General features: G+C 70.2%; 199 protein-coding genes and 3 pseudogenes. 149 read left to right on the top strand and 53 right to left on the bottom strand.

Annotated features, from left to right (window positions below; genetic code table 11):
* Positions 1 to 1,303, bottom strand: a 1,303-nt coding sequence (locus ACFVW6_RS30045) for a long-chain-fatty-acid--CoA ligase (RefSeq protein ID WP_387793369.1), incomplete at its 3' end; no start/stop codon positions are given.
* A gap of 59 nt (positions 1,304 to 1,362) precedes the next feature.
* Entirely contained in the window at positions 1,363 to 2,232 is an 870-nt protein-coding gene (locus tag ACFVW6_RS30040) for a crotonase/enoyl-CoA hydratase family protein (RefSeq protein ID WP_378830711.1), read from the bottom strand.
* A gap of 510 nt (positions 2,233 to 2,742) precedes the next feature.
* Here ACFVW6_RS30040 and ACFVW6_RS30035 point away from each other — a divergent pair.
* The 15 genes from ACFVW6_RS30035 to ACFVW6_RS29965 all read left to right on the top strand — a co-directional run bounded on the left by ACFVW6_RS30035 (position 2,743) and on the right by ACFVW6_RS29965 (position 15,947).
* Positions 2,743 to 3,333 carry a QsdR family transcriptional regulator gene (locus ACFVW6_RS30035; protein ID WP_378830708.1) on the top strand — a complete coding sequence of 197 codons (591 nt, stop codon included), beginning with the start codon at positions 2,743 to 2,745 and terminating at the stop codon, positions 3,331 to 3,333.
* Between the two features lie 3 nt (positions 3,334 to 3,336).
* Positions 3,337 to 4,485 (top strand): serine hydrolase domain-containing protein, encoded by a 1,149-nt coding sequence (locus ACFVW6_RS30030; protein ID WP_378830705.1) that lies wholly within the window; start codon positions 3,337 to 3,339, stop codon positions 4,483 to 4,485.
* A 139-nt stretch (positions 4,486 to 4,624) separates the two neighbouring features.
* Entirely contained in the window at positions 4,625 to 5,392 is a 768-nt protein-coding gene (locus tag ACFVW6_RS30025) for an MlaE family ABC transporter permease (protein ID WP_378831310.1), read from the top strand.
* A 60-nt stretch (positions 5,393 to 5,452) separates the two neighbouring features.
* Positions 5,453 to 6,256 (top strand): ABC transporter permease, encoded by an 804-nt coding sequence (locus ACFVW6_RS30020; RefSeq protein ID WP_378831308.1) that lies wholly within the window; start codon positions 5,453 to 5,455, stop codon positions 6,254 to 6,256.
* On the top strand, positions 6,253 to 7,437 hold the full coding sequence (locus ACFVW6_RS30015) for an MCE family protein (RefSeq protein WP_378830703.1): 1,185 nt from the start codon (positions 6,253 to 6,255) through the stop codon (positions 7,435 to 7,437). Before ACFVW6_RS30020 ends, ACFVW6_RS30015 begins: the two co-directional genes overlap by 4 nt.
* The gene (locus ACFVW6_RS30010; protein WP_378830701.1) at positions 7,434 to 8,447 is read left to right on the top strand and encodes an MCE family protein; all 1,014 of its coding nucleotides are present in this window, start codon (positions 7,434 to 7,436) and stop codon (positions 8,445 to 8,447) included. Before ACFVW6_RS30015 ends, ACFVW6_RS30010 begins: the two co-directional genes overlap by 4 nt.
* Positions 8,444 to 9,466, top strand: coding sequence for an MCE family protein (locus ACFVW6_RS30005; RefSeq protein WP_378830699.1), 1,023 nt, complete (start codon positions 8,444 to 8,446; stop codon positions 9,464 to 9,466). The genes ACFVW6_RS30010 and ACFVW6_RS30005 overlap by 4 nt, the downstream gene beginning before the upstream one ends.
* Positions 9,463 to 10,737: an MCE family protein gene (locus ACFVW6_RS30000; protein ID WP_378830696.1), complete on the top strand. Its 1,275-nt coding sequence runs from the start codon at positions 9,463 to 9,465 to the stop codon at positions 10,735 to 10,737. The genes ACFVW6_RS30005 and ACFVW6_RS30000 overlap by 4 nt, the downstream gene beginning before the upstream one ends.
* Entirely contained in the window at positions 10,734 to 11,870 is a 1,137-nt protein-coding gene (locus ACFVW6_RS29995; protein ID WP_378830694.1) for an MCE family protein, read from the top strand. The genes ACFVW6_RS30000 and ACFVW6_RS29995 overlap by 4 nt, the downstream gene beginning before the upstream one ends.
* The gene (locus ACFVW6_RS29990) at positions 11,870 to 13,081 is read left to right on the top strand and encodes an MCE family protein (protein WP_378830691.1); all 1,212 of its coding nucleotides are present in this window, start codon (positions 11,870 to 11,872) and stop codon (positions 13,079 to 13,081) included. Before ACFVW6_RS29995 ends, ACFVW6_RS29990 begins: the two co-directional genes overlap by 1 nt.
* 1 nt (position 13,082) lies before the next feature.
* On the top strand, positions 13,083 to 13,607 hold the full coding sequence (locus ACFVW6_RS29985; RefSeq protein ID WP_378830689.1) for a hypothetical protein: 525 nt from the start codon (positions 13,083 to 13,085) through the stop codon (positions 13,605 to 13,607).
* Entirely contained in the window at positions 13,604 to 14,119 is a 516-nt protein-coding gene (locus ACFVW6_RS29980; protein WP_378830687.1) for a twin-arginine translocation pathway signal, read from the top strand. Before ACFVW6_RS29985 ends, ACFVW6_RS29980 begins: the two co-directional genes overlap by 4 nt.
* A gap of 246 nt (positions 14,120 to 14,365) precedes the next feature.
* Positions 14,366 to 15,127 carry a 3-oxoacyl-ACP reductase FabG gene (gene fabG, locus ACFVW6_RS29975; RefSeq protein ID WP_378830685.1) on the top strand — a complete coding sequence of 254 codons (762 nt, stop codon included), beginning with the start codon at positions 14,366 to 14,368 and terminating at the stop codon, positions 15,125 to 15,127.
* Positions 15,124 to 15,597, top strand: a complete 474-nt coding sequence (locus ACFVW6_RS29970) for a MaoC family dehydratase (RefSeq protein ID WP_378830682.1) — start codon at positions 15,124 to 15,126, stop codon at positions 15,595 to 15,597. Before fabG ends, ACFVW6_RS29970 begins: the two co-directional genes overlap by 4 nt.
* The gene (locus tag ACFVW6_RS29965; protein ID WP_378830680.1) at positions 15,594 to 15,947 is read left to right on the top strand and encodes a hypothetical protein; all 354 of its coding nucleotides are present in this window, start codon (positions 15,594 to 15,596) and stop codon (positions 15,945 to 15,947) included. The genes ACFVW6_RS29970 and ACFVW6_RS29965 overlap by 4 nt, the downstream gene beginning before the upstream one ends.
* A 220-nt stretch (positions 15,948 to 16,167) precedes the next feature.
* Here the strand turns inward: ACFVW6_RS29965 and ACFVW6_RS29960 are convergent, their stop codons facing one another.
* The 4 genes and pseudogenes from ACFVW6_RS29960 to ACFVW6_RS29945 form a co-directional block, all read right to left on the bottom strand.
* A complete protein-coding gene (locus ACFVW6_RS29960; RefSeq protein WP_378831306.1) occupies positions 16,168 to 16,896 on the bottom strand; it encodes a tyrosine-type recombinase/integrase in 729 nt (242 codons plus the stop codon).
* Between the two features lie 69 nt (positions 16,897 to 16,965).
* A pseudogene (locus ACFVW6_RS29955) lies at positions 16,966 to 17,364 on the bottom strand (site-specific integrase); the annotation flags it as partial.
* 1,215 nt (positions 17,365 to 18,579) lie between these two features.
* Positions 18,580 to 20,412: an FAD-dependent oxidoreductase gene (locus ACFVW6_RS29950; protein ID WP_378830678.1), complete on the bottom strand. Its 1,833-nt coding sequence runs from the start codon at positions 20,410 to 20,412 to the stop codon at positions 18,580 to 18,582.
* Positions 20,409 to 20,597 carry a hypothetical protein gene (locus ACFVW6_RS29945; RefSeq protein WP_378830676.1) on the bottom strand — a complete coding sequence of 63 codons (189 nt, stop codon included), beginning with the start codon at positions 20,595 to 20,597 and terminating at the stop codon, positions 20,409 to 20,411. Before ACFVW6_RS29945 ends, ACFVW6_RS29950 begins: the two co-directional genes overlap by 4 nt.
* 199 nt (positions 20,598 to 20,796) lie before the next feature.
* Between ACFVW6_RS29945 and ACFVW6_RS29940 the strand changes: the two genes are divergently transcribed.
* Positions 20,797 to 21,267 carry a winged helix-turn-helix transcriptional regulator gene (locus ACFVW6_RS29940; protein WP_378830673.1) on the top strand — a complete coding sequence of 157 codons (471 nt, stop codon included), beginning with the start codon at positions 20,797 to 20,799 and terminating at the stop codon, positions 21,265 to 21,267.
* 494 nt (positions 21,268 to 21,761) lie between these two features.
* Here ACFVW6_RS29940 and xerC read toward each other — a convergent pair whose 3' ends face one another.
* Positions 21,762 to 22,955: a tyrosine recombinase XerC gene (xerC, locus tag ACFVW6_RS29935; RefSeq protein ID WP_378830670.1), complete on the bottom strand. Its 1,194-nt coding sequence runs from the start codon at positions 22,953 to 22,955 to the stop codon at positions 21,762 to 21,764.
* Between the two features lie 1,195 nt (positions 22,956 to 24,150).
* On the opposite strand from xerC, the gene ACFVW6_RS29930 reads away from it, so the two are divergent.
* From ACFVW6_RS29930 to ACFVW6_RS29915, 4 genes are all read left to right on the top strand, one after another.
* Complete coding sequence (locus tag ACFVW6_RS29930) at positions 24,151 to 25,629, top strand: glyceraldehyde-3-phosphate dehydrogenase (RefSeq protein ID WP_355277402.1); 1,479 nt, start codon at positions 24,151 to 24,153, stop codon at positions 25,627 to 25,629.
* 290 nt (positions 25,630 to 25,919) lie between these two features.
* Positions 25,920 to 27,266, top strand: a complete 1,347-nt coding sequence (locus ACFVW6_RS29925; RefSeq protein WP_378830667.1) for a hypothetical protein — start codon at positions 25,920 to 25,922, stop codon at positions 27,264 to 27,266.
* A gap of 123 nt (positions 27,267 to 27,389) precedes the next feature.
* The gene (locus tag ACFVW6_RS29920; protein ID WP_378830665.1) at positions 27,390 to 28,628 is read left to right on the top strand and encodes an AAA family ATPase; all 1,239 of its coding nucleotides are present in this window, start codon (positions 27,390 to 27,392) and stop codon (positions 28,626 to 28,628) included.
* On the top strand, positions 28,625 to 29,839 hold the full coding sequence (locus ACFVW6_RS29915; RefSeq protein ID WP_378830662.1) for a VWA-like domain-containing protein: 1,215 nt from the start codon (positions 28,625 to 28,627) through the stop codon (positions 29,837 to 29,839). Before ACFVW6_RS29920 ends, ACFVW6_RS29915 begins: the two co-directional genes overlap by 4 nt.
* 5 nt (positions 29,840 to 29,844) lie before the next feature.
* On the opposite strand, the gene ACFVW6_RS29910 is transcribed toward ACFVW6_RS29915, so the two are convergent.
* A complete protein-coding gene (locus ACFVW6_RS29910) occupies positions 29,845 to 30,261 on the bottom strand; it encodes a hypothetical protein (protein WP_378830660.1) in 417 nt (138 codons plus the stop codon).
* A gap of 334 nt (positions 30,262 to 30,595) precedes the next feature.
* Between ACFVW6_RS29910 and ACFVW6_RS29905 the strand changes: the two genes are divergently transcribed.
* The 4 genes from ACFVW6_RS29905 to ACFVW6_RS29890 all read left to right on the top strand — a co-directional run bounded on the left by ACFVW6_RS29905 (position 30,596) and on the right by ACFVW6_RS29890 (position 36,403).
* Complete coding sequence (locus ACFVW6_RS29905; RefSeq protein ID WP_378830658.1) at positions 30,596 to 32,788, top strand: SulP family inorganic anion transporter; 2,193 nt, start codon at positions 30,596 to 30,598, stop codon at positions 32,786 to 32,788.
* A 246-nt stretch (positions 32,789 to 33,034) separates the two neighbouring features.
* Complete coding sequence (locus tag ACFVW6_RS29900) at positions 33,035 to 35,269, top strand: bifunctional SulP family inorganic anion transporter/carbonic anhydrase (protein WP_355277379.1); 2,235 nt, start codon at positions 33,035 to 33,037, stop codon at positions 35,267 to 35,269.
* A 31-nt stretch (positions 35,270 to 35,300) separates the two neighbouring features.
* Positions 35,301 to 35,777, top strand: a complete 477-nt coding sequence (locus ACFVW6_RS29895; protein WP_355277376.1) for a TIGR02611 family protein — start codon at positions 35,301 to 35,303, stop codon at positions 35,775 to 35,777.
* The gene (locus ACFVW6_RS29890; RefSeq protein ID WP_378830656.1) at positions 35,774 to 36,403 is read left to right on the top strand and encodes a (2Fe-2S)-binding protein; all 630 of its coding nucleotides are present in this window, start codon (positions 35,774 to 35,776) and stop codon (positions 36,401 to 36,403) included. The genes ACFVW6_RS29895 and ACFVW6_RS29890 overlap by 4 nt, the downstream gene beginning before the upstream one ends.
* A 14-nt stretch (positions 36,404 to 36,417) precedes the next feature.
* On the opposite strand, the gene ACFVW6_RS29885 is transcribed toward ACFVW6_RS29890, so the two are convergent.
* Positions 36,418 to 37,236 (bottom strand): MBL fold metallo-hydrolase, encoded by an 819-nt coding sequence (locus ACFVW6_RS29885; protein WP_378830653.1) that lies wholly within the window; start codon positions 37,234 to 37,236, stop codon positions 36,418 to 36,420.
* A 63-nt stretch (positions 37,237 to 37,299) separates the two neighbouring features.
* Here ACFVW6_RS29885 and ACFVW6_RS29880 point away from each other — a divergent pair, with 63 nt between their 5' ends.
* From ACFVW6_RS29880 to ACFVW6_RS29815, 14 genes are all read left to right on the top strand, one after another.
* On the top strand, positions 37,300 to 37,953 hold the full coding sequence (locus tag ACFVW6_RS29880) for a helix-turn-helix domain-containing protein (RefSeq protein WP_387793356.1): 654 nt from the start codon (positions 37,300 to 37,302) through the stop codon (positions 37,951 to 37,953).
* Positions 37,954 to 38,165: 212 nt separating this feature from the next.
* Complete coding sequence (gene thrS, locus ACFVW6_RS29875; protein ID WP_378830648.1) at positions 38,166 to 40,232, top strand: threonine--tRNA ligase; 2,067 nt, start codon at positions 38,166 to 38,168, stop codon at positions 40,230 to 40,232.
* Positions 40,229 to 40,783 carry an HIT domain-containing protein gene (locus ACFVW6_RS29870; RefSeq protein ID WP_357344895.1) on the top strand — a complete coding sequence of 185 codons (555 nt, stop codon included), beginning with the start codon at positions 40,229 to 40,231 and terminating at the stop codon, positions 40,781 to 40,783. Before thrS ends, ACFVW6_RS29870 begins: the two co-directional genes overlap by 4 nt.
* Positions 40,784 to 40,788: 5 nt before the next feature.
* On the top strand, positions 40,789 to 41,466 hold the full coding sequence (gene pgsA / locus ACFVW6_RS29865) for a phosphatidylinositol phosphate synthase (RefSeq protein ID WP_365006810.1): 678 nt from the start codon (positions 40,789 to 40,791) through the stop codon (positions 41,464 to 41,466).
* Positions 41,463 to 42,386 (top strand): phosphatidylinositol mannoside acyltransferase, encoded by a 924-nt coding sequence (locus ACFVW6_RS29860; protein ID WP_357344899.1) that lies wholly within the window; start codon positions 41,463 to 41,465, stop codon positions 42,384 to 42,386. Before pgsA ends, ACFVW6_RS29860 begins: the two co-directional genes overlap by 4 nt.
* Positions 42,383 to 43,507 (top strand): glycosyltransferase family 4 protein, encoded by a 1,125-nt coding sequence (locus ACFVW6_RS29855; protein WP_355277354.1) that lies wholly within the window; start codon positions 42,383 to 42,385, stop codon positions 43,505 to 43,507. Before ACFVW6_RS29860 ends, ACFVW6_RS29855 begins: the two co-directional genes overlap by 4 nt.
* Positions 43,507 to 44,553 (top strand): NUDIX domain-containing protein, encoded by a 1,047-nt coding sequence (locus ACFVW6_RS29850; RefSeq protein ID WP_378831303.1) that lies wholly within the window; start codon positions 43,507 to 43,509, stop codon positions 44,551 to 44,553. The genes ACFVW6_RS29855 and ACFVW6_RS29850 overlap by 1 nt, the downstream gene beginning before the upstream one ends.
* A 65-nt stretch (positions 44,554 to 44,618) precedes the next feature.
* The gene (locus ACFVW6_RS29845) at positions 44,619 to 44,780 is read left to right on the top strand and encodes a hypothetical protein (protein WP_378830645.1); all 162 of its coding nucleotides are present in this window, start codon (positions 44,619 to 44,621) and stop codon (positions 44,778 to 44,780) included.
* A gap of 215 nt (positions 44,781 to 44,995) precedes the next feature.
* Positions 44,996 to 45,916 (top strand): pyridoxal 5'-phosphate synthase lyase subunit PdxS, encoded by a 921-nt coding sequence (gene pdxS / locus ACFVW6_RS29840; protein WP_378830643.1) that lies wholly within the window; start codon positions 44,996 to 44,998, stop codon positions 45,914 to 45,916.
* A 125-nt stretch (positions 45,917 to 46,041) separates the two neighbouring features.
* Positions 46,042 to 46,776, top strand: a complete 735-nt coding sequence (locus ACFVW6_RS29835) for a sulfite exporter TauE/SafE family protein (RefSeq protein ID WP_357344904.1) — start codon at positions 46,042 to 46,044, stop codon at positions 46,774 to 46,776.
* A gap of 19 nt (positions 46,777 to 46,795) precedes the next feature.
* Complete coding sequence (locus tag ACFVW6_RS29830; RefSeq protein ID WP_378830640.1) at positions 46,796 to 47,680, top strand: LysR family transcriptional regulator; 885 nt, start codon at positions 46,796 to 46,798, stop codon at positions 47,678 to 47,680.
* Positions 47,681 to 47,704: 24 nt separating this feature from the next.
* Positions 47,705 to 48,517 carry an inositol monophosphatase family protein gene (locus ACFVW6_RS29825; RefSeq protein ID WP_378830638.1) on the top strand — a complete coding sequence of 271 codons (813 nt, stop codon included), beginning with the start codon at positions 47,705 to 47,707 and terminating at the stop codon, positions 48,515 to 48,517.
* A 134-nt stretch (positions 48,518 to 48,651) separates the two neighbouring features.
* Positions 48,652 to 49,371: an SDR family oxidoreductase gene (locus ACFVW6_RS29820; protein WP_378830636.1), complete on the top strand. Its 720-nt coding sequence runs from the start codon at positions 48,652 to 48,654 to the stop codon at positions 49,369 to 49,371.
* Between the two features lie 169 nt (positions 49,372 to 49,540).
* A complete protein-coding gene (locus ACFVW6_RS29815) occupies positions 49,541 to 50,038 on the top strand; it encodes a hypothetical protein (RefSeq protein WP_378830634.1) in 498 nt (165 codons plus the stop codon).
* Positions 50,039 to 50,094: 56 nt separating this feature from the next.
* On the opposite strand, the gene ACFVW6_RS29810 is transcribed toward ACFVW6_RS29815, so the two are convergent.
* The gene (locus ACFVW6_RS29810) at positions 50,095 to 50,709 is read right to left on the bottom strand and encodes a hypothetical protein (RefSeq protein ID WP_378830631.1); all 615 of its coding nucleotides are present in this window, start codon (positions 50,707 to 50,709) and stop codon (positions 50,095 to 50,097) included.
* Positions 50,710 to 50,788: 79 nt separating this feature from the next.
* On the opposite strand from ACFVW6_RS29810, the gene ACFVW6_RS29805 reads away from it, so the two are divergent.
* Positions 50,789 to 51,610: an acyl-CoA thioesterase II gene (locus ACFVW6_RS29805; RefSeq protein WP_357344915.1), complete on the top strand. Its 822-nt coding sequence runs from the start codon at positions 50,789 to 50,791 to the stop codon at positions 51,608 to 51,610.
* 9 nt (positions 51,611 to 51,619) lie between these two features.
* Here the strand turns inward: ACFVW6_RS29805 and ACFVW6_RS29800 are convergent, their stop codons facing one another.
* A complete protein-coding gene (locus ACFVW6_RS29800) occupies positions 51,620 to 53,314 on the bottom strand; it encodes an APC family permease (protein ID WP_378831300.1) in 1,695 nt (564 codons plus the stop codon).
* A 211-nt stretch (positions 53,315 to 53,525) separates the two neighbouring features.
* Between ACFVW6_RS29800 and pdxT the strand changes: the two genes are divergently transcribed.
* Together pdxT and ACFVW6_RS29790 are read left to right on the top strand one after the other, a co-directional pair.
* A complete protein-coding gene (pdxT, locus tag ACFVW6_RS29795) occupies positions 53,526 to 54,146 on the top strand; it encodes a pyridoxal 5'-phosphate synthase glutaminase subunit PdxT (RefSeq protein WP_378830629.1) in 621 nt (206 codons plus the stop codon).
* Between the two features lie 92 nt (positions 54,147 to 54,238).
* Entirely contained in the window at positions 54,239 to 54,994 is a 756-nt protein-coding gene (locus ACFVW6_RS29790) for a YebC/PmpR family DNA-binding transcriptional regulator (protein WP_355277325.1), read from the top strand.
* A gap of 62 nt (positions 54,995 to 55,056) precedes the next feature.
* Here the strand turns inward: ACFVW6_RS29790 and ACFVW6_RS29785 are convergent, their stop codons facing one another.
* The gene (locus tag ACFVW6_RS29785) at positions 55,057 to 55,557 is read right to left on the bottom strand and encodes an SRPBCC domain-containing protein (protein ID WP_378830626.1); all 501 of its coding nucleotides are present in this window, start codon (positions 55,555 to 55,557) and stop codon (positions 55,057 to 55,059) included.
* Between the two features lie 105 nt (positions 55,558 to 55,662).
* On the opposite strand from ACFVW6_RS29785, the gene ACFVW6_RS29780 reads away from it, so the two are divergent.
* Complete coding sequence (locus tag ACFVW6_RS29780; protein WP_357344925.1) at positions 55,663 to 56,172, top strand: O-acetyl-ADP-ribose deacetylase; 510 nt, start codon at positions 55,663 to 55,665, stop codon at positions 56,170 to 56,172.
* Positions 56,173 to 56,175: 3 nt separating this feature from the next.
* On the opposite strand, the gene ACFVW6_RS29775 is transcribed toward ACFVW6_RS29780, so the two are convergent.
* The gene (locus ACFVW6_RS29775) at positions 56,176 to 56,871 is read right to left on the bottom strand and encodes a FadR/GntR family transcriptional regulator (protein ID WP_378830624.1); all 696 of its coding nucleotides are present in this window, start codon (positions 56,869 to 56,871) and stop codon (positions 56,176 to 56,178) included.
* A 199-nt stretch (positions 56,872 to 57,070) separates the two neighbouring features.
* Between ACFVW6_RS29775 and ACFVW6_RS29770 the strand changes: the two genes are divergently transcribed.
* The 5 genes from ACFVW6_RS29770 to ACFVW6_RS29750 all read left to right on the top strand — a co-directional run bounded on the left by ACFVW6_RS29770 (position 57,071) and on the right by ACFVW6_RS29750 (position 62,272).
* A complete protein-coding gene (locus ACFVW6_RS29770; RefSeq protein WP_378830621.1) occupies positions 57,071 to 58,207 on the top strand; it encodes an acetamidase/formamidase family protein in 1,137 nt (378 codons plus the stop codon).
* Positions 58,204 to 59,511 (top strand): amidase family protein, encoded by a 1,308-nt coding sequence (locus tag ACFVW6_RS29765; protein ID WP_378830619.1) that lies wholly within the window; start codon positions 58,204 to 58,206, stop codon positions 59,509 to 59,511. The genes ACFVW6_RS29770 and ACFVW6_RS29765 overlap by 4 nt, the downstream gene beginning before the upstream one ends.
* An 82-nt stretch (positions 59,512 to 59,593) precedes the next feature.
* Positions 59,594 to 60,565, top strand: a complete 972-nt coding sequence (locus ACFVW6_RS29760; RefSeq protein ID WP_378830617.1) for an ABC transporter substrate-binding protein — start codon at positions 59,594 to 59,596, stop codon at positions 60,563 to 60,565.
* Positions 60,562 to 61,446 carry an ABC transporter permease gene (locus ACFVW6_RS29755; RefSeq protein ID WP_378830615.1) on the top strand — a complete coding sequence of 295 codons (885 nt, stop codon included), beginning with the start codon at positions 60,562 to 60,564 and terminating at the stop codon, positions 61,444 to 61,446. The genes ACFVW6_RS29760 and ACFVW6_RS29755 overlap by 4 nt, the downstream gene beginning before the upstream one ends.
* A 19-nt stretch (positions 61,447 to 61,465) precedes the next feature.
* Positions 61,466 to 62,272, top strand: a complete 807-nt coding sequence (locus ACFVW6_RS29750) for an ABC transporter ATP-binding protein (protein ID WP_378830612.1) — start codon at positions 61,466 to 61,468, stop codon at positions 62,270 to 62,272.
* Between the two features lie 87 nt (positions 62,273 to 62,359).
* On the opposite strand, the gene ACFVW6_RS29745 is transcribed toward ACFVW6_RS29750, so the two are convergent.
* The gene (locus tag ACFVW6_RS29745; RefSeq protein ID WP_378830610.1) at positions 62,360 to 63,622 is read right to left on the bottom strand and encodes an amidohydrolase family protein; all 1,263 of its coding nucleotides are present in this window, start codon (positions 63,620 to 63,622) and stop codon (positions 62,360 to 62,362) included.
* Between the two features lie 83 nt (positions 63,623 to 63,705).
* Positions 63,706 to 64,359: a GntR family transcriptional regulator gene (locus tag ACFVW6_RS29740; protein ID WP_378830607.1), complete on the bottom strand. Its 654-nt coding sequence runs from the start codon at positions 64,357 to 64,359 to the stop codon at positions 63,706 to 63,708.
* Between the two features lie 181 nt (positions 64,360 to 64,540).
* Here ACFVW6_RS29740 and ACFVW6_RS29735 point away from each other — a divergent pair, with 181 nt between their 5' ends.
* From ACFVW6_RS29735 to ACFVW6_RS29685, 11 genes are all read left to right on the top strand, one after another.
* Positions 64,541 to 65,287: a sulfite exporter TauE/SafE family protein gene (locus ACFVW6_RS29735; protein ID WP_357344942.1), complete on the top strand. Its 747-nt coding sequence runs from the start codon at positions 64,541 to 64,543 to the stop codon at positions 65,285 to 65,287.
* Positions 65,288 to 65,318: 31 nt separating this feature from the next.
* A complete protein-coding gene (locus ACFVW6_RS29730) occupies positions 65,319 to 66,521 on the top strand; it encodes an amidohydrolase (protein ID WP_378830605.1) in 1,203 nt (400 codons plus the stop codon).
* 68 nt (positions 66,522 to 66,589) lie between these two features.
* Positions 66,590 to 67,405: an ABC transporter ATP-binding protein gene (locus ACFVW6_RS29725; RefSeq protein ID WP_378830603.1), complete on the top strand. Its 816-nt coding sequence runs from the start codon at positions 66,590 to 66,592 to the stop codon at positions 67,403 to 67,405.
* Positions 67,402 to 68,256: an ABC transporter permease gene (locus ACFVW6_RS29720; RefSeq protein ID WP_378830600.1), complete on the top strand. Its 855-nt coding sequence runs from the start codon at positions 67,402 to 67,404 to the stop codon at positions 68,254 to 68,256. The genes ACFVW6_RS29725 and ACFVW6_RS29720 overlap by 4 nt, the downstream gene beginning before the upstream one ends.
* A 48-nt stretch (positions 68,257 to 68,304) precedes the next feature.
* Positions 68,305 to 69,438 (top strand): ABC transporter substrate-binding protein, encoded by a 1,134-nt coding sequence (locus ACFVW6_RS29715; protein WP_378830598.1) that lies wholly within the window; start codon positions 68,305 to 68,307, stop codon positions 69,436 to 69,438.
* Positions 69,439 to 69,496: 58 nt separating this feature from the next.
* A complete protein-coding gene (locus tag ACFVW6_RS29710; RefSeq protein ID WP_355277285.1) occupies positions 69,497 to 70,009 on the top strand; it encodes an MmpS family transport accessory protein in 513 nt (170 codons plus the stop codon).
* A gap of 39 nt (positions 70,010 to 70,048) precedes the next feature.
* The gene (locus ACFVW6_RS29705; RefSeq protein WP_378830595.1) at positions 70,049 to 70,483 is read left to right on the top strand and encodes an acyl-CoA thioesterase; all 435 of its coding nucleotides are present in this window, start codon (positions 70,049 to 70,051) and stop codon (positions 70,481 to 70,483) included.
* A 91-nt stretch (positions 70,484 to 70,574) separates the two neighbouring features.
* Positions 70,575 to 71,144 carry a crossover junction endodeoxyribonuclease RuvC gene (gene ruvC / locus ACFVW6_RS29700; RefSeq protein ID WP_355277825.1) on the top strand — a complete coding sequence of 190 codons (570 nt, stop codon included), beginning with the start codon at positions 70,575 to 70,577 and terminating at the stop codon, positions 71,142 to 71,144.
* Positions 71,141 to 71,740, top strand: coding sequence for a Holliday junction branch migration protein RuvA (gene ruvA, locus ACFVW6_RS29695; protein ID WP_218721115.1), 600 nt, complete (start codon positions 71,141 to 71,143; stop codon positions 71,738 to 71,740). Before ruvC ends, ruvA begins: the two co-directional genes overlap by 4 nt.
* Before the next feature lie 3 nt (positions 71,741 to 71,743).
* Positions 71,744 to 72,841 (top strand): Holliday junction branch migration DNA helicase RuvB, encoded by a 1,098-nt coding sequence (gene ruvB, locus ACFVW6_RS29690; protein WP_355277279.1) that lies wholly within the window; start codon positions 71,744 to 71,746, stop codon positions 72,839 to 72,841.
* A 43-nt stretch (positions 72,842 to 72,884) separates the two neighbouring features.
* Complete coding sequence (locus ACFVW6_RS29685; RefSeq protein WP_308248646.1) at positions 72,885 to 73,397, top strand: GtrA family protein; 513 nt, start codon at positions 72,885 to 72,887, stop codon at positions 73,395 to 73,397.
* Positions 73,398 to 73,410: 13 nt separating this feature from the next.
* Here ACFVW6_RS29685 and ACFVW6_RS29680 read toward each other — a convergent pair whose 3' ends face one another.
* Both ACFVW6_RS29680 and ACFVW6_RS29675 read right to left on the bottom strand, forming a co-directional pair.
* Positions 73,411 to 73,989: a DivIVA domain-containing protein gene (locus tag ACFVW6_RS29680; RefSeq protein WP_378830591.1), complete on the bottom strand. Its 579-nt coding sequence runs from the start codon at positions 73,987 to 73,989 to the stop codon at positions 73,411 to 73,413.
* A 36-nt stretch (positions 73,990 to 74,025) separates the two neighbouring features.
* Positions 74,026 to 74,655 carry a TetR/AcrR family transcriptional regulator gene (locus ACFVW6_RS29675; protein WP_378830589.1) on the bottom strand — a complete coding sequence of 210 codons (630 nt, stop codon included), beginning with the start codon at positions 74,653 to 74,655 and terminating at the stop codon, positions 74,026 to 74,028.
* A gap of 78 nt (positions 74,656 to 74,733) precedes the next feature.
* Here ACFVW6_RS29675 and ACFVW6_RS29670 point away from each other — a divergent pair.
* From ACFVW6_RS29670 to ACFVW6_RS29645, 6 genes and pseudogenes are all read left to right on the top strand, one after another.
* A pseudogene (locus ACFVW6_RS29670) lies at positions 74,734 to 76,223 on the top strand (flavin-containing monooxygenase).
* Between the two features lie 108 nt (positions 76,224 to 76,331).
* On the top strand, positions 76,332 to 76,673 hold the full coding sequence (gene yajC, locus ACFVW6_RS29665) for a preprotein translocase subunit YajC (protein WP_378830587.1): 342 nt from the start codon (positions 76,332 to 76,334) through the stop codon (positions 76,671 to 76,673).
* A 105-nt stretch (positions 76,674 to 76,778) separates the two neighbouring features.
* Positions 76,779 to 78,488: a protein translocase subunit SecD gene (secD, locus tag ACFVW6_RS29660; protein WP_357344963.1), complete on the top strand. Its 1,710-nt coding sequence runs from the start codon at positions 76,779 to 76,781 to the stop codon at positions 78,486 to 78,488.
* Positions 78,485 to 79,663, top strand: coding sequence for a protein translocase subunit SecF (gene secF / locus ACFVW6_RS29655; protein WP_378830584.1), 1,179 nt, complete (start codon positions 78,485 to 78,487; stop codon positions 79,661 to 79,663). Before secD ends, secF begins: the two co-directional genes overlap by 4 nt.
* 23 nt (positions 79,664 to 79,686) lie before the next feature.
* Complete coding sequence (locus ACFVW6_RS29650) at positions 79,687 to 81,399, top strand: ABC transporter substrate-binding protein (protein ID WP_378830581.1); 1,713 nt, start codon at positions 79,687 to 79,689, stop codon at positions 81,397 to 81,399.
* A 47-nt stretch (positions 81,400 to 81,446) separates the two neighbouring features.
* Positions 81,447 to 82,019: an adenine phosphoribosyltransferase gene (locus ACFVW6_RS29645; RefSeq protein ID WP_355277260.1), complete on the top strand. Its 573-nt coding sequence runs from the start codon at positions 81,447 to 81,449 to the stop codon at positions 82,017 to 82,019.
* On the opposite strand, the gene ACFVW6_RS29640 is transcribed toward ACFVW6_RS29645, so the two are convergent.
* Positions 82,009 to 82,620: a GNAT family N-acetyltransferase gene (locus tag ACFVW6_RS29640; protein WP_378830578.1), complete on the bottom strand. Its 612-nt coding sequence runs from the start codon at positions 82,618 to 82,620 to the stop codon at positions 82,009 to 82,011. The genes ACFVW6_RS29645 and ACFVW6_RS29640 overlap by 11 nt on opposite strands.
* A gap of 296 nt (positions 82,621 to 82,916) precedes the next feature.
* Between ACFVW6_RS29640 and ACFVW6_RS29635 the strand changes: the two genes are divergently transcribed.
* Positions 82,917 to 84,494 carry an ABC-F family ATP-binding cassette domain-containing protein gene (locus ACFVW6_RS29635; RefSeq protein WP_378830575.1) on the top strand — a complete coding sequence of 526 codons (1,578 nt, stop codon included), beginning with the start codon at positions 82,917 to 82,919 and terminating at the stop codon, positions 84,492 to 84,494.
* 6 nt (positions 84,495 to 84,500) lie between these two features.
* On the opposite strand, the gene ACFVW6_RS29630 is transcribed toward ACFVW6_RS29635, so the two are convergent.
* A complete protein-coding gene (locus ACFVW6_RS29630; protein ID WP_378830573.1) occupies positions 84,501 to 84,938 on the bottom strand; it encodes a nuclear transport factor 2 family protein in 438 nt (145 codons plus the stop codon).
* Positions 84,939 to 85,027: 89 nt separating this feature from the next.
* Between ACFVW6_RS29630 and ACFVW6_RS29625 the strand changes: the two genes are divergently transcribed.
* The gene (locus ACFVW6_RS29625) at positions 85,028 to 85,546 is read left to right on the top strand and encodes a winged helix-turn-helix transcriptional regulator (RefSeq protein ID WP_378830571.1); all 519 of its coding nucleotides are present in this window, start codon (positions 85,028 to 85,030) and stop codon (positions 85,544 to 85,546) included.
* Positions 85,547 to 85,556: 10 nt separating this feature from the next.
* Here the strand turns inward: ACFVW6_RS29625 and ACFVW6_RS29620 are convergent, their stop codons facing one another.
* Positions 85,557 to 86,435 carry a hypothetical protein gene (locus ACFVW6_RS29620; RefSeq protein WP_378830568.1) on the bottom strand — a complete coding sequence of 293 codons (879 nt, stop codon included), beginning with the start codon at positions 86,433 to 86,435 and terminating at the stop codon, positions 85,557 to 85,559.
* A 112-nt stretch (positions 86,436 to 86,547) separates the two neighbouring features.
* Between ACFVW6_RS29620 and ACFVW6_RS29615 the strand changes: the two genes are divergently transcribed.
* From ACFVW6_RS29615 to ACFVW6_RS29605, 3 genes are all read left to right on the top strand, one after another.
* Complete coding sequence (locus ACFVW6_RS29615; protein WP_378830566.1) at positions 86,548 to 87,495, top strand: hypothetical protein; 948 nt, start codon at positions 86,548 to 86,550, stop codon at positions 87,493 to 87,495.
* A 26-nt stretch (positions 87,496 to 87,521) separates the two neighbouring features.
* Positions 87,522 to 88,814, top strand: a complete 1,293-nt coding sequence (locus ACFVW6_RS29610) for an adenylosuccinate synthetase (RefSeq protein WP_378830564.1) — start codon at positions 87,522 to 87,524, stop codon at positions 88,812 to 88,814.
* 128 nt (positions 88,815 to 88,942) lie between these two features.
* Entirely contained in the window at positions 88,943 to 89,572 is a 630-nt protein-coding gene (locus tag ACFVW6_RS29605) for an NUDIX domain-containing protein (protein WP_378830561.1), read from the top strand.
* On the opposite strand, the gene ACFVW6_RS29600 is transcribed toward ACFVW6_RS29605, so the two are convergent.
* Positions 89,569 to 90,300: a metallophosphoesterase gene (locus tag ACFVW6_RS29600; RefSeq protein ID WP_378830559.1), complete on the bottom strand. Its 732-nt coding sequence runs from the start codon at positions 90,298 to 90,300 to the stop codon at positions 89,569 to 89,571. The genes ACFVW6_RS29605 and ACFVW6_RS29600 overlap by 4 nt on opposite strands.
* Before the next feature lie 174 nt (positions 90,301 to 90,474).
* On the opposite strand from ACFVW6_RS29600, the gene ACFVW6_RS29595 reads away from it, so the two are divergent.
* The 21 genes from ACFVW6_RS29595 to ACFVW6_RS29495 all read left to right on the top strand — a co-directional run bounded on the left by ACFVW6_RS29595 (position 90,475) and on the right by ACFVW6_RS29495 (position 117,259).
* Positions 90,475 to 92,151 carry a fatty acyl-AMP ligase gene (locus ACFVW6_RS29595; RefSeq protein ID WP_378830556.1) on the top strand — a complete coding sequence of 559 codons (1,677 nt, stop codon included), beginning with the start codon at positions 90,475 to 90,477 and terminating at the stop codon, positions 92,149 to 92,151.
* Positions 92,152 to 92,178: 27 nt separating this feature from the next.
* Entirely contained in the window at positions 92,179 to 92,448 is a 270-nt protein-coding gene (locus tag ACFVW6_RS29590) for an acyl carrier protein (protein WP_355277235.1), read from the top strand.
* A gap of 61 nt (positions 92,449 to 92,509) precedes the next feature.
* Positions 92,510 to 96,739 carry a type I polyketide synthase gene (locus tag ACFVW6_RS29585; protein WP_378830553.1) on the top strand — a complete coding sequence of 1,410 codons (4,230 nt, stop codon included), beginning with the start codon at positions 92,510 to 92,512 and terminating at the stop codon, positions 96,737 to 96,739.
* A gap of 128 nt (positions 96,740 to 96,867) precedes the next feature.
* Positions 96,868 to 97,878, top strand: coding sequence for an alkaline phosphatase family protein (locus tag ACFVW6_RS29580; RefSeq protein ID WP_378830550.1), 1,011 nt, complete (start codon positions 96,868 to 96,870; stop codon positions 97,876 to 97,878).
* A 163-nt stretch (positions 97,879 to 98,041) separates the two neighbouring features.
* Positions 98,042 to 100,411: a RelA/SpoT family protein gene (locus ACFVW6_RS29575; protein WP_355277227.1), complete on the top strand. Its 2,370-nt coding sequence runs from the start codon at positions 98,042 to 98,044 to the stop codon at positions 100,409 to 100,411.
* 277 nt (positions 100,412 to 100,688) lie between these two features.
* Positions 100,689 to 102,269: a cutinase family protein gene (locus ACFVW6_RS29570; RefSeq protein ID WP_378830548.1), complete on the top strand. Its 1,581-nt coding sequence runs from the start codon at positions 100,689 to 100,691 to the stop codon at positions 102,267 to 102,269.
* 55 nt (positions 102,270 to 102,324) lie between these two features.
* The gene (locus tag ACFVW6_RS29565) at positions 102,325 to 103,380 is read left to right on the top strand and encodes a hypothetical protein (protein WP_378830545.1); all 1,056 of its coding nucleotides are present in this window, start codon (positions 102,325 to 102,327) and stop codon (positions 103,378 to 103,380) included.
* Between the two features lie 12 nt (positions 103,381 to 103,392).
* Positions 103,393 to 104,247 carry a hypothetical protein gene (locus ACFVW6_RS29560; RefSeq protein ID WP_355277221.1) on the top strand — a complete coding sequence of 285 codons (855 nt, stop codon included), beginning with the start codon at positions 103,393 to 103,395 and terminating at the stop codon, positions 104,245 to 104,247.
* On the top strand, positions 104,244 to 104,888 hold the full coding sequence (locus ACFVW6_RS29555; protein ID WP_355277218.1) for a hypothetical protein: 645 nt from the start codon (positions 104,244 to 104,246) through the stop codon (positions 104,886 to 104,888). Before ACFVW6_RS29560 ends, ACFVW6_RS29555 begins: the two co-directional genes overlap by 4 nt.
* A gap of 94 nt (positions 104,889 to 104,982) precedes the next feature.
* Positions 104,983 to 105,279 carry a hypothetical protein gene (locus ACFVW6_RS29550; protein ID WP_022566424.1) on the top strand — a complete coding sequence of 99 codons (297 nt, stop codon included), beginning with the start codon at positions 104,983 to 104,985 and terminating at the stop codon, positions 105,277 to 105,279.
* Positions 105,279 to 105,533, top strand: a complete 255-nt coding sequence (locus tag ACFVW6_RS29545) for a hypothetical protein (RefSeq protein ID WP_218716423.1) — start codon at positions 105,279 to 105,281, stop codon at positions 105,531 to 105,533. The genes ACFVW6_RS29550 and ACFVW6_RS29545 overlap by 1 nt, the downstream gene beginning before the upstream one ends.
* 11 nt (positions 105,534 to 105,544) lie before the next feature.
* Entirely contained in the window at positions 105,545 to 106,141 is a 597-nt protein-coding gene (locus tag ACFVW6_RS29540) for a hypothetical protein (RefSeq protein ID WP_355277214.1), read from the top strand.
* Positions 106,138 to 106,953, top strand: a complete 816-nt coding sequence (locus ACFVW6_RS29535) for a hypothetical protein (protein ID WP_355277211.1) — start codon at positions 106,138 to 106,140, stop codon at positions 106,951 to 106,953. Before ACFVW6_RS29540 ends, ACFVW6_RS29535 begins: the two co-directional genes overlap by 4 nt.
* A gap of 92 nt (positions 106,954 to 107,045) precedes the next feature.
* Positions 107,046 to 108,464 carry a hypothetical protein gene (locus ACFVW6_RS29530; RefSeq protein WP_387793325.1) on the top strand — a complete coding sequence of 473 codons (1,419 nt, stop codon included), beginning with the start codon at positions 107,046 to 107,048 and terminating at the stop codon, positions 108,462 to 108,464.
* Entirely contained in the window at positions 108,461 to 109,957 is a 1,497-nt protein-coding gene (locus tag ACFVW6_RS29525; RefSeq protein ID WP_355277207.1) for an SCO6880 family protein, read from the top strand. The genes ACFVW6_RS29530 and ACFVW6_RS29525 overlap by 4 nt, the downstream gene beginning before the upstream one ends.
* Positions 109,958 to 109,964: 7 nt before the next feature.
* A complete protein-coding gene (locus ACFVW6_RS29520) occupies positions 109,965 to 112,364 on the top strand; it encodes a hypothetical protein (RefSeq protein ID WP_378830087.1) in 2,400 nt (799 codons plus the stop codon).
* On the top strand, positions 112,364 to 112,669 hold the full coding sequence (locus ACFVW6_RS29515; protein WP_255587337.1) for a transposase: 306 nt from the start codon (positions 112,364 to 112,366) through the stop codon (positions 112,667 to 112,669). Before ACFVW6_RS29520 ends, ACFVW6_RS29515 begins: the two co-directional genes overlap by 1 nt.
* Before the next feature lie 58 nt (positions 112,670 to 112,727).
* Positions 112,728 to 114,395 (top strand): peptidoglycan DD-metalloendopeptidase family protein, encoded by a 1,668-nt coding sequence (locus tag ACFVW6_RS29510; protein WP_378830089.1) that lies wholly within the window; start codon positions 112,728 to 112,730, stop codon positions 114,393 to 114,395.
* Positions 114,396 to 114,463: 68 nt separating this feature from the next.
* The gene (locus ACFVW6_RS29505) at positions 114,464 to 114,976 is read left to right on the top strand and encodes a hypothetical protein (protein ID WP_378830496.1); all 513 of its coding nucleotides are present in this window, start codon (positions 114,464 to 114,466) and stop codon (positions 114,974 to 114,976) included.
* 40 nt (positions 114,977 to 115,016) lie between these two features.
* Positions 115,017 to 116,840, top strand: coding sequence for a type IV secretory system conjugative DNA transfer family protein (locus tag ACFVW6_RS29500; protein WP_378830090.1), 1,824 nt, complete (start codon positions 115,017 to 115,019; stop codon positions 116,838 to 116,840).
* On the top strand, positions 116,837 to 117,259 hold the full coding sequence (locus ACFVW6_RS29495; RefSeq protein ID WP_378830091.1) for a DUF4913 domain-containing protein: 423 nt from the start codon (positions 116,837 to 116,839) through the stop codon (positions 117,257 to 117,259). The genes ACFVW6_RS29500 and ACFVW6_RS29495 overlap by 4 nt, the downstream gene beginning before the upstream one ends.
* A gap of 63 nt (positions 117,260 to 117,322) precedes the next feature.
* Here the strand turns inward: ACFVW6_RS29495 and ACFVW6_RS29490 are convergent, their stop codons facing one another.
* Both ACFVW6_RS29490 and ACFVW6_RS29485 read right to left on the bottom strand, forming a co-directional pair.
* The gene (locus ACFVW6_RS29490) at positions 117,323 to 117,865 is read right to left on the bottom strand and encodes a hypothetical protein (protein WP_355281498.1); all 543 of its coding nucleotides are present in this window, start codon (positions 117,863 to 117,865) and stop codon (positions 117,323 to 117,325) included.
* Between the two features lie 276 nt (positions 117,866 to 118,141).
* The gene (locus ACFVW6_RS29485; RefSeq protein ID WP_355281496.1) at positions 118,142 to 119,047 is read right to left on the bottom strand and encodes a peptidylprolyl isomerase; all 906 of its coding nucleotides are present in this window, start codon (positions 119,045 to 119,047) and stop codon (positions 118,142 to 118,144) included.
* An 85-nt stretch (positions 119,048 to 119,132) separates the two neighbouring features.
* On the opposite strand from ACFVW6_RS29485, the gene hisS reads away from it, so the two are divergent.
* The 3 genes from hisS to ACFVW6_RS29470 all read left to right on the top strand — a co-directional run bounded on the left by hisS (position 119,133) and on the right by ACFVW6_RS29470 (position 122,228).
* Positions 119,133 to 120,407, top strand: a complete 1,275-nt coding sequence (gene hisS / locus ACFVW6_RS29480; protein ID WP_355281538.1) for a histidine--tRNA ligase — start codon at positions 119,133 to 119,135, stop codon at positions 120,405 to 120,407.
* Positions 120,408 to 120,481: 74 nt separating this feature from the next.
* Complete coding sequence (locus ACFVW6_RS29475) at positions 120,482 to 121,126, top strand: hypothetical protein (RefSeq protein WP_378830093.1); 645 nt, start codon at positions 120,482 to 120,484, stop codon at positions 121,124 to 121,126.
* Between the two features lie 94 nt (positions 121,127 to 121,220).
* Complete coding sequence (locus ACFVW6_RS29470) at positions 121,221 to 122,228, top strand: malate dehydrogenase (protein ID WP_378830094.1); 1,008 nt, start codon at positions 121,221 to 121,223, stop codon at positions 122,226 to 122,228.
* Between the two features lie 9 nt (positions 122,229 to 122,237).
* Here ACFVW6_RS29470 and ACFVW6_RS29465 read toward each other — a convergent pair whose 3' ends face one another.
* On the bottom strand, positions 122,238 to 123,251 hold the full coding sequence (locus ACFVW6_RS29465) for an Rv2578c family radical SAM protein (protein ID WP_378830095.1): 1,014 nt from the start codon (positions 123,249 to 123,251) through the stop codon (positions 122,238 to 122,240).
* 158 nt (positions 123,252 to 123,409) lie between these two features.
* Here ACFVW6_RS29465 and ACFVW6_RS29460 point away from each other — a divergent pair, with 158 nt between their 5' ends.
* Positions 123,410 to 124,264, top strand: coding sequence for an SGNH/GDSL hydrolase family protein (locus tag ACFVW6_RS29460; protein WP_378830096.1), 855 nt, complete (start codon positions 123,410 to 123,412; stop codon positions 124,262 to 124,264).
* A 12-nt stretch (positions 124,265 to 124,276) separates the two neighbouring features.
* Here ACFVW6_RS29460 and ACFVW6_RS29455 read toward each other — a convergent pair whose 3' ends face one another.
* The gene (locus ACFVW6_RS29455) at positions 124,277 to 125,251 is read right to left on the bottom strand and encodes an NAD-dependent epimerase/dehydratase family protein (protein WP_355281482.1); all 975 of its coding nucleotides are present in this window, start codon (positions 125,249 to 125,251) and stop codon (positions 124,277 to 124,279) included.
* A 194-nt stretch (positions 125,252 to 125,445) separates the two neighbouring features.
* Here ACFVW6_RS29455 and ACFVW6_RS29450 point away from each other — a divergent pair, with 194 nt between their 5' ends.
* Complete coding sequence (locus tag ACFVW6_RS29450) at positions 125,446 to 125,775, top strand: type VII secretion target (protein ID WP_355281479.1); 330 nt, start codon at positions 125,446 to 125,448, stop codon at positions 125,773 to 125,775.
* Positions 125,772 to 127,412, top strand: coding sequence for a hypothetical protein (locus ACFVW6_RS29445; protein ID WP_355281476.1), 1,641 nt, complete (start codon positions 125,772 to 125,774; stop codon positions 127,410 to 127,412). The genes ACFVW6_RS29450 and ACFVW6_RS29445 overlap by 4 nt, the downstream gene beginning before the upstream one ends.
* A gap of 67 nt (positions 127,413 to 127,479) precedes the next feature.
* Here ACFVW6_RS29445 and ACFVW6_RS29440 read toward each other — a convergent pair whose 3' ends face one another.
* Both ACFVW6_RS29440 and ACFVW6_RS29435 read right to left on the bottom strand, forming a co-directional pair.
* Positions 127,480 to 127,968, bottom strand: a complete 489-nt coding sequence (locus ACFVW6_RS29440; protein ID WP_378830097.1) for a hypothetical protein — start codon at positions 127,966 to 127,968, stop codon at positions 127,480 to 127,482.
* 53 nt (positions 127,969 to 128,021) lie between these two features.
* Complete coding sequence (locus ACFVW6_RS29435) at positions 128,022 to 128,948, bottom strand: neutral zinc metallopeptidase (protein WP_378830098.1); 927 nt, start codon at positions 128,946 to 128,948, stop codon at positions 128,022 to 128,024.
* 183 nt (positions 128,949 to 129,131) lie between these two features.
* Between ACFVW6_RS29435 and aspS the strand changes: the two genes are divergently transcribed.
* Positions 129,132 to 130,949, top strand: coding sequence for an aspartate--tRNA ligase (gene aspS / locus ACFVW6_RS29430; protein WP_378830099.1), 1,818 nt, complete (start codon positions 129,132 to 129,134; stop codon positions 130,947 to 130,949).
* Between the two features lie 75 nt (positions 130,950 to 131,024).
* A complete protein-coding gene (locus ACFVW6_RS29425; protein ID WP_355281465.1) occupies positions 131,025 to 131,993 on the top strand; it encodes a DUF389 domain-containing protein in 969 nt (322 codons plus the stop codon).
* Positions 131,994 to 132,002: 9 nt separating this feature from the next.
* On the opposite strand, the gene ACFVW6_RS29420 is transcribed toward ACFVW6_RS29425, so the two are convergent.
* Positions 132,003 to 133,022, bottom strand: a complete 1,020-nt coding sequence (locus ACFVW6_RS29420) for a hypothetical protein (RefSeq protein ID WP_357345031.1) — start codon at positions 133,020 to 133,022, stop codon at positions 132,003 to 132,005.
* A 193-nt stretch (positions 133,023 to 133,215) separates the two neighbouring features.
* On the opposite strand from ACFVW6_RS29420, the gene ACFVW6_RS29415 reads away from it, so the two are divergent.
* Complete coding sequence (locus ACFVW6_RS29415) at positions 133,216 to 134,385, top strand: kinase (RefSeq protein ID WP_355281459.1); 1,170 nt, start codon at positions 133,216 to 133,218, stop codon at positions 134,383 to 134,385.
* Between the two features lie 76 nt (positions 134,386 to 134,461).
* The gene (locus ACFVW6_RS29410) at positions 134,462 to 135,280 is read left to right on the top strand and encodes a siderophore-interacting protein (RefSeq protein WP_378830101.1); all 819 of its coding nucleotides are present in this window, start codon (positions 134,462 to 134,464) and stop codon (positions 135,278 to 135,280) included.
* A 94-nt stretch (positions 135,281 to 135,374) separates the two neighbouring features.
* Here the strand turns inward: ACFVW6_RS29410 and ACFVW6_RS29405 are convergent, their stop codons facing one another.
* The 3 genes from ACFVW6_RS29405 to ACFVW6_RS29395 form a co-directional block, all read right to left on the bottom strand.
* Positions 135,375 to 136,622 (bottom strand): RNA polymerase sigma factor, encoded by a 1,248-nt coding sequence (locus tag ACFVW6_RS29405; protein ID WP_378830102.1) that lies wholly within the window; start codon positions 136,620 to 136,622, stop codon positions 135,375 to 135,377.
* Positions 136,619 to 136,972 (bottom strand): YciI family protein, encoded by a 354-nt coding sequence (locus ACFVW6_RS29400; RefSeq protein ID WP_378830103.1) that lies wholly within the window; start codon positions 136,970 to 136,972, stop codon positions 136,619 to 136,621. Before ACFVW6_RS29400 ends, ACFVW6_RS29405 begins: the two co-directional genes overlap by 4 nt.
* 114 nt (positions 136,973 to 137,086) lie before the next feature.
* Positions 137,087 to 138,763, bottom strand: a complete 1,677-nt coding sequence (locus ACFVW6_RS29395) for an alkaline phosphatase D family protein (RefSeq protein WP_378830104.1) — start codon at positions 138,761 to 138,763, stop codon at positions 137,087 to 137,089.
* 86 nt (positions 138,764 to 138,849) lie between these two features.
* On the opposite strand from ACFVW6_RS29395, the gene ACFVW6_RS29390 reads away from it, so the two are divergent.
* A complete protein-coding gene (locus ACFVW6_RS29390; RefSeq protein ID WP_378830500.1) occupies positions 138,850 to 140,226 on the top strand; it encodes a replication-associated recombination protein A in 1,377 nt (458 codons plus the stop codon).
* A gap of 71 nt (positions 140,227 to 140,297) precedes the next feature.
* Here the strand turns inward: ACFVW6_RS29390 and ACFVW6_RS29385 are convergent, their stop codons facing one another.
* Both ACFVW6_RS29385 and ACFVW6_RS29380 read right to left on the bottom strand, forming a co-directional pair.
* The gene (locus ACFVW6_RS29385; RefSeq protein ID WP_378830105.1) at positions 140,298 to 140,696 is read right to left on the bottom strand and encodes a hypothetical protein; all 399 of its coding nucleotides are present in this window, start codon (positions 140,694 to 140,696) and stop codon (positions 140,298 to 140,300) included.
* Between the two features lie 52 nt (positions 140,697 to 140,748).
* On the bottom strand, positions 140,749 to 141,471 hold the full coding sequence (locus ACFVW6_RS29380) for a helix-turn-helix transcriptional regulator (protein WP_378830106.1): 723 nt from the start codon (positions 141,469 to 141,471) through the stop codon (positions 140,749 to 140,751).
* Positions 141,472 to 141,541: 70 nt separating this feature from the next.
* Between ACFVW6_RS29380 and alaS the strand changes: the two genes are divergently transcribed.
* The 5 genes from alaS (at position 141,542) to ACFVW6_RS29355 (ending at position 147,958) form a co-directional block, all read left to right on the top strand.
* Positions 141,542 to 144,205, top strand: a complete 2,664-nt coding sequence (gene alaS, locus ACFVW6_RS29375; protein ID WP_378830107.1) for an alanine--tRNA ligase — start codon at positions 141,542 to 141,544, stop codon at positions 144,203 to 144,205.
* Positions 144,205 to 144,768, top strand: a complete 564-nt coding sequence (gene ruvX / locus ACFVW6_RS29370) for a Holliday junction resolvase RuvX (RefSeq protein WP_355281438.1) — start codon at positions 144,205 to 144,207, stop codon at positions 144,766 to 144,768. Before alaS ends, ruvX begins: the two co-directional genes overlap by 1 nt.
* Positions 144,765 to 146,312 carry an endolytic transglycosylase MltG gene (gene mltG / locus ACFVW6_RS29365; protein ID WP_378830109.1) on the top strand — a complete coding sequence of 516 codons (1,548 nt, stop codon included), beginning with the start codon at positions 144,765 to 144,767 and terminating at the stop codon, positions 146,310 to 146,312. The genes ruvX and mltG overlap by 4 nt, the downstream gene beginning before the upstream one ends.
* The gene (locus ACFVW6_RS29360; RefSeq protein ID WP_355281432.1) at positions 146,305 to 147,129 is read left to right on the top strand and encodes a shikimate dehydrogenase; all 825 of its coding nucleotides are present in this window, start codon (positions 146,305 to 146,307) and stop codon (positions 147,127 to 147,129) included. The genes mltG and ACFVW6_RS29360 overlap by 8 nt, the downstream gene beginning before the upstream one ends.
* A 376-nt stretch (positions 147,130 to 147,505) precedes the next feature.
* Positions 147,506 to 147,958: a B-4DMT family transporter gene (locus tag ACFVW6_RS29355; protein WP_355281430.1), complete on the top strand. Its 453-nt coding sequence runs from the start codon at positions 147,506 to 147,508 to the stop codon at positions 147,956 to 147,958.
* Between the two features lie 51 nt (positions 147,959 to 148,009).
* Here the strand turns inward: ACFVW6_RS29355 and aroB are convergent, their stop codons facing one another.
* From aroB to ACFVW6_RS29335, 4 genes and pseudogenes are all read right to left on the bottom strand, one after another.
* Positions 148,010 to 149,125, bottom strand: coding sequence for a 3-dehydroquinate synthase (aroB, locus tag ACFVW6_RS29350; protein ID WP_378830111.1), 1,116 nt, complete (start codon positions 149,123 to 149,125; stop codon positions 148,010 to 148,012).
* A gap of 587 nt (positions 149,126 to 149,712) precedes the next feature.
* Positions 149,713 to 150,219 (bottom strand): annotated as a pseudogene (locus ACFVW6_RS29345) (shikimate kinase); the annotation flags it as partial.
* A gap of 671 nt (positions 150,220 to 150,890) precedes the next feature.
* A complete protein-coding gene (aroC, locus tag ACFVW6_RS29340) occupies positions 150,891 to 152,099 on the bottom strand; it encodes a chorismate synthase (protein WP_378830112.1) in 1,209 nt (402 codons plus the stop codon).
* Positions 152,100 to 152,287: 188 nt separating this feature from the next.
* Complete coding sequence (locus tag ACFVW6_RS29335) at positions 152,288 to 152,752, bottom strand: prepilin peptidase (protein ID WP_378830114.1); 465 nt, start codon at positions 152,750 to 152,752, stop codon at positions 152,288 to 152,290.
* A 176-nt stretch (positions 152,753 to 152,928) separates the two neighbouring features.
* Here ACFVW6_RS29335 and ACFVW6_RS29330 point away from each other — a divergent pair, with 176 nt between their 5' ends.
* From ACFVW6_RS29330 to ACFVW6_RS29310, 5 genes are all read left to right on the top strand, one after another.
* Positions 152,929 to 154,050, top strand: coding sequence for a M24 family metallopeptidase (locus ACFVW6_RS29330; RefSeq protein ID WP_378830116.1), 1,122 nt, complete (start codon positions 152,929 to 152,931; stop codon positions 154,048 to 154,050).
* Between the two features lie 48 nt (positions 154,051 to 154,098).
* A complete protein-coding gene (gene efp / locus ACFVW6_RS29325) occupies positions 154,099 to 154,662 on the top strand; it encodes an elongation factor P (RefSeq protein WP_355281422.1) in 564 nt (187 codons plus the stop codon).
* A 2-nt stretch (positions 154,663 to 154,664) separates the two neighbouring features.
* A complete protein-coding gene (gene nusB, locus ACFVW6_RS29320) occupies positions 154,665 to 155,180 on the top strand; it encodes a transcription antitermination factor NusB (protein WP_355281420.1) in 516 nt (171 codons plus the stop codon).
* Positions 155,177 to 155,443, top strand: coding sequence for a YciI family protein (locus ACFVW6_RS29315; RefSeq protein WP_357345053.1), 267 nt, complete (start codon positions 155,177 to 155,179; stop codon positions 155,441 to 155,443). The genes nusB and ACFVW6_RS29315 overlap by 4 nt, the downstream gene beginning before the upstream one ends.
* A 158-nt stretch (positions 155,444 to 155,601) precedes the next feature.
* Positions 155,602 to 156,519: a hypothetical protein gene (locus ACFVW6_RS29310; protein ID WP_378830117.1), complete on the top strand. Its 918-nt coding sequence runs from the start codon at positions 155,602 to 155,604 to the stop codon at positions 156,517 to 156,519.
* A 139-nt stretch (positions 156,520 to 156,658) separates the two neighbouring features.
* On the opposite strand, the gene ACFVW6_RS29305 is transcribed toward ACFVW6_RS29310, so the two are convergent.
* From ACFVW6_RS29305 to ACFVW6_RS29295, 3 genes are all read right to left on the bottom strand, one after another.
* Complete coding sequence (locus tag ACFVW6_RS29305) at positions 156,659 to 159,112, bottom strand: NERD domain-containing protein (RefSeq protein WP_378830118.1); 2,454 nt, start codon at positions 159,110 to 159,112, stop codon at positions 156,659 to 156,661.
* Between the two features lie 114 nt (positions 159,113 to 159,226).
* Entirely contained in the window at positions 159,227 to 160,414 is a 1,188-nt protein-coding gene (locus ACFVW6_RS29300) for a serpin family protein (RefSeq protein WP_378830119.1), read from the bottom strand.
* A 113-nt stretch (positions 160,415 to 160,527) separates the two neighbouring features.
* Positions 160,528 to 161,493, bottom strand: coding sequence for a zinc-binding alcohol dehydrogenase family protein (locus ACFVW6_RS29295; protein WP_378830121.1), 966 nt, complete (start codon positions 161,491 to 161,493; stop codon positions 160,528 to 160,530).
* Positions 161,494 to 161,590: 97 nt separating this feature from the next.
* On the opposite strand from ACFVW6_RS29295, the gene ACFVW6_RS29290 reads away from it, so the two are divergent.
* The gene (locus tag ACFVW6_RS29290; protein ID WP_378830122.1) at positions 161,591 to 162,166 is read left to right on the top strand and encodes a TetR/AcrR family transcriptional regulator; all 576 of its coding nucleotides are present in this window, start codon (positions 161,591 to 161,593) and stop codon (positions 162,164 to 162,166) included.
* A gap of 173 nt (positions 162,167 to 162,339) precedes the next feature.
* Here the strand turns inward: ACFVW6_RS29290 and ACFVW6_RS29285 are convergent, their stop codons facing one another.
* Both ACFVW6_RS29285 and ACFVW6_RS29280 read right to left on the bottom strand, forming a co-directional pair.
* On the bottom strand, positions 162,340 to 162,963 hold the full coding sequence (locus ACFVW6_RS29285; protein WP_355281400.1) for an alpha-ketoglutarate-dependent dioxygenase AlkB: 624 nt from the start codon (positions 162,961 to 162,963) through the stop codon (positions 162,340 to 162,342).
* 37 nt (positions 162,964 to 163,000) lie between these two features.
* Positions 163,001 to 164,221, bottom strand: coding sequence for an erythromycin esterase family protein (locus tag ACFVW6_RS29280; RefSeq protein ID WP_378830123.1), 1,221 nt, complete (start codon positions 164,219 to 164,221; stop codon positions 163,001 to 163,003).
* A gap of 112 nt (positions 164,222 to 164,333) precedes the next feature.
* Here ACFVW6_RS29280 and ACFVW6_RS29275 point away from each other — a divergent pair, with 112 nt between their 5' ends.
* Positions 164,334 to 165,029 (top strand): MerR family transcriptional regulator, encoded by a 696-nt coding sequence (locus ACFVW6_RS29275; RefSeq protein WP_378830124.1) that lies wholly within the window; start codon positions 164,334 to 164,336, stop codon positions 165,027 to 165,029.
* A gap of 167 nt (positions 165,030 to 165,196) precedes the next feature.
* Complete coding sequence (locus ACFVW6_RS29270) at positions 165,197 to 166,723, top strand: FAD-dependent monooxygenase (RefSeq protein ID WP_378830502.1); 1,527 nt, start codon at positions 165,197 to 165,199, stop codon at positions 166,721 to 166,723.
* Positions 166,724 to 166,738: 15 nt separating this feature from the next.
* Here ACFVW6_RS29270 and ACFVW6_RS29265 read toward each other — a convergent pair whose 3' ends face one another.
* On the bottom strand, positions 166,739 to 167,629 hold the full coding sequence (locus ACFVW6_RS29265) for an RNA polymerase sigma-70 factor (RefSeq protein WP_378830126.1): 891 nt from the start codon (positions 167,627 to 167,629) through the stop codon (positions 166,739 to 166,741).
* A gap of 115 nt (positions 167,630 to 167,744) precedes the next feature.
* On the opposite strand from ACFVW6_RS29265, the gene ACFVW6_RS29260 reads away from it, so the two are divergent.
* The 3 genes from ACFVW6_RS29260 to ACFVW6_RS29250 all read left to right on the top strand — a co-directional run bounded on the left by ACFVW6_RS29260 (position 167,745) and on the right by ACFVW6_RS29250 (position 170,041).
* The gene (locus tag ACFVW6_RS29260; protein WP_378830127.1) at positions 167,745 to 168,656 is read left to right on the top strand and encodes a DMT family transporter; all 912 of its coding nucleotides are present in this window, start codon (positions 167,745 to 167,747) and stop codon (positions 168,654 to 168,656) included.
* A 63-nt stretch (positions 168,657 to 168,719) separates the two neighbouring features.
* The gene (locus ACFVW6_RS29255; protein ID WP_378830128.1) at positions 168,720 to 169,223 is read left to right on the top strand and encodes a VOC family protein; all 504 of its coding nucleotides are present in this window, start codon (positions 168,720 to 168,722) and stop codon (positions 169,221 to 169,223) included.
* Between the two features lie 29 nt (positions 169,224 to 169,252).
* Positions 169,253 to 170,041 carry a MerR family transcriptional regulator gene (locus ACFVW6_RS29250; RefSeq protein WP_378830129.1) on the top strand — a complete coding sequence of 263 codons (789 nt, stop codon included), beginning with the start codon at positions 169,253 to 169,255 and terminating at the stop codon, positions 170,039 to 170,041.
* Positions 170,042 to 170,140: 99 nt separating this feature from the next.
* Here ACFVW6_RS29250 and ACFVW6_RS29245 read toward each other — a convergent pair whose 3' ends face one another.
* A complete protein-coding gene (locus ACFVW6_RS29245) occupies positions 170,141 to 170,524 on the bottom strand; it encodes a hypothetical protein (protein WP_378830131.1) in 384 nt (127 codons plus the stop codon).
* Between the two features lie 44 nt (positions 170,525 to 170,568).
* Between ACFVW6_RS29245 and ACFVW6_RS29240 the strand changes: the two genes are divergently transcribed.
* On the top strand, positions 170,569 to 171,345 hold the full coding sequence (locus ACFVW6_RS29240; RefSeq protein WP_378830132.1) for a helix-turn-helix domain-containing protein: 777 nt from the start codon (positions 170,569 to 170,571) through the stop codon (positions 171,343 to 171,345).
* Between the two features lie 86 nt (positions 171,346 to 171,431).
* On the opposite strand, the gene ACFVW6_RS29235 is transcribed toward ACFVW6_RS29240, so the two are convergent.
* Positions 171,432 to 171,719, bottom strand: coding sequence for a hypothetical protein (locus tag ACFVW6_RS29235; protein ID WP_378830133.1), 288 nt, complete (start codon positions 171,717 to 171,719; stop codon positions 171,432 to 171,434).
* A gap of 550 nt (positions 171,720 to 172,269) precedes the next feature.
* Here ACFVW6_RS29235 and pyrR point away from each other — a divergent pair.
* From pyrR to pyrF, 7 genes are read left to right on the top strand one after another with little or no spacing between them, the layout of a single operon-like run.
* A complete protein-coding gene (gene pyrR / locus ACFVW6_RS29230) occupies positions 172,270 to 172,902 on the top strand; it encodes a bifunctional pyr operon transcriptional regulator/uracil phosphoribosyltransferase PyrR (RefSeq protein WP_355281373.1) in 633 nt (210 codons plus the stop codon).
* Complete coding sequence (locus ACFVW6_RS29225; protein ID WP_357345084.1) at positions 172,899 to 173,855, top strand: aspartate carbamoyltransferase catalytic subunit; 957 nt, start codon at positions 172,899 to 172,901, stop codon at positions 173,853 to 173,855. Before pyrR ends, ACFVW6_RS29225 begins: the two co-directional genes overlap by 4 nt.
* Complete coding sequence (locus ACFVW6_RS29220; protein WP_378830134.1) at positions 173,852 to 175,150, top strand: dihydroorotase; 1,299 nt, start codon at positions 173,852 to 173,854, stop codon at positions 175,148 to 175,150. Before ACFVW6_RS29225 ends, ACFVW6_RS29220 begins: the two co-directional genes overlap by 4 nt.
* Positions 175,151 to 175,163: 13 nt before the next feature.
* Entirely contained in the window at positions 175,164 to 175,670 is a 507-nt protein-coding gene (locus tag ACFVW6_RS29215; RefSeq protein ID WP_355281367.1) for a transporter, read from the top strand.
* Positions 175,667 to 176,782, top strand: a complete 1,116-nt coding sequence (gene carA, locus ACFVW6_RS29210; RefSeq protein ID WP_357345089.1) for a glutamine-hydrolyzing carbamoyl-phosphate synthase small subunit — start codon at positions 175,667 to 175,669, stop codon at positions 176,780 to 176,782. The genes ACFVW6_RS29215 and carA overlap by 4 nt, the downstream gene beginning before the upstream one ends.
* Positions 176,782 to 180,144, top strand: a complete 3,363-nt coding sequence (gene carB / locus ACFVW6_RS29205; RefSeq protein WP_378830136.1) for a carbamoyl-phosphate synthase large subunit — start codon at positions 176,782 to 176,784, stop codon at positions 180,142 to 180,144. Before carA ends, carB begins: the two co-directional genes overlap by 1 nt.
* A 1-nt stretch (position 180,145) precedes the next feature.
* Positions 180,146 to 180,970, top strand: coding sequence for an orotidine-5'-phosphate decarboxylase (gene pyrF, locus ACFVW6_RS29200; RefSeq protein WP_357345092.1), 825 nt, complete (start codon positions 180,146 to 180,148; stop codon positions 180,968 to 180,970).
* 113 nt (positions 180,971 to 181,083) lie between these two features.
* Here the strand turns inward: pyrF and ACFVW6_RS29195 are convergent, their stop codons facing one another.
* On the bottom strand, positions 181,084 to 182,151 hold the full coding sequence (locus tag ACFVW6_RS29195) for a serine hydrolase domain-containing protein (protein WP_378830137.1): 1,068 nt from the start codon (positions 182,149 to 182,151) through the stop codon (positions 181,084 to 181,086).
* 182 nt (positions 182,152 to 182,333) lie between these two features.
* Here ACFVW6_RS29195 and ACFVW6_RS29190 point away from each other — a divergent pair, with 182 nt between their 5' ends.
* From ACFVW6_RS29190 to ACFVW6_RS29180, 3 genes are read left to right on the top strand one after another with little or no spacing between them, the layout of a single operon-like run.
* Positions 182,334 to 182,984 (top strand): DedA family protein, encoded by a 651-nt coding sequence (locus ACFVW6_RS29190; RefSeq protein WP_378830138.1) that lies wholly within the window; start codon positions 182,334 to 182,336, stop codon positions 182,982 to 182,984.
* Between the two features lie 23 nt (positions 182,985 to 183,007).
* Positions 183,008 to 184,132, top strand: a complete 1,125-nt coding sequence (locus ACFVW6_RS29185; protein WP_378830139.1) for a sensor histidine kinase — start codon at positions 183,008 to 183,010, stop codon at positions 184,130 to 184,132.
* Positions 184,123 to 184,779: a response regulator gene (locus ACFVW6_RS29180; protein ID WP_378830140.1), complete on the top strand. Its 657-nt coding sequence runs from the start codon at positions 184,123 to 184,125 to the stop codon at positions 184,777 to 184,779. Before ACFVW6_RS29185 ends, ACFVW6_RS29180 begins: the two co-directional genes overlap by 10 nt.
* Before the next feature lie 16 nt (positions 184,780 to 184,795).
* Here ACFVW6_RS29180 and ACFVW6_RS29175 read toward each other — a convergent pair whose 3' ends face one another.
* Entirely contained in the window at positions 184,796 to 185,143 is a 348-nt protein-coding gene (locus tag ACFVW6_RS29175; RefSeq protein ID WP_378830141.1) for a DUF6463 family protein, read from the bottom strand.
* Positions 185,144 to 185,173: 30 nt separating this feature from the next.
* On the opposite strand from ACFVW6_RS29175, the gene ACFVW6_RS29170 reads away from it, so the two are divergent.
* From ACFVW6_RS29170 to ACFVW6_RS29130, 9 genes are all read left to right on the top strand, one after another.
* Positions 185,174 to 185,764 (top strand): TetR/AcrR family transcriptional regulator, encoded by a 591-nt coding sequence (locus ACFVW6_RS29170; RefSeq protein WP_378830142.1) that lies wholly within the window; start codon positions 185,174 to 185,176, stop codon positions 185,762 to 185,764.
* 347 nt (positions 185,765 to 186,111) lie between these two features.
* Positions 186,112 to 186,432 carry an integration host factor, actinobacterial type gene (gene mihF, locus ACFVW6_RS29165; RefSeq protein WP_043653536.1) on the top strand — a complete coding sequence of 107 codons (321 nt, stop codon included), beginning with the start codon at positions 186,112 to 186,114 and terminating at the stop codon, positions 186,430 to 186,432.
* Positions 186,433 to 186,437: 5 nt separating this feature from the next.
* Positions 186,438 to 187,022 carry a guanylate kinase gene (gene gmk, locus ACFVW6_RS29160; protein ID WP_357345105.1) on the top strand — a complete coding sequence of 195 codons (585 nt, stop codon included), beginning with the start codon at positions 186,438 to 186,440 and terminating at the stop codon, positions 187,020 to 187,022.
* Positions 187,009 to 187,329 carry a DNA-directed RNA polymerase subunit omega gene (gene rpoZ, locus ACFVW6_RS29155; RefSeq protein ID WP_373867119.1) on the top strand — a complete coding sequence of 107 codons (321 nt, stop codon included), beginning with the start codon at positions 187,009 to 187,011 and terminating at the stop codon, positions 187,327 to 187,329. The genes gmk and rpoZ overlap by 14 nt, the downstream gene beginning before the upstream one ends.
* Before the next feature lie 28 nt (positions 187,330 to 187,357).
* Complete coding sequence (gene coaBC, locus ACFVW6_RS29150) at positions 187,358 to 188,575, top strand: bifunctional phosphopantothenoylcysteine decarboxylase/phosphopantothenate--cysteine ligase CoaBC (protein WP_218721690.1); 1,218 nt, start codon at positions 187,358 to 187,360, stop codon at positions 188,573 to 188,575.
* A gap of 246 nt (positions 188,576 to 188,821) precedes the next feature.
* Positions 188,822 to 190,033, top strand: coding sequence for a methionine adenosyltransferase (gene metK / locus ACFVW6_RS29145; protein ID WP_355281347.1), 1,212 nt, complete (start codon positions 188,822 to 188,824; stop codon positions 190,031 to 190,033).
* 14 nt (positions 190,034 to 190,047) lie between these two features.
* Positions 190,048 to 192,327 (top strand): primosomal protein N', encoded by a 2,280-nt coding sequence (locus tag ACFVW6_RS29140; protein WP_378830144.1) that lies wholly within the window; start codon positions 190,048 to 190,050, stop codon positions 192,325 to 192,327.
* A gap of 103 nt (positions 192,328 to 192,430) precedes the next feature.
* Positions 192,431 to 193,246 carry an acyl-CoA thioesterase domain-containing protein gene (locus tag ACFVW6_RS29135; RefSeq protein WP_378830145.1) on the top strand — a complete coding sequence of 272 codons (816 nt, stop codon included), beginning with the start codon at positions 192,431 to 192,433 and terminating at the stop codon, positions 193,244 to 193,246.
* 90 nt (positions 193,247 to 193,336) lie between these two features.
* Positions 193,337 to 193,987, top strand: coding sequence for a maleylpyruvate isomerase family mycothiol-dependent enzyme (locus ACFVW6_RS29130; RefSeq protein ID WP_378830146.1), 651 nt, complete (start codon positions 193,337 to 193,339; stop codon positions 193,985 to 193,987).
* Between the two features lie 26 nt (positions 193,988 to 194,013).
* Here ACFVW6_RS29130 and ACFVW6_RS29125 read toward each other — a convergent pair whose 3' ends face one another.
* The gene (locus ACFVW6_RS29125) at positions 194,014 to 194,859 is read right to left on the bottom strand and encodes an SDR family oxidoreductase (RefSeq protein WP_378830147.1); all 846 of its coding nucleotides are present in this window, start codon (positions 194,857 to 194,859) and stop codon (positions 194,014 to 194,016) included.
* Between the two features lie 72 nt (positions 194,860 to 194,931).
* Between ACFVW6_RS29125 and ACFVW6_RS29120 the strand changes: the two genes are divergently transcribed.
* On the top strand, positions 194,932 to 195,522 hold the full coding sequence (locus ACFVW6_RS29120; RefSeq protein WP_378830148.1) for a TetR/AcrR family transcriptional regulator: 591 nt from the start codon (positions 194,932 to 194,934) through the stop codon (positions 195,520 to 195,522).
* Positions 195,523 to 195,524: 2 nt separating this feature from the next.
* On the opposite strand, the gene ACFVW6_RS29115 is transcribed toward ACFVW6_RS29120, so the two are convergent.
* Both ACFVW6_RS29115 and ACFVW6_RS29110 read right to left on the bottom strand, forming a co-directional pair.
* Entirely contained in the window at positions 195,525 to 195,926 is a 402-nt protein-coding gene (locus ACFVW6_RS29115) for a nuclear transport factor 2 family protein (RefSeq protein ID WP_378830149.1), read from the bottom strand.
* 43 nt (positions 195,927 to 195,969) lie between these two features.
* Positions 195,970 to 197,544 carry an HD domain-containing phosphohydrolase gene (locus ACFVW6_RS29110; protein WP_378830150.1) on the bottom strand — a complete coding sequence of 525 codons (1,575 nt, stop codon included), beginning with the start codon at positions 197,542 to 197,544 and terminating at the stop codon, positions 195,970 to 195,972.
* Positions 197,545 to 197,633: 89 nt separating this feature from the next.
* Here ACFVW6_RS29110 and ACFVW6_RS29105 point away from each other — a divergent pair, with 89 nt between their 5' ends.
* The 6 genes from ACFVW6_RS29105 (at position 197,634) to ACFVW6_RS29080 (ending at position 203,606) form a co-directional block, all read left to right on the top strand.
* Complete coding sequence (locus tag ACFVW6_RS29105) at positions 197,634 to 198,311, top strand: PadR family transcriptional regulator (protein WP_365006729.1); 678 nt, start codon at positions 197,634 to 197,636, stop codon at positions 198,309 to 198,311.
* 86 nt (positions 198,312 to 198,397) lie between these two features.
* Entirely contained in the window at positions 198,398 to 199,414 is a 1,017-nt protein-coding gene (locus tag ACFVW6_RS29100) for an esterase/lipase family protein (protein WP_378830151.1), read from the top strand.
* 77 nt (positions 199,415 to 199,491) lie between these two features.
* Complete coding sequence (def, locus tag ACFVW6_RS29095) at positions 199,492 to 200,031, top strand: peptide deformylase (RefSeq protein ID WP_357345122.1); 540 nt, start codon at positions 199,492 to 199,494, stop codon at positions 200,029 to 200,031.
* A complete protein-coding gene (gene fmt / locus ACFVW6_RS29090) occupies positions 200,031 to 200,954 on the top strand; it encodes a methionyl-tRNA formyltransferase (protein ID WP_357345124.1) in 924 nt (307 codons plus the stop codon). Before def ends, fmt begins: the two co-directional genes overlap by 1 nt.
* A gap of 821 nt (positions 200,955 to 201,775) precedes the next feature.
* Positions 201,776 to 203,140: an RsmB/NOP family class I SAM-dependent RNA methyltransferase gene (locus tag ACFVW6_RS29085; protein ID WP_378830504.1), complete on the top strand. Its 1,365-nt coding sequence runs from the start codon at positions 201,776 to 201,778 to the stop codon at positions 203,138 to 203,140.
* Between the two features lie 121 nt (positions 203,141 to 203,261).
* Positions 203,262 to 203,606 carry an MmcQ/YjbR family DNA-binding protein gene (locus ACFVW6_RS29080; protein ID WP_355281328.1) on the top strand — a complete coding sequence of 115 codons (345 nt, stop codon included), beginning with the start codon at positions 203,262 to 203,264 and terminating at the stop codon, positions 203,604 to 203,606.
* Between the two features lie 31 nt (positions 203,607 to 203,637).
* Here ACFVW6_RS29080 and ACFVW6_RS29075 read toward each other — a convergent pair whose 3' ends face one another.
* Both ACFVW6_RS29075 and ACFVW6_RS29070 read right to left on the bottom strand, forming a co-directional pair.
* Positions 203,638 to 204,513 (bottom strand): RNA polymerase sigma factor SigF, encoded by an 876-nt coding sequence (locus ACFVW6_RS29075; RefSeq protein ID WP_378830152.1) that lies wholly within the window; start codon positions 204,511 to 204,513, stop codon positions 203,638 to 203,640.
* The gene (locus ACFVW6_RS29070; RefSeq protein ID WP_378830153.1) at positions 204,513 to 204,935 is read right to left on the bottom strand and encodes an anti-sigma factor; all 423 of its coding nucleotides are present in this window, start codon (positions 204,933 to 204,935) and stop codon (positions 204,513 to 204,515) included. The genes ACFVW6_RS29075 and ACFVW6_RS29070 overlap by 1 nt, the downstream gene beginning before the upstream one ends.
* Before the next feature lie 98 nt (positions 204,936 to 205,033).
* On the opposite strand from ACFVW6_RS29070, the gene rpe reads away from it, so the two are divergent.
* On the top strand, positions 205,034 to 205,687 hold the full coding sequence (gene rpe, locus ACFVW6_RS29065) for a ribulose-phosphate 3-epimerase (protein ID WP_378830506.1): 654 nt from the start codon (positions 205,034 to 205,036) through the stop codon (positions 205,685 to 205,687).
* 13 nt (positions 205,688 to 205,700) lie between these two features.
* Here rpe and ACFVW6_RS29060 read toward each other — a convergent pair whose 3' ends face one another.
* Positions 205,701 to 206,171, bottom strand: coding sequence for a hypothetical protein (locus ACFVW6_RS29060; RefSeq protein ID WP_378830155.1), 471 nt, complete (start codon positions 206,169 to 206,171; stop codon positions 205,701 to 205,703).
* A gap of 542 nt (positions 206,172 to 206,713) precedes the next feature.
* Between ACFVW6_RS29060 and ACFVW6_RS29055 the strand changes: the two genes are divergently transcribed.
* The 4 genes from ACFVW6_RS29055 (at position 206,714) to ACFVW6_RS29040 (ending at position 209,713) form a co-directional block, all read left to right on the top strand.
* Positions 206,714 to 207,337: a riboflavin synthase gene (locus ACFVW6_RS29055; protein ID WP_378830156.1), complete on the top strand. Its 624-nt coding sequence runs from the start codon at positions 206,714 to 206,716 to the stop codon at positions 207,335 to 207,337.
* A 126-nt stretch (positions 207,338 to 207,463) separates the two neighbouring features.
* Positions 207,464 to 208,708: a bifunctional 3,4-dihydroxy-2-butanone-4-phosphate synthase/GTP cyclohydrolase II gene (locus ACFVW6_RS29050; RefSeq protein WP_355281319.1), complete on the top strand. Its 1,245-nt coding sequence runs from the start codon at positions 207,464 to 207,466 to the stop codon at positions 208,706 to 208,708.
* A 31-nt stretch (positions 208,709 to 208,739) separates the two neighbouring features.
* On the top strand, positions 208,740 to 209,216 hold the full coding sequence (ribH, locus tag ACFVW6_RS29045) for a 6,7-dimethyl-8-ribityllumazine synthase (protein WP_355281318.1): 477 nt from the start codon (positions 208,740 to 208,742) through the stop codon (positions 209,214 to 209,216).
* Between the two features lie 2 nt (positions 209,217 to 209,218).
* Entirely contained in the window at positions 209,219 to 209,713 is a 495-nt protein-coding gene (locus tag ACFVW6_RS29040; protein ID WP_378830510.1) for a PH domain-containing protein, read from the top strand.
* Positions 209,714 to 209,803: the final 90 nt, after the last annotated feature.

The raw sequence follows: 209,803 nt of genomic DNA, 5'->3' as shown, positions 1-209,803 counted from the left end.
TGGAGCGATCGACCAGGGTGAGGTAGCCGTCGGGGCTGATCTTGCCGACGTCGCCGGTGCGCAGCCAGCCGTCGTCGAACTTGTCCGGGTCGATCATCGTGCCGTCGGGGGAGTAGTAGGACGCGGTGATCCACGGTCCGCGGACTTCCAACTCACCCAGCGAGACTCCGTCGTTGGGTACGACGTTGCCGTCGTCGCCGACCAGTCGCGCTTGCACACCGGCAGGGAATCGGCCCTGGGTGTAACGGAACTCCCACTCCTGCTCGCCGGTGACGCCCGCGGGCGGGTGCGCGACGCTGCCGAGCGGTGAGGTCTCGGTCATGCCCCACGCCTGGACGATGCGCAAGCCGTACTGCTCCTGGAAGGTCCGCATCATCGACGGTGGCACAGCCGAACCGCCCACCACAGCAGCGCGAAGGTGCGAGATGTCCTGTGGCCGTGCGGCCAGGCCGGCGAGCACACCGCCCCAGATGGTCGGCACGGCGGCGGCGAAGGTCGGCTTCTGGTCGGCCATCATCTCGAGCAACGGGCCCGGCTGCAGGAAGCGATCCGGCATGAGCAGATTCGTGCCGGCCATCAGCGCCGCGTAGGGCAGGCCCCAGGCGTTGGCGTGGAACAGCGGCACGATCGCCAGCACATTGTCGGATCCGGTGCAGCCCATGCCCATCGGCGACGCGACCTGCATGGCATGCAGCCAGTTGGAGCGGTGCGAGTAAACGACACCCTTCGGGTCGCCGGTGGTGCCGGAGGTGTAACACATCGCGGCGGCCGACCGCTCGTCGATCACGGGATAGTCGAACGTGTCGGGGTGCTCGGCGAGAAGTTCGGTGTAGGAGTGCACCCGAACGCCTTCGGGCGCCTGCAGCGCCGAGGCGTCGCCGTTGGCGACGATCACATGGCGCACCGTGGTGAGCTTCGGCAGGTATTGGCCGAACATCGACAGCAGTGAGCCGTCGACGATGACGACCTGGTCCTGGGCGTGGTTGGCGACATAGACCAGTTGCTCGGGGAACAGGCGGATGTTGAGCGCGTGCAGCACCGCGCCCATGGCGGGTACGGCGATGTAGGCGACCATGTGCTCGTTGTTGTTCCACATGAACGTCGCCACCCGGTCGCCCACACCGATGCCGAGTCCACGCAGCGCATTGGCCAACCGCGCTGCCTCGGCGCCCATTTCGCGGTAGGTCATGGTCCGAACGCCGCTGCCGGTCCAGGTGGCAACGGTGCTGTCACCCTGGAAGGTGGAGGCGTAGTTCAGCAGTGTCGCCAGCGAAAGCGGCTCGTCCTGCATGGTGCTCAACATCGGTGTGGTGTCTCCTGTGGATATGTGTCGCATCTGGTGGTCCTCGGTAGGTGGGATGGTCAGCCGAACACTTGCGGCAATTGATGGCTGGTTCGGCCGGTGAACTGAGGGCGTCTCTTGCCGAGGAACGCGTCGACGCCTTCTCTGCCGTCGCCGATGCTGGTGTAGAACATCGCCAGCGAGTCGACTCGGTGCGCATCGATCGGGTGCGGCTGCGCGCTGTTGCGGTACATCATGTGCCGTGTGAGTGAGGTGGCCACGGGTGAACGGTCGGTGGTGAACTTTCGCGCGAGCGCGTACGCCGTCGCCAACAGCTCGTCGGCCGGCACCACTGTTCGGACGAGACCCGCCTCGAACGCGGCATCGGCGCTGAGGATTTCCGCGGAGTAGGTCCATTCGAGGGCGCGGCTGATTCCGACGATGCGCGGCAGGAACCACGTGCTGCACGCTTCGGGAACGATGCCGAGCTTGCCGAAGACGAATCCGATGCGCGCTTCACTGCTGGCGATTCGGATGTCCATGGGCAATGTCATCGTCGCCCCGACGCCGATCGCGGCGCCGTTGATGGCGGCGATCACGGGTTTGGTGCACGCGAAGATGGCCAGAGCTACGCGTCCCCCAGTGTCGCGCACACCCTGCTGGATCGACGGATCGGTCAGTCGCTGGTGCATGTCTGCGGGGGTGGGCCGTGCGGATTCGTCCAAGCCGAACACGTTGCCCTCGACCGACAGATCCATGCCGGCGCAGAACGCGCCTCCGGCGCCGGTCACCACGACCGCGGCGATCGTGTCGTCACGGCTCGCCTGCTCGAAGGCGTGTACGAGTTCGTCGGCCATGGTCACGGTGAACGCGTTGAGACTCTCAGGGCGGTTCAGCGTGATGGTCAAGATCGACTCGTCCGCCTGGTAGCGCAGTGTTCGATAGTTCACCGGCGTGCTCCCGGCGCGGCCGATCCCGGTGCCTGGTCCTGCCAGGTCGACTGCCGCATGAACCGTGTTCTCACTGTGTCCGTCCTCAAAGATTGTGCCGTCGATGATCGGCCGGAATCGAAGGCATCCGACCGGTCGTTTTGCCCTTCCGCCTCGACAGGTGATCGCGATGGGCGAGCGTGGTCCTGCCGGGCGCCTTCTCCAGCAGGACGGGACAAGCTGTAAGTCTGAGCAGCGCTGGTGAACAGAACTTGCTTCTGCGCGACAATAATTTGACTCTTCCCGACATATCGATTCGCCGCGAACGGGGCTCGATAGCGACATCCGGATGCTGAATCGCTGCCTCTACGTCGGGCTTGGAGATGCAGAACATCACTGCTCAGAGTGTGTTTTCGGCGTCGCCTCGGAGGGTTGGTTCGCGCTGCCCGATCGGAGCGGCGTGCCATCCGGGGCCGGGCTGTATGCAACAAAAACTTGATTCGTTGCTACGTTTGTGAGTATGTTGCATTCATGAGTGGTCCCGGTCACAGCAAGGCTCAAGCCGATCAAGCGGTCGCTGTCGCACGACGCAAGTTCCTCGAGGGCGACCGGCTGGATATGCAGAAGCTCGCCACCGAACTCGGCGTCGACCGGACAACGCTGTTCCGCTGGGTCGGCAATCGCGATCACCTGCTCGCCACCGTGCTCTGGTCGCTGGCCGAGCCGACCCACCGCGCGGCGGTTGCAGCGACTGCTCGTAGCGGCGCGGCCCGGATCGCTGATGCGACCCACGCATTCGGCCAGGCCCTGATCGACGCACCGTATTTCCGTGCATTCCTGCGCCGGGAACCCGAGCGTGCGTTGCGTCTGCTCACGACGAAGGAGAGCCCGGTGCTGAACGAAATCGTCGGCGCCGTCGAGCGTGTGGTGCAGCAGGAACTCGACCGTGGCCACCTCATCCACCCGATGGCGGCACACGATCTGGCCTACCTCATCGCGCGGATCACCGAATCGTTCATCTACGCAGACCTCATCACCGGAGATGAACCGGACGCGGGCAAGGCCGCCATCGCGGTGGCTGCGTTGCTCGGCGACCCCACATATACACCGAAGGGAACGTAAGTCATGACTGTTAGCGGGCAATGTCGCCCCGAATTCGACGAGCTCCGAACCGAGTTCGAGAACAACATCGTCGCCGGAGAGGAACTGGGCGCCTCGATCGTCGTCGACATCGATGGTGACGTCGTGGTCGATCTGTGGGGCGGATTCTGCGACAGTGAGCAGACACGGCCGTGGGAAGCCGACACCATCACCAACGTCTGGTCGTCGACGAAGACCGTCGCGAGCTTGGCGGTGCTGATGTTGGTCGACCGGCAACAACTCGATGTCCGGGCGCCGGTCGCTGAATACTGGCCCGAATTCGGTGCCAACGGCAAGGACCGAATCGAGCTCCGTCATCTGTTGTCGCACACCTCCGGCGTCGCCGGGTGGGAGCAGCCGTTCGGCATGGACGACCTCTACGACTGGGAGCTGGCGAGTTCGCGCCTGGCAGCCCAGAAGCCCTGGTGGGAGCCGGGCACAGCCTCGGGCTACCATGCCCAGAACTATGGCCAATTGCTCGGCGAAGTCGTTCGCCGAGTCTCCGGGATGACCCTGGCGCAGTTCGTCGCCGACGAAATCGCGGGCCCGCTGGGAGCCGACTTCCGCATCGGCGCAAGCGAATCGGATTGGCCGCGCATCGCCGACGTGGTTCCCCCGCCGCCACTGCCGATCGACCTCACGGCACTGCCCGAGGACAACTTGCTTCGCAAAGCCCTGGGAACCCCACCCCTGGATGCGGCGGCCGCCAACACCGCCCCGTGGCGCCTCGCGGATCTCGGTGCCTACAACGGCCACGGCAATGCGCGGTCCCTCGCTCGCATCATGTCGGTCATTTCCCGCGGCGGCACCGTCGACGGCGTCAGCTTGCTGTCCCCGGCCACGATCGAGCTGATCTTCGAGGAACAGAGCAACGGCCGAGATCTCGTACTCGGTGTCCCTCTGCGGTTCGGCATCGGCTTCGGCCTGCCCGAACCTCGCACCCTCTCCTACATCCCCGACGAGCGGATCTGCTTCTGGGGTGGTTGGGGCGGATCGATGGTCGTCATGGACTTGGACCGGCGTATGACCGTCACCTACATGATGAACAAGATGGGCCTGGGCATCCTCGGTTCACCGCGGAGCGAGGCATATTTGCGCGCGGTCTACCAGACGATCCACGCCCAAGCGGTCTAGCGCAGCCTCGCCGCGATCAGGCTGGCTCGATCGCCACGCTTGGGGCGGCTCAACTGCCCGAGCCTTTCCGGTTCATTCGCCACCGGATTCAAACACGCACGGTCACAACGTGATTCGATTCGACAGCGGGAGTACAACGATGCGAGCTCTTGTCCAAGGACCACTACGTTCCCTGGGAGAGTTCTTCTTTCTGTCGCTCGACGCGTTCCGTGGCATGGTGACCTGGCCGTTTCAAGGTAGAGAGTTCCTCGATCAGTGCTGGTTCATCGTTCGGGTCTCGTTGCTGCCCACCTTGTTCGTCGCACTTCCCTTCACGGCGTTGATCAGTTTCACCTTCAACATCCTTGCCGCGGAGTTCGGTGCCTCGGACATCGCGGGCGCGGGCGCGACGCTCGGTGCGGTGACCCAGGTGGGGCCGGTTGTCACCGTGCTGGTCGTCGCCGGCGCAGGCGCAACCGCGATCTGCGCCGACCTCGGGTCGCGGACCATCCGGGAGGAAATCGACGCACTCGAGGTGCTCGGCATCGACCCGGTCGTCCGGCTGGTCGCCCCACGGGTGCTCGCATCGACCGTGGTCGCACTCCTGCTCAACGCGCTGGTGTGCGCGATCGGCATCGTGGGGAGCTTCTTCTTCTCGGTGTACTTCCAGAACGTGACACCGGGCGCGTTCGTCGATGGAATTCCGCTGTTGACCAGACTGCCCGAGCTGGTGATCTCCGAGGTCAAAGCAGGGATGTTCGGTCTGATCGCCGCACTCGTCGCCTGCTCGCGCGGCCTCACCGTGCGGGGCGGGCCCAAAGGTGTCGGCCAGGCGGTGAACGAGACGGTGGTCTACGCATTCATGGCTTTGTTCTTCGTCAATATCGCCCTCACGGCGATCGGCATCAAGATGACAGCAGGTAGCTGAATGACGCTGGCAGTACCTCGATTCACCTCCCGACCGGCTCGTTTCCTGTTTCTTCGCGTCATGGCAGTGAAGCGGGCGTTCGACGAGATCGGCAGGCAAGCGGTCTTCTATCGCACGGCGATCGTCGAAATCCCGATCGCACTGGCCAACTACCGTCGCGAAACGCTGCGGCTGATCGCCGAGGTCGCACTCGGGTCCGGTGCCTTGGCAGTCATCGGCGGCACGATCGTCATCGTCGGATTCCTGACGATGTCGGCCGGGGCTGTCGTTGCCCTGCAGGGCTATACGACGCTGGGCGACGTCGGTGTCGAAGCGCTCACCGGATTCATCGCCGCCTATGTGAATGTGCGGGTAGCGGCCCCGGTGATCGCCGGGGTAGGCCTCGCGGCGACGATCGGCGCCGGGGCGACAGCCCAGATCGGTGCCATGCGCATCTCGGAGGAGATCGATGCGCTCGAAGTGATCGGTGTGCGCTCGATTCCGTATCTGGCATCAGCGCGGATCCTTGCCGGCATGGTGGCGATCGTTCCTGTGTACGGCGTGGCCGTCATCGCCTCGTTCCTCGCGAGCCGCACGGCAACGGTGCTCGTCTACGGGCAATCGGGCGGCGTGTACGACCACTACTTCTACACCTTCCTCGTGCCTACCGATCTGTTGTGGTCGTTCCTGCAGGCGATATTGATGGGACTGGTTGTGATGCTCATCCACACCTACTTCGGCTACACCGCCAGCGGTGGGCCAGCAGGCGTCGGCGAGGCAGTCGGTCGGGCTGTCCGCGCGTCACTGGCTGCGGTGGTTTTCGTGACGTTGGCTGTGTCGCTGGCTGTATACGGCACGTCCGGCAAATTCAACTTCGCCGGATGATCGGGAGAGTGCGGAAGGGGCCGCGGGAACCCCATGTCACCACAGCAGGAGTCCTGTTCACCGGGTGCGTCATCGTGGTCGCCGCACTCGTCGTCGCCCAGTTCCGGGGCGAGTTCACCGACAGCGTCACCATCAGTCTGCTGGCACAGCGGTCCGGAGTGAATCTCGAAGCCGGGGCGAGGGTGAAGCTGCTCGACGTGCAGGTCGGCAGTGTCGGAAGAATCAGGGAAGAAGGCGAGTTCGTGTCGATCGAGCTCGATCTCGACCCGGACCACGCACAGTCGATTCCGGCCAACATCGGCGCCGCGATCGAAAGCACGACAGTCTTCGGCGCGAAATACGTCGCCCTGCAGATTCCGAAAAATCGTTCGATCCAGATGATTTCGAGCGGAGACACGATCGACAACCGAGATGTCACTCCCGAGATCAACACCCTGTTCCAGCGGCTGACCGCGGTCTTGGAATCCGTCGCACCCGAGAACCTCAACGCGACCCTCTCGGCGATCTCCGACGCCCTGCGTGGTCGGGGCCAGCAATTCGGGCGCACAATCGATCAAGCCGATGAGTACCTGACCCAGCTGCACCCGAGCTTGGACAATCTGCAACGCGACCTGGCAGCAACGGCTGAGGTCGCCACGATCTACGCCGACGCCGCGCCGAACGTCATCGAGATCCTGCGCTCGCTGTCGACGACCGGAACGACGGTGGTCGACAATGCCGACGGACTCGACAGGTTCTTCTTGGCGGCCATCGGTGTGGGACGCGCCGGTGGCGAACTACTCGACGCAAACGGTCGAGCCACCGAATCTCTGTTGCGGTCGATCCGCCCGACAGCCGAACTGCTCGACAGGTACTCACCCGCGCTGCCGTGCTTTTTCCAAGGTCTGGACAAGGCGCGGGCCGACATCGAGACCTTTGTCGGTGCCGCGGTGCCGGGAGTCAACATCAGCGCCACGTTCCTGGCAGGTGAAATGCCCTATCGATACCCTGACGACTTGCCCAAGGTCGCTGCCAGTGGTGGTCCGCGGTGTGGCGAACTACCTCACCTCGACATCGCCAAGGGCCCAGCGAAATACCTCGTCACCGACACCGGTGTGAATCCGTACCGGCCTACCGATCGACCGGCGCAGCTCAACGTCCTGGACTTCATGCTCTACGGCATCCCAGGAGGACCGCGATGAGGAACGCTCTGAAGTTCGGCGGTTTCGCCCTCACGATGATCATGGTTCTCGGACTGCTCGTGTTGGTGCTCGGTCGTATCCGTCTCGACGGCAGGACCGACTATCGCGCCGAATTCGCCGATGTGTCCGGCCTCACCGAGGGTGACGTCGTCCGCATAGCCGGCGTCGACGTGGGCCGCGTGGGCGAGGTCGAGCTGCGCGGCAGAAACGTCGACATCGTGTTCGACGTCGCTCGCGACATCCGGGTTACCCGTGACGCGCGCCTGAAAGTTCGCTACGCGAACTTGCTCGGAGATCGATATCTCGAGCTCGTCAACGGCGATCAAGTAGGCGACCCGATGCCGGCGGGGGCCACCATTTCGTCAGCGCACACTGCGCCGGCCCTCGACATCGATTCGCTCCTCGGCGGGCTTGCCCCGCTGACTCGGTCGCTGGACCCCGATCAGATCGATCGACTGACCGGTGAGCTCCTCCGCGTCCTGCAAGGGCAGGGCGGAACCATCACCGGCGTCTTGCAGGAGATCGCGGTCCTCACCAGCTCCCTGGCCGATCGTGACGCCCTCATCGGGTCGGTCATCACCAACTTGGGTGCGGTACTGGCCACCGTCGGCGACGACAGCGGCGCGCTATCTCGTGTGATCGACCACCTTCAGCAACTGGTCTCGGCCCTGGCGGAGAAGGGAACCCCGGTCGCGGACGCGCTCGCGCACGTCGAATCGGCCTCCACGACGCTGACGGAACTGCTCGTCGCGGACCGCCAATCACTGCGAGACTCCATCGCCCAGACCAACCGCGCGGCAACACTTCTCGACGACGGTAGGGCGCAGGTCGAAGCCGTCCTCACCGCTTTGCCCGATGCCTACCAACGGCTGACCCGGCTGGGCGCTTATGGCAGCTTCTTCAACTTCTACCTCTGCGCGGTGACGTTGAAGATCGACGGCCCAGCCGGAGCTCCGATCGTCACGAAACTCGTGCAACAGAAACAGGGCAGGTGCGTGACACCACAATGAGGCGATACGAGAACCGAAACACACTGCGAGCCGGTCTCGTCGGCGGAGTCCTCGTCCTGGCGACCGTCGCCACCGTCTCCAACTACGACCGACTGCCCGTGCTCAACTCCGACAACGAGATCCGCGCGATCTTCGCCGACGCGGGTGGGCTGAAGACAGGCGATCGCGTCGAGTTCGCGGGCGTGAACGTGGGGTCAGTGCGTGATATCACGCTGCGGGGCACCGACGTCGAAGTGACGATGCGAGTCCGCGCCGATCTTGCTCTCGGCGCCGCTCCCAGTGCGCAGGCCCGGACACGCACCGCGCTCGGTCGCAAAGCGATCGTGCTCACGCCGAGCGCCGACAGCAAGCAATTCGACCACTCCTCCGCGATTCCCCTGGAACGAACGCGATCACCGTACGACCTGCCCACCGAGCTCGGAAAACTCACCGACAACGTTGCCGGAATCGACACCGAGCAGCTGTCCGAAGCTCTGCACACGACATCCGGTGTGCTCGAAGATGCCTCGCCAGAACTCGACGACGCGCTCGACGGCGTCGCTCGATTGTCGGCAAGTTTGGCCTCTCGCGACGAGACCTTGAGGCAGCTGTTCGCCGACGGATCGAAGGTCACCGGCGTGCTGGCCGAACGCAGCAGACAGATCAACACCCTGGTGATCGACGGCAACCGTATCCTCGCCGAGCTGGACGCCCGACGATCGGCGATCGCGAAACTGTCGAACGCGTTGTCGGCCGTCGCCCAGCAGATCAGCGGCCTCGTCGACGACAACCGCCACCAACTCGCACCGACACTGGCGCGCCTGAACAGCGTGCTCGACCTGCTCGAGCGGAACAAGAGCTCCATCGACGCCGCGCTGCCAGGCCTCGTCAAGTACATGGGAACTCTCGGTGAGGCCGTCGGTAGCGGCCCGTTCTTCAACGCCTACGTCGGAAACCTGATTCCCGGCCAGCTCATTCAACCGTTCGTCGACGCCGCCCTGGGCGACGGACGGGTTCCACCTCCGGAGGCGCCGCGATGAAGAACAACCGAAAGATGTTGGTAGGCAGCACGATCGCTGGACTTCTCGTCGTGATGGCGGTCATCAGCTACGGGATCGTTCCACGGCTCAACGACAAGACGATCGTCGCCTACTTCCCCGCGGCAGTGGGGCTGTACCCGGGTGATGACGTGCGCATTCTCGGCGTCACGGTCGGTGTCGTGGACAGCATCGAACCAGAAGGCACCCGGGTCGCTGTCCACCTGTCCCTGGACCGACGCTGGCAGCTGCCTGCCGACGCGCAAGCTGTCGTCGTGTCACCGACACTGGTCACCGCCCGATTCGTCCAGCTCGCACCTGCCTATGCCGGCGGGCCAGAACTGCCTGACGGCGGTTCTATCCCCGAAGAGCGGACAGCGGTGCCGGTCGAGTGGGACAAGATCAAAGAACAGCTCACACGACTGGCGAAACGATTGGGTCCACAGCCAGAGGAGCCCGGAAGCCTGGGCGCCTTCGTCACCGACGCCGCCGACGCCATGCGAGGCAACGGAGCCACGTTCAATCAGACACTGACCGACCTGGCGCGGGCGATCACCACCTTGTCCGACGGCCGGAGCGACCTCTTTGCCGCCGTCCGGAACCTGTCGGTGCTAGTCGACGCGCTTGCGCAAAGCCACGCGCAGATCGTCGCGTTCGGAGATCGACTCGCAACGGTGTCCGAAGTCGTCGCGACCAGCGAGATCTCCGTGGGTGGTGCCATCACAGATCTCGATGCCGCGGTGGCCGACCTGAAGGTCTTCGTCGACGAGAACAGGGCGGGCATCGGTGACACTGTGGACAAGCTCGGCGGGGCCACACAAGCCCTGGTGGACCGGCGACGCGACCTCGAGCAGGTCCTTCATTCCGCGCCGACCGTGCTGGCGAACCTCGAGAACATCTACCAACCCGCACAGAACTCCCTGACTGGGGCATTGGCGATGACGAACTTCGCCAATCCGGTCCAATTCATCTGCTCGGCCATCGCCGCCGCCGGAGAACAAGGCGCCGAGGAAGCAACGAAACTGTGCATCCACTACCTCGGGCCATTGCTGAAAACCCTCTCCTTCAACTACCCGCCGATCGGTGCTGTGGTCGGGAACTCGGTTGGCGCACTGCCTGACCAGATCGACTACAGCGACCCCGCTCTCGCCCAGGCGCCCCCCGTACCGAACCGCATTCCCGAGCCTGTCCAGACGCCCGCACCGGCACCGTCGCTTCCCGGCTTACCAGGACTCATGCTGCCTACGTTTCCGCTGCCAGGAGGTCACCGATGAGTTTGTGCGCACGTCTGGTGGGCCTGCTCGGAACAGCATCCATTCTCACTGGATGCGGATGGACCGGACTCAACCAACTACCACTGCCCGGAGCCACCGGAACCGGGGAAGGCTCGTGGTCGCTCGACATCGAGATGCCGGACGTTTCCACGCTCACCGAGAATGCGCGGGTACGCGTCAACGATGTGACAGTCGGGACCGTCCGGTCGATCAGAGTCGAAGGTAGGCACGCACTTGTCACGGTTTCCCTCGAACCGCAAGTCGCATTGCCGGACGGCACAACAGCCAAGATCGGCGCCACGAGCCTGCTCGGCTCTGCACACCTGGAACTCATACCACCCGAAATGAGCTCAGCTACCACGGCTTTGCACAACGGTGACCGTATCTCGCTGGACCGCGCCGACGCCTATCCCACTACTGAGCAGACCCTGTCGACCCTGTCGTTCCTGCTCACCGGCGGAGGTGTCGGCAAACTCGCCGAGATCAACCGCGAAGTGGGTGACGCATTGTCCGGTAGGGAGGACACCGTCCGCAGCCTTCTCACCAACGTGCGTGACTTCACCGCGAGGCTCAACCAGCAGCGCGACGACATCGTCGCCGCGCTGCAAGGGCTCGACCGCTTCTCGACCATCGTCGCCAACGACCGCGGCACGCTCGACCACGCGCTTGTGACCTTGGACCCGGCGCTGGCGACACTTGATGCACAGCGCGAGAACCTTATCGGTGCGATCGACGCCATCGGCCGATTCGCGCGATCGGCAGACGCCCTCATCACGGCCAGCCGCGCCGACCTCGACGCCGACCTGCGGGCACTCGAGCCGGCGCTACGCGCACTGGCCGACTCCGGACCATCGCTGACCTCCTCGCTCTCGCTGCTGGCCACCCTGCCTTTCCCGATGAACACCTATCGCAACGCGATACAAGGCGACTTCGCGAACCTCTTCCTGAACCTGGACCTGACGACGGCTCGGCTCGACCGGGCGTTGCTGACCGGAACACCCGCGATGGGTCAGCTTGCCTCGCTCGGCGGCATCATCGGCCAGCTCCCACCCTTCCCCCTGACCCCGGGAAACCCACTCATCACCCCGCTGAACCTGGGCAACCCCCGGCCAACCGAACAAGGCGGTAACTGATGCTGCTGTCTCGACTCGTCAGATACCAGCTGATCGCCTTCGCCACCATCACCGTCCTGGCCGTCGCGTGGATCGGGATGAAGTACCTGCGCGTCCCAGCCATGCTCGGAATAGGCCGAAACACCGTCGAGCTGATCCTCCCCGCGGGCGGCGGGCTGTACGCCAAGTCCAACGTCACCTACCGCGGTGTCCAGGTCGGAGTCGTCGACAACTTGCGTGTCGACGACGACACCGTCGTCGTCACGATGTTCCTCGACGCCGCCATCGATATCCCCAAGACCGACATCATCGCGGAAGTGCACAGTCGATCCGCCATCGGCGAGCAGTACATCGAATTGCTCCCACAGACCGCCTCCGGCCCCTACCTGAACGACGGCGACACGATCGTCGGCGGTCGATTGCCCACACCCACCTCCGCACTCATCGACACGCTCGATTCGGCACTGGATGACGTCCCCCGTGGTGACCTGCGCGTCCTCATCGACGAAAGCGGCACCGCTTTCCGTAACCGCGGCAACGATCTTCAGCAGATCCTGGATGGAACAGGCGCCTTCATCGACGAGGGCCTGCAGAACATCGGCCCGACACGATCGCTCATCGACGGCGTGGGGCCGCTTCTCGCCACTCAGGTCGCGAGCGCGGAATCACTTCGCGCATGGACGGGATACCTCGATTCCATCACCCGAACCGTCGCAGACAGAGACGCGGCTCTGCGCAGTCTGATCGACAACGGCGGACCGGCGGGGGAGAGCGGCGCTGCCCTGTTCGCCGACATCCGATCCACCCTTCCTCGCGCACTCGGCAACCTCGGTTCCCTCGCTGATGTCCTGCGCATCTACAACATGAGTGTCGAGCAGGTCCTCGTCATCTATCCTGCGGTCGCGGTCGCGATCCAGAGCATCACCGCCGGCTCGGAACCATCGATGGGCAACCTCGACTTCAACCTCAACGTCAATGTGCCCCCGCCGTGCACGACGGGATTCCTTCCTCCCAGCCAACGGCGTTCAGCACAGGACTCGGATCCGACTCCGCTGCAGACCGCCGCGTTCTGTGCTGTCCCACAGAACGACCCGACCGTCGTCCGCGGCGCGCGAAACCTGCCATGTATCGAAAACCCCGGCCGACGCGCACCCACGGTCGAGCAATGCAAGGACCCCAGCGGCTACGTCCCGCTCGGTGAGAACACCCCCCTCGAGACGGGAGAGAAATGACATGGCCGACCGAATAACCGCCCTCACACGAGCGCTGCGCCGCCTCGACCGGCTCGTCGCCACGACTCTCGGATTGGCGATCGTCGCTGCGGTGTTCACCGGACTGGCGGCAACAACGCTGCGTGACCACCGCGCAATGGAGCGACAGCGCATCGAGGACGCCGAGATCCTCGACGCCGCCCGCTCGGGAATCCAAGCGATGATCTCGATCCGGGACACCTCGGCCCCAGACGACGTCAAGAACGTCCTCGACCAATCCACCGGCACGTTCAAGAAGGACTTCGAGGCCCGTTCAGCATCGTTCGTATCCGTTGTCCAGCAAGCAAAAGTAGTCACCACCGGCGAGGTCGTAGCCCAAGGAATCGAATCCAGGGAAGCAGGATCGGCGACGGTGCTGGTGTACGCGACCTCGTCGGTCACCAACGGCGCCGGCGCCCAGAACGAAACCAGAAGTTGGCGCCTGCGCGTCACGATGACCGACGACCACGACCGCTACAAGATGTCGAAAGTGGAGTTCGTGGCATGAGCATTATCCGGCACGTACCCCCTCTCTCCCGGCGACGAACCGCACTCGCGCTGTGCGCGATCGCCGCACTGGTGGCCGTATTCGGCTGGGCATACCTGGCATTCGTCATCGCAGCACGCGACACCGCCGCCGGGCCCACGCGACAACAGGCAGCAGTCGACGCAGCCACCAATGCCACCGTCGCGATCCTCAGCTACGGGTCGGACACTGTCGACACCGACCTCAAACGCGCGGGCGACCTACTCACCGGCTCCTTCGCCGACTACTACAGCTCCTTCACCCGCGACGTCGTCATCCCCGCGGCGAAGGAGAAGAAGATCGACACCTCCGCGACCGTCGTCGGGAAAGCGATCACCGAGTTCAGCGAAGACCGAGCTGCGGTCTTGGTGTTCCTGAACCAGTCGACGAAAACAGTCGACATCGCTGAGCCGACAACGACAAGCACCACGGTCCGGATCGAAATGGAGCGCCACGGAACGACTTGGCTCGTAGCGAAATTCGACCCTGCATAGACGGGAGCAACAGATGCAAATCGACCTGGTGGATCCGATTCAACAGATTGTCACAGCGATCGCCTACCTGCTGATTCGAGGTCAGTTGCCGGTGTGAGACGACCGTTCGCGGTGCGGCGCGGTGGAACTCTTCGCGACCGCAGCACGGATTCGAGACGTTGTCCCGATCAGCAGTCGAACTACCCAGTCGGACCTCGATCCCAGCAACCTCCATCCGAAGACCACCAACCGAAACAGGAGTGAACGTTGACCACAGTCACACCCCGGACCGCCGTCGTCACAGGCGCAGCACGCGGCATCGGTGCGGCAATTGCGCTGAGACTGGCCGGTGACGGCCACGCCGTCGCCGTCGTAGACCTGGACGAGGCGGCCGGCAAACCGATCGTCGAGGCGATCGAGCGAGCCGGGGGTAAGGCGGTTGCCGTCGGCGCCGACGTCTCCGACGAACTCGGCGTCCGATCTGCCGTCGAGCGGGTAGCCGACGAACTCGGCCCGCCGACCATCCTGGTGAACAACGCCGGTGTCCTGCGCGACAACCTGCTGTACAAAATGACCACCGACGATTGGGACCTGGTCCTGAGGGTCCATCTGCGCGGATCCTTCCTCATGGCCCGTGCGGTGCAAGCACACATGACCACCCTGCGGTGGGGTCGAATCGTGAACCTGTCGAGCACGTCCGCGCTCGGCAACCGAGGGCAAGCCAACTACGCCGCAGCGAAGGCCGGCCTGCAAGGCTTCACCAAGACGCTGGCGCTGGAACTGGGCAAGTTCGGTGTCACCGCGAACGCGATCGCACCTGGATTCATCGAGACCGAGATGACAGCGGCGACCGCGGCGCGCATCGGGATGTCGTTCGACGAGTTCAAAAGCGCTGCCGCTGCGGAGATCCCAGTCGGCCGCACCGGCACGCCCGCCGATATCGCACACGCTACGTCGTTCCTCGTGAGCGAGGGTGCGGGGTTCGTCTCGGGTCAGGTGCTCTATGTGGCAGGAGGGCCACGCTCGTGAAATATCTCGACGGCCTCTACGGACTCCAACAAGCCGTAGGTACTCATCTGGGGCACTCCGAGTGGCACATCATCACGCAAGAACAGATCGACAAGTTCGCCGAGGCGACCGGGGACCACCAGTGGATTCACGTGGACACCGAGCGAGCGATGGAAGGCCCGTTCGGCGGCACTATCGCGCACGGCTACCTGACGCTATCGCTCGTCCCGATGCTGACCTGGCAGATCTACACGGTCGAGGGCATGCGAATGGGTGTCAATTACGGCGCCAACAAGGTTCGATTCCCCGCACCGGTGCCGGTCGGCTCGGCAGTCCGGGCGGGCGTCGAGCTGACTTCGGTCTCCGAGGCAGCATCTGGGTACCAGATGGTCACCAAGGTCACGATCGAACGTCGCGGCAGCAGTAAGCCGGCGTGTGTCGTAGAAGCTGTCACCGTTCTGGTTCCAGCCGAGGCCAGCCGATCCCGTTGATATTCCACGCCGTCACCGAGGCCACCGTCTCGGCAGCGGCGACACCTTCCCTCTGGGAACACGGCGGTCTCGCCGCCGCGAACATGCCCGGCAACTACTCCCATTGGCCCACTATGCCCGAGAATCGCACTTCACCCTTCGCTGAGCCGGATGTCATCGTCCAGATCCGCTGGTCCGACATCGGAGGCGACCGCCTAGACCTGTTCTACGAGGCGTGCGTGAGCGCAGCATGCCGATTCGTGGCCGCTTTCAACGCCACCCACACGAATGCAGTGGCCACGTTGCTGGCCGATACGGCTGCGCTGTTGCTGCCGCGCCTGCCGTGCGAGCAAAACTGGGTCATTCCATAGATGACTGACGTCAGTGGTTTCACCCCACCCCTCGGGCACCTCGCCGATGTCTGCGGCGACACCCGTTCGGCCTAAGCCGCTCGTTTCAGCTCAGGACCCAGGCCGCCGCCCTCCGGGTCCACCCGGCTACGACGACCTGCTGAATGTCGGTGCCACGCGAGCTGAAGCGGCCCGCATGCCCCTACGGAAGATCAAGGCATCGAGGATGCCCCAGCTGTGGCTACTGCGGATCCGTAAGGTCGTCGGCGAGTTTCGAGATGTCCTGCGCGAGGGCTTGTGCGCGTCCGTCGGCGATCTTCTGGTAGCGGATGGCGGCTTGTGGGGTTTTGTGGCGGAGTCGTTGCATGACTTCGGGGAGGGTGCCGCCTGCTTGTGCGGCGAGGGTTGCGCCGGTGTGGCGTTGTTCGCCGGGGCGGAAGTCGGGTCGGCCGATGTGAGTGCAGGCTTGGTTGAAGATGCGGCGGTAGACCCATTCGCGCATGGTGTGGCCGGTGTCGGGGTCGGGGAACAGTAGTGAGTCCGGTTGTGGGTCGACGTGTTTGTCGAGGTGGGTTCGGATGGTGGTGCGGATGTGGTGGGGGATCGGGACTTCTCCGGTGGATCCGTGTTTGGGGCGGTCGATGACGGTGTGGCCGTTGCGGTAGGTCGCTGCGTTGGTGATGGTGAGGGTGGTGCAGTCGGTGTCGAGGTTTCGGCGGCGTAGTTCGAAGGTCTCCGACGGTCGTAGTCCGCACCATGCGGCTAGCAGCACGGACGCGGAGAGGTAGTCGGGCATGGCGGCGGCGAGGGCGTCGATCTCGTGTGGGGTCAGCACGGTGGTGTCGTGTGCGGGTTGCACGGTGGTGGCGCCGGTGATCCGGCAGGGATTGTGGGTGATGTGACCGTCCTCGATGGCGACGTTGAGGACCATGCGAAGGACTTCGTAGGCGCGGGCTCGTGTCGTGGGCACCGCGTCGGAGTCTCCGGTCGTGGATGTGGTTCGTCGTGGGCGGACACGGGTGACGTTGCTGTACCAGTCGCGGACCATCTCGGGGGTGATGTCGGTGAGGGGTGTGGTTTCGAAGGTGGGGTTGATGTGTTCGCGGAGTAGGTAGGTGTAGGAGTCGACGGTTCGTCTGGCCAGTGGTCGTCCGCGTCGCGATACGCGGGTTGCGATGACTCGCGCGGCGTATTGCCCGAAGAGGACCGGAGCCGGTGAGGGCTCGGTCGGGGTGCGGGTGGTTGGGGGAGTCCAGGTGCCGCGTCGGATAAGTTCGTGTTCGGTGGCGATCCAGCCTTCGGCGCGTATTCGGGTGGGGAAGGTGGTGGGGGCTTTGTGGATGGTTTTGTCCGGGCCGGTGTAGTTGGCTTGCCAGTTTCCGGAGGGGAGTTGGCGGATTCCGCCGAATGGGCGGCGGGTGCGGTGCGGGGTGGTCATCTGTCCTCCCGTCGGTGCCACCAGCGGACTGGCGACGGTGCACGGTGGTGGCGGAAGCGATCGGACCGCGGGCCGGCAGCGGTCGGGTTTCCTCCGGGACGTCCGCGCTGGGGGACCGGGTCCGGGCGTTCGGTTGATTCCTCGGCCTCGGGGACATCTGGGCCGGCCGTGTGCGGTGGCGCTGGGGGCGCATGCTTGGTGGGCCTGCCTGACGACCTGCGTGGGCGGGCGTTGTCCGCAGTGTGCATCGGGCACCTGTTCTGTTGCCCGATCAGTGGTTCTTCCACGTCCAGGAAACCCGATCTTCGGGCAGTTTGCCACCGACTGTCACCGACACCTGTCCAGCGCCTCAGCCGCCGGAGTGTGCGAACTCACATCGTCAAGCAGTCCCCGACTGGTTGGGTTCGGTCGTCCGTGCAATATACGTGCAATAGCGCAGCCCAATCCTGCCCATCGATGCGTACGTTTGCTCGGGCGGTGTGGTGCGCGATCGCCCTGGTAGGGCCCTGTTTTGTCGAGGTAGGGGCCGGTTTCGTTGACGGAGTCTCGGCGGGTTCGAAACCAGCTGGGACCACGCATAATGGCTGGTCAGGCGTGGTTTTTAACGTCGGCCAGCCATTTTTCGTGCAGATTGCGTGCAGAAACGTGGCACGGGCTTGCCTGACGGTGCCACCCGCGGCGTTGATCGCTCGTCGGGCGGCAGTGTCGCTCGCTGGTCAATCTGAAGCGGTGCGGATTGGCCGGTGTTCTCGGCAAACGGGACGGGCGGTGTTCGTCTGGTTCGTTCTTCGACTGGCTTGGAACGGGCCGATCGAAGTCGACTGAACATGGCGCGGATGCCACTTGGCTGCCTGGTGGGCACATCCGAACGCCGAACTCCCCGAGCTACTAGCTCGGGGAGTTCCTGACTGGGGTAATCGGCCTGGCACTGGCTTGACACAAGCTAGCGGTTGGCACCCCGCTTTACCTGGATTCGCGACAGCGTGCGTCAGCCCGTAGATCCGGTGTCGATGGCCGGCAGCCGAGAATGTTCGTCACGATCGGGATCCGGTCGTTGGCTGCCGAGCACTGCTGCTGAGGCCTCGGGCGGCCTGCACGTCTGGGGGTGCACGCGCGAATGTCCGTCATGGCTGGGCTTCTCGCCCGGATTTCCGGCCCGCTAGGTGGGCCTGGATCGATGGATTACTCGCTACTGCGTGCCGGTGAAGGTTTGATTCAAGGCACTTGGTTCATTCGACTGGAATCGGCCTCCTGCCTCACCGTATCCGTCAGGTGGCCGACGATCCGGCGCAACTCCTCGATGTGGTTGTCGCAGAGCTGGCGGGGTGTGAGGTCGTACTTCAGGCACAGGGAGGCTGCGGCGGCCGTTGCGATCGCATGCTGGGCCCCGTTGCCCATGAACTTCGTGACCGATCCGGCGATGTGGGTGACGCTGATGTGTTTGCCGGCCATCATCACGTTGTCCAGGTCGGCTGAGTACAGGCATCGGAACGGCACTTCGAACGGTAGGCCGTCGCGGGTGTCCCACTTCCAATCCTTCAAGCGGAAGTCGTAGTTGTCGTCGATCGGGTAGTGCAAGCAGAACGCCCCGGAGTTCATCGCCACGGTGTCGGGGAATCGTCGATGCTCTCGAATGTCGTTCTCAGTCATTACGTAGCCTCCGAGGTACCGTCGGAACTCGCCTTGTGCTGCGACGAAGGCGACCCAGTCGAGAGCCAGGTTTGCGAAGGTATCTGGTTCGAGAGCCTTGACGTTGGCGAATGTTCCATAGATCGCGCACAGCAGATGGTCGCGGATTTCCTCGCCCTGGGTATACGGGTCGAGCCACTGGCCGTACTCCCAGAAGTGCGTGGCGGGGAACAGCATTCGGCGACGGATGGCCGGATCCGGATCACGGAATCGCCCAGCTACGGGACCTGGCCCGTTGTCTACCCCTGGCTCCACCAGTTGCCCGCTGAGATCCGCGTAGTCCTTCGCGACAGCCTGCGCCCAGGGGGCATTCGGGAACGGAACCGGCACCGAGTGCTCGCGAGTCCGGAAGAACAGCGTGTGACCGTGATGCTGGTCGAGATGCTCGGCTGGAGCCGTCGGTTCGTTGTACTCGGCCATGGATTCGTGGCCGAACAGGGTTCGTGCGCCTGCGAGCAGACCGACGATCGCGGTCCCGCTGCAGTCGATGACGAGCGGAGCGGAGAATCGATACTCCTGCCCTGTCCGTGTGTCGCGGGCATCGATCGCGGTGACTCGTCGCTCGTCGGTGAGTACCCGGTAGACCTGGTGCTCGGTGTAGACCGTCGCGGTCGATTCCGCCTCGAGGACCTGGCGTGCCATCAGATCGCCTTCGGGGTGGCGCGTCGACAGCTCATGCACGAGTGGTCCGGTCTCGCCGCGGGGAGTGAGGCCGATCTCGACGCTTGCGTTTCCCCCGAGAACGGGCCGATTGTGCAGGAGGGCGACCCGCAGTCCCAGCCTGGCGGCCGCCAGTGCTCCGGCTGCGCCCGTGACACCGCCACCCACGATCACAACATCGAATTCCCCTCCATCCGAGGGGATTTCAGGAAGGCCGCGCAAGCGGCGGCGCCATTCGCGTGCCTCAGCGGTGCCGCCTTCGGGCGGCGGTGCCTCGTCGAGGCTGAGGTAGATCGCATCGCATCGTGCGTCGAAGCCTGTGTGATCGTGCAGGGTCACCTCTGTCTGGCCGCCGGTGAGGTGCAGGAGTCCGGCGTCTTCCCAGGTCCACCCCTGGCCGCTGGCTCCGAATTCCTTCAAGAGTGTGTGGTCGCCGATGGTGACGGCGAAGCGCCCCGGGTGGTGCGTCGGTACCCAGTCCTTGGTGCGGACCCAGACGCGGTAGTTGCCCGTCTCGGGGATCTCGACCGTCGCTCGAGCGTCGGCCACCGGCACCCCGAGGCCATGGGCCAAAAGGTAGGGCGCGCCCATCTCGATGTCGAACTGCGAGTCGAGCAGCCAGCCGCCTCGATCGTGAAAGTCCGTTGCCTGCACGAGCAGACGCGCCGCGCTCGGAGAGCGGCGTTCGGTGGCGGTCACCGTGCGAGCGAGGTGAGGTCGGCAGGCGTCAGCCGGTATGGCCCGACTTCGATGGTGTTGTGTGCGGTGGCGCGACGACGCGGCGCGTAGACGACATGGCTGCGATCGCTGCTGGGGGTCGGCCACGCCAGTGCGTGGCGAGATGTGAAGTTGTTCAACGGATCGACGACAAGCGTTGATGTCATGAGGTCTCCTGGTCGTTCGGCTGTTGGGGCGAGGGCCGGTGCGCCGAATTCGACAGGTCGATGGCGCAGATCCTGAACGTCACCTACTGGGCTGCGGTCGCTGCGTCGGTATTCGTCGCGGTGCTGACTTGCGAGATGACTTTTGTAGGCGAAGTTAGCTAGGATGCACCTGACTGTCAATATCGAAGTGAGGTGCGAGGTGGACTGGCTCAGTCTGGACACCGAGAACTGCCCCGTGCAGCGAACCCTGGAGCTGGTCGGCGAGAAGTGGAGCCTTTTGATCGTTCGCGAAGCGATCAACGGCGTCCGCAGATTCGACGACTTTCGCGACCATCTGGGCATGTCCGAGGCCGTTCTTGCCGACAGGCTCCGCAAGCTCGTCGCTGCGGGCATCCTGGTGACCCAGCCATACCGGCCGCCGGGCGGACGCACTCGCAACGAGTACCGGCTTTCCGAGAAGGGCTGGGACCTGTGGCCGGTCGTCGTCTCCTTGATGCAATGGGGAGACAAATACACGGCCGATCCGGAGGGACCGTTCCTGGATGTCCGCCACGCCGATTGCGACGCGCCCGTGCGAGTGGTCGTCGAGTGCAGCCACGACCACGCCGCCCTTGTTCACACCGAGGTCGTCGTGCGCCCGGGCGCGTCCGCTCGCACTCGCCGCGGGTAGATCGCCTCACGTCGATGACCGCAGTCGCAAACATGATCCGGAGGTCGCCAAGGAGGCTGGCAGGTTCCCGACCTGATCACGGTCCGCAAATCATAGAGGCACCCGCAGCGGGGTTGGGAATCACTCGATCGGAAGGATGGAAACCCTGGTCGCCACTGTCCGACGTCAGGCCCGAGCGGGACCGAGGGCTCGGGTGAGCGAGGGTGGTGGGAGGTCGCAAGTTCGTGCCTCGGCGAGCTAAGTCGAGATTGGAACCACGGGCGTTTCGCGCCTGACAAGAGCGTGGAAAGGCGATCGAATCCACATGCCACTATCAGCAACTGCTGACTTGGTCTCGATCGATCGCCAGCCGGGCGCGGAGGTCATCCACCTTGATCGACGTCAAGTCGGCGACCGGGGTGTTCACGGGTACTGCGAGTTCACCTGCGGCTCATCATGAAACGGCCAGCAGGAGCCTACGGAAGATCAAGGCATCGAGGATGCCCCAGCTGTGGCTACTGCGGATCCGTAAGGTCGTCGGCGAGTTTCGAGATGTCCTGCGCGAGGGCTTGGGCGCGTCCGTCGGCGATCTTCTGGTATCGGATGGCGGCGTGTGGGGTTTTGTGGCGGAGTCGTTGCATCACCTCGGGGAGGGTGCCGCCTGCTTGTGCGGCGAGGGTTGCGCCGGTGTGGCGTTGTTCGCCGGGTCGGAAGTCGGGTCGGTCGATGTCGGTGCAGGCTTGGTTGAAGATGCGGCGGTAGACCCATTCGCGCATGGTGTGGCCGGTGTCGGGGTCGGGGAACAGCAGTGAATCTGGTTGTGGGTCGACGTGTTTGTCGAGATGTGCGCGGATGGTGGTGCGGATGTAGTGGGGGATCGGGACTTCTCCGGTGGATCCGTGTTTGGGGCGGTCGATGATGGTGTGGCCGTTGCGGTAGGTGGCGGCGTTGGTGATGGTGAGGGTGGTGCAGTCGGTGTCGAGGTTTCGGCGGCGGAGTTCGAAGGTCTCCGATGGGCGTAGTCCGCACCATGCGGCTAGCAGCACGGATGCGGAGAGGTGTTCGGGCATGGCGGCGGCGAGGGCGTCGATCTCGTGTGGGGTGAGCACGGTGGTGTCGTGTGCGGGTTGCACGGTGGTGGCGCCGGTGATCCGGCAGGGGTTGTGGGTGATGTGACCGTCCTCGATGGCGACGTTGAGGACCATGCGAAGGACTTCGTAGGCGCGGGCTCGTGTCGTGGGCACCGCATTGTCGGTCGCGTTGGATATGGCTCGTCGTGGGCGGACGCGGGTGACGTTGCTGTACCAGTCGCGGACCATCTCGGGGGTGATGTCGGTGAGGGGTGTGGTTTCGAAGGTGGGGTTGATGTGTTCGCGGAGTAGGTAGGTGTAGGAGTCGACGGTTCGTCTGGCCAGTGGTCGTCCGCGTCGCGAGACTCGGGTTGCGATGACTCGTGCGGCGTATTGCCCGAAGAGGACTGGAGCCGGTGAGGGCTCGGTCGGGGTGCGGGTGGTTGGGGGAGTCCAGGTGCCGCGTCGGATGAGTTCGTGTTCGGTGGCGATCCAGCCTTCGGCGCGTATTCGGGTGGGGAAGGTGGTGGGGGCTTTGTGGATGGTTTTGTCCGGGCCGGTGTAGTTGGCTTGCCAGTTTCCGGAGGGGAGTTGGCGGATTCCGCCGAATGGGCGGCGGGTGCGGTGCGGGGTGGTCATTTGTCCTCCCGTCGGTGCCACCAGCGGACTGGCGACGGTGCACGGTGGTGGCGGAAGAGATCGGACCGCGGGCCGGCAGCGGTCGGGTTTCCTCCGGGACGTCCGCGCTGGGGGACCGGGTCCGGGCGTTCGGTTGATTCCTCGGCCTCGGGGACATCTGGGCCGGCCGTGTGCGGTGGCGCTGGGGGCGCATGCTTGGTGGGCCTGCCTGACGACCTGCGTGGGCGGGCGTTGTCCGCAGTGTGCATCGGGCACCTGTTCTGTTGCCCGATCAGTGGTTCTTCCACGTCCAGGAAACCCGATCTTCGGGCAGTTTGCCACCGACTGTCACCGACACCTGTCCAGCGCCTCAGCCGCCGGAGTGTGCGAACTCACACCGACAAGCAGTCCCGGACTGGTGGGGTTCGGTCGTCCGTGCAATATACGTGCAATAGCGCAGCCCAATCCTGCCCATTGATGCGTACGTTTGCTCGGGCGGTGTGGTGCGCGATCACCCTGGTAGGGCCCTGTTTTTTCGAGGTAGGGGCCGGTTTCGTTGACGGAGTCTCGGCGGGTTCGAAACCAGCTGGGACCACACATAATGGCTGGTCAGACATGGTTGCATGTCGGCCGGCCATTTTCGTTGGTACTGCGTGCGGAGTTCAACGCCGTCGGCTTCCATCTCTGTTCGGTGCACCAGTTCCGGGCATCACTCGGCGGCGGACCCTGATACATCGATGTAGTAGCCCTCGGTCCCGACGACTGATTCGTCCCGGTCGAGCAGGGGATCGGAAACGACGAGTGCATCACGCGAGCGGCCCCGCGTGTCGATGATGCGGTGGTGGCTGGAGAACGCGCCGCCACGGTCGGCGGTGCGCGCCTATGCGGAGAAGGACCGGCTCGTCCACCGCAGCGCCGACGGGTCGGGCAGCGTGGGCTCCGGAGTGGGGATCGGGGGCCTCGGGTGCGCCGGTGCCCTACACACTCGGGTGCCCGCGCTCTCGAGCACGAAACGGCACCCTCCCGTGCGACGCCGGAAAGCCGCCGGAACGACCCAAGTCGACCTGCGGAAATCGCTGCCGGCGGATAGGCCGAGGTGATGCCGCCGTGTCCTGCGGAGTGGCGGAAACCTCACTGATGGGTAGCCGGTCGCAGTGAAAACGCGGTGCTCCTTAGCATCGAGGGTGACTATCAACGAGAACCCTGAGGACGTGTGGTGACCACCGAACAACTTGACCGCTGGAACGCTCAGGAAGCCGCTGCCGAGGCGATGATCCCGATCATCGGCACGCTGTACCGCGGCACGGGCGTGACGATCCTGCTGCACAGCCGGTCGCTGGTGAACAAGTCGGTGATCAGCATCCTGCGGACGCACCGGTTCGCGCGGCAGATCGCCGGCGAGGAACTGTCCGTCGACGAGACCCTGCCCTTCCTGCAGGCGCTCAGCGAGCTGGACCTGGGGCCGTGCAAGATCGACCTCGGTCAGCTGGTGATGGCCTACCGCGCCGACGACCGCGGGCTGTCCATCGCGGAGTTCACCGCGACGGTGCTGGCCGAGGTGATCGACGGCAACAAGGCCGAACCGCAGGGCCCGCGCGATGTCGTGCTCTACGGCTTCGGCCGCATCGGTCGGCTGGTGACCCGGCTGCTCATCGAGAAGGCCGGGTCCGGCAACGGGCTGACCCTGCGCGCCGTCGTGGTCCGCAAGGGCGGTGACGACGATCTGGCCAAGCGTGCCTCGCTGCTGCGCCGGGACTCGGTGCACGGCCACTTCAACGGCACCATCAAGGTCGACACCGACAACGACACGATCACCGCCAACGGCAATGTCATCAAGTTCATCTACAGCGATGACCCGACCACGATCGACTACACCGCGTACGGCATCGACAACGCCATCCTGATCGACAACACCGGCCGGTGGCGCGATCGCGACGGTCTGTCCCAGCACCTGCGCCCCGGTATCGCCAAGGTCGTGCTGACCGCGCCGGGCAAGGGCGATGTGCCCAACATCGTGCACGGCGTCAACCACCGCAGCCTGGACCTGTCCCAGCAGATCTTCTCCTGCGCCTCCTGCACGACCAACGCGATCGTGCCGCCGCTCAAGGCGATGGACGACGAATTCGGCATCCTGCGTGGACATGTCGAGACGGTGCACTCGTTCACCAACGATCAGAACCTGCTCGACAACTACCACAAGGCCGACCGTCGCGGCCGGTCCGCGCCGTTCAACCTGGTGCTCACCGAGACCGGCGCCGCGTCCGCCGTCGCGAAGGCGATGCCGGACTTCAAGGCCAAGATCACCGGTAACTCGATCCGGGTGCCCACGCCGGACGTCTCGGTGGCGATCCTGAACCTGCAGCTCGCGCAGGAGACGACCAAGGAGGACGTGCTCGCGTACCTGCGTCAGGTCTCGCTGGCGGGTCCGCTGAGCCGCAACCTGGACTACACCGCCGCCAACGACGTGGTCTCGAGCGACTTCATCGGCTCGCGCGCGGCGTCGATCATCGACGCCAACGCCACGATCGTCGAGGGCGACACCGCGATCCTCTACGTCTGGTACGACAACGAGTTCGGTTACTCGTGCCAGGTCGTGCGCACCGTGCAGTACATCTCGGGCATCGAGTACCCGACCTACCCGCAGATCGGCGCGCCGACCGCCGAGCCCGCGCTGGCGGCCGCCGACGGGCGGTAATCCGCACCGCGACCTGCGGATCAGGCGGGCGCGCGACCTCCGGTCGGCGCCCGCCTGCCCGGCCCTCGCGTTGTCGAGCCGGGCGGTGATGTGCATACTGGGCACATGACATCGAGTCGAAAGGGCGTTCGGCGCCCGGGCCGTTGAGCCCCCTGCCGGTCATCGCACCGGCTTCCCTCCCGCTCGATCGAGCGGAAATCCCGCAGTATCCGCGCGCGTCCGGACCACCCGGTGACGCTGCCCGCCTCGCCTGCTGGCTGCGGGTCCGTGAATTCGCGGTGCCACCCAGCATGATCGATCGCGCCACCGCACGGCGGCGCGTCGGCGACTGGGTCGGTGCCTGCGCCGCGGCCCACGTCGACGTCGACATCGATCTCCGCGCGCTCGCCCGGACCCATGGCGGAGAACTCGCCGCGCGGGTGCGCGCCGATCTGCGTCACCTGGCACCGGACCTGCTGCGCTGGCACCTGCCCAGGGTCGCGCCCGACGGACTGCTCCGGCCGGGCCTGACGATCACCCTGGCGCGCTATCCGATCGTCGAAACCTCCGGTGGCAGTGACGGATTCGTGCATCTGGTGGTGCGGACCGCACCGGCGTGGGCCGAGGCCGGGCAGCGGATCACGCTCGCGCTCTGGGACGGTTCAGGAACGAGCCCGCACCCGCACGCCCGGCCGCACCGGCGCTTCCGGCTCGATCTGCACCGGCACCTGTGGGACGCGCGCAGGACCAGCGAACTGCCGGGCCGATCCGGCGCGGGCTCCGGCCCGGCAACACGCTGGATGCCCACCGGGACAATGGAATCCACTGCTGACGACGGGCCATGGACGGCCCTGGAGTCGCAGGGGTGCGCGGTCGGCCGATGGGCCGCCGAGGCCGCGATCCTGCTGCGCGCCGACCGCTCACCGGCCGGTCCGGTTCTCGTGCGTTACGGCGCCCGTCGGCGGATGGTCCTCGATCTGAGTGAGGAGCCCGCGGCATCGGGCGTGCTCGACGCCGAACCGGTGCCGCGGATCGCGCGGAACCACACGCGCGGAGCGGAATCCGCGCTTCCGGTGCTGCCCGATGCCGCGACCTGGATCCTCCCCGACCTGCTGTTGCTGCGTGCCGGCGCGATCACCGCGGATCGGCTCCATCCCCTGGTCACCGTGGCCCTCGACCCGGACGGCAGATCGGTCGGCCCGGACCGCGATCCCGACGCCGGTGGGCCGCGGATCGTCGAATGCCGGGGCGCGCGGCACCGGATCGGGTTCGTGAACGGCACGCTCGCCGCGCTGGATCACCACCCGGCCGAAATCCGGCGGGAGGAACTGCTGGTCGCGCTGACCGGCACCGCGCTGCCGTGCCTGCGGGCCATCGACGCGGCGCATCGGCGGCCCGACCGCCTCGCCGGTATCCGGGAGCGGCTGGACCACGGCGACATCGACGGCGCGCTGGCCGTGGTCGAGGGCCTGCTCGGCGCGGGCGCGCAGCTGCGGGACGGACCGCTGCGCGACGAACTGGAATCCGCCGTGCGGCGGCGGATCACCTACGGCCTCTTCCGGGCCGGGCTGTCCGCGCCCGGTCACGGTCTTGACCGGTCCGCCCCGCGTCCCCGTAGTGCGCGGGCGGCGCATCCGCGTCACACCCGAACCTCCTGACCCGCACGCGGCAGGCCCGCGCCGCGCTCACCCATCGTCTGGACGACCGCCGTCCGACAACGACGTGGGCGCCGGACCTGCGCGCGACTCCCCCATTCCTCTTCGACCCCGAGGTGATTCCCCATGACTGTGCGTACCCTCTTCCCGCCGCGTCCGACGACCGGCACCCAGCTCCGCGTCGCCGACGAACTGCTCGCCCTGCTCGGCGCGACGACGACCGAACCACGCCCCGATACCCGGCTGGAAGCCCTGACCCTCGCCGTCGCGGCCGATCTGCCGGTGCTGCTGTGGGGCGAGCCGGGGATCGGCAAGACCGCCGCGCTGACCCAGCTCGCCGACTCGCTCGACCTGCCGTTGACCACCGTGATCGCGAGTGTGCACGAGCCGTCGGACTTCTCGGGCCTGCCCATCCTCGGCGACGATCCGGCGGTCCAAGGCGTGCCGATGGCGCCGCCGGACTGGGCGGTGCAGCTGGTCAGGGCCGGGCGCGGTCTGCTGTTCCTCGACGAACTGTCGACCGCACCGCCCGCGGTGCAAGCCGCCCTGCTGCGGCTGGTGCTCGAGCGGCGGATCGGCTCGTTGCAATTGCCGGCCGGTGTCCGCATCGTCGCCGCGGCCAACCCGCGCTCCTCGGCCGCCGACGGCTGGGAACTGAGCCCGCCGCTGGCCAACCGCTTCGTGCACCTGCAGTGGACGCACGACCACGAGGTCGTCGTGCGTGGTCTCGGCGGGACCTGGCCCCGGGCGACGCTGCCCCGGCTGAATCCCGAAAAGCTCCCGGAGGCAGTGGCTTTCGCGCGGCGCGCGGTGTGCGAGCTGCTCGCGGGTCGCCCGAAACTGGTGCACCAGCTGCCGACCACCGAGACCCGGCGCGGCGGTGCGTGGCCGTCGCCGCGCAGCTGGGAGATGACCGTCCGGCTGATCGCCTTCGCCACCGCGGCGGGCACCGACCGCGATGTGCTGTCGACACTGGTGCGCGGCACCGTCGGTGACGGCCCCGGCTTCGAGCTGCTGACCAGCATCGACCGGATGGACCTGCCCGATCCCGAAGTGCTGCTGGCCGATCCGGCGGCCGCCGCGCTGCCCGCCCGGGGCGATCTGCGCCAAGCCGTGCTCGACGCCGTCGTGGCCGCCGTGCGCAGGCGCCCGGAGAAGGCGCGCTGGGAGGCGGCGTGGGCGCTGCTGGCCGGGGCCGTGGCGACCGGGGCACCGGATCTGGTGGTGGTCCCCGCGACCACGCTGGCCACCCTGCGCCGCGACGACTGGGAGATCCCGGCCGCGATCGAGCACCTCGCCGGCTCCGTCTCGGTGTCGCGTCAGGCCGAGCAGGCCACGGCTCGCGTCACCGGGGCACGCCGATGACGACCGTGCTGGATCACGAGAAGCTGTATGCCGCACGGCTGTACGCGGTGTCGGCGCGGCCCTACCTGGCCACCGCCCTGTACGCGCTGCACATCGTCGAGTCGCGGCAGGTGCCGACGATGGGGGTGGACAAGTATTGGCGCTGCTATGTCTCACCCGCGTTCGTGGCCGGTACCTCGGTGGAAGAGCTCGCCTCGATCCTGGTGCACGAGGTGTCGCACCTGCTGCGCGATCATCACGCGCGCAGCGATCGCTACGCTCGCGCGCACGAGCTGACCGGTGCGGCGGAGCGCCTGCGGATGAACATCGCCGCGGACGCCGAGATCAACGACGACGCGTTCGGTGATGGTCTCGTCACGCCGGCGGGGGCGGTCCTGCCCGCTGACCTCGGTCTGCCCGCGGGCGAGCTCATGGAGGACTACCTCGGTCAGTTCCGGCTGGGACGGCTGACCGAGCACCTCGCCTGGCTCGACTGCGGCAGCGGCGCCGACGGACTCGACCGGGCCTGGGAGCTCGGTCCCGACGGTGCCGACGGCCTCAGCGAGCAGGAACGCGACGCGGTCCGCTTCCGGGTGGCGCAGGGCATCGTCGGCAGGCCGGGCGACGCGCCCCAGGGATGGCAGCGGTGGGCCGAGGCGGCTCTGCATCCGCCGCAGCCGTGGCGCGACCTGCTCGGCGCCGCGCTCCGCTCGGCGGCGTCGGCCCCGGGCGTCGGCGCGGACTACACCTACGGCCGCCCCGCGCGGCGCTCGGCCGCGCTGCCCGGGGTGGTGCTGCCCAGCCTGCGCCGCATCCCCCCTCGGGTCGCGGTCGTCATCGATACCTCGGGGTCGGTCAGCGATGTCGAATTGGGCAGCGCGCTACTGGAAGTCGCCGCCATCACCCGCGCGGTCGGCGGCCGCCGCGACCTGGTCACCGTCCTGTCGTGCGATGCCGCGGTGTGGATCGCGGACCCGCTGTGCCGGGCCGAGGGCATGACCTTGATGGGCGGTGGCGGCACCGACCTGCGCACCGGATTCACCGCGGCCCTGCGCACCCGCCCGGACGTGGTGGTGGCCCTGACCGACGGCCAGACACCGTGGCCGGCCCATCGTCCGCCGTGCCGGACGATCGTCGGGCTGTTCCGCCGGCCGGGCGCGTGGAGCGAGGCCGATCCGGACTACGTTCCGGACCTGCCACCCGCCTGGGCCAGGGTGGTCGAGATCGGGTGAGACGCCTAGGCGGCGACGCGGCGACGGGCCGAAAGGCGCTGTGCCACCAGCATGTACAGGCCGGAGAACAGTAGTCCGGCGAGGGGGATCAGGGGGAGGTAGGACACCCAGATGATCGGCTCCGGCAGGGCGAGGGCGATGACGGTCGCGACGACGGTGACCACGAAGACCGCGGCCGACCAGCGATGCAGGCGGCGGGCATTCGCGCGCCCGCCGGTCGCCGTGGCCTGCCGTGCGCTGCTGCGGTAGTACCGGACGAACAGGACGCTGCCGGAGAGGAAGAGTCCGGCGAGGGGGAGTAGTGGGAGATAGGAGACCCACTCCGGTCCGCTCAGCGCCAGCACGACCACCGTGAGGACCACGATCGTGGTGAAAGCGATGGCGAGCCACCGGTGGGATCGGCGTACCCAGGTGCTGGTCATCGGGAACCCTTTCGTTGTCTGGTCTGCGGAAACGATGTTTCCACCGACCCCGGGTACGGCGCTTCTCGATTCCTGATCGTTCCGCTCGACAGGGGGAGCGGGTTCCAACGTATTGCATGTGGTGCACGTCACAGTTGAGTCGCGATTCGTCCCATTCGCCTCGAGAACTTTCCATACGCTTGGGTAGTTCTTTACTATTGGCCCGACCCTGTGTCTCGGGTCGAGTCTCTCTTCGAGCAGTGCCGTTCCGCCGCCGTTCGCTCGCAGCTCAGCATCAATTGCCAGTGCATGTTCGACCGATGAACCGGGAGCCGAGCGGCCCCGGCGAAGGAGAATGATGACCGACAATGATCCGGGCCATTCGCTGAAATCTGTTCTTCAGCAAGATCTTCCAGCATCACTCGTGGTGTTTCTCGTCGCCTTGCCGCTCTCCCTCGGGGTGGCGCTCGCCTCCGGCGCCCCCGTCGTCGCCGGACTCATCGCCGCCGCGATCGGCGGCGTGGTCGCCGGCCTGCTCGGCGGCTCGTCGGTCCAGGTCAGCGGGCCGACCGCCAGTCTCGCCGTCGTCGTGGCCGGTGCCGTCCAGCAATTCGGCTGGGCCGCCATGTGTTTCATCACCGTGGGGGCGGGTCTGCTGCAGATCCTGTTCGGGCTCAGCCGCATCGCGCGCGCCGCGCTCGGTATCGCCCCGGTCGTGGTGCACGCCATGCTCGCCGGGATCGGCGTGATCATCGCCCTGCAGCAGGTACACGTGCTGCTCGGCGGGACCACCGTCAGCTCGCCGTGGGCGAGCATCGTGGCACTGCCCAACCAGGTGATGTCGGTGCACAAGGGCGACCTGTTCGTCGGGCTGCTCGTGATCGCCATCCTGGTCGGCTGGCAGTATCTGCCGCGCCGAGTCCGGGTGGTGCCCGGCCCGCTGGTCGCGGTGGTCGTGGCCACTGTCGTCTCGCTGATCCTGCCGCTGACGGTGGACCGGGTGCGCCTGGACGGCTCGCTGATCGACGGCATCGGGTTGCCTGCGCTGCCGCACGGTGGCTGGGTGCCGATCGCGCTCACCATGCTCACCGTCGCGCTCATCGCCAGCGTGGAAACCCTGCTCTCGGCCGTCGCCGTCGACAAGATGCGGCCCCAGCAGCGCACCGACTTCGATCGCGAACTGCTCGGTCAGGGTGCCGCCAACATGGCCTCCGGCGCGCTCGGCGGCCTGCCGATCGCCGCCGTCATCGTCCGCAGCATCACCAATGCCAACGCGGGCGCCCGCAGCCGGGCCGCCACCGTGCTGCACGGCTGCTGGATCCTGGTCTTCGCGATCGCGCTGGTCGGCCTGGTCCGGCAGATCCCGACCGCCGCGCTGGCCGGGCTGCTGGTGCTGATCGGCGTGCAACTGGTGAAGCTGGCGCACATCAAGCGGGCCCGCCGCACCGGTGACATCTACGTCTACCTGGTCACGGTGGTTGCCGTCGTCTCGCTGAATCTGTTGCAGGGCATGGTGATCGGCCTGATCGCCTCGTTCGCGCTGCTGCTGTGGCGGGTCGTGAAGTTCACCATCGCCGCGGCGCCGCGGACCGACGGCACCTGGCTGGTACGCATCGACGGCACCTGCACCTTCCTGGCCGTGCCCCGGCTCACCAGCGAACTGGCGAAAGTGCCCGCCGACGTGGACGTGACGGTGGAGCTGAGCGTCGACTTCCTCGACCACGCCGCCTGCGAGCTGCTCTCCGAGTGGGCCGACGCGCGCGAATCCGGCGGCGGCGCGGTCGATTTCGTCGAACTCGGCACCGCGCGAATGGCGCGCGCGCACGACGGGCCGCCCGAGCACGGCCACGCCCGCAAGGCGGTCGACGAGGCGATCCGGCCGTGGCGCCGCAGCGGCGGCGTCGACCCGATCGCGGCCGGCATCGCGGCCTACCACCGCGGGCACGCGCACCTGCTGCGCCCGCACCTGGCGGGGTTGCGGCACCGTCCCGACGCCGACACCTTCTTCCTCACCTGCGCCGATGCCCGCATCGTGCCCAATGTCATCACCAGCAGCGGGCCCGGTGACCTGTTCACCGTCCGCAACGTGGGCAATCTGGTGCCGGTCGGCGGCAGCGACGTCTCGGTGGAAGCGGCGCTGATCTACGCGCTCGACAAGCTCGACGTGCGTGCGGTCGTGGTGTGCGGGCACAGCGGGTGCGGGGCTATGGAGGCGCTGTACGCGCAGGTCCAGGCCGGTCCCGGCCTCGACGACTGGCTCGCGCACGCCGCGCCCACGTTGACGGCGTTCCACGCGGGGCATCCGGTGGCCGAGGCGGCCCGGCGGGCGGGCTTCGGCCCGGTCGACCAGCTGGGCATGGTGAACGTCGCCCGGCAGGTCCAGACCCTGATGGACTATCCGGCGGTGCGCGACGGGATCGCGGAGCGCGGGGTCGTGGTGTCGGGTCTGTTCTTCGATCTGGCGACCGCGCGGGTCATCGAGGTGACCGCCGACGGGATCGCCGAATTCGACGACAGTCACCGCCGTGTCGCGGCCGAACCGGTGTGAGCGCCCGGGTCCGGTGTGGGTCACACCACACTGGGCCTGCGGTTATGGCGACACCCACTCTTCGTGCGGCACACTGGTTTTGCCAAGTCTTTACCAATACGGTGGTTGGCACTCACCCCGGTTCGTCGACGTACCGGGGTTCTCGTCGCTTCATCACGCCGAAGCTGTTCCGCGGTCGACCGACCGCGCACGACACGTAGATCGTCCATCGACCACGGCCGCGCGCCGCGTCGCCGAAGGAGAACCATGTCTGTCGCGAACGACCTAGCTCCACCCGCCGCATCGGCGGCGCCCACGCCCGAACCCGCGCCGCCGTCCTGGCGGCAGACCCTGCTGCGGCACGATCTGCCCGCCTCGATCGTGGTCTTCCTCGTCGCCCTGCCGCTGTCGCTGGGCATCGCCGTCGCCTCCGGCGCCCCGGTCGCCGCCGGTCTCGTCGCCGCGGTCATCGGTGGCATCGTCGCCGGTGTGCTCGGCGGTTCGGTGCTGCAGGTCAGTGGCCCCGCCGCGGGCCTCACCGTCGTCGTCGCCGAATCCATCGCCCAATTCGGCTGGCGAACCACCTGTTTCATCGTCGTCGCCGCGGGCGTGTTACAGATCCTGTTCGGGCTCAGCCGGATCGCCCGCGCCGCGCTCGCCGTCGCGCCGGTGGTGGTGCACGCGATGCTCGCCGGGATCGGCATCACCATCGCGTTGCAGCAGGTCCACGTGCTGCTCGGTGGTTCCTCGCACAGCACCGCCTGGCGCAATCTGATCGAGCTGCCCGGCCAGCTGCTGTCGCTGCACGGCGGTGACGCGTTCGTCGGCGCCGTCGTGATCGTGGTGATGCTGGGCTGGAAGTACCTGCCGCCGAAGATTCGCGCGGTGCCCGGTCCGCTGGTCGCGGTCGTCGCGGGCACCCTGCTGTCGATGGTGCTGCCCGCCGAGGTGGAGCGGATCGTGTTGAGCGGCTCGCTCTTCGACGCGTTGCAGCTGCCCGAGCTGCCCTCGGGGAACTGGTCGGCGATCGCCATGATGGTGCTCACCATCGCCCTCATCGCGAGCGTCGAGAGCCTGCTCTCCGCCGTGGCGGTGGACAAGATGCACACCGGTCCGCGGACCAATTTCGACCGCGAACTCGTCGGCCAGGGTTCGGCGAACGTGCTGTCGGGCCTGGTCGGCGGTCTGCCGATCACCGGCGTGATCGTGCGCAGCGCCACCAATGTGCAGGCGGGCGCGCGCAGCCGCGCCTCGACGATCCTGCACGGCTGCTGGATCCTGCTGTTCTCGGTCGCCCTGGTCGGCCTGGTCGAGCAGATCCCGAAGGCCGCGCTGGCCGGGCTGCTCATCGTCATCGGCATCCAGCTGGTGAAGCTGGCCCACATCCGGCTGGCCCGGCGCACCGGCGACCTGCTGGTGTACCTGGTCACCGTGCTCGGTGTGGTGTTCCTGAACCTGCTCGAGGGCGTGATCATCGGTCTCGCACTGGCTTTCGGGCTGCTGCTGTGGCGCGTGGTGCGCGTGCAGGTCGCGGCGACGCCGCTGCCCGTGGGCGAGCGCTGGCTGGTCCGCATCGATGGGTCGTGCACCTTCCTGGCCCTGCCGAAACTGTCCGCCGAGCTCGGCAAGGTGCCCCCGGGCGCCGACGTCACCGTGGAGATGACGGTCGACTTCCTCGACCACGCCGCCTTCGAGGCCATCGAGAGCTGGCAGCACCAGCAGGAAAGCGGCGGTGGCAGTGTCGATTTCGTGGAGATCGGCAGCGCCAGGATGGCCGACACCGTCGGCGCCCCGCCCGCCCGCGGTTTCGGCCGCGCGACCTGGGACGAGCTGCTCGGGCCGTGGCGGCACCAGAAGTCCGGCAGCGACGCGCTGACCGCGGGTGTCTCGGCGTTCCACCGCAGTCACGCCCACGTGGTGCGCCCGCACCTGGACGAGCTGCGCGACCGGCAGGACCCGGACTCCTTCTTCCTCACCTGCTCGGACTCGCGGATCGTGCCCAATGTGATCACCTCGAGCGGGCCCGGTGACCTGTTCACCGTCCGCAATGTCGGCAATCTCGTGCCGACCACCGGGGACGACTCGGTCGAGGCGGCGCTGGTGTTCGCGCTCGAGGAACTCGCGGTGCGCTCGGTCGTGGTGTGCGGGCACTCCGCCTGCGGCGCCATGAAGGCGGTCTACCGGGGCGCCGAGGCCGACGGCGGGCTGAGCTCGTGGCTGCGGCACGCCGAGGCGAGCCTGGACCGGTTCCGGGCCGATCATCCGGTCGCGGTGGCGGCGCGGGCCGCGGGCTTCGACGAGGTCGACCAGCTCGGGATGGTCAATGTCGCGGTGCAGCTCGAGACGCTGCACCGGCATCCGGCCGTGCGCCGCGCGGTCGCCGAACGCGGGCTGGCGGTGTCGGGATTGTTCTTCGACATCGCGGGCGCGCGGGTGATCGAGGTCACCGCCGAGGGCGTGCGCACCATCGACGATCGGGACGAGGCCCCGGTCACGGGGTGATTCCGGGATCGGCGGCTCGTAGGCTGGAACGATGACGAGCAAGCCGACCGCCCCGACCACTGACGCCCCGGCGGATTCCACCGCCGGGGCGTCGGCGGACGAGCGGGTCTCCACCCACCGCTGGCGCGCCTTCCGGGCGAGCATCGAGCACCGCCCTACCCTGAACCTCGGCTACCGCATCGCCGTCGGCGTGGTCGGTGGGCTGGTGCTGTTGATCGGGATCGTCACGATCCCGTACCCGGGACCCGGCTGGGCGCTGGTGTTCGCGGGCTTCGGCATCCTGGCCACCGAGTTCGTCTGGGCCCATCACACCCTGACCTGGGTGCGCGGCAAGTACCGGATCGTCATGGATTGGTACACCTCACGCGGGTGGACGATCAAGATCCTCGGCGCGGTGGCCACCTTCGCCCTCGTCGTCGCGACGCTGTGGGTGCTCGGCACATTTTCGATGGTCTCAGGGTGGATCGGAGTCGATTGGCCATGGTTGCGCAGTCCCCTGATGTCGTGAGCACCGTCCCCGGACGCCTGCTCACCGATCCCGCGTGGGTCGCGGACCGGATCGGCGAGATGAGCCGTGCGTGGGGCACCGAGACCCCGCGCGTCGGCGGCACGCTGTGGTGGTGCATGGTCGCCTCCGCGCTCGTCGACCAGATCACCACCGCCTACGCCGCGGGCATCCCCGCCCCGATCGCGGCGCTGGACGAGCTCGACTGCGAGATCCGCCCCGACGGCGGCGTCGAGCACATACGCTTCCGGTCGCGGGTCGCGCTCGCCTCGCCCGCCGACCGCGACGCCGCCGCCGAGGCGGTCGGCACCGCCCTGCGGGAGACCCTGACCGCGGTGATCCTGCAGGTCGCCGCCGTCTCCGGCGCGGGCGTCCCCGCGCTGTGGGCCGTGGTCACCGACGCGATCGGCAACCGCGCGCTCGACGCCGGCGCGCCGGAAGCCGCCACCCGGCTGGCGGGCGAGGTCGGCGCGCGCCTGCTCGCCCCGCGTTTCGTCACCGTCGGCGAGCGCACCTTCGTCAAACGCCTGTCCTGCTGCCTCGTCTACGAGGTGCCGGGCTGCCAGATGTGCACCAGCTGCCCGAAACGCCCCGCGGCCGAACGCGAGGCCCTGCTGGCCGAGGCATGATCCGAGGACCTCGATCAGCCGATCGGTGGCGCGAGATACTCCAGCGCGTAACCGGCGCCGGAGGGGGTTACGCGGGCGATGCCGGGGGAGTCGAGGTGGGCGCCCGCGACGAAGTGGTCCGGTCGAATCAGCTGTTCGAGGAGGGCCGCGCGTGCGGCGCGGGCTTGGGACTGGTTGCTGTCGAACTCCCAGGACACGTTCGGCTGAGCGAATTGAAGCGTGGGAACGTGCACGGTGTCGCCCCAGACGAGAAGGCGGCCGGTGCTGCTCCTGACGTCGTAGACGGTGTGGCCGGGGGTGTGGCCCGGTGTCGGGATCGCGGTGACCCAGTCGTTGATCGCGACCTGCTCGGTCACGGGGACGACCCGGTCGCGGAGCGGCGCGAGCCGCCCCGTGAACACCGAGGTGTCGCCCGCGCCGATCCACACCCGCTCCAGTTCGGGGAACGCCTCCGCACCGTCCGGCGTGATCAGGCCGCTCACGTGGTCTTCGTGGTTGTGGGTGATGGCGGCGTCGGTGATCCGCGCGCGGTCGATACCCGCCTCGTCGAGTGCGTCGTAGATCAAGCCCATGGTGGGGTCGTGCCAGACGTCGGACGCGCCGGTGTCGATGAGCACCGACCGGGTGCCGTCGGTGACGAAGAAGGCGTTGACCGACAGCCGCAGATTGTCGCCGGCCAGCGGCACGGCGGTCGGCAGGACGGGGAGCGGGCGCCCATCCTCGTCGCGGAGCCGGGTCGGTGGCATGTCGATGTACCCGTCGCGCAACGAGATCACGTGTAGGTCACCGAATTCGAACGTGGCATGGTGCCGGCCGGTCGAGATCAAACGCATGGAAGCCTCCGTCGTGGGCGCCGATGCGCCTCTTCTTTGGGAGACTAGTTCTCCTATAGGAGAATGTCTACACTGTGGGCGGCGGATACCCAGCAACCGAGGAGCGCGGTGGTCGAGCAAGGCGGAGACGTGGCCGAACCACCCCAGGGCGACGACCTGGCCGGTGCGTTCGGCGCCAATGTCCGGCGACGCCGTGAGGACGCGGGTCTGACGCTGGAGCAGCTGTCCACGCAGTCCTCGGTCAGCCGGGCGATGCTGTCCAAGGTCGAACGCGGCGAGAAGAGTCCGACGATCGGCGTCGCGTCCCGGATCGCCCACGCGCTCGACGCGTCGCTGTCGGACCTGATCGGCGGGGGAGCCGCGACGACATCCGGTGTGGCCGTTGTGCTGCGCAAGCGCGATCGCCCCGTCTTCCGTGACCCGGACACCGGCTTCGAGCGGCACATGGTGTCGGCGGCCCCGGGCGTGGGCGGCGGCGAAATGGTCGCCCACTACCTGCCCGCCCAGGTCTCCACCGGGTTGCTGCCCGCGTATCCGCCGGGGAGCGAGAAGCAACTCGTGGTGCTCGACGGCACCCTCACCGTCGCGATCGGCGGCATCATCGAGACGCTGAACGCGGGCGACTCCCTCTTCTTCCAGGCCGACGCGGACCACGGTTTCGCCAACCGGACGGACGCTCCCTGCGAATACCTCATGGTCATCTCGCGCAGAACCTGAACGGCGGCGGGACCGGATTTCGCTCTCGCGACCGAGTGCCGCGCGCGGCGGCGGCTCGATGCGAACCGCCGGCCGCCCGCGATCCGCGACACGAACACGACTCTGGCCAGAATCGCGGGGAGGCGGAACAGCTAGCATGGTCGCGTTCGCAGGATCGAGCCTGCGCCGTGCGGGACAGCCCCGCCGGACGTGACGTCAAGGAGAGCATTCCCGTGACCACCTCTGCACCGATCAGCCCTGTCGCCCTCGTCCGGGTGCCGGCCGGGACTACCGCGGGCGCGGCGGTGCGGGAAGCGGGGTTGCCGACCAAGGGACCGGACACGATCGTGGTGGTCCGCGACGCCGAGGGCGCGCTCAAGGACCTGTCCTGGATCCCGGACACCGACGTCGAGGTCGAGGCCGTCGCCGCCGACACCGAGGACGGCCGCAGCGTGATCCGGCACTCGGCCGCGCATGTGCTGGCCCAGGCGGTGCAGCAGGAGTTCCCCGACGCCAAGCTGGGCATCGGCCCGCCGATCAAGGACGGCTTCTACTACGACTTCCGGGTCGACCGGCCCTTCACCCCCGAGGATCTGGCCAAGCTGGAGTCCCGGATGAAGAAGATCATCAAAGGCGCGCAGCGCTTTTCGCGTCGCGTCGTCGAGATCGACGAGGCGCGGGAGGAACTGGCGAAGGAGCCGTTCAAGCTCGAGCTGATCAGCGACAAGTCCGGCATCGACGATCCGGAGATCATGGAGGTCGGCGGCAACGAGCTGACCATCTACGACAACCTGGATCCGCGCACCGGCGAGAAGATCTGGGGCGACCTGTGCCGCGGCCCGCACATCCCCACCACCAAGTTCATCCCCGCCTTCAAGCTGACCCGCAGCTCGGCCGCCTACTGGCGCGGTGACCAGGACCGCGAGGACCTGCAGCGCGTCTACGGCACCGCCTGGGAATCGGCCGAGGCGATGGACGAGTACCTGCACCTGCTGGCCGAGGCCGAGCGCCGCGACCACCGCAAGCTGGGCCTGGAGCTGGACCTGTTCAGCTTCCCCGACGAGCTCGGTTCGGGTCTGCCGGTGTTCCACCCCAAGGGCGGCATCATCCGCAAGGAGATGGAGGAGTACTCGCGGCAGCGTCACATCGACGCGGGCTACGAGTTCGTCAACACCCCGCACATCACCAAGGGACATCTGTTCGAGGTTTCCGGTCACCTCGACTGGTACAGGGACGGCATGTTCCCGGCCATGCACCTCGACGCCGAACTCAACGAGGACGGCACCGTCCGCAAGCCCGGCCAGGACTACTACGTCAAGCCGATGAACTGCCCGATGCACAACCTGATCTTCCGTTCGCGCGGGCGCTCCTACCGTGAGCTGCCGCTGCGGATGTTCGAGTTCGGCTCGGTGTACCGCTACGAGAAGTCCGGCGTGGTGCACGGTCTGACCCGCGTGCGTGGCATGACCCAGGACGACGCGCACATCTACTGCACCAAGGAGCAGATGCACGCGGAGCTGACCACCACGCTGCAGTTCGTGCTGTCACTGCTCAAGGACTACGGCCTCGACGACTTCTACCTCGAGCTGTCCACCAAGGACCCGAAGAAGTTCGTCGGCTCCGACGAGCTGTGGGAAGAGGCCACCGAGACCCTGGCCAAGGTCGCCGAGGCCTCGGGCCTGGACCTGGTGCCGGACCCGGGCGGCGCCGCGTTCTACGGCCCGAAGATCTCCGTGCAGGCCAAGGACGCGCTGGGCCGCACCTGGCAGATGTCGACCATCCAGCTCGACTTCAACCTGCCCGAGCGGTTCGACCTGGAATACACCTCCTCCGACGGCACCAAGCAGCGTCCGGTGATGATCCACCGCGCGCTGTTCGGTTCGATCGAGCGGTTCTTCGGCGTGCTCACCGAGCACTACGCCGGTGCCTTCCCGGCCTGGCTCGCGCCGGTGCAGGTCGTCGGCATCCCGGTCGCGGAGAACTTCGCCCCGCACCTGGACGCGGTGATCGAGCGGCTGCGGGACGGGGGCGTGCGCGCCCAGGTCGACCGCAGCGACGACCGGATGCAGAAGAAGATCTTCAACCAGACCGCGCAGAAGGTGCCGTTCATGCTGCTGGCGGGCGCGCGCGACGTGGAGGCCGGCGCGGTCAGCTTCCGGTTCCGCGACGGCAGCCAGGTCAACGGCGTGCCGGTCGACGACGCGGTGGCCACCATCCTGAGCTGGATCGCCCACCGCGAGAACACCTCGCCCACCGCGGACGGGTTCGAGGTCGTCGGCGCGGCGAAGGCGTCCTCATGAGTGAGAGCATCGCCTCGGAGGCCGGGTCGATCGTCGACGCGGGCGCCGGTCAGCCCGACCGGTTGCAGCGGCTGTGGACGCCGTACCGGATGTCCTACATCACCGGCGAGATCAAGCCCAAGGACGCCACCGGTCACCCGTTCACCGACATCCCGAAGATGTCGGACGAGGACGGGTTGATCATCGCGCGCGGCGAACAGGTCTACGCGGTGCTCAACTTGTACCCGTACAACCCAGGGCACATGATGGTGGTGCCGTACCGCCGGGTCGCCGACCTGGAGGATCTGACGCCCGCCGAGAGCGCGGAGCTGATGGCCTTCACGCAGCGGGCCATTCGGGTGATGAAGCGGGTCTCGCGGCCCGCCGGATTCAATGTCGGGCTCAATCTCGGCGGCGTGGCCGGTGGTTCGCTGGCCGACCACCTGCACCAGCACATCGTGCCGCGCTGGGGTGGGGATGCGAACTTCATCACCGTGGTCGGTGGGGTGAAGGTGATGCCTCAGCTGTTGCGCGAGACGCGGCAGCTGCTGGCGGAGGCGTGGGAGGAATAACAACCGTGCTCAGCTTCTTCGGCCGCCAGACGTTTGCGAAAGCGACTGCGCCGCTGGGCAAAGCGCTCGTCGGTACCGGGCTCACCCCGGACGCGATGACACTGATCGGTACCACCGCGACGATCGCGGCCGCGGTGACCCTGTTCCCCACCGGGCACCTGTTCTGGGGCACGATGGTCATCTGGCTGTTCGTCATGTTCGACATGCTGGACGGGGCGATGGCCCGGGCCCGCGGCGGCGGCACGAAGTACGGCGCGGTCCTCGACGCCACCTGCGACCGGGTCGCCGACGGCGCGATCTTCGGCGGTCTGGCCTGGTGGGCGGTCTACCACGAGCAGAGCAAGGAACTGTTCGCGGCGACGCTGATCGTGCTGGTCACCTCGCAGGTGATCTCGTACGCGAAGGCGCGCGCCGAGGCGAGTGGCCTGTCCGCCGACGGCGGGCTGATCGAGCGGCCGGACCGGCTGGTCATCGTGCTGGTCGGGGCCGGGCTCACCGGCATCGGCGGGCACTGGGGCATCGAATGGCTCACCTGGGCCGTCTACGTGGCCATGTGGATCCTGGTGGTGGCCAGCGTCATCACCGTGTTCCAGCGGGTGCTCGCGGTGCGCAACTCGCCGGGCGCGCGGACCGTCATCCCGCCCACTCCGCAGCCCGGCGCGACCGGAGGTGCGGCGTCGTGACCCTCGCCGAGCGGGTGAGTGATCTGGGCTATGCCGCCGGGTGGCGCGTGGTGCGGTCGGCACCGGAACCCCTGGTGCGCAAGGTGTTCGACCTCGGTGCCGATCGGGCGGTGAAGAACGGCGGACCGGAGCAGTTGCGGCGCAACCTCGCGCGCGTGCTCGGGGTGCGTCCCGACGAGGTGCCCGCTGACCTGATGCGCGCGAGCATGCGCTCCTACGCCAGGTATTGGCGCGAGGCGTTCCGGCTGCCCAGCATGGACCACAGCACCATCGACTATTACGTCGACGGCCTCGAACACCTCGACGCGGCCCTGGAGCGGGGCCGCGGCGTCATCTTCGTGCTGCCGCACTCGGGCAACTGGGACATGGCCGGGGTGTGGCTGGTGCAGCACTACGACACCTTCACCACGGTGGCCGAACGGTTGAAGCCGGAGTCGCTGTTCGAGCGCTTCGTCGCCTATCGGGAGAGCCTGGGCTTCGAGGTGTTCCCGCTGACCGGCGGTGAGCAGCCGCCGTTCGGGCAGCTCGCGGACCGGCTGCGGCAGAACCGGATCGTCTGCCTGATGGGCGAGCGCGACCTCACCGGCAAGGGGGTGCCGGTCGACTTCTTCGGCGAGCGCACCTGGATGCCCGCCGGCGCCGCCAAGCTGGCCATCGAGACCGGCGCCGCGCTGATGCCGGTGCACGGGTGGTTCACCGTCGAGGCCGACGGCACCGAGAACTGGGGTCTGAAAACCGAAGCGCCACTGGATGTCTCCGTGGGCGTCGCGGCCGCCACCCAGGCGCTGGCCGACCGGTTCGCGGCCAATATCGCCGAGCATCCGGCCGACTGGCACATGCTGCAACCGCTGTGGGAAGCCGATCTGTCGCCCGAGCGACGGGCCCGCATCGCCGCCGCGCAGACAGGGGGAGCGCGGTGAAGATCGGCATGGTGTGCCCGTACTCGTTCGACGTTCCCGGCGGGGTGCAGGCCCATGTGGTCGAGCTGGCCCGGGTCTTCCTCGAACGCGGACACAAGGTGAGCGTGCTCGCGCCCGCCTCCGACGACACCCCGCTGCCCGATTTCGTGGTGTCGGCGGGCCGCGCGGTGGCGATTCCGTACAACGGGTCGGTGGCGCGGCTGTCGTTCGGGCCGATGGCCTACACCCGGATCCGGCGCTGGATCGACAGCAACGACTTCGACGTGCTGCACATCCACGAGCCCAACGCGCCGAGTCTGTCGATGCTCGCGCTCAAGATCGCCGAGGGCCCGATCGTCGCGACCTTCCACACCTCGACCACGAAATCGCTGGTACTGAGCACTTTTCAGGGCGTGCTTCGGCCGTACCACGAGAAGATCAACGGCCGCATCGCCGTCTCGGAGCTGGCCAGGCGCTGGCAGGTCGAGGCGCTCGGCTCGGACGCGGTGGAGATCCCCAACGGTGTCGACGTCTCGGCGTTCGCCCGCGGCCCGCTGCTCGACGGCTATCCGCGCGCGGGTGCGACGGTGCTGTTCCTCGGCCGCTTCGACGAGCCGCGCAAGGGCATGGACGTGCTGCTCGGCGCGCTGCCCACACTGATCGACCGGCATCCCGACGTGCAGATCCTCATCGTCGGGCGCGGTGACGAGGACCGGCTGCGCCGCGAGGCGGGTGAGCACGCCGGGCACCTGCGCTTCCTCGGCCAGGTCTCCGACGCGGAGAAGGCCGCCGCGATGCGCAGTGCCGATGTCTACGTCGCGCCGAATCTGGGCGGGGAGAGCTTCGGCATCATCCTGATCGAGGCGATGGCCGCGGGCACCCCGGTGGTGGCCAGCGAGCTCGACGCCTTCCGCCGGGTGCTGCGCGACGGGACCGCGGGCCTGCTCACCCCCGTCGGCGATTCCGCCGCCCTGGCCACCGCGATCGACACCGTCCTCACCGACGACGAGACCAGGCAGCGACTGGTGCGCACGGCGACCCAGGTGGTCGCCGCCTACGACTGGCCGGTGGTGGCCGAGCAGATCCTGCGGGTCTACGAGACCGTCACCGTCGGCGATCTCCGCGTGCGGGCCGCCGGATGATCACCTTCTCCGCGACCTCGGTCCTCGTACTCGGGCTGATCGCCGTCCTCGTTCTCGCGCTCGGTGTCTGGGCGTACTCCACGGCCAACCGGCTCGACCGGCTGCACGTGCGCTCGGATCAGTCCTGGCAGGCGCTCGACGCGGCGCTGGCCCGGCGCGCGGTGGTGGCGCGCGCGGTGGCGATGGCGATCGCCGGGCCGGTGAGCACCGACTCGCGGCGCGGTGAGCGGGCCGCCCAGCTCGCCGCCCTGGCCGATCGCGCGGAGCGGGCCGACCGCGGTGACCGCGAGACCGTCGAGAACCAGCTCTCCGCCGCGCTGAGCCTGGTCGACATCGACCAGCTGCGGCCGCAACTGGTCGCCGAGCTGGCCGACGCCGAGGCGCGCGTGCTGATCGCGCGCCGTTTCCACAACGACGCCGTCCGCGACACCCTCGCGCTGCGCACCCGGCGGCCGGTGCGGGTGCTGCACCTGGGCGGTACCGCGCCGCTGCCGCACTACTTCGAGATCACCGAGCGGGCCACGCCCGCCGCGGCGACCGGCCTGGACGTGAACACCACCCGTACCTCCGCCCGGGTGGTCCTGCTCGACGAGCAGGACCGGGTGCTGCTGCTGCGCGGCCACGATCCGATGCTGCCCGAGGTAGCGTTCTGGTTCACCGTCGGCGGCGGCGTCGAACCGGGGGAGAGTCTGCGCGACGCCGCGGTGCGCGAGCTGTACGAGGAGACCGGCCAGCGGGTCGATCCGGCCGCGCTGCGCGGTCCGCTGTGGCGCCGGGTCGCGGTGTTCCCGTTCAACGGTGAGCTCATCCGCTCCGAGGAACTGTTCTTCACACTGCGCGCCCCGAGCTTCGAGTGGCGGCCTGCGGCCCTGAACGCGCTCGAACGCCGCACCATCACCGCCCACCGCTGGTGCACCCCCGCCGACATCCGTGCCCTCGACGATCAGGGCGAGGCGGTCTACCCGTACCACCTCGACGAACTCCTGACCGAGGCCGCAGCGGCGGCCTCCGACGACACCGAACACGTCGTACGCTCGATCCGCTGACCCGATCGGGCGCAAAACTGTTCTGCCTCGCGCACGTCGTCGGTGCGCTGGCGGGCGACATCACGGTGCTGGTCGCGACACGGGTCGTCGCCGCGGTCGCCAGCGCCGGGTTCCTGGCGATCGTGCTGGCCGCGCTGCCGACGCTGGTCGGGCCCGCGCTGATCGGGCGGGCGACCTCGGTGGTCGCCTGTGGTGCGGCGCCGCGGCGGCCGCGGGCGCGGCGCTGATCGTGCTCGCCGACCGGTTCGGGCGCCGCCCGGCGCCGACCGTGGGAACGGCCGACGCGTGCTGAGCGGCGGGCCACCGGAGCAGGCCAGCGACGGGTGTCGACGGCATCGCCGCTGGTCGCGGCAAGGCCAGTGGACCTCAACTGGCTATGAAGGCCGAAATGGGACGGTTCTAGAATCGACGGTGTCCATACCGAGCGACCTGATTGGCGCACATGACACAGGAGACAGCCGTGACTACGCCTGAGACCACCACCACCGTCGGCACCGCCCGCGTGAAGCGCGGCATGGCCGAGATGCTCAAGGGCGGCGTGATCATGGACGTGGTCACCCCGGACCAGGCCAAGATCGCCGAGGACGCCGGCGCGGTGGCCGTCATGGCGCTCGAGCGGGTCCCGGCCGACATCCGCGCCCAGGGCGGCGTCTCCCGGATGAGCGACCCGGACATGATCGACGGCATCATCGCCGCCGTGTCCATCCCGGTGATGGCCAAGGCCCGCATCGGCCACTTCGTGGAGGCGCAGATCCTGCAGAGCCTCGGCGTCGACTACATCGACGAGTCCGAGGTGCTCACCCCCGCCGACTACGCCAACCACATCGACAAGTGGAACTTCACCGTCCCCTTCGTCTGTGGCGCCACCAACCTGGGTGAGGCCCTGCGCCGCATCACCGAGGGCGCGGCCATGATCCGCTCCAAGGGCGAGGCGGGCACCGGCGACGTGTCCAACGCGACCACCCACATGCGCACCATCCGCGCCGAGATCCGCCGCCTGACCTCGCTGTCGGAGGACGAGCTGTTCGTCGCCGCCAAGGAACTGCAGGCCCCGTACGAGCTGGTCCGCGAGGTCGCCCAGACCGGCAAGCTGCCGGTCGTCATGTTCACCGCCGGTGGCATCGCCACTCCGGCCGATGCCGCGATGATGATGCAGCTCGGCGCCGAGGGCGTGTTCGTCGGCTCCGGCATCTTCAAGTCGGGCAACCCCGAGCAGCGCGCCGCCGCCATCGTGAAGGCCACCACCTTCTACGACGACCCGGACGTGCTGGCCAAGGTCTCGCGCGGCCTGGGCGAGGCCATGGTCGGCATCAACGTCGAGGAGATCCCGCAGCCGCACCGCCTCGCCGAGCGCGGCTGGTGAACTGAGGCCGATCCGGCCCCGAAGTCGTCGGTACCGGCGGGCGTCGTGCGTGCGCACGGCGCCCGCCGTCGTCGCGGGCCCGAGGGCCGAATTGCTGCCGTGTGGACATACCGTACAGTCGGTCCGTGACCGCGCTCGACTTCTTCTTGCTGGTCGTCGCGGGATTCTTCACCGGTCTGGTGGGGTTCGTCACCGGGATGGCCTCGATCGTCTCCTACCCGGCCCTGCTGGCCGCCGGGTTGCCGCCCGTCGCCGCCAATGTCACCAATACGGTCGCGATGGTGGCCGTCGGGGTCGGGGCGACGGCCAATTCCGGGCGCGAACTCGTCGATCGTGGGCCGACCCTGGTGCGCTGGGCGGTGCTCTCGGCGATCGGCGGGCTGCTGGGCGCGCTGGCGTTGCTGGTGGCGCCCGACGGCGCGTTCGAGGTGGTGGTGCCGTTCCTGGTCGCGATCGCCTCGATCGCCCTGCTGGTGCAGCCGCTGGTGCGCCGTCATGTCGGTGAGCTGAGCGCGCCCTGGATCGTGCCGCTCGGGATCCTGTTGATCTCCACCTACGGCGGCTATTTCGGCGCGGGCGCCGGGGTCATCTATCTGTCGATGATGTTGCTGTGCACCTCCGAATCGCTCTGGAGCGCTTCGGTTCTGAAGAGCTTCCTGCTCGGCATCGCCAACCTGGTCGCCGCCGTCGGCTTCGCCGCCTTCGGCCCGGTGCACTGGGGCGCGGCGCTCGCGCTGGCGCTGGGTGCGCTGGCGGGCGGCTGGTGCGGTCCGCCGGTGGTGAAGGTGATTCCGCCGACGCTGCTGCGGGTGACCGTCGGCGTCCTCGGCCTCGGTCTGGCCGTCTACCTGGCCCGCTGACGTCGGTAGGGTCGGGGGAATGGAACTTCGGCAGTTGCGGTACTTCGTGGTGCTCGCCGAGGAACTGCACTTCCGGCGCGCGGCCGAGCGCCTGTTCATCACGACGCCCACACTGAGTCAGCAGATCCGGGTACTCGAACGCGAACTCGGCGGTCCACTGCTGGTGCGTGAACCACGGGTGGAGCTCACCGCGGCGGGGGAGACCCTGGTGCGCACCGGTCGCGCCGTCCTGTCGGCCGCGGAGACGGCGGTGCGCGAGACCCGGCGCGCGAGTACCGGCGGTGCCCAGGTGGTGCGGTTCGGCCTGCTCAACGGGGCGCCTGCCTGGCTGCCCGCGCGGTTCGAAGCGCTCGCCGGCGCGATCGGCGCGCGCCTGGTCCTCACCGGTGGCACCACCGCCGACCAGCTGCGCATGCTCGCGGCCGACGAGGTGGACCTCGCGCTGGTCCGCGGGCCGCTCGAGATTCCCGAGCAGTTCACCGCCCGGCCGATCGCCACTGAGGGACTCGGCGTCGTGATGTCCGCGCGGCATCCCCTCGCCGGGCACACCGAGATCACCCCCGAGCTGCTCGACGACCACGAACTGGTGCTCTTCGCCCGCGACTCCGCCCCCGGCCTGCATCGCGCGCTGCTCGCCGAACTGGCCGCACGCGGTACCCGAATCCGGTTGAGCGACAGCGCGATGGGACACGCGCAGCTGCTCGCGGTCCTCCCGCATCGCACCGATCTGGTCGGCCTGAGCTCCGATCGGGTCCGTGACCATCCCGGTCTCGCGTGGCGCCCGCTGCGCGACGGCCCGATCCCCGTCGACTATGTGGCGGTCTGGCGGGCCGCGAGTGGGCATCCGATCCACGCCGCAGTGGCCGAGACGACCGCGGCGGGCCGGTGGCGTGCGCCGATGTGACGGCCGGTTCTCGTTCGCCCGCAGGTGATCTTCGGGGTGCGTAGCCTGGAGACGGTGCACCACTCGGATGTTGAAATCGCAGTTCACGCAACACAAGTCGCTTCGGGAGTGATCCGGTCCGCGTTCCACGCGCCGCTCACCCGGTACGCCAAGGAGGGTGACGATTTCGCCACCCAGGCAGACCTCGCCGCCGAACAGGCCATTCTCGATGTTCTCGCGACCGCCTGTCCGGGTGATCGCTTTCTCGCCGAGGAATCGGGGGTGACCGGCGCGGCCCGCAGCGACCGCACCTGGCTTGTCGACCCCCTGTGCGGGACACGGAATTTCGCGGTCGGCACGGAGTTCGTCGCGGTGAATGTCGCGCTGCGGACCGGCGCCGCCATCGGGGTCGCCGCCGTCGCCGATCCGTTCGCCGACGAGGTGTTCTGGACGGCAGGCGATGGCGCCTACCTACGCAGCGACGGCGCGGATCAACCGCTCCTACCCCGGGCCGACAGCCGGCTCGTCGATGTCGATCTGGATCACGACTTCCCCTGGTCGAGTCCCGCGCGCCTGTTCGACGCCCCCGGTTTCGCCGGGGAGTTCCACGCGCGCGTGCTGTCGACCTCGCTGGCCCTGGCCTGGGTGGCGGCCGGTCGCCGGGCCGCGTACGTCACCGGCGGAGATCTGCGCGACAGCGTGCATTTCGCCGCCGCCATCGCGGTGTGTGAGGCCGCCGGCTGCACCGTCACCAACCTGGCGGGCGGCCCGCTGCACACCGCGCCGCACGGGCTGATCGCGGCCGCCGACGCGCCGACCGGTGCCCGGCTGGTCGCCGCGGTCGCCGCGCTGCGCTGACCGTCGCGGGCACGAGCGCGTCGTGCGATAGCCGGTGCGCTCGTGGCCCGTGAGCTGGGCTGTTAGGAATCGGCGAACGCCGGTTCGGCTGCCGGACATGGAGTTTCGCCCTGCCTCGGTGCTGAGCTGGCCCCATGAGTGAGAACAGCACAGTGATCATCGGCGGCGGCTCGGGCATGGGTCTGGCCCTGGCGCATCGGCTGCTCGCCGACGGCGCCGAGGTGACCATCGCGGGCCGGTCGGCGGATCGGCTCGCGACGGCGGCGCGGGAACTCGACCAGCACCCCGGCACCCTGCGCACGGTCGTCGCCGACATCACCAGGGAGACCGACATCGCCCGCCTGTTCGGCGCGACCGGCACCGTCGACCACGTCGTCGTCACCGCCGCCGACATGACCGGCGCCTACCAGCCGATCACCGCCTTCGACACCGACATCGCGGCGAAAGTGGTGGCGGCCAAGATGATCGGCCCCGCCCTCGTCGCCAAACACGCCAGGGTCGCCGACGGCGGCTCGATCACGGTCACCTCCGGTATCGCCGCCTACCGGCCCGCCCCCGGCGGATCCCTGGTCGCCATGGTCAACGCCGCGCTCGCGGGCTTGGTCGCCGCGCTCGCGGTGGAACTCGCGCCGCTGCGCGTCAACGCCGTGTCGCCGGGCTGGGTGGACACGCCGATCTGGAATGCCTTCGCCCCCGCCGACAAAGCCGATCGCCACCGCGCCATGGCCGCCCGCCTCCCCGCCGGCCGACTCGGCACGCCCGCCGACCTCGCCGAGGCCTTCCTCGCGGTCCAGCGCAACCCGTTCGTCACCGGCACGGTCCTGCACGTCGACGGTGGCCACCGCCTGGTGTGATGTCGTGCGCCCGGCCACCTCTCACAGACCACCGTTGCCGGGTTCTCAGAGTTTCCACACCATCGCTGGGTAGCGTCCGGGCCGTGGCATCGAGGCCTGCGTCGTGTGGCGCGGGTCCGTGCCGTCGCCCGGAGGGCGAAGAGCCTGACCCGAACGTAAGGACGAGTGGATGAAGTTTGGTAAGACCGGACGTATCGCTATCGCAGGTCTGGCCGTGGTCGCGGCTCTCGGGCTGAGCGCGTGCAGCGACGACAAGGGCGACAAGCCCGCCGCGAAGACCACCACCAGCGCCAAGGCCCCGGCCACGAACGCCGCGAACCTGCCGCCCGTGCCGACGGTTCCGCAGCTGAGCGAGCAGCTCACCACCGCGTTGGATCCCGCCGTCCCGAACGAGCAGAAGCTCGACTTCGTGCAGGGTGTCTCCGCCGATCCGGAGCTGCCGAACCGCTTGGCCCAGGCGGCCAAGGACGCCAATGTGGCTGTGCAGGTCACCGAGGTGACCTCCTTCGGTGACAGTGTGAACGCGAAGGCGAACTTCACGGTCAACGGTCAGACCAATGTGGTCGATGTGCCGTTCGTGGCCGAGGACGGCAAGTGGAAGGTCCAGAAGGCCTGGGCGTGCACGATGCTGACCAACCTGGGTCAGCAGTCGGTCGCCTGCGCCTGAGCCCGTGACCCGAGAGCCCCGGCCGGTGTATCGGCCGGGGCTCTCGGCTGTCCGGGTCATGGACCGATGCGCAGGGCCGCCCGGTCCGGATGGTCCCAGCGCAGTGTCCAGGTGGCGGTCTCGGGGTGTTCGGCGTCGTGCTCGCGCAGGGCGGGCAGCGTCCACCGCTCCGTCGGTGGGGTGCGGCGCAGCGCGGCCTGGTCGCTCAGCTCGAGACGCACGGTGAGGTCGAAGTCCAGGCCGCGACCCAGCAGCATCGGCCCGGCGAGCACCAGGACCAGATCGGCGGGCGCAGGGCGGATCGAGGCCCTGGCCGACCGGTCCCGCGCCTCGTCCCAGAGCGCCGGCAACCAGCGCCCGGCGGTCCGGACCGCGTCGAGGATCTCGCGGCGCACCGCGTCGTAGTCGAACCAGGCTGTGCGATAAGACCATTCGTCGTCGCGGCCGTACTCCATCCGCAGCGAGGCCGGGCGGACGAAATCGTGCAGCGCGACCACCTCGGCCGACCGTCCCCGCTCGGCGAGCGTGTCGGCGATCCGGCGGGCCAGCTCGACCGGCGCGGCCGCGTCGGCGCCGTCGACGGCGAGCACCCGTCGTCCCGGCAAGGCGGCCAGCCGGTCGGCGACGAGCCCCGCCACCGCCGCGGGGGAGATGGGCGTGAACGTCGGCACCGCACTATCACAGCAAATTCCGGGGCACAGTGCCGAGCCGGACAGACCAGACAGTCGGCGACGGGATAATCTCGAGCGCATGGCGACTATCGAAGAGGCGCTCGAGATCGAGCAGCTGGAACGGGACATCTTCCGTGGTGCGGCCACCGAATCCCAGCTGACGCGCACCTTCGGCGGCCAGGTCGCGGGCCGGGCGCTGGTCTCGGCGGTGCGCACCGTCGACCCCGCCTTCCAGGTGCACTCGCTGCACGGCTACTTCCTGCGACCGGGCAATCCGGAGGAACCCACCGTCTACCTGGTGGAGCGCATCCGCGACGGCCGGTCCTTCTGCACCCGCCGGGTCACCGGCGTGCAGGACGGCCAGGCGATCTTCACGATGTCGGCCTCGTTCCACCGCGGCGACGAGGGGCCGGAGCACCAGGACGTGATGCCCGCGGTCGAAGGGCCGGACCTGCTGCCCGACGCCAGCGTCACCATGAGCCCCGAGCGGCTCTGGGCGATGCGCGAGTGGGAGCACTGGGACATCCGCACGGTCCCGTCGGATCAGGTCACCCAGCGGGAGGGCTTCGTCTCCCAGCAGCAGGTGTGGTTCCGCTACCGCCACAAGCTGCCCGACGACCCGCTGTTCCACGTCTGCACCCTCGCCTACATGAGCGATATGACGCTGCTCGGTTCGTCCAAGGTGGCCCACCCCGGTGAGCCGACCCAGGACGCCTCGCTCGACCACGCGATGTGGTTCCTGCGCCCGTTCCGCGCCGACGAATGGCTGCTCTACGACCAGTCATCGCCCTCGGCGGGGTTCGGTCGCGCGCTGACCGGCGGCCGGATCTGGGACCGGGAGGGCAACCTCGTCGCGGCGGTCGTCCAGGAGGGCCTGATCCGGACGCCGCGCCACAAGTAGGCCGGGGTCTCAACTCACCTGGACGCGCAGGTGGCACACCACGGTGTCGGGCATCTTGCGCAGGACGCGTTCGAGCTCGTCGCTGCGATAGCTCGGCAGGACCCGCGCCCAGCCCGAGGGCGGATCGATCTCCGCGATGACGACCACCTTGCGCCGGCCCGCGAAATGCGTACGGACGTAGGCGGCGACGGGTCCGCCGACGGTCGCGTCGCTGTCCTCGAGCATGACCAGGTGGACTTCGGGATGCCACGCCTCCCACGCCTTGGCGAACGCCGTCGCCGACTCGCCGGGCAGACAGACGTGCACCGCGGTGACGTCGTCACCGATCGACATGGCCGCCGACAGCGCCTCCCGGCTCAGCTCGCAGACCTCCGCGATCGGCACGATGATGGCGGTGCCGGTACGGCGCGGTGGCGCGGGAAGGACGCCGACAATGCCGCGGGAATGTCCGATCCTGGTGTAGGCGTTGCGGATTCGCTCCATCCCGACCATGAGCGCGGGCAGGACCAGCACGATCAGCCAGGCGCCTTCGGCGAACTTCATCGCGGTGGTGACGATCGCGGCGACGAAGGTCAGCACGGCGCCGAAGCCGTTGAGCGCGATCCGCCACCGCCAGCCTTCGCTCCTGGCCTGCCACCAGTGCCGGACCATGCCGGTCTGCGCGATGGTGAAACCGACGAACACGCCGATCGCGAACAGCGGGACCAGGACGTTCATCTTGCCCGCGGCCGCCACCAGCAGCACCGCGGCGCTCACACCGAGGGTCAGCACGCCGTAGCGATACACCTGGCGCGGGGTCGCGACGGCGAAGCGGTGCGGCAGACAGTTGTCGTCGGCGAGCAGCCGGGTCAGCGTCGGCAGGCCGCCGTAGGAGGTGTTGGCCGCCAGCGCCAGTAGCACCACCGTCGCGAACTGGACGATGTAGTAGCCAGCACCGTGCCCCAGCGCCGCCTCGGTCAGCTGCGAGAGCACGGTGGTGCCCTCGATCGGCCGCAGCGAGAACTTCTCGATCAGGATCGCCAGCCCGATCAGCATCGTGCCGAGCAGCAGCCCCAGCGCGACCTCGGCCCGCTGCGCGCGCCGCACCCGGGGTTCCCGGAAGCTCGGCACCGCGTTCGCGATGGCCTCCACACCGGTCAGCGCCGCGCACCCGCTCGAGAACGCCTTGAGCAACAGCAGCACGCCGACGGTGTGGATATCGCTCACCGCCGCCGTCCCGCTGGTGACGGCGGCGGGCTCCGAGCGCAGCAACCCGCCGATGATCACCACGAAGATGCCCGCCACGAACACTGCCGTCGGCACCATGAACGCACGGGCGCTCTCGGTGATGCCGAGCAGGTTCAGCGCGGTGATGCCGACCAGCACCGCCAGGCAGATCCAGATCGTGTAGTCGTGCAACGTGGGGAACGCCGAGGTCAGCGCCGCGACACCGGCCGCGATCGACACCGCCACGTTCAGCACGTAGTCCACGATCAGCGAGGCCGCCGCCAGCAGGCTGGTGCGGTGCCCGAGATGACGCTTGGCGACCGCGTAGGCGCCGCCGCCGTTCGGGAACGCCGCGATGACCTGGCGATAGGAGGCGATGAGGACCGCCAGCAGGGCGGCGATGGCCAGCGTCACCGGCAGGGTCATCCCGAGACCGAGACCGCCCGCGGTGGCCAGCACCAGGACGATCGCCTCGGGGCCGTAGGAGACCGACGCCATCGCGTCCAGGGACAGCCCGGCCAATCCGGTCGAGACGGTGAGCCCGCGACGGTGCGCGACGATCGGCGCTGGTCCGGAGCTCCTGCGTGGCAGAAGTGCAATCACACACCGAGTGTCGACCCGATCCGGGCGAATGCACCCCGGCGTTGACGGAATGTTGACAAAGACCGTGAGCGGGCGCACACCGGCCCGCCTCGTAAGCTCAGCGCCTGTGAACGCAACCTCGCCTGCCGCCCGGCCGACCATCGGCGTCCTCGCGCTCCAGGGTGACGTGCGCGAACACGTCGCCGCGCTGGACCACTGTGGCGCCGACGCGGTGCTGGTGCGGCGCGAAGCCGAGCTGGCCGCCGTCGACGGACTGGTGCTGCCCGGCGGCGAGTCGACCGCCATCTCCAAGCTGCTGCAGGCCTTCGACCTGCTCGAGCCGCTGCGCGCCCGGCTGCGCGACGGGCTGCCCGCCTTCGGCTCCTGCGCGGGCATGATCCTGCTGGCCTCGGAGGTGCTCGACACCAGGGCCGACGCCCAGCACCTGTCCGGCATCGATATGACGGTGCGCCGCAACGCCTTCGGCCGTCAGGTCGACTCCTTCGAGACCGACCTCGATTTCGCCGGGCTCGACACGCCGGTGCGGGCCGTGTTCATCCGCGCCCCGTGGGTCGAGCGGGTCGGCGCGGGCGTCGAGGTACTGGCCCGGGTGCCGCACGGTCCGGCGCAGGGTCGCATCGTCGCCGCCCGGCAGGGCAATGTCGTGGCGACCTCGTTCCATCCCGAGGTGACCGGCGATCTGCGGGTGCACGAACTGTTCGTCGACCTGGTTCGTTCGGCACGGTAACGCCCGCGGCCACTGCGCGCGCACGGTCCGAGTAGGCTGGATCGAGCTTGTCCGCCCGGGCAGACGCGCAACCGACCTGAAGGAAGTAGGGCATGAGCGGCCACTCCAAATGGGCCACCACCAAGCACAAGAAGGCGGGAATCGACGCCAAGCGCGGCAAACTCTTCGCCAAGCTGATCAAGAACATCGAGGTGGCGGCCCGCACTGGTGGTAGTGACCCTGCGGGTAACCCGACGCTGTACGACGCCATCCAGAAGGCGAAGAAGTCGTCGGTCCCCAACGACAACATCGAGCGCGCCCGCAAGCGCGGCGGCGGCGAGGAAGCCGGCGGCGCCGACTGGCAGACGATCATGTACGAGGGCTACGGCCCCAACGGCGTCGCCGTGCTGATCGAGTGCCTCACCGACAACCGCAACCGCGCCGCCGGCGAGGTCCGCGTCGCGATGACCCGCAACGGCGGCAACATGGCCGACCCGGGTTCGGTGGCGTACCTGTTCGGCCGCAAGGGCGTGGTGACCCTCGAGAAGAACGGCCTGTCCGAGGACGACATCCTCGAGCACGTCCTCGACGCGGGCGCCGAAGAGGTCAACGACCTGGGTGAGTCCTTCGAGATCATCAGCGAGCCCGGCGATCTGATCGCCGTGCGCAGCGCCCTGCAGGCCGCGGGCATCGACTACGACTCGGCCGAGTCCGGCTTCCAGGCGTCGGTGTCGGTCGCGGTCGACGCCGAGGGCGCCCGCAAGGTGCTCAAGCTGGTCGACGCGCTCGAGGACAGCGACGACGTGCAGAACGTCTACACCAATGTCGACATCTCCGACGAGGTCGCCGCCGAGCTCGACGACGAGTAGCGACACGCGCACACACGCACCGCCCCGGCCGGGACTTCGGCCGGGGCGGTGCGTGTTTCGGGCTAGGACGCGCGCTCGGCGTAGTACGCCGCCATGGACGGGTAGTAGTCCGCGAACTTCGGGCGCTCGGTCTGCGTGCACGCGGCGACGAACATGTCCGCGTAGTACTCCCAGCCGGGACCGATCTGCGGGATCTCGGCGAGCTGGTACTCCGAGGTGAGGTGGTGGACCAGGCGCACGTCGGTGGCCGCGCCGGTGTCGAGCAGCGTCACCTCGAGCCGCCACACCCCGATCTGATCGGTCGAGGACAGGCCGAGGTGGATCGGCGGGGTGCAGTCGTCGATGTTCATGCCCGTCCACGGCTCGCCCTCCTCGAACCGCAGCTGTACCCGGATGGTGTTGCCGGTGCCCGCTTCGCCCTCCCAGGTGCCGTACCAGCCCGCGGTCAGGTGCGGATCGGTCAGTCGGGCCCACACCTCCTCGATCGGCAGGCCCAGCGACCGGGTGATCACCAGATCACGGCCGTCGGGTGTCGGCTGGAGCTCGCCGGTGGGTGTGGGCATGCGCGGTTCTCCTCGGCTCGGGTGGAGCGACGATCTGCGACGGTGTCGACGGTACGCCGCGATATCCGCTGGTGTCGCGCTCGGCGCGGCGAGCAGAATGGTCCGATGACCCGGATCGAGGCCGTACGCGGCGACATCACCGAACAGGCGGTCGACGCGGTGGTCAATGCCGCCAATTCCTCGCTGCTCGGCGGTGGCGGCGTCGACGGCGCGATCCACCGCAAGGGTGGGCCCGAGATCCTGTCCGCGTGCCGTGACCTGCGCGCCTCGCACTACGGGAAGGGCCTGGCGACCGGTCAGGCGGTCGCGACGACCGCGGGACGTCTGCCCGCGCGCTGGGTGATCCACACCGTCGGCCCGGTGTGGTCGGCCACCGAGGACCGCTCGGACCTGCTGGCCTCCTGCTATCGCGAATCCCTGCGCGTCGCCGCCGAACTGGGTGCTCGCACGGTCGCGTTCCCGGCCATCTCCACGGGCATCTTCGGCTGGCCGATGGACGACGGCGCCCGGATCGCCGTGGCGACCGTGCGCGCGGCCGACCCGGCCGTCGACGAGGTGCGGTTCGTCCTGTTCGACGATCGAGCGCTCGCGGTGTTCACCGCCGCGCTGAGCTGAGCGCTACCGGGGCGAACTGATCTCCCTGACCTCGCGCAGGTGCTGTTCCATCGCGGCGGCCGCCGCCGGGCCGTCGTGGGCGTCGACCGCGCGCAGGATCTCGGTGTGCCCGTGTACCGAGATCCGACGGCCCAGGGGCGTGCGGTGCGAGAGCACCCGGGTGTGCCTGGTCCACTCGGTGGTCATCGTGCACAGCGTCACCAGCAGCGGGTTCTGCGCCGAATGGGCCAGCAGCGTGTGGAATTCGATGTCGAGGGCCATCGATTCCTCGGGGCTCAGCGACTCGTCGGAGCGGTCGAGGACCGCGTGCAGGGACAGCAGATTCGATTCCAGCGCCCGCTGGGCGGCGAGCTGGGCGATGCGGGGTTCGACCAGATCGCGGAGCTCGGTCGCGTAGCCGAGTTCGGTATCGAGATCGGCGAGATTGTCGTGGAGTTCGGCCGCGCCGCGGGACGGGTCGGTGACGGTGCTGCCGCGCCCCTGCCTGCGGTCGACGAGCTTCTTGGACTCCAGTTCGAACATCGCCTCGCGCAACGAGGATCGGGAGACCTGGAGCGTGGCCGCCAGTTCCCGTTCCGGCGGCAGCCGATCGCCCGCGCGCAGCGCGCCGTCGATGATCAGCCGTTCCAGATGCGCGGCCACCTCGGCGCCGACACTGCCGGTGCGGCGACGGAGCGGGGGAATGGGCGCGACGCTCACGAACGGACTCCCTCACGAGGCTGAATTGGTCCGGCCAATCGTACTCGAGTACCTGGCGACCGGCGCGTATTGCGGCGGCGTAAAGCCTCTGTTACGCAAGTTTCGCCCGGTAGCAAGGGTTTTCATAGTGGCATACCGTTATCGAATCAGATGGTCGGACCAATGTTCGGCATCGGCTCGTTGACAGCGGAGGAACCACGTGACCGCAGTGGCAGGCGACCAGATCGCGGCAGCATTCCCGGTCCTGCAACAGGGCGCCGGACTCGCCCCCGGGGCCACCTACGTGCCCGCCGATCCGGCGCGGGTGCTCTGGGGCAGGCTCCCGAAGCGGGGAGACACCCCGGTGACGACCGTGGCGCCGGGCGCGACCGTCGTGATCGACACGATCAGCCACGAGGGCCTGCTCGACGACCAGGGCTCCGACCCGGCCGCCTACTTCGGCGGCCACGGCGTGGCCAGGGACCAGGTCCTCGACGACGCGGTCGAGGTGGTCGCCCGGCGGACCCGCGCGGCCGGGGCGGGCCCGCACATCGTCACCGGGCCGATCGCGGTCGACGGGGCGCGCCCCGGCGACCTGCTCGCCGTCCGGGTCGAGCACCTGGCCCTGCGCGCGCCCTACGGCGTCATCTCCACCCGGCACGGTCGCGGCATGCTGGCGGGCACGGCGTACGACGGGTCCTACGGTCAGTTCTGCACGGTGACCGGGGAGCCCGACGCGTGGTTCGGCGCCATGCCGATCGCGCCGGGCAGCGCGCACCAGGCGCGTTTCCCGCTGGCGCCGTTCCTCGGCATCATGGGTGTCGCCACCGACAGCGCGGATCGGGCGCACTCGGTGCCGCCCGGCCCGCACGGCGGCAATATCGACGTCAAGCTGCTCACTCCCGGCGCCACCCTGTTCCTGCCGGTCCAGGTGCCCGACGCGCTGTTCTACGTCGGTGACCCGCATTTCGCGCAGGGCGACGGGGAGGTCGCGCTCACCGCGCTGGAAGCGCCGCTGCGGGCGACGGTGCGGCTGGACCTGATCCCGGCCGACCAGGTGGCCGATCTCGGTATCGGCCCGTTCGCCGCGGGCCACGGGCTGGTGATCCCGACCGGGCTGGATCCCGATCTCGACACCGCGCTGTCGCTGTGCGTCGGCAACGCCGTCGACCTGCTGGGCGCGCTGTTCGAGACCGATCCCCGCCGCGCCTACCTCTACCTCAGTGCCGCCGCCGATTTCACCGTCTCGCAGGCGGTCGACCTGACCAGGGGCGTGCACGGCAAGATCCGCATCGCCGACTTCGCGCACACCGCGAGCACCGAGCTGGCCCGCTACGTCCTGGAGCGGGCCCGGTGACCGCGCGAGTGCGCGACGCGGTGGACACCACGGTGTGGCGCGAGGTCGGCGCGCCGCTGGTCCCCGCGACGGCCACCGGTCCGCTGACCGGGCACACCGTGGCGGTGAAGGATCTGTTCGCGGTGGCCGGGTATCCCCTCGGCGCCGGGGTCGCCGCCTATCTCGCCGAGCGCGCCCCCGAATCCCGGCACGCCACCATCGTGGCCGCGCTCCTCGCGGCGGGCGCCGACCTCACCGGCATCGCCACGACCGACGAATTCGCCTACAGCATCACCGGCGGCAACGGCCGCACCGGAATGCCGGTGAATCCCGCCGCGCCACAGCGGGTTCCGGGCGGATCGTCCAGCGGACCGGCCGTCGCCGTCGCCCGGGGCGAGGCGAGCATCGGGCTCGGCACCGACACCGCGGGCTCCATTCGGGTGCCCGGCGCGTACCAGGGACTCTGGGGAATCCGGACCACCCACGGCAGTCTCGACACCACCGGCCTGCTGCCGCTGGCCCCGTCGTTCGACACGATCGGCTGGCTCGCCCGCGACGCCGCCACCCTCGCCGCTGTCACCGAGGCGATGCATGCCATGGCCGGTCCCGGCCGCGCCTCCCCGGGTGACTCGTCAGCTGCGACGGCGGACGGTCGCCGCGCCGCACCCGGCCCGGCAGCACCAGGGCACGAGCCTGACCAAAGATCGGAAGGGGCAGCGCCGCAGGCGGATCGAGCCGAGCCGACGCAGCTTGTGGTCGACCCGGCGTTGTGCGCCGCGGCACAGCCGGGCACCGCCGAGCAGTGCCTCGGGGCAGCGAGCGAACTCGGTGCCACGCCGGTCGCCCTGCGCGCCGAGCTGGACCGCTGGTTCGGCGCCTTCCGCACGGTGCAGGCGCACGAGGCGTGGGCCGGGCACGGCGCCTGGATCACCGCGCACCCCGAGGCGCTCGAGCCGGAGGTGGCCGACCGGTTCGCCTGGGCGGCCACGGTCACCGACGACGGAGCAGGCGCCGCACGGAAAGTCCTGGCCGAGGCGGCGATCCGGATCAGGGAGGTCGTGGGCGACCGGGCGCTGCTGCTGCCGACCACGGCCGGCCCGCCCCCGTATCGCGACGCCGACGTCCGCACTCGCGATGCCGCGCGCACCGCCACCCTGCGCCTGACCTGTCTCGCCGCGATCGCGGGCCTGCCCGCGGTCACCCTGCCGCTACCGCGTCACGACGGGCTGCCCATCGGGTTGTGCCTGCTAGGCGCGGCCCACACCGACCACGCGCTGATCGGGCTGGCTGCCCGGTGCGCCTCGGCCCTCACCGGTTCCGCCTGACCACCCTTTGTACGACCCGCCACCTCGACGGCGTGGTCCCGGCATCGCGGGCGGCGGCGCCGGACACCCGATAGGAATCACTATGAAACATCCATCGCGACACGTCCTCTCGGCGTTGTTCACCGCACTGATACTGGTCCTCGGCCTGACCGCGTGCATCGCCACGCCCGACGGCGGCGGCGACCCGGCCACGATCAAGATCGGCACCCTGCGCGGCCAGCCCCACCTCTACGCGCCCTACTTCATGCAGCGGTTCGCGCCCGCCGGCACCACCTACGACATCGTGCTGTTCGAGAACTCACCCGACATCAAGAACGCGCTCGCCTCGGGCGCCATCGACTTCGGTGTCCTCGGCACGCCGTCGATGCTGGCGGGCAGCGCGGCGGGCCAGGACGTGCGGATCGTGGCCTCGGCCGCCGACGGCGGGTCGGCGTTCGTCGGCAAGCCCGAGATCGCGACACCGAACGACCTGCGGGGCAAGAAGATCGGCTTCCCGCCCGGCTCCTCCCAGGAGATCGTGCTGAAGCTGACGCTGCGCGCGCACGGCCTCGATCCGGCGACCGACGTCCAGCTGGTGAACCTGGCCTACTCGGACATGGCCAACGCCTACAGGTCCGGGCAGATCGACGCCTTCCTCAGCGCCGAGACCGCGCCGTCGATCGTCAAGCAGATCGGCGCGCACGCGATCGTCTCGCCCTACGACACCCCGATCGGCGGGGTGAACATCGTCTTCGGCACCCGGGGCGCGCTGATCGAGCAGGACCGCGACCGCGTCCAGCAGACCGTCCGCAGTTTCGTCCAGGCCATCGAGTTCATGAAGGGCGATCACCAGGCATGGGTCGACGGGCTCGTCAGCACCTTCGGCCTGGACCGCGCGATCGTCGAGACCGCGACCGGGAACGTCTGGCTGCGCTGGGAACTCGACGACGCGTACCGCGGCCGGGTCGGCGCGCTCGCCGAGCAGATGCGGGCCTTCGACCAGCTGGCCCGCACGCCGGACCTGACGAAGGTCTTCGACACCGGGTTCCTGACCGCGGCGGGCGTCGGACGATGACCGCGCTCGACGCACCGCCCAGCGAGCGGCCGACCGCGCCGCCCGCCGCCGCGCCCGGCACCCGGCGCGCGGTGCGGGTGCCGGGCAGGGTGGTCGCGGTGCTGTGGGCGCTGCCGGTCCCGCTGCTGCTCGGGCTGCTGTGGGATCGCGGTGTCGCGGGTGGCTGGACCCTGCCATTCGGCATCCAGATGCGGTTCCTGCCCACGCCCTACGAGGTGGCGCGGCGGCTGGCCGATCTCGCGGTCGGCGGCGTCATCGACGACACCTACAGCGGCACCCTCTGGCTGCACCTCTACGCCAGCACCCTGCGGGTCGTGCAGGGCTTCGCGCTGGCCGCCGCCGTCGCCATCCCGCTCGGGATCGTGATGGGCCGCTCCCGGCTGGTGTACCGGATGCTCGAACCGACCATCAACCTGGTGCGCCCGATCCCGGTCACCGCCTGGGCGCCGCTGTCGCTGCTGATCATCGGGTTCGGCGACCGCTCGACCATCTTCCTGGTGTTCCTGGCGGCGGTGTTCTCGATCCTGCTCAACACCATCGCGGGGGTCCGGGCGGTCCCGGAACGGTTGCTCGAGGCCGCCGCGATGCTGGGCACCCCGCCCGCGCACACGCTGTACAAGGTGGTGCTGCCCGCCGCGGTGCCGAGCATCGTCGCCGGACTGCGGATCGCGCTCGGGCTGTCCTGGGTGATCCTGGTCGTCGGCGAGACGGTCGGCATCCGGATCGGGCTGGGCGCCTTGATCACCCAGGCCAGGGAGCAATCGCGGACCGATCTGATCATCGCGGTGATGATCGTGATCGGGCTGGCCGGATTCCTCGCCGACCGGCTGCTGATGCTGCTGGTCCGGCTCCTCGCGGGGCGCAGGCCCCTGCTCCCGTGACCACGCAGACAGGACCGGTATGAAGATCTACTCCACCCGCCGCCGCCCGCATCGCCCGGCGCGGATCGTCGTCGACGGACTCGGCAAGCGTTATCCCGGCGCACCCGGCTTCGCGGTCGACGGCGTCGAACTCGAGATCGCCGCGGGGGAATTCGTCTGTGTGGTCGGCGCGAGCGGCTGCGGCAAATCGACGCTGCTGCGCATTCTCGCCGGGTTCGAGGAGACCACCACCGGCACCGTCACCGTCGGGGACGAACCGATCAGCGGACCCGGCCCGGAACGCGGGGTGGTCTTCCAGGACTACGGGCTGTTCCCGTGGCTGACCGTCGCCGAGAACATCGCCTACGGACCGAGGCAGGCCAGGATGACCCGCCCCGACATCCGCGAGATCACCGACCGCTGGCTCGACACCGTCGGCCTCACCCGGGTGCGGACCTCGTTCCCGCACCAGCTCTCCGGCGGCATGCAGCAGCGGGTCGCCATCGCCCGGGTCTTGGCCAACAGTCCCGCCGTGCTGCTGATGGACGAACCGTTCGGCGCCCTCGACGCGCTCACCCGCACCGAGATGCAGGCCGAGCTCAAGCGCATCCACCGCGAGACCGCGGTGACCGTTGTCTTCGTCACCCACGGCATCGACGAGGCGGTGTACCTGGCCGATCGCGTGGTGGTGATGGCGGGTGGCTCGGCGCACGGCAACGCCGGGCACGTGCGCGAGATCGTCGAGATCGACCTGCCCGCCGAACGCGACTCCACCACACCGGAATTCAACGCCTACAAGCGGCGCATCGACGCGCTGGTGCACCAGGGAAACCACACCCCGGTCTGATCGCCGGCCCGCGCGCGGTCCCGCCACGATCGGGGCCGCGCGCTGCGGACCCGCGTGCGGAGACGGCGGCGCGAGATCCGGTACCGGTCACCGCACCGGTACCGGGCGCAGGATTTCGGTGGTGCGCGTGGTGCGGGCGACGACGCGACCCGCTTTCACGACATAGCAGCGGTCGGGGCGGTCGAGCAGCACGTCGGTGAGCCGGTAGGTCCCGAGGACGACGAGGTCGGCCTGCGCGCCGACCCGGATGCCGTGCCGGTCGCCGATGCCGAGCACCGCCGCCGCGTCGGCGGTGGCCATCGCCAGGACCCGGCGCAAGTCGTCGGCGCTCGACAGATGGCCGGTCTGGGCGAGGAACAGGCCGATATCGAGCAGGTCGGCGTTGCCGTAGGGAGTGAAGGCATTGCGAATGTTGTTGGAGGAGTAGGCGGTCGTGACCCCGGCCGCCCAGAGTTCCCGGACCGGGGCGACTCCGCGTCGCACGGCGGTCTCGTCTCCGCGGCCACCCAGATGCATGTCGGTCGCGGGCAGCGGGACCACCGCGACCCCGGCCTCGGCCAGGCGCGCCATCGTGGCCCGCCGCTCACCGGGTGGACGGCCGGCGAGCGAGGTGACGTGCCCGATCGCGACCCGGCCGCCGAGCCCGGCGCGCTCGGTGGCGGTGGCGATGTAGTCGGCCATGGCGAAGCGCGGATCGGTCGCGTCGTCGGCGAAATCGGCGTGGATGTCGACGGGGACACCGAATTCGGCGGCCAGCTCGAAGACCAGGTCGACGTGGCGTTCGCAGTCCGCGACATCGGCTTCGTTGTAGGAGCACCCGCCGATCACGTCCGCGCCGCGCCCCAGCGCCGCGCGCAGCAGCTCGAGCGTGCCGGGCGCGCGCAGGATGCCCTCCTGCGGGAACGCGACGATCTGCAGATCGATCAGGCCGCGGTACTCCTCGCGCAGGTCCAGCAGTACCTCGACCCCGAGCAGTCCCACGATCGGGTCGACATCGGGATGGGCGCGGATCGCGGTGGTGCCGTGCGCGATCGCGAGGTCGAGCACCATGCGGGCCCGCGTCGCCACGTCGGCGGCGGTGAAACCGCGCTTGAGCTCCCCGGTGATCGCGATGGCGCCGGCCAGGGTGTTGTCGGGTGCGGTGGCCTGCGTGTCCAGTAGTGCCTTGTCCAGATGCACGTGCGGTTCGATCAAGCCGGGGATGACCACCCGTGCGGCGCAGTCGATCTCGGTCGCCGCCGGGCCCCGCAGGTCGGGTTCGACGGCGGTGATGATCCCGTCGGAGACGGCGATGTCGACGAGCTCGGCGTCATCGGCGACGCGGGCACGGCGCAGCACTAGATCGGCCACGAAAACCTCCTGGACACACGAGGGGACCGTCTTTGTATACGACCATCGTGTTTCCGGGGAAGGCAGGCGATGCTGCGGGTGTGTTACGCGTCCGCCGGGCGGTTGCGCAGTCGGTAGGCGGAGTCGGCGTGGGCGATGTGCTCGGCGACCACCGCGCGGGCCCGCTCGGCGTCACCGGCCTCCAGCGCGGCGCAGATCTGTTCGTGCTCGTGCCAGGAGTCCTCGGCCCGGCGCGGCAACTCGACCGCGTACACCCAGGCGATCTTCCAGCTGAGCTGGGTGATCAGCTGGGTCAGCAGGGCGCTGCCCGACGCCTCGGCTAGTACCTCGTGGAAGCGGCTGTTGAGCCGGGCCAGCTCGTCGAGCCTGCCGTCGCGCACCGCCTCCTGGCCCAGCGAGGTGAGTTCTTTGAGCCTGCCCAGCTGTTCGGGGCTGCGCCGGGTGGCCGCGCGGCCCGCGCACAGCGGCTCGAGCAGAGCGCGGATCTCGAGCAGATCGGCGGCCTCGGCCTCGGTCAGCTCGGCGACGAAGGTGCCCGCGTACGGCCGTGACGTGGCGAAACCCTCGGCTTCGAGGGTGCGCAGCGCTTCGCGCACCGGCACCCGGGAGACGCCGTAGCGCTCGGCCAGGGTGTCCTCGGTCAGGCGCTGGCCGGAGACGAAGTCGCCGCGGATGATGTCGTCGCGGATGGCCCGGCAGACCTGCTGCGGCGTCATCCGGCGCACGGTGCTGCTCACATCGCCTCCAGGGTCGATCGCGGGGGAGGGCCGCGCTGTTCGTCTACGATCCACGGCCGATATCCCTCGAATCTACGGCATGGTGCCGCTCGACCGGCCGGTGGCGAGGCTCACCGGCGCTCATCGAGCCCCTCGAAACACGGTCGTATACGATCGCGCCACGCTCTTCGGAAAGGTAGTCATGGATCCCGTGCACATGGCCCTGCTGCTGGCCGCTGGTGTCGGGGCAGGTTTCTGCAACGCCATCGCCGGCGGCGGCAGTCTGCTGTCGTTTCCCGCCCTGCTGGCGTTCGGGCTGCCGCCGGTCACCGCGACGGTCACCAATGCCGTCGCGGTGTGGCCCGGCTACCTGGGCGGCGCCGCGGCCCTGCGCAAGCGGACGGGGGAGTACCGGGAACTGCTGCCGCGCCTGGTGATCACCGGGACCGCGGGCGCGCTCGGCGGTGTCCTCGTGCTGCTCGCCGCACCGCCCGCGGTGTTCGCGGCGCTGGTGCCGTACCTGGTGCTCGGGGCCACCGCGCTGTTCGCGGCGCAGCCGTGGCTCTCGCGCAGACTGGCCGTGCGGCAATCGGATTCGCGGCTCCTGCTGTTCGCCGGGGTGTTCCTCGGCGGCGCGTACGGCGCCTACTTCAACGGCGGGATGGGGATCGTCCTGCTGACCGCGCTCGCGCTCGGCCTCGACGCCTCGGCGCAGCTGCTCAACGGGCTCAAGAGCGTGCTCACCGTCGCGGTGTCCACCACCGCGATGATCGCGGTCGCGCTGTTCGGTCCCGTGCACTGGCTCGCCGTGGCCCTCCTGGCGCCCGCGTGTCTCGCCGGTGGCGTGCTCGGTGCGCGGTTCGCCGACCGCCTGCGGCCCACGGTGTTCCGTGGGGTCGTGATCGTCTTCGGTGCCGGTGCGGGCACCGCCATGTTGCTCACCGCCTGACCAGGGCGATCGTCCCCGAGGAGGACCCGAGATGACCGAACTGCTCCTGCGCGGCGGCAGGCCGTGGACCCCGGGCGCCCCGCCCACCCCGGCCGACGTGCATCTGCGCGACGGCCGGATCGCCGCCATCGGCGCCGGACTCGACGCGCCCGCCGCCGAGGTGATCGACCTCGACGGCGCGCTCGTGCTGCCCGGCCTGGTCGACACCCACTGCCACCTGGACAAGACCCTGTGGAGCGGGCCGTGGGTGCCGAACACGGGCGGCCGCACCCTGGCCGGGCGCATCGCCAATGGGGAGAGCCGCCGCGCCGAACTCGGTATCCCGAACGTCGACTACGCGGGAAACCTGCTCGCCGCCATGGTCGCCGCGGGCACGACCCACGTCCGCAGTCACGTCGACGTCGACCCCGAGATCGGACTCGCCGGTGTGGAGGTGGTCCGGGCCGCCGCCGCCCGGCACCGCGACCGCGTCGACGTGGAACTGGTCGCCTTCCCGCAGGGCGGCCTGCTCCGCCGCCCCGGCACCGCGAAACTGCTCGAGGCGGCACTCGCCGACGGGGTCGAGGTGATCGGCGGGCTCGACCCGGCCGGCTACGACAACGACGCCGCGGGCCACCTCGATCTGATCTTCGGCCTGGCCGAGCGCTACGGCGCGAAGATCGACATCCACCTGCACGACGGTGGCTCCCTCGGCGCCTGGCAGTTCGGCTTGATCATCGAACGCACCCGCGCGCTCGGGCTCGCGGGGCGGGTCACCATCAGCCACGCCTACGCGATGGGTCAGCAGGAACCCGACGAGCAGCGCCGCATCGCCGACGAACTGGCCGCCGCCGGCGTCGCGATGGTGACCTGTGCGGTCGGCGAGGCGCCGGTGGTGCCGGTCCGGGTGCTGGCCGCGGCCGGGGCGACGCTGGCGCTGGGCAACGACGGCATCCGCGATCTGTGGACGCCCTACGGCGACGGCGACATGCTGCGCCGGATCGGCACCGTCGCCTACCGGGACCGCCTGGTCGCCGACGCGGAGATCGAGCTGGCGCTGCGGGCCGGAACCCACGGCGGCGCCCAGGTTCTCGGCCTCGCCGAGTACGGGCTCACGCCCGGCGCGCCCGCCGATCTGTGCGTCGTGGACGGGGCGACGCCCGCCGCCGCGGTCGTCGCGCTGCCCCCGCGACGCCTGGTGCTCAAGCACGGCCGGGTGGTCGCCGCGAACGGTGCGCTGAGCGCCGGGGATTGATCGTATACGAAACAAGGGTGTAATCCGCCGGACCGCGATCGGCAACGACCGGTCACTAGAAATAGTCCATGAGCGCAACGGCTTCCACCGCGTCGCCCGCCGCCGACTCGTATACGAGAATCGACCGCGGCCTCGACCCCGAACCGGCCCTGGCCTTCGACGGCGTTTCCCTCGTCTTCGGTGACGGCACCCGGGCCCTGTCCGATATCGACCTGCGGGTCCGGCCCGGCGAGTTCGTCTCGCTGGTCGGCCCGTCCGGCTGCGGGAAATCGACCCTGCTGCGGCTGGCGGCCGGCTTCGAACAGCCGACCGCGGGCCGGGTCGCGGTCGGCACCGGCAGACTGGGCTACGTCTTCCAGGAATCGACCCTGCTGGCCTGGCGCAGCGTCGCCGCCAATGTCGAATTGCCCGCCGAGCTGGCCGGTGTCGACCGGGCCACCCGGCGTGCGGACGCGCGGGACGCGATCGAGCGGGTCGGCCTGGCGGGCTTCGAGAAGCACAAGCCGGCGCAGCTGTCCGGTGGCATGCGGATGCGGGCCTCCATCGCCAGGGCGCTCACGCTGCGACCGGAGCTGTTCCTGTTCGACGAACCCTTCGGCGCGCTCGACGAGATCACCCGGCAGCGACTCAACGAGGAAGTCGGCGCGCTGTTCCGGCGCGACGGCTTCGCCGGTGTCTTCGTCACGCACTCGGTCGGCGAGGCGGTGTTCATGTCGACCCGGGTGGTCGTCCTGACCGGCAGGCCGGGCCGGGTGGCCGCCGAGATCGCGGTGCCCTTCGACTTCCCGCGGCTGCCGCAACTGCGCTATACCCCGGAGTTCGCGGCGATCTCGGCCGAGGTCTCGGCGGCGCTGCGCGGTGCCGAGCAGGAGACGGCCGCGTGACCGCCGTGGTGGTACCCGGTGCCGGGCTCGGTGCGGCGGCGCCGCGGGCCCGGCGCCGCTGGCCGTTCCGGATCTCCCCGATCCGGATCCTCGCCCCGATCGTGGTGTTCGTCGCGGTGCTGGCCTGCTGGTCGCTGGTGAGTCACGTCCTGCTCGACCCGCAGTCGCGGTTCCTGCTGCCCGCGCCGGAACAGGTCATCGCCAAGGGCCTGCTCGACCCGGTCGCGCGGACCGCCATCCTGGCCGCGCTGTGGTCGACCGTGCAGGTGGCGCTGGTCGGGCTGGTCGTCGCGATCGCGCTCGGGGTGAGCTTCGCGGTGGTGATGAGCCAGGCGCGCTGGGCCGAGTACTCGCTGTATCCGTACGCGGTGGTGCTGCAGACGATCCCGATCCTCGCGGTGGTCCCGCTGTTCGGGTTCTGGTTCGGCTACGAGTTCTCCAGCCGGGTGATCGTGTGCGTGATGGTCTCGCTGTTCCCGGTCGTCACCAATACGCTGTTCGGCCTGAAATCGGTGGCGCCCGCCGAACACGACCTGTTCACCCTGCACGGGGCGAGCCGGTGGCAGCGGCTGCGGAAACTGCAATTGCCCACCGCGCTGCCCGCGATGATCTCCGGCTTCAAGATCTCCGGCGGCATGGCGATCATCGGGTCCATCGTCGCCGACTTCTTCTTCCGGCAGGGCGAACCAGGCATCGGCCGGATGATCGACGTCTACCGCCAGCAGCTGGCCACCGAGGAACTGCTCACCGCGCTGCTGCTGTCCTCGCTCGTCGGCCTGATCCTGTTCTGGCTCTTCGACTTCCTGGCCCGGCGCGTCGACCGCGCGCAGGGTCTGCGCCGCGACGCCTGACCCCGACTGTCCCACCCTCGTATTCGCTCGACCCCGAAGGAACCTCCGGTGCAGAAACATCTCCTCGCCACGGCCGTGCTGGCCGGCACCACCGCGCTGACCGCCTGTACCGGCACGACCTCGGTGCCCGCGCCGACCGGTCAGGGCGCGCTCGCCGGGGTCTGCCCGGCGACCGTCGTCATCCAGACCGACTGGTACGCCACGCCCGAGCGGGCCGCCGCCTATCAGCTGGTCGGGTCGAACGGCACCGTCGACGTGCAGAAGGGCGCCTACTCCGGCCCGCTCGGTGACACCGGCGTGAATGTCGAAGTGCGCCTGGGCGGTCCGTTCCTGGGCGGACAGCCGGTGCCCGCCCAGATGTATCAGGACCAGAGCATCACCCTCGGCTTCGTCCCGACCGACGACGCGGTGCGCGCCGCCGCCAAGTTCCCGGTGACCGGGGTGTTCGCCTCGCTCGACGTGAACCCGCAGATCGTGCTGTTCGACCCGGCGACCTATCCGCAGGTCACCTCCTGGAAGGACGTGCCCGGAACCGGTGCGCCGGTGGTCTACAGCGAGGGCAAGCTGTTCATGGACTACCTGATCGCGCACGGCGACGTCTCCGCCGCCCAGGCCGACGCCTCCTTCGACGGCACGCCGAGCCGCTTCGTGGCCGAGCGGGGCAAGGCGATGCAGCAGGGGTACGTCTCCAACGAGCCCTATCGCTGGGAGCACGACGTGAAGGGCTGGCTCAAGCCGGTGAAATCGCTGCTGGTGCACGAATCCGGCTACGAGATCTACCCGCACGCGTGGTCGGTGCGCAGCGGTGAGCTGGACGCGCTGGCACCGTGCCTGAGCAAGCTCGTGCCGATGCTGCAGCAGGCCCAGGTCGACTACGTCCGTGATCCCGAGCCGGTCAACCAGGCGCTGCTGCGGATCGCCCAGACGATTCCGGACGGGCCGCCGATGACCGCGGGCGGCAATACCGATTCGGTGCGGGTGCAGCTCGCGCAGAAGATCGTCGGGAACGGACCCGACGCCACCCTCGGCGATTTCGACACCGGGCGCGTCGACCGGGTGATCGGCGTGGTCACGCCCATCCTGCGCGCCCGCGGGCTGGCGGTCCCCGACGGCATCACCGCGGGCGCGATCGTCACCAACCGGTTCGTCGACCCGGCGATCGGCTTGCCGAGCACGCCGTAGCCGGTCGGTCCCGTCGGGTAGTGTCCTGGCTCTATCCGCTTGTGCCCGAGGGGGACCGATGACCTATCAGCCGCCACCGCCGCCGTATCAGGGCGGGTATCCGCAAGGTCAGGGTGGGTATCCGCAGGGCGGGTACCCACCGAACTACGGGTATCCGCAGCCGCCGAAGAAGAAGCCGGTCTGGCCGTGGATCGTCGGCGGTGTCGTGCTGGTGCTGGTCCTGCTCGGCGGCGGCTGCGCGGCGATCATCGGCGTGGCGGCCTGGCAGGTCGACAAAGAGGTCAACAGCAGCGCCGACCTGGTCTACGAAGTGGGCGGCACCGCCTCGCAGGTCGACATCACCTACTACAGCGGCGATTTCGACCAGAACACCGCGAACGGGTCGAGCGTGCCCTGGCGCAAGGACGTCACCGTCTCCGGCTTCGCCAAGATGGGCAGCATCACCGTGACGACGACCGGCCTGGAGGAAGGCACCGTCAGCTGCCGGATCCTGCGCGACGGCAAGGTGCTCGACGAGGACACCTCCACCGGCACCTTCGGCTTCGTCACCTGCAGCGCCACGATCGACTGAGCGCGGAACCTGTCGGACCCCGCTGCCACACTGGCGGGCATGACGGAATCTGCTGTGCCGTTCCGGGTTCGGATCCCCGTGCGTGTCTCGGACCTCGACGCCCAACTGCATGTCACCGGCTCGGCCTACCAGCAGTACGCCGATCACGCGCGGTTCGCGTGTGTGGCGGCGGCGGGCGTTTCGGTGCCCGACCTGCTGGCGGCGGGCCTCGGGCCGGTGAATCTCGAGCTGAACGTCCGCTACCACCGGGAGCTGCGGGCCGACGACACGGTGGAGATCGACTGCCGGTGGGCCTGGAGCGGTGGCAAGACCTATCGGGTCGAGCACACGCTGACCAGGGACGACGGCGAGGTCGCCGCGACCGTGTCGTACGTGGCCGGCCTGCTCGACCTGGGCGAGCGCAAGCTCGTCGCCGATCCCGCCAGGGTCTGGGCCGAATTCGCGAAGGATCACGCCCTGCTCGGGCTGGCCTGACCGGCGGGTGGCGTCCGTGTCGTTGGTCGGGCGCAGCGGGGGAATGCTCTAGACTTTCGAACAATTGTTCGTGTCTTCGAAGGGGCTGCCGGTGCGGGTGATGGGCGTCGATCCCGGGCTCACCCGGTGCGGGCTCAGCATGGTGGACAGCGGGCCGGGGCGTAAGGTCGTCGCGCTCGATGTCGGGGTGGTGCGGACACCGCCCGAGGCGGAGCTGGCGCACCGGTTGATGGCGGTGGCCGACGCGGCCGAGCACTGGATGGACACGCATCGGCCCGAGGCCGTCGCGATCGAGCGAGTCTTCGCCCAGCACAACGTGCGCACCGCGATGGGCACCGCGCAGGCGGGCGGGGTGATCGCGCTGGCCGCGGCCCGGCGCGGGATCAAGGTCGCCTTCCATACGCCCAGTGAGGTGAAGGCCGCGGTCACCGGCAACGGCACCGCGGGCAAGGCGCAGGTCACCGCCATGGTGACCCGGATTCTCGGGCTGCAGGTCGCCCCGAAACCCGCCGACGCCGCCGACGCGCTCGCCCTGGCGATCTGTCATTGTTGGCGGGCGCCGCTGATGGACCGGATGGCGGCCGCGCAGGCGCAGGCGGACGAGGTCCGCCGCCGCTACGAAGAACGGCTGGCCGAACAACGGAAGGTGGTGCGCGGGTGATCGCGTCGGTTCGCGGCGAGGTACTCGAGATCGCGCTCGACCATGTGGTGATCGAAGCCGCGGGCGTCGGCTACCGGCTCAACGCCACCCCGGCGACGCTGGCCGGGCTCAGCCGCGGCGAGGAGACCCGCCTGTACACGGCGATGATCGTGCGCGAGGACTCGATGACCCTGTTCGGCTTCGCCGACACCGAGGCACGCGACCTGTTCGGGCTGCTGCAGACGGTGTCCGGCGTCGGCCCCCGGCTGGCGATGGCGGTGCTGGCCGTCCTCGAACCGGAGGCACTGCGCAAGGCGCTGGCGGAGAGCAATGTCGCCGCGCTCACCCGGGTGCCCGGCATCGGCAAGCGGGGCGCCGAACGCATGGTCGTCGAACTGCGCGACAAGGTGAACCTGGTGCCGGTGCCCGCCGGTCCGCCCGGTGCGCAGGTGCCGGTCACCCCCGTCCGCGAGCAGGTCACCGAGGCGCTCGTCGGGCTCGGCTTCCCGGTGAAGCAGGCCGAACCGGCCGTCGACGCCGTCCTGGCCGACCAGCCCACCGCCACCACTTCCGTCGCCCTGCGCGCCGCCCTCGGCCTGCTCGGCAAGAACAGGTAGGCCATGGACGACGATTTCGAGCTCGCGCCCGGCGAACCCGACGAATCCGCCGTCACCGCGCGGTATCTGCACTCCGACGGCGAAGCCGAGACCGGCCTGCGCCCCACCTCGCTCGACGACTTCATCGGCCAGCCCCGGGTCCGCGAACAGCTCGCCCTGGTGCTGCGCGGCGCCAGGCAGCGCGGCGCCACCCCCGATCATGTGCTGCTCTCTGGCCCGCCCGGCCTCGGCAAGACCAGCATGGCGATGATCATCGCCGCCGAACTCGGCACCGCCCTGCGCATCACCTCCGGGCCCGCCCTGGAACGCGCGGGCGACCTCGCCGCCATGCTGTCCAACCTGGTCGAGGGCGATGTGCTGTTCATCGACGAGATCCACCGGATGGCACGCCCCGCCGAGGAGATGCTGTACCTGGCGATGGAGGACTTCCGGGTCGACGTCGTGGTCGGCAAGGGCCCCGGCGCGACCTCGATCCCGCTCGACATCGCCCCGTTCACCCTGGTCGGCGCCACCACCCGCTCCGGCGCGCTGACCGGCCCGCTGCGCGACCGGTTCGGCTTCACCGGCCACATGGACTTCTACGAGCCCGCCGAGCTGCTGCGGATCCTGCAGCGCTCGGCGCGCATCCTCGGCGTGCAGATCGACCACGACGCGGCCGCGGAGGTCGCGGGCCGCTCCCGCGGTACCCCGCGCATCGCCAACCGCCTGCTGCGCCGCGTCCGCGACTTCGCCGAGGTCAGGGCCGACGGCGTGATCACCCACCCGATCGCGATGGCCGCGCTCGAGGTCTACGACGTCGACGCGCTCGGCCTGGACCGGCTCGACCGCGCCGTGCTCGGCGCGCTGGTGCGCGGTTTCGGCGGGGGACCGGTGGGCGTGTCCACGCTCGCGGTCGCCGTCGGCGAGGAAGCGGCCACCGTCGAAGAGGTGTGCGAGCCGTTCCTGGTACGCGCCGGGCTCGTCGCCCGGACCCCGCGCGGCCGGGTCGCGACCGCGGCGGCCTGGGAGCATCTCGGGCTGGTGCCCCCGCCCGATCTGGTCATCGGCGCCATCGAAGTGCGTGGGCGCGAACCGCAACCGAGCATGGACCTGCTCGACTGAGCCAGGTGGGCGAGGCGCCCGATCGTCGTCTACTGTCGGCCGGGTGGCAGTCCATGCGGTGGTGCAGCGATTCCCCGAGCCGTTGCGTTCCCTGCTCCTGAAGCATCGGGAGCTCCTGAAGTTCGCGGTCGTCGGCGCGATCACCTGGTTCATCGACACCGGCGTCGTGTACGCGGTGAAGCTGACGGTGCTCGGCGACAAGCCGCTGACCGCGCGCCTGCTCGGTGCGCTGATCGCGACCATCGCCTCCTACATCCTCAACCGCGAGTGGTCCTTCCGCACCAGGGGCGGCAGGCAGCGCAGCCACGAGGCGGCGCTGTTCTTCACCGTCAGCGCCCTGGGGATCGGCGTCACGATGATCCCGCAGGCGATCTCGCTGTACGTGCTGAATCTGCGGGTGCCGCACGTGGACCCGGTGGTGCAGGCGGTGGCCAACTTCGTCTCCGGGCAGATCCTGGGCGTGCTGCTGGCGATGGCCTTCCGGTTCTGGGCGTTCCGCCGCTACGTCTTCCCCGACGATCTGCGCGAGGCCGAACTGCACAGCATCCAGGGCTGATGAGCCCCGGAGATCACTGCCTGCTTTCGGCGTGCTCGAGCGCGGTGATCACCAGGTCGATGAACGCGTCGACCTCCTCGCGGGAGTAGCCGCGGGTGCCGAGGCGGGTGTCGGTGAAGCGCACGCCGCGTACGTCGGCGGCGGTCAGGCTGCCCGGACCGTTGTGCGCCAGCGTCGCGGCGACCAGGTCGAGGAAGGCGTCGACCTCTTCCTCGTGATACCCCCGCCTGCCGACCGTCGACTGGCTGAACCGCATGCGGTGCACGTCGTCCGGGGTGAGCATCTCGGCTACGTCGTCGCCGGGCCGGGCCGCGGGGACCGGGGCGCCGCCCTTCTGCCGGTATTCGAGCTCGGTCCTGACCCGGTCCAGGAAGTCGTCGACCTGGTCGGCCTGATAGCCGCGGCCACCGAACCGCGGGGCGCCGAAATGCACGTGACGGATGTCGTCGGCGGTGAGGACGCCCTGCCCGTCCAGGGTGGCCGAGACCAGTTCGAGGAACGCGTCGACCTCGTCTGCGTGGTAGCCGCGATGGCCCAGGGTCGGCATGGCGAAGTGGGTGCGGCTCACATCGTCGGGCGTCACAGCGGTCATTGTGTCAGGATTGCCCTTCTATCCCACGGGTTTTCGTCATCGCGCAGCAACTCGGACGCCTTCGATGAACAGCCGCCGTACCGCGTGACTGTACACCGCGAGCAGCGCCGGATCAGGGGTTCGCATGCCGTGCACGATGCCAGCGACCACCATCCCCAGCGCCGCTTTCGCCGTGGTGGGAGTATCCAGATCGGGGCGCAGACAACCCCAGCGGACGCCATGGTCCAGATAGCCGGTGATGACGATCTCGGTGGAGTCGAGCAGCCCGAACACCCGGGCGGTGAGTTCGTCGTCGATGCCGGTCGCGTGCAGCAGTAGCAGCTGCGGCACCCGGGGATCGTCGAGCAGCACCCGGTTGAGCGATTCGCCGATCCGGTCGAGCAGCGCGGTGTACTCGTCGAGGGTGGTGGCGGTCTCGGGGCTGAGCTCGGTCGCCAGCGAGGTGAACACGCGGCTGGTCACGTCGTCGATGACATGGTCGATGATGTCGCGCTTGTTGGCGAAGTAGCGGTAGAAGGTGCCGTGCCCGATGCCGAGGCGCACGGCGATATCGGCGATGCCGGTGGCGTGATAGCCCTTCTCGGAGAAGCAGTCGAACGCGGTGTCGATGATCTCCTTGCGCAATTCGGCTTTGCGCTGTTCGACGCGGGCGGATGGCTTCGTCACCGGGCTGATGTTACTGTCGCCGCCGACGGAATGATGTGTCATTCTGTTACAGACACCTGATGTATGTGGAGGTTCGGCGTGGCACCTCAGTTGGACGCGGTCGTGGTCGGGGCGGGATTCGGCGGCATCGGCGCCGCGATCGAGCTCGACCGGCTCGGACTGCACGATTTCGTGATCCTCGAGCGCGAGGACGACCTGGGCGGCACCTGGCATGTGAACCGGTATCCCGGTCTGGCCGTCGACATCGCCTCGGTGACCTACTCCTATTCCTTCGAGCCGAATCCGCGCTGGTCCCGGCTGTTCGCCCCGGCGCCGAGCTCAAGAAATACGCCGAGCACGTGGCCGACAAGTACGACCTGCGCAGGCGGATGCGGTTCGGCACCGTCGTCGACGGCGCCCGCTGGGACGAGGACAACCAGCAGTGGATGGTCTCGATCGCCGGCGGGGAGACCGTGACGGCGCGCTATCTGCTCGCGGCGACCGGCTTCCTGTCCCAGCCGTACACCCCGCCGTTCCCCGGGATCGAGTCCTTCGCGGGCAAGATCATCCACACCACCGACTGGGACGCCGACTACGACCTGACCGGGCGCAAGGCCGCGATCATCGGCACCGGTGCCACCGCGGTCCAGTTGGTGCCCGAGGTGGCCGAGCGGGTCGCCGCGCTGACCGTCTTCCAGCGCACGCCCATCTGGGTGGTGCCCAAGGTCGACGCCCCGATCCCCGGCGCCGTCCAGGAGATGTTCGCCAAGGTGCCGCTCACCCAGAAGGCGGCCCGGCTGGTCAACACGGGCATGCTCGAGGCGCTGATGGTCGTCGGCGTGCTGCACTACGCGCAGGCCAAGCCGCTGAACAAGGCGGCCGCCGCGCTGGCCAAGGCGCACCTGTTCGCCCAGGTCCGCGACAAGGAGACCAGGGCCAAGCTCACCCCGGACTACGACTTCGGCTGCAAGCGCCCGACCTTCTCCAACCGGTACTTCAAGACGTTCAACGAACCGCACGTGCGGCTGGAGACGAACTCGATCGACCACGTCGAACCCGACGGCATCGTCACCGCCGACGGGCACAAGACCGAGATCGACACACTGCTGCTGGCCACCGGCTTCAACCTGTGGGACGTGAACTTCCCGGCCATCGAGATCGTCGGCCGCGACGGGGTGAACCTCGGAAAGTTCTGGCGCGACAACCGCTTCCAGGCCTACGAGGGCATCACCGTGCCCAAGTTCCCCAACTTCCTCAGCCTCAACAGCCCCTACTCCTACAGCGGGCTGTCGTACTTCACCACCATCGAGGCGCAGATGAAGCACATGGGCAGGCTGTTCACCGAGCTGTTCCGGCGCGGCGAGCAGACCTTCGAGGTCACCGAGCGGGCCAACACCGAGTTCCTGGACCGGGTCACCGACAAACTGGACTCCTCGGTGTTCTACGGCGGCGACTGCGCCACCGCGCGCAGCTACTACTTCAACCAGCACGGTGAGGCGGCGCTGCTGCGCCCGACCAGCACCGCCGACGCGCACCGCGAGGCGGTCTCCTTCCCGCTCGACGACTACACCTACGGCCGCACCGCCTGAGCGGCGCGCGGAGGGAGAGACGGTGTCCGGTGTGTCGTCGCGGCGGGGAACTGGCAGACTGTCAGGCGTACATGCACGTCCACCACTGACTAGGGACTGACTTCGACGATGGACTTCCTGTTTCCGCTGCTGATCCTCGCCCTGCTCGTGCCGATGTTCTTCGGTATCCGCAAACAGAAGCGGGAGGCCGAGAAGGTCTCGTCGATGCAGGAGGGTCTGAAGGTCGGTGACCAGGTCGTCACCACGTCGGGCCTGTACGGCACCGTCGTCGACCTCGACGACACCACCGTCGACCTGGAGATCGCCGAGGACGTCGTCACCACCTGGCTGCGTCAGGCGATCCGCGAGGTGCGGGTCGACGAGCAGGCGGTCGAGGAGACCACCCCCGCGACCGACGCCGCCGTCGAGGAGTCCGCGGAGCAGACCGAGACCCGGCTGACCAAGGACTGATCGCACTCCCTCGTCGCCGGTGCCCCGCGTTGCGGCAGGCACCGGCGCGGGCATCGTCGTGCCCACCCGTTCCGACCTCGACTTCCGCCTAGGAGATGACCTGCTGTGCCACCTTCCCAAGGATCGGCGCATCCGTACCGGTTGCTCGGCGTCTACGCCGCGCTGCTGGCCGTGATCTACGCGCTGGTGTTCTTCACCGGTGACCATTCCCCCACGCCCAAGCTCGGCATCGACCTGCAGGGCGGTACCCGCGTCACCCTGACCGCGCGCACCCCCGACGGCAGCAGGCCCAGCCAGGACAGCCTGAAGAAGGCCCAGGAGATCATCGAGAACCGGGTCAACGGTCTCGGTGTCTCCGGCTCCGAAGTGGTCATCGACGGCGACAACCTCGTCATCACGGTGCCCGGTGAGGACAGCCAGCAGGCCCGCGCGCTGGCCACCACCGCCAAGCTGTACATCCGGCCGGTGCTGGCCGCGACGCAGCCGCAGGCCGGTGGCGCCGCGCCGCAGGTGCCGCCCGCCCAGGGCGGGACGCCGACCACGAGCGCGCCGGCGCCCGGCGAGACGCCCGCCCCCGCGACCGGTGAGACCACCGCTCCCGCGGCGGGCGAGCCGACCACGCCTGCCCCGCAGTCGCGGGTGTTCCCGGCGCAGGCACCGCCGACGCCGACCCCGGCGCCCGGCGGCACCTCCGTCCAGCAGCAGCAGGCCAAGGAGATCGCCGACGCCAAGGCGCTGCGGCAGAGCACCGACCAGGCCGTGCAGCAGGTCGCCATGGCGAGCATGGACTGCACCAAGCCCGACCCGCTGGCGGGCAACGACGACCCGGCGCTGCCGCTGGTCACCTGCTCGCAGGACGGCACCGAGGTGTTCCTGCTCGGCCCGAGCCGCATCGACGGCCAGGAGATCGCCGACGCGACCTCCGGCCTGAACTCCCAGCAGGCCCGGCACGAGGTGAACCTCGAGTTCAAGTCCGCGGGCGCGGACGCCTGGCAGGCGCTGACCGGTGAGTACGTCTACAAGCGGGTCGCGTTCGTGCTCGACTCGAAGGTCGTCAGCGCGCCGCAGGTGCAGCAGGGTCCGCAGATGGGTGGTCGCACCTCGATCTCGGGCAGCTTCACCGCCGACAGCGCCTCCGAGCTGGCCAACACGCTCAAGTACGGCTCGCTGCCGCTGTCGTTCCAGACCTCGGAGGCGGAGACCGTCTCGGCGACGCTGGGCCTGTCCTCGCTGAAGGCGGGTCTGCTCGCGGGCGCCATCGGCCTGATCGCGGTGCTGCTGTACTGCCTGCTCGTCTACCGGATGCTGGGCCTGATCGCCGGGTTCTCGCTGATCGCGGCCGGTGCCGCCGTCTACGGCATCATCGTGCTGCTCGGGCGCTGGATCGGGTTCACCCTCGACCTGGCGGGCATCGCCGGTCTGATCATCGGTATCGGCCTCACCGCCGACTCGTTCGTCGTGTTCTTCGAGCGCATCAAGGACGAGATGCGCGAGGGCCGCAGTTTCCGCTCGGCGGTGCCGCGCGGCTGGGCCAGGGCGCAGCGCACCAACCTGTCCGGTAAGACGGTCAGCCTGATCGCCTCGGTCGTGCTGTACCTGCTCGCCGCCGGCCAGGTGAAGGGCTTCGCCTTCACCCTCGGTATCACCACCGTCCTCGACGTGATCGTGCTCTACCTGGTCACCGCGCCGCTGATGATGATCGTCTCGCGCTCGCCGTTCTGGGCGAAGCCGTCGGTGAACGGTCTCGGCTCGGTGCAGCAGATCGCCAGGGAGCGCGCCGCGGGCCAGCCAAGGCCGAAGGAGATGTCACGATGACCAACGCCCATCCCACCGACGAGTCGGTGTACCTGGACCAGGCCGAGGCGTCGCAGGCCCCGAAGCACGGGTTCTTCGAGCGGCTCTACACCGGCACCGGCGGTTTCCCCATCGTCAGCCGCCGCAAGCTGTTCTACGGCATCGCGGCGGCCTTGCTGCTGATCTCGATACTGAGCATCGCGGTGCGCGGCTTCACCCTCGGCATCGACTTCGCCGGCGGTTCGCGCATCCAGATCCCGGCCGCCGACATCTCCACCCAGCAGGTGGAGGACGTCTACGCGCAGACCCTCGGCCACGGCCCGGTGTCGGTGCAGAAGGTCGGCTCCGGTGCCTCGGCCACCATCCAGGTGCGCTCGGAGACCCTGGACGCGGCGCAGACCGAGCAGGTCCAGACCGCGCTGTTCGAGGCGTTCCAGCCGAAGGACTCCGACGGCCAGGTCAGCCGCAACGCGATCAGCATCGCCGAGATCAGTGAGACCTGGGGCGGGCAGATCACCAACAAGGCGCTGATCGCGCTCGGGGTGTTCGTCGCGCTCACGATGATCTACATCGCGATCCGCTTCGAGCGGGACATGTCGGTCGCGGCGATCGTGTCGCTGTTCTTCAACCTCATCGTCACCGCGGGTATCTATTCGCTGGTCGGCTTCGAGGTGACCCCCGCCGCGGTGATCGGTCTGCTCACGATTCTGGGTTACGTGCTCTACGACAACGTGGTCGTCTTCGACAAGGTCGAGGAGAACACCCGTGGCGTGCTGCACCTGAACAAGCGCACCTATGCCGAACAGGCCAACCTCGCCGCCAACCAGACGCTCATGCGGTCGATCAGCACCACGGTCATCGGCATCCTGCCGATCATCGGCATGCTGGTGATCGCGGTCTGGCTGCTCGGCGTCGGCACGCTCAAGGACCTCGCGCTGGTGCAGCTGGTCGGCATGATCGTCGGCGCCTACTCGTCGATCTTCCTCGCCGTCCCGGTGCTGGTGTCGATCAAGGAGCGCTGGGGCCCGGTGGCCGCGCACACCAAGAAGGTGCTGGCCAAGCGCGCCGCAGGCCCGGCCGCCCGGGTACCGGTGGGTGCCGCCGCCGGTGCGCCGCGTGGTCCGCGTCCGAGCGATGCCGGGGCGCCGCGGCCGGGTGCCCGGCCCAGCGGGAAGCGGCACAAGAGAAGGAACTGACGGCGACAGCAGGGGGTCTCATCATGCGACGCGGCACGATACGACTGATCACCGTCCTGGCCACGGCGGCCCTGGGCACCGGCCTGGTGGCCGGCTGCTCGAGCAAGAACCAGGTGCCCTCCATCGGGTACGCCGTCGACGCGGCGGTCGCCAGCTACAACGGCGGCAGCACGCTCGGCGCGAGCAGCGGCGCGGCCGCGGTGTTCGGCCGGGTGCTCACCGGGTTCTTCTACACCGGACCGGACGGTCAGCAGGTCGCCGACACCGACGCGGGCACCGCGAAGGAAGTGCCGGGCGAGACGCAGACCGTGCAGTACCGGCTCAACCCGGACGGCGTGTACTCCGACGGCGTGAAGACCTCCTGCGACGATCTGGTGCTCGCCTGGTCGGCGCGCTCGGGCCGGTTCACCAGGCCGGGCGAGCGCGGCCCGGTCCCGCTGTTCGACGCGGCGAGCACCGCCGGTTACGCCGATATCGAGCGGGTCGACTGCCAGCCGGGCTCCAAGGACGCCACCGTGGTGTTCCGCCCCGGCAGGCATTACCTGCCGTGGCGGACGCTGTTCACCGCGGCCGAGCTGATGCCCGCGCACGTGGTGGCACAGGCCGTCGGCGTACCCAGCGTGGTGAGCGCCCTGCAGACCGGCGACGGCGCCGTGCTCGGCCGCATCGCCGACTTCTGGAACACGGGCTGGACCATGAAGGCGGGCTCGCTCGACCTGACCGAGTTCCCGTCCTCGGGGCCGTACCGGATCGAATCCTTCACCGCGAAGGACGGTCTGGTCCTGGTCGCGAACGAGAAGTGGTGGGGCAGCCCGCCGGCGACCAGCCGGATCGTGGTGTGGCCCAAGGGCACCGACTACGCGGCGAAGGCGAAGGAGAACGCGTTCGGCGTCGTCGATCTGGGTGCCGGGTCGGTCGCCGACCTGACGCTCGACGGTTTCGACGAACAGACCGTCGCCGGCCGGAGCGCCGAGCAACTCGTGCTCGCCACCGGCGGGGTGTTCGGTCCCGTCGAGGTCCGTCGCGCGTTCGCCCAGTGTGTGCCGCGCCAGGCGCTGTTCGACACCCTCGGCAAGGCAGGGGACCCGCCGAAGAGCGGCCTGGGCGCCGGTCCACTCAACGCTCATGTCGTGCAGCAGGACTCGCTGTACTACCCGGCCGTGATCGGCGGGGCCGACCGCTACAAGGGCGCCGACATCCCGGCCGCGACGGCGACGCTGGCCTCGGCACGCGCGCCCCAGCCGACCGTCCGGATCGGTTACCAGGCCCCGGACGCGCGTCGGGCGAAGACCGTCGCCATGATCGCCGAGTCCTGCCGCGGGGCGGGGATCACCGTGGTCGACGCGGGCGCACCGGATTTCACCCCGGCCAGACTGGCCGAGGGCGCGGTCGACGCGGTGCTCGGCGGCACCGCGGCGGTCCCCGGCCCGGCCGGATCGACCACCGGGGTGGCCGCGTTCGCGGCGTTGCGGGCCGGTAACGGCCTCGATGTCGGTGGGTTCGCCAACGGTCGCTACGATGCGATCACCGATCAGCTTGCGGGCGAGACGAACTCGACCGTGACGCTGAATCTGCTGACCGAGGCCGAGAACCTGCTGTGGGCGCAGCTGCCGAGCATCCCGTTGTTCGCGACGCCGCGCCTGATCGCCTTCGGCAATGGCATGCAGAACGGGATCGCCGGGCCGACCCAGGCCGGAACCGGGTGGAACATGGATCGCTGGGTGTTGCAGCGATGAGCAGTGGTGACAGTCACGCGGGGCGTGACCGTGAGGGAGAGGTGTCGATGAGCAAGCACGCGGTGGTCGAGTCCGACGACCAGGTCAGCGCGCGGACCGGTAAGGCCGCCGACGCGGTGTCGCGGTTGACCCGCTGGCACGACGACTTCCCCACGCCGGGTGTGCGTTTCGCCGATCTGACCCCGGTCTTCGCCGACGCCGAGGGCTTCCGCGCGGTCATCGACTGCTTCGCCGCCGTCGCCCCCGACGCCGACATCGTCGCCGGGGTGGACGCGCGTGGCTTCCTGCTCGGCGCGGGTGTCGCGGCCACCCTCGGCACCGGTGTGCTCGCCATCCGCAAGGGCGGCAAGCTGCCGCCGCCGGTGGTGTCGCGCGAGTACCAACTCGAATACGGTTCCGCCGCACTGGAAATCCCGGCCGACGGGGTCGAGCTCGCGGGCAAGCGCATCCTGCTGCTCGATGACGTGCTCGCCACCGGCGGCACGCTCGCCGCCGCGGCCGCGCTGTTCACCGAGGTCGGCGCCGAGGTGGTCGCCGCCGCCGTCGTCCTGGAGCTCGAGTTCCTGAAGGGTCGCGAGCACCAGGGCGACTACCCGGTGACCTCGATCGTCAAGCTCTAGCCGCGCGCCACATCAGCCACAGCGGCGGGCCGCCGGGGATCCGGATCTCGTCGGTGACGGTGAAGCCGAAGCGCTCGTAGTACGGCACGTTGTCGGCATTGCTGGATTCGAGATAGGCGGCCGCCCCGTCGGCGTCGATGCGATCGAGCCGGGAGCTGAGCAGCGTGTGGCCGTAGCCAGCGCCGCGATCCTCCGGCCGGGTGCCGATCATCCCCAGGTACCAGTGCGGAGTCGACGGGTGATGCTTTTTGAGCAGGTCACCGAGCGTTTTGGCGGCGCCGGTGCGACGCCCGAAGGCGCGGATCAGACCGGGCACGACGCGCAGTTCGGCGCTCGCGGCGGGCTGGCGCTCCGGCGGCGTCCACAGCGTGGCGCCCGCGACGGAACCGTCCGGGCGGACCGCGAGGTCGGAGGCGCCGGCGGGGAAGAAGATATGGCGGGCCATGGTGGCGAAGAACCGGGGCAGGCCGACGGCGCGCCGGTGCTCGTCGGGCAGGATCCAGCTCATCACCGGGTCGTGCTGGAACGCGGCACCGAGGGCGTCGGCGGCGGCCCGCACGTCTCCCGGTGTGGCGGCGCGTAGTCGTTTCGGCTCCGTCATCACGGTCCTCCCGATCACAGGTCCAGCCTTCGTCGGCTGAGAATCGCCCTGGGGTCCAGGCTAGCCGCCACGACGAGCGGTAGCGGACGGGCCGAACTGTCCCGCCCCGATCGAACGCCGCCGGGTGAGCGGGCTCACCCTGCCGGAAAAGGGGTGGCGCGAAGGTGCGGTGCGGTGTTATCAATGAGTGGTCTTGTTCCCGGCGATCGGAGTCATGCGTTGATTTCTTGAGGTAGCGCTCCCGGACGGTCCGCACTCTGCGCACCGTGTCTCCGTCGCACCTCAAGGGGATCCGTATGACCTCTCTTTCTCTTTCCGATCTGTCCTTCCACTGGCCGGACGGCACCGTCGTGTTCGACGGGCTCGACGCCGTCGTCGGACCGGGCCAGATCGGCCTGGTCGGCAGCAACGGCGCGGGCAAATCCACTCTGATGCGGCTGATCACCGGCGCGTTGCGCCCGAACCGCGGCTCGATCACGGCACCCGGCCGGATCGGCTACCTGCGCCAGGACCTCGGCATGCAAGCTCGACAGCGGGTGGAGACCGTGCTCGGCATCGCCGAGGTGCGGGCGGCGCTGCACCGCATCGAGCGCGGCGAGGGCACGCCCGAGGACTTCGACACCGTCGGCGTGCACTGGCAGATCGAGGACGAGGCGATCGCGCTGCTCGGCAAGCTGGGCCTGGACTATGTCGCCGGTTCCGTCGCCGACCTGGACCGCACCCTCGACACGCTCTCCGGCGGCGAGACCGTGCTGCTCGGGCTGGTCGCCGAACTCCTGCGCGAGCCCGACGTGCTGCTGCTCGACGAGCCGACCAACAACCTCGACGCGGTCGCGCGCTCGCGCCTCTACGAGGTCATCCGGCAGTTCCCCGGCACGGTCGTGGTGGTGAGCCACGATCGGGAACTGCTGGACCGGATGGACGGCATCGCCGAGTTGCGAGCGGGCGAGATCCGTTCCTTCGGCGGCAATTTCACCGAGTACGAACGGATCGTCGAGCAGGAACAGGAGGCGGCCCGCGCGGCGGTGCGCGACGCGCGCAGCGATGTCCGCAAGCAGGCCCGCGAGCTGGTCGAGGCGCGGACCAAGCTGGACCGCAGGCAGCGGTTCGCGCAGAAGATGCAGGACAACAAGCGGGTGCCGAAGATCGTGGCGGGGTTGCGCAAGAACGCCGCCGAGGTGTCGGCGGGCAAGCTGCGCACCTCGCACATCGAGAAGCTCGACTCCGCACGCGAAACCCTCGACCACGCTGAGGAATTGGTGCGCGCGGACCGCGAGATCCGGATCGACCTGCCGGGGACCCGGCTGTATCCGGGGCAGGACGTCGTCACGCTCGAGCAGGCGCGGCTGGCCAACGGTCCGGTGGTGGACCTGCGGGTGAGCGGGCCGGAGCGGATCGCGCTCACCGGGCGCAACGGCGCGGGCAAGTCGACGCTGCTGCGCCGGATCGTCGAGGAACAGCCGAAGGTGCCGTGGCGGCTGCTGCCCCAGCGGCTCGACGTGTTCGACGAGACGCGCAGCGTGTTCGACAATGTCGCCGACGCCGCGCCGCACGCGAGTGCCGAGCAGATCCGAGGTCAGTTGGCGCGCTTCCTGTTCCGCGGTGCCGACGCCGATATCGCGGCCGCGGCGCTGTCGGGCGGGGAGCGGTTGCGCGCCGCGCTGGCGACCCTGCTGCTCGCCGAACCGGCGCCGAAACTGCTGATGCTCGACGAGCCGACCAACAACCTCGACCTGCCCAGCCTGGGGCACCTGACCCAGGCGCTGGCGAGTTTCGAGGGCGCGCTCATCGTGGTCAGCCACGACGCGCGGTTTCTCGACGACATCGGGGTGACCCGCACCCTCGAGCTCACACCCGAGGGGCTGGTCGAGTAACGGGAGCTACCGTGCGGCGGCCCGGCGGATGACCGCCGGGTACCGGAGCATGGTCGGCCCCAGCCACAGCGCGACCGCGGTGATCGCGAGCCAGGGACGCAGATGCGGGCGCATCCGGCGGATGCGCCCGTCCGGGGCGAGGTCGAGCACCATCGCCTCGGTCATCCGCAGCGGGCCGAACTTGGCCTCGCCCAACAGGATCCGGGTATCTCCGGAGCCGATGGTGTCGGTCCAGCGCAGCTCGGCGAGCGCGCGGTAGATCAGTGTCAGCAGCGGGGCGAGGTCGGCGCGGCCGCGGAACACCAGCCGGCCCGAGACCGGCGAGACGAGTTCGGCGTCCTCGGTCAGGGTGTCGAGCAGGGCGGGGATGTCGTTGGCGGTGGTGGCGTGGCGGAACCGGGCGACCGGATCGCCCACCTGGCTGTCTGCGAGTGCGTCGGTCACGATCGCACTCCTTCCTCACGGACGGAATTCCCGGACAACCCGACCGTAACCAGCTGGCTTGTAAAAAGCAATGGACTACGATTGGCGGTATGGCCAAGACGGAGTTCGCCGACATCGTGTGCTCGATCGCCCGCACGGTGGGCATCGTGGGGGAGCGGTGGACCCCGCTGATCCTGCGTGACCTGTTCCTCGGCATCACCCGCTTCGAGGATCTGCGCCGCGACCTCGGCATCGCCTCCAACGTCCTCGCGGATCGCCTGCGCACGCTACGCGACAACGAGATCGTGGAAGCTCGTGTCTACCAAGACAATCCGGTCCGCACCGAATACGTCCTCACCGAACGCGGCCGCGACCTCTACCCCGTCCTGACGATGCTCCTGGCCTGGGGCGACCGCTGGCTGTCCGCCCCCGACGGCCCACCCCTGACCGTCGTCCACCGCAACTGCGGCCACATCGCCGAGGGCGTCGTCGTCTGCCACCACTGCGCCACCCCCCTCACTGCCACCAACGTCACCTGGCACCCCGGCCCCGGCGGCCACCCCGGCCCCGGCGCCACCCTCATCGCCCACCACCTCACTCCGCTGCCCGAGTCGTCGGGCGGAGGGTGATCGGGTGGCGTCAGGCCAGGAGGTCGGCTGCCCGGTTGACTTCGAGTGCCTTGCGAAGCCATCGCTGGAGCTGGTCGAGATCGTCGCAGCTCATAATCCGCTCGCGGACCTCGGCGGGTACGGCGATCCCGCGGGCGTCGAGCACTGTCAGCACGGATTTGGCCTCGCCACGGGCTTCACCCTGAGCCTCGCCTTCCGCGAAGTACCTGCGGGCGAACTCGCTGCGATATTCGTAGCCTTGGAGCCCGGCGGCCATCAGTGCCTCCCACTCGGATCGCGCTGCGGCGGGCAGCGTCGACAGGATGAAGTCATAGTACAGCGCGGCCCGGTCGCCACCCAGAGCGCCGAGGGCTGCGAGCAGGGCTTTCCAGATCTCGCGGTGGTCGGGATGTCGCGCGTGCGCGAGGGCGGACAGCACCGCTAGTTCGGGCAGATCGACCGCCGCGTCGAGGTCGGTGACCACCGGAACGCCTGCTGGGTCGAGCACCAGTGGCGTCAATCCCACCGACGGATTGCCGTACCCGAGATCGATCGGTTTCGCGGCCCAGCGGGCTGTCCTGGCATCAGGGCACACGACCGGCAGCAGTGTCGGGCAGCGGAGGCGGGCGCGCAGCGACGCGACGTAGACCGGCCAGGACCACCGTTTGTCGGGGTCCGGCCGCAATTGGACCTCGACGACCACGGCCAGGATCCGCTCGCCGCCACGATGGAACGCGACCACCGCGTCGGCGTGATATTCGGTCGGTGCCAGGACTGTCGCGTCGCCGGGCACGGTCGTGATCGACTCGTATTCGGGTAGGCGGCAGCCCAATTCGGTCAGCGGTGGCGCGACGAGTGCCGGTTGCTGCTGGAAGAGGTCGATCACCACTTCGTGCGGAGCCGATGGCATGCGCCAGAAGGTAGCCGATGGTGTCGGTGAACGGCGAATCGGCTGGGGCTCTTGACGATCGTTGTTTTGGTTGAATAGACTAAAAGCACGCTGACGAGAGGGAGTGGTTCTGATGGGGTATGGGCATTGGGATGACAGTGCGTACCGGGCGGGGAAGACGTTTCGGGCGCGGGCGGGGGAGGACGATTTCGGGTATACCGCGCAGATGCGGGAGCGACCGTATGACACGTGGTGTGCGCATCCGTTGCTGGATCCGTTCGGGGTGGGGAAGCGGGAGTGCCGGGATTCGGCCGAGCACGGGAACTCGCTGCCGGTGGCGGTGCTGTTCGATGTCACCGGGTCGATGGGGCGGGTGCCGCGGATCATGCAGGACAAGCTCGGGAAGTTGCACGGGCTGCTGCGGAGCAAGGGCTACGCGCAGGATCCGCAGATCCTGTTCGGGGCGATCGGCGACGCCGACACCGATCGGGTGCCGTTGCAGATCGGGCAGTTCGAATCCGACAACCGGATGGACGAGCAGTTGCGGGCCGTCCTGCTCGAGGGCGGTGGGGGCGGGCAGAAGTCCGAAAGCTACGAGCTGGCGGCATATTTCATGGCTGAACATGTCGTGACCGACGCGTGGGACAAGCGTGGGAAGCGGGGCTACCTGTTCATCATCGGCGACGAGCTGAACAAGCCGCGGCTGGCGGCTCGCCACATCAGGGCGGTCATCGGCGATCACGTGCGGCGCGATGTGTCGGTGGAGTCGATCTATCGCGAGCTGGCCGAACGCTGGCACGTGTACTACATCCTGCCGAATCAGTCGTCGTACTACCGGGATCCGGAGATCGCCGAGCACTGGCGCGGTCTGCTCGGCCAGAACTTCCTGAAGCTCGACGACCCCGGCGCGGTCTGCGAACTGATCGCGCTGACCATCGGGCTGGGTGAGGACCGGGTCGACGTCGACACCGGCCTGGCCGACCTGCGCGATGTCGGGTCGGTCGACGAGGCCGACGCGGTGAGCCGGGCCCTCGGCGCGCAGCCGCCCAGGGGCGTCCGCGCCCTGCCGCCCGGCAAGTGACACCCGAAAAGGGAAGGAGTGCAGCCGTGTTCGACACCGAACACCTGGTCGTCGTCGATCTGGGCTTCGGCGACGCGGGCAAGGGCGCGACGGTCGACTGGCTGTGCGCACCCGAGGCGGGCCTCGGGGTGGCGGCGGTCGTGCGGTTCAACGGCGGTGCGCAGGCCGCGCACAATGTCGTCGCCGACGGCCGCCACCACACCTTCGCTCAGTTCGGCGCGGGCACCTTCCACGATGTGCCGACCGTGCTCTCCCGGCACATGCTCGTGGAGCCGATCGCGCTCGCCGCCGAATCCGAGCGGCTCGCGGCGCTGGGGGTGCGCGATCCGCTGGGGCTGCTCGCCGTCGACGGCCGGGCCCTGCTCACCACGCCGATCCACATCGCGGCGAACCGTGCCCGCGAGGACGCGAGGGGTTCCTCGCGGCACGGTTCCTGCGGTCGTGGCATCGGCGAAACCGCCTGGTACGCACTGGAACACGACGCGCCGACGGTCGCCGACTGCCGGACGCCCGCGATCCTGCGCGCCAAGCTGGACCGGCTGGCCGCGCACTACGACACACTGATCGGGCCCAGCGCGCACGGCTACGAATCGATCGACGCGCTGGTGGCGATGTACCGCGATTTCGCCGGCGCGGTCCGCGTCAGCGACGACGGCGAGCTCACCCGCGCCGCGGCGCGGGGCAGGCTCGTCTTCGAAGGGGCGCAGGGAGTGCTGCTCGACGAGTGGCGCGGACTGCATCCGCACACCACGTGGTCGACGGTGGAGCCGCGCCATGCCCGCGCCCTGATCGCCGGGGTCGGGGGCACGGCCAGGGTGCTCGGCGTCACCCGCACCTATATGACCCGGCACGGCGCGGGCCCGCTGCCGACCGAAGCGCCGCTGGGACACCCGGAGCCGCACAACGGCACCGGTCCCTATCAGGGCGCGTTCCGGCAGGGGCACCTCGATCCGATCCTGCTCCGCTACGCCATCGAGGTCTGCGGTGGGATCGACGGACTGGTGGTCAATCATCTCGATGCGCCCGGAACCCTCGGTGCCGCAGCGGCATACGACACCGCGGCGGGTCGGGTCACCGAGCTGACGCCCGGTCCATGGCGTGATCTCGAGCACCAGCGACGACTCACCGACCGGCTGTCCGCGGCGACCCCGGTGATCGAACCCGTCGTCGGCGACCCGGCGGACTGGCTCGCCCATCGCCTCGGTGTGCCGGTCGTGCTCACCGGGCACGGGCCGGATCGGCGGGACCGCAGGGTGCGCCGACCTGTGCTCGGCGCGACCGCCGGGGACCGCGTCGCGACGGCCGCCCGGTCCGCGTGAGCGAATCCAGGTCGCCGGGCCGGCCGTGGCATGAGCTCGGCGGCGGTCTCCGCACGGCGGACACGCGCCGCCCGCCGACGTCGGCGTGGGTTCCCATTCGGCGCGGGATTCCGGCAGGATGGGACGACGTGGAGCAATCCGTCGTATCGATCGATGTCGTCACGTTGCGGTGCTGGGAGGCCGACAGCGCGGTGCGCGTCGGGATCGCCGCCCGCGAGTTCGAACCGTTCACCGGCGAACTCGCGCTGCCCGGCGTGCTGCTCGGCCGGGGCGAGCGGCTGGCCGAGGCCGCGCGGCGGGCGGTGCACACCAAGCTGGGCGTGCCGGTCGAGGCGATCGGCGCGGTCGGTCAGCTGGTCACCTTCGACGAACCGCATCGCGATCCGCGCGGGCCGACGCTGTCGATCGCCATGTGGGCGGTCGTCGCCGAGCACGAGGGACCGGCCGAGTGGGTGGAGTTCGACGCGGTGCCCCCGCTGGCCTTCGACCACAACCGGATCGTCGAGACCAGCCGGAGTCTGCTCGCCGGTCTGCTGTGGAAGGACCGGACGCTGACCAGGGCGCTGGCGGGCGCGGAGTTCCCCGCCACCCGCGCGGTCGAGCTGAGCACCTCGCTGCACGGCACGCGCCCCGACCCCGCCAATCTCAATCGCACGCTGGCCGCGATCCCGGGGCTGGACCGCACCGGTGAGCGGCGGCGGGTGAAGGCCACCGGCAGGCCCGCGGTCGTGTGGGCCTTCGACGTCACCGAGAACTAGCCGGGTAGGTCGTAGACGGCGTAGGTCCGGCGCAGCACCGGGTAGGACACATTGCGCACGGGCACCCCGCCCGCGGTCTGCCCGCACTCGCTGCCCGCGTGGGCGTGCCCGTGCAGCGCGAGCGTCGCGCGTCCCGCGTCGATCGCCTCGCCCGTGGCGTGGCATCCCAGGCCGGGATAGATGGACGTGGGCTCGCCGACGAGGGTGTCGACGACGGGGGCGAAGTGGGTGAGGGCGATCCGGGTGGGGCAGTCCAGGCGCTCGAGCGCCGCGCGCAGGCGGGCGGCGTCGACCGGGCCGCGGCGCATCCTGGCCCGATGCTCGGCCGATCCCGTCTCGGGATCACCGGGGTGGCCGGGGAAGCCGCCCGATCCGCCCATCACCCCGGCGATCCCGACCCGCTGCCCGCGGATCGTCAGCGTCGTCGAATCACCGTCCAGCACAACGACACCGGTCTCGGTGAGCCGGCGCGTGATGAACTCGCCGCGGTTCTCGTCGTGGTCGTGGTTGCCCAGGACGGCGAGCACCGGAATCGGGAGATCGGCCAGTTCGGCGCAGAGCAACTCGGTGTTGGCCCTGGTCCCGCCCTCGGTGAGGTCACCGCCGAGGAGCAGCAGGTCGGCGTGGCGGTCCAGGTCGAGGAAGCCGGGCCGGAACTTCCCGGCGACGGCCGGTCGCAGGTGCAGGTCGGCGGTGGCGGCGAGACGGATCGGCGCGATGTTCCCCACCCGCCAAGGAGGCCACAGCGGTGCGCGGCTGTCAACGCGATTCCCGCGCCACCCAGGGGGCGGGAGTGCCCACCCTGAGGGTTCGACGGGTGGCCCCTGAGGTCTCTTCCGGTGCGCGGCCGAGGAGCGCAGAGTAGTAGCTACGCCCCCGAACCCTCCGAAGGAACCCACGACATGCAGTCGAGCTACGTGCATCACGTCAGGCAGCAGTTCTCCCGGTACGCGGACACCCGTTCCTACATCTACCTGCGGGAATCCGGGCGTGACCTGGTCGAGGAGGTCGTCACCTACCGCGAACTCGACCGCGACGCCCGCGCGTTTGCCCAGTGGTTGTCGCAGCAGCCGGAGGCGGCCCAGCCGGTGGTGCTGCTCTACCTCGACGGCATGGCGTTCCTGCGGGCCTTTCTCGGCTGCCTGTACGCCGGTGTCGTCGCCGTCCCGGCGCCGCTGCCGCACGAGGACCGGGCCGCGCAGCGGGTGCGCGGCGTCATCGCCGACTCCGGCGCGCAGCTCGTGCTCACCACCACCGACTTCGCACCGCTCGTCGAGTCCACCACCGGCGCGACCGTCGTCGCCACGGATCAGCCGCTCGGCGACGCCGACGCCTGGCAGTTGCCCGAGATCGACCTCGGCACCATCGCCTTCCTGCAGTACACCTCGGGATCGACCGGTACGCCCAAGGGCGTCGTCGTCACCCACCGCAATCTGCTGCACAACGAGGCCGCGATCGTCGCGGGAGGGATGACCGAGGGGTCGACCGGCGTCAGCTGGATCCCGCAGTTCCACGACATGGGCCTGATCGGCATGCTGCTCGGCGCCGCCTACGCGGGCGCGAACCTGGTGTTCATGGCGCCGACGACGTTCATCAAGCGCCCGGTGCGCTGGCTGCAGGCCATCGACCGGTACCGGGCGACCTACACCGCCGCCCCGAACTTCGCCTACGACCTGATCCTGCGCCGGGTCAGCGACGAGCAACTCGCCGAACTCGACCTGAGCAGCCTCGAGGCCGCCCTCAGCGGCGCCGAGCCGGTGCGGGCCCGCACGATCGAGGCGGTGCTGGAGCGTTTCGCGCCCGCCGGGCTGCGTCCCACCGCGTTCCTGCCCGCCTACGGGATGGCCGAGGTGACGCTGCTGGCCAGCTCCGCGGCGATGGGCGCGGCTCCGGTGTACTACGACCGGCCGGGCGACGCCCCGCTGGTCGGTTGTGGCCGCGCGGCCGACGGCCTCGAGATCCGCATCGTCGATCCGTCGACACTGGAAGAACTGCCGGACGGCGCCACCGGGGAGATCTGGGTGCGCGGGGACAGCGTCGCCGCCGGGTACTGGAACCGGCCCGCCGAGACCCGCGCGACCTTCGACGCCCACCTCGGCACCGAGGGGCCGTTCCTGCGGACCGGCGATCTCGGCCTGCTCCACGACGGCGACCTGTTCGTCGCGGGCCGCCTCAAGGACCTGCTGATCGTCAACGGCCGCAATGTCCACCCGGCCGATGTGGAGGAACGCGTGCAGGAACTGCACCCCGCGCTGGCGGGCAACGCTGGCGCGGTGGTCTCGGTGGACGTGCTCGACCGGGAACGGCTGGTCGTGATGCAGGGCGTGCGGCCGGAGCTGCTCGGTGACACCACGCTCGCCGAGCTGACCTCCGCGATCAAGATCGCGGTGGCCCGCGGCTTCGATGTGCCCGCGCCGAACGTCGTGCTCGTCGCCGCCCGCTCCGCGCGCTCGGTGCATCGCACCACCAGCGGCAAGATCCAGCGCGGTTCGATGCGCGAAGCGTTCCTGACCCACCGTCTCGAACGGGTACTGCACGAGGACCTCGAACCGGCGCTCGACCACGCGCTGACCGTCTGATCGACACCGACCAGCCAGGAGCCGACCATGTTCCGCACCACCACCGCCCACCCGTCGACCTCGATCCAGGACTGGCTCGTCGAACGGGTCGCCGACTACACCGACCGCGCCCCGCACCAGGTGGACCCGTCGATCCCGCTGGCCGAGCTCGGCATGGACTCCGTCTCGGCGGTCTCGCTGTGCGGGGAGATCGAGGACCGCTGGTCGCTCGAGATCGACCCCACGCTGGTCTTCGACTATCCGACCATCGCCGCGATCGCCGGCTATCTCGCCGACGAGTTCGCCTACGCGGCATGAACGGTCAGCGCCCGGTGGCGGCGGTGCGCGTCACCGCCCGGGCAGACCGCCGGGGGACGGCATGAGCGATATCGCGATCGTCGGGCTGGATTGCCGCTTTCCGCAGGCGGCCGATCCAGCGGCACTGTGGCAGCTGTTGCTCGACGGCCGGGACGCGATCTCGGCGGTGCCCGCGAATCGCTGGCACGCCGAGGACTTCCACGATCCGGCGGGCGGGCCGGGCACCATCAACACTCACAGCGGCGGATTCATCGACGACGCCGACGCGTTCGATCACGAGTTCTTCGGGATCACCCCGCACGAGGCCGAGACGATGGACCCCCAGCAGCGGCTGCTGTTGCAGGCGACCTGGCGCGCCTTCGAGGACGCGACCCTCGACCCCCGGGCCCAATCCGGTTCGCGCACCGGCGTCTACATCGGGGTGATGGCCAACGAATGGGCCAATCTGCAGATGTCGGACTACGCGGCGATCACCCCGCAGCACGGTTCGGGCAACGGCTACTTCATGACCGCCAACCGGCTGTCCTACCAGCTCGATCTGCGTGGCCCGAGCCTGGCGGTCGACACCGCGTGCTCGTCGTCGCTGGTCGCGGTGCATCTCGCCTGTGCCGCGCTGATGTCGGGCGAGTGCGAGCAGGCCGTCGCCGGTGGGGTGAACCTGGTGCTCACCCCGGCGGTCGGGGTGTTCTACACCCAGGCGGGGCTGTCGGCGCCCGACGCGCGCTGTAAACCGTTCAGCGGCAACGCCGACGGGATCGTCCGCGGCGAGGGCGTCGCGGTGCTCGTGCTGCGCCGCCTGGCCGACGCGCAGGCCGCGGGACTGCCGATCTACGCCGTGATCAAGGGCAGCGCGGTGAACTCCGACGGGCGCAGCAACGGCATCAGCGCGCCGAACCGGTGGGCCCAGCAGCACGTGATCGCCGAGGCGTATCGCCGGGCCGGGGTGGCGGCCGGGGCGGTCGACTTCATCGAGGCGCACGGGACCGGGACCGTCCTCGGCGACATGATCGAGGTCAAGGCGCTGGGCGGGCTGCACGGGCGGGACCGCGCCCGGCCCTGCGGAATCGGTTCCATCAAAGGCAATCTCGGCCACACCGAGGGCGCGGCGGGCGTCGCGGGGCTGATCAAGGTCGCGCTGAGCCTGCACCACGGCGTCGTCGCGCCGACCCGGTTCGCCGAGCAGGAGAACCCGCGATTGCAACTGGAGCGGCACGGGCTGCGCCTGCTCGCCGAACCGATGCCGCTGACCGGACCGGCGCTGGCCGGGGTGAGCGGCTTCGGGATCGGCGGCACCAACGCCCACCTCGTGCTGGCGGGCGCGCCGGTGGGGGACGACCCGCCCGCGGCCGGTGGCGGGGTGCTCACCCTGTCGGCGGACAACGCGAAAGGTCTGGAGCGCAACGCACGTCGGCTGGCGGAGACGCTGGACGCGGTCCCCGCGGACCGGTTCGCGCAGGTGTGCTGGACGAGCAATCGGGTGAAATCCTCGGGGCGGCACCGACTCGCGATCGTCGCCGACGATCCGGCGGACGCGATCGCCCGGCTGCGTGCCGGTGCGGACGGCGGTGTGGCGGGGCCGATGCGGGTCGGGTGGGTGTTCACCGGGCAGGGGTCGCAATTCGCCGGGATGGCCGGGGCCGCCGCCGCGGCGAGCCCGTCGTTCCGGCGCGCGCTGGGGACCGTCGACGCCGCGATGGCCGCGCTCCTGGGCGCCTCGGTGCGGGAGCTGCTGCTCGACGACACCGTCGACATCGATCGCACCGGACTCGCGCAACCGGCGATCTTCGCCATGGAATACGCACTGGCGCAGGCACTCGCCGACGCCGGTGTCCGCCCGGCGTGGGTGCTGGGGCACAGCATCGGGGAGTTCACCGCGGCCGCGGTGGCGGGCGTGCTCGACCTCGAGGACGCCTGCCGGCTGGTCGTCGCGCGTGGCAGGCTGATGCAGGAATTGCCCGGCGGCGGTGCGATGCTCGCGGTCCGGGCGACGCGCGCGCAGGTCGCCGATCTGCTCGTGGGGGAGCCCGAGGTCGCCGTGGCCGCGGTCAACGGGCCCGCCGATCTGGTGCTCTCCGGCGCCGCCATCGCGCTCGACCGGATCCGTGCCGCCCTCGCGGAACGGCGGATCGTCGCCAAGCCGCTGACCGTGTCGCACGCCTTCCACAGTCCGCTCATGGCGCCGATGCTGGACGAGTTCGCGGCCGTCGCCCGGGACCGCGCCTATCGGGTCGCGGCTCTGCCGATCTACTCGACCGTGCGCGGCAGGCTGCTCGAGCCGACCGAGACCATGGACGCCGGTTACTGGACCGAACACATCGGCGCCACCGTCCTTTTCGGCGACGCGCTGGCGGCCGCGCTCGACACCGACCCCACCCATGTCGTCGAGATCGGTCCGCGCCGTCAGCTGATCCCGCTCATCGGCCGGGCCCGCCCCGAACTGCTGCCGCGGTGCCTGGCGCCGAGTCCCGGCCCCGGCGCGACCGGGCGCGAACTCGCCGAGACCGTCGCCGCGCTGTACCGCGACGGCCTCGACCCCGACTGGGATCACCTCTACGAGCCCGCCCAGCGGGTCCGGCGGCGGCTGCCGGTCTACGACTTCGCCACCGAGCATCGCTTCTGGATCGAACCGACCACCCTCACCCCACCCGCCCCGCAGGCCGAGGACACCACCATGGACCAGATGATCGCGCTCTTCCGCGAACAGAACGCGCTGCTCGCGCGGATGGCGCCGGGCGCGACGGCAGCCGTCGCGCCGCCGTCTGCCGCTCCCGGCACCCCCGAGGTCGACCCGAACGCCGTCGCCGCCATCGTGCTGGCCGAATGCGGGCGGGTCAGCGGATTCGCGGTCGAGCGGCTGCGCGACAGCGAAACCCTCACCGGCGAACTCGGATTCGACTCGATGATGCTGTCGGATCTGTTCGGTGGCCTGATGCGCAAGCTGCCGGGGCTACAGGTGGACCCGGCGTGGCCGAGCGCCGCCACCACCGTCGGTGACGTGGTCGGGTACGTCACCGGTCAGGTGGCCGGAGCGACCCCGGCGCCCGCGCCGGCCCCGGTCGCGCCCGAACCGGCGCCGAGGCCGGTCGCGCCCGAGTACCGGATCGCCGACTTCCCGGAGGTGCGGGCGATCGAGGACCGGATGACCGGGGCGGCGGCGCTGGGCCTGGACAACCCGTACTTCCTGATCAACGACGGCGTCACCCGCGACACCTCGCTGATCGACGGTGTCCCGGTGCTGAACTTCTCCAGCTACAACTACCTGGGGCTGTCCGGGCACCCGGCGGTCGTCGCGGCCGTGCAGGACGCCGTCGCCCGATACGGCAGCTCCTGCTCGGCGAGCCGGGTGCTCTCCGGCGAGAAGCCGGTGCATCGCGAACTGGAGGCCGAACTCGCGCGGTTGCTCGGCACCGAGGACGCGATAGCGCTGGTCGGCGGCCATTCCACCAATGTCACCATCATCGGGCACCTGGTCGGACCCGACGACCTGGTGATCCACGACAGCCTCGCCCACGACAGCATCCTGCAGGGGTGTGTGCTGTCGGGCGCGACGCGACGGCCCTTCCCGCACAACGACCACGCGGCCCTGGACCGGCTGCTCGGCGAACTCCGGCCCCGCTACCGCCGGGTGCTGATCCTCATCGAGGGCGTCTACAGCCAGGACGGCGACATCCCCGACCTGCCCGCGATCATCGAGATCAAGAAGCGGCACCGGGCCCTGCTGATGATCGACGAGGCGCACAGCATCGGCGTGCTCGGCGCGCACGGCGGCGGCATCGGCGAGCACTTCGGGGTGGACCGCGACGACGTCGAACTGTGGTCGGGCACCATGTCCAAGGCGCTCGCCGGCTGCGGGGGATACGTGGCGGGCAGCGCCGAGCTGATCCGCTTCCTCAAGTACACGACGCCCGGCTTCGTCTACAGCGTCGGCATGACCCCGATGAACGCCGCCGCCTCGGCCGAGGCGATCCGGCAGCTGCGCACCGACCCCGCCCCGCTGGTCCGGTTGCGGCACAACGCGCGGCTGTTCCTGGAGCTGGCCCGCGCGGCCGGGATCGACACCGGCGACAGTGCCGACACCCCCATCATCCCGTGCATCGTCGGCGATTCCCTGCGGACCATGCGGCTGTCGAACACGCTGCTCCGCCGGGGGATCAACGTCAATCCGATCATCTATCCGGCGGTCCCCGAAGACCTCGCGCGCCTACGGTTCTTCGTCACCGCCTGTCACACCGACGACCAGATCCGCGAGACCGTCGCGATCCTCGCCGAGGAACTGGCCGCGTCGGCCTAGACGAGGCGGCAAGGCGCTGTTGGCTTCTCGTTCAGCGGGGCGACCGGGACGCGCGGGATCGGTGAAACGTCGATGAACACCGCCGTGCCGCCCTCGCCGGGCCGCCCGCGCTGCCGCATCGTGAGGACATGCGCGAGATGTCGGCGCCGGCGCGCGTGCTCGTCGCGCTGGCCACCGCCCTGCTGACCCTCCCGCTGCTGTGCTCGGCCGCGGGCTCCGGCACCGCCTTCGACCGGCCCGTCCCCGCCGTCGACGCGGCGGCCGCGTTCGGCGTCCCGCGTCCGGGCGGGCCGGTCGCGAAGGTCGTCGTGATCGGGATCGACGGGCTGCTGTTCGACAAGGCCGACCGCGTCCAGGCACCCCGGCTGCGGCACCTCGCCGCGCAGGGACTGCTCTCGCGCGGCAGCATCGCCGGGCACATCACCGTCTCCGGACCGTCCTGGGCGAGCGCGCTGACCGGCGTGTGGGACACCGAGCACGGCATCACCGGCAACGAGTTCGACGCGAGCGCGTTCCTGGCCCACCCCAGCGTGTTCACCCGGATCGAACGCGCCGACCCCGCCCGGCACACCGTCTCGATCGGCACCTGGGACCAGTTCGCGACCATCGCGCGCAGCGGCGACCGGCGCGCCGACCTCGCGCTGACCACCGCGCCCGAGGCCGGCGACCTCGACGAGTCGGCCACCGATGCCGCCACCGCCACCGAGGTCACGCGCACGATCGAGCGCACCGGGCCCGATCTGGTCGTCACCCACCTCGACCAGATCGACCTGGCGGGTCACCGGCACGGCGGCGCCTCGCGTGCCTATCTCGCGGCGATCCGCCGGGTCGACGCGCTGGTCGGGCAGATCGTCGCCGCCGTCGACCGCCGGGCCGCGGACCATCCGCGCGAACAGTGGACCGTCCTGGTCACCACCGACCACGGCCACCGCCCGGCCGGCGGGCACGGCGGCCAGACGCCGGACGAGACCGCCAACCTCGTCATCGCCCGCGGCGCCGACTTCGCCCCCGGCACCGCGACCAGCGCGTACACGCTGATCGACCTCACCCCGACCGTCCTGGACCTGCTCGGCGTACCACCGGGGCGGCTCGACGGCCACAGCCTGCGCAGCCCGCGGCCACCGGTCGACGAACGCTGAACAATTCGCAGGTCGAGGCCGGTTTTCGGGCCGAGTCGCTACCGTCGCACGCCTGTGACCGCAGGGAACCGAACACCAGGTCGGTGTGGGGACTAAAGTTGGTGGTCCGGGCGGTTGCAGCACTCGGCCGACAAGGTCCGAATGCAGCGTGAGAGGCGGTGGCATGACTCGACAACTCGGCGAGGCGAAGGTTGGGCAGGATTCCACCGGCGCCCCGCGGAACGATGGTGCCCCGGCGACCCCCGAACCGGCCAAACAGTCACCGACCGCCTCCGTGCCCAGCTCGGCCTCCCGGCGCGTGCGGGCCAGGCTCGCGCGCCGGATGACCGGTCAGCGCGGCATCGCGGCGGTCAAGCCGGTGCTGGAACCGCTGGCCACCGTCCACCGGGAGCTGTACCCGAAGGCCAATCTCGCGCTGCTGCAGCGCGCCTTCGACGTCGCCGACGAGCGGCACGCCAAGCAGTTCCGCAAGTCCGGTGACCCCTACATCACCCACCCGCTGGCGGTCGCCAACATCCTCGCCGAACTCGGCATGGACACCACGACGCTGGTCGCGGCGCTGCTGCACGACACCGTCGAGGACACCGGCTACTCGCTCGAGCAGCTCAAGGAGGAGTTCGGGCAGGAGGTCGCCCACCTCGTCGACGGCGTCACCAAGCTCGACAAGGTCAACCTGGGCGCGGCCGCCGAGGCCGAGACCATCCGCAAGATGATCATCGCCATGGCCCGCGACCCGCGCGTCCTGGTGATCAAGGTCGCCGACCGGCTGCACAACATGCGCACCATGCGCTTCCTGCCGCCGGAGAAGCAGGCCAAGAAGGCCAAGGAGACCCTCGAGGTGATCGCGCCGCTGGCGCACCGCCTCGGCATGGCCACCGTCAAATGGGAGCTGGAGGACCTCGCGTTCGCGATCCTGCACCCCAAGAAGTACGACGAGATCGTGCGCCTGGTCGCCGATCGCGCGCCCTCGCGCGACACCTACCTGGCGAAGGTGCGCGCCGAGATCGTCAACACGCTGGCCGCCTCGCGGATCAACGCCGTCGTCGAGGGCAGGCCCAAGCACTACTGGTCCATCTATCAGAAGATGATCGTCAAGGGTAAGGACTTCGACGACATCCACGACCTGGTCGGCATGCGCATCCTGTGCGACGAGGTCCGCGACTGCTACGCCGCGGTCGGCGTCGTGCACTCGCTGTGGCAGCCGATGGCGGGCCGGTTCAAGGACTACATCGCCCAGCCGCGCTACGGCGTGTACCAGTCGCTGCACACCACCGTCGTCGGTCCCGACGGCAAGCCGCTGGAGGTGCAGATCCGGACCCAGGACATGCACCGCACCGCCGAGTTCGGCATCGCGGCGCACTGGCGGTACAAGGAGACCAAGGGCAAGCACTCCGGGGACGCCGCCGAGGTCGACGACATGGCGTGGATGCGCCAGCTGCTCGACTGGCAGCGGGAGGCCGCCGACCCCGCCGAGTTCCTCGAATCGCTGCGCTTCGACCTGAAGTCGCCGGAGATCTTCGTGTTCACGCCCAAGGGCGACGTGATCACGCTGCCGCAGAAGTCGACCCCGGTCGACTTCGCCTACGCCGTGCACACCGAGGTCGGGCACAAGTGCATCGGTGCCAGGGTCAACGGGCGGCTGGTCGCGCTGGAACGGCAGCTGGAGAACGGCGAGGTCGTGGAGGTGTTCACCTCCAAGGCGCAGAACGCGGGCCCGAGCCGGGACTGGCAGAACTTCGTCGTCTCGCCACGCGCGAAGGCCAAGATTCGCCAATGGTTTGCCAAGGAACGTCGCGAGGAGGCCCTCGACAGCGGCAAGGAACAGATCTCCAAGGAGGTCCGCCGGGTCGGGCTGCCGCTGCAGCGGCTGATGAGCGTGGACGCGATGACCGCGGTCGCGCACGAGCTGCACTACTCCGACATCTCCGCGCTCTACACCGCCGTCGGCGAGCACCAGGTCTCCGCGCACCATGTGGTGCAGCGGCTGATGGCCCAGCTCGGCGGCATCGGTGACGTCGAGAACGAACTGGCCGAGCGCTCGACACCGTCGACGACGCCGAGCAGGCAGCGGGTCACCGGCGACGCGGGCGTGCTCATCCCCGGCGCGCCGGGCACGGTGGCGAAGCTGGCCAAGTGCTGCACGCCGGTGCCGGGCGACGAGATCATGGGCTTCGTGACCCGTGGTGGCGCGGTGAGCGTGCACCGCACCGATTGCACCAATGCCGGATCGTTGCAGGAACAGTCGGAACGCATCATCGAGGTCGAGTGGGCGCCCTCGCCGTCGTCGGTGTTCCTCGTCGCCATCCAGATCGAGGCGCTCGACCGCACCCGGCTGCTGTCCGACGTCACCAAGGTGCTGGCCGACGAGAAGGTCAACATCCTGTCCGCCTCGGTGGCCACCCACGGCGACCGCGTCGCGATCAGCAAGTTCACCTTCGAGATGGGTGACCCGAAGCATCTGGGCCACCTGCTCAATGTCGTGCGCAATGTGGAAGGCGTCTACGACGTCTACCGGGTGACCTCCGCGGCCTGACCCGAACCCCGGCCCGGGCACTCTCGATCACGAGGGTGCCCGGGCCGCTGTCCGCCCGGACACAGCCGTGGATCGCCAGAAGATTGCTGGGACAACGGGGTTTGCCGGGGGCAGTGAAAGGGCCGCTTTGGGCAGGGGTTCGGGGTCCCGGAATCTGTTACGGTTTACTGCGTTTCAACGCTCCACTGGTCAGCCGAAACGGACTGTGATGCGGATCGATATGGCTCGGTGCACGACACGACTCACGGGGACGATCATCGCGTTCACCGTCGCTTCGGTGACGGTATCGGCAGGCGTGGCCACCGCGGACGAGGCCGCGCCCGGTGCCCCGTCCACCCAGGTGTCGATCTCGGCGTGTCCGGCACTGTACGCCTTGGGGATCCAGGGCACAGGAGAATCGTCGCCGGACGCCGCGCCGAGTACCGATACCGGCATGCTGTCGACGGTCTTCCGGCCGATGTTCGCCAAGGCCGCCGAGCCGGGGCTGGTCGATCGCGCGTATGTGCCGTACGAGGCGGGCTTCGGCGGCGCGGTGCCCGGTGGAGTCGTGCCCTACACCCAGTCGGTCGACGGCGGCCTGGAGCGGCTGCGGTCGATGGCCACCCAGGTCGTGCAGCGCTGCCCGGACTCGCGGATCGCGGTGGTCGGGTATTCGCAAGGCGCCCACGTGGCCTCGCTGTTCGCCCAGGAAGTGGGCGCGGGCACCGGCACGGTGGCGGCCGACAAGGTCGCCGCGGTCGCGCTGTTCGCCGACCCGACCCGCGGCGCCAACGCCCCGGTGTTCCCCGGCGCCCCCGACCGGACGACGCCGACCACCGCGCCCGGCACCTCCGGCGCCGCGCTCGACGCCGTCGCCGCGGTCCGCCAGGCTCCCGCGCCCGGCGGCGGGCTCGGTTCCAGCGACACCCAGCCCGCCGACTTCGGCAAGCTCACCGGCCGGGTCGCGAGCTTCTGCGCGACAGGTGATCTCGCCTGTGACGCGCCGCAGGGCGCCCCGCTGCTGCGGGCGGTGACCAATCTCGTCAGCCAGGTGAAGCTGTCCGGCGGCGACCCGATCGGCTCGCTGGTCTCCATCGCCCAGGCGCTGGCCTACACCTCCATCAAGACCGCGACGACCGTGGTGAACGAGGACATCTCCGGCAGCACGCTCGCCGATGTCTCGCTCTCGCCGAAGAAGTCGATCTCCCAGCGCATCGCCGACGCCTCCGACCCGCGCGGTCAGCTCGACGTGAACGCGGCCTACCAGGCGCTGCTGAAGGTCGGCATGATCGGGCTCAACGCCGTCACCACCGTGGTGAAGACCGTGCTCAACCCGGCGAGCATCGCCGAATTGGCCACCGCGACACTGTCCAACCCGCTGGTCGGGCTGACCCTGCTCGGCACCAAGCTCGTCGGCGCCGTGCCGCAGCTGGTGCCGCCGACCACCGGGGTCCGCCTGGTCAGCGAGGCGTACACGGCCGTGCAGCAGAACATCACCGACAACGCCGAGCTGCTCGACGTGACCACCTGGGTGCGCTACTGGAACACCACCCAGCGCCACGACGCGTACTCGCGCATGGGCGTCGGCGCGCAGGGCGCGACCCCGACCCAGTACGTCGCGGACTGGTTCGCCGCGGTCGCGCGGGACGCGGCGGGCGCCTCCGGACAGGGCGCGGTGCCGGTCGGCGGATCGGACAAACGCGGTGCCGGAATCTTCACCAGCCCGACCGGCGCGTCTACGACACCCAAACCTTCCGGTGGGGGACAATTTCCGTTCGGGACAGGAGCCGATGGCGCCTCATCCGGCGGCGCGACGACTCCGCCTGCCGCGTTACCCGGAACCACCGCTCCCACCACCCGTCCGTTCTCTGTGAACTGATCACCTAGAGGTCTGCAATGCGAATCCTTGTGCCCGGCGCCGCGGAAAGGGGTGAATGTTGAAGTCGTACAACGAACTGTCGCGCTGGTACTCGGCGCTCGAACCGGAGACCGAGGCAGCCGACCCCGCGCGCCAGGACACCGCCGACCCGGCGGCGGGCGAGGACGACGGTCCCGCCCGATATTCGCAGCGCCCCGAGCGCGCCCCGTCCGCCGCACCGGCAGCCGAGCCCACCGGGCCCGTGCCGCCCCCCACGGCGGCGGCGGAGCCGAGCCGGACCCCAGGGGACGAGGACCGCGACGACTACTACGGTGTCGCGGGCGACCACGACCGCCCGGTCCACGAAGCGCGCCCGTCTCCGGTCGACGTCGCCCCGGAGCCCGCGCCCGCACCGCCTGCCGAACTGGCCGCGCGGCGCAGCGAATTCACCGGCGGCTGGTCGGACTGGGTCGCCGGGCCCGCGCCGGGCCCCGACGACGAGTACGACGCCGAACTGGTCCAGTTCCCGTGGACGGACGCCGCCGACGACGAGTACGACGAGGCCCGGGTGCTCGAGCCCTCCGGCTCGCTGCGCGGCCGCAACCGCAACCGGACCTGGATCGTGCTCGCCGTCTCGGTCCTGGTGCTCGTCCTCGCCGCCACCGGCGTGTTCTTCCTGCTGTTCGGCCGCGGCGGCGACACCGCCAAGCACGCCGCGCCGCCGCTGCACTTCACGGCGGGCAACCTGACCGCCGAGACGGTGGGCCAGTGCCCGACCGAGAACACCGGCGCCGTCGTGCGCAGCGCCGAGGCCGGTGGCACCGGCTCCGGTCCCGACGCCGTGCTCGCCTTCCAATACGCCTACTACGTGAACCGATCGGGGGAGCAGGCCCGTGCGGTCGTGACCCCCGACGCCGATGTCTCGCCGGCCGCCGTGATCCAGCGCGGTATCGATTCCATCCCGGTGGGGACCACCCACTGCGTGCGGATCACCACCGTCGCCGCCGACCGGTTCACGGTGGAGGTCACCGAGTTCCGGCCCGCGGGCGCGCCGGCCACCTACACCAAGCAGTCGGTGCGCACAGCGCTGGTCGGCGATCGCACGCTCATCACGGGCATCGCGGCAGGGTAAGGAGCAGAGGCGATGACAGACGACTGGAGCCGATGGCTCGACGACGCCCCCGCGGGGGAGCCGTCGGGTGACGCGGCGCGTGATCCGGCTCCGGTGGTGCGGTTGCGGCGCAGGTCCGGCGAACGTTCCGAGGGCACCCGCAGGCCGATCCTCGTCGTCGGCGGCTGCGGCGGCGCCGGCACCACCACGACCACGCTGGGGCTGGCCGCGGAACTGGTCACCGAGGCGGCGGCGCCGGTGGCGGTCGACGCGACCGCCGCCGGTAGCGATCTCGCGCTGCGCGGCGCCGACAAACACCTGCACCCGGTGAACCTGCAGTCGTGGGTCTACGGCCGCGGCGACGACGAACCGGCGCCGATCGAGGACTGCCTGTCGCGCTCCACCTCCGGCTTCGGACTGCTCTGGCGCGACGCGACGCCGCTGCGCAGGCGCGCGACATATCTCACTGTCGCCAGGGCTTTGGACACCGGCGGTTACACCGCGGTCTACGACGGCGGCAGCCCGATTGCCGGTCGGCAACTGCGCCCGCTGCTCGACGACGCCGACATCGCGCTGGTCCTGACCATTCCGGCCCGCGTCGACGCGGCCAACCGCCTGCGGGTGACGCTGGAATGGCTCGACGACCACTACGGCGACGACGGCGCCGGGGTGGTGGCCGATACGACGATCGTTGTCTCCCACCAGTATTCGCACGACGACTCCCGCGTAGCCGAGCATTTGCGCGAGCATCTGTCGGGCTGGGTCCGCGAGGTCGTCGAGATACCGTACGACCCGCATCTGGCCCGCGGTGAGCTGGTTCGGCACAGCGAGCTGGCCGAGCCGACGCGTGCGGCCTATGGGCGGTTGCTCGCCGGGGTGGCATCATGACGGCCGCTATGAATCTTCGTCGTCGTCGTGAACCGGCGCCCACCGGTGTCGGTGTCGTCGCACCCCCCGAATCGCTGCGCGCGCAGATCTGGGAGCGGCCGGTGCCCGGAGTCGGTCGCGCGCCCCTGGTGTGGTTGCTCGGCGTCCACGGTGGCTCCGGTGCCACCACCCTCGCGCACGTCCTCGCGCCCGCCGCCGATGCGCGCGGCAAGTGGCCCGGGGTGTACGAGCGCGAATCCCCCTACGTCGTCCTCGTCGCGCGCGAGACCATCTCCGGTCTCACCCGCGCGCACGACCTGCTGCGCCAGCATCACGCGTTGCTGGCCGGTCCGGCGCTGGTCCTCGGCCTGATCACGGTCGCGGCCCGCCCCGGCCGGGTACCGCCGGAGATCCGGCGTTACCGGGACGTGGTCGGCTCGCTGGCCGGGCACGTCTGGCAGGTGCCGTGGATCGAGGAATGGACGCTCGTCGAGTCCGAGGCGCTGCCGGTGTGGTCGCCCGGAGACGAGATCGCGCCCAGGAAGCGCCGGGTCGATCCGCTCGACGAGGTACCGGCCGAGATCGGTGAGCTCGGTACCGATCTGGTCGCCGCGATCCGCGCGAGCATCGACGATCCCGCACCGGGGGAGGGTCGATCATGATCGCCGGGCAAGCCGGCCGCCGGTGGTGTACAAACGTGTGTCGGCGTCGAAGTGTTTGTGGCACAACACCTTTACAGTGGGAGAAAGGCACCCGATGAGCATGATCCTCCTCGCCGTGCAGGACACGTACGGCACCGTCCTGGCCCAGGTGGGTAATCCGACCCCGGAAGCTCCCCCCGGTTCGGAGAAGATCCTGCAGCTGGTGCGGTATCTCACCTGGTTCGTGCTGCTGTCGGGCATCTGCGGTATCACCTACGCCGGCGGCAAGTTCGCCTGGGAGCGCTGGACCGGTGGCGGCCTCGAGTCGCCGAAGATGGTGGCGGGCGCCATGATCGGCGGCGTCGTCGCGACCAGCGCGGGCACCATCATGAACGCGGTCATCGGTACGTGATGATCACCGTGTTCGCCTACAAACAGATCCCGGCCGACGTGCTGGCGCCGATGATGCAGCTGCTCAACTGGCTGCTCTGGTTCGTCCTGCTGTCGTGCCTGGCCTGGATGATCCTGTCGGCAGGCCGGCTGTGGATCGCCTTCCGCTCCGACCTGGCCGTCAACGACGCCTCGCACGGTGTCCTGATGAGCCTGCTCGGTGCCGCGGTGGCCAGTACCGCGTCCGCGATCGCGCTGGCGTTCCTGCCGGCGTGAGGGGGAGCACCATGACACGGCCGGTCGCGGTCGGTATCGCGTTGCTGGCCGCGGCGGTGGGCTGCGGCCGCGGCGGCGATACCGGCCCCGATCTGTCCGCCGCTCCGACCGGGGTGCGCTGGCAGGACTACCAGGGCATCGCCCTGCCCCAGTCCGACCAGGGCCCCGCCTCGGTGACCCAGGGCGCCGCAACGGGTTTCGAGCACTCCCCGCGCGGCGCCGGGCTGGCGGCGCTGACGCACACCATCCGGTTGTCGGTGGCGCCCGACAACCAGTGGGCCACCGTGGTGAATCAGGAACTGGTGCCGGGACCGGCCCGCGACGAGTGGGCGATCAACCGGGTGCAGTTGTCGATCACCGGGCCCGCCGCGCCCGAGTACGCGCCGAGATTGTTGGGCTACAAAATTACCGAATACCGTGACGAACAGTCCCGAGTCGATGTCTACACCGAATATTCGGACAGATCACGCGCCGTGAACCACACCACGGTCGGCTGGTACGGCGGAGACTGGCGACTGCAGTTACCCGATCCGCAGTCCACCGACCGACCCGTCGACGCGATCGACGAACTACCCACCGACATCGTGGCATTGGAGGCACCACAGTGAGCGTGAAGGAGCCGGGCGCGCGCGACCGCGCTTCTTTCGGCATGATCGCCTCGGGTGCGCTGCTCGCCCTGATCCTGGTCGTCGGCGCGGTCGTGTACTTCACCAGCAGTGGTGGCGCCGAGGAGGACGCCGCGCCCCCGCCCGCGCAGGCCGCGGGCGGAACGGGGTTCGCCGATCCCGAGGTCGACCTGTTCGGCAGGCGGGTGGACGTGCCGAACAACCCGGCGGGACAGCCGCTGGCACAGGACGAGTCGATCCAGCGCTCGCCGGTGGATTCGGACTGGCTGACCGCCGCGCCCGAGGGCACGACGAAACCGCACGGCTGGCAGCGGGTCTACGGCGCGTCGGTGCCGTTCTCCACCTCCGACGGCCCGGCCCGGATCGAGGACGGCCTGGCCGTCGGCTACGCGCGCACCCCGCAGGGTGCCGCGCTGGCCGCCGCGCAGATCACCTACCGGCTCAACGCCAGGCCCGCCGACCGTTCGCTGTACGTGACACAGGTGCGGGTCAGCACCGCGCAGCTGGCCGCCTACGACTCGGCGCTGTCGAGCGACCGGCTGCCGAAGCAGCAGCCGGAGAAGGTGACCCGCTATTTCGTGGCGTCGGACGCGTTCAAGATCGATGACTACGCCGACGACATGGCGATCGTGCGGCTCGCCTCGCGCGGGCCGGTGATCGACGGAAAGCAGTTGTATGCCGCCATGCGGATGATCGTGGTGTGGGACGCGGGCGACTGGCGGCTCAAGCCGTCGTCGACGACCAACACCCAGACGGAATACGTGGAATCGCTGGCGGGGTGGACGAAATGGTGAGCATCGGTGTACAGCAGCACAGCCCGGATCGATTCCCTGCGGACCATCGAGGGGTGCCAACAATGCTGAGGCGAATACTCACAATCTTCGCGGTGATCTTCACCGTGATGATCGCGACGCCGACCGTGGCCTACGGCCAGACCTACGGCTTCGACCAGGCCTGCAACGAACTGCACGACACGCTCGACGGTGTCGCCATTCCCGGGATCTCCCTGGGCGACGCGGCCTCGGCGGTGTGCAAGGCGGGCAACGCCGCCTCGCATCCGGGCGACGCGGCCACCGCGGTCAAGGACAAAGCGTGGGACTCCACCTTCGGCAAGGTGGTCGACTCGCTGATGAAGGGTCTCGGTGAGGCCCTGATCCTGGCGCTGACCTTCTGGATGAAGGTGCCCAACGAGGCGGTGAGCGACTCCGGCGCCCTGTTCACCAAGATCAACGACTACACCTATCAGATCCAGATGCTGTTGCTGATCGCGTCGGTGATCATCACCGGCGGGCGATTGGCCGAGGCCAGACGCGGGGCGGCCGTGAGCGAGGCCGCCGAGTCGTTCCGGTTGTTCGCCCGGGTCGTGTTCAGCTCGTGGATGCTCGGCGCGGTGATCGTCGCGGGCACCCGGGCCTCGGACAAGTTCTCGGAGTGGATCATCCAGGACGCCACCGGCGGCAATGCCAAGAACATGGCCGAGCTGATGGTGAAGACGTCCAAGTTGCAGGCGTTCTCGCCCGGTCTGGTGCTGATCATCGCGATCGTCGGCCTGCTCGGCGCGCTCGCCCAGATCGTGCTGGCCATCGTGCGGCAGGGTCTGCTGGTGGTCGCCGCCGGCGTGCTGCCGCTGGCCGCGGCCGCGTCGGCGACCGGGACGGGTAAGCAGTCGTATCAGAAGCTGGTCGGCTGGATCATCGCGTTCATGCTGTTCAAGCCGGTGGCGGCGATCGTGTACATGATCGCGTTCACCACGGCGGGACATGTCGACGAGACCACCACCTCGGGCGGGCTGCCGGAAGGCGAACAGGCACAGCGGATGCTGGTCGCCCTGGTGCTGCTGTGCAGCGTCGCGTTCGTGCTGCCCGCGCTGATGCGCCTGGTGGCCCCCGCGGTCGCCACGGTCGGCACCGGTGGTTCGGGTCTGATGGTGGCCGGTGGTACCGCGGTCGGCGCGATGGCGCTCGGCGCGATCGGCACCAAGGCGGTCGCCTCGCGGCCCGCGGCGGCGCCCGGTTCGGCAGGCTACTTCGGCAGCGGCGGCTCGGGCCCGCGGCCCGGCGGTGCCGGTGGCGCGGGCGGCGCCGCGCCGCGCGGCCCGGCCCCGACGCCGCCACCGCGCGGCGGTGGTTCGGCGCCCGCGGCGCCCAGTTCGGGCTCGGTACCCTCGGGCGCGGCCCGCAACGTCGTCGCCGCGCGCGCCGCGGCGGGCAGCGCGGCCCGCGCCGATCAGGCGGCGGGCGACCTCGCCGGTGACCGCTGGGCGAATCGTTCACCCGACCTCGGCAGGAGCACGATCCCGCGATGACCACCACCTCGACCGACACCTACGAGCGGCGCTCGTACGGGCTGTGGCAGAAGCCGCGCAGCGCTGGCCTTTTCGGCCTGCGCTGGGAAGAGACCGTGATCGGTTTCGTCGTGGTGATCACCGCCCTGATCAGCGCCATGGTCGGTGGGTTCAAATGGGGTTTCGTCGTCGGCGGCCTCGGCGCGCTGGTGATGGTGCCCCTGGTGTGGCGGACGGGGGGCCGTTCGGGCTACGAGACGGGATTGATGATGTTCAACTGGATGCGCTCGCGCAAGAACGGCGAGCACGTGTACCGCGGCGGCCGGTTCTCCCGGATCCCCGGCGGCGTCACCAAGCTGCCGGGGCTGCTCGCGCCGTCGAAGCTCTACGAGGGCATCGACGCGGGCGGCTACCACTTCGGGATGATCCACCTGCCCGCCTTCGCGCAGTACACCGTGGTGCTGCGGGCCTGGCCGCAGGGCCACGAGGCGGTCGACCAGCCGGTGATCGACCGCTGGGTCGCCGCGTGGGGCACCTTCCTCGCCTCGGTCGGCCAGACCAGCGACATCGTCGCGGTGGTGCCGGTGATCGACACCGTGCCCGAGACCGGCAACCGGCTGCTCAACGAGGTCTCCACGATCACCCGCCCGGAGGCGCCGGACCTGGCCCAGCAGGTCATGTACGAGCTGGCCACCGAATTGCCGCAGGAGCGGGTGCAATTGCTGCCGCGCGTGGCGATCACCTTCAAGGCCACCACCGCCGAGCGGCGCAAGAACCCGGCCGAGGAGGCCGTGGAGATCGGGCGCAGGCTGCCCGGCATCTGCGCGGCGCTGGCCGAGGCGGGCGTGCGGGCGCAGCCGATGTCGGCGGAGGAGGTCATCTCCTTCATCCGCCGCAGCTACGACCCGGCCGCGCAGGCCGATCTCGAGGTCGCCGCCGCCGATCCCGGCGGGCACGGCCTGGGCTGGGACGACGCGGGTCCGGTCTCGCACGACGAGAAGTGGGATCACCTGATCCACGACGGTGGCCGCTCGGTCACCTGGGAGATGGACGCGGCGCCGGAGGGCGCGGTCGACGAGCGGGTGCTGCAGCGGCTGCTCGCGCCGAATCCCGAAGTGCCGCGCAAGCGCATCGCGATCGTCTACCGGCCGCACTCGGCCGCCGACGCCGCCGAGATCGTCGACGACGACTTCAAGAACGCGCTCGTGGCGCAGCAGAGCGAACGCGGTGTCGTCTCGGCCGCCGCGACACTGCGGGTCGGCGCGACCCAGCAGGCTCGCGAGGAACAGGCCCGCGGGCACGGTGTGACCCGCTTCGGCGCGCTGGTGACGATCACCGAGCCGCTGCGCGGCGACCTGCCGCGCATCGAGGCCATCACCCGCGACCTCTCGACGCAGGCCCGGCTCAAGATCCGGCGTTGCTACCGCTACCAGGCCGCGGCGTTCGCGGCCTCCCTCGGTTGCGGCGTCATCCTGCCCGAGCACGCGACCATTCCGAAGGCATTGGCGGGGTGAGGCGATCATGGGACGCGACTTCGACGACATCGCGCTACGGCCCGTTCATCGGCCGCCCCGGATCCGCGGGGAGCGCGAACCACGACCGGCCGGGAGCGCGTCGCGCGTGAGCGACGAGGTGCTCGGTCTGGAGGAGCGCACCGAACGCGCCGAACGGGAGTCGGCGCGCGGTAGCTCCGTGGCCGACGAGCACGCCGAGCGCGAGCGCCGTCCGCGCGAGGGCAGGCCACGCGCCGGGGAACCGGGCGGCCGCTCCCGCGCGGACGAGCCGCGTCGGCCCGCCGCCGAGCGCGCGCCGCACGACGAAGACCACCGCCGGTCGCGCGCGGACGACGACCACCGCAGGCCTCGCACCGGCGAGAACCGCAGGCCGCGCGAGGACGACCCGCGCGCCCGCCGCGACGAGCCGCGCGCGGGCCGGGGCGAGCGACCCGCGACGGGGGAGCGCCGCCCGCGCGGTCCGCGTCCCGATATCGACCGCGCCGCCAAGGCCAGGATCGACCGTGGCCTGCGCGCCGAGGACCACGGCCCGCGGCTGGACCACGAACGCGCGATGGATCCGCGCCGCAAGCCACGTCCGGCCGAGCCGAGCGCCTTCACCAAGGCGCCGCGCCCGGTGCGGGCCGACCGGCCCGACGACGCCGCCGACCGGGCGATGGGCACCGGCCGCGCGGCCAAGTCGCGCAACCGCTCCGACCGGCGCGGCCAGTCCGGACCCTCGCTGCTCGACGACGCCACCCGCGCCCGCTACGAGATGATCGCCCGCGAGCAGTCGGGACTGCGCGCGGCCTGGGCGACCTTCCGCATCCACACCGACGACCTGCGCCGCAACAACGCGCAGGCGCGCACCGAGGCGGTCGTCAACGACGGATTCGACCGCACCACCGCGGAATTGACCGATCGCGGCTACTCGGGTCCCGGCGGCGGCAAGATGAACGTCGTCGGCCGCCCGGTCGAGTACCGGGCCACCACCGCCCAGGTCGCCGGTCTGTGGCCGTGGTCGGTGGGCGCGGGCGCGCCGCTGATCGGCACCCCGCTCGGCTCGCACCTGCACACCGGCGCGCCGGTCTGCTTCGACCCGATGAACTGGTTCATGCGCGGCAGCTTCATCACCGCGCCGAGCCTGTTCGTGCTCGGCCTCAACGGTTTCGGCAAGTCCTCGCTGGTGCGCCGGATCGTGCTGGGCGGCATCGCCCAGGGCATCACCCCGCTGATCCTGGCCGACGTGAAGCCCGACTACCGCAAGATGGTCGAGCTCGTCGGCGGTCAGGTGATCGACCTCGGCTACGGCCACGGCAAGCTGAACCCGCTCGCGGCGGGTGTGCTCGGCTCGGTGGTGCCCCGGCTCGGCGAGTTCCCCGCGCTGCAACGCCAGGTGCTGCAGGACCTGCGGGCCCGCCAGGTGACGCTCATCGCGGGCCTGGTGGAACTGGTCCGCGGCGCGCGGGTGGCCGACTTCGAGGAGACGCTGATCGCGACCGCGCTGCGCATCCTCTACCAGCCGGGCAGCGGCTACGCCCCCGACAAGCCGCCGATCATGGAGAACCTGCTCGAGGTGATCGTCGGCGGCGGCGCCGAACTCATGCTCGACGCCGGCGCCGACAACGAGGACGAGTACCAGAACGCGATCAAGAACCTGCGGCGTTCGCTGCGCGCGCTCACCCAGGGCCCGTTCGGCGCGATCTTCAACGGCCAGACCACCGTGCCGATCGACACCGGCGCCGTCGCGGTGTGCATCGACGTCTCGCACATCCCCACCGGCGACAAGAAGCTCAAAGCCGCGGTGATGCTGGCCTGCTGGGCCGACGGCTTCGCCTCGGTCGAGGCCGCGCACGTGCTGGCCGACGCGAAACTCGGTCCGCAGCGCTACTTCCAGGTGGTGATGGACGAGCTGTGGCAGGTGCTCGGCCTCGGCGACTTCATGGTCGACCGGGTCGACGAACTGACCCGCCTGCAGCGCGGCCTGGCCACCGCGCTGATCATGATCAGCCACACCATCAAGGACCTGCAGGCGCTCGGTTCCGACGCCGCCATCGCCAAGGCGATCGGCTTCCTGGAACGCGCGCGCGCCAAGATCTTCGGCGCCCTGCCCGCCGAGGAGATCAGCAGGCTCGACTCGACGGTGCCGTTCACCGCCGCCGAGCAGGAGATGGTCACCGGTTGGTCGGCGCCCCAGGCCCTCACGGGGGAGGCGCTCAAACCCGGTCAGCAACGGCCGTCGCCGCCCGGTACCGGCAAGTTCCTGCTCAAAATCGGTGAGGATCGCCGTCCCGGCATCCCCTTCCACATGGAGTTCACGGTGTCGGAGAAGGAAAGCGGAATCCACGACACGAACCAGCGGTTCAGCGAGTTCGGCGACAATCCGCGCGGAGCGCCCGACCCCTCGGCGGACGGGGGCGCGCAATGATGCCGCACCGGTCCTATCGCCGGGTCTCGCCCGAGGTGCGCGACGCCGCGGTCGCCCAGGTCGTCGCGTTGACCGACAAGCTGCGCAGCGAATCCGAGGCGTGCCGGGTCGTCGCCGAACAGATCGGTGTGCACGCCAATTCGGTGCGCAACTGGGTGCGCGCGGCCGAGGGCCCGAGCCTGGAGCGGATGGACGCCACCGCGCTGCGCCGCAAGGTGGCGCTGCTGCAACAGCAGCTCGCCGCCGCGGCCGAGATGAACCGCACGCTCGCCGACACGCTCAACGAAACCCGGCGCCGCACGTGATCACCGCCGCGGCGGACCCGGATCCCGGCGCCCGGCGCGGAACGCCAGGAGGCGGCCGGTGAATGCCCGCACGATGCTGATGTCGGCGCTGGGCTCGGTCATCGGGCTGATCGCGCTCGTGCTGGTCATCGTGCTGCCCTCCTCCGACGAGACCTGCGAGACCACCGGTGTGCTGAGCGGTTCGGCGGCGCCGACCCTGCCGCCGCTGGGCGGTGCGGCGACCGGCGATTCCCGGGCCGCCGGGTCCACCACGCCGACCGCCACGTCGAATCCGGCCGTCACCGGCACGCCGTCGCTGGCCGCCGGCGTCGGTCCGCTGCGCCGGACGCTGCCGCTCGAGGTCGGCACCTTCACCATCTCCGACGTGTTCGGTTCGCGCGGCGGCGATCACAAGGGCATCGACATGGCCGCCGCCGACGGGACCACGATCTACTCGGTATCCGACGGCCGGGTCGTGGCCGCCGGTCCCGCGTCGGGTTTCGGCAACTGGATCGTCGTCGATTCGGTCGACACCAACGGCCGGGCCTTCTCCGCCGTCTACGGCCACATGTGGGACCGCGGCGTGAAGGTGCGCACCGGGGAGACCGTGACCGCGGGCCAGCCGATCGGGATGGTCGGCTCGGCCGGCGAATCCAGCGGCCCGCACCTGCATTTCGAGATCGTCCCCGGTGGCCGCTTCACCGGCGGCCGCCAGATCGACCCGATGCCGTGGCTCGACGGCGCGCCGACCCCGGATGTCGGTGGCGCGCGTGCCTTCTCGACCGACGCGAACTGCGTGCGCGGCTTCGGCAGCGCCGGTGGCGCGCTCGCCGACGGGAAGGTGCCCGCGGAGCTGGAGATCTGGTATCGCAGGGCGGGCACGGTGTGCCCGGAGATCTCGTCCTCGCTGCTGGCCGCGCAGGCCAAGCAGGAGTCGGGGTTCCGGCGCGGGCTCACCTCGCCCGCCGGTGCGCAGGGCCTGGCGCAGTTCCTGCCCGGCACCGCGGTCAGTATCAATCCCGACGACGGCAAGCCGTATGTCATCGATGCCGACGGCAACGGCACGGCCAGCGTCTGGGACGACGGTGACGCGATCATCGGCCAGGCCCGCTACATGTGCGCGATCGCGCACAAGATCGCGGGCTGGATGGCCGCGGGCAAGGTATCCGGTGACCTGCCCGCGCTCACCCTGGCCGGGTACAACGCCGGCGAGGGCGCGGTGCTCGCCTCGGGCGGGATGCCCAATCAGTATGCGGCGCACTACTCCGAGACCCGGCCGTACGTCACCAACATCCTGTCGATGGAGCCGCAGTACCGCGCGCCCGGCGCGCAGGGCCGGTTCACGCCCGAACCGGGCGGTGGCGGGGCACAGATCGTCGAGGCCGCGCACGACTGGCTGGGCATGCCGTACGTCTGGGGTGGCGGTGGCGTGCAGGGCCCGAGCAGCGGCGGTTTCGACGCGCCGGGCCTGACCGCCGCCGCGGTGTTCGCGGCGTCCTCGGGCGCGATCACCTTGCCGGGCACCGCCGAACAGCAGTGGGAATCGGGCCGTGAGGTGCCGATCTCGAAGGTGGCTGCCGGTGACCTGGTGTTCAGCGGTTTCGGGCCGAAGGGGCCGTCGAAGGTGGGGATCTACGCGGGCGACGGTCAGGTGATCCAGGCGGTGCCGCCGTCGAGCAGCGGTGGCGGCGGTGGCGTCACCGAGGTGGCGGTACCGGGCGACGCGCGGGCGAGGAGGGTGTTGTGACCACACGTCCCTCGACACCGGGGATAACCTGGTGGGAGAGAACACGAATCCGCACAATTCCGGCGGTGATGCTCGTGGCGGTCCTGCTCCCGGTCGCCGCTTGCGGCGGCGATCCCGATGCCGCGCGCCCGGACTCGGCGACCTCGACCACCCGGCTGCTCGAAGCCGTGGCCACGGTCGACCCGACCACGGCCGACGGGGTCGCGGTCGTGGCCCTACGGGAGATCTACACCTGGAACCCGGCCACCGAGCAACCGGGTGAGTCCCTGCAACGCGCGCGAAAATGGCTGGGGCCCAGCATGATACGTATGCTGGACAGTTCGACGGGAACCACCGACACGCCGAAACCGTCGCTGCAGTGGGCGGACTGGGCGAAGGCGAAGGCGCACGTCGAGGCATTCGCCTTCGCCTCCGGGGAGCAGGCGCCGACGAGCGCGGATCCCGCGGTGGCGCAGTACAAGATCGGCATCGAGCAGACGGTCGTCTACCCGAACGGGCGGTCCGAGGCCCTCCCACCGAGCACGGTCATCGCGACCGTGGTGCAGACGCCGCAAGGCTGGCGCCTCGACGCGTTCCGCTGAGCACCCACCACCATCCGACAAGGTCCACAAGGAGGCACACGTGGCGAAGAAGAAGGTGACGGATCCGGCCGCGGTCGGACCCGACACGACGCTGATCCTGATCGTGTTCGGCTTTGCGACGCTGATCACCCTCGCCGTCGCGCTGCACCTGGGCAACGCGCTGTCGGTGGTGCCGCAGAACATTCCGGCCAACCCGATCGCGGTGGTCGCCGATCTGGCGCGCGGCAAACTGCACTGGCCGCGCGCGTCCACGGTGATCGTGCTGCTGGTGATCGCCGCGGCCATCGCCTACGTGGTGGTCCGCAAGCAGATGAAGAAGCGCGCGGTCAAGGGCAGGCTGTCGATCGACGACAAGGCCGACCACATGGGCGTTGGCGGTGCCATCGCCTCGATCACCGAGGCGGGGGTGCGGCAGAAGGCGGTCGATCTCGGTGTGCGGCTGGGCAGCAACGACGCGCCCGGTGTGCCGATCGGTGTGGCCGTCGCCGACGGGTCCCCGCTCTACGGCTCCTACGAGGACCTGCATCTCGACATCTGGGGCCCACGCCAGGGCAAGTCCACCTCGCGGGTGATCCCGGCGATCCTGTCGGCCATCGGCCCGGTGCTGACCACCTCGAACAAGCGCGACGTGGTCGACGCGACCCGGAATGTGCGCGAGGCCAAGGGCAGCGCGACCTTCGTGTTCGACCCGCAGGGCGTGGCAGGCGAACGGCCGGTGTGGTTCTGGGATCCGCTGGCCTGGGTCGATCACCGCAAGGAGGGCTGCGAGATGCGGGCGGCCCGGCTGGCGGGCCACTTCGCCGACGCCGAGAGCGGCGGCGCCGACAACACCGACAGCTTCTTCGATCCCGAGGCCGAGGACCTGCTCGCCGGGTTGTTCCTGGCCGCCGCGATCGCGGGCAAGCCGATCACCCAGGTGTGGGAATGGGTGACCAACCCGCAGAACAGTGAGCCGATCGAGCATCTGCGCGGGGCCGGGCACGACTTCACCGCCTCCGGCCTGGCGATGCAGTACAACGCCGAACAGCGCACCAAGAGCGGCATCTTCGGCACGGCCAAGAAGATGGTGCGCTGCCTGCAGATGTCGAATGTGCACCCGTGGATCACCCGGGGCAACGGCGACCGGCTACAGTTCGACGAGCTCGAGTTCATCGAGCGCAACGGCACGCTGTACTGCCTGTCGCTGGAGGGCCGCGGGTCGGCCGCGCCACTGGTCAGCGCGCTGACCGAGGCCGTCATCGATGTGGCCATGCGCAAGGCCTCGCTGTCGTCCGGCGGCCGGCTGCCGATCCCGCTGCTGGCGGTGCTCGACGAGGCGGCCAATGTGGTGCGCTGGAAGGATCTGCCCAAGCAGTACAGCCACTTCGGCTCGCGCGGCATCGTCGTGATGACCGTGCTGCAGTCCTGGGCGCAGGGCGCGCGCTGCTGGGGTGACGCCGGGATGAGCGCGCTGTGGTCGGCGGCCAACATCAAGGTGCTGGGCAGCGGTGTCGACGACATGGCGTTCCTGCGTGACCGCTCCGAGGCGATCGGCGAGTACGACTCCATCTCGCAGTCGATGTCGCAGTCGGGCAGCAGCAAGAGCTACTCGCGCTCGCTCAGTTCCTCGGTGACTTTCACCGCCCAGGGCCTGGCGACGTTGCCGCGCGGTCGCGCGGTGGTGTTCACCTCGGGTCAGCCCGCCGTGCTGGTCCGGACCGTGCCCTGGTGGGAGGGGGAGTACGCCGAGGCGGTCAAGCAGTCGATCGAGTACAACGATCCGACCCGCAAGACCCGCATCGACGATCTGATCGGAACGCCGGTGCTGTCGAATTCCACTCCGCCGGAGCAGTACGGCGACGTCGAGGAGGTCAAGCCCCTGTGAGCGAACAGAATTCGGGTGCTCGGGACATCGTGAACGGGTATCCCAACGTGTTCGACTTCGTGAACGACTACCTCAGCAGGGTGTACAGCAGGCAGGTCACCGATATCAGCGACACGGTGTGGTGCACGGAATGGTGGCGCCACCCCGAGGCCGCGGTACGGCTGCACGCGCTGTGGCAGGCCTGGGAGCACTTCCGGCTGGAGGGCGGTCCCGGCATCAGCGTCTGGTTCCTCGACCACGCCGACCCGCATATGGCGAAGTTGTTCGATCCACGTGGGCCGTTCAAGTACTGCAGTGTCCGCAACGGCCACAAGGGAATGCTCGACCGGCTTCCGCTGGAGGATCAGGTCGGCGCGGACCGGGCGCAGTTCACCGATCCCGATGTGAACCGGACGATGGGTAAGACCAAGCCGTTCTAGCCACGCTGATCGTCGGGGGCGCTACGGTCTCGCCCCCGACGACGCGGTGCTCGCGGTCGTGGGTCAGCGGCCGCGTTCGAGACCGCGCGGGTCGATCCCGCGTTCGATTCCGGAGCGCCGAGCGCCCGCGTTGGTCCGCCGGATGGCTTCCTCCGGCGAGATACCCTGCCCCATCTCGACCAGCATGCGAACTTCGGTCAATTCCGGTGCGACGCCCGCCCGTTCGAGATGGGCGGCGATGGCCGCGCGCCGTTCGACGGTGTCGTAGCCCACCTGGGGTGCGTTCCCGCCTGCCGCCGTGGCACTCGCCGCGAACGGGGAGGACGGGTCCTTCTCCAGGGTGAGCCCCCGCGGCTGGGCCGACTTCGAGCCGACCGACATCATCTGCACGAGTTCGATATTGCGCGGGTCCTTGGCCTTCAGATCACGGGCCTCGCGGACCTGCAGCTCGCGGGCTTCCTTCATCTTCGCCTCGACCGCCTTGGCCCGGGCCTCGGCCTCTTTCTGGCCGTGCTCCCGCGACTTGAGGGCGACCAGGGTGGCCATCTGCAGCATGGTGCGCATCATGGACGCCGTTTCGCTGCCGATGTCGTCGAGTTCCGCCATGACTGCTCCCCGATGCCGCTGTGGAAGTGGACAACTGAGCCTACCGCGCGAAGGACACGACTGTATGTCTGGCGGAGCCACGCAAGGGAGGTGTCGAGAAGTTTCGGTGGACATGGAGTGGCGGGGGAGAAAATACGGTGGGCGAGGCGGTCGGCCGGATGAACAATAGGATTGCCTTGCCTCTGATGATCTTCTGGCGGTGTCGGGGCCGGAAAACCGGAAACGGGCCGGACGCCGCGGTGGCGTCCGACCCGCTTCGGGTGGGGCGAGGGGGTGTCAGCCCACCTTGACGGTGGTGAAGCTGATCGGCATCTTCGGCTTGCCGCCACCGGCCGACATGGAGCCGTCGTCGCCCGCGGCGCCGACCTTCTCCAGCGTCTTCAGGCCGGCCTCGTCGATGGTGCCGAAGATCGTGTACTTCGGCGGCAGGATGGTGTCGCCGTAGACCAGGAAGAACTGGCTGCCGTTGGTGCCCTCGGGGGTCAGGCCCGAGTTGGCCATCGCGATCACGCCACGCTTGTACTTGATCGGGCTGTTGAGCGCGGGATCGTTGTCCGGATCGGTCGTCGGGAACTGATCGGTCGGGTACTCGTTGGCGAAGCTGTAGCCGGGCCCGCCCATGCCGCTGGCGGTCGGGTCGCCGCACTGCAGCATCTCGAAGCCCTCCTCGGCCGAGATGCGGTGGCAGCTGGTCTTGTCGAAGTAGCCCTGCTGCGCCAGGCTCACGAAACTGTTGACGGTGCACGGCGATTCGGCACTGTCGAGCTCGAGGCCGATCGGGCCCTGGGTGGAGTCGATGGACACCTTGGTCTTCGGCGCGTCGGGGCCGGAGGCGACCGTGGTGGTGCTCGGCGGCGCCACCGGCTTGCTCGCGGGCTCGGCGCCGACCGGGTAGGCGCAGGTGACGGTGGCCGGCTTGGCGGCGACCGCGGGCGCGTCGGCGGCGGGGGGTAGCTCCCGCTTGCTGGTGGCGGAGGTGCTCGCGGTGGCCGAGGAATCCGCCTCGTCGCCGCCCTTGGTGAGGAAGTACACGCCGGTCACCGCGGCGGCGACCACGATCACACCGAGTACCGAGCCCGCGATCACCAGGCGCTTGCGCTTCTTCTCCTGCTCGGCCCGTCGTTCCAGCTGGCGCTCCAGCTTGCGCTTGGCCGCCGCCCGTCGCTGTTCGTTGCTCGGCACTACCGCGTTCCTCCCGTGTTGTCGGATTCGTCTAGAGGGTAACCGGTTGGACTCGAGGGGCGCCCGTGGGGAAAACTGGATGATCGTGACCAAGACCAGCAGCTTCACCGCCCCGAAGGGGGTCCCGGATTACGTGCCGCCCGGCTCGGCCGAGTTCGTCGCCGTGCGCGACGGCTTGATCCACGCCGCCCGACTCGCCGGGTACGGGCACATCGAGCTGCCGGTATTCGAACAGACCGCCCTGTTCGCGCGTGGTGTCGGTGAGTCGACCGACGTGGTCAGCAAGGAGATGTGGACCTTCGCCGACCGCAACGGCGAGAGCTTCACCCTGCGCCCCGAAGGCACCGCCGGCGTGATGCGCGCGGTGATCCAGCACGGTCTGGACAAGAGCGGTCAGCTGCCGCTCAAGCTCTGCTACGCCGGTCCGTTCTTCCGCTACGAGCGCCCGCAGGCCGGTCGGTACCGGCAGCTGCAGCAGGTGGGCATCGAGGCGATCGGTGTCGACGATCCCGCCCTGGACGCGGAGGTCATCGCGATCGCCGACGCCGGCTTCCGCGGCCTCGGCCTGGACGGGTTCCGCCTCGAGATCACCTCGCTGGGCGACGAGACCTGCCGCCCGCAGTACCGGGAACTGCTGCAGGAGTTCCTGCTCGGGCTGCCGCTCGACGAGGAGACCCGCCGCCGCGCCCAGATCAACCCGCTGCGCGTCCTCGACGACAAGCGGCCCGAGGTGCGCGAGCTGACCGCGAACGCGCCGTTGATGATCGATCACCTGTCCGAGTCGGCGAAGACCCACTTCGAGCAGGTGCTCGCCCACCTCGACGCGCTGGGCGTGCCGTACGTGGTGAACCCGCGCATGGTCCGCGGCCTGGACTACTACACCAAGACGACCTTCGAATTCGTGCACGACCAGCTGGGCGCGCAGTCCGGGATCGGCGGCGGCGGTCGCTACGACGGGCTGATGGCCGAGCTGGGCGGGCAGCCGCTGTCGGGCATCGGCTTCGGGATCGGCGTCGACCGGACCGTGCTGGCCCTGGCGGCCGAGGGCAAGACCGCGGCCGACCCGGCACGCTGCCAGGTCTACGGCATCGCGCTCGGTGACGCCGCCAAGGCGCGGCTGGTCGCGCTGGCCGGCGCGCTGCGCGGCGCGGGGATCAGCGTCGACCTGGCCTACGGCGGGCGCGGGATGAAGGGCGCGATGAAGGGCGCCGACCGCTCCGGCGCGACATTCACCCTGGTGCTCGGCGATCGCGATCTCGAGGAGAACTCGATCGGGGTCAAGGAGATGGCGACCGGCGAGCAGCGGCAGGTGCCGCTGGGCGAGGTCGTCGGCGTGCTGCGCACCGCGCTCGGCCACTGAGCCCGGCGGTCGGGGGCGCGGTAATCTGACCGCGCCTCGGACCGGACCGGCCGGACCGGGTGGAGAGGGACACGGTGGACGGGGAGTCCGGGCGGGCGGCGACGGAACCGGTCGGCATCGACCTGGTCGCGCCCGAGATGTTCGCGCCCATGCTGCGCAGGCTCGCGCTGGCCGCGATCGGTGTCGGCGTCGGTGTGACGCTGCTGTCCGCGATCTGGTTGAGCTGGCCGTTCGCGATCGTCCTCGGGCTGGTCGTCGCGGTGCCGACCCTCGGCTATGTGTTCGCGTTCCGGCGCCGACGGATGTGGTTGAGCGGCACCGAGATCCACGCGCACCGGCTCTTCGGGTCGCGGCGGATCGACCTCGCGGGCGCGACCGGCGTGCAGCTGCTGGTCTACCCGGGCAGGCTCAGCCGGATCGTGCTGAAGGTGACCGTGGGCGCCGAGATCCAGGTGGTGCCGCTGGCGATGTACACCGACTCCGGCAGCGGCCGCGAACTGCATCTGCTCGGCCTGCGCAAGCTCGCCGACGCGCTGGCCGCCAGCGAACTCGCCGCCGCCGTGGCCGTGTCGGAGGTCCTGGTGCAGCAGTTGCGGGCCGAGGCGCGCGATGCCGGGCTGGGGGAGCGGCCGCTGTATCGCGGCGTGCGGCTGGTCCGGGCCAAGGACGCGGTGTCGCCCGTGGTGCTGACCGACGCCGAGGTCGCCGAGCTCGTCTGATCCGCGTGGTGTTCTGCCTCACGGATCCCCGTGCGGGGACTCCTGACTGATTAGCGTGGGAGGCGCCAGAGTCGTCCAGCGCGAGGAGTCGGTCGTGACCAACCCAGCCAGCAGAACTCCGGTCACCGTCGCCGTCACCGGTGGCGCGGGCCAGATCGCCTACGGACTGCTGTTCCGGATCGCCGCGGGGGCGATGCTCGGGCACGACACCCCGGTGCGGTTGCGGCTGCTCGAGGTGCCCGCCGCGGTGCGCGCGCTGGAGGGTGTCGCGATGGAACTCGAGGACGGCGCCTTCCCGCTGCTGTCCTCGATCGAGATCACCGACGATCCCTCGGCCGGATTCGACGGCGCGAGCGTGGCGCTGCTGGTCGGCGCGCGACCGCGCGGCCCCGGGATGGAACGCGGCGACCTGCTGGCCGCGAACGGCCCCATCTTCACCGGGCAGGGCGCCGCGATCAACGCGGTCGCGGCCTCGGACGTGCGGGTACTGGTCGTCGGGAATCCCGCGAACACCAACGCCTACATCGCCATGCGCAACGCCCCCGACGTGCCCGCCGACCGCTTCACCGCGCTGACCCGCCTCGACCACAATCGCGCCATGGCCCAGCTGGCCGCGCGCACCGGCGCCCCGGCGGCCGACATCACCCGGATGGCGGTGTGGGGCAATCACTCCGCGACCCAGTTCCCCGACCTGACGCACGCCACCGTCGCGGGCAAGCCCGCACCGGAACTGGTCGAGCCGGAGTGGGTGCGCGAGGTCTTCGTGCCTACCGTGCAGCAGCGCGGCACCGCGATCATCAAGGCGCGCGGCGCGTCCTCGGCCGCCAGCGCGGCCAGTGCCGCCATCGACCACATCCACGACTGGGTTCTCGGCACCCCCGCCGACGACTGGACCTCGATGGCGGTGCCCTCCGACGGCTCCTACGGCGTGCCGGAGGGGCTCGTCTGCTCGTTCCCGGTCACCTGCGCCGGTGGGCGGTACCGCATCGTCGACGATCTCGATCTCGACGACTACGCGCGGGCCAAGATCGATGCCGGCGTCGCCGAGTTGATCGCCGAACGCGACGCGGTCATCGATCTCGGCTTCGCCAAGGCGGACTGACCGGGGACCTCACCCGAACAGCGCGAGCTGCTCGCTCGGCGGCACCGGCGCCGGTCCAGTCGGCACGGTCCGGCCCTGTGGCCGGCGCAGATCGTAGGCGGCCAGCAGCGGGTCGACCCGCTCGCGCAGCCAGGAGCTGTAGGCGGGCGTGACAGAGCCACCGCGACCGTAGAGCTGACGGTAGCGGCGCACCAGCGCCGGATGTTCGGTGGCCAGCCAGCCGAGGAACCAGCCGCGCGTGCTGCCGCGCAGGTGCATGGCGAAGGCCGTGGCGCTGTCGGCGCCCGCGTCGGCGATCGCGGCGAACAGGGCGTCGAGGTGGGCGCGGCTGTCGGTCAGGCACGGGATGACCGGCGCCACCATGACATGCACGGCGAAGCCCGCGTCGGCCAGGGCGCGGACCAGATCCAGGCGTGCGCGGGGTGCCGGGGTGCCCGGCTCCAGGCTGCGGTGCAGGTCCTGGTCGAGGATCGCGATCGAGACCGCCACGCTGACCGCCACCCGTCGCGACGCCGCGGTGAGCAGCGGCAGGTCCCGGCGCAGCAGCGGCCCCTTGGTGAGGATGGAGAACGGCGTCCCGGAATCGGCGAGGGCGCCGATGATGCCCGGCATCAGCCGGTAGCGGCCCTCGGCCCGCTGGTACGGGTCGGTATTGGTGCCCAGCGCCACCGGCTCGCGCTGCCAGGACCGCCTGGTCAGCTCCTTGCGCAGCACCGCCGCCACATTCGTCTTCACCACGATCTGCGAATCGAAGTCCTCGCCCGCGTCCAGTCCGAGGTATTCGTGACTGCCCCGGGCGAAGCAGTAGCGGCAGGCGTGCGAACACCCCCGCATCGGGTTGATCGTCCAGCGGAACGGCAGTGACGAACTCTCCGGCATCTTGTTCAGCGCGCTCTTGCACAGCACCTCGTGGAAGGTGATGCCGTCGAACTCGGGCGTCCGGACGGTGCGCACCAGCCCCGCCCGGGTCAGTCCGGGCAGGGCGCCGTCCTCGGCATCGAGTGCCTGCGCTTGCCACCGCATGCCCTGAGTCGAACATGTGTTCGAGATGGTGTCAAGCCCGGTCGGTCCGGATTGGTCGGCAGCGGCCGTCCAGTTGGTCGGTACCGGCGTAAAATCGCAGGTGGCGGACCGTGTGGCCCCGCGATCCGCGATGTGGGTGACTCGGTGAGAAGTGTTCGATGGAAAGACCGTTGGTCGGTGCGGTCGTCGCTCAGCTCGTGCTCGGCCTGCTGTTTCCGGGTGCCGTCTCGGCACCCGCGGTGAGCTATGTCGCCCTCGGTGATTCCTATGCCGCCGCGCCGGGTCTGCTCGATCCCGTGCCGGGGAGTCCGCCGCTGTGCACGCGGTCCGCGCAGAACTATCCGCACCGGCTGGCGGCGGCGACCGGGTGGGAACTCACCGATGTCAGCTGCGCCTCGGCGGCGACCGCGCACATGACCACGGCCCAATACGCCGATCAGCCACCGCAATTCGACGCGCTGTCGGCGCGGACGCGGGTCGTGAGCTATCAGGCGGGCGGCAACGACCGCAATCTGTTCCAGACCATGGTGCTCACCTGCTCGGCGCTCAACGCGGGGAACGTCGGTGCCGTCGGGGCGCCGTGTCGCGACAGCCAGGGTTCGCGGTTCAGCGACGACATCGCGGCGGGCGAGTCCGCGATGGGCGCGGCGATCGGGCGGATCCGGGAGCTGGCACCGCACGCGCGGGTCTATGTCGTCGGTTATCCGGCGGTGCTGCCGGAAGCGGGGCACTGCTACCCGCAGATGCCGCTGAGCACGGGCGACGTCGACTACGCGCGGGGCATCGAACAAGAACTCAATGCCGCGCTGCGGCGCCAGGCCGAGGCCAACGGCGCGATCTACGTCGACATCTACACCCCGGCCATCGGGCACGACGCCTGCCGGGACCCCGCGACCCGCTGGGTCGAACCCGTACTGCCCGCGCAGGCGAACGCCACCCCGGTGCACCCCAACGCCGCCGGACAGCAGGCCACCGCGGAGATCCTCCGCGCGGCCGTGACGGCGCCGGGGTGACCGGCGCGCGGATTACGCGCTGCGCGGTGCGCGCAGGAAGTCGACCAGGTCGGCGACGGTCTCCTCGGTCGGGCGCGGGTGGTAGCCCAGCTCGCGTTCGGCCTTGCCGTGATCGACGATCGGGGCCGACAGGATCGCGCCGAGCGCCGCCTTGGACAGGATGTCGGAGCCGAGACGCTTGCTGATCGGCTCGACCACCGGCAGCACGGCGCCCAGCGCCTTGGCTGGAATCGCGAACCGCGGGCCCTTGGCGCCGGTGCGCGCCGCGGCCATCCGGCACAGGTCGATCAGCTGGGTCATGTACCCGCCGAGCAGGTAGTTCTCGCCCGTGCGGCCCTTCTCGCCCGCCAGGATCAGGCCCTGCGCCACATCGCGCACGTCGACCAGATCGAAACCGCCGCCGATCATCACCGGCATCCGGCCGCGCATCGCCTCCGCGGCGGTGCGGTTGAGCCGGGACAGGTTCTTCGGGTGGTCGGCGGGGCCGTAGACGCCGGTCGGGTTCACGATCACCGCGTCGAGGCCGCGGTCGATGACCGGACGCAGCGCCTGCTCGCCCGCCCACTTGGACCGGTCGTAGACGGGCAGGCCCGGATCGGTGGAGCGCAGGGTGGTCTCGTCGATGTGCCCACCGGCGCGGTACTGGTCGAAGGCGTGGATCGAGCTGGTGTGCACGAACCGCCGGACGCCGGCCTCGAGCGCCGCCTCCGCGGTGACCCGCACGCCCTCGGTGTTGACCCGCCAGGCCAGGTCGTTCTTCTCGGCCAGCGTGATCAGCGCGACCAGGTGGTAGACCACCTCGGCGCCGTCGAGGGCGCCGCGCATCGACGCCGGATCGAGCACGTCACCGGACACCCAGGTGACGGCCGGATCGGACGTGGTCGGCGCAGCACGATCGATGGCCACCACTTCGTGGCCACGCTCGAGGAGCTGCGGGATCAGGTTGGTACCGAGGTAGCCGGCTGCGCCGGTCACTGCGACCTTCATGCCGCCGAGGATATAGAACATGTTCTAGTTTTGAAAGCGGATCGGGTGGATCGGAGCCGACACGGCTCGAACGAGGTCGGGGTGTTCGGTTATATTTGGCGCACACTGCGCCTTCGCGCGGGCGCGTAGGGAGTTCCGCGGCCGCCGATCGCGCTCGCAGAGCAGGATTTTCACGACGAGTTGGGGGGATTCGCATGACCGATCTCTCGGTCGATACCGATGCCGTCGCCGCTTTCGCGACGACGAACGCGACCGTGGCGGGGGACATCGCGGCGGCGGGCATCACCGACGCGGCGGGCAACGTGGCGGCGATGACGCCGGTGTTCGGGCTCATCGGCGCCGATTATCTGGCGATGTTCGCCGCCGCACAGGCCCTGCAGGCCAAGGACATCAACGATCTGTCGGCCAAGTTCTCCAAGCTGTCCGACGCGGCCTTCAAGTCCTCGGTGACCTACAACACCGAGGACGTCTCGCTGGCCGTCGATCTGGCCCGCCAGGCCGCGGGGATGGGGGGCCTGGCATGAGGCCGCTGAGCACCGACGACGCGGGCGTCATCACTCCGGACACCGCGCTGGCCACCGCCGACGCCGCGACGCAGTCCGCGCTGGGCGCCGTCCCGGTCGACTACAGCGCCGCTGCCCAGGCGATCCTCGATGTGCCGCTGGTGCAGCTGCCCGAGGACTTCGAGGCCGTCGAGGAACCCGTCTTCACCCTCGCGCAGAAGATCACCGACGACGCGCAGAACGCCGCGGTCTCCCCGGCCGGGCTCTCCGGCCTGTCCGGCCTCGGCACCGGCGGCACCGTCGACGCGCAGGACATCCTGTCCGGCATCTCGACCGACGCCTCCGCCGCGCTGAGCGGCGCGCAGAGTGCCGTCAACCAGGTCGCCGGGCCCGCGCTGGCCACCGCGCAGACCGCGTTCGACCAGGCCAAGAGCGCGCTCACCAGCGCGGCCACCGGCGGCACCGCGAGCACGGCGAACTCCACCGCCTCGGCGGCGTCGACCACGCTCACCGAGGATCCGGTCTCCGCGCTGCTCAACGGCGTCTCCATTCCCGCGCTGCCGGGCATCGACTCGCTGTTCGAGCCGATCCTGCAGTTGCTGAGCAGTTTCGGCACCGGTGTCTTCGGCTCGCTCGACCCGACCACCCTGTTGAGCAACTCCTCCTCGCTGATCGAATCGGCGATGAGCGTCGCCCAGGGCGGTCTGAAGACCGTGCAGCAGCTGTGGGAGGGCGAGGCCTCCGACGCGGCGACCACCGCCAGCCAGCAGGCGCAGACCGAGGGGCAGGAGACCAGCCAGCGCGGCTTCGACATCTCCGCGCTGACCGAACAGGCCGCCGCGGTCGTCCAGTCGGGCAACGCGCAGCTGTCGGCGATCGCCACCACCTTCGCCGCCCAGGCCACCGCGCTCGCGCCGACGATCATGCTGCCGCCGACGCAGGCCACCCTCATCGGTCTGGCCACCGAGCATCTCGGCTCGGCGGTCACGGTCGTCAACACCACCCGCGGTGAACTGGCCGGTTACACCGGACAGCTCAACGGCGTGGTGCAGAACCTGGTCGCCCAGAGCGGCCTGCCCTCGCCGGAGGAAGTGCTGTCGGCGGCCTCGGAGAACATCGCCGAGCCGCTGCTGACCCAGGCCGAGGACGCGCTGTCGGGCACCTCCGACGACTCGACCACCGCCGCGAGCACCACGCCGGGCAGCACCACCACCACGCCGGGCTCGACCACCACCGCCGGCCTGAGCACCGGCGGTTCCGGTGGCAGCACCGGTGGCGCACTCGGTGCCCTCGGCACCGCGCGAGGCGGTTCGAGTGGTAGCACCGGCGGCACCCCGAGCGCGGGCACGCCCAAGGCGACCACCGCCGTGCCCGGTTCGGCCATGCCCGCCGGTCGGGTCATGTCCACCGCCCTCGGCTCCACCGGCCTGGGCACCACCTCCACCGCGGGCACCAGCGGTTCCGGCTTCATGGGTGGCGGCGGTGCCGCGGGTGCGGGCGGCAAGGGCAACAACGACGAGGAACACGGCCGGACCGTGCAGCCCTACCAGAGCCGCACCGGCAACGACGACCTCACCGGGCCGCTCGGCGAATCCACGCCCGAGGTCATCGGCGCGGTGCACGAGGACGAACGCGACGCCGACGAGGACCGGTTCTAGCCGCCGGATTCCCGACGACGAACAGTGCCCCCGGCTTCGGCCGGGGGCACTGTCGTTCGGTCTGGGCTCAGCGCTTTTCCTTGAAGGCGTCGATCAGCTTCTTGGACAGGTCGGTGAAGCGCTGACGCGCGGCCTTCTGCTCGTCGTTGAGGCCGTCGGAGGAATCGGGGGAGTAGACGACGAGGTGGGTCTCGCCCTCGACGTCGGCCGGCATCAGGTCGATGATCGTGGTGCCCTTGCCCTCACCGGCCGGGATCCCGAAATCGACCTCGCGCAGCGCGGTGATCTCCTCGCGCGCCGCCGCGAGCACGTCCTCGGGCACGGTGCCGTCGACCCGCTTGGCGGCGGTCTCGGGCTTGCGGTCCTTGCTCACCGCGTCGGGCGAGTGCACGGCCTTGCCGTCGGCGAAGACCTGCAGCACCGGCCGCAGATCGGTGCGCTGGGACCAGCCGTCCGGAATCGAGGTCACGCTGACCAGCGGTAGCGGCGCCGGCTCGGCCTGGGCGACGGCGCTCGCACCGGGCAGTGCGAGCGCGCAGACGAGCAGTCCGGTCATGATCAGGCGCATATTTCCCCTCGAAAGACGATGTGGCGGTATCTCGTTGGGGGTCAGCGTAGCCCGGTCGGGTTGTTGAGGTCACCGGCGGAATAGGTGTCGCACGACTTGACCGATCCGGTCTTGTACCCGGTGAGGAACCACTTCTGGCGCTGCTCGGACGATCCGTGCGTCCACGACTCCGGGTTGACGCCGCGCCCGGCCGCGCGCTGGATCCGGTCGTCGCCGACGGCGTTGGCCGCCGAGAGCGCGTCGCGGATGTCGTTGTCCGACAGCGGCTTCAGGAACGGCTGGCTGCTGCCCGGCGCGGGCTGCTTGTCCGCGTAGTGGGCCCAGATCCCGGCGTAGCAGTCGGCCTGCAGCTCGGTGCGGACCGCGCCGGACTGGGCCCCCTGCGGGTCGCGCTGGGCACGGCCGATATCGCCGAGCTGGTTCTGGATGTGGTGACCGACCTCGTGGGCCACCACGTACTCCTGGGCCAGCGGTCCCGCGCTGGCGCCGAAGCGGTCGGTGAGCTCCTGGAAGAAGGCGGTGTCGAAGTAGGCGGTCTGATCGGCCGGGCAGTAGAACGGGCCGACGTCGCTGGTGGCGTTGCCGCAGCCGGTCGACACCGCGCCGGAGAACAGCACCAGCTTCGGCTCGATATAGCGCTTGCCGGTCTGCCTGGGCAGTTCCTGCGACCAGACCCCGTCCAGGCTCTGCGCGGTCGCGACCACCCGGCAGTCGACGTACTTGTTCGCGTCGGCGCCGGTCTTGCAGTGCGACGGGGTGCCCGCGGTGCCCGGCCGGCTCTGCTGGGTGTCCTGCGCGCCGGTGAAGTTGCCGAGCACCGAGCCGGGGTCACCACCGAGGAGCAGCGTGATCACCAGCAGGATGAGACCGCCCGCGCCGCCGCCGATGGCGAGCTTGCCGCCCATGCCGGGGCCGCCGCCGGACGAGGCCCGGCCGGGATCGATCTCCATACCTTCGTTGAAGGTCATCGCGGTACTCGCCTTCGCTCGGTGTTCCAGCTGTCCTGCAGCACGATTCACCGCCGGAAGACCCACGGCCGGCGGGCACGCGTCACAAGCTTGACACGGCGACCGAGATATCGGTTTCCTCTCGGGGATCGTGTCTCACTACGATGGCGGGGAGTCCGTACGAAGTCTGTCGAAAGGAATACCGTGCTGCGCACCCACTTGGCTGGTTCGCTGCGAAGCGAGCACGCCGGTCAGACCGTCACCCTCACCGGCTGGGTGGCCCGGCGTCGTGACCACGGTGGTGTGACCTTCATCGATCTGCGCGACGCCTCGGGTGTCTCGCAGGTGGTCTTCCGCGAGGGCGAGGCGGCCGAGCAGGCCCACAAGCTCCGCGCGGAATACTGCGTGCAGGTCACCGGTGTGGTGGAGCAGCGCCCCGACGGCAACGAGAACCCGGAGCTGCCGACCGGGCAGATCGAGGTCGACGCCAAGGAACTGGTCGTGCTCAACGAGAGCGCGCCGCTGCCGTTCCAGCTCGACGAGACCCCCGGCGACGAGGCCCGCCTCAAGTACCGCTACCTCGACCTGCGCCGCGAGGGCCCCGGGCACGCCATCCGGCTGCGCTCCAAGGTCAACGCCGCCGCCCGCGAGGTGCTGGCAAGCCACGAGTTCATCGAGGTGGAGACCCCCACGCTGACCCGCTCGACGCCCGAGGGCGCCCGCGACTTCCTGGTGCCCGCGCGCCTGCAGCCGGGCAGCTTCTACGCCCTGCCGCAGAGCCCGCAGCTGTTCAAGCAGCTGCTCATGGTCGGTGGCATCGAGCGCTACTTCCAGATCGCGCGCTGCTACCGCGACGAGGACTTCCGCGCCGACCGTCAGCCCGAGTTCACCCAGCTCGACATCGAGATGAGCTTCGTGCGCCAGGAGGACGTGATCCTGCTGGCCGAGGACATCCTGGTCGCGCTGTGGAAGCTGGTCGGCCACGACATCACCACCCCGATCCCGCACATGACCTACGCCGAGGCGATGCGCCGCTTCGGCTCGGACAAGCCGGACCTGCGCTTCGGTGTCGAGATCACCGAGCTCACCGACTACTTCAAGGACACCCCGTTCCGGGTGTTCCAGTCCGAGTACGTCGGCGCGGTCGTGATGCCGGGCGGCGCGAGCCAGCCGCGGCGTCAGCTCGACGCCTGGCAGGAATGGGCCAAGCAGCGCGGCGCCAAGGGCCTGGCCTACATCCTGATCAACGAGGACGGCACCCTGGGCGGCCCGGTCGCCAAGAACCTGACCGACGCCGAGCGCGACGGGCTGGCCAAGCAGGTCGGCGCCGAGCCGGGCGACTGCGTGTTCTTCGCCGCGGGCACCACCAAGTCGAGCCGGGCCCTGCTGGGCGCCGCGCGCGGCGAGATCGCCCGCAAGTGCGACCTCATCGACCCGAACGCCTGGGCCTTCGTCTGGATCGTCGACGCGCCGATGTTCGAGCCGACCGCCGACGCCACCGCCAGCGGTGACGTGGCCCTGGGCTACTCGGCCTGGACCGCCGTGCACCACGCCTTCACCTCGCCCAAGCCGGAGTCGATCGACACCTTCGACACCGACCCGGGCTCGGCGCTCGCCTACGCCTACGACATCGTCTGCAACGGCAACGAGATCGGTGGCGGTTCCATCCGTATCCACCGTCGCGACGTGCAGGAACGCGTGTTCAAGGTGATGGGCATCGGCCACGACGAGGCGCAGGAGAAGTTCGGCTTCCTGCTCGACGCCTTCGCCTACGGCGCCCCGCCGCACGGCGGCATCGCCTTCGGCTGGGACCGCATCACCGCGCTGCTGGCCGGCGAGGACTCGATCCGCGAGGTGATCGCCTTCCCGAAGACCGGTGGCGGCGTCGACCCGCTCACCGACGCGCCGGCGCCGATCACCGCGCAGCAGCGCAAGGAAGCCGGCATCGACGCCAAGCCGGAGGTCAAGGGCGAGGCCAAGGCCGCCGCCGACGCGCCGAAAGCCGTTGCCTCCGAGAAATAGCGGTCACCGAGGGTAGCCCGGTACCTTCTGGTCAGTTCCCCGCCGTCACGGCGGCATTGATCAGAAGGGCCACCGGTGCTGCATCTGCGAGTGATCAGTCCGCCCGAGCAGACCGACGCGCTCGTGCGGGCGCTGGAAGCCGACGCGGGCGTCACCCACCTGACGGTCGCGCGCGGGATCGCCGTCGACCCGCACGGTGACCTCGTGCAGGCCGACGTGGCGCGCGAGGCCGCCAACAAGGTCCTCGCCGACGTCAAGTCACTCGGGATCGAGCAGACCGGCGGCATCACGCTCGGTCCCGTCGAAGCCGTGCTGTCCGATGCGGCCGACCGGGCGGTGCGCGCCGCGCCCGGTGATCCGAGCGATGCCGTGGTCTGGGAGCAGCTGCTCAAGGAAACGCACGAGGAGTCCTCGCTCAACGCGACCTTCGTCGCGTTCCTGACCATCGCCTGCCTGCTGGCCTCCATCGGCGTGGCGACCAACTCGCCGGTCACCATCGTCGGCGCGATGGTGGTGGGTCCGGAGTTCGGGCCGCTGGCCGCGCTGTCGGTGGCCCTGGTGCGCCGCAACTGGCGGCTGGCCCGGCGCTCGGTCATCGCGCTGGCCGTGGCCTTCCCGGTGGCCATGGTGATCACGCTGTTCGCGACCCTGCTGTGGGAGCGGCTGGGCTGGGTGACCACCGAGGGGGTCATCGACGCGCACGACGTGGACTTCATCTACGAGGTCGGGCCGTTCTCCCTGGTCGTGGCCGTGCTCGCCGGTGCGGCGGGCATGCTGTCGCTGGTGACGGCCAAGTCGGCGGCGCTGATCGGGGTGTTCATCTCGGTCACCACGGTGCCCGCCGCCGGGTACGCGGTGGTGGCCGCCACGATCGGGCAGTGGCATCGCGCGTTCGAGTCGGCGGGTCAGCTCGCGGTGAATCTGGTGGGCATCGTCGTCGCCGGTGTGCTGGTGCTCGAGTTGCGGCCGCGCGCGGGGGACGATCCCGGCCCGTTCGAGCGATTCAAGCGGGCCATCGGGATGAGCACCCCGCTGCGGCACTGAGCTCCCGGCTCAGATCCGGGCGACCGGTCCCGCGGTGAGCATGCGGTACGCGTAGGTCACCGCGATCGCGCAGACCGGGCCCGCGATGAACAGGCCGAGCCCGCACGCCGCCGCGCCGACGACGGTCACCAGGGTGACCGTGAGGGCCAGCAGCAGCGCGGCCCACAGGTTGGCCAGCACCAGCTGTGCGCTCGCCTTGATCGCTTCCAGCGGACCGTAGTCCTGATCGATCACGAAGTGCAGGGAGAACATGCACAGGAATCCGACGATCAGGCCGGGCAGCAGGCACAGCGACGCGGCGAGCAGGGTGGCGGCGAAGGCCAGCAGCGCCGTCAACAAGACATTGCCCGCGTTCACGAATCGGAAGAACGACCCGAAAGCCGGTGGATAACCGTCCGTTTCGTACAGCGCGCCGCGGATCATCACCGCCTGCAGCAGCCACAGCGCCACCAGCACCACCAGGAACAGGAACAGCACGGTGAACAGCGATGTCGGCTCGAAGATCTGGACGATCGCGAGGAAGGCGAGATAGATGAGCACGCCCACCGCGGTGACCCCGAGCCACGGCCCGGGATTGGCGCGGAAACGGTCCCAGCCGTAGCTCAGTGAGCGGCCGACATCGAGGGCCTGTGCTCCCGAATGGTAGTAACCCGGCGTCTGCCCGCCGCCGGTGGCCGACACGCCGGGTGCGGGTGCGGCGGCATACCCGGGATTGTCGGGTTTCGCCTGGGGGGCGGGGTAACCGGGTCCGGTGCCCGCCGGCCCGTACTGCGGTGCGCTGGGGGGCGGTCCGGCAATCGGCGGCGCCGGCTCGAGCGGCTCCTCGCCGTACTGCGCGGCGCCGGGACCCTCGAATTGCGGATAGCCTGCGCCACCGGCCATTCCGTGCCTGCTCGGCCCGGGGCCCGCCGCACCGGCCCGGCCCGGCGCCTCGTGCCTGCCCGTGCCCTCGGCGAACTGTCCGCCACCTCCGGGAACCGGTGGCCCACCGGGTGAATCGCTCGATGCGGCGTACGGCGTGTCGGTCACTGTGGTAGACCTTTCGACTCAACCGGTTTGCGGTGTGGCGCACTGCAGTTGACGATGAGAAAACCCGACGACAGTCGGGTGTGTCAAGCGAACAGTGACACTCGCGCAACCACGGTGCCAACACGCCGAGCGACGCGGAAAGGTTGTGTAACCGCTCGCTAGAAGTGACCAGGTACGAGTAGCTTGAGAGGCGATGACCGCACTATTGGCCGAACGCGCCGCCGACGTCGTGTCCGCAGCACAACAGTTGCTCACAAAGCGAATGGGTGCTCCGGTGAAGCTGAGCGATCCGATGGAGCTCAGCGGCAGTGGTAGGACGACAGTCCTACGCGTGCGTGTTGCGGAGAACGCATTTTCGTTGCCGCGCACGCTGATCGTGAAGCAGGTGCGCGGTTCCGCTCAGGACCGCCGCACCGGTGGCTTGGCGCCCGGAGTCGCCAGCATCGACGCGGCGTTCCTGCGCGAGGCGGTGTCCTACCAGTTCACCACCGCGCTCAGCCGCGAACAGCGCCCCGGCGCCTACCTGATCGCGCACAGCGTGCCCGACCGGCTGCTGGTGCTCTCCGATCTGGGCGACAACGCGCTGCTCACCTCGGTGCTGCAGACCCGCGCCGAGCCGGGCACCCGCAACGCGCTGATGGCGTTCGCGCAGGCACTGGGCCGGATGCACGCCGCGACCGTGGGGCGCGAGCCCGACTTCGTCGCGCTGATGCGCCGGGTCGACTCGGTGCATCGCGTCGACGGGATCGCCCAGCAGGCCCACGCCGCGATCGCCGATGTGCCGGGTCTGCTCGAGACCGAACTGGGCATCGAGGTGCCGGGGGAGATCGCCGAGCGGATCGTGCACGGCAATCGCCTGTTCACCGGTGGCCGCTACCGCGCGTTCAGCCCGTCGGATCTGTGCCCCGACAACGTGATCATGAACGACGAGGGTGCCCGCTTCCTCGACTACGAGTGGGGCGGTTTCCGCGACGCCACCCTCGACATCGCCTACGCGCTGGTCTCGTTCCCCGGATGCCTGTGCGATTTCGAGCTCTCGCGCAGCCGTGCCAGGGAGATGGTCGAGGCCTGGCGCTCGGCCGTGGTCGGCGTGTGGCCGTCGCTGGCCGACGACACCGTGCTCGCCGAGCGGATCCTCGAGGCCCGGCTGATCTGGGTGTGGCTGTCGACGTACTGGTTCCTGCCTGCCGATCACACCCGCATTGCCACCGCGCGCGAACACGGCCTGTCCGTGCCGCGCTCGGAGGCGCTGATCAATCGCTGGTCGGCGCTGGCCGAGGACGCGCGGGTCACCGGCGACGACGCGGTCGGCGATTTCGCCGAGCAGGTGTCGGCGATGCTGGAAGAGCGCTGGTCGGAGTAGCCGCGCGGCGCAGGCTCCCCACTTCCCTCGCCGACGGGAGTACCGTCGGCGAGGGTCCGAGGAGTTGGGAGCAGCAGTGCCGAAACCGGTTACCGTCACCGTCGTCCGCAAGCAGTGGTTGACCCCGCACCTGGTGCGGATCGTCGGCACCGCCGACGGATTCACCCCGAACGTCTTCACCGACGCCTACGTGAAGCTGATCTTCCCGCCGCCCGGGGTCGACTACCCGGAGCCGTTCGATCTCGATACCGTGCGCGCCACGCTCGGCCCGGAGAGCCAGCCGGTGCTGCGCACCTACACCGTGCGATCCTTCGATCCCGCGCGCAACGAGATCAGCATCGACTTCGTGGTGCACGGCGACGAGGGGATCGCGGGTCCGTGGGCGCGCTCGGTCGAGCCGGGCGCGCGGTTCCGGCTGAACGGCCCCGGCGGTGCGTTCGCGCCCGATCCGGCGGCCGAGTGGTACCTGTTCGCCGGGGACGAGTCGGCGTTGCCCGCCATCGCCGCCGCGCTCGAGGCGCTGCCCGCGGGCGCGCCCGCGCAGGTGTTCGTCGAGGTGGGCGGCCCGGAGGACGAGATCGCGCTCACCTCGCCCGCCGACCTGCGCCTGCACTGGGTGCATCGCGGCGTGTCCTCGGACCGGATCCCCGACGACCTCGCCGGGGAGCACGCGCCGCTGGTGGCGGCGGTGCGCGCGGCCGAATGGCTGCCCGGCCAGGTCCAGGCGTTCGTGCACGGCGAGGCGGAGTCCGTCATGCGGCAGCTGCGCCCCTACCTGCGCAAGGAACGCCAGGTGGCGCCGAAGTGGCTGTCGATCTCCGGGTACTGGCGGCGCGGCCGCACCGAGGAAGGTTTCCGCGAGTGGAAGCGCGCGCTGGCGGCCGAGGGCGCCTGATCCGCGCAGTCACCCGCGGCGTCAGCCGTCGGCTCCGCGGTGGCCTGGGGCGCGCTCCGGTCGCGGCGCACCGCCAGGGGGGCCGCGACTTCACTCAGGTGATCAGCGCGGCCAGCTTGCCACGGAGGTGCGTGCGCTCGACCGTGTTGTCGGTGAGCAGCAGCGCCGCCTCGTAGGCGTCGACGGCCTCCTCGACCCGGCCCACCTCGGCCAGGAAGGCCGCCCGCGCCGCGTCGAGGTAGCCGTAGGTCGCCAGGGCGGGCTCCGCGCCGAGCGGCCCCAGCAGCGCGAGCGCCCGCTCCGGGTCGCCGCCGAGGCCGACCGCGATCGCGTAGTTGAGCCGGGCGACCGGTGAGGGCCATACCCGCAGCAACAGCCGGTACAGGCCGATGATCTCGGCCCAGTCGGTCTCGGCCCAGCTGGGTGCTTCGTCGTGCACGGCGGCGATCGCGGCCTGCACCGTGTACCGATCCACGTGCGGCAGTGCCTGTTTCACCAGCGCGATGCCCTCGGTGATCGCCGCGCGGTCCCAGCGGGCGCGGTCCTGGTATTCGAGTGTGCACAGCTCGCCCGCAGCGTCGACCCGGGCGGCGCGGCGGGCGTCGGTGAGCAGGATCAGCGCCAGCAGTCCGGTGACCGACGGGTCGTCGGGGACCAGCGCGCGCATCATCCGCGCGAGTTGCAGCGCGCGCTCGACGAGATCGGCACGCACCAGACGGTCGCCCGCCGGCGCGGTGTGGCCGGTGGTGAACAGCAGATGGATGACCGCGCAGATCGCGTCGAGTCGCTGGGGCAGCTCCCGCACCGACGGCACCCGGTACGGGATGCCGGCGACGGCGATCTTCTTCTTGGCCCTGGTGATCCGCGCCGCCATGGTCGGCTCGCTGACCAGGAACGCGCGCGCCACCTCGGCGGTGGTGACGCCGCAGACGAGCCGCAGCGTCAACGCGATCTGGGCCTGCGGCGCGAGCGCCGGGTGGCAGCAGGTGCTGATCAGCCGGAGCCGGTCGTCGGGGATCGTCGGGTCGGCCAGGGCGGCCAGCGCGAGGTCGGCGGTGTCGTCGGCCGGTTCGTCGACGACCAGCTCGGGCAGTGCCCGGCGGAAGGTGCTGTCGCGGCGCAGCAGGTCGAGGCCGCGGCGCCGGGCGACCGTGGTCAGCCAGGCGCCGGGTCTGGCCGGGACGCCGTCACTCGCCCAGGCGGTCAGGGCCGTCGCGTAGGCGTCCTGGACGCATTCCTCGGCCAGGTCGAAATCGCGGACCAGCCGCACCGTCGCGGCGAGCACGAAGGCCCACTCGCGACGGTGCGCCTGCTCGACGGCCGCGGCCGCCGTCGTGGTCACGGCTGCGGGAAGACCTGGAGCGGGCGCACTTCGACGCCACCGGTCGGCGCGGGCACCTGCGCGGCGATCGCGATGGCGGCGTCCAGATCCGGCGCCTCGATCAGGTAGTAGCCGCCGAGCGCTTCCTTCGCCTCGGCGAAGGGGCCGTCGGTGATGACGACCTCGCCGCCTGCGTCGTGGCGGATCGAGGTGGCGGTGACGGTGGGCTGCAGCGCGTTGCCGCCGAGGTCGGCGTCACCGGCGAGCTGCTGGAAGGCGCGGTGCGCTGTCAGCATGTCACCGAGTTCGGCGGGGGACATGGCGGCGTAGGTGGCTTCGTCGCCGTAGATCAGGACCAGGTACTGGCTCATGACGGTGCTCCTTCGGATCCGGGCTGCCCGCTCGTCGGGTAGCCGTACTCACCCGACGAGCGACCGAGGCCGCGATCGACAGCCTGTCCGAAGAATTCTGCGCCGATTTCCGGGTCAGTGCACCGGAGTGGCCCGGGGTTCCAGCCGCCCCCCTGTGGGGACCGCGAACGAGGCGCCGTGCCGCAGGCCGGTCGCGGGGTCGGTGACATCGAGGACGTAGAACCAGTCCATCTGCGTCTGCGTGGGGGTCACCTCGAGCACGCCGAAGCCGTGCGAGTCGAGCTCGGTGTAGCGCAGGTGATGGTTGGCCGCCTTGATGGCCTCCTCGGCGGGCACCGAGACGGTCCGGTTCGGCACTTTCAGCATGTCGCCGACGCTGGACGAGGTGACCGAGGGGACGACGAACTCCGCGCCCACGGTCGGCCCACCCGGGTAGTTCGCGGCGTCGAGCGGCAGGTCAGCGGCCCAGGAGGTGTGGATGTCGCCGGTGAGGAACACGACATCGCCCACGGAGTTGTCGGCGATGGTGCGGAACAGGGTGCGCCGGTCGGCGGTGTAACCGTCCCACTGGTCGCCGTTGACGGTCAGGCCGCCCTGCGGCACGCCGATCGCCTCGGTGATCGCCTGGGTGGTGGCGGGTTCGAGCGGCGGGAACACCAGCGGCGCGATCATCACCGAGTTGCCGATCAGCTTCCACTGGGCGGGTGAGGAGCTCAGTCCCGCGGTCAGCCAGTCCATCTGGGCGCGGCCGGTGATGGTGCGGGCCGGGTCGTCGGCCTGCCGCCAGCCCGCGCCGGGGCCCGCCTCGTGGTCGCGGTAGCTGCGCAGATCCAGCATCGACAGCTCGGCCAGGGTGCCGAATCGCAGCCGGCGATAGATCTGGACCTCGGTGCCGGTACGGGCGGCGCGCACCGGCATCCACTCCAGGTAGGCCTGCGCGGAGGCGGCCCGGCGGGCGCTCCACGGACCGTGCACGGCGGGATCGTGGTTCTCCGAGCCCTCGCGCCAGGAGTTGTCGGCCGACTCGTGGTCGTCCCAGGTGCAGATGAACGGCACCGACGCGTGCAGCGCCAGCAGATCGGGATCGGTCTTGTACTGGCCGTGCCGGGTCCGGTAGTCGGCCAGGCTGACGATCTCGTTCACCGGGTCATGGGCGCGCACCGCGCCGTTGCGGCCGGTGTACTTGCCGCGCGCGTACTCGTAGATGTAGTCGCCCAGGTGCACGACCGCGTCGAGGTCGGTGCGGGCGGCCAGGTGCCGATAGGACCCGAACCAGCCGGCTTCCCAGTTGGAGCAGGAGACCAGGCCGAGGCGCAGGCGGTCGACCTCGCTGTCGGCCGCGGGCGCGGTGCGGGTGCGGCCGACCGGCGAGGTCTCGCCGAGGGCGGTGAAGCGGTAGTAGTAGTCGGTGGCCGGTGCCAGGCCGGTCGCGTCGACCTTGACCGTGTGGTCGGCGTCGGCGGTGGCGGTCACGGTGCCCGAGGCGGCGAGGCCGGCGAAGGACTCGTTCGCGGAGATCTCCCAGCGGACGGTCGCGGGGGCGCCGAGGCCGGAGCCGGGGACCGCGTCGTCGGCGACGCTGACCCGGGTCCACAGGATCACCGCGCCGGGCAGCGGGTCGCCGGAGGCGACGCCGTGGCGGAACACCGCGCCCGCCGCGTGCGCCGTCGCGGTACTCAGTACCACCACCGCGGCCGCCGCCGTCCCGCCTGTGAACAGGGTGCGCCGGGCGAACTGCCCTGTCGCGGAGGTGATGACGCCGTTGTTTTCGACCACGAGGAGCGATCTCATCCCACCGACGGGGTGACGCGCAAGTCCTGTTCGTAAAGTTGGTCAATCGTTCAATTTCGCGTCGGGTCGCCTCCGCCGCCTCGGACCTGTCCGACCGCCTCGGTACCCTGCCAGACGTGAGCGAGAGCCTGTTCGACGTGCCCGGAGAACCCGCCGCGCCCGAGCACGGTCTCGACGCGGTGATCCGGCGCGACTCCGGTGCGCCACTGGCGGTCCGGATGCGGCCGTTGTCGCTCGACGAGGTGATCGGCCAGCAGCACCTGCTCGGGCCGGGCTCACCGCTGCGCCGCCTGGTCGAGGGCTCCGGCGCGGCCTCGGTCCTGCTCTACGGCCCGCCGGGCACCGGCAAGACCACCCTGGCCTCGCTGTTGTCCCAGGCCACCGGTCGCCGCTTCGAGGCGCTGTCGGCGCTGTCCGCGGGCGTCAAAGAGGTCCGGGCCGTCATCGACGTGGCGCGGCGCAGGCTGACGGTGGGCGAACAGACCGTCCTGTTCATCGACGAGGTGCACCGCTTCTCCAAGACCCAGCAGGACGCGCTGCTGGCCGCGGTCGAGAACCGGATCGTGCTGCTCGTCGGCGCGACCACCGAGAACCCGTCGTTCTCGGTGGTGTCGCCACTGCTCTCGCGGTCGCTGGTGCTGCAGTTGCAGTCGCTCACGCCCGACGACATCCGCCAAGTGCTCGACCGCGCGATCGCCGACCCGCGCGGGCTCGACGGGCAGTACACCGTCGCCGAAGACGCGCTCGACCACATCGTCCGGATCGCCGGCGGTGACGCGCGCCGCGCGCTGACCGCGCTGGAGGCCTCGGCCGAATCGTCGCTCGACGGCGTCGTCGACGTGGCGCTGGTGGAGGCCAGCGTCGACAAGGCCGCCGTCCGCTACGACCGCGCGGGCGATCAGCACTACGACGTGATCAGCGCCTTCATCAAGTCCATCCGCGGCTCCGACGTCGACGCCGCCCTGCACTATCTGGCGCGCATGCTCACCGCGGGTGAGGACCCCCGTTTCATCGCCCGCCGCCTGATGATCCACGCCAGCGAGGACATCGGGATGGCCGATCCGATGGCCCTGCAGACCGCCACCGCCGCCGCCCAGGTGGTGCAGCTGGTCGGCCTGCCCGAGGCGAAACTGGCCCTGGCCCAGGCCACCATCCATCTCGCCACCGCGCCCAAGTCCGGCGCGGTGACCTCGGCGCTGGGCGCGGCCATGGCCGATATCGCCGCGGGCAAGGCGGGTGCGGTGCCCCCGCATCTGCGCGACGGCCACTACGCCGGGGCCGCCGCGCTCGGCAACGCCAAGGGTTACAAGTTCCCGCACGACGCCCGCGACGGTGTGCTCGCGCAGCAGTACCCACCCGACGACCTGGTCGGCACCGACTACTACGAGCCGACCGATCACGGCTTCGAGCGCGAGGTGGGCCCCCGCGTGTCCAAGCTGCGCCGCATCGTCCGGGGGACCTAGCCCGGCGGAGCCGCCGACGGCGAACGGCGCCGACCCGGCGGACGCGTGCTGACCCGGCGCGCCCGGCCGCCTCAGTCGACGGCGAACAGCGCCGTCCCGCCGACCGACCAGATCCGGCGCAACCTGCCCGCGACGGCCTCCATCAGGTCGATACCGCCGTGCTCGGGGTTCCCCGATCGCTCGGAATGCCACCGGACCGCGAAGGTCCCGGAGCCCTCGGCGTCGAGCGCCCCGCTCGCGGCCGAGTCGACGACGAAGCGCACGTCCGGCCGCTGCGCCCGGAAGCCGGTGACGAAGTCGGCCAGGTCGGTGGGGCCGCGCAGGTCGTCGGTGATTTCCCTGGTGGGGGAGGCGAACCGAATCCGGAAGTCGTCGGTGAGTACCTCGTGCGCGATGGTCGGGTCGGTGTTCCATAGCTCGGTCCAGCGGTCGGCGAGCCGGTCGGCGGTGGTCGATGCGGTGGTGGTCATGGGCTGCTCCTCGCGAAGGGCCGCCCCGGCGGCGGCCTGTGCCTCCCAGACTTCAGTCCGTCCGCGACAACGGTGTGTCGGTGATCGACGTCACATCGATCAGCCGCCCGTCGCCGGTCGGAACGGTCGACAGGTCGATGCCGCGGTCCGGCGCCGCCTCGTCGAGCATCCGCGCGCGCACCACCCGATCGAGCCGGAATCCGCGCAGCCCCGAGCGCATCCGGCACCAGGCGTAGAGGAACCAGTGCTCGCTGCCCGCCACGAAGGCCAGCGGCTCGACCTCGCGTTCGGTGGGAACCCCGAGCCGGTCCAGGTAGTCGAGCCGCAGCACGCGTCGGCCGACCACGGCGTCCAGCATCGCGGGGGAGAGGGCGGGCGCGGGCGCGACCGGGAAGAACCGCACCCGGTCGACCAGCGCCGCCGCCCGCAGCCGGTCCTGCTCGGGCAGCACCGCCACCACCTTGTGCACCGCCGACAGCGCGGCCGCCGCGAACGGGGTGCCCGCCAGCCGGGGCAGCGCGACGGCCAGCGCGGTCGCCTCCGCCGCGGTCAGGCTGACCGGCGCCAGGGTGCGGTGCCGGTCGAGGGCGTAGCCGCCCGCGCGGCCGGGCACCGTCCGGATCGGCAGCCCGGACTGTTGCAGCGCGGCCAGGTCGCGTTCGATCGTGCGGGTCGACACCTCGAAGCGGGCGGCCAGCTGACGTGCGGTGCGCGGCCGCGGACTGTAGGCGCGCAGCTCTTCGGCGAGGGCGTAGAGCCGCTCGGTCTTGGTCACGTCCGGATTGTCGCCGAGACCACCGACTCCGGCGCAAACCCGCGGAATGCAGGCGGTAAGCTGGACAGCTGTGCAGACCCACGAGATTAGACGGCGTTTCCTGGACCATTTCGTCCGTGCCGGACACACCGAGGTGCCCAGTGCCTCGCTGATCCTGGCCGACCCCAACCTGCTGTTCGTCAACGCAGGCATGGTCCAGTTCGTGCCGTACTTCCTCGGTCAGCAGACCCCGCCGTACGCCACCGCGACCAGCGTGCAGAAGTGCGTGCGCACCCTCGACATCGAGAACGTCGGCATCACCACCCGTCACAACACCTTCTTCCAGATGGCGGGCAATTTCAGCTTCGGCGACTACTTCAAGCGCGAGGCCATCACCCTGGCCTGGACGCTGCTGACCAGCAGCGTCGCCGACGGCGGCTACGGCTTCGACCCCGAGCGCCTGTGGGTCACCGTCTACCTCGACGACGACGAGGCCGAGCGGATGTGGCTCGAGATGGGCGTGCCCGCCGACCGCATCCAGCGCCGCGGCATGGCCGACAACTACTGGTCGATGGGCATCCCCGGCCCCTGTGGCCCGTGCTCGGAGATCTACTACGACCGCGGCCCCGAGTACGGCGTCGAGGGCGGCCCCGAGGCCGATGAGGACCGCTACATCGAGATCTGGAATCTCGTGTTCATGCAGAACGAGCGCGGCGCCGGCATCGGCAAGGACAACTTCGAGATCCTCGGCCCGCTGCCCAAGCAGAACATCGACACCGGCATGGGCGTCGAGCGCGTGGCGTTCCTGCTCCAAGGCGTGGACAACGTCTACGAGACCGACCTGATGCGCCCGATCATCGACAAGGCCGAGCAGCTCACCGGCCGCTCCTACGGCGTCGAGCACACCGACGATGTGCGCTTCCGCGTCATCGCCGACCACGCTCGCACCGCCGCGATGCTCATCGCCGACGGCGTGAACCCCGGCAACGACGGCCGCGGCTACGTGCTGCGCCGCCTGCTGCGCCGCATCGTGCGCTCGGCCCGCCTGCTCGGCGCCGAGAAGCCGGTGATGGGCGAGCTGATGAAGGTCGTCTCCGACCTGATGTCGCCGTCCTACCCGGAGCTGGCCACCGACTTCGGCCGCATCGAGACCGTCGCGGTGGGCGAGGAGACGGCCTTCCTGAAGACCCTCAACACCGGCGAGACCCTCTTCGACAACGCCGCGACCGCGGTGAAGTCCAAGGGCGGCAAGCAGATCACCGGGTCGGACGCGTTCGCGCTGCACGACACCTACGGCTTCCCGATCGACCTCACCCTCGAGATGGCCGCCGAGGCGGGCCTGTCGGTGGACGAGGAGGGCTTCCGCTCGCTCATGGCCGAGCAGCGCAAGCGCGCCAAGGACGACGCCCAGGCCCGCAAGCACGCGCACGCCGACCTGACCGTCTACAAGGAACTGGTCGACCGCGGCGCCACCGAGTTCACCGGCTTCGACGAGCTCACCTCCGAGGCGAACGTGCTGGCCCTGATCGCCGACGGCGTCCGGGTGCCCGCCGCGCAGGCCGGGTCCGATGTCGAGGTCATCCTCGACCGCAGCCCGATGTACGCCGAGTCCGGCGGTCAGATCGCCGACCGTGGCACCATCACCGCCTCGGGCCTGAAACTGCGCATCAACGACGTGCAGAAGATCGCCAAGAAGCTGTGGGTGCACAAGGCCACCGTCGAGCAGGGCCAGATCACCGAGGGCGATGTCGTGCTCGCGCAGGCCGATCCGGCCTGGCGCCGGGGCGCCACCCAGGGCCACTCCGGCACGCACATGGTGCACGCCGCGCTGCGCCAGGTGCTCGGCCCCAACGCGGTGCAGGCCGGTTCGCTGAACAAGCCCGGCTACCTGCGGTTCGACTTCAACTGGCAGGGCGCGCTGTCGGAGCAGCAGAAGGCCGACATCGAGGCCGTCTCCAACGACGCGGTCGGCGCCGACTTCCCGGTGAACACCTTCGTCACCGACCTGCCCAAAGCCAAGGAGATGGGCGCGATGGCCCTCTTCGGCGAGAACTACGGCGACGAGGTGCGCGTCGTGGAGATCGGCGGCCCGTTCTCGATGGAGCTGTGCGGTGGCACGCACGTCGAGCACTCCTCGCAGATCGGCCCGATCACCGTGCTCGGTGAGTCCTCGGTCGGTTCCGGCGTGCGCCGCGTCGAGGCGTTCGTCGGCCTGGACTCCTACAAGTACCTGGCCAAGGAGCGCGCGCTGCTGGCCGGTGTCGCGTCCTCGCTGAAGGTGCCGTCGGACGAGGTGCCCGGTCGCGTCGAGCAGCTCGTGGAGCGGCTCAAGGTGGCCGAGAAGGAACTCGAGCGCACCAAGATCGCCGCGGTGCTGTCCTCGGCGGGCACGTTCGTCGAGCAGGCCGAGCGGATCGGCTCGGTGCTGCTGGTCGCGGCCGCCGCGCCCGAGGGCGTCGCCGCGGGCGATCTGCGCACCCTGGCCACCGATATCCGCGGCCGCTTCGGTAGCGACGCCGCGGTGGTCGTGCTGCTCGGCAACACCGACGGCAAGGCGCCGTTCGTGGTGACGGTCAACAAGGCCGCCCAGGATCTCGGCTTCAAGGCGGGTGACCTGGTGGCCAGCTTCGGCCCGAGCATCGCCGGCCGGGGCGGCGGCAAGCCGGAGATGGCGCAGGGCTCCGGTTCGGATCCGTCGGGTATCCCGGCCGGTCTGGCCGCGGTCCGTGCCCGGGTGGCCGAACTCGCCGGCTGATGCCACCGACCGCAGGTCCAGCCGACCAGGAACCGGCCGACCGACCGGATCCGGCGACCGACCCCGGCCGGGGCCGCCGGATCGCGATCGATGTCGGCAGCGTCCGGATCGGGGTCGCGTCGAGCGACCCAGACGGAATTCTCGCCACTCCGGTGGAGACCGTGCCGCGCGCCAAGCCGTCGAAGTCCGGCGGGCGCGCGGCGGGTCCGCCCGCCGACATCGCGAGAATTGCCGACATTGTGCGGGAGTACGAAGCCGTCGAGGTGATCATCGGGCTGCCGCGTACCCTGCGCGGTGAAAACGGCACGGCGGCGGGGATCGCGCGTCGGTTTGCCCGGGAGTTGCGCCGGGTGATCGACCCGATTCCGATACGCCTTTCCGACGAACGTTTGACTACGGTGTCTGCTGCACGTGCGCTGCGCGACAGCGGAGTTCGCGCACGTGGCCAGCGGCAGGTGATCGATCAGGCGGCAGCCGTGTCGATTCTGCAAGGATGGTTGGACGAGCGGAGTTCGGTGTTGAAGGACGCAGCAGACGCGAGCGTGGTCGGAGACGATGCATGACCGACCGATGGGCCAGGGCCGAGGAACGCTACCGGGCGCGGGAAGCTGATCGGCGCTATCCCCGCCGCGACGACTGGGGTCTGGATGCCCGGGAGGCGCGCGAGGAGCCGCAGCAGGCCGGTCCCGCGGGCTGGGACGACGATGACGACACCAACGTCATCCCGCGCTACGAGGACGAGCACTACGACGACGAGCCCGAACCCGAGCCGGTGGCTCCGCCGCGCCGGGTCGGTCAGCGGGCCGCTCCGGCGGGCCGCGCCGCGGGTGGACGGCCCGAGGCCGAGCGTGGCCGCGCTAAGCCGCCGTCCGGTCGCGACAAGCAGCCCGGTGGCCGCGGCAAGGCGGCGTCGGGCCGTAAGCGGTCGCGGATCGCCTCGCGTAAGGCCGCCGAGCGCAAACGGCGCCGCCGCAACCTCTGGGTGGTCGGCGCCCTGCTGGCCGTGCTCATCGTCTCCGCGGCCGGATTCGCCGGCTACAAGCTGATGAGCCGGTTCGCCCCCGCCGAGGACTTCGCCGGTCCGCCCGGTGCCCTGGTCGTGGTCCAGGTGCATCCCGGTGACACCGCGTCGCAGATCGCCGGCGCCATGCACGAGCGCGGAGTGGTCGCCAGCCGGGAAGCCTTCTACGAAGCGGCCGTGCGCAATTCGGGGATGAACAACGTGCAGCCCGGGTACTACGCGATCGGGGTGAACAGCCCGGCGGCCACCGCCGTCTCCACCCTGGTCGGTGGGAAGTCGCGCGTCGGCAACGTCACCGTCTCCGAGGGACGGCTGCTGCACGACAAGCACGACGCGAACACCGGTGGCCGCTACGACGGCATCTACCGCAAGGTCGCCCAGGCCAGCTGCATCGGCGCCGAGCAGAAGTGCGTCACCTACGAACAACTCGACGCGGCGGGCGCGAGCACCGACCTGGCTGCCCTCGGCGTGCCCGACTGGGCGATGAAGGGCGTGCGGGAATCCCCGGACCGGTCCCGGCAGCTGGAGGGCCTGATCGCGGCGGGCACCTGGGATTTCGATCCCAGCGGAACCCCGCAGCAGATCCTGCGGCAGCTGGTGACCTCGAGTGTGGAGCGCTACGAGTCGACCGGGCTGCTGCAGTCCGGCGCCACCACGGGCCTGACGCCGTACCAGACCCTGGTGTCCGCGTCGCTGGTGGAGCGCGAGGCGAAGCCGCAGGACATGAGCAAAGTGGCGAGGGTGATCGTGAACCGGCTCAAGGCCGACCAGATGCTGCAGTTCGACTCGACGGTCAACTACACCCTGGACACCACCGAGGTGGCGACCACCAACGCCGACCGGGCCAGGGAAACCGCCTGGAACACCTACGCGATGCGTGGCCTGCCCGTCACGCCGATCTCGGCCCCGTCGCTGGACGCGTTGCGGGCCATGGAGAATCCGGAGCCGGGGGCGTGGCTGTACTTCGTCACCGTCGACAAGGAGGGCACCACCCTGTTCACCGAGAGCTACTCCGAACACCTGCGGCTGGTCGCCCAGGCGCAACGCAGCGGCATCCTCGACAGCTCCAAGCCCTACGGTGGCTGAGCCGCGCAAGGCGGCGGTGCTCGGCAAGCCGATCGCGCACTCGCGGTCGCCGCAGCTGCACCTGGCCGCCTACCGGGCGCTCGGGCTGGACTGGACCTACGAGCGGGTCGAGTGCTCGGCCGAGCAGCTGCCGGGTCTGGTCGACGGGCTCGGACCGGAATGGGTCGGGCTCTCGGTGACGATGCCGGGCAAGGAAGCCGCGCTCGCCCACGCCGACACGCGCACCGACCGGGCGGTCCTGGTCGGCTCGGCGAACACGCTGGTGCGCACCGAGGCGGGTTGGCTGGCCGACTGCACCGATGTGGACGGTGTGCTCGGCGCGCTGCGCGGTGGCGGCGTCGACCGGGTGCGCGAGGGCGTGGTGCTCGGTGCGGGTGGCACCGCCCGGCCCGCCCTGCTGGCGCTGGCGGAACTGGGCGCGGAATCGGTGACGGTCGTCGCGCGCGACGCCGGACGGGCCCGCGACGCGCTGGAGCTCGCCGAACGCCTGGGGCTGGCCGTGTCCACGATCGACTTCGAGGCCGACGCCCTGGCCACCGTCTGCGCGACGGCGGGCGCGGTGGTCAGCACCATTCCCGCGGACGCGGCCGCCGCGGTCGCGGACCGGGTGGCGGCGGCCCCGGTGGTGCTCGACGCGATCTACAACCCGTGGCCGACCCCGCTGGCCGCGGCCGTGGCCGCGGCCGGGCACACCGTCGTCAGCGGTCTGCAGATGCTGCTCAACCAGGCCTACGGTCAGGTCGAGCTGTTCACCGGGCAGCCCGCACCGCGCGCCGCGATGGCGGCCGCGCTCGACGAGACCCTTCCGTCGGCCTGAGCGCCGTATTACCCTGGTGCCCAACGCAATCTAGGGGAGGGATTGGCTGTGTTCGGTCGAATCGTGGTCATGGTGCTGTCGGTTGTCGCCTCGGCGATCGTTGTCGGGGGTCCGGCCTCGGCGCAAGGGGGTTGTGCCTCGCCGCAACCGTCCTGGGGGTTCACCTGCGTGGCGTCGGCATCGAACGTCTCGCTGGCGAGCTGTCTGAAGGACGCGCCGCTGTGGAGTGATCGGGCGCGTTGTGAAGCGCGGACCGACGGTAGCGGCAGGTACGACCTCTGGGTGCCGTCGAACTGACCGTCCCGGCGCCTCCGGGAATCGCCCGATCCGGTGGAATTGATACCTGTTCTAGTTTTTTCCGGTTAAGGTGTTGCTCATGACCGCTTGGGTGTTACGAGCCACTGTCCTGGGCGCGCTGGTCGTCGGCTTACGGTTGCTGCTCGCCGTCGCGATGGCGTTCGCGCCGACCTACGGCACGATCTGGCGGGTGGCCTGCCTCGCCGTGATCGTGGGTGTCGTGGTCGCCTGGGGAATGCGCGACGGCCAGGCGGGCGCCGCCACCGATCTCACCGTGCGCTGGCTGGCGGCCGGGGCCGTCGCCGGCCTCGCGAGCGGGGCCGTGTGCCTGGTCCTCGATCAGGTGCCTGGCATCGAACTCGGCGAAGCCGGTGCGCTGTTCGAGCTGACCTCGGCGGCGTCGTTCATCCTGCTGCTGGTGTTCCTGCCCGCGATGGCGGGCGTCGCCCTCGGTCGTCGACGGGCGCGGCGCACCCCCGAATCCACCGCCACCGCTCCCCAGACCCAGCCGGAGTTCGCGCCGGTCGTCTGAGTCCACCGTTACTGTGCCCGGCGAGGACCTCTCGCCGGGCACAGTGCCGTGTCAGAGCAGAATCGGGCCGCCGGTGGAGGCCTCACGCGCGATCGCCGAGTAGGCCGCCGCCAGCAGCGACGGATCCGGACCCTCGAGCCGGCCCGGCTTGGCCAGCCCGTCGAGCACCACGAACCGCAGCACGCCCGAGCGGGTCTTCTTGTCGGTCTGCATGGCGTCCATCAGCTGCGGGAGCGCGTCACCGTCGTAGCTGACCGGCAGTCCGACGCTCTCCAGGATGGAGCGGTGCCGGTCGGCGGTGGCGTCGTCGAGACGGCCGGCCAGCCTGCCCAGCTCGGCCGCGAACACCAGGCCGACGGAGACGGCGGCGCCGTGGCGCCAGCGGTAGCGTTCGCGGCGCTCCACGGCGTGGCCCAGCGTGTGGCCGTAGTTGAGGATCTCCCGCAGGCTCGACTCCTTGAGGTCGGCCGCCACGACATCGGCCTTGACCTGGATGGCGCGCCGGATCAGCTCCGGCAGCACGTCGCCGGTGGGATCGAGCGCGGCCTCCGGGTCGGCCTCGATGAGATCCAGGATCACCGGATCGGCGATGAAACCGGCCTTGATGATCTCGGCCATGCCCGCGACGATCTCGTTGCGCGGCACCGTCTCCAGGGTGGCGAGGTCGACCAGCACGGCGCTCGGCTCATGGAAGCTGCCGACGAGGTTCTTGCCCGCCTCGGTGTTGATGCCGGTCTTGCCGCCGACCGCGGCGTCGACCATCGCCAGCAGCGTGGTCGGCACGTGCACGATGCGCACCCCGCGCATCCAGGTGGCGGCGACGAAGCCGGCCAGGTCGGTGGCCGCGCCACCGCCGAGGCTCACGATGGCGTCGTTGCGGGTGAGCCCGATCCGGCCGAGCACTTCCCAGCAGAACCCGGCCACGGCCAGGTCCTTGCCGTCCTCGGCGTCGGGGATCTCGATGCGGTGCGCGTCGATCCCGGTGTCGGCCAGCGCTTTCCGCACGACCTCGGCGGTCTCGGCCAGTGGCGGCTGATGGAAGATCGCCACGGTCCGCACGGCGTTGCCCGCGCTGACCGCCTCGACGAGATCGCCGAGCAGCCCGCGTCCGATGATCACCGGGTACGGGTCGGCGGTGCGGACCTGGATGGTGGTCGGCTCTGTCACGTGCGCTGCTCCGATTCTTTCTGGTCGTTGGTCTTGCGCCGGCCGCCGCGTCGGCGCGGCCGGTTGCGCCGGGTGCGCTCGCCCTGGGCGGTCGCGCGGTCCGCGTCGCCGGGCTGGCCCGCTCCGGACCGCTGCCCGGTCGGCGCCGGAGTGCCGGTGCGCTGACCCGCCGGGCGATCCGGTGACGTCGCACCGGACTGGGCCGCGGGTTCCCCGCCGGGCGCGCGGGTCGACCTGGCATCGGCCTCGCGGTTCGCGCCCGCCGAGCGGATACGGACCCCGCCGCGCCGGGACCTGGTGCGCCGGGACCGGCGGGCACCGGTCGTGCGCGCCTCGCCCTGCGGTGTGCCCGCGTCACCACCGGGTGCCGGCTCGGAGCCGGAACGCGTTGCCGCCGAACCGGTCCGGTCGATCGTGGCCTGCTCGGTCGCCCGGCGCGCGGCCGCGGCGCGCGCCCTGGCGCGGCGTCGCGCCCTGGACCGGTTGCTGCCGATCCCGGGCCTGCTGGTGGCCGAACCCGAAGCGGCGGTACCGGATCCGCCGGTGGCGCGCTCGGTGTCGAGGTCGGTGCGCACCGATTCCAAGCCGAGTTTGGTGAGGATCATCCGCACCACCCGGCCCGGGCTGCGCCCGTCGGTCCGCACGCGCACCGTGGCGACCTCGCGGTAGAGCGGGCGCCGGATCCGCATCAGCTCCCGGTACTTGGCACCGGGATCGGTGCCGTTGAGCAGCGGTCGCGCATTGCTGGAGCCGGTACGCCGAAGTCCTTCGGCCACACTGATTTCCAGGTAGACCACGGTCGCGGAACGCAACACCTCGCGAGTCCGTGCCGACAGCACCGACCCGCCACCGAGGGAGACGACGCCATCGTGCTCGAGCACCGCCCGGCGCACCACCAGTTCCTCGATCCGGCGGAACTCCGGCTCGCCATCGGTCGCGAAGATCTCCGGAATCCCACGCCCGGTGTCGGCCTCGATCCCGGCATCGGTGTCGTACAACTCGACCCCGAGCTCCCGCGCGAGCTTGCGCCCGATCGTCGACTTCCCCGACCCCGGCGGCCCGACCAGGACCACACGCGCACGAGGTTCGGCCACCGCCTCGACATCGGCAGTACCGGTCTGCTCGGCGGTCCCGGTCGCGTCGCCAGTCGCGTCAGTGGTCTCGGTCGGCTCGGCGTCACCGGGTATGCCAGCGGTCTCGGCCAACTCGACGTCAGCGGTCGCATCCGCGGTACAGGAAGCGGCGGGGTCGCTGGATGTGTCGGCGTCACTGTTCGAGTTGGCGGCACTGGTACTGGTCTCGCCAGCAGCGCCAGCAGCGCCAGCAGCGCCAGCAGCGCCAGCAGCGCCAGCAGCGCCAGCAGCGCCAGTCGCGTCGGCAGCGCTAGCAGCAGTGTCAGCGGCGCCAGTCGTGTCGGCAGTGCTGGTCGCGTCAGCAGTGCCAGCGGGGCCGGTCGTGTCAGCGGCGCCAGTCGTGTCGGCAGTGCTGGTCGCGTCAGCAGTGCCAGCCGAGCCGGTCGCGTCGACAGCGCCAGTCGTGTCGGCAGTGCTGGTCGCGTCAGCAGTGCCAGCCGAGCCGGTCGCGTCGACAGCGCCAGTTGCGCCAGCAGCGCTAGTCGCTTCAGCAGCGTCGGTCGCGCCAGCGGTGCCAGTGGTGTCGGTCGCGTTGACGGTGTTGCCTACTCGGTCGGCGCGATCGTTCGTGCCGACAGTCGATGGGGGACCCGCGTCGTTGTCCTCCGCGGCCCCCTCCTGTCCCTGCCCGGTCACGGCGTGCGGCTGTCCGCGGGCACGTGCGGGCGGTTGCCGATCCGCTTGATGTAGCTGGTGATGTTGTCGAGGGTCTCGGTCAGCGAGTCGCCACCGAACTTCTCCAGCGCCGCCTGCGCCAGCACGAGCGCGACCATCGACTCCGCGACCACGGCGGCCGCGGGCACCGCGCACACATCCGAGCGCTGGTGGATGGCGACGGCTTCCTCACCGGTGGACATGTCGACGGTCGACAGCGCGCGCGGCACGGTCGAGATCGGCTTCATCGCGGCGCGCACCCGCAGCGCCTCACCGTTGGTCATGCCGCCTTCGAGACCGCCAGCGCGGTTGGTCGAGCGCAGCACACCGTCGGGGCCGGGACGCATCTCGTCGTGGGCCTGGCTGCCGCGCCTGCGCGCGGTCTCGAAACCGTCGCCCACCTCGACACCCTTGATCGCCTGGATGCCCATGAGAGCGGCGGCCAGCCGCGAGTCCAGCCGCTGCTCGCCGCTGATGAACGAGCCGAGCCCGATCGGCAGACCGTCGACGATCACCTCGACGACGCCGCCGAGCGTGTCGCCGTCCTTCTTGGCCGCCTCGATCTCGGCGATCATCGCCGCCTCGGCCTCGGCGTCGAACGCGCGGACCGGGCTGGCGTCGATGGCGTCGAGATCGTGCGCACCGGGGGTGACACCGGTGGTGTTGGCCGCGGTGCCGATCGACACCACGTGCGAGATGACCTCGACACCGAAGGCCTGACGCAGGAAGTTGCGGGCGACCGTGCCCGCCGCGACGCGGGCCGCGGTCTCGCGGGCACTGGCCCGTTCGAGCACCGGACGCGCGTCCTCGAAGTTGTACTTGAGCATGCCGGAGTAGTCGGCGTGACCGGGACGCGGACGGGTCAGCGGCGCGTTGCGCGCCATCCCGGCGAGCGCCTCCTCGTCGACCGGGTCGGCCGACATCACCTCGGTCCACTTGGGCCACTCGGAATTGGCGACCTCGATCGCGACAGGACCACCCATGGTCCGGCCGTGGCGCACGCCACCGACCAGGGTGACCTTGTCGGCCTCGAACTTCATCCGGGCGCCGCGCCCGTAACCGAGCCGACGGCGCGCGAGCTGTGCGGAGACGTCGTCCGATGTCACCTCGACTCCGGCGACCATCCCTTCCAGGAGGGCGACGAGAGCGGGACCATGGGATTCTCCGGCAGTTATCCAGCGCAACACGCCGACCATCTTCCCATGTCGCCGCGCGTGGTCGGGCACGTGGGCCGACGTGATGAGCGGCACGTCGCCGCCGCGCCGGGCCGCGCGGTGGCGGCCACCGCCCCGATCGTGCTGCACCGACCCGGTCCCGACCGGTATCGGGGTACCGGCGCCAGGTGTGTGATCGGCCCGGCGCGTCGCGCTGCCGGTCATGCCAGCGCCATCGCGGTGACGGTGGCCAGGCACATGGCCGGACCGTGCGGCACCGGTCGCCGCGACCGCGATCCGCCCGTGCCGCGACCCAGTGCCGCGCGCAGCCGGTGCCCACCGAGCATGCCCACCGCGATCGCCGCCGTGAGCGCGGGCGCGGCGATCGCCGCCCACACCCACGCGGGCGGTCCCGCGAGCGCGGCGGCGGCCCCGAGACCCACCGCCAGCTTCACGTCACCGGCGCCGAGCGCGGCCGGGGAGAGCAGATGGATCACCAGATACGGCATGGTCAGCAGCGCGGCCCCGATGAGCGCCGTCGCCAGGTTCCCGGTGTACCCCGCGTAGAGGAACACCGCCGCCGCGCCGACGCCGGTGAGGGCGTTGGGGAGCCGGCGGGCGTGGATATCGAGGACACCCAGCAGCAAGCACCAGGCGATGAGCAGGCAGAACGCGGCAGTGGTCATGCGTTCGATCGTGCGCGGCGGTGCGCGCCCCGGCGAGGCCCGATCGGCGAATGTGGACAACTCCGCGCGATGTGGACAACGCGGTGTCCAGTCGGGCGCGCGGTGGACGCGCCGACGCCGGGAAAAGTGCCGAGTTCGGTGCCGACGTGTCGGTCGTCGAGCGGTAGCGTTGACCCATGTGTGCTGATACCCCGCGTCCCGATCACGCGGCACGGCGTGGTGCTCTGCGGAGCCTGCTGGTGGAGAACGGCGTCGACGCGCTGCTGGTCACCGATCTGGTCAATATCCGCTACCTGACCGGGTTCACCGGATCCAATGCCGTGCTCCTGGTGCACTCCTGGGATATGCGCGGTGCCGAGGACCGCACCGTCATCGGCACCGACGGCCGCTATTCCGCGCAGGTGGCCGTGCAGGTCCCCGATCTGAGCGCCGAGATCTCCCGGGCCACCGCGCGGCGGATCATCGAGCTGGCCGGCGAATGGCAGCTGGGCCGGATCGGCTTCGAGAGCCACGTGGTCACCGTCGCCGAGCACACCTCGTTCCAGTCCTTGCGCACCGGACTGCAGCTGGTACCGACCAACGGGCTGGTCGAGCAGCTGCGCATGGTCAAGGACGACTACGAGATCGCCCAGCTGCGCGCGGCCTGCGCGGCCGCCGACGCGGGCCTGGCCGACCTGCTCGACCGCGGCCTGATCCGGCCGGGCCGCACCGAACGCCAGGTCGCCCGCGACCTGGAGTGGGCGATGTTCGAGCACGGCGCCGAAGCGATCTCGTTCGAGACGATCGTCGCCACCGGCGTGAACTCCGCCGTGCCGCATCACCGCCCGACCGGCGCGGTCCTGACCACCGGCGACTTCGTCAAACTCGACTTCGGCGCGGTCGTCGACGGCTACCACTCCGATATGACCCGCACCCTCGTCCTCGGCAGGCCCGAGGACTGGCAGCGCGAGATCTACGAACTGGTGGCCCGTTCTCAGCGGGCCGGGCGCGAGGCGCTGAAACCGGGCGCAGGGACCGCCGAGGTCGATGCCGCCGCCCGGGTCGTCATCGAGGAGGCGGGCTACGGTCCGCAGTTCGTGCACGGCCTCGGGCACGGGGTCGGGTTGCAGATCCACGAAGCGCCCGGAGTGGCGAAAACGAGTACCGGTACACTACTTGCTGGCGTGGCGGTGACCGTCGAACCTGGTGTGTATCTTCCCGGCCGCGGCGGGGTCCGGATCGAGGACACGCTCGTGGTACGCGAGGCGGGCCCGGACCTGCTCACCCTCACCAGCAAGGACCTGACCGTCGTCGAGTGACGCCGGTCCCCAGAGACCGCAGTAAACGAACGAGGAGATCCGAGGACAGTGGCGGACACCAGCGACTTCAAGAACGGCCTTGTGCTGAAAATCGACGGTCAGCTCCAGCAGATCGTCGAGTTCCAGCACGTCAAGCCGGGTAAGGGCCCCGCGTTCGTGCGGACCAAGCTGAAGAACGTCGTGTCCGGCAAGGTCGTCGACAAGACCTTCAACGCGGGCGTCAAGGTCGAGACCGCGACCGTCGACCGTCGCGACATGACCTACCTGTACCACGACGGCACCGACTACATCTTCATGGACGGTGACACCTACGACCAGATCTCCATCCCGGAGGCCACCATCGGTCAGGGTGCGCGCTTCCTGCTGGAGAACATGGGCGTGCAGGTGGCCGTACACGAGGACGCGCCGCTGTTCGTCGAGCTCCCCGTCACCATCGAGCTGGTCGTGCAGCACACCGACATCGGCCTGCAGGGTGACCGCTCCACCGGTGGCACCAAGCCCGCCACCCTGGAAACCGGCGCCGAGGTGCAGGTCCCGCTGTTCATCAACACCGGCGACAAGCTGAAGATCGACTCGCGCGACGGCAACTACCTCGGCCGCGTCAACGCCTGATCGTGACGGACTCCCCGGCAGACAAAAAGGGCTCGTTCAAGAAGCTCGGCGCACGCCACAAGGCGCGCCGCCGGGCCGTGGACCTGCTGTTCGAGGCGGAGGCGCGCGACGTCGACGTCTCCGACCTGCTCTCCGAACGCGCCGACCTGGCGACTCGTGACCAGAGCGTGGCTCCCGTGCACGCCTACACCTCGGTCCTGGTCGAGGGCGTCGCCGACGACCTGGACCGGGTCGACGGCACCATCGAGGGCTACCTGCAGGACTGGACGCTGTCGCGCCTGCCCGCCGTCGACCGGGCAATCCTGCGGATCGCGGTGTGGGAGCTGTTCCACGCCACCGACGTCCCCCCGGTGGTCGCGGTCGACGAGGCCGTCGAGCTGGCCAAGGAACTGTCCACCGACGACTCGCCGTCGTTCGTGAACGGTGTGCTGGGGCAGGTCGTGCAGGTCGCGCCGCAGGTGCGTGCCGCCGCGGCCGCCACCAGGGCCGCGCGTCCCGCGCCGGAGGACCGGTCGTGACGAACAAATACCTCGTCATGGTCATGCGCACCCCCGCGTTCGACCAGTCCGTGGTCGAACCGCACCGCGCGTTCCTGCAGGAACTGCTCGCCAAGGGGCAGCTGCAGGAGAGTGGCCGGTTCACCGACGGCACCGGCGGCGCCTACGTCGTCCTGGCCGAAAGCCTGGACGCCGCAACGGCTATCGCGCACGCCGATCCGGTGCACACCACCGGAGCGTCGGAACTGACGATCTACGAATGGGAGATCGCCGTCTCGGCGTGAGACCTTCCGCGACAGCCGCGCATCCTGCCCGGATGCGCGGCTGTCGCCGTTTCCGGGCCACTTCCGATGCGGATCACGATGGCGTGCAGGAGAATGCAACCAGCATCGAACGCCGTCGGATCGGCGGGCTGGGGGAGACCGTGAGTGAGCATCCATCGTTGAGCAGCCGGCACATGACCCGGGCGCAATTGCTCTGGGCCGCACTCGGTCTGGCGGTCGTCTTCGCGATCCTGATCATGGCGCGGGGCAGTGTGCGCGAGATCTTCAAGGTGCAGCCGGATTTCGTGCTCGGCCTCTCGCTGTCGATCAGCACGATCTTCTTCACCAAGGCGTTCTCCCGGTCGGGGATCGCCTCCGCGGTGCACCACATCCACGAACCGCGGGATCCGAATGTGCTGGCCGCCTTGGATTCCGCGGTCGATCAGCGGCTGCACGCGATGGGGTTGCACGAGAACGTCGCGCTGCTCAGCCGCGATATCGCGGTGGCGAGCAAGCGGATCAACGAGTTCTACGATCTGCAGGCGATGGAGCCGCGATTCCACGCGACGGCGCCGCTGCTGCGGGTGGCGCTGACCGATCTCGACGACGCGCTGGCCATCGTCAGCCGGGTCGCCGACCGGATCGGCACCACCGAAACCACGCAGGTGTACCGCATTCCGGAGGCGACCAGGTCGCACCTCACCGACGCGCTGCGCGATGTCATGGAGGCCTCGGCGCGGCGCAACGAGACCTACGAGGCGCTGCGCGCGCAGGTCGCCGGCGAACCGATCGACGATCTGTGGGGGCTGTTCGCGGTGCTCACCTCCGACACCCTCAAGGCGCAACGCGACCTGGAATCGCTGGTGAGCAAGTCGATCCAGGCGGTGCCCGCCGACCGCATCGCGGTCCTGCAGGGCTATGTCGCGGCGTCGCTGAGCCGGCTCGTCACCGTGGGTGACCTGATCCGCGCGCGTGGGCTCGCCGCGCCGCCCGCCCTGCAGATCATCGCCGAGGATCTGCGGCGCGCGCAGGCCAAGCTGACCAGGGCACAGGAATCCGACGGCGACCAGCCCGCGGCGCAGGCGGCGGTGGCCTGAGCCGGATCCCGACGGCCTCCGCCGGTGGGTGTACGGGAAACCGGCGGAGGCGCGACCGACGCTGGGTGGCGCGGTGTCGGGTGTGCGCGGGGCACATCGGTGATCTTGCTACCTCGAGTGCGCTCGAGGTCAAGCCGGTTCAGCGGTCGGCGTGCACCAGGGGCGCGAGGAAGCCGGTGACCTGCGCGGTCGAGGGCTGGCCCAGTCTGCGGCCGAGGACATCGGGCGCGTCGGCGACAGCGCGGCACCGATCGGGGTCGGTGTTGGCGGGGTCGGCCGAGTAGCGTTCGCCGACCATGATCGCGCGTCCGGCCTCCCGCCCGGTGCGCAGTTCGTAGACGGTGATCTCGTAGGTCGCCCGGAACAGGTTGACCGTGCGGCCGATGGGGGAGCCCGGCGCCGCGGGGAGCTGGCAGGTCTGGACCAGGTCGCCCAGGCTGGTCTGGCGCATACAGGCGATGAGCTGGACCATGGCCGGATCGGTCGGATGCCAGGCGGGTGAGCTGTTCGTCGCGACCATGGTGGCCAGGTCGCCCGACAGATAGGTCGGCCGTGCGCCGTCGCGCTGGTACTCCGCCGCGTTCGGGAACGGCTTGCGGTCCTCGCACATCCGGTCGTAGTCCGCCATCTCGAACCGGCTCGCCTGCACGGCGGTGATGGCGAAGAAGCCCGCCCCGAACAGGGCGATGAACAACAGCAGTCCGATGCCGGGCCCGATCCGCAGCCTGCGTCGCTCGCGCGGGCGGCGCTCGCGCACCGGCGTGTTGCGCCATCGCTCGAGCAGTGACGGCCCGCCGGACCTGCCCGAGACCTGCTCCCGCGGCCGGTTCGTGGCGGCCGGGCGGGCCGGGGTCCGATCCTGATCGACCCAGTCGCTCCAGTGCTCGGTGTCGTCGAATCGCTCGGCGCCGCCGTGGTGGGCGGAATCGGGGCTGCCCGATGACGCCGACCAGGCGGTGGCGGCCCCGGCCGCGACGGCGTATCCGGGTGCCGCGTACGCCGGATCGTCCGGATCCTCGTCCTCGGGCCAGTCATCGTCATCTGCCATCGTCGGCTCGACTTCGTGCGGGACCTCGGCATCGAGGCCATCGCCCGGTGCGGCGAAGCTGCTCGGGGCGGCACTCGGTGAAGCCAGGGGAGACTCGGCGGACCGGTCATCGGTCGACTTCACCAGCGACACAGCCGCTCCCGCGTCCTCGCCGGAGACGGGTGTCGCTGCGGTGACGTCCGTACCGGTGACGGATTCGTCCGGCTCCGCAGGGGCAGTGGCTGTTTCGTCGGGTGACGGAGGAGATCCGTCTTCCGCGCTGCCGGAAACCTCGACCCCGGTGTCCGGTTGGTCCGTGAAGCCGTCCGGTCCATCGACCTCGGCCACGACCTCGTCGTCGGTGGGCTCCTCCGCGTTCTCGACAGCGTGCCCGTTGTCGTCCGGAGATGCGGTCTCGGTACCGGAGCCGGGTGCGGACGGTGTCGCTTGCGCGGGTTCCGTGTCGGGGGCAGGGACGGTATCTGCCGCGTGCGCGGCGAGATCGGCTTCGGGGGACGCGGTCTGCTCGGGCTCACCCGGGGTGTCCTCGGGAAGCTGCGCCGAGACCTCGGTTCTCGGCGTCGACGCGGTCTGCGAGTCGTCTTCTGTGGCAGCCATACTCACCAATCCCGCCAACGGCGCGACAGCACCGTTCGACTCCTCGCTGTGCGTCGCAGTGCCGTCCGAGGGCGCGGAGGCGGTGCTCGGCGCCTGGTCGGCGGATTCCCGCGCCGCCGGACCTGATTCCTCGGTGTCGGCGGAGGTCCGTGACCGATGTGTGAGCCGATCGATCGCGGCGAGGAACCCGGGTGTGCTCGCCTGCGCCACTCGGGTGCCCACCCGGGAGGCGCCACGGCCGGGGGCCGTCTCGCCCTCCTCGGCCTGCCCGAGTCCGGCGGCGGCCGGTGCGGTCCTGGTCGAGGTCGACGGTTCCAGCCGTGCCGGAAAACCCTGGTCCGCCAACGCGACCCGGGACGGCAGCAGGTGGCTGAGATTCAGGGCCGCGAAGACGCGGCGCACATCGTTGACGTTGAGCCGGACCGTGCGCCCGGTCTCGGCGTGGAAGTAGTCACGCAGAGACGAGGAATCGTCACGTTCGACCAGCACCGCCCGGTATCCGTCGGCGATGCGGGCCTCCTCGAGGGTGATCCGCGCGCCGGGCTGGGGGACCAGCGCGACCACGGCGTTCACCCAGCCGAAGATCCCGGACTGCTGCAGCAGGTTCTTGGCGGCGAAGACCTGCCTGCGCACCTGGACGAACGGATTGGGCACCCGCACCGCGTGATAGAGGGCGGCCTCCGCGCCGTCGACCGTCCAGGGGCCGTTGGGCGGGGTGGCGAGCACACCGTCCTGGCGTGCGGTGAACCCCTTCACCTCCACCACGGTGGCGCCCTGCGGCGTACACACCAGCGCGTCGACCTCGACCGATCCGCCCCGGCTCTCCGGCACATGGCAGCGGAAGATCGCCACGCCCCCTACCTCGGACGCGGCCCATTCCCGGATCGCCGCCGCGACGACCTCTTCTGCGCCTTCGAGTTCGGTTTCGTCCGCGACAACGACGATCACCACGACCCCCTGAGCAACCGATTGCGGACCCCTACCAGGATACGACCTCCGTCAGCGACATCGAAACCGAATCCTGTTGCCGAACAACAGAATCGGCAATGGCGATTACCGCTCTCACCGGGCGCCGCCCTGGGTGTGGCGAGACGGGGACGAGGTCGCCCATTCCAGCGGCGGCCGGGTCACCTGACCTGCGACAACGGCCGTTCCCGTCGGCCGGTGTACCGCGAGGAAGCCGAACGGCCGGTCGATGCGGACGGCGGTGATCGTCGACCACTGCTCCTGGGGGACGCTGCCCATGCGCATCGCCACGGCGGTGACAGCGGCGGCCTCGAACCCCTCGGCGTCGAATCGGGCCATCACGTGCTGCCCGGCGGCGCTCACCGCCAGCGGAGTGTCGGAGATCCCGGGGAAGTGCCCGGACTCCGCGTTGCCCGCGGCGCCGAGGCCGAACAGGGCGGCATGGCGGGTGAGGTCGTGCGCGCCGCGAACCTCGAACGGCGGGAGTTGCACCTGGACGCGGTCACCGCCCGCGCCGAAGATCTTGCGCCGCAGCACCGTCAGGCACGGGGCTGTCGTGTCGGCGGTGGGCGCGACCGCGTCGGGTATCGCGCCGTCGAGCGCGGCCAGCCCGGCGGCCAACGCCTGCCGTGGCCCGTCGGCACCGATCAGCAGGTGCACGTCGAGTTCACCGGTGCCGGTGACGATCACCCTGGTCACGTCGGTGCCGAGGACCGAGATGCTGCCGTCGGCGTGCCCGGTGCGGTACAAGCCCGGTCCCTGATGTCCCTGCCAGGGTCCGGATTCCGGTGTCCAGCGGATCAGCTGGAACGGCGTCACCCAGCGGGTCCGGGCGACGAGCGCGGTGGCCAGCGCGAGCACCGTCGAGGCGTCGACGGTGACCGGGAACGTCTCGATCAATCCGCCGGTGCGCTCGCTCGCCCAGGCATCGAGCGCGGCCTGATCCACCAGGGTTCCCGCCGAGCCCGCGGGCATGCTGCGGACCCACTCGTCCCGCAGCGCGATCCCCGGCCGCACCCAGGCGCCGGTCGCCAGCGCCACGTCGGCCGAGGAGTCGAGCGAGCGCAGCAGATCCAGCCCGGCCTGATGCGCCGACTCGGCCGGAACCTCCACCGCCGCCGCCAATTCCGCCCGAGCCGCCCCTTGGGCAGCCCCCGCCAGCAAGGCCAGCAATACCCACGCGCCCGCCCCCGACACCACGGCGTCGTCGTCGGCGAAGGTCGCGGTCCATCGCGCGGTCAGCGCATTCGACGAACGGACAGGCAACGCCACTCGACTCCCCATGCCCCGAATCCTACGGCCAGTGCCCGATCTCCGGCTCCGGCTCCCTCCTCATCGCCCGCCCCGGAGGCCGATTTCGAGAGCTCGCACTGCGCGGCGGTCGCGGGCCGACGGGACTACGGCCGCAACAGGACTGTGCCCAGGGCGCTCCGCTCCTCGAGTTTGCGGTGGGCGTCGGCGGCCGCGGTCAGCGGCAGGACGGAGTCGATGCCGACGGTCAGCTGGCCCCGCGCGGCGGCGTCGAGGGCGTCCGCCCGTCGGTGGGCCACCTCGCCGAGCCAGGCGGGGCCCGCGCAGCCGGTGAGGGTGAGGCCGCGCAGGATCAGGTCGACGGCGGTGAGCTGGGTGGGGACGCCGGCCAGCCAGCCGTAGCTGAGGACGCGGCCGGTGCGCGGGGTGATCAGGTCGAGCAGCGGCGTCACGGAATCGCCGCCGATGGAGTCGAAGACGACATCGACGGTGCCACCCGCCAGCAGGTCGCGGAGCTGATCGGCCCAGTCGGGCGCGGTGTGGTCGACGACCTCGGCGGCGCCGTGCTCGCGGGCCAGCCGGGCCTTCTCGGCACCGCCGGCGGTGGCGATCACCCGCACCCCGCGCGCCGCGCACAGCTGGGTGAGCGCACTGCCGACGCCGGTGGCGGCCGCTTCGACCAGGACTGTCTCGCCCGGCGCGAGCGCCGCGGTCGCGACCAGGGCCAGGGCGACCGAGCCGGGCATCTGGGTGGCGGCGGCGAGGTCGGTGCGCAGGCCGTCGGGGATGACGGTCAGCGAATCCGCCTCGGCCACCACGAGTTCGGCGTAGGCGCCGACGCCGCTGGTGGCGGCGACGACCCGGGCGCCGAGCAGCGCCGGGTCCACACCGGTGCCGAGCTCGGTCACGGTGCCCGCCGCCTGGAACCCGAACACCGCGGGCAGCGCGACGGGGACCGGGAACTCACCCGCTCGCACCTTGGTCTCCGGGTAGAGCACCGGGATCGCCTCGGCGCGGACGAGGACCTGCCCGTCGCCCGGTCGCGGTGCGTCGACCGCGCGCGGCACCAGCACCTCGGGGGCGCCGGTCTCGGTCATTACGATTGCCTGCATCAGAACTCCATAAGTTGACTGCCGGTCCAGATATTCGAACGATATGGACCGGCAGTCAACTTGTCAACGGATCGGCCGATGCCGAGGAAGCGATGCGATGACAGGCCCACGCCCCACCGAACGCGCCGACGCCGCGCGCAACCGTCGAGCGATCCTCGACGCCACCGCCGCGCTGCTGGCCGAACACGGCGCGGCCGGGGTGACCATGGACCGGGTCGCCGCCGCCGCCGGCGTCGGCAAAGGGACCATCTTCCACCGCTTCGGCAGCCGCGCCGGGCTGCTGTACGAGCTGGTGGCCGAGGGGGCGATCACGTTGATGGCGGCGGTGACGAGCGGACCGCCGCCGCTGGGTCCCGGCGCCCCGGCGACCGACCGGCTACTGGCCTTCTTCGACGCGATGACGACCATGGTCACCGCCGACGTCGAACTGATCGCCGCCTACCAGGCCATGCCGCCGCACCCCCGCAGCGCGGAATTCCATGCCTTCTGGGCCGAGCACATCACCACGCTGTTGCACGAGGTGCGCCCGGATATCGACGCGGAGACGGTCGGCGCGCTGCTGCTGTCGACGCTCGGCGGGGAACTCGCGCAGCAGCTGGCCAGGGCCGGTGAGGTCGACCGCTTGCGCGCGGGCGTGCGGGAACTCGTGCACTCGGTGCTGACCGTGCCGTGACCGGCTGCGGCGCAGTCGGTGACGGAGCCCAGGGCTGGCCGGTGGGTGAACTGCTCGGCAGTCAGCCGGACCGCCGAGTGATGCCCGATCGCGAGGATCGTGCGGCAGCCGGGCCGGGGCGGTCTGCGCGGAGTCGTGGAACTCCGTGTCGGGCACGGGTTCCGGCTGGATCGTCAGCGAACGTTGCGCGGGCGGAACTGGATGCTGATGCGTGGGCCGACCGGGCGCGTGGTCTTGGGTACCGCGTGCTCCCAGGTGCGCTGGCAGGCGCCGCCCATCACCAGCAGGTCGCCGTGCCCTGCGGTGAACCGCACGCTGGCCCCGCCGCCGCGTGGGCGCAGCAGCAGGGCGCGTGGTGCGCCGACCGAGACGATCGCGACCATGGTGTCGTGGGTGGCGCCGCGCCCGATCGTGTCGCCGTGCCAGGCCACGCTGTCGCGGCCGTCGCGATAGAAGCACAGCCCGGCCGTGCGGAAGGGTTCGCCGAGTTCGGCGGCGTAGTGCTCGCTCAACGCGTCCCTGGCGGCGACGAGGATCCGGTCGGGGAGCGGGTCGTGTTCGCCGAAGAACGACACGAGGCGTGGCACGTCGACGACCCGGTCGTACATGGGTCGGCGCTCGGCGTGCCACGGCACCCGCTCCGCGAGCCGGTCGAACACCACGCTCGCGCCGCTCAGCCAGCCGGGCAGCACATCCACCCAGGCTGTCGCGTCGAGCTGGGTGCGCCGGATCGTCTCGATCGAACCCAGCGCAACCGCCTCACCGTCGAACAGTGAACCTTGCAGGGGCAGCGACATGCCGACAGTCTAGCGCGCGTTCGAACGTATGTTCGGATCAGTGCCAGTATTCGTGTCGGGTGCCGTCGGTGTCGGCGACGAACACGATCGCGTCGGCGCCCGCGAGCCCGTCGGGCTCGAACGGGAGGTGACCGGGCACGATCGGCTCGCCCGCGCGGATCGACGGCGGGAGCGCGGCGCGCAGGGCGGGTGCGGGGAACAGCGCGCGGCGGGTGGTGGCCGCGGCCAGTTCGAACTGGAGGGTGCCCGGTGCGCTGGTCGGGTTCGCGTCGGTCGCCACGAACGTGTAGCGCTCGCCGAGGGTGAGCGCGACCAGCGCGCCTGCCCCGGACCAGTGCGCGTCCTCGCCACCCATGGTGAGGGTGGATCCGGCACGTTGCAGGTGCACGTTGTGCGCGAAGACCAGGGTCGGTCCGCGTCCCTGCTCGGCGGCGACGATCGCGTGCAAGTTGTCGGCCATCATCTCCGCGCGGACGCTGAGCAGGTTCGCGATGCGATCGGGGCCGGGCGTGGCCATGACGGCGTGGTAGCGGAGCAGGCCGAGTGCGGTGCGCGCGTAGGCGAGGGCGAGGTCGTAGCCGGCGGGGTCGGCGGGCCGCAGCGACGGTGCCGCGCGACGCAGCGCGCTCGCGATGTCGTCGGCGACGACGCGCAGCGCGCGGGCGCGCTCGGAGCCGCCGATCGAGACGGCCGGGTCGTACACGGCCGCCGGATTCGACCAGTCGGCATCCTCGCCGAGCAGTGCCTCGAGCTCGCGCATCGACGTCGGCCGCAGCGGTTCGGGCAGATACTCGCCGGCCGTGGTCAGCGCGACTCGGGGGCTGGGCACGTCGGTCTGCTCGGTCGGCGCGTCGAAGCCATGGAAGCGACAGCGGTCGGCGGTGGCGCGGTCGGCGTTGTACGCGCGCAGCCATTCGACGAGTTCGCGATTGCCGGGCACGGCGCCGAAATGGTGACTGAAGCCGGTCGCCAGAACCGTCTCGAGATCGGTCGCCGCTCCGTTGATGTAGTCGTCGACGATCGAGGCGGCGAAGACGTCGGATTCCAGCGCGATCGATCGGAACCCCCGCTCGGCCAGCTGGGCCAGGAGTTCGTTGCGCAGCAACGGAAATGCCGCGATCCCGTGGGTGGGTTCGCCGAGGGCGAGCAGGACCGGCGGTTCGGCGCGGGTGGCGAGCAGGTCGTCGACGGCGCGGCCCAGGCTCGTCGAGTCGTCGAGCTCGCGGCCGAGGTCGCGCGGGGTGGTGACGGTAGGCATGAACACTCCTTGGTCGGAAGACATGCCTTCGACAGTATCGTTGAAGGTTCGGGTGAAACTTTCTCGAATATTGCCTGGTGATAGTCGAGAAAAGTCTCAAAGGAGGAAGAGCTTGCGGCCGATCGATCTGGCCCGGGAACACGGCTTGTCCGCCCAGGCGATCCGCAATTACGACGAGGCGGGCATCCTCCCGGCCGCCGAGCGCAGCGCGTCGGGATACCGGCGCTATACGCCCCGGCACGCGCAGGCGTTGCGGGCCTTCCTCGCCCTGCGCGGTGGGCACGGGCATCAGCAGGCGGCCGCGATCCTGCGGGCCGTCCATCGTGGTGATCGCGAATCCGCGTACCGGCTCCTCGATGTCGCGCATGTCGCGCTGCTCGACGAGCGCGCCACCCGCACCGAGGTCGCCACCGCCCTCGGGAGCCTGTCGACCGCCGAGCCCGCGCCGATCGCCGGTCGTGCGTTGACCGTCGGCGAGCTCGCGCGCCGGATCGGTGTGCATACGGCGACGCTGCGCACGTGGGAAGACGCGGACATCCTGCGTCCCGAACGCGACCCGGGGACGGGCTATCGAATCTACGGAGCAGCGGCGGTGCGCGATGCCGAGATCGCGCGCCAGCTCCGGCGCGGCGGCTATCGGCTGGTCCAGGTGGCGAAGTTCGTCGAGTCCCTGCGCGCGGCGGGCGGGACCGAGGCGTTGCGCGTCTTCCTCGAGGATTGGCAGGATCGGCTGACCGCGCGCGGCAGGCACCTGCTCGCCGGTGCGGCCCAGCTCGACGGCTATCTGCGCCTGCTCGACGAGCCGTAGCGGCGGCGGGGGAGTCGGCGAAAGCCGGAGCGGGCGAGGCCGAATCGCTCTTCGCCCCTTCCAAGGTATAGCCGACCCGGGGGCTTGCGGCAAGACCCCGGTCCTCCTGCACAATCTCACCTCGACATTCGGACCGGCGACAAATGGGAGTGACGCGAGTGCGTGAAATGAAGACCGACGTGATCGTGGTCGGCGCCGGACCTGCCGGGCTGATGCTGGCCGGGGAACTGTCCCTGGCAGGGGTGCGCCCCGTGGTGCTCGAACGACGCGCGGAGCCGGGCACCGCGCACAAGGCCAGCGGCCTGGGCGGCCGGATCCTGGACATGCTGCGCTATCGCGGCCTGCTCGACCGCTTCACCGCCGTCGGCAGCCCGATCCCGGCCCCGATCTTCCCGTTCGGCGGCATGCACGTCGACTTCGGTCCGCTCGCGGACGGGCCGATGGACGCGATGGGCATTCCACAGGCGCGGGTCGAAGAGCTGCTCGCCGAGCGGGCCGTCGAACTGGGCGCGGAGATCCGCCGCGGGCACGAGGTGATCGCGCTCGCGCAGGACGCCGACGCGGTGACCGTCGAAGTCACCGGGCCGGACGGGCCGTACCGGGTGCGCGCGCAGTACGTGGTCGGGTGCGACGGCGGACGCAGCCGGATCCGGGAACTGGCCGCGATCCCGTTCCCCGGCAACACCTTTCCCGAGGTCAACCGGCTCGGTGTGGTCGCGCTGCCGGACTCGGTGGCCGTGCTCGACGACGGCGGCATCGACGTGCCCGGCTTCGGGCCGATCCAGCCCGGCTTCACCCGCACCGAGCGCGGTGTCTTCGCGATCGGTCCGGTGCGGGCCGACGAGCGGGTGATGTTCTTCCAGACCACCGAGGAGGAGTTCACCGAATACGACAACGACGACCCGCTGACCCTGGCCGAACTCGGTGCCAGCGCCCAGCGGGTCCTCGGTGCCGAGTTGCCGCTGGGCGCACCGGTCCGGTTGTCGCGCTACCAGTTCCAGGCCCGCCGGGCCGAGCGCTATCGGGTCGGGCGGGTCCTGCTGGCGGGCGACGCCGCGCATCTGCTGCCCGCCACCGGCACGGCCCTCAATGTCGGCATGCTCGACTCGGTCAACCTGGCGTGGAAGCTGGCCGCCACCGTGCAGGGCACCGCCGCGCCCGGTCTGCTCGACACCTACCACGACGAGCGGTACGCCGCCGCGGGCCGGGCGTTGCAGCAGACCCGCGCCCAGGCCGCGCTGCGCCGTGGCCAGGACGAGGCCGCCGACGCGCTGCGCGCGGTGTTCCAGGAGCTGTTCGCCGACGAGCCCGCGCTGCGCAAGCTGGCGGGCATGATCTCGGCCGGTGACGTCCGCTATCCGGTGCCCGGCGCCGACCCGCACCCGCTGGCCGGTGCGTTCGCGCCCGACCTCCCGCTGCGCACCGAGCAGGGCACGACCAGCGTCGCCGAACTGCTCCACGCCGCGCGGCCGGTCCTGCTCGACCTGGCCGATCGCGCGGAGCTGCGCGAACTCGCCCTGGCACGGGAACCGCGGATCGTGATCGTCACCGCCGAGACCGCGGACCGGCCCGCCGACGCGCTGCTGCTGCGGCCCGACGCCTACGTCGCCTGGGCCGCGGGCGTCGACGAATCCGCCGACGCCGCGGCGCCCGCCCTGCGCGCCGCGCTCGACACCTGGGTCGGCACGCCCTGACGACGCCGTCGCGGATCAGCGGGCGACGGTGGTCGCCCGCTCGATCCGCGACAGCTTCTCGGGATTGCGCACCACATACAGCCCGGTGATCGCCCCGTCGTCGAGGCGGACGGTCACGATGCTGTCGAGCGTGCCGTCGCGCCGCACGATCAGGGCGGGCGCGCCGTTGATCTGGGTCGGCTCGGTCGACACCGCACCGGGGAACCGGGGCAGGCCGCCCGCCATCAACCGCGCGACCTTGTCGGCGCCGACGATCGGGCGCACGACCGCCTTGACCACACCGCCGCCGTCGGCGAGCAGCACCACCTCCGGCGCGAGCAGATCGAGCAGTCCCTGCAGGTCACCGGTCTCGACCGCGCGGGCGAACGCCGCCAGCGCGTCGCGGCTCTGCGCGGAGGACACCGGACCGCGCGGCCTGCGCGCGGCGACGTGGGCCCTGGCCCGGTGCGCGATCTGGCGCACCGCGGCCGGGCTCTTGTCCACCGCGGCGGCGATCTCGTCGTAGGCCAGGTCGAAGACCTCGCGCAGGACGAACACCGCCCGTTCGACCGGGGCGAGCGTCTCGAGCACCAGCATCATCGCCATCGAGACGCTGTCGGCCAGCTCCACGTCCTCGGCGACATCCGGTGCGGTGAGCAGCGGTTCGGGCAGCCACGGCCCGACATAGGTCTCCTTGCGCCTGCCGAGGGTGCGCAGCCGGGTCAGTGCCTGCCGGGTCGCGATCCGGACGAGATACGCGCGCGGATCGCGGATCTCGGCCTGATCCACGTCGGCCCAGCGCAACCAGGTCTCCTGCAGCACGTCCTCGGCGTCGGCGGCCGAGCCCAGGATCTCGTAGGCGACCGTGAAGAGCAGGTTGCGGTGCGTCACGAAGGCCGCGGTGGCGGCGTCGGTTCCCTCGCTCATGGTGGTCCTGTCTGTCGGTGCCGGTCTTCCCCATGAGACGCCGCGGCCGGTCACGGTGTGACAGTGGGGTCGGTCACGCGTTGAAATCCGCGGTCGGCTGTGGATTACTCCTGGAGTGGATGCGATCTCGACGACCGAGCGGCCGACCCGCCCCGTCCTGCCCGGCTGGTCGGTGCCCCTGGTGTTCGTCGTCGGCGCGACCTCGCAGTACCTCGGCGCCGCGCTGGGCGTGTTCCTGTTCGACACCACCGAACCGGCGACCGTGGCGTGGTTGCGCGCCGCCGCGGCCGGGCTGGCGCTGCTGGCCTGGCGGCGACCGTGGCGCACGCGGTGGACCCGGCGCGGTGTCGCCGTGGCGGCCGGGTTCGGCGTCGTCACGGTGTCGATGAACATCGTGTTCTACGAGGCGATCGCGCGGATTCCGCTGGGCACCGCCGTCGCCATCGAATTCCTCGGCCCGGTGGCGGTGGCCACGCTCGGCTCGCGCCGGGCCAGGGATGTGCTCGCGGTCGTGCTGGTCGCCGTCGGGGTGCTGCTGCTGGCCGGGGTGCAGTTCGACGTCGAGCCGGTCGGATTGGCGTTCGCGGTCGCGTCGGCGGTGCTGTGGGCGGGCTACATCCTGGTCGGCAAGCGGGTGGCCGACGCGGGCGACGGGCTGGACTCGCTCGCCGTCGGCATGGCGGCGGCAGCGGCCCTGCTCGCGCCGTTCGTCCTGGTCCCGCAGCTCGCGATCGACCCGTCGGTCTTCGCCGACCCCCGCACCTGGCTGTTCGGTCTCGGTGTCGGGGTGCTGTCGAGCGCGGTCCCGTACGCGCTGGACCAGGTCGTCCTGACCGCGGTCGGCCGGGCTCGGTTCGCCCTGTTGCTCGCGCTGCTGCCCGCCACCGCCACCGTTGTCGGTGCCATCGCCCTGGCCCAGCGCCCGACCGCCCTCGAACTGACCGGCATCGCCCTGGTCATGCTGGCCCTGACGATCAGCGCGCTCCCCACCCGCCAACCCACCCCCGAACCACCCGCCCCGCTGTAGCGGGTCCGGCGTGGGCAGCACGCGGTTTGACCCTCACGTAGCGTCAGGGTCGACCATGCCGGTATGAACACCTTTCCCGCTTTCGAGATGAGCCCGGTTCCCGTCCCTGGACCGGATGTTGTTGCGCCCGAACCGTTCCGCGGTCTCTACGGCATGCCGATGTTCGTCACCGTGCCGACTGCGGATCTCGCCGCGTCGGTGGACTTCTGGGTGCGGGGTCTCGGGTTCTTCGACCTGTTCACGGTGCCGGGGCAGCTGACGCACCTGCGCCGCTGGGCTTTTCAGGACGTCCTGCTGGTGCCGGGGGAGCGCCCGGCCGACACGCCGGCCACCACGGTGAGTTTCTCGTGTGTGCTCGGTGAGATCGAGGGGATCGTCGCCGCGTGCGAGGCGGCGGCGCCCGGATGCACGCTCGGGCCCCGGGTCATGCCGTGGAACTCCGTCGAAGTCGAGGTCCGCACCCCGGAGAACCTCCGCGTGATCATGACGGCCGCCCAGCCGTGGGACCCGGACAGCCCGGCGGCCGCGCACCTCCGGTCGATCGGCATCGAAGCGCCTGAGCGATGACGGGCGCCGGGCACGGCACACTGGAGGCCGTGTCCGAACCGCTCACCGTCGGCGTCGCGGCGGAACTGCTCGGCGTCACGACGCGCACCCTGCACCACTGGGACGCGGTCGGGCTGGTGCACCCGTCCGACCGCACCGGCGCCGGCTATCGCCTGTACACGGCGGCCGATCTGGTCCGCGCCCAGCGCGTGGTCGTCTACCGCGAGCTGGGGGTGCCGCTGGACGAGATCGGCGCGCTACTGGACGCGCCGGCCGCCGACGCGCTGGCCACCCTGCGCAAGCAACGCGACGCGCTGCACGCCAGGCTGCGGCGGCTGCGGCGCACCACCGAGGCGATGGACCGGATGATCGAGGCGAGGGAATCGGGCATCCGGCTCAGCCCGCAGGACCAGGTCGCGATCTTCGGCGGCGACTGGCAGCCGTCCTGGGTGGCGCAGGCCCGCGAACGATGGGGCGACACCCCGCAGTGGACCCAGTACGCCGAACGCGCGGCGGAGCGGTCGGCGCGGGACTGGCAGCGGATCGCCGAAGACACCGCCGCCCTGCACGCCGACCTCGCCGATGCCCTCCGCGCCGGTGTCGCGCCCGGCAGTGCGCGCGCGGGCGCGCTGGCCGAACGGCATCGCGCGTCGATCGCGGTCTACTTCGACTGCACGCACGCGATGCAGGTCTGCCTGGGTCGCCGCTACGTCGGCGACCCGGAGTACACGGCGTTCTACGACGCCATCGAGCCCGGTCTGACCAGCTGGCTGAGTGCGGTCATCGACGCCAATGCCCAGGCCAACGGTGTCGATCCCGAGACGGCCACCTGGGCCTGAGTCCGCCGCGAAACGAGCTGTCACAGTGATGATCTGGCGGATAGCCCGGAGTCTGGGTTTCGGTTCGCGCGCCTGTCGTGATCCGGTCGGCGCCCGAGCTCAGCCGGTGACCGCGAAGACCAGTGCCGCGACCACCAGTGCGGCGAGCGCACCCACATCGACCCGGGCCACCCGCAGCGTCCGCGGACCGAGTGCCTCGGGGCCGATCGTCGCGGTGAGCACGAGAAACGCAGCGGTGCTGAGGATTCCGGCCCCGATGGTCACCGCCCGGACCGACGGGACGAACGCGCCGATGATCAGCCCGATCCCGACCAGCGCGAGCAGGACGGCCCGATGCCGGAGCAGCAACTCGAGATCCCGGTTGGGGACCTCGGTGCCGTAGGCCGTCGCGACCCGTCCCGGCGACACCGCGACCACCCCGGGCAGCACATGCACCAGCCCCACGACCACCAGCAACGCCGCGCCGACGATATCCCCGACCATCCGTCCACCTCTCCTTCGACACTGTTCGTGCAAGCATGGCGGGTATGGGCGCAGCACCACTTCCGGAAACGTGCCGACCCCTGGCGACGGTGTGGCTGTGGGCCGGGCACGCGATCTACCGCGGCCCGTCGCTGCGGTTGGACCGGCACTCCGGCTCGGTGGCCTGCCTGGCCGTCGGGCTCGACGCGGCGTTCACGGTCGAGGCCGACGCGATCGGCGCGCGGACGGTCCGCAGTGTCCTGGTGCCGCCGCGCACGCCGCACCGGATCGTCGCCGACGGCCGAATGCTGTTCTGCTACCTCGATCCCGGCTCACCCCGCGCCGCGGCCTGCCGCCACCAGATGCGCGAGGGCATCGGCGGTTTCGGTGTCGCCCACGCGGACGAATCCGCCCTGATCCGGCTCGCCGCCACCGACTCCGCGCCGCTCGACCTCCTCGACCTGGCATCCGGAACCGCGAGCCCCGCCCTCGATCCCCGGATCGCCGCCGCGACCGCGCTGCTGTGCGCCGACCCCGCCGCGGACGTCTCCGCCGATCAGCTCGCCGCCGCGGTCCATCTGTCGAAATCCCGGCTGCTGCACCTGTTCTCCGCCCAGGCGGGCACCACCTTCCGCCGCTATCGGGTGTGGGCCAGGATGCTCGCCGTCGGCCGGGCGGTGGCCGACGGCTCCGATCTCACCACCGCGTCGGCCGCCGCCGGATTCGCCAGCCCCTCCCATTTCAGCGACACCTTCCACGCCCTGTTCGGCCTGACCGCCGCCGAACTGCTGGGTGCCGGTACCCGCATCGTCGTCGAGGAACGGGCCTTGCTCGCGACGTAGCGGCCCGAACCTGCTCGACGCGATCCGGGTTCGCCCAGGGGGCCACGCTCGCCGGCCGTGACCCCGCGTCACGGTCGGCGAGCGGCTCAGCCCCGCGTCAGGAAGTTGTGGGCCTCGTGGATCGTGATGACCGGCTCCGCGGTCAGGCCGACCTCCTGGCTGAGCGGCCGGAGCGTGGTCTCCGCGAACTCCTGGAACTGGGCAGCGGACTCCCACACATCGGTGACATGGAACCCGTCGACGGTCTCGCGCACCACATGGAAGATCATCCCGGGCCCGCCGGTGCCCCCGTGGGTGAAGCCCATCTTCTCCAGCACCTGGTCGTACTGCTCCAGCGTCGCGCCGGGGAAATCGAGTTCGACGGCAACAGCCATGACGTCATCTCCTTGCCGAATGGTCGTGCGGAAGGGTGCACGGAATCGCTCGCCCGCACCGCTCGGGCGGTCGAGCCGAAGGGGAGCGACGATCGAACCCGGCTCGTCGACGAGCCGGCCGAAGAAGATCGCCGTGACCCGGCGCTCCGATCGGGCCACGCTGTGCGCTGAAGATCGGCACCACATCCGGGCGAACGGGTGTGGTGCGCGTCACAGTCTAGTCGGCCCCCCTCACACCGACAAGCGCTCATCGCGACAGCCGCTGCCCGAGGCTGGTCGAGCGGGTGACGATGGCCGGTCGGGTGGTTCGTGAATGGCGTCACGTGTGCTGGTGGGGGAGTCGGGGCGGGTGGGAGGTGAAACCGCAGCGCTCGCAGGGGTTTCGGGTGGGGTGTGATCGGGGGCGCACGTGGTGGGGTGGGGTGGGGCGTCGTGGTCGCGCTCACAGGTGGGCCTACCTGGTCAAAGGCCGGTCGGGACGCTGATAGGGTGGAGCGCGAGTTAGGCATCCTTTAACGGACCGTCCGGTGAGGCGGGGAAGGAGGTCGGCATGGCTGTGCCCGAACGGGCGGCCAGAACCGGCGCGGGCGAAACATCGCAGCGGCACACCCCCGAGTGGGTGGCAGCCGGCCGCGAGCTGTTGTCGCCGTCGGACGTGAACCGGACCGTCGCGCGCATCGCGCATCAGATCATCGAGAAGACCGCCCTGGATTCCGGCGACGCCGACGCACCGCGGGTGGTTCTCATGGGCATCCCGACCCGCGGCACCACGCTGGCCAACCGGCTCGCCGCCAAGATCGAGGAATTCTCCGGCGTGCGGCCCGCGCTCGGCTCGCTCGACATCACCCTCTACCGCGACGACCTGCGCAGCCGTCCGCACCGTCCGCTCGAGCGCACCTCGGTGCCCGATGGCGGCATCGAGAACGCCCTGGTCGTCCTCGTCGACGACGTGCTGTTCTCCGGCCGCACCGTCCGCTCGGCCCTCGACGGCCTGCGCGACCTCGGCCGCCCCCGCGCGGTCCAGCTCGCGGTGCTCATCGACCGCGGCCACCGCGAACTGCCGATCCGCGCCGACTACGTCGGCAAGAACGTGCCGACCTCGCGCGCCGAGGACATCTCGGTCCTGCTGACCGAACACGACGGACACGATGGTGTGTACCTGCACCAGGAGGCGCAGCAGTGAAGCATTTGTTGACGGTGGCCGACCTGGATCGCGGCACCGCCACCGAACTCCTCGACGAAGCCGAGCGCTTCGAACAGGCCCTGCTCGGCCGCGAGGTGAAGAAGCTGCCGACGCTGCGCGGCCGCACCGTGATGACGGTGTTCTACGAGAACTCCACCCGCACCCGGGTGTCGTTCGAGGTCGCGGGCAAGTGGATGAGCGCCGACGTGATCAACGTGAGCGCGTCGAGTTCCTCGGTCTCCAAGGGCGAATCCCTGCGCGACACCGCGCTCACCCTGCACGCGGCGGGCGCCGACGCGCTGATCGTGCGCCACCCGGCCTCCGGCGCCGCGCACCAGATCGCGCGCTGGATGGAACAGTGGGCGCGCGAGGAGAACCGCGCCGCCCCCTCGATCATCAACGCGGGCGACGGCACCCACCAGCACCCCACCCAGGCGCTGCTCGACGCGCTGACCCTGCGCCAGCGTCTCGGCGACATCGACGGCAAGCGGATCGTGCTGGTCGGCGACATCCTGCACAGCCGGGTCGCGCGCTCGAATGTCTTGCTGCTCAACACCCTCGGCGCCGAAGTGGTGCTGGTCGCGCCGCGCACGCTGCTGCCGGTGGGCGTGGACAGCTGGCCGTGCCGGGTCGCGACCTCGCTGGACGCGGAACTGCCCGGCGCCGACGCGGTCATGATGCTGCGCGTGCAGGCCGAGCGGATGAACGGCGGCTTCTTCCCGTCGGCCCGCGAGTACTCGATCAACTACGGACTGTCCGAACGGCGGATGGGCCTGCTCGGCGACGACGCGGTGGTGCTGCACCCCGGTCCGATGCTGCGCGGCATGGAGATCGCCTCGGCGGTCGCCGATTCGCCGAAAGCGGCAGTCCTGCAACAGGTGACGAACGGAGTGCACATGCGGATGGCCGTGTTGTTCCGGCTACTCGTCGGCACCCAGGAGGTAGCGGCGTGAGTGAACTGCTGATCAAGAATGTCCGGCCCTACGGCGAGGGCGAGCCGGTCGACGTGCTGGTGCGCGACGCCGTCATCGCCGAGATCGGCTCCGGCATCGAGGCCGCGGCGGGCGCGGAGGTGATCGACGGCGACGGCCAGATCCTGCTGCCTGGCTTCGTCGACCTGCACACCCACCTGCGCGAGCCCGGCCGCGAGGATACCGAGACCATCGAAACCGGTTCGGCCGCAGCGGCACTGGGTGGCTACACCGCGGTGTTCGCGATGGCCAACACCAGCCCGGTGGCCGACTCGCACGTCATCACCGATCACGTGTGGCGGCGCGGCCAGGAGGTCGGCCTGGTCGACGTGTTCCCGGTCGGCGCGGTCACCGTCGGGCTCGAGGGCAAGCAGCTCGCCGAGATGGGCACCATGGCGGCGGGCGTCGGCCAGGTGCGGATGTTCTCCGACGACGGCCACTGCGTCTACGACCCGCTGATCATGCGCCGCGCGCTGGAATACGCGAACTCGCTGGGTGTGCTGATCGCCCAGCACGCGGAGGAGCCTCGGCTGACCAAGGGCGCCGTCGCGCACGAGGGCCCCAACGCCGCCCGCCTCGGCCTGGCCGGCTGGCCGCGCGCCGCCGAGGAGTCGATCGTCGCCCGCGACGCGCTGCTGGCCCGCGACGCCGGTGCCCGCGTGCACATCTGCCACGCCTCCACCGCGGGCACCGTCGAACTGGTGAAATGGGCCAAGTCCCAGGGCATCTCGATCACCGCCGAGGTCACCCCGCACCACCTGCTGCTCGACGACTCGCGCCTGGAGACCTACGACGCGGTCAACAAGGTGAACCCGCCGCTGCGCGAGTCCGCCGACGTGGCGGCCCTGCGCCAGGCACTGGCCGAGGGCGTCATCGACTGTGTCGCCACCGACCACGCCCCGCACGCCGAGCAGGACAAGTGCTGCGAGTTCGCGGCCGCCCGGCCCGGCATGCTGGGGCTGGAGACGGCGCTGTCGATCATCGTGCAGACGATGGTCCAGCCCGGCCTGCTCGATTGGCGCGGCGTCGCCCGGGTGATGAGCGAGAAGCCCGCCGCGATCGTCGGCCTCGACGACCACGGCCGCCCGATCGCCGTCGGTGAACCCGCCAACCTCACGCTGATCGACCCCGACGCCGAGTGGACGGTGCACGGCGCCGAACTGGCGAGCATCTCGAACAACACCCCGTTCGAGGACATGACGTTCCCGGCCCAGGTGTCAGCCACCGTGCTGCGCGGCCGGGTAACTGCCCGCGAGGGCAAGGCGGTCGGGATCTAGGGAGGCCAGGAACGTGGAAAGAACTCTGTGGGTACTGGGGTGTCTGGCCCTGTTCCTCCTGTGCCTGTGGCTGATGTACCGAGCCTGGCAGAAGAAAGCCACCCGGCAGCGGGACCGGATCGGCGAGCTGCCGACCGTGCCCGCCGAGCTGGGCGCGCAACTACTGGAACCGACCACCGGCCTCTACCTGGGCAGCACCCTCGCGCCCAGCTGGCAGGACCGGATCGCGGTCGGTGACCTGGGATTCCGGGCGACCGCGGAACTGACGCGGTTCGAACGCGGAATCCTGCTCGAACGCGACGGGGCGACGGTGATCTGGATTCCGCAGGAATCCGTGGTCGCCGTGCGGACCGAACGCGGCCACGCGGGCAAAGTGATGACAGAGAATGGTGTGCTGGTAATTCGCTGGACACTGCCGACCGGAACCGAGATCGATACCGGATTCCGGGGCGACGACAAGACGGTGTACCCGGCATGGACCGCGGATGCGACCAGGGCGACGACGGGAGACGACGAATGAGCAAAGTGAAGGCAGCCCTCGTGCTGGAGGACGGCCGCGTGTTCCGCGGTACCGCCTTCGGCGCCGAGGGCCAGACCCTGGGCGAGGCGGTGTTCTGCACCGCGATGACCGGCTACCAGGAGACCCTGACCGACCCCAGCTACGACCGCCAGATCGTGGTGGCCACCGCCCCGCAGATCGGCAACACCGGCTGGAACGACGAGGACGACGAGTCCGGCAAGATCTGGGTCGCCGGCTACGCCGTGCGCGACCCCTCGCCGATCTCCTCCAACTGGCGTGCCACCGGCACCCTGCAGGACCAGCTCGACAAGCAGAACGTGGTCGGCATCGCCGGCATCGACACCCGCGCGGTCGTGCGCCACCTGCGCACCCGCGGCTCGATGAAGGCTGGCATCTTCTCCGGCGCCGCCCTGGCCGGGGACGACGAGCTGCTGGCCCGCGTCAACAGCCAGCCCTCCATGCTGGGCGCCGACCTCGCCGAAGAGGTCAGCACCGACGGCATGTACACGATCGAGCCGGTCGGCGACCATCGCTTCACCGTCGTCGCGGTCGACCTGGGCATCAAGACCAACACTCCGCGGATGTTCGCCGAGCGCGGCGTGCGCACCCACGTGGTGCCGTCGAACACCTCCCTCGACGACATCCTCGCGCTGAACCCCAACGGCGTGTTCCTCTCCAACGGCCCCGGCGACCCGGCCACCCAGACCGGCGCGATCGCGCTGACCCAGGGTGTGCTCGAGCGCGGGATCCCGCTGTTCGGCATCTGCTTCGGCAACCAGATCCTGGGCCGGGCGCTGGGTCGGAGCACCTACAAGATGAAGTTCGGCCACCGCGGCATCAACATCCCGGTGGTCGAAGAGGGCACCGGCCGCATCTCCATCACCGCGCAGAACCACGGCTTCGCGCTGGAAGGCGAGAAGGGCGAGGTGTTCGACACCCCGTTCGGCAAGGCCGAGGTCTCCCACATCTGCGCCAACGACGGCACCGTCGAGGGTGTGCGACTGATCGACGGTCGCGCCTTCTCGGTGCAGTACCACCCCGAGGCCGCCGCAGGCCCGCACGACGCCGCATACCTGTTCGACCGTTTCGCCGGTCTCATGGAAGGAGCCTGATGCCTCGCCGCGAGGATCTGAAGCACATCCTGGTGATCGGCTCTGGCCCGATCGTGATCGGCCAGGCGTGCGAATTCGACTACTCCGGTACCCAGGCGTGCCGGGTGCTGCGGTCCGAGGGACTGCGCGTATCGCTGGTGAACTCCAACCCGGCGACCATCATGACCGACCCCGAGTTCGCCGACTCCACCTACGTGGAGCCGATCACCCCGGAGTTCGTCGAGAAGGTCATCGACAAGGAGCGTCCCGACGCCATCCTGGCCACCCTCGGTGGGCAGACCGCGCTCAACACCGCGGTCGCGCTGCACGAGCGCGGGGTACTGGAGAAGTACAACGTCGAGCTGATCGGCGCCGACTTCGAGGCCATCCAGCGTGGTGAGGACCGGCAGAAGTTCAAGGACATCGTCGCCAAGGTCGGCGGCGAAAGTGCCCGTAGCCGGGTCTGTTACACCATGGACGAGGTCCGCGAGACCGTCGGCGAGCTCGGCTTCCCGGTCGTGGTGCGCCCGTCGTTCACCATGGGCGGCCTCGGCTCCGGCATGGCCTACAACGACGAGGACCTCGACCGCATCGCCGGTGGCGGCCTGGCCGCCTCGCCGACCGCGAACGTCCTGATCGAGGAGTCCATCCTCGGCTGGAAGGAATTCGAGCTCGAGCTGATGCGCGACGGCCGCGACAACGTGGTCATCGTCTGCTCGATCGAGAACGTCGACCCGATGGGCGTGCACACCGGCGACTCGGTCACCGTCGCCCCCGCGATGACGCTCACCGACCGCGAGTACCAGAAGATGCGCGATCTCGGCATCGCCATCCTGCGCGAGGTCGGCGTCGACACCGGCGGCTGCAACATCCAGTTCGCGGTCGACCCGAAGGACGGTCGCCTGATCGTCATCGAGATGAACCCGCGCGTGTCGCGCTCCTCGGCGCTGGCGTCGAAGGCCACCGGCTTCCCGATCGCCAAGATCGCCGCCAAGCTGGCCATCGGCTACACCCTCGACGAGATCGTCAACGACATCACCGGCGAGACCCCGGCCTGCTTCGAGCCGACCCTGGACTACGTCGTCGTGAAGGCGCCGCGGTTCGCGTTCGAGAAGTTCCCCGGCGCCGACGCCACTCTGACCACCACCATGAAGTCGGTGGGCGAGGCGATGTCGATGGGCCGCAACTTCTCCGAGGCGCTCGGCAAGGTGCTGCGCTCGCTCGAGACCAAGGCCGCCAGCTTCTGGACCCTCGACGACGGGCAGTGGGCGCCGAAGGACCCGAGCGATCCCGCGTCGGTGCGCGAGGCGATCGAGGCCATCCTCGCCGACCTGCGCGTGCCCACCGAAGGCCGCATCTACCAGGTCGAGCGGGCCCTGCGCTACGGCGCGAGCATCGAGGAGGTCGCGCTGGCTTCCGGTGTCGACCCGTGGTTCGTCGCCGAGGTCGCCGGACTGGTCACGCTGCGCCAGGAAGTCCTCGACGCGCCGGTGCTCGACGAGGATCTGCTGCGCCGCGCCAAGCACTACGGCCTGTCCGACCGTCAGCTCGCCGCGCTGCGGCCCGAGCTCGCGGGCGAGGCCGGGGTGCGCTCGCTGCGCCATCGCCTGGGTGTGCGCCCGGTCTACAAGACCGTCGACACCTGTGCCGCCGAGTTCGAGGCCAAGACGCCGTACCACTACAGCTCCTACGAGCTGGATCCCGGCGCGGAGTCCGAGGTCGCGCCGCAGCGTGAGCGCGACAAGGTGATCATCCTGGGCTCGGGCCCGAACCGCATCGGTCAGGGCATCGAGTTCGACTACTCGTGTGTCCATGCGGCACAGACGCTCTCGGCCGCGGGCTACGAGACCGTCATGGTCAACTGCAACCCCGAGACCGTCTCCACCGACTACGACACCGCCGACCGCCTCTACTTCGAGCCGCTCACCTTCGAGGACGTGCTCGAGGTGTACAACGCGGAAACCGAGTCGGGCACCGTCGCCGGTGTGATCGTGCAGCTCGGCGGCCAGACTCCGCTGAGCCTGGCGCAGCGGCTGACCGACGCCGGCGTGCCGGTCGTCGGTACCTCCGCGGCCGCGATCGACCTGGCCGAGGACCGCGGCGAATTCGGTGACGTGCTCGTCGCCGCCGGACTGCCCGCGCCCAAGTACGGCACCGCCACCACGGTCGAGCAGGCCAAGAAGATCGCCGCCGAGATCGGCTACCCGGTGCTGGTGCGCCCGTCCTACGTGCTCGGCGGTCGCGGCATGGAGATCGTCTACGACGAGACCTCGCTCGAGGGCTACATCTCCCGCGCCACCGAGCTCAACCCGGATCACCCGGTGCTGGTCGACCGCTTCCTGGAAGACGCCATCGAGATCGACGTCGACGCCCTGTGCGACGGCGAAGAGGTCTACCTCGGCGGCGTGATGGAGCACATCGAGGAAGCCGGTATCCACTCCGGTGACTCCGCCTGCGCGCTGCCCCCGATCACCCTGGGCCGCAGCGACATCGAGGCCGTGCGCCGCTCCACCATCGCGCTGGCCAAGGGCATCGGCGTCAAGGGCTTGCTCAACGTGCAGTACGCGCTCAAGGACGACATCCTCTACGTGCTCGAGGCCAACCCGCGCGCGAGCCGCACGGTGCCGTTCGTCTCCAAGGCGACCGCGGTGCCGCTGGCCAAGGCGTGTGCGCGCGTGATGCTCGGCGCCTCCATCGCCGACCTGCGCAAGGAAGGCATGCTGCCGCCCGAGGGCGACGGCGGCCACGTGCCGCTGGACGCGCCGGTCGCGGTGAAGGAAGCCGTGCTGCCCTTCCACCGGTTCCGTCGTGCCGACGGCTCCGGCGTGGACTCGCTGCTCTCCCCGGAGATGAAGTCCACCGGCGAGGTCATGGGCATCGACGCCGACTTCGGCACCGCCTTCGCCAAGAGCCAGGCCGCCGCCTACGGCTCGCTGCCGACCGAGGGCACCGTGTTCGTCTCCGTCGCCAACCGCGACAAGCGCGCCATGGTGTTCCCGATCAAGCGCCTGCACGACCTGGGCTTCCGCATCCTCGCCACCGAGGGCACCGCGGAAACCCTGCGCCGCAACGGCATTCCGTGCGAGCAGGTGCGCAAGCACTCCGACCCGGAAGCCACCGACCCGGCGACCGGCATGCCGGAGGCCTCGATCGTCGAGCAGATCCGCGACGGCGAGATCGACATCGTGTTCAACACCCCCTACGGCAACTCGGGCCCCCGCGTGGACGGCTACGAGATCCGCACCGCCGCGGTGGGCGCGAACATCCCGTGCATCACCACCGTGCAGGGCGCGGCCGCGGCGGTGCAGGGCATCGAGGCGAGCATCAACGGTGGCATCGGCGTGCGCTCGCTGCAGCAGCTGCACTCGGTGCTGCGGGGCTGACATGCACAGCTTCGGTCACCGGTTGCAGCACGCCATGCGGGAATTCGGCCCGCTGTGCGTCGGCATCGACCCCCACCCCGGCCTGCTCCGGGCGTGGGGGCTGTCCGAGGACGTCGACGGGCTCGAGGCCTTCGCCGAGATCTGCGTCGAGGCCTTCGACGGTCGCGTCGCCCTGGTGAAGCCGCAGGTCGCGTTCTTCGAGACCTACGGTTCGGGCGGTCTCGCGGTGCTCGAGCGCACCATCGAGGTGCTGCGGGCCTCGGGCACCCTGGTGCTGGCCGACGCCAAGCGCGGCGACATCGGCTCCACCATGGACGCCTACGCGCACGCCTGGCTGGGTGACGGCCCGCTGGGCTCCGACGCCGTGACGGTCTCGCCGTACCTCGGTTTCGGGTCCCTCGACCCGGCGCTGAGCCTGGCGCACGACAATCATCGCGGCGTGTTCGTCCTCGCGGCGACGTCGAATCCCGAAGGGGCGCAACTGCAGCGGATCACCGCCGCGGACGGCCGCACGATCGCCCAGACCATGGTCGACGAGGCGGCGGCGCGCAACGCGGGCCACGGCTTCGGCTCGGTCGGCGTGGTCGTCGGCGCGACGCTCACCGAGGCGCCGGACCTCTCGGCCCTCAACGGCCCCATCCTGATGCCCGGCGTCGGCGCGCAGGGCGGGGGAGCGGACTCCATCCGCGCCCTGGTCCCCGCGGCGAACCTGGCCGCGGTGGTACCCAACGTGTCGCGCGAGGTACTGAGCGCCGGCCCGTCGGTCACGGCGCTGTGCGACAAGACGGCTCGCCTGCAGGAGGAGTTCGCCTTCCTGCAGGGCTGACGACAACGCGACAGGCCGGGGGTAGCGACACGCTGCCCCCGGCCTGATCGTTTCCCTGGGCCGCGTCCCGCGATCCGGCGGGGCGGACCGGTCCGCGTGGCGGCGGACCGAGGTCAGGCGAGGCAGTAGGTGGCGGTGACCGTGGCGAACAGCGACAGCGCGTCCGACGAATCCGCCGAGCCGAGCACCATCGTCAGCGACCGTCCCCCTGTCGAGCGGAACGCGTACGACACGTAGCCGAGCAACTCGCCGCCGTGCCCCCACAGCTGGTCACCGCACGGCGGGTCGAACCGCTGCAGGCCGAGGCCGTAGTGGAACCCCATCCCCATCGGGACGGTCTCGCGCATCCGGTCCAGCGCGGTGGGACTGGTCAGCCGTCCGCCCAGCAGGGCCGCGAAGAACGCGTCCAGGTCGGCGGTGGTGGAGATCATCTCGCCCGCCGCGCCGTCCAGCGACGGATTCATCTCGGTGACCTCCGTGCGGCCGACACCGTCGATGTCGCGGTGCGCGGTCAGCGCGGGCGCGGGGATGCCGGGATCGTCGCCGGGAATCGTGGTCGAGGTCAGCCGCAGCGGGGTGAGGATCCGATCGCGGACCTCGTCGCCGTAGCGGTGCCCGGTCAGCCGCTCGATCAGCAGGCCGAGGACGACGTAGTTCGTGTTCGAGTAGCGGAAGTGGGCGCCGGGGGCGAAGGAGGGCTCGTGCGCGGTCGCGACGGCGAGCAGGTCGCGGGGCGTGTAGCCGCGGAACCGGTCGGCTCCGCGCCACCGGTTCGTCGACAGTCCGGGCTCCTTCATGTAGTCGTACAGCTCGCTGGTGTGATTCATCAACTGCCGCACGGTGATCCGGTCGCCGCCCGGAATCAGGCCGGGCAGGTGTGTCGCGATCGGGTCGTCGAGGCGGATCCGGCCCTCGTCCATCAGTTGCAGCAGCACGGTCGCGACGAAGGTCTTGGTGATGCTGCCGATCCGGAACCGGCTGTGCGGGTCAGGTGTGGGCCGCCCGTCGCCGCCGTGCTGCCACTCCCGCGTCCGCTCCCCGTCGGAGATCCGCAGCAGGACGTCGGTGCCGTGCCATCGGGCTGTCGCCTCGACCGTGTCCCCGACGACCCGCCACCGGGCCGTCACGAGGACGGTGGCGGCCACCGTCGTGGCTACCAGAACGGTCCCCAGAACGACCACACAGGCACGAAATAGCTTCTGTCGCATGGTATTCGACGCTAGGCAGCGGATCCGCCGCCGACGAGGGTGTACGCCCCGCGATCGGGGTGCGGAAAACCCCACCCCCGGACTGCGGTCGCCCCGCCCGGACCGGGGGGTCGACGCTACCGACCGGCGCGGGCCGGCTCCCTAGCGTCGAAAGCATGGAGACGACAGGGAATTCGACCGACCTCACCGGCATCGCCGGCTGGGCGGTCCAGCTGATGGAACAGCTCGGCGGGCTCGGCGCCGGTATCGCGATCGCGCTCGAGAACCTCTTCCCGCCGCTGCCCAGCGAGGTGATCCTGCCGCTGGCGGGATTCACCGCGAGCCGCGGCCGGTTCGGCCTGGCCGAGGTGCTGCTGTGGACGACGCTGGGGTCGGTTCTCGGCGCGCTCGCCCTCTACGGACTCGGTGCCGCCCTCGGCCGCGATCGGCTCCGCCGGATCGTCGACCGGCTACCACTGGTGCGCCTGTCCGACCTGGACCGCACCGAGGACTGGTTCGCCCGCCACGGCGACAAGGCGGTGTTCTTCGGCCGGATGATCCCGATATTCCGCAGCCTGATCTCGATCCCGGCCGGTGTCGAACGGATGCCGATCGGGCGTTTCACCGTGTTGACCACAGCGGGCAGCCTGCTGTGGAACGCGGTCTTCGTGTTCGCGGGGTACGTCCTCGGGGAGAACTGGCACGTCGTGGAGACCTACGCGGGCCTGCTGCAGAAGGCCGTGATCGTCGTCGTGCTCGGGGCCGTCGCGGTGTTCGTCGTGCGGCGCCTGCGTCGCCCGCGTGCGCAGGCGACCGGTGGGCGATGAGATTCCCCGGCGAGAATGGGGCGATGAGCACCTCCACGGCGGGATCCGCGCGCGTCGCCGCCGTCGTCGGCGGATACCTGCTCGGCGTGCTCACCGTGCCGCTGGACCTGCTCGGCGTCCTCGTCTCGCCGGTCGCGACGCCGCTCACCGACCGGGTCGCGACGATCGAGCGATGGCGAGTGACCCGGCTGCTCGGTGTTCCCTCGACCGGGGCTCCACGTGGCGCGCGGGCGGCCGGGTACCTGACGGCCCGCGCCGTGATCGGGCTGTTCGGGGCGGTGGTGCTCGGGCTCTGCGGAGCGGGCGTCGTGGCCGCGGCGGCACTCGTGTACGGCGCAGGCACCGGCGCGGCGGTGCCGATCGTCGATGCCACCGAACCGGGCCAGATCACCTGGACGACGGTGGCGGTGGTCGTGCTGCCCGGCGCGGTGCTGTGCTTCCTCGGGGTGCAGGGACTGGTCGGAGTCGTGGGCGCCGACGCGTGGGCGCTGCGGCGCAGCGTGCGGCCGGGGCCGGGTGAGCTGGCCCAGCGGGTGGCCCAGCTGACCACGACCCGCGCCGACGTGGTCGGCATCATCGACGACGAACGTCGCCGCATCGAACGCGACCTGCACGACGGCGTGCAGCAGCGCGTCGTCGCCCTGTCCATCCTGCTCGGCCGGCTGGAACGCGAGCCCGACGGTGCCGCCGGCGCCGAGCTGCAGCGGCGGGCGATCACCGAGACCGGTCACATCCTCGACGAACTGCGCGAGGTGTCGTGGCGCATCTACCCGGCCATGCTCGCCCGTGACGGACTCCACGCCGCGCTCGAGGCCCTGGCCGACCGGACCCCGCTGCCGACCCGGCTCGACTACGCGCTCTCCGAGCGTGCGCCCCGGCCGGTCGAATCGGCCTGCTACTTCGCCGCCAGCGAGGCGATCACCAACGCCATCAAGCACTCCGGGGCCACGGCCGTCGAGGTCGTCGTCGAGCGTGACGGGCCGGTCGTGCGCCTGCGGGTGCGCGACGACGGGATCGGGGGCGCCGACCCCACCGGCCATGGGCTGGCGGGGATGGCCACCCGCGTCACCGCGATGGACGGCACGATGCGAGTGGACAGCCCGCCGGGCGGTCCGACGACGATCACGGTGGAGGTTCCGTGCGGATAACCCTGGCCGAGGATTCCGCGCTGCTGCGCGAGAGCCTGGCCCAACTGCTGACGGCCGAGGGCCACGAGATCGTCGACTCCATCGGCACCGCGACCGAGCTGCTCTCCGCCGTGCGGGTCCGGCCGCCCGATCTGGTCATCGCCGATGTCCGGATGCCGCCCGACCACGTCGACGAGGGTATCCGGGCGGCACTCGAGATCCGCCGCGAGCAGCCCGGCATCGCGGTCTTGGTGCTCTCGCAGTACGTCGAGCGCAGGCACGCCGCGGAATTCCTGACCGGCACCGGCGGCATCGGCTACCTGCTCAAGGACCGGGTCGCCGCGATCGGCGCGTTCCTGGAGGCCGTCGAGCGGGTCGGCGCGGGCGGCACCGCCTTCGATCCGGAGGTGGTGCGTCAGCTGCTGCTGCGCAATCGCGCCGATTCGCCGCTGCACCGGCTGACCGAGCGTGAGCGCGCGGTGCTCGAGCTCATGGCGCAGGGTCTGAGCAATGCCGCCATCTGTCAACAGCTGTTCGTCACTCGCAGCGCCGTCGAGAAGCACATCAACGCGATCTTCACGAAGCTGGATCTGCCCGTGGGCGAAGCACACAACCGGCGCGTGCTCGCGATCCTGCGGCACCTGCGGGCGGGCGCGGTCGACGCCTAGTCCGTGCCCGCCGCGGTCAGGCCTCGGCCGCGGCGGGAATCCGCCCGCGCCACCAGCCCAGCGAGCCCACACCGAGCGGCACCAACAGGGTGACGAAACCCGACAGCGGCATGTAGACCAGTCCGGCAACGGTCGTCACGGCCAACGCGAGCAGTACCGACCCGGGCACGAACCCGCGAACTCGCTCCAGCTCGATCATGGCCAGCCCGAGCCCGATGCCGAGCACCCCGAACAGGGTGAACCAGAACGACAGCTCGGTGTCCTGATCGCCGACCACGAGCAGCGCGACGCCCATGATCGTGTGCACGGTCGCGATGACCACCAAGGCGGCCCCGGCCAGGGGGAATCTAGTTCTTGAATTCATATTCATAAACTGTGCCACTAGGCTGACGCGGTGGCAAGACCCCGGCTCTTCACCGACGACCAGGTGCTCGACGCGGCCCGCGACCTGCTTGCCGATCCGGCGATCACCCGACCCGCGATCACCGCGATCGGCACGGCCGCCGGGGTGCACACGGGGTCGATCTATGTGCGTTTCGCCTCACGTGACGAACTGCTCGCCCGGCTCTGGCTGCGCTCGATCCGGCGCTTCCACGAGGGGCTGCTCGACGCGCTGGCCGGGCCGTCGCCGTTGCTGGCCGCGGCGATCTATCTGGTGCGCTACTGCCGCGAACATCCGACCGAGGCCAGGGCGATGAAGATGTTCCATCGCGACGAACTGCTCGCGGTCGGTCCCGAAGAACTCCAGCACGAGATCGCCACGGTCAACGACGCCATGAACGCCGCCCTGCTGGCCGCGGTGGTCACCGAATTCGGGGCGGCCGACCCCCAGACCACCGCCGTCGCGGAGGCCGCGGTGAAGGCGATTCCGTACGGTCTGGTGCGCGACTACATCGCGCGGGCGGCGCCGATTCCGGGGTGGGTCGACGAGGTCACCGCGACCGCGACGGGGGCCGTTCTGGATCGATTTCGTTCCCGATCTTGACGACACGCGGTGTGAAATCCAGCGACACGCGGGGATTTTCCGGAAACCCGCTGGTCGCGCGCCACCGGGTTTGCGGGGCCCGTGATCGCTGCGGGCGCAACCGAATGGCTAACACCGCCCAAATCGGCATAACCGCAGGTGGGGGTGCATTTTCTGAATTCGGCGGTACGATCGGGGCGGAAGAATCGCCGGTCACCGCATCGGGCCCGCGCGCCCCATACGGCATCCGTAATCCGGCCCTGACCTGGGGGTCGGGTTCGCAATCGGCGGGCGTCGTGGGTACGGTCGCACAGACCGTCCGGGTAACCGGCGGTAGATCTAGCAATGAACGATGAGACGGAGGAACCGTGGCCCTTCCCCAGCTGACTGACGAGCAGCGCGCCGCTGCTTTGGAGAAGGCGGCTGCCGCTCGCCGTGCTCGGGCGGAGCTCAAGGAGCGCCTGAAGCGTGGCGGTACCAACCTGAAGCAGGTCCTCACCGACGCCGAATCCGACGAGATTCTCGGCAAGATGAAGGTCTCTGCGCTGCTCGAGGCTCTGCCGAAGGTGGGCAAGGTCAAGGCTGCCGAGATCATGACCGAGCTGGAGATCGCCCCCACCCGGCGGCTCCGTGGCCTGGGCGACCGTCAGCGCAAGGCGCTGCTGGCTCGCTTCGACTTCGACGCCTGATTCAGGTGGTCGAACACACGCGGAAGGGTCGGCTGGTTGTACTGGTCGGCCCCTCGGCCGTGGGTAAGTCCACGGTCGTGCGGTGCGTGCGGGAACGCCTGCCCGAACTGGTATTCAGCGTGTCGGCGACGACCCGGGCCCCCCGGCCCGGGGAAGTCGACGGCCGGGACTATCGTTTCGTTTCCCGAGCCGAGTTCGACGCCATGATCGCGGCGGACGAACTGCTCGAATGGGCGGACATCCACGGGGGGTTGCAGCGATCGGGCACCCCCGCGGCCCCGGTGCGGGACGCACTGGCGGCCGGACATCACGTTCTGCTCGAGGTCGATCTGGCCGGTGCGCGCTCGGTCCGGCAGGCGATGCCGGAAGCGCTGCTGGTGTTTCTCGCGCCGCCGAGCTGGGAAGAACTGGTCTCGCGCCTGCGGTCCCGCGGCACCGAGACGCCCGAGGTGATCGAGCGCAGACTCGAGACCGCCCGGGTCGAATTGGCGGCCTGTGACGAGTTCGACACGGTCATCGTGAACAGCGAGGTGACGACCGCCTGCGAGCAGTTGGTATCGTTATTCGTTAGCACAAATTCGAGTTCTTGACCCACTAACCCCGCAGGAGCCTCCCCTAGTGAGTACGGACATCGCAGCCGCGCCCGCGTACGACACCCCGATCGGCCTCACCAACCCGCCGATCGACGAGCTGCTCGAGCGCACGTCGTCCAAGTACGCCCTGGTGATCTACGCCGCCAAGCGCGCGCGTCAGATCAACGATTACTACAACCAGCTCGGTGACGGCATCCTCGAGTACGTCGGCCCGCTGGTCGAGCCCGGCCTGCAGGAGAAGCCGCTGTCGGTCGCCATGCGTGAAATCCACTCGGACCTGCTCGAGCACACCGAGGGCGAGTGACAATCTCTTTTCCGGAGGCGTAGAGACCATGCGGATCGTCGTCGGGGTCGGCGGGGGCATCGCCGCCTACAAGGCGTGTGCCCTCGTTCGCCGGTTCACCGAGACCGGCCATCAGGTGCGGGTCATCCCCACCGAGTCGGCCCTGCAGTTCGTCGGTAAGGCGACCTTCGAGGCACTGTCCGGCCAGCCGGTGCACACCGGCGTGTTCGCCGACGTGCCCGAAGTGCCGCATGTCCGGATCGGCCAGGAGGCCGACCTCGTCGTCATCGCCCCCGCCACCGCGGACCTGATGGCGCGCGCCGCTCAGGGCCGCGCCGACGATCTGCTCACCGCCACCCTGCTGACGGCTCGATGTCCGGTGCTGTTCGCGCCCGCGATGCACACCGAGATGTGGGAGCATCCGGCGACGGTGGCCAATGTCGCGACGCTGCGAGCGCACGGCGCCAATGTCATGGAACCCGCGTCGGGCCGGCTCACCGGCACCGACACCGGTCCGGGCAGGCTGCCCGAGCCGGAGGAGATCTTCGGTCTGGCCTCGCTGCTGCTCGAACGTCCCGACGCGCTGCCCCGCGACCTGACCGGTCGCCGCGTGGTGATCACCGCCGGTGGCACCAGGGAACCGCTCGATCCGGTGCGTTTCCTCGGCAACCGCAGCTCGGGCAAGCAGGGCTACGCCCTGGCCAGGGTCGCCGCCCAGCGCGGTGCCCAGGTGACGCTGATCGCGGGCAACACCATCGAGCTCGCGCCGCCCGCCGCCGTGGACCTGGTCCACATCACCACCGCCGACCAGCTCAAGACCGCGGTCGACAAGCACGCGCTCGGCGCGGACGCGGTGATCATGGCGGCCGCGGTGGCCGATTTCCGTCCGACCCATGTCGCCGCTGCGAAGATCAAGAAGGGCGCTGACGAGCCCGACGTGATCCCGCTGACCAAGAACGAGGACATCCTCGCCGGCTTGGTCGACGCCCGCACCGACGGCAGGCTCGCCGGCACCGCGATCGTCGGCTTCGCCGCCGAGACCGGAGACGACAACGGTGACGTGCTCACCCACGCGCGCGCCAAACTGGCCAGGAAGGGCTGCGATCTGCTCGTGGTCAACGCGGTCGGGGAGGGCAAGGCGTTCGAGGTCGACACCAACGACGGCTGGTTGCTCGGTGCCGACGGCACCGAACAGGCCCTCGATCACGGCTCCAAGGCGCTGCTGGCCAGCCGGGTGCTCGACGCGCTCGTCCCGCTGCTGCGCTGACCGGGTACGGTCGCCGAAAGCTTCGCGAGATCTGTTGCGCTGCAATGATCGTCGCGCAGTGTACTGCGTACGGACACCGTCCGTGGGCGCCTTCGCCGCTTCGGTGAACAGTCCGGGACAGTCTGTGTGCACTGCGCCACCTCGTCGGTGGTTTGGAATAGTCTGAGAAGAAGGGTTGTGCGGTAGCACCGAGAAGTTACCGTCACAAGCCGACACGAGTAACCCGTTGAGGGAGAGGGAATAACTGTGCGTACGACAGGTAGTCGGCTATTCACCAGTGAGTCCGTGACGGAGGGGCATCCGGACAAGATCTGTGACGCGATCAGCGATTCCATCCTCGACGCGCTGCTCGCGGCTGACCCGCGCAGCCGGGTCGCGGTGGAGACTCTGGTGACCACTGGTCAGGTCCATGTCGCGGGCGAGGTCACCACCTCCGCCTACGCCGACATCCCGCGGATCGTCCGGGAGAAGGTCCTCGAGATCGGATACGACTCCTCCGCAAAGGGTTTCGACGGCAACTCCTGCGGTGTGAACATCGCGATCGGTGCCCAGTCGCCCGATATCGCGCAGGGCGTCGACACCTCGCACGAGGCGCGCGTCGGCGGGTCCGACGACGAGATCGAGCGTCAGGGCGCCGGTGACCAGGGCCTGATGTTCGGCTACGCCACCACCGACACTCCCGAGCTGATGCCGCTGCCGATCGCGCTCGCGCACCGGCTCTCGCGCAAGCTCACCGAGGTCCGCAAGTCCGGCGTGCTGCCGTACCTGCGTCCCGACGGCAAGACCCAGGTCACCATCGAATACGACGGTGACAAGCCGGTCCGGCTCGACACCGTGGTCATCTCGACCCAGCACGCGGCCGATATCGACCTGGACAACCTGCTGGCCCCCGATATCCGGACGAAGGTCGTCGACGCCGTCATCGGCGATCTGAACCTGCCGACCCTGGACACCTCCGACATCCGCCTGCTGGTCAACCCGACCGGCAAGTTCGTGCTCGGTGGCCCGATGGGCGACGCGGGCCTGACCGGCCGCAAGATCATCGTCGACACCTACGGCGGCATGGCCCGCCACGGTGGCGGCGCGTTCTCCGGCAAGGACCCGTCGAAGGTCGACCGCTCGGCCGCCTACGCCATGCGCTGGGTCGCCAAGAACGTCGTGGCCGCCGAGCTCGCCGAGCGCGTCGAGGTGCAGGTCGCGTACGCGATCGGCAAGTCGGCCCCGGTCGGCCTGTTCGTCGAGACCTTCGGCACCGAGAAGGTCGACCCGGCCCGCATCTCGGCGGCCATCTCCGAGGTCTTCGACCTGCGTCCGGGCGCGATCATTCGCGACCTGGACCTGCTGCGCCCGATCTACGCGCCCACCGCGGCCTACGGACACTTCGGCCGTACCGATGTCGACCTGCCCTGGGAGCACACGGACCGCGCCGACAAGCTGCGCGCGGCCGTCGGCCTGTAAGACCCACCGCCCGCGTGGCAGCGGACGAGACGACGACAGCAGCGGGACACCCGATCGCTCGGGTGCTCCCGCTGCTGTCGCCTGCGCACCTGGACCGTGACTTCGACTATCTGGTCCCCCCGGAACTGGACGAGGTCGCGCAGCCGGGCGTGCGGGTGCGGGTCCGCTTCGCGGGGCGGCTCGTCGACGGGTACCTGCTCGAACGCCTCCCGCGCAGCGAGCACACCGGCAAGATGGTGAAGCTCGAACGCGTCGTCTCCCCGGAGCGCGTCCTCACCCCGGAGGTCCTGCGCCTGGCCACCGCGGTCGCCGCCCGCTACGCGGGCACCCGCGCCGACGTCCTGCGCCTGGCCATCCCACCCCGCCATGCCAGGACCGAGACCGGTGGCACGAAGAAGTCCACCGCCGCAACGGAATCCGCGGCCGCCGAGCCGACGCCATCCGACGGTGGCGCCGAGCTCGATCGGCCCCCAGCGACCACGGGACAGGCTGGGGCCGATGCCGTCGTCGAGGATGTCGCCGGTGATCCGATTCCACCGGGACCGGCGCTCTCTGACGCGCCTTCCCCGCTCGATCCGGCTGACCGGCGGCCGACCGACGGCACCGGTGACGAGCCCGGCGTGCACGCCGAGGAGGCGCGGCCAACGGCGGGATCCGGTGCGGATGATGCGGCGTCCGATGCACCCACAGAACTACGCGTCGACACCTCGGCGTGGCAACGCTACGTGCACGGCGAGGCGTATGTCGCCGCCTTGCGGCAGGGCAGAGGCGCGCGCGCCGCGTGGCAGGCGCTGCCCGGCGAGGACTGGGCGGCGCGGCTCGCCGAACTCGCCGCGACGGTGGTGGCGAGTGGACGCAGCGCGGTGCTGATGGTCCCGGATCAGCGCGATCTGGACCGGCTGCTCGCCGAATGTGTTCGGCTGGTGGGGGATTCGGCGGTCGGGCTGGCGGCGGGGCTCGGGCCCGCGGCGCGCTACCGGCGCTGGCTGGCGGTGCTGCGCGGTCAGGCGCGGATCGTGGTCGGCACGCGGGCGGCGGTGTTCGCGCCCGCGCGTGATCTCGGGCTGATCGCGATCTGGGACGACGGCGACGACACCTACGCCGAGCCACGCGCCCCGTACCCACACGCGCGGGAAGTCGCCATGCTGCGGGCGCACGAGACGGGTGCGGCCTTCGTCGCCGCCGGGTTCGCCCGCACCGCCGAGATCCAGGCCGTCGTCGAATCCGGCTGGGCCCGTGACCTGCTCGCCGAGCGGCAGGTGCTGCGCGAGGTGATGCCGCGGATCAGCGCGCCCGGTGACACCGATTTCGCCCTGGAACGCGATGCGCTGGCGCGCGCGGTCCGGATGCCCGGCGTCGCCTTCGCGGCCGCCCGCGCGGCGATCAAGGAGAACGCCGCGGTGCTGGTCCAGGTGCCTCGGCGCGGCTATGTCCCCTCGCTGGCCTGCGCGAAATGCCGGACGCCCGCCCGCTGCCGGCACTGCAACGGGCCGCTGTCGCTGCCGCAGGCCACCGACGGCCAGGCGGCGAGCCCGCAGTGCACGTGGTGTGGGATCACCGAGGCGGCCTTCCGCTGCCAGGCCTGTGGCGCGCGGGCACTGCGGGCGATGGTGATCGGTGCGGCGCGCACCGCCGAGGAACTCGGCCGGGCCTTTCCCGGCGTGCCGATCCGGGGCTCGGGCGGTGGGGAGGTCATCGACACCGTCGAGCCCGGCGCCCAGGTGGTCGTCGCCACGGTCGGTGCCGAACCGCTGGTGCGCGGCGGCTACGGGGTGGCGCTGCTGCTCGACGGCTGGGCCCTGCTCGGCCGGGCCGACCTGCGCGCGAGCGAGGACACGCTGCGGCGGTGGATGGGTGCCGCCGCCCTGGTCCGGCCGCGCGGGCAGGTCATCGTGATGGCCGAACCGGCCCTGCCCACCGTCCAGGCGCTGGTCCGCTGGGATCCGGTGCACCACGCCGCGGCCGAACTCGAGGCGCGCGCCGAGGTGGGGTTCCCGCCCGCCGTGCGGCTGGCCGCCGTCGACGGGACGTCCGCCTCGATCGCGGAGTTCCTCGACGCGGCGGCGCTGCCCGACGGCACCGAGGTGCTCGGTCCGGTGCCGCTGCCGCCGACCGCGCGCAAGCCGTTCTCCGGCGGCGACTCGCCCGCCGAGGTCGAGCGCATGCTGCTGCGGGTCGGCCGATCCGCGGGGGCGCCCCTGGCCCGCGCCCTGACCGCCGCGCAGGCGGTCCGCAGCTCCCATCGGTCCGACGACCCGCTGCGGGTGCAGGTCGACCCGGTCGACATCGGCTGATCGGCGCGCCCGGACCGCCGGGCGCGACCCTGCGGACACCTGTCGGATCAGACGCCGCCACGCCCTGCCCTACCATGACCTCGGGTGAGCAGAGAGGATCGTGGTGGAATTCTTCACGACGCGCGACGGGACGTACGTGGCGAACGATCTGGCGGTCAGCCGCTGGTCGCCGAACCAGCTGCACGGTGTCGCGGTGTGCGGGCTGCTCGCGCTGGAGGCCGAGAAACACAGCCCGGGTGCGGGTTTCGTCCCCGCGCGGCTCTCAGTCGACCTGTTCCAGCAGGTCACCCGGGACCCGATCACGCTGCACAGCGCGGTGGTGCGGGCCGGTAACCGCATCAAGGTCGTCGATTCCTGGCTCGTCCAGCGGGACCAGACCCGGGCCAGGGCGACGGTGACCTTCCTGGCCGCCACCGAGGATCCGCCGGGAACGGTCTGGCAGCCGCCCCGGACCCTGCCCGCCCCCGCGGAACGCCGCGACGATCCGCAGGGTGCTCTGCCGCTGTTCAAGTCCGGTGACGCCGACTGGATCGCCGACTTCGGCGCGGCGCGTGACGCCGAGCGCAAGGTCACCTGGCAGAACCTGCCCCCGCTGGTGGCCGGGCAACCGTTCACCCCGTTCCAGCGGGCCGCCGCCACCGGTGACCTCACCAACCTGGTCTGCCACTGGGGTTCGCGCGGCGTCGGCTACATCAACGCCGACATGACCCTCACCCTGTCCCGGCTGCCGGTGGGCCCGGAACTCGGCATGCAGGCCCTCGACCACGTCGGGAACGCCGGGGTCGCGGTGAGCACCGCCACCATGTACGACCGCGAAGGCCCGCTCGGTACCTGCGTGATCACCGCCGTGGCCAACGACCGGCGCCGATCGGTCCCCGCCCACCGTGGCGAACCGATGCCGGCGACCGCCGAGGGCTGACACCGGGCCCGATGAATTCGCGCGGTCGCCGTCGTCTGCACTGACGACGGCGCGCACCCGCGCGTCCCCGAACCGCGCCCTGGAGGTCCCGTGGCGACAACCCTCTCTCGCGACGAACTGTGGGCGCTGACCCACACCGAACGCGCGGCCCTCGCCGATGACCTCGCGCTCGTGGACGACGACCGGTGGGCCCGGCCATCCCTGTGCGGGGACTGGACGGTCGAGCAGGTCGTCGCCCACCTCACCGCGGCGGCGAGTATCGGGCGACTGCGCTGGCTGGCCAGTGTGCTCGGGGCCCGCTTCGACTTCGATCTGCACAATGCCCGGCGGCTCGCCGAGCATCGCGGGGCCACCCCCGCCGAAACCCTCGCCCGGTTCCGGGCGGTCGTCACCAGCACGACGGCGGCGTCCGGGCACACCGCCGCCTGGCTCGGCGAGGTCGTCGTGCACGGCCAGGACATCCGGCGACCACTCGGGCTGTCCACCACCCCGTCGACGGCGGCCGCTACGGCCGTCGCCGACTTCTACGCGAGCCGCGATTTCACCGTGCCCAGCAAGACCACCATCGCGGGCCTGCGCCTGGAAGCCACCGACGGGCCCTTCGCCACGGGCACCGGTCCGCTGGTCAGCGGTCCGACGATCGCGCTGGTCATGGTGATGGCGGGCCGCGCCGCCGGTGCCGACGCGCTCGCGGGCCCCGGTCTGCCGACGGTGCTGGATCGTCTGGCCGACCAGACATGAGCTGAGCCCGGCACCGCGGACTCCGCTCAGCGGAACATCGCCCGCTGCCCCAGCGCCCACTCCGCGTAGGCGGTCGCCGGACGGCCGAGCACCCGCTCGATATCACCGCTGACCTGCTGCTCCGCCGCGGTCGGCGTGCCGAGGATGGTCAGCGTGTGGTCGGCGACCGCCGCCGGCATGAACCGCAGCATGTTCTCCTTCGCCTGCTCGGCGGTGAGTTCGACGAAGCCGATCGGATCGTCGATGGCCACGGCGAGCGCGGCCGCCTGGTCGCGCGGAGTCACCACGGCCGGGCCGGTCAGGGTGTAGGCGCGCCCGGCGTGCCCGTCTTCGCGCAGGGCCACGGCCGCGACCGCCGCGATGTCCCCGGGGTCGACCGCGGGCAGACCGACATCCCCGAACGGCGCGGCGACGGTCCGCGCGGTGCGTACCGGCTCGATCCAGGCGTAGGTGTTGGAGAAGAAGGCGCCCGGGCGCAGCGCGGTCCAGGCCAGGTCGGACTCGGCCAGCGCCAGCTCGAACGCGATGGTCCGCGCGTATCCCGCGGAGTCGGGCCGGGTCACCGCGCCCTGCGAGGACACGAACACCACGCGGCGGATACCGGCGGCGGACGCGGCCTTCAACAGGTCGGCCGGTTCGGGGCCGGTCATCAGCTGCTCGCCGGTGATCAGCAGGAACAGGGCGTCCGCGCCCTGGAGTGCGGGGGAGAGGCTGTCGAGGTCGCCCAGGTCGGCGACGACGTGTTCTACGCCCGCGGGCAGGTCGACCGGGGTGGCGCCGCGGGAAACGGCCCTGACCTGCTCGCCCGCCTCGGCGAGCAGTCCGACCAGCTGGCGGCCGATATTGCCGGTGGCTCCGGTGACGACGATCATGAAAACTCCTGAGTTAGTTGGCTGACTAACTCACCGTAGCAACGCTCGTCGGGGTTGTCTATAGTTAGTTGCATGACTGACTCAGTGGCGGGAGCGCGGCCGAAGATCGGCAAGCGGGAGCGGCTCGTCGAGGCGGCCGCGCGGGTCTTCTACGAGCAGGGCGTGGAGAAGACGACCATCGCCGACATCGCCACCGCGGCCGACGTGCCGGTCGGCAACGTCTACTACTACTTCAAGACCAAGGATCAGTTCGTCCACGCCGTGATCGACACCCACGCGAGCGTGCTGGCCGAGATCGTCGCCCGGATCGAGCCGCTGCCCGGGCCCGCCGAACGGCTCAAAGCGATGATCGCGAGCTGGGTGGACCAGCGCGACCTCGCCGCGCGCTACGGCTGCCCGACCGGTTCGCTGGCCGCCGAACTGGACAAGCGGCCCGACGCCTTCGGCGGCGAACCGGCGCGGCTGATGAGCCTGCTCATCGACTGGGCGCGGGCCCAGTTCACCGAACTGGGCCGGTCCGACGCCGCCGAACTCGCCGTCGCCTTCGTCGCGTCGTATCAGGGCATCTCCCTGCTCGCCAACACCTTCCGCGACCCCGACCTGATGGTGACCGAGGGCGCGCGGCTGACCCGCTGGATCGACGAGCTGGCCGGGCAGGGCTGAGCTCACCCGGCGGGCTGCCACCCCGAGCACAGCAGATCGATCGTGGTGATCCGGTCCCGCTCGGTCGTGAGGAAGACGCGTTGCTCGGCGATCCGGGCCGCGCCGGGATCGTGCGTGGGTCGCATCCGGACCAGCCAGTGCAGGGCGAGCTTGTCGCCGCGCCGTTCGTGACCGGCGTCGACGACGGTGAAGTCGTCCGGGCCGCCGAACCAGCCGCGGAACCGGTCCATGGTCGGGCCCGCGCCCACCGCGTCGAACGGGCCGGGCGGGATGAGCCCGCGCAGGCGCACCTCGGGGGCGAGGCAGGCGGTCATGGCGGTGAAGTCGCGCCGGATGAGCGCGGCGAGAAACGTGTCGGCGACCGGGGAGTCGGTCGTCTGCCGGGGAGCGGTGGAGGTAGTCATACCGGAAGTGTCGCCCCGCGCGCGGCGGCCGGGCATCGGGTGATCACCCGATCTTCGCGGGCTGATCCTCGTCCGGCAGCAGACCGTGGCGCATCGCGAACACCGCCGCCGACCCCCGGCTGTGCACCCCGATCTTGGTGTAGATGTGCTCGACGTGGCTGCCCGCGGTGCGCGGGCTGATGCCGAGGACCTGCCCGATCTCGCGGGTGGACCGGCCGCGCACCAGCAGCGCGAGGACATCGAGTTCGCGCGCGGTGAGCCCGGCGACCTGCGCACGCTTGCGCGGCCTGCGGCCGTCGACGGCGGCCAGCACCGCCGCCACGGCGTCGCCGTCGAGCCGGCCCGCGGTCACCTCGGCGCGCAGGACGCGCGCCCGGTCGTCGGGGTCGACGGCCGGGCGGTGCGGGCGGTCCTCGGCGAGGGCGCGCGCCATCTGCGCGGCGGCCAGCAGACGCGCGGCCGGAGGCAGCATCGAGCCGGTGAGCCCGCGCGGATAGCCGGAGCCGTCCATCCGCTCGTAGACCATCGATGCCGGTCCCGCGAGCTGCGCGAGGTGCGGGCTGCGGGCCAGGATGCGTTCGGTCAGGTAGGGCACCATCCGCACGCGTTCGCGTTCGCTCGGGGTCAGCGGGCCCGGCTTGTTCCAGATGCCGGTGGAGACGCCGATGGTGCCGAGCCGGCACACCAGCCCGGCCCGGCGCAGCGTCGTCGCCTGCTCGGCGGGCAGGCCGTATTCGCGGGCCGCCGCCGCGGCCAGCTCGGCCACGGCGCGTGAATGGCCGAGGAACCAGGTGGCTTTCGCGTCGGCGTAGTCGGCGAACACCGTGAGCACCTCGGTGAGTTCGGCCTCGGGAACGGGGCGGTCGAGCGCGGCGCAGCCGTCGATGACGTGCTGCCAGGCGTCGACCCGGTCCAGTCCGTCGAGCAGCGCGCCGTCGTCGCGAACGCACAGCTCGACCAGCTCCGGATCGAACTCGGTGCCGCTGCGCGAGCGCAGCATCCGCACGGCGGCCTCGACGCCGCCCATCCGGGCGTGCACCTCGGCGTCGTCGGCGATGTGGACCACCCGCATCACCGGGATGATCCCGTCGCCGCGCAGGCCGGCCGGCACGCCGTGGCCGTCCCAGCGTTCGAAGGCCTGCGGCAGCGCGGTGCGGACCGCGGCGGGCAGGTCGAGGCGCTCGGCGATGTCGGCGGCGGTCCGGCAGTGGGTGAGCAGTGAGTCCATGCTGTCGCGCACGCCGCCGGCGAGGAAGCGGCTGGTCACCGAGATCCGGTGGAGCGGGGAGCCGGTCGTGGCGAGGTGGCCGAGCAGGAAGGTGAGCATCGGCAGCCCGGTCTTGTCGATCTGATAGCTGTCGGCCCTGATCCGCAGGTCGTCGCCGAACCAGCGCGCCATCTCGGGGGAATCGGCGACGCAGCCGACCCACGCCAGCAGCGAAATGTAGTACGCGGCAGCGCGATCGGCGTCGGACAGGCCCGCGGCGGCGGCGAGCCGGGTGGCCAGCACGGTCTGGCGCAGGACGTGCTCCTGTGGCTGGCCCAGACCGAGGTCGGTGGCCAGCGACAGCGAGGCGACCAGTTCGGCCAGGCGCATCGGCCGGCGCGGCTCCGTCATGGTGAATTCAGAATACCCCTTGCGTTCGATGCATTGCCGATATATCGTCGATAGTGTCAAGAACAACGAGAGGGCCTGAGGAGGCTGTCATGCACAACGCAGAGAATCGAGAATTCGGACACTTCGGTCGCGGTCGTGGACCCGGCCACGCGGAATTCGGTCCCGATCGGCGGCAGTTCCGCCGAGGTGGGCGACACGGGCACGGTCCCGATTTCGGACCGGGCTTCGGTCCCGGGTTCGGCCCTGGTTTCGGACCCGGCTTCGGCCGTGGACGCGGCCGCGGCGGCCGGGGCAGGCGCGGTGACGTGCGTGCCGCGGTGCTGCTGCTGCTCGCCGAGCGGCCCATGCACGGCTACGAGCTGATCCAGCAGATCCGCGAGCGCAGCGACGACATCTGGCGTCCGAGCCCGGGGTCCATCTACCCGGCCCTGGCCCAGCTCGAGGACGAGGGACTGGTGCTCATCGAGAAGGTGGCCGGTCGCAAGACCGCCCAGCTCACCGACGAGGGCAAGGCCTACGTCGAGGCCAACACCGAGGAACTCGGTGACCCGTGGGCCGAGGTCAAGCAGGATGTCGGCGCCCAGGCGCTGGATCTGCGCGGCCTGGTCGGACAGGTCATGGGCGCGGTCGGTCAGGTCGCCCAGGTCGGGACGGCGGAGCAGGCGGCCAAGGCGGCCGAGGTGCTCACCGAGACCCGGCGGGCGCTGTACCGCATCCTCGCCGAGGACGACATCGCGCCCGCCGGCGACGTCACCGACGAGAAGTGACGCCACGGTGTCCCCAAAAATTAGGGGCAAAGATTACCCGGTTCTGAGGATGCGAAACCCGAACGAGTGGAGTACTTGTTTGGGATATGGAACAGCGGAATCGGTTGTGGGTTTGGGGAACTGCACAAAAGCGACGCGCGGGCGCGCTAGGCCTGGCCCTGGCCGCCGCGCTGGGCGGATGGGCGGCGCCGCTCGCCGCCGCGGAGCCCGCGGGCTACCGGCCCGCCGTCGTCCCGACCGAACCGGGGCCGCGGCAGAGCGATCATCTCGCCGCCGCACGCTACATCGACGACCATCCGTCCGCTGTTCCGCAGGGGCTCAACGACTTCGGCTGTAAGCCGACCGCCGGACATCCGCGTCCGGTGGTCCTCGTGCACGGTACCGACTCGAGCGCGTACTCCGATTGGGCGGGTATCGGTCCGCAGCTCGTCGACGCGGGCATGTGCGTGTTCGCCCTGAACTACGGCGGGGCTCCGGGCGCCGACACCTACGGCACCGAGGACATGCGGGTCAGCTTCGCGCAGGTCGGGGCGTTCGTCGACGACGTGCTGGCCGCGACCGGGGCGACGAAGGTCGACCTGGTCGGCTTCTCCCAGGGCGCCACGGTCAGCCGCTTCTATGTCAACAAGCTCGGTGGCGCGGCGAAGGTCGGCACCTGGGTCGGCCTCGCCTCGCCCAGCTACGGCGGCGTGATGTACGGCCTGGTCCCGGTGGGACAGGCCGTGCCCGGCATGATGGACGTCTTCGCCAAGGTCACCTCGACGGCGGCGGTCCAGCAGGCGCAGGGCGAACCGCTCATGGTCGAACTCAACGCGGGCGGCGACACCGTGCCCGGGGTCCGCTACGTCACCGTCGGCAGCCGCGTGGACGAGATGATCCAGCCCTTCGACAACATCGCGCTGCACGGCGCGGGCGCGGAGAATCTCGTCCTGCAGGATCTGTGCGCCGACGACCTGACCGGCCACTTCCACATGGTCTACGACCCGTTCGTGCAGCAACTGCTGCTCCAGGTGCTCGATCCGGCGCACGCGCCCGCTCCGGTGTGCGCACCGGTCGCGTTCGGCACCGGCATCCCGCAGGTGATCATCGCCGGGAACTCCTGACGACCACGCCGGACGGGAGCACCGGCGGCGGTCACTAGAATAGGACGACCGCACTTCGTCCAGCCGGGAGCCGCCGCGTGACCATTCAGCCCGTTCGCCTGTTCGGCGATCCGATTCTGCGTTCCCGTGCGGATGCGGTCACCGAGTTCGGTGCCGAACTCGGTCAGCTCATCGCCGATCTCACCGAGACCATGCACGACGACGGCGGGGTCGGGATGGCGGCGCCGCAGATCGGCGTCGGGCTGCGGGTGTTCGTCTACGACACCGGCGACGCCGCGGGCCACGTGGTGAACCCGGTGTGGTCGGCGATCGGTGACGACGAGCAGGTCGGGCCGGAGGGCTGCCTGTCGATTCCCGGCGTGCGCTACGACGTGCGCCGGGCGCTGCGGGTCGCGGTCTCCGGTGTCGACAGTGCCGGTGCGCCGGTGGAATTCGAGGCCGAGGGACTGCTCGCGCGCTGCGTGCAGCACGAGACCGACCATCTCGACGGCGTGCTGTTCGTCAGCAAGCTCGAGCCCGCCGACCGCAAGGACGCGATGCGCACCATCCGCGAATCCGACTGGTTCCGCAACGGGGTGACCGTGCGCGAGTCCAGCGGTGTCGGCGGTGGCCGCTGATGCGCGTCGTCTTCGCGGGCACCCCCGAACCCGCCGTGCCGTCGCTGCGGCGGCTGATCGAGAGCGAACGGCACGAGGTGGTCGCCGTGGTCACCCGGCCCGACGCCGTCGCGGGTCGTGGCCGCAAGCTGCTGCGCTCGCCGGTGGGTCAGCTCGCCGACGAGCACGGTATCCCGGTGCTCACGCCGCGCAAGCCGTCCGAGCCGGAGTTCGTCGCGGCGCTGACCGAGCTCGCGCCGGACTGCTGCCCGGTGGTCGCCTACGGTGCGCTGCTGCCCCAGCAGGTGCTCGACATTCCCGCGCACGGCTGGATCAACCTGCACTTCTCGCTGCTGCCCGCCTGGCGTGGCGCCGCGCCGGTGCAGGCGGCGATCGACGCCGGTGACGACATGACCGGTGCGTCGACCTTCCTCATCGAGGCCGGACTCGACACCGGCCCGGTGTACGGCGTGATGACCGAGAAGATCAACGTCACCGACACCGCGGGTGAACTGCTCGGCCGGCTCGCCGAGGCGGGTGCCGTCCTGCTGGAGAAGACCATGGACGGCGTGGAAGACGGGACGCTGCAAGCGATTCCGCAATCCGCCGACGGTGTGTCGTACGCGCCGAAGGTGACCGTGGAGGCGGGCCGGATCCGGTTCGACGAGCCCGCACTGGCCATCCACCGCCGGATTCGCGCCGTCACCCCGGCGCCCGGCGCGTGGACCGAGATGAACGGACTGCGCCTCAAGCTCGGCCCGGTCGAGATGGTGGAGGAAACCTTGCCCGAGAGCGAGATCGAGGTGCGCAAGTCCGGCGTCTTCGTCGGCACGTCGACCACGGCGGTCCGGCTCGGTCAGGTCCAGCCACCCGGCAAGAAGATGATGAACGCTCTCGACTGGGCCCGCGGCGCGCGCCTGGCACCGGGCCAGGTGATCGGATGAGCGCCTCCGATCGCCGGCGTCGCCGCGAAGCCGACGCACGCGGCACGACGCCACGTGACGAGAAGAAGGTCACGGGCAAGGACGTCGACGGCGGCTGGGCGGCCCGCGCGGCCAAGGGCGGCGGCACCGTCCGCGCCGGCGGCGGCAGCTCGCAGCGCTCGAACTGGTCGGACGACCGCGGCACCACCGGTGACCGCCGGTACGGCGGTTCCGGGGACCGGCGTGAGGGTGGCGGCACGAGCGACTGGCGGCGCGACGACCGTGGTCGTGGCGCGAGCGATTCGCCCGGTGGCGACCAGGGCGGTCGTGGTGCCGGTGACTGGCGGCGCGGCGCGGACCGTGGTCGTGGGCCGAGCGATGCGCGTGGTGGCGACGAGGGTCGTCGTGGCGCTGGTGACTCGCGGCGTGGTTCGGGCGCGGGGGACTCGCGCGGCGCGGACCGTGGCGTGAGTGATTCGCGTGGTGGTGGCTTCGGCGGTCGGAGTCACGGCGACGACCGGCGCACCGACGCTGGTGAGCGCGGTGGCTCGGGTGCGCGGGCCGGTGGCGGCACTGCCGGCGATCGGCGCGGGCGTGACGAGCGGTCGGGCGGTCCGCAGAGTCGGGGTGGTGCGGCCGGTGGCCGACCTGCCGCGGATCGTGGTGCCCGCGTCGGAGATTCACGTGGTGGCTCGGGGGATTCGCGTGGTGGAGCGGGGCGCGACGGTGGTTCGCGGTCGGGTGATTCCGGCCGCGGTGGCAAACGGCCGGCGAGTGAGCGCGGTGGTAGCCAGGCCGGGCGCGGTGCGGAGCGCAGGCGCGAGGATCGGCCGGATCCCAGTGTGCCGAGCCCGCGCAAGCGGCGCGGCGAACCCGTCGATCCGGCGCGCGAAGTGGCCCTCGATGTGCTGCGGGCGGTGCGCGATCGCGACGCCTACGCCAACCTGGTGCTGCCGAAGCTGCTGCGCGAGCGCAAGATCAGCGGGCGCGATGCCGCGTTCGCGACCGAACTCACCTATGGCGCGAGCCGGTCGCAGGGGCAGCTCGACGCGGTGATCGCGGCGTGCGCGGGCCGTCCGGTCGCCGAGATCGACGGACCGATCCTCGACATCCTGCGCCTGGGCGTCTACCAGCTGCTGCGCACCCGCACGGGCGCGCACGCGGCCGTCGACACCTCCGTCGACCTGGCCCGTGCCGAATTCGGCCAGGGCCGTGCCGGTTTCGTCAACGCGGTGCTGCGTAGGGCGGGGGAGAAGACGGCCGAGGAGTGGGTGGCCGAGCTGGCGCCCGCCGATCCGGTCGGCGGCCTCGCCTTCGAATACGCCCATCCCACCTGGATCGCCCAGTCCTTCGCCGACGCGCTCGGCGCGCAGGCGGGCGAGCTGGCCGCGCTGCTGGCCGCCGACGACGAGCGCCCGGTCGTGCACCTGGTCGCGCGGCCGGGAGAGATCACCGCCGAGGAGCTCGCGCTGGTCACCGGCGGCGAGGAGGGTCGCTGGTCGCCGTACGCGGTGTACCTCGACGGCGGCGACCCCGGTCAGCTGGAACCGGTCCGCGACGGCATCGCGGCCGTCCAGGACGAGGGCAGTCAGCTGGTCGCCCTCGCCCTGACCAGGGCACCACTGGACGGCCCCGATCAGGGGCGCTGGCTCGACCTGTGCGCGGGCCCGGGCGGCAAGGCGGCCCTGCTCGGCGCGCTGGCCGCGATCGACCTGTTCACCGTCGACGCCGTCGAACCGGCCGAGCACCGGGCCGAACTGGTCCGCAAGTCGACCCGCGGCCTGCCGGTCACGGTGCACGTGGCCGACGGTCGCGACAGCGGTCTGGCCCCCGGGTACGACCGCATCCTCGTCGACGCGCCGTGCACCGGTCTCGGCGCGCTGCGCCGCCGCCCGGAGGCCCGCTGGCGGCGCACCCCGGCCGACGTGCCGGAACTGGTGACCCTGCAGCGCGAATTGCTCGCCGCCGCCTGGGACCTGCTGCGTCCCGGCGGTGTGGTCGTGTACTCCACCTGCTCGCCGCACCTGTCCGAAACCGTCGGCGTCGTCGGCGATTTCGTGCGCCGCTCCGGTGCCGAGCAACTCGACACCCGCGCGTACCTCCCCGGCGTCACCGACCTCGGCGACGGACCGTCGGCGCAGCTGTGGCCGCACCGCCACGGCACCGACGCCATGTTCCTCGCGGCCCTGCGCAAGCCGCTCGGCTGACCCCTTCCGTGGCCGGCGACAGCGACGCCGGCCACGCTGGGTCCTGCGTGTGGGTTCGGACGTCGACGACACGCGACATTCGTCCAATCGCCGCGCCCCGCATCGAGCGCAGAATCGGTGCATGGCGATGACGTGGGAACAAGTGGTGGCGGTGGCGACGGAGCTACCGGGTGTGGAGGAAGGCACCTGGTGGCGCACGCCGGGACTGAAAGTCGGAGGCAAGGGCTTCGCGCGCCTGCGGGTCGAAGCCGAGGGCGGCCTGGCGCTGCTGTGCGAACCGGCCGAGAAGGAAGCGCTGCTGGCCTCCGGTGACCCGGTCTTCTACACGACACCGCACTACGACGGGCATCCGTTCATCCTGATCGACCTCACGGCGGTCGATCCCGAACAGCTCGCCGAACTCATCGACAGTGCCTGGTGGTTGCGGGCGCCGGCCCGGATGCGGCGCGAGCGACAGGGCGCGTAGGGGACGTCGTTGTCCCGGCGCGACGGGGAACTCAGTCCCGTTCGGACAGTTCGCGCAGGCGGGCAAGGGTTTTCGCGAGGATACGCGAGACGTGCATCTGGGAGATCCCCAGCTGGGTGGCGATCTGGGTCTGGGTCATCGACTCGAAGAAGCGCATCGTCAGGATGCGGCGTTCGCGTTCGGGCAGCCCGGCCAGCAGCGGGCGCACCGCGATGTACTCCTCGACCCGATCGAACTGCGACTCCTCCTCGCCCAGGGTGTCGAGCAGGGACGCGTCGCTGTCGCGACCGACCGAGGCGGCATCGATCGAGGTGGGCTGATACGCGTTGCCCGCGATGACGGCCTGGGTGACCTCGTCGGGGTCGACATCGAGCTCGGCCGCGATCTCCTTCGCGGTGGGGGAGCGGCCCAGCCGTTGCGAGAGCTGGTCGACCGCTGCCCCGATGCGTAGGTGAGTCTCCTTGACCCGCCGCGGAACTCGCATCGCCCAGGTGTTGTCGCGGAAGTAGCGCCGGACCTCGCCCATGATCGTCGGCACCGCGAACGACAGGAAGTTCGAGCCACGGCTCAGGTCGAACCGGTCCACCGCGTGCACCAGGCCGACGCGCGCCACCTGCGACAGATCGTCGAACGGTTCGCCGCGGCCGCTGAACTTCCTGGCGATGTGATCGGCCAGCGGGATGCAGCGGTTGATCAGCGCGTCGCGCGCCACGGCGTGCTCGACGCTGCCGGGCGCGGTCGCCGCGAGCCGCTCGAACAGGGCGCTGACGTCGTCGTAGCCCGAGACCGGCTCCTCGGTCTCGGTGTCGTCGACGGTGTCCTCGGCGGGGTTCTCCGGTTCGGTGGTGGTGTCGGCGCGGGTTTCCTGGTCGGGCTTGTGGTCTTCGGTGGTGTCCTCGCCGTGCACTACGCCTTCCCCCGGACCCGACGGAATCGGACCGTCGTCGGATAGCCGGCCACGGCCGCGTCGAAGCCCTGCTGGTCGGCGCTCACCTCGTCGCTGAGCGTGCGCAGCACGTGCCAGCCGAAGCTGCGCTGGTCGGGCATGCCCTCGGCCCCGGCCACACCGTCGACGCGCACCAGCAGTTCGGTGTCACCGACGACGAATTCGCAGGTGAGCGCCGAATCGGGCGCGGCGATCGCGATGAGGGTCGAGCAGACCTCGTCCACGGCCAGGCGCACGTCGGCGACCTCGTCGAGGGTGAAATCGCTGAGTAGGACCAGGGTTTCGGCCAGTCCGCGCAGGATCGGCAGCTGGGTCAGCGATGCTGCTACGCGAATCTCCACCGGGGCGCTGAACAGCCCTTGTTCCGCCGAAAAATTGGTCACCCTATGGAGGCTACCCACATCCCGGCAGGGCAATCACCATTTGGTCGCTACACTTGCGCGCTGTGTCCACACCGACGTTCACCCGCCCGGCCGTGCCGATGATCGCCCCGTCCATCCTGTCTGCGGACTTCGCGAATTTGGCCGCCGAGGCCGCCGCTGTCGAAGGATCCGACTGGCTCCACGTCGACGTGATGGACGGCCATTTCGTGCCGAACCTCACACTCGGCCTCCCGGTCGTGCAGAGCCTGCTCAAGGCGACCGACATCCCGTTCGACTGCCACCTGATGATCGACGACCCGGGCCGCTGGGCGCCGGGCTACGCCGAGGCGGGCGCCTACAACGTCACCTTCCACGCCGAGGCGACCGACGATCCGATCGCGGTGGCCCGCGATATCCGTGCCGCCGGCGCCAAGGCCGGGCTCTCGGTGAAGCCGAACACCCCGATCGAGCCGTACCTGGAAATCCTGAAGGATTTCGACACCCTGCTCGTGATGAGCGTGGAACCCGGCTTCGGTGGGCAGTCGTTCATCCCGAGCGTCCTGGAGAAGGCACGGATCGTCCGTAATCTCGTCGACGCGGGCGAGTTGCGGCTCGTCGTGGAAATCGACGGCGGCATCAATACCGACACCATCGAACAGGCCGCCGCGGCGGGCATCGATTGTTTCGTCGCCGGCTCGGCCGTCTACAACACCGCCGATCCCGGCGCCGCCGTGCAGACACTGCGCAGCATGGCGACGTCGGCCTGGCTGTAGTTCGCGAATTCGGTTACAGGGAGCGGAGTTTGCGCGTGCCCAAGGCTCGCGCCGCTTCGATCACGGCGTGCAGCGGGGGCCGGTTGTCGGCGGCCTCCGGTGCCTGCACCCAGGTGCGGTAGCCGGTGCGCTCGTCGTCGGGCGAGGGCAGCACGATCTGGCTGCCGTGGCAGGCGACCGTCGCGTAGAGGCGGAACAACTCGGCGGACGCGGTGGTGGTCAGGGTGTCGGGGCGGCACGGGCCGGTCAGGAACGTCCAGCGCCTGGCCCGCGGATGGTCGACGACCGGACCGGCGATCGCGGCGCCCCGCAACCGGGCCTGCACGCGCTCGCCGAGATCACCCGGCATGGTGACCGCGCCGTAATGCGCGCCGATCTGGAGCAGAATGCGACGGGAATCCGGATCGATCGTCGCGGGCAGATGGAGTTCGCGCCGATAACGGACGCACCGAATTTCCAACGTGGAATCGACCAATGTGCTCACGCGGCACCCCCACATCTTTCGAACCTGTTGTGACCCACAGTGTTGTCTGACTTCCTGGAGTGGTGGACTATCCCTGGGTCGAACTCCCCGCGGCCTCGCCGCAGGTCGGATGCGTCACCGACCTGCCCATGATCATCAGTTGAACGGCGAGAATCGGTGACGTAACAATATTGCGTCAATGGCATCATCGGCGCAAGCATTCGAATCACCGTGTTTCGAGTTCGGAATTCCGGGGTAAAGCCAGGTTAGAGCCGTCGAGTGAATGGGCGCGACCGGTTCGCCGAAAATTCGATTGAACGATTACCACCGGAATGATTAACGGTGGGGTTGCGTCATGTCGATGTCTGTTTGCCGACCGTTCGATGCGGCGGCGCTCGTTTCCCCCGGTTCGATCATGCTCGCGGTCCGATTCGACCCCGACTCGTCGGGGCTCACTCGCCCCGCCACTAGGCTGTGCGGCGAGCGGGTACCGCCGGGAATAGCGGCCACGCACCTGCTGTTGGGCCCAACGGGTACGGATGACGCGACAAGGGAGTGCAGGCATGTTCACAGGGATCGTCGAAGAGCTGGGCGAGATCGTCGCCACCGAACAGCTGGCCGACGCCGCCCGGTTGACGATCCGCGGCAAGCTGGTCACTTCCGATGCCGGCCACGGCGATTCGATCGCCGTCAACGGCGTCTGCCTGACCGTGGTCGACGTGGTCGACAGCGACAGCTTCACCGTGGACGTCATGGCGGAGACGCTGAACCGGTCGAGCATCGGTGCCCTGGTCACCGGCTCCCGGGTCAATCTCGAGCGGGCCGCGGCGCTCAACAGCCGCCTCGGCGGGCACCTCGTGCAGGGCCACGTCGACGGCACCGGCACCGTGCTCTCGCGGACCCCGTCGGAGAACTGGGAGGTCGTGCGGATCTCGCTGCCCGACGCGATCGCGCGCTACGTGGTGGAGAAGGGCTCCATCACCGTCGACGGCGTCTCCCTCACGGTCTCCGGCCTCGGCATCGCCGACGAGCCCGCCGCCGACGGCACGCGCGACTGGTTCGAGGTGTCGCTGATCCCGACCACGTTGGCGCTGACCGTGCTGGGCACCGCCCCGGTCGGCACCACGGTGAATCTCGAGGTCGATGTGATCGCCAAGTACGTGGAGCGACTCGCCCAACGCGGATGACCACCAGGCGGCATGCGGTCATCGGAACCCCCGATCGCACGCCGTACTGTGGTATCCGATGCGAATCGAGGCCGTGCGGCCGAGGAACACGCGGCCCCGGCCGCCAAGATTACGGAGCAAGCAGACGTGACCAGGTTGGACAGCATCGAGCGCGCGGTCGCCGATATCGCGGCCGGTAAGGCTGTCGTCGTCGTGGACGACGAGGACCGTGAGAACGAGGGCGATCTCATCTTCGCGGCCGAGAAGGCCACCCCGGAGCTGGTCGCGTTCATGATCCGCTACACCTCCGGCTACATCTGCGTGCCGCTGACCGGCGACGACTGCGACCGGCTCGGCCTGCCGCCCGCCTACGCGATGAACCAGGACAAGCACGGCACCGCCTACACCGTCTCGGTCGACGCGCGCGAGGGCATCACCACCGGCATCTCCGGCGCCGACCGCGCGGTCACCATGCGCCTGCTGGCCAGCGCCCAGGCCAAGGCCGACGAGTTCACCCGGCCCGGCCACGTGGTGCCGCTGCGCGCCAAGGACGGCGGCGTGCTTCGCCGCCCCGGCCACACCGAGGCCGCGGTCGACCTGGCCCGGATGGCCGGTCTGCGCCCGGCGGGTGTGATCTGCGAGATCGTCAGCCAGAAGGACGACGGCCACATGGCCCGCACCGACGAGCTGCGGGTCTTCGCCGACGAGCACGACCTGGCGATGATCTCGATCGCCGACATGATCGCCTGGCGGCGCAAGCACGAGAAGCACGTCGTGCGGGTGGCCGAGGCCCGGATCCCGACCGCGCACGGTGACTTCAAGGCGGTCGGCTACCAGAGCATCTTCGACGACGCCGAGCACGTCGCGCTGGTGCGCGGCGACATCGGCGACGGCGAGGACGTGCTGGTGCGGGTGCACTCCGAGTGCCTGACCGGCGACGTCTTCGGTTCGCTGCGCTGCGACTGCGGTCCGCAGCTGGACGCCGCGCTCGAGATGGTCGACGCCGAGGGTCGCGGCGTGGTCCTCTACATGCGCGGGCACGAGGGTCGCGGCATCGGCCTGATGCACAAGCTGCAGGCCTACCAGCTGCAGGACACCGGCCGCGACACCGTCGACGCCAACCTCGACCTCGGCCTGCCCGCCGACGCGCGCGACTACGGCACCGGCGCGCAGATCCTGGTCGACCTGGGCATCCGGTCGATGCGCCTGCTCACCAACAACCCGGCCAAGCGCGTCGGGCTCGACGGCTACGGCCTGCGGATCACCGAGCGGGTGCCGATGCCGCTGCGGGCCAACGCCGAGAACCTGCACTACCTGCGGACCAAGCGGGACCGGATGGGCCATGACCTGATCGGCCTGGACGACCTGGATCTGGGCGAGACCGCGCAGTGATCACCACGCACACTCCCGAAAGGCGGCAACGATGAGCGGCACGGGTGTCCCGTCCTTCGCGCTGGCCCAGGCCAAAGACGTCAAACTCGGCATCGTCGCCTCGCGTTGGCACACCGAGATCTGCGACACCCTCGTCGCCAACGCGCAGCGGGTCGCGAAGGAAGCCGGCGTCGAGCAGGTGACCGTGGTGCGCTGCGCCGGCGCGATGGAACTGCCGGTGGTGGCCCAGGAACTGGCCCGCACGCACGACGCCGTCGTCGCGCTCGGTGTCGTGATCCGTGGCGGCACACCGCATTTCGAGTACGTGTGTGATGCGGTGACGGCGGGTCTGACCCGGGTCTCGCTGGACGCGGCCACCCCCGTCACCAACGGCGTGCTGACCACGAACGACGAGGAGCAGGCACGCGACCGCGCCGGGCTGCCCGGCTCGGCGGAGGACAAGGGCGAGCAGGCCTGCGCCGCCGCCCTCGACGCCGCGCTCACGCTGCGCGCGCTGCGATCGGCGTGACCGTGCCGGTGGTGCGGACCTGGCGACGCGGCGCGGGTGTCCCCGAACCCGGGCAAGCCTGGGAGTTCGAGGTGCGTCCGCGCCGGGCGATCCGGACCGCGGTGGTCGTCGCGATCGTCATCCTGGTGTTCTTCACCTTCGGCGGCCTGCTGCTGCGCACCGGCTCGACCGGCGTGAACTTCCGGTTCGCCGACCAGATCGCGATGATCCTGATCGGCGTCCTCGGCGCGGGCGCGGTCCTACTGCTCACCCGCCCCCGGGTCCGCGCGGGCGCCGCGGGCGTCTCGGTCCGCAATATCCTCGGCGACCACGAGTACCCCTGGTCCTACATCCGCGGCGCGTCCTTCCCCGACCGCAAGTCCTGGGCCCGCCTCGAACTCGCCGACGACGACTACGTCCCCATGCTGGCGATCCGCTCCAACGACAAGGCCCACGCCGCCGACGCCATCGAACGCCTCCGCGACCTCGGCGCCAAGTACACGTCCACCCCGGACTGAGCTTTCTCGACCACCCTCGGCCGCGGTTCGGACCACCCAAACCCCGCCGAGGCCCGTGATGCCCAGGAACGCAAGGCGGGGGGGGCGCGG

Source organism: Nocardia sp. NPDC058244, from assembly GCF_042882065.1.
Lineage (GTDB): Bacteria > Actinomycetota > Actinomycetes > Mycobacteriales > Mycobacteriaceae > Nocardia.
The sequence above is the reverse complement of the archived record's forward strand: the minus strand, read 5'-3'. Positions and strand labels throughout refer to the sequence as shown.

Excerpts from the sequence above, each read along its gene's own strand:
- ACFVW6_RS29235 (WP_378830133.1), bottom strand. The coding sequence starts at position 171,719 with ATGGCTGTTGCCGTCGAACTCGATTTCCCCGGCGCGACGCTGGAGCAG.
- ACFVW6_RS29750 (WP_378830612.1), top strand. The coding sequence starts at position 61,466 with ATGAAGATCTACTCCACCCGCCGCCGCCCGCATCGCCCGGCGCGGATC.
- ACFVW6_RS29820 (WP_378830636.1), top strand. The coding sequence starts at position 48,652 with ATGAGTGAGAACAGCACAGTGATCATCGGCGGCGGCTCGGGCATGGGT.
- ACFVW6_RS29385 (WP_378830105.1), bottom strand. The coding sequence starts at position 140,696 with ATGACCACCACCGCATCGACCACCGCCGACCGGCTCGCCGACCGCTGG.
- xerC (WP_378830670.1), bottom strand. The coding sequence starts at position 22,955 with ATGACCACCCCGCACCGCACCCGCCGCCCATTCGGCGGAATCCGCCAA.
- ACFVW6_RS29790 (WP_355277325.1), top strand. The coding sequence starts at position 54,239 with ATGAGCGGCCACTCCAAATGGGCCACCACCAAGCACAAGAAGGCGGGA.
- ACFVW6_RS29615 (WP_378830566.1), top strand. The coding sequence starts at position 86,548 with ATGGGGTATGGGCATTGGGATGACAGTGCGTACCGGGCGGGGAAGACG.
- ACFVW6_RS29710 (WP_355277285.1), top strand. The coding sequence starts at position 69,497 with ATGACCTATCAGCCGCCACCGCCGCCGTATCAGGGCGGGTATCCGCAA.
- secF (WP_378830584.1), top strand. The coding sequence starts at position 78,485 with ATGACCAACGCCCATCCCACCGACGAGTCGGTGTACCTGGACCAGGCC.
- rpe (WP_378830506.1), top strand. The coding sequence starts at position 205,034 with ATGATCGCCCCGTCCATCCTGTCTGCGGACTTCGCGAATTTGGCCGCC.
- ACFVW6_RS29595 (WP_378830556.1), top strand. The coding sequence starts at position 90,475 with ATGCAGTCGAGCTACGTGCATCACGTCAGGCAGCAGTTCTCCCGGTAC.
- ACFVW6_RS29540 (WP_355277214.1), top strand. The coding sequence starts at position 105,545 with ATGACACGGCCGGTCGCGGTCGGTATCGCGTTGCTGGCCGCGGCGGTG.
- ACFVW6_RS29400 (WP_378830103.1), bottom strand. The coding sequence starts at position 136,972 with ATGAGCCAGTACCTGGTCCTGATCTACGGCGACGAAGCCACCTACGCC.
- ACFVW6_RS29265 (WP_378830126.1), bottom strand. The coding sequence starts at position 167,629 with ATGAGCGAGGGAACCGACGCCGCCACCGCGGCCTTCGTGACGCACCGC.
- ACFVW6_RS29915 (WP_378830662.1), top strand. The coding sequence starts at position 28,625 with ATGACGACCGTGCTGGATCACGAGAAGCTGTATGCCGCACGGCTGTAC.
- ACFVW6_RS29650 (WP_378830581.1), top strand. The coding sequence starts at position 79,687 with ATGCGACGCGGCACGATACGACTGATCACCGTCCTGGCCACGGCGGCC.
- ACFVW6_RS29785 (WP_378830626.1), bottom strand. The coding sequence starts at position 55,557 with ATGCCCACACCCACCGGCGAGCTCCAGCCGACACCCGACGGCCGTGAT.
- ACFVW6_RS30005 (WP_378830699.1), top strand. The coding sequence starts at position 8,444 with ATGAGGCGATACGAGAACCGAAACACACTGCGAGCCGGTCTCGTCGGC.
- ACFVW6_RS29105 (WP_365006729.1), top strand. The coding sequence starts at position 197,634 with ATGCACAACGCAGAGAATCGAGAATTCGGACACTTCGGTCGCGGTCGT.
- ACFVW6_RS29635 (WP_378830575.1), top strand. The coding sequence starts at position 82,917 with ATGACCTCTCTTTCTCTTTCCGATCTGTCCTTCCACTGGCCGGACGGC.
- ACFVW6_RS29465 (WP_378830095.1), bottom strand. The coding sequence starts at position 123,251 with ATGCGGTGGCAAGCGCAGGCACTCGATGCCGAGGACGGCGCCCTGCCC.
- ACFVW6_RS29585 (WP_378830553.1), top strand. The coding sequence starts at position 92,510 with ATGAGCGATATCGCGATCGTCGGGCTGGATTGCCGCTTTCCGCAGGCG.
- ACFVW6_RS29725 (WP_378830603.1), top strand. The coding sequence starts at position 66,590 with ATGAGCGCAACGGCTTCCACCGCGTCGCCCGCCGCCGACTCGTATACG.
- ACFVW6_RS29755 (WP_378830615.1), top strand. The coding sequence starts at position 60,562 with ATGACCGCGCTCGACGCACCGCCCAGCGAGCGGCCGACCGCGCCGCCC.
- ACFVW6_RS29185 (WP_378830139.1), top strand. The coding sequence starts at position 183,008 with ATGAGCACCTCCACGGCGGGATCCGCGCGCGTCGCCGCCGTCGTCGGC.
- ACFVW6_RS29735 (WP_357344942.1), top strand. The coding sequence starts at position 64,541 with ATGGATCCCGTGCACATGGCCCTGCTGCTGGCCGCTGGTGTCGGGGCA.
- ACFVW6_RS29290 (WP_378830122.1), top strand. The coding sequence starts at position 161,591 with ATGACAGGCCCACGCCCCACCGAACGCGCCGACGCCGCGCGCAACCGT.
- ACFVW6_RS29905 (WP_378830658.1), top strand. The coding sequence starts at position 30,596 with ATGATGACCGACAATGATCCGGGCCATTCGCTGAAATCTGTTCTTCAG.
- ACFVW6_RS29780 (WP_357344925.1), top strand. The coding sequence starts at position 55,663 with ATGACCCGGATCGAGGCCGTACGCGGCGACATCACCGAACAGGCGGTC.
- ACFVW6_RS29285 (WP_355281400.1), bottom strand. The coding sequence starts at position 162,963 with ATGTCGCTGCCCCTGCAAGGTTCACTGTTCGACGGTGAGGCGGTTGCG.
- ACFVW6_RS29870 (WP_357344895.1), top strand. The coding sequence starts at position 40,229 with ATGAGTGAGAGCATCGCCTCGGAGGCCGGGTCGATCGTCGACGCGGGC.
- pdxS (WP_378830643.1), top strand. The coding sequence starts at position 44,996 with ATGACACAGGAGACAGCCGTGACTACGCCTGAGACCACCACCACCGTC.
- ACFVW6_RS29895 (WP_355277376.1), top strand. The coding sequence starts at position 35,301 with ATGACGAGCAAGCCGACCGCCCCGACCACTGACGCCCCGGCGGATTCC.
- ACFVW6_RS29100 (WP_378830151.1), top strand. The coding sequence starts at position 198,398 with ATGGAACAGCGGAATCGGTTGTGGGTTTGGGGAACTGCACAAAAGCGA.
- ACFVW6_RS29555 (WP_355277218.1), top strand. The coding sequence starts at position 104,244 with ATGACGGCCGCTATGAATCTTCGTCGTCGTCGTGAACCGGCGCCCACC.
- ACFVW6_RS29525 (WP_355277207.1), top strand. The coding sequence starts at position 108,461 with ATGACCACCACCTCGACCGACACCTACGAGCGGCGCTCGTACGGGCTG.
- ACFVW6_RS29645 (WP_355277260.1), top strand. The coding sequence starts at position 81,447 with ATGAGCAAGCACGCGGTGGTCGAGTCCGACGACCAGGTCAGCGCGCGG.
- ACFVW6_RS29270 (WP_378830502.1), top strand. The coding sequence starts at position 165,197 with ATGAAGACCGACGTGATCGTGGTCGGCGCCGGACCTGCCGGGCTGATG.
- ACFVW6_RS29115 (WP_378830149.1), bottom strand. The coding sequence starts at position 195,926 with ATGACTACCTCCACCGCTCCCCGGCAGACGACCGACTCCCCGGTCGCC.
- pyrF (WP_357345092.1), top strand. The coding sequence starts at position 180,146 with ATGCACAGCTTCGGTCACCGGTTGCAGCACGCCATGCGGGAATTCGGC.
- ACFVW6_RS29110 (WP_378830150.1), bottom strand. The coding sequence starts at position 197,544 with ATGACGGAGCCGCGCCGGCCGATGCGCCTGGCCGAACTGGTCGCCTCG.
- ACFVW6_RS29190 (WP_378830138.1), top strand. The coding sequence starts at position 182,334 with ATGGAGACGACAGGGAATTCGACCGACCTCACCGGCATCGCCGGCTGG.
- ACFVW6_RS29580 (WP_378830550.1), top strand. The coding sequence starts at position 96,868 with ATGCGCGAGATGTCGGCGCCGGCGCGCGTGCTCGTCGCGCTGGCCACC.
- ACFVW6_RS30035 (WP_378830708.1), top strand. The coding sequence starts at position 2,743 with ATGAGTGGTCCCGGTCACAGCAAGGCTCAAGCCGATCAAGCGGTCGCT.
- ribH (WP_355281318.1), top strand. The coding sequence starts at position 208,740 with ATGAGCGGCACGGGTGTCCCGTCCTTCGCGCTGGCCCAGGCCAAAGAC.
- ACFVW6_RS29995 (WP_378830694.1), top strand. The coding sequence starts at position 10,734 with ATGAGTTTGTGCGCACGTCTGGTGGGCCTGCTCGGAACAGCATCCATT.
- ACFVW6_RS29120 (WP_378830148.1), top strand. The coding sequence starts at position 194,932 with ATGACTGACTCAGTGGCGGGAGCGCGGCCGAAGATCGGCAAGCGGGAG.
- ACFVW6_RS29590 (WP_355277235.1), top strand. The coding sequence starts at position 92,179 with ATGTTCCGCACCACCACCGCCCACCCGTCGACCTCGATCCAGGACTGG.
- ACFVW6_RS29880 (WP_387793356.1), top strand. The coding sequence starts at position 37,300 with ATGTCTACACTGTGGGCGGCGGATACCCAGCAACCGAGGAGCGCGGTG.
- ACFVW6_RS30015 (WP_378830703.1), top strand. The coding sequence starts at position 6,253 with ATGATCGGGAGAGTGCGGAAGGGGCCGCGGGAACCCCATGTCACCACA.
- ACFVW6_RS29910 (WP_378830660.1), bottom strand. The coding sequence starts at position 30,261 with ATGACCAGCACCTGGGTACGCCGATCCCACCGGTGGCTCGCCATCGCT.
- ACFVW6_RS29945 (WP_378830676.1), bottom strand. The coding sequence starts at position 20,597 with ATGACATCAACGCTTGTCGTCGATCCGTTGAACAACTTCACATCTCGC.
- ACFVW6_RS29355 (WP_355281430.1), top strand. The coding sequence starts at position 147,506 with ATGACCGCTTGGGTGTTACGAGCCACTGTCCTGGGCGCGCTGGTCGTC.
- ruvB (WP_355277279.1), top strand. The coding sequence starts at position 71,744 with ATGGACGACGATTTCGAGCTCGCGCCCGGCGAACCCGACGAATCCGCC.
- ACFVW6_RS29925 (WP_378830667.1), top strand. The coding sequence starts at position 25,920 with ATGATCGATCGCGCCACCGCACGGCGGCGCGTCGGCGACTGGGTCGGT.
- ACFVW6_RS29885 (WP_378830653.1), bottom strand. The coding sequence starts at position 37,236 with ATGCGTTTGATCTCGACCGGCCGGCACCATGCCACGTTCGAATTCGGT.
- ACFVW6_RS29395 (WP_378830104.1), bottom strand. The coding sequence starts at position 138,763 with ATGAGATCGCTCCTCGTGGTCGAAAACAACGGCGTCATCACCTCCGCG.
- ACFVW6_RS29455 (WP_355281482.1), bottom strand. The coding sequence starts at position 125,251 with ATGAAGGTCGCAGTGACCGGCGCAGCCGGCTACCTCGGTACCAACCTG.
- coaBC (WP_218721690.1), top strand. The coding sequence starts at position 187,358 with ATGCGGATCGTCGTCGGGGTCGGCGGGGGCATCGCCGCCTACAAGGCG.
- ACFVW6_RS29330 (WP_378830116.1), top strand. The coding sequence starts at position 152,929 with ATGTGTGCTGATACCCCGCGTCCCGATCACGCGGCACGGCGTGGTGCT.
- ACFVW6_RS29550 (WP_022566424.1), top strand. The coding sequence starts at position 104,983 with ATGAGCATGATCCTCCTCGCCGTGCAGGACACGTACGGCACCGTCCTG.
- ACFVW6_RS29490 (WP_355281498.1), bottom strand. The coding sequence starts at position 117,865 with ATGGCGGAACTCGACGACATCGGCAGCGAAACGGCGTCCATGATGCGC.
- ACFVW6_RS29800 (WP_378831300.1), bottom strand. The coding sequence starts at position 53,314 with ATGGCGTCGGTCTCCTACGGCCCCGAGGCGATCGTCCTGGTGCTGGCC.
- ACFVW6_RS29900 (WP_355277379.1), top strand. The coding sequence starts at position 33,035 with ATGTCTGTCGCGAACGACCTAGCTCCACCCGCCGCATCGGCGGCGCCC.
- ACFVW6_RS29815 (WP_378830634.1), top strand. The coding sequence starts at position 49,541 with ATGAAGTTTGGTAAGACCGGACGTATCGCTATCGCAGGTCTGGCCGTG.
- ACFVW6_RS29640 (WP_378830578.1), bottom strand. The coding sequence starts at position 82,620 with ATGACGGAGCCGAAACGACTACGCGCCGCCACACCGGGAGACGTGCGG.
- ACFVW6_RS29125 (WP_378830147.1), bottom strand. The coding sequence starts at position 194,859 with ATGATCGTCGTCACCGGAGCCACCGGCAATATCGGCCGCCAGCTGGTC.
- ACFVW6_RS30030 (WP_378830705.1), top strand. The coding sequence starts at position 3,337 with ATGACTGTTAGCGGGCAATGTCGCCCCGAATTCGACGAGCTCCGAACC.
- ACFVW6_RS29295 (WP_378830121.1), bottom strand. The coding sequence starts at position 161,493 with ATGCAGGCAATCGTAATGACCGAGACCGGCGCCCCCGAGGTGCTGGTG.
- ACFVW6_RS29435 (WP_378830098.1), bottom strand. The coding sequence starts at position 128,948 with ATGACCTTCAACGAAGGTATGGAGATCGATCCCGGCCGGGCCTCGTCC.
- ACFVW6_RS29505 (WP_378830496.1), top strand. The coding sequence starts at position 114,464 with ATGCTCGTGGCGGTCCTGCTCCCGGTCGCCGCTTGCGGCGGCGATCCC.
- ACFVW6_RS29445 (WP_355281476.1), top strand. The coding sequence starts at position 125,772 with ATGAGGCCGCTGAGCACCGACGACGCGGGCGTCATCACTCCGGACACC.
- ACFVW6_RS29255 (WP_378830128.1), top strand. The coding sequence starts at position 168,720 with ATGAACACCTTTCCCGCTTTCGAGATGAGCCCGGTTCCCGTCCCTGGA.
- carA (WP_357345089.1), top strand. The coding sequence starts at position 175,667 with ATGAGCAAAGTGAAGGCAGCCCTCGTGCTGGAGGACGGCCGCGTGTTC.
- mltG (WP_378830109.1), top strand. The coding sequence starts at position 144,765 with ATGACCGACCGATGGGCCAGGGCCGAGGAACGCTACCGGGCGCGGGAA.
- ACFVW6_RS29625 (WP_378830571.1), top strand. The coding sequence starts at position 85,028 with ATGGCCAAGACGGAGTTCGCCGACATCGTGTGCTCGATCGCCCGCACG.
- ACFVW6_RS30010 (WP_378830701.1), top strand. The coding sequence starts at position 7,434 with ATGAGGAACGCTCTGAAGTTCGGCGGTTTCGCCCTCACGATGATCATG.
- carB (WP_378830136.1), top strand. The coding sequence starts at position 176,782 with ATGCCTCGCCGCGAGGATCTGAAGCACATCCTGGTGATCGGCTCTGGC.
- ACFVW6_RS29560 (WP_355277221.1), top strand. The coding sequence starts at position 103,393 with ATGACAGACGACTGGAGCCGATGGCTCGACGACGCCCCCGCGGGGGAG.
- ACFVW6_RS29545 (WP_218716423.1), top strand. The coding sequence starts at position 105,279 with ATGATCACCGTGTTCGCCTACAAACAGATCCCGGCCGACGTGCTGGCG.
- ACFVW6_RS29980 (WP_378830687.1), top strand. The coding sequence starts at position 13,604 with ATGAGCATTATCCGGCACGTACCCCCTCTCTCCCGGCGACGAACCGCA.
- ACFVW6_RS29300 (WP_378830119.1), bottom strand. The coding sequence starts at position 160,414 with ATGGGGAGTCGAGTGGCGTTGCCTGTCCGTTCGTCGAATGCGCTGACC.
- ACFVW6_RS29680 (WP_378830591.1), bottom strand. The coding sequence starts at position 73,989 with ATGACCGCTGTGACGCCCGACGATGTGAGCCGCACCCACTTCGCCATG.
- ACFVW6_RS29985 (WP_378830689.1), top strand. The coding sequence starts at position 13,083 with ATGGCCGACCGAATAACCGCCCTCACACGAGCGCTGCGCCGCCTCGAC.
- ACFVW6_RS29830 (WP_378830640.1), top strand. The coding sequence starts at position 46,796 with ATGGAACTTCGGCAGTTGCGGTACTTCGTGGTGCTCGCCGAGGAACTG.
- ACFVW6_RS29175 (WP_378830141.1), bottom strand. The coding sequence starts at position 185,143 with ATGAATTCAAGAACTAGATTCCCCCTGGCCGGGGCCGCCTTGGTGGTC.
- ACFVW6_RS29240 (WP_378830132.1), top strand. The coding sequence starts at position 170,569 with ATGGGCGCAGCACCACTTCCGGAAACGTGCCGACCCCTGGCGACGGTG.
- ACFVW6_RS29520 (WP_378830087.1), top strand. The coding sequence starts at position 109,965 with ATGGGACGCGACTTCGACGACATCGCGCTACGGCCCGTTCATCGGCCG.
- ACFVW6_RS29920 (WP_378830665.1), top strand. The coding sequence starts at position 27,390 with ATGACTGTGCGTACCCTCTTCCCGCCGCGTCCGACGACCGGCACCCAG.
- pyrR (WP_355281373.1), top strand. The coding sequence starts at position 172,270 with ATGGCTGTGCCCGAACGGGCGGCCAGAACCGGCGCGGGCGAAACATCG.
- yajC (WP_378830587.1), top strand. The coding sequence starts at position 76,332 with ATGGACTTCCTGTTTCCGCTGCTGATCCTCGCCCTGCTCGTGCCGATG.
- ACFVW6_RS29280 (WP_378830123.1), bottom strand. The coding sequence starts at position 164,221 with ATGCCTACCGTCACCACCCCGCGCGACCTCGGCCGCGAGCTCGACGAC.
- ACFVW6_RS29565 (WP_378830545.1), top strand. The coding sequence starts at position 102,325 with ATGTTGAAGTCGTACAACGAACTGTCGCGCTGGTACTCGGCGCTCGAA.
- ACFVW6_RS29335 (WP_378830114.1), bottom strand. The coding sequence starts at position 152,752 with ATGACCACTGCCGCGTTCTGCCTGCTCATCGCCTGGTGCTTGCTGCTG.
- fmt (WP_357345124.1), top strand. The coding sequence starts at position 200,031 with ATGCGCGTCGTCTTCGCGGGCACCCCCGAACCCGCCGTGCCGTCGCTG.
- ACFVW6_RS29440 (WP_378830097.1), bottom strand. The coding sequence starts at position 127,968 with ATGACCGGACTGCTCGTCTGCGCGCTCGCACTGCCCGGTGCGAGCGCC.
- ACFVW6_RS29450 (WP_355281479.1), top strand. The coding sequence starts at position 125,446 with ATGACCGATCTCTCGGTCGATACCGATGCCGTCGCCGCTTTCGCGACG.
- ACFVW6_RS29805 (WP_357344915.1), top strand. The coding sequence starts at position 50,789 with ATGGCGACTATCGAAGAGGCGCTCGAGATCGAGCAGCTGGAACGGGAC.
- ACFVW6_RS29415 (WP_355281459.1), top strand. The coding sequence starts at position 133,216 with ATGACCGCACTATTGGCCGAACGCGCCGCCGACGTCGTGTCCGCAGCA.
- ACFVW6_RS29760 (WP_378830617.1), top strand. The coding sequence starts at position 59,594 with ATGAAACATCCATCGCGACACGTCCTCTCGGCGTTGTTCACCGCACTG.
- ACFVW6_RS29990 (WP_378830691.1), top strand. The coding sequence starts at position 11,870 with ATGCTGCTGTCTCGACTCGTCAGATACCAGCTGATCGCCTTCGCCACC.
- ACFVW6_RS29730 (WP_378830605.1), top strand. The coding sequence starts at position 65,319 with ATGACCGAACTGCTCCTGCGCGGCGGCAGGCCGTGGACCCCGGGCGCC.
- ruvX (WP_355281438.1), top strand. The coding sequence starts at position 144,205 with ATGCCACCGACCGCAGGTCCAGCCGACCAGGAACCGGCCGACCGACCG.
- ACFVW6_RS29620 (WP_378830568.1), bottom strand. The coding sequence starts at position 86,435 with ATGCCATCGGCTCCGCACGAAGTGGTGATCGACCTCTTCCAGCAGCAA.
- ACFVW6_RS29460 (WP_378830096.1), top strand. The coding sequence starts at position 123,410 with ATGGAAAGACCGTTGGTCGGTGCGGTCGTCGCTCAGCTCGTGCTCGGC.
- ACFVW6_RS30000 (WP_378830696.1), top strand. The coding sequence starts at position 9,463 with ATGAAGAACAACCGAAAGATGTTGGTAGGCAGCACGATCGCTGGACTT.
- ACFVW6_RS30020 (WP_378831308.1), top strand. The coding sequence starts at position 5,453 with ATGGCAGTGAAGCGGGCGTTCGACGAGATCGGCAGGCAAGCGGTCTTC.
- ACFVW6_RS30025 (WP_378831310.1), top strand. The coding sequence starts at position 4,625 with ATGCGAGCTCTTGTCCAAGGACCACTACGTTCCCTGGGAGAGTTCTTC.
- ACFVW6_RS29515 (WP_255587337.1), top strand. The coding sequence starts at position 112,364 with ATGCCGCACCGGTCCTATCGCCGGGTCTCGCCCGAGGTGCGCGACGCC.
- ACFVW6_RS29080 (WP_355281328.1), top strand. The coding sequence starts at position 203,262 with ATGGCGATGACGTGGGAACAAGTGGTGGCGGTGGCGACGGAGCTACCG.
- ACFVW6_RS29575 (WP_355277227.1), top strand. The coding sequence starts at position 98,042 with ATGACTCGACAACTCGGCGAGGCGAAGGTTGGGCAGGATTCCACCGGC.
- ACFVW6_RS29705 (WP_378830595.1), top strand. The coding sequence starts at position 70,049 with ATGACGGAATCTGCTGTGCCGTTCCGGGTTCGGATCCCCGTGCGTGTC.
- ACFVW6_RS29055 (WP_378830156.1), top strand. The coding sequence starts at position 206,714 with ATGTTCACAGGGATCGTCGAAGAGCTGGGCGAGATCGTCGCCACCGAA.
- ACFVW6_RS29245 (WP_378830131.1), bottom strand. The coding sequence starts at position 170,524 with ATGGTCGGGGATATCGTCGGCGCGGCGTTGCTGGTGGTCGTGGGGCTG.